Origin of the sequence: Phyllobacterium myrsinacearum (genome assembly GCF_002980555.1) — a bacterium.
Taxonomy (GTDB): domain Bacteria; phylum Pseudomonadota; class Alphaproteobacteria; order Rhizobiales; family Rhizobiaceae; genus Phyllobacterium; species Phyllobacterium myrsinacearum.
On the sequence record NZ_PVBT01000004.1, the window covers coordinates 228591 to 417676 of the forward strand.

174 protein-coding genes and 1 tRNA gene (1 of these 175 only partly in view) are annotated in these 189086 nt (G+C 57.9%); 113 read left to right on the forward strand and 62 right to left on the reverse strand.

Going from position 1 to position 189086, the window contains the following annotated elements:
• The 5 genes in view from C5750_RS15715 to C5750_RS15735 are tightly spaced (at most 1 nt apart) and all read left to right on the forward strand, a layout consistent with a single transcriptional unit that may run on beyond the window.
• Positions 1-785, forward strand: partial view of a (5-formylfuran-3-yl)methyl phosphate synthase gene (locus tag C5750_RS15715; protein WP_245421130.1) — the 3' portion only. 430 nt of this gene lie to the left of the window's left edge; 785 of the gene's 1215 nt are visible here — the last part of the coding sequence; the start codon falls outside the window, past its left edge; the stop codon is at positions 783-785.
• Positions 782-1417 (forward strand): amino acid kinase family protein, encoded by a 636-nt coding sequence (locus tag C5750_RS15720; protein WP_105734850.1) that lies wholly within the window; start codon positions 782-784, stop codon positions 1415-1417. Before C5750_RS15715 ends, C5750_RS15720 begins: the two co-directional genes overlap by 4 nt.
• A complete protein-coding gene (locus C5750_RS15725) occupies positions 1414-1956 on the forward strand; it encodes a flavoprotein (protein WP_105734851.1) in 543 nt (180 codons plus the stop codon). Before C5750_RS15720 ends, C5750_RS15725 begins: the two co-directional genes overlap by 4 nt.
• Before the next feature lies 1 nt (position 1957).
• Entirely contained in the window at positions 1958-3358 is a 1401-nt protein-coding gene (locus C5750_RS15730; RefSeq protein WP_105734852.1) for a DUF6513 domain-containing protein, read from the forward strand.
• Positions 3355-3960 (forward strand): DUF447 domain-containing protein, encoded by a 606-nt coding sequence (locus C5750_RS15735; RefSeq protein ID WP_105734853.1) that lies wholly within the window; start codon positions 3355-3357, stop codon positions 3958-3960. The genes C5750_RS15730 and C5750_RS15735 overlap by 4 nt, the downstream gene beginning before the upstream one ends.
• 1 nt (position 3961) lies before the next feature.
• Here C5750_RS15735 and C5750_RS15740 read toward each other — a convergent pair whose 3' ends face one another.
• Positions 3962-4954 (reverse strand): hydantoinase/oxoprolinase family protein, encoded by a 993-nt coding sequence (locus C5750_RS15740; RefSeq protein ID WP_245421131.1) that lies wholly within the window; start codon positions 4952-4954, stop codon positions 3962-3964.
• A gap of 6 nt (positions 4955-4960) precedes the next feature.
• Between C5750_RS15740 and C5750_RS15745 the strand changes: the two genes are divergently transcribed.
• On the forward strand, positions 4961-5770 hold the full coding sequence (locus tag C5750_RS15745; protein WP_105735034.1) for a HisA/HisF-related TIM barrel protein: 810 nt from the start codon (positions 4961-4963) through the stop codon (positions 5768-5770).
• Positions 5771-5889: 119 nt separating this feature from the next.
• Here C5750_RS15745 and fae read toward each other — a convergent pair whose 3' ends face one another.
• The 7 genes from fae to C5750_RS15780 all read right to left on the reverse strand — a co-directional run bounded on the left by fae (position 5890) and on the right by C5750_RS15780 (position 12294).
• Positions 5890-6396 carry a formaldehyde-activating enzyme gene (fae, locus tag C5750_RS15750; protein ID WP_105734854.1) on the reverse strand — a complete coding sequence of 169 codons (507 nt, stop codon included), beginning with the start codon at positions 6394-6396 and terminating at the stop codon, positions 5890-5892.
• A gap of 153 nt (positions 6397-6549) precedes the next feature.
• Positions 6550-7413, reverse strand: coding sequence for a triphosphoribosyl-dephospho-CoA synthase (locus C5750_RS15755; protein WP_105734855.1), 864 nt, complete (start codon positions 7411-7413; stop codon positions 6550-6552).
• A complete protein-coding gene (locus C5750_RS15760) occupies positions 7410-8324 on the reverse strand; it encodes an ATP-grasp domain-containing protein (protein WP_105734856.1) in 915 nt (304 codons plus the stop codon). The genes C5750_RS15755 and C5750_RS15760 overlap by 4 nt, the downstream gene beginning before the upstream one ends.
• An 8-nt stretch (positions 8325-8332) precedes the next feature.
• On the reverse strand, positions 8333-9286 hold the full coding sequence (gene mch, locus C5750_RS15765; protein WP_105734857.1) for a methenyltetrahydromethanopterin cyclohydrolase: 954 nt from the start codon (positions 9284-9286) through the stop codon (positions 8333-8335).
• Positions 9283-10431 (reverse strand): ATP-grasp domain-containing protein, encoded by a 1149-nt coding sequence (locus tag C5750_RS15770; RefSeq protein ID WP_245421132.1) that lies wholly within the window; start codon positions 10429-10431, stop codon positions 9283-9285. The genes mch and C5750_RS15770 overlap by 4 nt, the downstream gene beginning before the upstream one ends.
• Positions 10385-11281 carry an NAD(P)-dependent methylenetetrahydromethanopterin dehydrogenase gene (locus tag C5750_RS15775; RefSeq protein ID WP_105734858.1) on the reverse strand — a complete coding sequence of 299 codons (897 nt, stop codon included), beginning with the start codon at positions 11279-11281 and terminating at the stop codon, positions 10385-10387. Before C5750_RS15775 ends, C5750_RS15770 begins: the two co-directional genes overlap by 47 nt.
• Positions 11278-12294 carry a beta-ribofuranosylaminobenzene 5'-phosphate synthase family protein gene (locus C5750_RS15780; RefSeq protein ID WP_105734859.1) on the reverse strand — a complete coding sequence of 339 codons (1017 nt, stop codon included), beginning with the start codon at positions 12292-12294 and terminating at the stop codon, positions 11278-11280. Before C5750_RS15780 ends, C5750_RS15775 begins: the two co-directional genes overlap by 4 nt.
• Before the next feature lie 101 nt (positions 12295-12395).
• Here C5750_RS15780 and C5750_RS15785 point away from each other — a divergent pair, with 101 nt between their 5' ends.
• The 13 genes from C5750_RS15785 (at position 12396) to C5750_RS15845 (ending at position 27376) form a co-directional block, all read left to right on the forward strand.
• The gene (locus C5750_RS15785; RefSeq protein WP_105734860.1) at positions 12396-12794 is read left to right on the forward strand and encodes a 4a-hydroxytetrahydrobiopterin dehydratase; all 399 of its coding nucleotides are present in this window, start codon (positions 12396-12398) and stop codon (positions 12792-12794) included.
• A gap of 83 nt (positions 12795-12877) precedes the next feature.
• Positions 12878-13975 (forward strand): molybdopterin-binding domain-containing protein, encoded by a 1098-nt coding sequence (locus C5750_RS15790; RefSeq protein ID WP_105734861.1) that lies wholly within the window; start codon positions 12878-12880, stop codon positions 13973-13975.
• Positions 13969-15603 (forward strand): formylmethanofuran dehydrogenase subunit A, encoded by a 1635-nt coding sequence (locus C5750_RS15795; RefSeq protein WP_105734862.1) that lies wholly within the window; start codon positions 13969-13971, stop codon positions 15601-15603. The genes C5750_RS15790 and C5750_RS15795 overlap by 7 nt, the downstream gene beginning before the upstream one ends.
• The gene (fhcD, locus tag C5750_RS15800) at positions 15591-16499 is read left to right on the forward strand and encodes a formylmethanofuran--tetrahydromethanopterin N-formyltransferase (protein WP_105734863.1); all 909 of its coding nucleotides are present in this window, start codon (positions 15591-15593) and stop codon (positions 16497-16499) included. Before C5750_RS15795 ends, fhcD begins: the two co-directional genes overlap by 13 nt.
• On the forward strand, positions 16496-17314 hold the full coding sequence (locus C5750_RS15805) for a formylmethanofuran dehydrogenase subunit C (protein WP_105734864.1): 819 nt from the start codon (positions 16496-16498) through the stop codon (positions 17312-17314). The genes fhcD and C5750_RS15805 overlap by 4 nt, the downstream gene beginning before the upstream one ends.
• Positions 17315-17488: 174 nt before the next feature.
• Positions 17489-19057, forward strand: a complete 1569-nt coding sequence (locus C5750_RS15810) for an ABC transporter substrate-binding protein (RefSeq protein ID WP_105734865.1) — start codon at positions 17489-17491, stop codon at positions 19055-19057.
• A gap of 87 nt (positions 19058-19144) precedes the next feature.
• On the forward strand, positions 19145-20704 hold the full coding sequence (locus C5750_RS15815; RefSeq protein ID WP_105734866.1) for an ABC transporter substrate-binding protein: 1560 nt from the start codon (positions 19145-19147) through the stop codon (positions 20702-20704).
• Between the two features lie 55 nt (positions 20705-20759).
• Positions 20760-21728, forward strand: coding sequence for an ABC transporter permease (locus C5750_RS15820; protein ID WP_105734867.1), 969 nt, complete (start codon positions 20760-20762; stop codon positions 21726-21728).
• A 23-nt stretch (positions 21729-21751) separates the two neighbouring features.
• On the forward strand, positions 21752-22711 hold the full coding sequence (locus tag C5750_RS15825) for an ABC transporter permease (protein WP_105734868.1): 960 nt from the start codon (positions 21752-21754) through the stop codon (positions 22709-22711).
• 7 nt (positions 22712-22718) lie between these two features.
• On the forward strand, positions 22719-23912 hold the full coding sequence (locus C5750_RS15830; protein ID WP_105734869.1) for an amidohydrolase family protein: 1194 nt from the start codon (positions 22719-22721) through the stop codon (positions 23910-23912).
• Positions 23909-25405: an amidohydrolase family protein gene (locus C5750_RS15835; protein WP_105734870.1), complete on the forward strand. Its 1497-nt coding sequence runs from the start codon at positions 23909-23911 to the stop codon at positions 25403-25405. The genes C5750_RS15830 and C5750_RS15835 overlap by 4 nt, the downstream gene beginning before the upstream one ends.
• Before the next feature lie 4 nt (positions 25406-25409).
• Complete coding sequence (locus C5750_RS15840; RefSeq protein ID WP_425350468.1) at positions 25410-26384, forward strand: ABC transporter ATP-binding protein; 975 nt, start codon at positions 25410-25412, stop codon at positions 26382-26384.
• Positions 26381-27376, forward strand: coding sequence for an ABC transporter ATP-binding protein (locus C5750_RS15845; RefSeq protein ID WP_105734872.1), 996 nt, complete (start codon positions 26381-26383; stop codon positions 27374-27376). The genes C5750_RS15840 and C5750_RS15845 overlap by 4 nt, the downstream gene beginning before the upstream one ends.
• 11 nt (positions 27377-27387) lie before the next feature.
• Here C5750_RS15845 and C5750_RS15850 read toward each other — a convergent pair whose 3' ends face one another.
• On the reverse strand, positions 27388-28065 hold the full coding sequence (locus C5750_RS15850; protein ID WP_105734873.1) for a GntR family transcriptional regulator: 678 nt from the start codon (positions 28063-28065) through the stop codon (positions 27388-27390).
• A gap of 125 nt (positions 28066-28190) precedes the next feature.
• On the opposite strand from C5750_RS15850, the gene C5750_RS15855 reads away from it, so the two are divergent.
• Both C5750_RS15855 and C5750_RS15860 read left to right on the forward strand, forming a co-directional pair.
• A complete protein-coding gene (locus C5750_RS15855; RefSeq protein ID WP_105734874.1) occupies positions 28191-28820 on the forward strand; it encodes a flavin reductase family protein in 630 nt (209 codons plus the stop codon).
• Between the two features lie 22 nt (positions 28821-28842).
• The gene (locus C5750_RS15860; protein WP_105734875.1) at positions 28843-29586 is read left to right on the forward strand and encodes an aspartate/glutamate racemase family protein; all 744 of its coding nucleotides are present in this window, start codon (positions 28843-28845) and stop codon (positions 29584-29586) included.
• Between the two features lie 8 nt (positions 29587-29594).
• On the opposite strand, the gene C5750_RS15865 is transcribed toward C5750_RS15860, so the two are convergent.
• Both C5750_RS15865 and C5750_RS15870 read right to left on the reverse strand, forming a co-directional pair.
• Positions 29595-30224, reverse strand: coding sequence for a glutathione S-transferase family protein (locus tag C5750_RS15865; RefSeq protein ID WP_105734876.1), 630 nt, complete (start codon positions 30222-30224; stop codon positions 29595-29597).
• Between the two features lie 7 nt (positions 30225-30231).
• Positions 30232-30606, reverse strand: a complete 375-nt coding sequence (locus C5750_RS15870; protein WP_105734877.1) for an ArsR/SmtB family transcription factor — start codon at positions 30604-30606, stop codon at positions 30232-30234.
• Between the two features lie 224 nt (positions 30607-30830).
• Here C5750_RS15870 and C5750_RS15875 point away from each other — a divergent pair, with 224 nt between their 5' ends.
• From C5750_RS15875 to C5750_RS15890, 4 genes are read left to right on the forward strand one after another with little or no spacing between them, the layout of a single operon-like run.
• The gene (locus C5750_RS15875; protein ID WP_105734878.1) at positions 30831-31673 is read left to right on the forward strand and encodes an ABC transporter substrate-binding protein; all 843 of its coding nucleotides are present in this window, start codon (positions 30831-30833) and stop codon (positions 31671-31673) included.
• A 15-nt stretch (positions 31674-31688) separates the two neighbouring features.
• A complete protein-coding gene (locus C5750_RS15880; protein WP_105734879.1) occupies positions 31689-32819 on the forward strand; it encodes an LLM class flavin-dependent oxidoreductase in 1131 nt (376 codons plus the stop codon).
• 59 nt (positions 32820-32878) lie between these two features.
• On the forward strand, positions 32879-34681 hold the full coding sequence (locus C5750_RS15885) for a TRAP transporter large permease (protein ID WP_425350472.1): 1803 nt from the start codon (positions 32879-32881) through the stop codon (positions 34679-34681).
• Positions 34682-34699: 18 nt separating this feature from the next.
• Positions 34700-35701: a TRAP transporter substrate-binding protein gene (locus C5750_RS15890; RefSeq protein ID WP_105734880.1), complete on the forward strand. Its 1002-nt coding sequence runs from the start codon at positions 34700-34702 to the stop codon at positions 35699-35701.
• 39 nt (positions 35702-35740) lie between these two features.
• On the opposite strand, the gene C5750_RS15895 is transcribed toward C5750_RS15890, so the two are convergent.
• Positions 35741-36598: a MurR/RpiR family transcriptional regulator gene (locus C5750_RS15895; RefSeq protein ID WP_105734881.1), complete on the reverse strand. Its 858-nt coding sequence runs from the start codon at positions 36596-36598 to the stop codon at positions 35741-35743.
• Between the two features lie 341 nt (positions 36599-36939).
• On the opposite strand from C5750_RS15895, the gene murA reads away from it, so the two are divergent.
• From murA to C5750_RS15940, 9 genes are all read left to right on the forward strand, one after another.
• Positions 36940-38196: a UDP-N-acetylglucosamine 1-carboxyvinyltransferase gene (gene murA / locus C5750_RS15900; protein WP_105734882.1), complete on the forward strand. Its 1257-nt coding sequence runs from the start codon at positions 36940-36942 to the stop codon at positions 38194-38196.
• Positions 38193-39074, forward strand: a complete 882-nt coding sequence (locus tag C5750_RS15905) for a glucosamine kinase nucleotide-binding domain-containing protein (RefSeq protein ID WP_105734883.1) — start codon at positions 38193-38195, stop codon at positions 39072-39074. Before murA ends, C5750_RS15905 begins: the two co-directional genes overlap by 4 nt.
• A gap of 323 nt (positions 39075-39397) precedes the next feature.
• Complete coding sequence (murQ, locus tag C5750_RS15910; protein ID WP_105734884.1) at positions 39398-40321, forward strand: N-acetylmuramic acid 6-phosphate etherase; 924 nt, start codon at positions 39398-39400, stop codon at positions 40319-40321.
• Between the two features lie 81 nt (positions 40322-40402).
• Positions 40403-41926, forward strand: coding sequence for an ABC transporter substrate-binding protein (locus C5750_RS15915; RefSeq protein WP_105734885.1), 1524 nt, complete (start codon positions 40403-40405; stop codon positions 41924-41926).
• 45 nt (positions 41927-41971) lie between these two features.
• Complete coding sequence (locus C5750_RS15920; RefSeq protein ID WP_105734886.1) at positions 41972-42931, forward strand: ABC transporter permease; 960 nt, start codon at positions 41972-41974, stop codon at positions 42929-42931.
• Complete coding sequence (locus tag C5750_RS15925; protein ID WP_105734887.1) at positions 42931-43770, forward strand: ABC transporter permease; 840 nt, start codon at positions 42931-42933, stop codon at positions 43768-43770. Before C5750_RS15920 ends, C5750_RS15925 begins: the two co-directional genes overlap by 1 nt.
• Positions 43767-45542 (forward strand): ABC transporter ATP-binding protein, encoded by a 1776-nt coding sequence (locus C5750_RS15930; RefSeq protein WP_105734888.1) that lies wholly within the window; start codon positions 43767-43769, stop codon positions 45540-45542. The genes C5750_RS15925 and C5750_RS15930 overlap by 4 nt, the downstream gene beginning before the upstream one ends.
• A 3-nt stretch (positions 45543-45545) precedes the next feature.
• A complete protein-coding gene (locus C5750_RS15935; RefSeq protein ID WP_105734889.1) occupies positions 45546-46583 on the forward strand; it encodes a serine hydrolase domain-containing protein in 1038 nt (345 codons plus the stop codon).
• Positions 46584-46593: 10 nt separating this feature from the next.
• The gene (locus C5750_RS15940) at positions 46594-47709 is read left to right on the forward strand and encodes an anhydro-N-acetylmuramic acid kinase (protein WP_105734890.1); all 1116 of its coding nucleotides are present in this window, start codon (positions 46594-46596) and stop codon (positions 47707-47709) included.
• Here C5750_RS15940 and C5750_RS15945 read toward each other — a convergent pair whose 3' ends face one another.
• From C5750_RS15945 to C5750_RS15975, 7 genes are all read right to left on the reverse strand, one after another.
• A complete protein-coding gene (locus tag C5750_RS15945) occupies positions 47710-48129 on the reverse strand; it encodes a GNAT family N-acetyltransferase (RefSeq protein ID WP_105734891.1) in 420 nt (139 codons plus the stop codon).
• 215 nt (positions 48130-48344) lie between these two features.
• Positions 48345-49427, reverse strand: a complete 1083-nt coding sequence (locus C5750_RS15950; protein WP_105734892.1) for an ABC transporter ATP-binding protein — start codon at positions 49425-49427, stop codon at positions 48345-48347.
• Positions 49411-50523: a Gfo/Idh/MocA family protein gene (locus tag C5750_RS15955; protein ID WP_105734893.1), complete on the reverse strand. Its 1113-nt coding sequence runs from the start codon at positions 50521-50523 to the stop codon at positions 49411-49413. Before C5750_RS15955 ends, C5750_RS15950 begins: the two co-directional genes overlap by 17 nt.
• Complete coding sequence (locus C5750_RS15960; protein ID WP_105734894.1) at positions 50520-51539, reverse strand: Gfo/Idh/MocA family protein; 1020 nt, start codon at positions 51537-51539, stop codon at positions 50520-50522. Before C5750_RS15960 ends, C5750_RS15955 begins: the two co-directional genes overlap by 4 nt.
• A 3-nt stretch (positions 51540-51542) precedes the next feature.
• Positions 51543-52316, reverse strand: coding sequence for a carbohydrate ABC transporter permease (locus C5750_RS15965; RefSeq protein ID WP_245421140.1), 774 nt, complete (start codon positions 52314-52316; stop codon positions 51543-51545).
• 103 nt (positions 52317-52419) lie between these two features.
• Entirely contained in the window at positions 52420-53364 is a 945-nt protein-coding gene (locus tag C5750_RS15970) for a carbohydrate ABC transporter permease (protein WP_105734896.1), read from the reverse strand.
• A gap of 2 nt (positions 53365-53366) precedes the next feature.
• Positions 53367-54656, reverse strand: a complete 1290-nt coding sequence (locus tag C5750_RS15975) for an ABC transporter substrate-binding protein (protein ID WP_105734897.1) — start codon at positions 54654-54656, stop codon at positions 53367-53369.
• Between the two features lie 43 nt (positions 54657-54699).
• Between C5750_RS15975 and C5750_RS15980 the strand changes: the two genes are divergently transcribed.
• A complete protein-coding gene (locus C5750_RS15980; protein ID WP_105734898.1) occupies positions 54700-55788 on the forward strand; it encodes a LysR family transcriptional regulator in 1089 nt (362 codons plus the stop codon).
• A 71-nt stretch (positions 55789-55859) separates the two neighbouring features.
• Here the strand turns inward: C5750_RS15980 and C5750_RS15985 are convergent, their stop codons facing one another.
• Genes C5750_RS15985 through C5750_RS16015 form a run of 7 tightly spaced genes read right to left on the reverse strand, consistent with a single transcriptional unit; the run spans position 55860 to position 62474 of the window.
• Positions 55860-56915 carry an ABC transporter substrate-binding protein gene (locus tag C5750_RS15985; protein WP_105734899.1) on the reverse strand — a complete coding sequence of 352 codons (1056 nt, stop codon included), beginning with the start codon at positions 56913-56915 and terminating at the stop codon, positions 55860-55862.
• Positions 56899-58065 carry an NAD(P)/FAD-dependent oxidoreductase gene (locus tag C5750_RS15990; protein ID WP_105734900.1) on the reverse strand — a complete coding sequence of 389 codons (1167 nt, stop codon included), beginning with the start codon at positions 58063-58065 and terminating at the stop codon, positions 56899-56901. Before C5750_RS15990 ends, C5750_RS15985 begins: the two co-directional genes overlap by 17 nt.
• Positions 58062-59432 carry an FAD/NAD(P)-dependent oxidoreductase gene (locus C5750_RS15995; protein ID WP_105734901.1) on the reverse strand — a complete coding sequence of 457 codons (1371 nt, stop codon included), beginning with the start codon at positions 59430-59432 and terminating at the stop codon, positions 58062-58064. The genes C5750_RS15990 and C5750_RS15995 overlap by 4 nt, the downstream gene beginning before the upstream one ends.
• Positions 59425-59733 (reverse strand): (2Fe-2S)-binding protein, encoded by a 309-nt coding sequence (locus C5750_RS16000; protein WP_105734902.1) that lies wholly within the window; start codon positions 59731-59733, stop codon positions 59425-59427. The genes C5750_RS15995 and C5750_RS16000 overlap by 8 nt, the downstream gene beginning before the upstream one ends.
• Positions 59733-60527: an ABC transporter permease gene (locus C5750_RS16005; protein ID WP_105734903.1), complete on the reverse strand. Its 795-nt coding sequence runs from the start codon at positions 60525-60527 to the stop codon at positions 59733-59735. Before C5750_RS16005 ends, C5750_RS16000 begins: the two co-directional genes overlap by 1 nt.
• 4 nt (positions 60528-60531) lie before the next feature.
• Positions 60532-61404, reverse strand: a complete 873-nt coding sequence (locus C5750_RS16010; RefSeq protein ID WP_105734904.1) for an ABC transporter permease — start codon at positions 61402-61404, stop codon at positions 60532-60534.
• The gene (locus C5750_RS16015; RefSeq protein WP_105735037.1) at positions 61401-62474 is read right to left on the reverse strand and encodes an ABC transporter ATP-binding protein; all 1074 of its coding nucleotides are present in this window, start codon (positions 62472-62474) and stop codon (positions 61401-61403) included. The genes C5750_RS16010 and C5750_RS16015 overlap by 4 nt, the downstream gene beginning before the upstream one ends.
• Before the next feature lie 173 nt (positions 62475-62647).
• Here C5750_RS16015 and C5750_RS16020 point away from each other — a divergent pair, with 173 nt between their 5' ends.
• Both C5750_RS16020 and C5750_RS16025 read left to right on the forward strand, forming a co-directional pair.
• A complete protein-coding gene (locus C5750_RS16020) occupies positions 62648-63457 on the forward strand; it encodes an IclR family transcriptional regulator (RefSeq protein WP_105735038.1) in 810 nt (269 codons plus the stop codon).
• Between the two features lie 326 nt (positions 63458-63783).
• The gene (locus C5750_RS16025) at positions 63784-64866 is read left to right on the forward strand and encodes an acyltransferase family protein (RefSeq protein WP_105734905.1); all 1083 of its coding nucleotides are present in this window, start codon (positions 63784-63786) and stop codon (positions 64864-64866) included.
• A gap of 65 nt (positions 64867-64931) precedes the next feature.
• Here C5750_RS16025 and C5750_RS16030 read toward each other — a convergent pair whose 3' ends face one another.
• The 3 genes from C5750_RS16030 to C5750_RS16040 form a co-directional block, all read right to left on the reverse strand.
• Positions 64932-65612, reverse strand: a complete 681-nt coding sequence (locus tag C5750_RS16030; protein WP_245421133.1) for a 4'-phosphopantetheinyl transferase family protein — start codon at positions 65610-65612, stop codon at positions 64932-64934.
• A complete protein-coding gene (locus C5750_RS16035) occupies positions 65609-66091 on the reverse strand; it encodes a GNAT family N-acetyltransferase (protein WP_245421134.1) in 483 nt (160 codons plus the stop codon). Before C5750_RS16035 ends, C5750_RS16030 begins: the two co-directional genes overlap by 4 nt.
• Positions 66092-66176: 85 nt before the next feature.
• Positions 66177-70316: a Pls/PosA family non-ribosomal peptide synthetase gene (locus C5750_RS16040; protein ID WP_105734907.1), complete on the reverse strand. Its 4140-nt coding sequence runs from the start codon at positions 70314-70316 to the stop codon at positions 66177-66179.
• 779 nt (positions 70317-71095) lie between these two features.
• Between C5750_RS16040 and C5750_RS16045 the strand changes: the two genes are divergently transcribed.
• Complete coding sequence (locus C5750_RS16045) at positions 71096-72241, forward strand: alpha-hydroxy acid oxidase (protein ID WP_162800162.1); 1146 nt, start codon at positions 71096-71098, stop codon at positions 72239-72241.
• A gap of 28 nt (positions 72242-72269) precedes the next feature.
• Here the strand turns inward: C5750_RS16045 and C5750_RS16050 are convergent, their stop codons facing one another.
• The 5 genes from C5750_RS16050 to C5750_RS16070 all read right to left on the reverse strand — a co-directional run bounded on the left by C5750_RS16050 (position 72270) and on the right by C5750_RS16070 (position 77269).
• The gene (locus C5750_RS16050; RefSeq protein ID WP_105734909.1) at positions 72270-72782 is read right to left on the reverse strand and encodes a cupin domain-containing protein; all 513 of its coding nucleotides are present in this window, start codon (positions 72780-72782) and stop codon (positions 72270-72272) included.
• Positions 72783-72887: 105 nt separating this feature from the next.
• Positions 72888-73922, reverse strand: a complete 1035-nt coding sequence (locus C5750_RS16055; RefSeq protein WP_105734910.1) for a glycoside hydrolase family 25 protein — start codon at positions 73920-73922, stop codon at positions 72888-72890.
• A 141-nt stretch (positions 73923-74063) separates the two neighbouring features.
• On the reverse strand, positions 74064-75023 hold the full coding sequence (locus C5750_RS16060; RefSeq protein ID WP_105734911.1) for an isoaspartyl peptidase/L-asparaginase family protein: 960 nt from the start codon (positions 75021-75023) through the stop codon (positions 74064-74066).
• A gap of 67 nt (positions 75024-75090) precedes the next feature.
• Positions 75091-76671 carry an ABC transporter substrate-binding protein gene (locus C5750_RS16065; protein WP_105734912.1) on the reverse strand — a complete coding sequence of 527 codons (1581 nt, stop codon included), beginning with the start codon at positions 76669-76671 and terminating at the stop codon, positions 75091-75093.
• A 28-nt stretch (positions 76672-76699) separates the two neighbouring features.
• Positions 76700-77269 (reverse strand): MarR family winged helix-turn-helix transcriptional regulator, encoded by a 570-nt coding sequence (locus C5750_RS16070; RefSeq protein ID WP_105734913.1) that lies wholly within the window; start codon positions 77267-77269, stop codon positions 76700-76702.
• A 145-nt stretch (positions 77270-77414) separates the two neighbouring features.
• Here C5750_RS16070 and C5750_RS16075 point away from each other — a divergent pair, with 145 nt between their 5' ends.
• The 6 genes from C5750_RS16075 to C5750_RS16100 all read left to right on the forward strand — a co-directional run bounded on the left by C5750_RS16075 (position 77415) and on the right by C5750_RS16100 (position 85005).
• Positions 77415-78122, forward strand: coding sequence for a creatininase family protein (locus C5750_RS16075; protein ID WP_105734914.1), 708 nt, complete (start codon positions 77415-77417; stop codon positions 78120-78122).
• 83 nt (positions 78123-78205) lie between these two features.
• A complete protein-coding gene (locus tag C5750_RS16080; RefSeq protein ID WP_105734915.1) occupies positions 78206-79180 on the forward strand; it encodes an ABC transporter permease in 975 nt (324 codons plus the stop codon).
• Entirely contained in the window at positions 79177-80067 is an 891-nt protein-coding gene (locus C5750_RS16085) for an ABC transporter permease (protein WP_105734916.1), read from the forward strand. Before C5750_RS16080 ends, C5750_RS16085 begins: the two co-directional genes overlap by 4 nt.
• Positions 80064-81746, forward strand: coding sequence for a dipeptide ABC transporter ATP-binding protein (locus C5750_RS16090; protein ID WP_105734917.1), 1683 nt, complete (start codon positions 80064-80066; stop codon positions 81744-81746). The genes C5750_RS16085 and C5750_RS16090 overlap by 4 nt, the downstream gene beginning before the upstream one ends.
• Positions 81747-81907: 161 nt before the next feature.
• Positions 81908-82873: a sugar-binding transcriptional regulator gene (locus tag C5750_RS16095; RefSeq protein WP_105734918.1), complete on the forward strand. Its 966-nt coding sequence runs from the start codon at positions 81908-81910 to the stop codon at positions 82871-82873.
• A gap of 77 nt (positions 82874-82950) precedes the next feature.
• Positions 82951-85005 (forward strand): bifunctional aldolase/short-chain dehydrogenase, encoded by a 2055-nt coding sequence (locus tag C5750_RS16100; RefSeq protein ID WP_105734919.1) that lies wholly within the window; start codon positions 82951-82953, stop codon positions 85003-85005.
• A gap of 57 nt (positions 85006-85062) precedes the next feature.
• On the opposite strand, the gene C5750_RS16105 is transcribed toward C5750_RS16100, so the two are convergent.
• From C5750_RS16105 to C5750_RS16115, 3 genes are all read right to left on the reverse strand, one after another.
• Complete coding sequence (locus tag C5750_RS16105; RefSeq protein WP_105734920.1) at positions 85063-86115, reverse strand: substrate-binding domain-containing protein; 1053 nt, start codon at positions 86113-86115, stop codon at positions 85063-85065.
• Positions 86116-86176: 61 nt separating this feature from the next.
• Positions 86177-87187, reverse strand: coding sequence for an ABC transporter permease (locus tag C5750_RS16110; RefSeq protein WP_105734921.1), 1011 nt, complete (start codon positions 87185-87187; stop codon positions 86177-86179).
• 54 nt (positions 87188-87241) lie between these two features.
• Positions 87242-88750, reverse strand: coding sequence for a sugar ABC transporter ATP-binding protein (locus C5750_RS16115; protein WP_105734922.1), 1509 nt, complete (start codon positions 88748-88750; stop codon positions 87242-87244).
• A 145-nt stretch (positions 88751-88895) separates the two neighbouring features.
• On the opposite strand from C5750_RS16115, the gene mtnK reads away from it, so the two are divergent.
• Genes mtnK through C5750_RS16130 form a run of 3 tightly spaced genes read left to right on the forward strand, consistent with a single transcriptional unit; the run spans position 88896 to position 91956 of the window.
• Positions 88896-90158: an S-methyl-5-thioribose kinase gene (gene mtnK / locus C5750_RS16120; protein ID WP_425350473.1), complete on the forward strand. Its 1263-nt coding sequence runs from the start codon at positions 88896-88898 to the stop codon at positions 90156-90158.
• Complete coding sequence (gene mtnA / locus C5750_RS16125; RefSeq protein ID WP_105734924.1) at positions 90155-91252, forward strand: S-methyl-5-thioribose-1-phosphate isomerase; 1098 nt, start codon at positions 90155-90157, stop codon at positions 91250-91252. Before mtnK ends, mtnA begins: the two co-directional genes overlap by 4 nt.
• A gap of 41 nt (positions 91253-91293) precedes the next feature.
• Positions 91294-91956 carry a class II aldolase/adducin family protein gene (locus tag C5750_RS16130; protein WP_105734925.1) on the forward strand — a complete coding sequence of 221 codons (663 nt, stop codon included), beginning with the start codon at positions 91294-91296 and terminating at the stop codon, positions 91954-91956.
• A gap of 16 nt (positions 91957-91972) precedes the next feature.
• Here C5750_RS16130 and C5750_RS16135 read toward each other — a convergent pair whose 3' ends face one another.
• On the reverse strand, positions 91973-93529 hold the full coding sequence (locus C5750_RS16135; protein WP_105734926.1) for an acid phosphatase: 1557 nt from the start codon (positions 93527-93529) through the stop codon (positions 91973-91975).
• Positions 93530-93674: 145 nt separating this feature from the next.
• Between C5750_RS16135 and C5750_RS16140 the strand changes: the two genes are divergently transcribed.
• The gene (locus C5750_RS16140; RefSeq protein ID WP_105734927.1) at positions 93675-94910 is read left to right on the forward strand and encodes a cytochrome-c peroxidase; all 1236 of its coding nucleotides are present in this window, start codon (positions 93675-93677) and stop codon (positions 94908-94910) included.
• Positions 94911-94953: 43 nt separating this feature from the next.
• Here the strand turns inward: C5750_RS16140 and C5750_RS16145 are convergent, their stop codons facing one another.
• Positions 94954-95157, reverse strand: coding sequence for a hypothetical protein (locus C5750_RS16145; RefSeq protein ID WP_105734928.1), 204 nt, complete (start codon positions 95155-95157; stop codon positions 94954-94956).
• Positions 95158-95263: 106 nt separating this feature from the next.
• Positions 95264-96163, reverse strand: coding sequence for an NAD(P)/FAD-dependent oxidoreductase (locus C5750_RS16150; protein ID WP_105734929.1), 900 nt, complete (start codon positions 96161-96163; stop codon positions 95264-95266).
• A gap of 167 nt (positions 96164-96330) precedes the next feature.
• Here C5750_RS16150 and C5750_RS16155 point away from each other — a divergent pair, with 167 nt between their 5' ends.
• From C5750_RS16155 to C5750_RS26600, 18 genes are all read left to right on the forward strand, one after another.
• Positions 96331-96783 carry an Rrf2 family transcriptional regulator gene (locus C5750_RS16155; protein ID WP_105734930.1) on the forward strand — a complete coding sequence of 151 codons (453 nt, stop codon included), beginning with the start codon at positions 96331-96333 and terminating at the stop codon, positions 96781-96783.
• A 149-nt stretch (positions 96784-96932) separates the two neighbouring features.
• Positions 96933-98411 (forward strand): UbiA family prenyltransferase, encoded by a 1479-nt coding sequence (locus C5750_RS16160; RefSeq protein ID WP_105734931.1) that lies wholly within the window; start codon positions 96933-96935, stop codon positions 98409-98411.
• Positions 98408-99742 (forward strand): FAD-binding oxidoreductase, encoded by a 1335-nt coding sequence (locus C5750_RS16165; RefSeq protein ID WP_105734932.1) that lies wholly within the window; start codon positions 98408-98410, stop codon positions 99740-99742. The genes C5750_RS16160 and C5750_RS16165 overlap by 4 nt, the downstream gene beginning before the upstream one ends.
• A 17-nt stretch (positions 99743-99759) precedes the next feature.
• The gene (locus C5750_RS16170; protein ID WP_105734933.1) at positions 99760-100497 is read left to right on the forward strand and encodes an SDR family NAD(P)-dependent oxidoreductase; all 738 of its coding nucleotides are present in this window, start codon (positions 99760-99762) and stop codon (positions 100495-100497) included.
• Positions 100494-101429 carry an NAD-dependent epimerase/dehydratase family protein gene (locus C5750_RS16175; RefSeq protein ID WP_105734934.1) on the forward strand — a complete coding sequence of 312 codons (936 nt, stop codon included), beginning with the start codon at positions 100494-100496 and terminating at the stop codon, positions 101427-101429. The genes C5750_RS16170 and C5750_RS16175 overlap by 4 nt, the downstream gene beginning before the upstream one ends.
• A gap of 9 nt (positions 101430-101438) precedes the next feature.
• On the forward strand, positions 101439-102719 hold the full coding sequence (locus tag C5750_RS16180; protein ID WP_105734935.1) for an NAD(P)/FAD-dependent oxidoreductase: 1281 nt from the start codon (positions 101439-101441) through the stop codon (positions 102717-102719).
• Positions 102719-103144, forward strand: coding sequence for a GtrA family protein (locus tag C5750_RS16185; protein WP_105734936.1), 426 nt, complete (start codon positions 102719-102721; stop codon positions 103142-103144). The genes C5750_RS16180 and C5750_RS16185 overlap by 1 nt, the downstream gene beginning before the upstream one ends.
• Before the next feature lie 105 nt (positions 103145-103249).
• On the forward strand, positions 103250-105310 hold the full coding sequence (locus tag C5750_RS16190; RefSeq protein ID WP_105734937.1) for a hypothetical protein: 2061 nt from the start codon (positions 103250-103252) through the stop codon (positions 105308-105310).
• A 95-nt stretch (positions 105311-105405) separates the two neighbouring features.
• The gene (locus tag C5750_RS16195; protein WP_105734938.1) at positions 105406-108651 is read left to right on the forward strand and encodes a glycosyltransferase; all 3246 of its coding nucleotides are present in this window, start codon (positions 105406-105408) and stop codon (positions 108649-108651) included.
• Positions 108652-109486: 835 nt separating this feature from the next.
• A complete protein-coding gene (locus tag C5750_RS16200; RefSeq protein ID WP_100003438.1) occupies positions 109487-109576 on the forward strand; it encodes a K(+)-transporting ATPase subunit F in 90 nt (29 codons plus the stop codon).
• A 34-nt stretch (positions 109577-109610) separates the two neighbouring features.
• Positions 109611-111314 (forward strand): potassium-transporting ATPase subunit KdpA, encoded by a 1704-nt coding sequence (gene kdpA / locus C5750_RS16205; protein ID WP_105734939.1) that lies wholly within the window; start codon positions 109611-109613, stop codon positions 111312-111314.
• Positions 111315-111325: 11 nt separating this feature from the next.
• The gene (locus tag C5750_RS26595) at positions 111326-111493 is read left to right on the forward strand and encodes a hypothetical protein (RefSeq protein WP_158531275.1); all 168 of its coding nucleotides are present in this window, start codon (positions 111326-111328) and stop codon (positions 111491-111493) included.
• A gap of 43 nt (positions 111494-111536) precedes the next feature.
• Positions 111537-113609 (forward strand): potassium-transporting ATPase subunit KdpB, encoded by a 2073-nt coding sequence (kdpB, locus tag C5750_RS16215; RefSeq protein ID WP_105734941.1) that lies wholly within the window; start codon positions 111537-111539, stop codon positions 113607-113609.
• 12 nt (positions 113610-113621) lie between these two features.
• Positions 113622-114185 (forward strand): potassium-transporting ATPase subunit KdpC, encoded by a 564-nt coding sequence (gene kdpC / locus C5750_RS16220; protein WP_105734942.1) that lies wholly within the window; start codon positions 113622-113624, stop codon positions 114183-114185.
• Between the two features lie 68 nt (positions 114186-114253).
• Positions 114254-116959: a sensor histidine kinase gene (locus C5750_RS16225; protein ID WP_105734943.1), complete on the forward strand. Its 2706-nt coding sequence runs from the start codon at positions 114254-114256 to the stop codon at positions 116957-116959.
• A complete protein-coding gene (locus C5750_RS16230) occupies positions 116956-117648 on the forward strand; it encodes a response regulator transcription factor (protein WP_105734944.1) in 693 nt (230 codons plus the stop codon). Before C5750_RS16225 ends, C5750_RS16230 begins: the two co-directional genes overlap by 4 nt.
• A gap of 43 nt (positions 117649-117691) precedes the next feature.
• A complete protein-coding gene (locus tag C5750_RS16235; RefSeq protein WP_158531274.1) occupies positions 117692-118141 on the forward strand; it encodes a PTS sugar transporter subunit IIA in 450 nt (149 codons plus the stop codon).
• A gap of 177 nt (positions 118142-118318) precedes the next feature.
• Positions 118319-118534: a hypothetical protein gene (locus C5750_RS26600; protein ID WP_158531273.1), complete on the forward strand. Its 216-nt coding sequence runs from the start codon at positions 118319-118321 to the stop codon at positions 118532-118534.
• Here the strand turns inward: C5750_RS26600 and dapA are convergent.
• A complete protein-coding gene (gene dapA / locus C5750_RS16245) occupies positions 118531-119586 on the reverse strand; it encodes a 4-hydroxy-tetrahydrodipicolinate synthase (protein ID WP_245421135.1) in 1056 nt (351 codons plus the stop codon). The genes C5750_RS26600 and dapA overlap by 4 nt on opposite strands.
• A 311-nt stretch (positions 119587-119897) precedes the next feature.
• Between dapA and C5750_RS16250 the strand changes: the two genes are divergently transcribed.
• Both C5750_RS16250 and C5750_RS16255 read left to right on the forward strand, forming a co-directional pair.
• Positions 119898-120083 carry a hypothetical protein gene (locus C5750_RS16250; protein WP_105734946.1) on the forward strand — a complete coding sequence of 62 codons (186 nt, stop codon included), beginning with the start codon at positions 119898-119900 and terminating at the stop codon, positions 120081-120083.
• Between the two features lie 105 nt (positions 120084-120188).
• Complete coding sequence (locus C5750_RS16255; RefSeq protein WP_245421136.1) at positions 120189-120821, forward strand: response regulator transcription factor; 633 nt, start codon at positions 120189-120191, stop codon at positions 120819-120821.
• A gap of 16 nt (positions 120822-120837) precedes the next feature.
• Here the strand turns inward: C5750_RS16255 and C5750_RS16260 are convergent, their stop codons facing one another.
• Both C5750_RS16260 and C5750_RS16265 read right to left on the reverse strand, forming a co-directional pair.
• The gene (locus tag C5750_RS16260; protein WP_105734948.1) at positions 120838-122544 is read right to left on the reverse strand and encodes a sensor histidine kinase; all 1707 of its coding nucleotides are present in this window, start codon (positions 122542-122544) and stop codon (positions 120838-120840) included.
• Between the two features lie 330 nt (positions 122545-122874).
• Positions 122875-124410 carry an ABC transporter substrate-binding protein gene (locus tag C5750_RS16265; RefSeq protein ID WP_425350469.1) on the reverse strand — a complete coding sequence of 512 codons (1536 nt, stop codon included), beginning with the start codon at positions 124408-124410 and terminating at the stop codon, positions 122875-122877.
• A gap of 222 nt (positions 124411-124632) precedes the next feature.
• On the opposite strand from C5750_RS16265, the gene pepT reads away from it, so the two are divergent.
• On the forward strand, positions 124633-125871 hold the full coding sequence (gene pepT / locus C5750_RS16270) for a peptidase T (protein ID WP_105734949.1): 1239 nt from the start codon (positions 124633-124635) through the stop codon (positions 125869-125871).
• Between the two features lie 65 nt (positions 125872-125936).
• Here the strand turns inward: pepT and C5750_RS16275 are convergent, their stop codons facing one another.
• Positions 125937-126587, reverse strand: a complete 651-nt coding sequence (locus tag C5750_RS16275) for a DUF2239 family protein (protein WP_105734950.1) — start codon at positions 126585-126587, stop codon at positions 125937-125939.
• Positions 126588-126726: 139 nt separating this feature from the next.
• On the opposite strand from C5750_RS16275, the gene C5750_RS16280 reads away from it, so the two are divergent.
• From C5750_RS16280 to C5750_RS16320, 9 genes are all read left to right on the forward strand, one after another.
• Positions 126727-127062, forward strand: a complete 336-nt coding sequence (locus C5750_RS16280) for a GIY-YIG nuclease family protein (RefSeq protein WP_105734951.1) — start codon at positions 126727-126729, stop codon at positions 127060-127062.
• A gap of 125 nt (positions 127063-127187) precedes the next feature.
• Positions 127188-127781, forward strand: a complete 594-nt coding sequence (locus C5750_RS16285; protein WP_105734952.1) for a class I SAM-dependent methyltransferase — start codon at positions 127188-127190, stop codon at positions 127779-127781.
• Positions 127781-128371: a DedA family protein gene (locus tag C5750_RS16290; protein WP_158531272.1), complete on the forward strand. Its 591-nt coding sequence runs from the start codon at positions 127781-127783 to the stop codon at positions 128369-128371. Before C5750_RS16285 ends, C5750_RS16290 begins: the two co-directional genes overlap by 1 nt.
• Before the next feature lie 63 nt (positions 128372-128434).
• Complete coding sequence (locus C5750_RS16295) at positions 128435-129109, forward strand: response regulator transcription factor (protein WP_105734954.1); 675 nt, start codon at positions 128435-128437, stop codon at positions 129107-129109.
• Positions 129106-130473 (forward strand): sensor histidine kinase, encoded by a 1368-nt coding sequence (locus tag C5750_RS16300; RefSeq protein ID WP_105734955.1) that lies wholly within the window; start codon positions 129106-129108, stop codon positions 130471-130473. The genes C5750_RS16295 and C5750_RS16300 overlap by 4 nt, the downstream gene beginning before the upstream one ends.
• A 135-nt stretch (positions 130474-130608) precedes the next feature.
• The gene (locus C5750_RS16305) at positions 130609-130908 is read left to right on the forward strand and encodes a hypothetical protein (protein WP_130272383.1); all 300 of its coding nucleotides are present in this window, start codon (positions 130609-130611) and stop codon (positions 130906-130908) included.
• A gap of 138 nt (positions 130909-131046) precedes the next feature.
• Positions 131047-131592, forward strand: coding sequence for a sigma-70 family RNA polymerase sigma factor (locus C5750_RS16310; protein ID WP_105734957.1), 546 nt, complete (start codon positions 131047-131049; stop codon positions 131590-131592).
• Entirely contained in the window at positions 131576-132349 is a 774-nt protein-coding gene (locus C5750_RS16315; protein WP_105734958.1) for an anti-sigma factor family protein, read from the forward strand. Before C5750_RS16310 ends, C5750_RS16315 begins: the two co-directional genes overlap by 17 nt.
• Positions 132350-132376: 27 nt before the next feature.
• A complete protein-coding gene (locus C5750_RS16320; RefSeq protein ID WP_105734959.1) occupies positions 132377-133096 on the forward strand; it encodes a Bax inhibitor-1/YccA family protein in 720 nt (239 codons plus the stop codon).
• Between the two features lie 124 nt (positions 133097-133220).
• On the opposite strand, the gene C5750_RS16325 is transcribed toward C5750_RS16320, so the two are convergent.
• On the reverse strand, positions 133221-133970 hold the full coding sequence (locus C5750_RS16325) for a sulfite exporter TauE/SafE family protein (RefSeq protein ID WP_105734960.1): 750 nt from the start codon (positions 133968-133970) through the stop codon (positions 133221-133223).
• A 98-nt stretch (positions 133971-134068) separates the two neighbouring features.
• On the opposite strand from C5750_RS16325, the gene C5750_RS16330 reads away from it, so the two are divergent.
• Both C5750_RS16330 and C5750_RS16335 read left to right on the forward strand, forming a co-directional pair.
• Positions 134069-134980 (forward strand): LysR family transcriptional regulator, encoded by a 912-nt coding sequence (locus C5750_RS16330; RefSeq protein WP_105734961.1) that lies wholly within the window; start codon positions 134069-134071, stop codon positions 134978-134980.
• A 50-nt stretch (positions 134981-135030) separates the two neighbouring features.
• Positions 135031-136182, forward strand: coding sequence for an NAD(P)-binding domain-containing protein (locus C5750_RS16335; protein ID WP_105734962.1), 1152 nt, complete (start codon positions 135031-135033; stop codon positions 136180-136182).
• 6 nt (positions 136183-136188) lie between these two features.
• Here C5750_RS16335 and C5750_RS16340 read toward each other — a convergent pair whose 3' ends face one another.
• Entirely contained in the window at positions 136189-136917 is a 729-nt protein-coding gene (locus C5750_RS16340; protein WP_158531271.1) for a TetR/AcrR family transcriptional regulator, read from the reverse strand.
• A gap of 166 nt (positions 136918-137083) precedes the next feature.
• On the opposite strand from C5750_RS16340, the gene C5750_RS16345 reads away from it, so the two are divergent.
• The 4 genes from C5750_RS16345 (at position 137084) to olsC (ending at position 141630) form a co-directional block, all read left to right on the forward strand.
• On the forward strand, positions 137084-138277 hold the full coding sequence (locus tag C5750_RS16345; RefSeq protein ID WP_105734964.1) for an HlyD family secretion protein: 1194 nt from the start codon (positions 137084-137086) through the stop codon (positions 138275-138277).
• Positions 138278-138300: 23 nt separating this feature from the next.
• A complete protein-coding gene (locus C5750_RS16350) occupies positions 138301-139878 on the forward strand; it encodes a DHA2 family efflux MFS transporter permease subunit (protein ID WP_105734965.1) in 1578 nt (525 codons plus the stop codon).
• A gap of 104 nt (positions 139879-139982) precedes the next feature.
• The gene (locus C5750_RS16355; protein ID WP_105734966.1) at positions 139983-140546 is read left to right on the forward strand and encodes a methylated-DNA--[protein]-cysteine S-methyltransferase; all 564 of its coding nucleotides are present in this window, start codon (positions 139983-139985) and stop codon (positions 140544-140546) included.
• Between the two features lie 232 nt (positions 140547-140778).
• A complete protein-coding gene (olsC, locus tag C5750_RS16360; RefSeq protein ID WP_105734967.1) occupies positions 140779-141630 on the forward strand; it encodes an ornithine lipid ester-linked acyl 2-hydroxylase OlsC in 852 nt (283 codons plus the stop codon).
• Between the two features lie 18 nt (positions 141631-141648).
• Here olsC and C5750_RS16365 read toward each other — a convergent pair whose 3' ends face one another.
• The 7 genes from C5750_RS16365 to cyoA are packed head-to-tail and all read right to left on the reverse strand — an operon-like array spanning position 141649 to position 148584.
• Complete coding sequence (locus tag C5750_RS16365; protein WP_105734968.1) at positions 141649-142182, reverse strand: response regulator transcription factor; 534 nt, start codon at positions 142180-142182, stop codon at positions 141649-141651.
• A complete protein-coding gene (locus tag C5750_RS16370; protein ID WP_425350474.1) occupies positions 142172-143512 on the reverse strand; it encodes an ATP-binding protein in 1341 nt (446 codons plus the stop codon). Before C5750_RS16370 ends, C5750_RS16365 begins: the two co-directional genes overlap by 11 nt.
• Before the next feature lie 55 nt (positions 143513-143567).
• The gene (locus C5750_RS16375) at positions 143568-144380 is read right to left on the reverse strand and encodes an SURF1 family protein (RefSeq protein WP_105734970.1); all 813 of its coding nucleotides are present in this window, start codon (positions 144378-144380) and stop codon (positions 143568-143570) included.
• Positions 144381-144406: 26 nt separating this feature from the next.
• The gene (gene cyoD, locus C5750_RS16380) at positions 144407-144781 is read right to left on the reverse strand and encodes a cytochrome o ubiquinol oxidase subunit IV (protein WP_105734971.1); all 375 of its coding nucleotides are present in this window, start codon (positions 144779-144781) and stop codon (positions 144407-144409) included.
• Positions 144778-145413 (reverse strand): cytochrome o ubiquinol oxidase subunit III, encoded by a 636-nt coding sequence (cyoC, locus tag C5750_RS16385; RefSeq protein ID WP_105734972.1) that lies wholly within the window; start codon positions 145411-145413, stop codon positions 144778-144780. The genes cyoD and cyoC overlap by 4 nt, the downstream gene beginning before the upstream one ends.
• Positions 145410-147416 carry a cytochrome o ubiquinol oxidase subunit I gene (cyoB, locus tag C5750_RS16390; RefSeq protein ID WP_105734973.1) on the reverse strand — a complete coding sequence of 669 codons (2007 nt, stop codon included), beginning with the start codon at positions 147414-147416 and terminating at the stop codon, positions 145410-145412. The genes cyoC and cyoB overlap by 4 nt, the downstream gene beginning before the upstream one ends.
• A gap of 16 nt (positions 147417-147432) precedes the next feature.
• Positions 147433-148584 carry a ubiquinol oxidase subunit II gene (gene cyoA / locus C5750_RS16395; RefSeq protein WP_280952415.1) on the reverse strand — a complete coding sequence of 384 codons (1152 nt, stop codon included), beginning with the start codon at positions 148582-148584 and terminating at the stop codon, positions 147433-147435.
• A 188-nt stretch (positions 148585-148772) separates the two neighbouring features.
• Here cyoA and C5750_RS16400 point away from each other — a divergent pair, with 188 nt between their 5' ends.
• On the forward strand, positions 148773-150101 hold the full coding sequence (locus tag C5750_RS16400) for an MFS transporter (protein WP_105734975.1): 1329 nt from the start codon (positions 148773-148775) through the stop codon (positions 150099-150101).
• A 6-nt stretch (positions 150102-150107) separates the two neighbouring features.
• On the opposite strand, the gene C5750_RS16405 is transcribed toward C5750_RS16400, so the two are convergent.
• Together C5750_RS16405 and C5750_RS16410 are read right to left on the reverse strand one after the other, a co-directional pair.
• Positions 150108-150935, reverse strand: coding sequence for a glycosyltransferase family 2 protein (locus C5750_RS16405; RefSeq protein WP_105734976.1), 828 nt, complete (start codon positions 150933-150935; stop codon positions 150108-150110).
• A complete protein-coding gene (locus C5750_RS16410; protein ID WP_105734977.1) occupies positions 150928-151845 on the reverse strand; it encodes a glycosyltransferase family 2 protein in 918 nt (305 codons plus the stop codon). The genes C5750_RS16405 and C5750_RS16410 overlap by 8 nt, the downstream gene beginning before the upstream one ends.
• Positions 151846-152106: 261 nt before the next feature.
• Here C5750_RS16410 and rfbA point away from each other — a divergent pair, with 261 nt between their 5' ends.
• Genes rfbA through rfbD form a run of 4 tightly spaced genes read left to right on the forward strand, consistent with a single transcriptional unit; the run spans position 152107 to position 155520 of the window.
• Positions 152107-152988: a glucose-1-phosphate thymidylyltransferase RfbA gene (gene rfbA, locus C5750_RS16415; protein ID WP_105734978.1), complete on the forward strand. Its 882-nt coding sequence runs from the start codon at positions 152107-152109 to the stop codon at positions 152986-152988.
• Positions 152985-153539 (forward strand): dTDP-4-dehydrorhamnose 3,5-epimerase, encoded by a 555-nt coding sequence (gene rfbC / locus C5750_RS16420; RefSeq protein ID WP_162800156.1) that lies wholly within the window; start codon positions 152985-152987, stop codon positions 153537-153539. Before rfbA ends, rfbC begins: the two co-directional genes overlap by 4 nt.
• A 14-nt stretch (positions 153540-153553) precedes the next feature.
• Positions 153554-154630: a dTDP-glucose 4,6-dehydratase gene (rfbB, locus tag C5750_RS16425; RefSeq protein ID WP_105734980.1), complete on the forward strand. Its 1077-nt coding sequence runs from the start codon at positions 153554-153556 to the stop codon at positions 154628-154630.
• Positions 154627-155520: a dTDP-4-dehydrorhamnose reductase gene (gene rfbD, locus C5750_RS16430; protein WP_105734981.1), complete on the forward strand. Its 894-nt coding sequence runs from the start codon at positions 154627-154629 to the stop codon at positions 155518-155520. Before rfbB ends, rfbD begins: the two co-directional genes overlap by 4 nt.
• Positions 155521-155528: 8 nt before the next feature.
• Here the strand turns inward: rfbD and C5750_RS16435 are convergent, their stop codons facing one another.
• Complete coding sequence (locus tag C5750_RS16435; protein WP_245425745.1) at positions 155529-156959, reverse strand: phosphomannomutase; 1431 nt, start codon at positions 156957-156959, stop codon at positions 155529-155531.
• A 116-nt stretch (positions 156960-157075) separates the two neighbouring features.
• Positions 157076-157149: transfer RNA gene (locus C5750_RS16440), tRNA-Gln, on the reverse strand.
• A 279-nt stretch (positions 157150-157428) separates the two neighbouring features.
• On the opposite strand from C5750_RS16440, the gene C5750_RS16445 reads away from it, so the two are divergent.
• The gene (locus tag C5750_RS16445; protein WP_105734982.1) at positions 157429-159054 is read left to right on the forward strand and encodes an MFS transporter; all 1626 of its coding nucleotides are present in this window, start codon (positions 157429-157431) and stop codon (positions 159052-159054) included.
• Positions 159055-159059: 5 nt separating this feature from the next.
• Here C5750_RS16445 and C5750_RS16450 read toward each other — a convergent pair whose 3' ends face one another.
• Positions 159060-161366: a Tex family protein gene (locus C5750_RS16450; protein WP_105734983.1), complete on the reverse strand. Its 2307-nt coding sequence runs from the start codon at positions 161364-161366 to the stop codon at positions 159060-159062.
• Between the two features lie 201 nt (positions 161367-161567).
• Between C5750_RS16450 and C5750_RS16455 the strand changes: the two genes are divergently transcribed.
• The 19 genes from C5750_RS16455 to C5750_RS16545 all read left to right on the forward strand — a co-directional run bounded on the left by C5750_RS16455 (position 161568) and on the right by C5750_RS16545 (position 179452).
• Complete coding sequence (locus C5750_RS16455; RefSeq protein ID WP_105735043.1) at positions 161568-162473, forward strand: sugar kinase; 906 nt, start codon at positions 161568-161570, stop codon at positions 162471-162473.
• A 99-nt stretch (positions 162474-162572) separates the two neighbouring features.
• Positions 162573-163463 (forward strand): dihydrodipicolinate synthase family protein, encoded by an 891-nt coding sequence (locus C5750_RS16460; RefSeq protein ID WP_105734984.1) that lies wholly within the window; start codon positions 162573-162575, stop codon positions 163461-163463.
• A gap of 36 nt (positions 163464-163499) precedes the next feature.
• Entirely contained in the window at positions 163500-164159 is a 660-nt protein-coding gene (locus C5750_RS16465) for a GntR family transcriptional regulator (RefSeq protein WP_105734985.1), read from the forward strand.
• A gap of 61 nt (positions 164160-164220) precedes the next feature.
• Positions 164221-165546, forward strand: a complete 1326-nt coding sequence (locus C5750_RS16470) for an ABC transporter substrate-binding protein (RefSeq protein ID WP_105734986.1) — start codon at positions 164221-164223, stop codon at positions 165544-165546.
• Between the two features lie 17 nt (positions 165547-165563).
• A complete protein-coding gene (locus tag C5750_RS16475) occupies positions 165564-166469 on the forward strand; it encodes a carbohydrate ABC transporter permease (RefSeq protein ID WP_105735044.1) in 906 nt (301 codons plus the stop codon).
• Between the two features lie 11 nt (positions 166470-166480).
• Complete coding sequence (locus tag C5750_RS16480; RefSeq protein WP_105734987.1) at positions 166481-167305, forward strand: carbohydrate ABC transporter permease; 825 nt, start codon at positions 166481-166483, stop codon at positions 167303-167305.
• Between the two features lie 29 nt (positions 167306-167334).
• A complete protein-coding gene (locus tag C5750_RS16485; RefSeq protein WP_105734988.1) occupies positions 167335-168411 on the forward strand; it encodes an ABC transporter ATP-binding protein in 1077 nt (358 codons plus the stop codon).
• Positions 168412-168443: 32 nt separating this feature from the next.
• Positions 168444-169601, forward strand: a complete 1158-nt coding sequence (locus C5750_RS16490) for a fumarylacetoacetate hydrolase family protein (protein WP_162800154.1) — start codon at positions 168444-168446, stop codon at positions 169599-169601.
• 194 nt (positions 169602-169795) lie between these two features.
• Positions 169796-171139 (forward strand): extracellular solute-binding protein, encoded by a 1344-nt coding sequence (locus tag C5750_RS16495; protein ID WP_105734989.1) that lies wholly within the window; start codon positions 169796-169798, stop codon positions 171137-171139.
• A gap of 80 nt (positions 171140-171219) precedes the next feature.
• Positions 171220-172116 (forward strand): carbohydrate ABC transporter permease, encoded by an 897-nt coding sequence (locus tag C5750_RS16500; RefSeq protein ID WP_105734990.1) that lies wholly within the window; start codon positions 171220-171222, stop codon positions 172114-172116.
• 10 nt (positions 172117-172126) lie between these two features.
• Positions 172127-173014 carry an ABC transporter permease subunit gene (locus tag C5750_RS16505; RefSeq protein ID WP_105734991.1) on the forward strand — a complete coding sequence of 296 codons (888 nt, stop codon included), beginning with the start codon at positions 172127-172129 and terminating at the stop codon, positions 173012-173014.
• 11 nt (positions 173015-173025) lie between these two features.
• Positions 173026-174147: a sn-glycerol-3-phosphate import ATP-binding protein UgpC gene (locus C5750_RS16510; protein ID WP_105734992.1), complete on the forward strand. Its 1122-nt coding sequence runs from the start codon at positions 173026-173028 to the stop codon at positions 174145-174147.
• A gap of 21 nt (positions 174148-174168) precedes the next feature.
• A complete protein-coding gene (locus C5750_RS16515; protein WP_105734993.1) occupies positions 174169-175092 on the forward strand; it encodes a sugar phosphate isomerase/epimerase family protein in 924 nt (307 codons plus the stop codon).
• Between the two features lie 106 nt (positions 175093-175198).
• Positions 175199-175537, forward strand: coding sequence for a cupin domain-containing protein (locus C5750_RS16520; protein ID WP_105734994.1), 339 nt, complete (start codon positions 175199-175201; stop codon positions 175535-175537).
• Between the two features lie 92 nt (positions 175538-175629).
• Entirely contained in the window at positions 175630-176298 is a 669-nt protein-coding gene (locus tag C5750_RS16525; RefSeq protein ID WP_105734995.1) for an amino acid ABC transporter permease, read from the forward strand.
• Entirely contained in the window at positions 176298-176969 is a 672-nt protein-coding gene (locus C5750_RS16530) for an amino acid ABC transporter permease (protein ID WP_105734996.1), read from the forward strand. Before C5750_RS16525 ends, C5750_RS16530 begins: the two co-directional genes overlap by 1 nt.
• Position 176970: 1 nt before the next feature.
• The gene (locus tag C5750_RS16535) at positions 176971-177705 is read left to right on the forward strand and encodes an amino acid ABC transporter ATP-binding protein (protein ID WP_105734997.1); all 735 of its coding nucleotides are present in this window, start codon (positions 176971-176973) and stop codon (positions 177703-177705) included.
• A gap of 2 nt (positions 177706-177707) precedes the next feature.
• Positions 177708-178658: an isoaspartyl peptidase/L-asparaginase gene (locus C5750_RS16540; RefSeq protein ID WP_105734998.1), complete on the forward strand. Its 951-nt coding sequence runs from the start codon at positions 177708-177710 to the stop codon at positions 178656-178658.
• On the forward strand, positions 178655-179452 hold the full coding sequence (locus C5750_RS16545) for a transporter substrate-binding domain-containing protein (protein ID WP_105734999.1): 798 nt from the start codon (positions 178655-178657) through the stop codon (positions 179450-179452). Before C5750_RS16540 ends, C5750_RS16545 begins: the two co-directional genes overlap by 4 nt.
• 45 nt (positions 179453-179497) lie before the next feature.
• On the opposite strand, the gene C5750_RS16550 is transcribed toward C5750_RS16545, so the two are convergent.
• Together C5750_RS16550 and C5750_RS16555 are read right to left on the reverse strand one after the other, a co-directional pair.
• Complete coding sequence (locus C5750_RS16550; RefSeq protein WP_105735000.1) at positions 179498-180496, reverse strand: LacI family DNA-binding transcriptional regulator; 999 nt, start codon at positions 180494-180496, stop codon at positions 179498-179500.
• A gap of 137 nt (positions 180497-180633) precedes the next feature.
• The gene (locus C5750_RS16555) at positions 180634-181404 is read right to left on the reverse strand and encodes a TIM barrel protein (protein ID WP_105735001.1); all 771 of its coding nucleotides are present in this window, start codon (positions 181402-181404) and stop codon (positions 180634-180636) included.
• A 470-nt stretch (positions 181405-181874) separates the two neighbouring features.
• Between C5750_RS16555 and C5750_RS16560 the strand changes: the two genes are divergently transcribed.
• Positions 181875-182549, forward strand: coding sequence for a FadR/GntR family transcriptional regulator (locus C5750_RS16560; protein WP_105735046.1), 675 nt, complete (start codon positions 181875-181877; stop codon positions 182547-182549).
• Between the two features lie 4 nt (positions 182550-182553).
• Here the strand turns inward: C5750_RS16560 and C5750_RS16565 are convergent, their stop codons facing one another.
• Together C5750_RS16565 and araD1 are read right to left on the reverse strand one after the other, a co-directional pair.
• The gene (locus C5750_RS16565; RefSeq protein ID WP_105735047.1) at positions 182554-183324 is read right to left on the reverse strand and encodes an SDR family NAD(P)-dependent oxidoreductase; all 771 of its coding nucleotides are present in this window, start codon (positions 183322-183324) and stop codon (positions 182554-182556) included.
• A gap of 65 nt (positions 183325-183389) precedes the next feature.
• Positions 183390-184382: an AraD1 family protein gene (araD1, locus tag C5750_RS16570; protein ID WP_105735002.1), complete on the reverse strand. Its 993-nt coding sequence runs from the start codon at positions 184380-184382 to the stop codon at positions 183390-183392.
• A 327-nt stretch (positions 184383-184709) separates the two neighbouring features.
• On the opposite strand from araD1, the gene chvE reads away from it, so the two are divergent.
• The 3 genes from chvE (at position 184710) to mmsB (ending at position 188665) form a co-directional block, all read left to right on the forward strand.
• Positions 184710-185765, forward strand: coding sequence for a multiple monosaccharide ABC transporter substrate-binding protein (chvE, locus tag C5750_RS16575; protein WP_105735003.1), 1056 nt, complete (start codon positions 184710-184712; stop codon positions 185763-185765).
• 174 nt (positions 185766-185939) lie between these two features.
• On the forward strand, positions 185940-187469 hold the full coding sequence (gene mmsA / locus C5750_RS16580) for a multiple monosaccharide ABC transporter ATP-binding protein (protein ID WP_105735004.1): 1530 nt from the start codon (positions 185940-185942) through the stop codon (positions 187467-187469).
• On the forward strand, positions 187466-188665 hold the full coding sequence (gene mmsB, locus C5750_RS16585; protein ID WP_105735005.1) for a multiple monosaccharide ABC transporter permease: 1200 nt from the start codon (positions 187466-187468) through the stop codon (positions 188663-188665). Before mmsA ends, mmsB begins: the two co-directional genes overlap by 4 nt.
• The last annotated feature ends 421 nt before the right edge of the window (positions 188666-189086 follow it).

Genomic DNA, 189086 nt, shown 5'->3' on the forward strand with positions numbered 1-189086 from the left:
AAACCTTGGCGGCCAGCGGATTTCATGGCGTAATGATCGACACCGCCGACAAGTCCAAGGGCCGCTTGCTCAATCATCTGTCTCCGGACCAGATCGGCAAGTTCATCGGGAATGGACAATCGAATGGATTGATGGTCGGCGTCGCGGGATCGCTCGAAGCACCGGATATCTCGCGGCTGTTAACTTACGATCCCGATTTTATGGGGTTTCGCGGAGCGCTTTGCGCTGACCTCGACCGCAAGGCGTCCATTGATGCGCTGGCAACGGTGAAGATTCGTGGTCTGATTCCCGAAGTGCTTGAGCAGGGAATGCCTGCAAGCGTCGATTACAAACTGCTTGCTGCACGGGGTTATTTTCCTGAACCGGAAGAGGCGGGACTGGGCACCGACAAGATTTTCGTTCGTGATTTTGTTTTGCCTGTGCATATCGGTGCCTATCGTTTCGAACATGGGAAATCCCAGAAGGTACGGTTTGATGTGACGGCCGAGGTTTTGCGTGTCACGCGCAATCCTGAGGATATGCGGCACGTGGTTTCCTACGACCTCATCATGGACGGTATTCGCGCCATCGTTGCCGAGGGCCATGTTGAACTAGCCGAGACATTGGCAGAACAGGTGGCCGCACTGGTGCTTCGAAATCCACGGGTGACACGGGTCTCGGTCCGCGCGGAAAAACTTGAAATTGGACCCGGCGGTGTCGGTGTCGAGATCGAGCGAACGCGCGATGTGAAAAATTCCGCCAAGCTGCGGTTTGCACAGGTGCATGGGGGACGGAAGTCCTCATGAAGGCGCTTGTCGTGAAGCTTGGAGGAAGCACGGCGGGCCATGTGGAAATGCGGCGCTGGATCGACGCGCTGGCAAGCGCAACGTTCCCGCTGGTGATTGTTCCAGGCGGCGGCCCTTTTGCCGATCAGGTGCGGGTTTCGCAAAAACGTCTTGGCTATTCGGACGAAGCAGCCCATGCGATGGCAATCCTTGCGATGGATCAGTTTGGCATTGCTGTTGTTGAACGTCACGAACGTTTCCAAACGGCGCGGTCCATCGTGGAAATCGCTGACGCACTTGAAGCGGGGTTCATACCCGTTTGGCTGCCATCTGTGATGGCAGCCGGAGCACCGGACATTCCCATGTCATGGGATATCACCTCGGATAGTTTGAGCGCGTGGCTTGCCGGACAATTGCAAGCTGACGCAGTGCTGCTCATCAAACAGACCGATGAACACCAATACTATTCATCGGTAGAAGACATTGCCGCTGCGGGTATCGTCGACAGTATGCTTCGGGACATGCTTGGAGACGGGATGACCCTTCATATTGCCGGTCCGGCGATGTTGGATGCATTGGATTTACCCTTGGCAGACTTTCCGGGACGCGTGATGATGCGCAACAGCTATTTCGAAGTAACGGGTGAGCAATGACACGACTGCATACGCCGCGATGGGCTTGGGCGTTGACCGGCTCCGGCCATTTCTTCGTGGAGAGTTTCGAGCTCATAAGAACACTCGAACATTGTGATGTGTTCGTCTCCAAGGCCGCCAATGAAGTCTTGCGCATGTATAAGGTGAAGCTCGATTTCCCCGAGACGACGCGGGTCTTGCATGACAAGACCGCAAGTTCCGTGCCGGTTGGCGGCTTCTATAACGGGGTCTATCATACGGCAATTATTGCACCGGCGACGTCGAATACCGTCGCCAAATGCGTTGCCGGCATTTCAGATTCCCTTCCGACCAATGTTTATGCACAGGCCGGCAAATGCCGGGTGTCGTCCATTGTCTTTGCCTGTGATACGGCACCTGAACTTGAAACAATGGCACCCGGCGGCATGGTCAAGGTTTATCCCAGGCCAATCGATCTTGAAAACACGGCACGTCTCAAGACCTACGAGCGGACCGAGGTCGTCGAGTCGCTGGCAGAGTTGAAGGCAGCCATTGCGCGCCGTGCCAAAGAGGTTGCTTGATATGGCGGAGCATCTCCTGTTCCTGACCGGGCATTTGGCCCGCTCACGGCTGGAGCGCATCCTTGCCGGCCTCAACGATCCGGCGTTCACCTATGAAATCGTCGACATCGGCGTGAAGGTTGCGGCGCTTATGAGCGAGGAGATTATCACGCGTCGATTGAAAATGCCTGTGGCCGCCGACCGCATCATTCTGCCCGGGCGATATCGCGGCGATCTTGATCGCCTGAACCAGCGCTTTGGCGTTCCCTTCGTTCGAGGTCCCGATGAGGTTGCCGATCTGCCTGTCTTCCTCGGGCGGGTGGGCAAGCCCGTTGATCTCTCCAGGCACAATATGCGTATCTTTGCAGAAATCGTCGATGCGTCGGCATTGTCGCTGGAGGCGTTGGTGCAGCGCGCTTTGAAACTTGCCGCTGCCGGCGCCGATGTCATCGATCTGGGGTGCCTGCCTGAAACGCCCTTTCCGCATCTTGCCGACGCCATTCGCCGTTTAAAGGCGCAAGGTCTTTCCGTCAGCGTGGATTCAGCCAACCCAGGGGAGCTTGAAACCGGCGCCACGGCCGGCGCGGATTATCTTCTCAGTCTGACCGAGGAAACCGTTGATCTGGCGGTAAGATACGGCGTCACGCCGATCCTTATTCCTTCGATTGCCGGAGATCTCGATTCGCTTGGCCGTGCGATTCACAAGGCACGGACAGCCAAGATTTCTTTCATCGCTGATCCGGTTCTCGATCCCATCCATTTCGGGTTTGCCGCTTCGCTTGGCCGGTTCATGGAGGCGCGCCGCCGCTGGCCAGATATTCCGATGATGATGGGTACGGGCAATCTTACCGAACTCACCGATGCGGATTCCTCCGGTGTAACGGCGTTGCTCTCGGGCATCTGCTCGGAACTATCGATAGATAATGTTCTGGTCGTCAATGTCAGCCCCCACACGGTCCGCACGGTCGAGGAGCATGATCACGCCCGCCGCATGATGTTTGCAGCCAAACAGGATCATGCCCTGCCGCGCGGCTACGATGCGGGCCTGTTGCAGATTCATGATCGCAAACCCTATCCAAACAGCGTTGAGGATATCGCTGCGCTGGCCACCAATGTGCGGGATGGCAATTTCCGCATTATGACCGCGCCGGATGGTATCCATGTTTTCAACGCCAGCGGTCACGCGACTGCGCAGGATGCTTTTGAACTTTTCCCAGGCCTCGACGTTGAATCGGATGGCGCTCATGCGTTTTATCTGGGAGCGGAACTGACCAAGGCTGAAATAGCCTGGAAACTGGGCAAGCGTTACACGCAGGACGAACCACTCTCCTGGGGAGCGGGTGCGCCGGAAGTGCAGGCGGATCGTCTCAGGTTAAAGGAAGCGGGCCACACGTTGCGAGCGAAGAAGGATAGGGCGACTTGACCTATATCAGGGAAACCATCGTCACCACGGTCGATGCCGCCGGTGTCGTTCACATTGCACCGCTCGGCATCATCGAGCAGGATCATGGTTGGATCATCGCTCCGTTTCGTCCTTCGAAGACGCTGGAGAACCTGGCGGCGGTTCCCTTCGCCATTGCCAACTATACCGACGATATGCTGGTGTTTGCCGGTTGTCTGACCGGACGCAAGGACTGGCCCACCGTTGCCGTCCCGAATTGTCCGGTTCCGCGTCTCCAATCGGCGCTGAGCCATTCCGTACTCGAGGTGGTGTCTGTCGATGATGACGGGCTCCGACCGCGTCATTTCTGCAAAGTGGTTTCCGAAGCGATGCACGCCCCTTTCACCGGGCTCAACCGTGCCAAGGCTGCGGTGCTTGAACTGGCTATTCTGGTCAGCCGGCTGCACATGCTGCCGCAAGAAAAGATCGAGGCGGAAATTGACTATCTTACGATCGCAATTGACAAGACTGCCGGACCGGATGAACTGCTGGCCTGGTCATGGCTGCTGCAGCGGGTAAAAGAATATCAGGCGACGGCCGATTCCAAAGGCAAGAGCGCGGCCCATCCTTCCGGCACAGCCTAAATTATCCCTGCAAGTGCATCGAGGCGAGCAGCGCGACTGCCGCTGCTGGCGCAGCTTTGCTGGCATCATCGCGCGCACCTGACGCTGCAGGTATTAGCGTTCCGAAATCGACATAGGGCCGATCCATGCGCTTTGCGAGTTGCCTGATCTGCGGTCTGCCAATACCGGCACCGACAATCGGTGCATCGGCGGCTGACGCAAGATCGCGTGACACGCGAATTGCGCCATCATGGATCATTCGCAACTGATGCTCGCTGAACCACCGGGCAATATCGATCCATTCAGCCTCTTTAAGGTCACTGCTATCGCGTCCGACCATGCGCGCCAGTCTCTGGATCGATCCGGCGAGCGTTTTCGGCTGGCGGTCGGCAGATGGATATTTATCGTCAGCTTCATCCAGCGTGCCGAGAATGCGGCCGAGATCGGCCGTGTTGGCGAAATATTCGTTCATGAGCGGGGTCATATGTCCTCCTACCGGAACAAGCGCCGCGATGCCGATCAACGCCGAGCGGGCAAACCCCGTATAGACCAGCTCACCGGTCAACAGTCGCTCCGCATCGGAATATCCGCGGTGGATCAGGTCGCCGTTCATGAAGGCAAGAATATCCGTCGTTGTTGACCCCATATCGACAAAAAGACCGGTATCGGCCAGCTTTGCGCTCAGTGATGCCGTTGCGTGCCAATTGGCCGAGGCGATATCGCCCCCCAGACCATGGGCGGTGGCAATGTCGCAGAAACCTCCTCGACCCGCATAGATGAGCGTGTTGTCATCGCCGAATTCTTCTCCGATGAAATCGAGGAGGCTGGCAACTCCCGCATCGCGTGACGTGAATGTGTCCGAGAGTTCTCCGGTCATGGTGAATACATTGAAGGTGCCGTCTGCCTGCAAAGGCCCCAGCGCATGCAGAGCCTCGCGCACCTGATCGATACCAAGCCAAAGCGGTGTCTTGAAGATTTTTGCCGAGACAATCTCGCCATTTCGGCATAGTGCCATCTTGAGATGAGCGCCGCCCACATCCCAACCGGTGATCAGGGGCTTTCCTTTGCTGGCAAATCGGGATTTCATGGCTGTATCATTCCTTGGATTCTGCTCGTGCATATCATTCCGGTACTCGACATAAAAGATGGTCTCGTTGTCCGTGCTCACATGGGCAATCGCGCGGCCTATCGGCCCATCGAAACGCCACTCAGCCCAACGGCCGATATCCTCGATGTCGCGCAAGGTCTACGCCAGCTCTACCCCTTTCCTGCATTTTACGTCGCTGAGCTGGATGCCATACAGCAAGGTCTTGCCCCCGGTACGCTGGAGCGTCTGAAGCCATTGGTCGCCGTGGCTGATGTCTGGCTGGATGCCGGCTTTGCGAGCCTCCACCAATTGGAGGGCGTCTTGACAATGGAGGGGGTCAGGCCGGTCTTGGGTTCGGAGTCCCAGACGGATACCTCTGTGCTTGGGCATTTGAGCGGAAATCCGCGACTTGTTCTCTCCCTGGATTTTCGTGGGGATGAGTTTCTTGGACCTTCCGAGCTTTTCGAGAATGCGGATCTTTGGCCTTCCCGGGTTATCGTGATGACGCTTCGCCGCGTTGGCAGCAATTCGGGGCCGGATTTCGAACGATTGACCGAGATCAAGCGCCGCGCCGGTGATCGCGCCGTCATTGCGGCTGGGGGCATTCGACATGCCACCGATCTTGAACAACTGGAAGCGCTCGGCATTTCAGCGGCACTTGTGGCGACCTCTCTGCACAACGGCTCCCTTGCCCCGGAGACGATCTCGTCGTTGATGAGCGGAAACGAGTCCGGGACGGGGTGAACAAGGGGAATGATTGCTCTTCCCCTTGTCCGGGTTCAGAAGCCCAAACTTTTTGCCAACCGGCGCAACAGGCCATCCGGTGCAACAGAGGGCATGCTCTGTGCGAGGTTGTCTCTTGTCTAAGCGCTGAAGGGGTGTTTCACGGAATCGCGCTGCGCGGTCGCTTCGGCGGCAGTCGGCTTGCCCGTTACTGCGCGCTCAAGAGCTTCCTTGGTTGCACGATAATTGAAGTCTTGAATCTTGGCATCGTCTTCAGCCTCCCAATGGATGAAAACGCCGACGCAGATAAACAGATCGTCTGCTTCATCCGCCGGAATCGTGCCGTCTGCAACGCTGTCCTGGACTGCTTTAGCCACCGCATGCTGTGCCGGGCCAAACATCTGGACTGCCTGTTTGGCTCCCTTGATGGTAACCTTGTTGAACAGAATGGTGTTTGGCTTGCACGCCAAATTCGGCGCGATGACTGCAAGCAGGGACGTGAAGCCATCCTTGTTGTTCGTCAATGCATTGCAGAATGCTGTTTCAACTGCACTGCCGCGCGGTCCGATCAGGAGATCGATATGCGCAACTTCGTTCCCATCGCCTACAAGCGACTCGCCAACCATAACCTTATTGATTTTAGCCACAGCCAAATTCCTCCCTAAACTGTTTCCAAGTGGTTTGTCCAAAGACGCCGTACCTCGAGACACGACTCTCGATGGACAGCTATCCTTGTTCACAGCACCCTCAGAACGGGGTCGGTTGGCCAGATAGCAGCGGACAAAATCCGCTGGAGAAATTCAAGCATTTACCTCGCCATTATGCAAGAGCCAGATAAGTCTGGATGCAAAAAGGGTTGCAACTGTAAGATCAGCCGAGGTGCCTGGATTGATATCTTGAGCTTTAAGTTGAGCATCGAAAGCAAGGAGCAGTTTTTCTCGCTCGCGGCCATCTTGCATCTCCATCGTTCGTGCAAGGATTTTCTCTGCGGCCAGCCGCGTTTCCTCGGCAATTGGCATGCCGTGTTTGCGGATAATATGGCTATCGGGGAAATTCGAGAGAAAATACAGGTAAACGAATACGCTCGGCCACATCCCAGGTTCATTGTGGGCGATGGCTGCGCCATGAGCTGACAAACCGCCGGTGAAGATGTCTGAGAAGTTGGTCACATATTGCCGGGCAATCATGTCCCGCTCGGATGCAGCGCGCATGGCTTCCAGAAGCGGCACATCCGGTTCATTGGCAACATCATGCTCTGGTGCGGATCCGAGGCCGCCTGGCTGCGCCAATGTGATTGCCGCGAATACGTCACGTGCATCGTTCATGTCGAGTTGGGCGAGTGTCGCGGCGAGGCTGAGCTGCACGTCTGATGTCCGATTGGCTGCTGCCCGGGCAAGCGGAGCGCACAGGAGAAGAATGCCCAGATTCGTATTGGTCTGAACCTTCAGTCGCGTCGCGGCAACGGCGGCAAGAATCCGCTGGCCGACAGAATTGGCGGGATCGCTCAGCGGGTCCGATGAGACCTGAGCGCTGTCGAAAAACTGCTGTGCATTCATGCGATGGCCATCCGCGAAAACATGCACGTTGCCTGGTTTCAGTGCTTCGATCTCCTGATAGCAGGCATCGATATAGGCGCGGCGGATATGTTCGCGTGTCAGGCTCACGCTGCAGGCCTCTCACCGATGTCAGGTTCAATCCGGGTGACAAGTGCGCCGGCAATACAGTCTGCAATGCGGACCGGCACGACCGATTGAAGCCCGGACCAGGCCGGCATGCTGTTGACTTCAAGAACAAGAAGTTTGCCGTCAGCCGCAGGAATGATGTCGATCCCGGCAAAATCCGTGCCGATAGCGGCCGACGCGGCGAGCGCAAGTTCTTCCAGCTTGTTCCTCAACGGGCCAATGACCGGCTCGGCCTTCGCGCCCTTGGCAATATTGGTGATCCATCCTTCGGCCTGGCGTGCCATCATACCCAGCACTTCGCCCGCGCAGGTGAAGACCCGGTAATCGCAGTAGGGTGGTCCTGGCCGCGCCACGAAACGCTGCAAATAATAAACATCGTCCATTTCCTCCGGCGGAGGCAGATCCTCAATGTTGCGGATCAGCCTGATCCCCCGGCCTTGTGAACCGAAAAGCGGTTTGAGCACCAGTGGTCCGTGGGTCAGTTCCCGCTCGGCAATGGTTCTGGCATTCTCCAGACTTTCGACCGCAAAGGTTTCCGGTGTCGGCAACCCTGCCTGTGCGAGGAAGAATGTCGTCGTGGACTTGTCAACGCAGCGCTCGATCGCCTTGGCAGAATTCCAAACGGGAATGCCAAGATGAGCAAGGGCGTGCAGTATCCCGAGACGGCGCGTGATCGCCTCGAATGTCCCCGATGAAATTGACCGCACGATCACGGCGGCGGGTAAGGCGCCGTTCATGCGCGGGACGGCAATCCCGGAGGGGTACCGGGTGTCAAAACCGATATCTGCCAGCGGCAATGTCTGAACATTGAAGCCACGCGATCGCAGTGCGGTGCGCAGTTGTTTTACCTGACCGTCGGGCCGGTCGGAAAGGATCAGTATTGTTTCTGTCATCGTGTCCGTCAGTCCAGGGATTGTTTGAGCATTGCTTCATGGATTCCGCCGCTGCGGAAAGTATCGCCGGTTTCGATCGCGGTAACAATGACCTCGGCGGGGCTGAACAGATGCGGATCGATCGCGTAGAAATCGCCTTTGAACTTCTTGAATATGTCGGCAAAAGGCTGGCCGTGATCGCGTGATGTATGGCTGGGAAGCTGTTCAGCGAGTGTGCGCGCGGCTTCTGAGGTGCCCCGCACGAAAAGCTGGACGGTGCCGCCATAGATGATGGCATCGTTGGTCCTGCCCATTGCTTTCAGAAAATCCGGATGCGGAGCAGGGATGGGCGCGCGGCCTGCGCCGTCCACGATGTCACCCAGCGGAAATTTCAGATCGTGTGCCTTGTGCATTGCAACTTCGAGAACCCGCCCGACAATCTGCACGGCACCCGTCAGACTTTGTGTCGGCGCGTAGATGAATGTCAGGTTCTCGGGCGCAAATCCTGTTGCTTTGGACACTTTTTCAACGATGGCCGCAGGCGGCGGCGTTGTGGTTTCAAGGACGATGACCGACGATTTTGCTTCAGGCTCACGATAGGAAATTTCATCAAAGAGCGGCTCAACCCGCGCCAGGGACCTTGCTGGCCCAGATCCCATGGCGAAGTATTTCTCGTGCGAGAGGTTCCAGCCGGCATATTGGCTGGCAAGGCAGGCCAAAACCGGTTGTGACGATCTGACATTCACGCTGTAGGGCCATTTGCCCGTATCGAGTGTTGCCGAAACCACGCCAAGACCGCCCATGCAGATTTCGACAATCCGCAGTCCGGCTTCGACACCGCCTGGACAACTCGCCCCTGCGTCAATCACATGTTCGCCAAGGTGGCCACGGCTGTGATTGATGCCAAGCCGTCCCGCTTGCTCGATCATCTTGTCGGCCAGATGTTGAGCGCTTCTGTTGAGATAGGCGTGACCGTCTCTCATGAAAACTCCTCCCTCCAATTAACCGCGAGTTGTTTGACGCGGCCCTTCACGGCTTTCATCGCTGCGGAGGCAGAGGGAGCCGTGGCGAAAACGGTACAAACAGGATCACCGGCTTGAAGGGAGGTGCCTGCTGTTTGGTGGTCTGCGGTGAGCGCCGGCCAAACAACATCTGGAAATGCGCTGATGGCTTTTGTGGTATAGGCGATTGCCGAGGCCGCCGAGATTTTGTAGCTGGGTGTCGAGAAATCCGATCCCGTGACCGCATGTAAATGCTGGCGCAGAAGAGGCGTTTCTTCCGTGTCGAAAATATCGAGCGTGGCACCTGGTCGTGGATTGATTTCGATGAGATGCAGACCCTCTGCACCAACGATGAAATCGGCGCTGCATAATCCGGTCAGACCGGTCCGCCGGGTTAAAGCCGTCAGCCAATCGCTTATCTGCTGTGCTCTGTGCGGGTTGTAGCGGAGCAGCCGGACCGCGCCTCCGTAGCGAAAGGGACTGCTTTCCGACGGAGAAAACCATTGCCGGCTCAGGCCAATCATGTGCGCCTTGTTCCCATTGGCCAGAAACAGGGCAGAGAGATTCCTGCCTCGGACAAACCGCTGAAAATAGTATTCTTGTCCCGATGTTCCGTGATGCGCAGGCCTCACATGTGAACCGCCAGCACCACCGGTCAACTTTATCAGCCAATCCCGAGGATTGTCGGGAGTGTCGAAACATATATCCGGATGCGGTATGGCAAAATCGGTGCACAGCTGCGACAGAGAGACGGGGTCCTTGACGAGACGAACCGTCCTGGCGCTGTTTCCTGCAACGGCAAAGTGTTGTGAGATCGCCGCTATCATCTGCGGATCGCGCTCAAAACCAGAGCCGTAGATCACAGCCACCGGGTTATCATCGCCGGCCAGTTTTTGCAGCGTTTCAACGAGACGTTTTCGGTCGATACCGTTCTGCAGGCTCCCCGAAAGTTTCACGGCGCGTTCCGCCAATGCCAGCGTGTCAGCGTCGTTGAAGAGGTCGGCGACCAACGGCCGCAAGCCAGCCCGCCGCGCCGCCGCGGCAAGCGAGCGTCCAGAGACTGCGGCTATCAGAACCGCATTATTTGGCGAGTTCGCGAGCAAGGGCAAATGCGTCCCGAAAATCAAAGATAACCGGCTTCTTCGCCTTGATCATCTGTTCGAACAAACCGGCTTGAGTCTTGTATTTGACATTACCGATGGAAAGCGGGCCAATGCCGACAGCTTCTGTCGCATCGAGCGGATCGGCATTGGCGTTGACCTTCAGTCCTTCGATGCCAGCTGGCGGAACGGCGTTGACGTCGGCCGCGATCAGAAGTTTGCCCGCCTTGGCAAGTTGTGCTGCCGATATCACCTGCACACCCGCTTTTGCGGCGGCCAGCACAACCTCCGCGGTTCGCAGCACCTCCATCTTTTTCGCTTCGGTTGACCCGTCGGCCGGCTCAACGGTCAGATTGAACCTTTGCTTGATCGACGCGGCGATCGCCTTCACCCGCTCAATGCCGTCATGGCCGATGACCGTCACGCTCGCCCCTTGCTGGGCTGTAATCACCGCGGTGCAATAGCCCACCACGCCTGTCGCGCCGAAGACTGCCACGCTGGTTCCTTCCAGCTTGCGGCCGCAAATTTTGGCGAGAGCCTTTTCGACTTTGGCCACCATGGCGGCGGCGGTCGTGAATGATCCCGCGGGGTCGGCAAACACCGAGATTTCGAACGGCGGAACCATGGCGTTTCTTGCGGCATCAAGCATGTCGAGCGCTGCGGGTGCATCCTTGCCAGCAAGGAAAATGCCCGTGGCCACACCTGCATCCGGCGGCCGTGAGAATATGGCGTCTTGAACAAGATTTCCGACATCCGAAAGAGTGACATCAGTGTAGGGAACAACGGCGTCATAACCTGCGTCGAGCGCCATGTTGACGTCGAAAGGGCTCATTTGCCGAAGCGGGGTTAACATATGCAGGATCGTTTTGCGGCTCACGGTATCCGCTCCTTCTTGATGACGGCGCCCATGGTACAAGCTCTGGCAAGATTCAGAGCAGTATGCGTGATATCAGCCCCGGCATTTCTTCCCGCGACGATTTGAATGGCCGTGCCATGTGGGTTGCTGTGGATGGTCTCGACGATCCGCTCGGCTTCTGCCTGTGACGCGGCGAAGGCGAAGCCCGTCGGTCCCCATGAGCTCTGGCCCATACCGACAGCGCCGGCCTCTGCAAGCTGCATGATGGTGGTTTCAACCTGTTTGCTGGTGAAAATTCCCCCCTGTGCGGGTGCAAAATAATTGCCAATCTCGGTCTGGATGGCGGCGATCGACCGGCCAAACAAGGCAAGGTTCTGTTCGATCAGGCCGGGCATGGCGCTCATCAGCACAAGACGGCTGATCGCTGCCGATGTCGTTACCGGGAACGGAGGTAATGCTTTGAAAGCGTCGACCTCGGCACTGCCGTGAATGCCTTGGGTTGACGTGTCGAAGACGAGAATGATTCGCCACTCCTCGGGAAATGCAATCCGCGATATAATGGTGGGGGCAGCGCCGTGGGTGGCTTTGCCCGCATCGATAATGACACCACCCCCATCGAACGCAGCTATGCCGATGCCAGACCGCGCCCCGCGTCCCAACAGATGCGCATCGTTCACGATATCAAGCGGTATCGCATGCAGGGTGCGCAACGCTGCTGCAACGGCAAGGGCAATCTGGGTGCCGGAGCCAAGGCCGATATGTCGGGGAATGGTTCGATGCACGACAACCCTGTGGTGTGCGGTGATCCCAAGATGACGGGAAAGGGTTGCAACGTGCTGTGCAACGCGTTCCCGCTCATCTCCTTCAATATGGTCTTTTGCCGCGCGGGAGACCGTCAGAACGGTGGAAATGTCCTGAATGGGTAAGCCAATGCTGCCGAACCGGTTCTGACCAGGTTCGGGCACGCTGCGTGGTATATCAAGGAAGCCAAGGTGAAGACGGGCCGGGACTTCGATCGTGACGGATTCCGACATTTGCTTAATTTACACAATCTCAGAAATCGGGCCCTGCAGTATGATATCGTCTTTCGGGCGAGGCGCAAGCACCATGAGCAAAGAAGTGGAGGATTGGTCAAATGGTTGAAGAAGCAAAAGGGACGAGGCCCGCTGAAAAGGTGTATTCAGAACCTGAAATTATTGCGAAACTCGAGAAAGATCTGCCGCACTGGCGCTATGAGAACGGCTGGATTCGTCGGAAATACAAGACGCATGGCTGGAAATCGACCCTGATGGTCATCAATACCATCGGTCATCTGGCCGAGGCGGCCTGGCATCATCCGGATCTCAAGGCATCCTATGCCTGGGTGGAAGTCTTGTTGATGAACCATGCCGCCAAAGGCGTTACCGACAAGGACTTCGATCTTGCGGCGAAGATTGAAAGCGTTGTCCAATGGCAGCCGGGCCAGGAGACGGGATCGCTTGAAGGGACGCCGCAAACTGACCAGCGCTTTGCCTATATCAAGTACGACAATTGATCCCGTAAACTTTTGCATCTGCGCAGGGTTCACATTCTAGAAAAAATAGCTAAGCTCAGGTTGGCACCAGAAAGTTGCGGAATATGTCGGTTGCATGGATTGGCAGCCAGCCGGTACCTTTGACGGATGCAATTCGGAACGCTGCGAAGCTTCTGGCATCATGCCGCTGCCCAGTTTTTACTCTCGATACGGATGTGCATGGTACGCGCAGCACCATCGCGTTGGCGACCATGTTGGGCGGCGCCTACGATCATGCCAAGGGTCAGGTGCTTGCAAATGAAGTTGCATTGTTCACAAATCATGGCGGCATGTTCACGACGCCGGGAGAAGCGCGCCGTCGCTCCAGCCTGATCATTCTGGTCGGTGAAATCCCGCCCCTGCATCACGACCTTTTGCAGGCCTGGGCGACTTCGCAACCCGATCTTGGCGACAAACACACCCGTCGCTGGTTTCATATCGCGGGCGATGAAACGAGTTCATCGTATGGCAAACGTCTGCGGCAGTTGAAGGCTAAACCGCTGCGCGGCGAGGGCCTTTCACTGGAAGCGACACTGGCGCTTCTGCGGGCTCGATTGCAGCACCGTCCTGCATTGTCCTCGCTGAGCAATATCGATTCTCTTGAAAAGGCCCTGGCGAGCGCGCAGTTCCCGGTTTTCGTGTTTTCCGGCGGTTCAGTTGAAGCCGCGGGTCTCGTCATGTTGCAGGGGTTGATCGCCGACCTGAACAGAAAGGGGCGTGCCAGCAGTGTATTCCTGCCGGCTGACGACGATGCATGGGGTTCTGCTCTTGCCTCGCTGTGGATGACCGGATTTCCACTCCGGACAGGTTTTATCAATAGCCTCCCAAGCTATGACCCGGTGCAATGGGACGTCCAGCGCATGATTCATGCAAAGGAAACGGATCTTCATGTCTGGGTGTCGGGGCGCGGCGGTCAAACTCCCCCCAAAGGGGGAAAGGTCGTCTTGATTTCGTTGAGTCGGACCGACGTTCCAACATCTGGTGCGGCGGTAACGATTGCCGTTGGCCAGGCCGGGGTCGATCACGATGGGGTTGCCTATTCGAGCCGGATCGGCACGTTCAGAGCGGTCCAGGCCGCCACGCCGTCGCATCTGCCCAGTGTTTCAAAGGTCATAGGCCAGTTGGCTGATGCGCTGCCCGGACGAAGGGAATTCGCATGCTGATCCGGTTATCAGGTGGTGACGTCGTCGACCCCGTCAACGGCAAAACCAGCCAGCGTGACGTTTGGATCAGAGACGAAGTGCTTGTCGATGCGCCAAAGGGCGAAGCGGCCGATCAAACCCATGATGTTTCGGGTTGTATCGTCATGGCCGGCGCTATCGATATTCATTCCCATATCGGTGGTGGTAATGTGAACACCGCACGTCTGCTTCTGCCGGAGCACCATGCGGCACACATGCCAAGGCCTGCCAATACGCCACTGTCGAATGCAGGCTGGTCGACTTTCCAGACCGGCTGCCTCTATGCGCAAATGGGTTTCACGACGGTGGTGGAGCCGGCCATGGCACCCTATACCGCGTTGCATACGCACCTGGAGCTGGCCGATATTCCAATTATTGACAGGGCGACATTGGCGATACTCGGCAATGACGATTTTACCCTGTCCTTGCTGCGTGACGGCAAATCGTCGGCAATGATCGACGACTATGTGGCATGGGTGGTCGGTTCAACACGCGCTCTTGGTGTCAAAGTCATCAATGCCGGCGCCGCTGCGGCATTCAAGGACAATGTCCGCTCGTTCTCTCTGGATGATGTGGTTCCGGAATATGGCGTCAGCTCGCGCAAGATCGTCAAGTCGCTTCAGTCTTCCGTGACCCGGCTTGGCATCCCGCATCCGCTGCATGTCCACGCCAACAATCTCGGTATTGCCGGCAGCGCCGATACGGCGGCTGCAACCATCGCGGCAACGGAGGGCGTGCCCCTACATCTGGCCCATCTGCAATTCTATGGCTATGGGACCGGAGGCAAGCGGAAGTTCTCGTCGGAGGCAGCGCGGCTGGCCGAAGCCGTCAATGCCAATCCCGATGTCACAATCGATGTCGGTCAGGTCATGTTCGGTCAGACCGTGACAATTTCCTCAGACGTAATGCGGCAGTTTTCCGCCATCGGCAATGCCAGTCCGAAGAAGACGATCATCTTTGATGGCGACGGCAATGGCGGTGGCGGAATCGTGCCCTACCGCTACAAACAGGATTATTACGGTTCGCTGCAATGGGCTATCGGGCTTGAACTCTTCCTGCTGATCGCCGATCCATGGCGGGTGTTCTTCACAACCGATCATCCCAACGGCGCACCATTCACGGCCTATCCGGAATTGTTCGAGCTGCTGATGAGCAGTGCGTCCCGCGATGCGAAATCGGCGGAACTCAATGCTGCCGCGCTGGAACTGACAACGCTCGCGTCAGTTCGTCGTGAATATACCCTGGAAGAGATCGCGATCATGACCCGGGCGGCGCCCGCCAAACTGCTTGGCCTCAAGGATCGCGGTCATCTGGGGGCAGGGGCTATCGCCGATATCGCCGTATACCGGAAGGGCAGGGATATCGCCAAAATGTTCCGCGAGGCGGCATTGGTTTTCAAGAATGGCGATCTGGTCGTTAAAAATGGCAAGGTCAGTCAATATCGTTGGGGCAAAACCCTTCGGCTCAATCCGCCGCCCGATAAGGCGATCATCAAGCGCATGAAGGCCTATCACGAAGAGCGTTATGGACTGTCGCTGGACTGGTTCACATTTCCGGATTCTGCCATCCAGCGCGACGAACCCTTTGCCGAGGTGCCATGCAACAGTTGAGCCGCAATGGCGTTCTTATTGACGATACCTTCGCCGAAGCTTTCGGCATGCGTGCGACGGCGATCATCATCACTGCGCCGACCCTGAAATGGGCGCGGCAGGCCGCTATCACCATGACGGGCTATGCAACCTCCGTTATTGGCTGCGGTTGCGAGGCCGCGATTGATGTCGATTTGCCCGCATCCAAGACGCCGGATGGGCGGCCGGGATGCCGCGTGATGATTTTTGCCATGGGAACCGACGATCTGCAGAAGCAATTGAAAAGCAGGCTCGGCCAATGCGTGCTGACTTCGCCGGGAAGTGCCTGTTTTGCCGGTCTCGAAGGTACGGCACCGCTCGACCTCGGCAATTCGCTGCGTTACTTCGGCGACGGCTGGCAGATATCCAAGAAATTTGGCGGAAAGCATTATTGGCGCGTTCCTGTCATGGATGGCGAGTTCCTGTGTGAAGCAACAACGGGGCTGACCAAGCTTGCGGTTGGCGGCGGCAATCTGCTGTTTCTCGCGGCCGATAACGCCAAAGCCCTGAATGCAGCGGAATATGCGGTTGCCGCTATCGAGAAAGTAGCGGGGGCAATCATGCCATTTCCCGGCGGCATTGTCCGTTCCGGTTCGAAAGTGGGCGGAAAATACAAGGGGATGATGGCTTCGACCAATGACGCCTTTGCACCGACATTGCGCGGCGTTGTCGACAGTGCCTTGACGCCCGGGGTCAACGCTGTGCTTGAAATCGTCATTGACGGAGAGACCAGTGACGCGGTTGCGGCTGCCATGCGCGCGGGGTTGAAGGCGGCCATTGATCTTGGTCCGGCGAAAGGCGCGTTGCGGATAAGCGCTGGCAACTACGGCGGCAAGCTTGGCAAATTCCATTATCATCTGAAGGATTTGCTGCCATGAAAGCTTTGACCTTCTCGCTGTTGGCCCAACCGGACGAACGTCTGGATCTATCATGCCTGACGCCCGCCGCTTTGGCCGGACTGGCTGATGTCCAGATTGCCAAACTGCGCATCGGGACGAGCCGTAATCCGGCCCTGGTTGGCGATGTATTCAGGATCACCGGTAAGGATGTGAACAATATCGTGTTCGAGGGCGGCAGTTCGCGGTTTGACAAGTTGGGGGCAGGGCTGAGCGCTGGTGCAGTCCGAGTGATGGGGGATGTCGGCAACCAGGCGGGCAGAAGGCTGTCCGGAGGCACGCTGTATGTGGACGGGAGTGCTGGAACCCATGCGGGTTCGGGCATGATCAATGGACGGCTCGAGATCAAAGGCAATGCCGGAGACTATCTCGGCGGATCGCTTGCCGGTGAAACCTCCGGCATGGAAGGCGGCCTGTTGATCGTCCGCGGGAAGGCTGCAGATTATGCGGGGGACCGCCTTCGCCGCGGAACGATCGCGATACTCAAAGGCTGTGGCAATTATGCCGGTTATCGCATGATCGCCGGAACACTTGTCATTACCGGCCGTACCGGCGCCATGACTGGCTATCTCATGAAGCGCGGTTCATTGCTGCTTGATCGCCCGCCGGAGAATTTGTCGCCAACTTTCATGCCGTGCGGCGAGCCTGATATCGCTTTCTCCCATCTGTTCGATCGCTTTCTTATGGATGAGAAAATCATCGACAAACCGCTTCTCGGCCCGAAGCCGGGAAAATATGGCGGCGATACTGCGGTGTCCGGCAAAGGGGAAGTACTGTTTCGACAACGATATCGTTGAGGACCTGAGCCAAATTCAGTGATGGTTGCCTATGAACTGTATACTTTATTGGTGCCAATAATAGAGAAAATTGTCGACAATATCGTTGACAAAGCCAAATCCTTGTGGCCTATGGAGGGAAATAAAAGTCGCGGGCAAGCCTAGCGACGGGGCACACACGAGGAGGAAATGCCGATGACGCGACTGCGAAAATCCGTCTTGGTGGCAATGACATCGTTGCTATTGTTTGGAACGGCGGCAGAGGCTGCGACACTGCGGTGGGCCGGGCAACGGGACATATTCTCACTCGATCCCTATTCCTACGGCTCGACCTCTAATCTGGCATTTCTCAATCACATCTATGAGGGCCTGGTCCGCTACACGCCGGAGTTCAAGGTTGTTCCGGCGCTGGCCACGGAATGGCAGCTCATCGACAATAAGTACTGGCGTTTCAAGCTCCGCCAGGGCGTGAAATTCCACAATGGAGCGGACTTTACCGCGGATGACGTCATTGCATCGCTTAAGCGCGTGAGTGATCCGAGCTCGCCGCTCAGGGGTAATATTCCACTCTACGTCGGGTCGAAAAAGGTCGACAATTATACGGTCGATATCGAAGTCTCAGCGCCATCGCCGCTCTTCCTCAACGATCTGACGAACATCTTCATGTTCAATGCGCAATGGCTGGTCGACAACAAGAGCGAGAAGCCCACCGATGTGGGCGCGCAGGTCGAGGGCTATACAACCTATCACACCAATGGGACCGGGCCTTTCAAGCTCGAAAGCCGCGTTCCCGACGCCAAGACGATCCTTGTCGTGAACGACGCCTGGTGGGACGAGAAAAAGCACAATATCGATCGCATCGAGTTTACGCCGATTACATCCGCCGCGACGCGCGTTGCCGCTCTGTTGTCGGGAGAGGTCGATCTGGTTGACGCGGCCCCTATCCAGGATATCAGTCGCCTTGAATCAACACCGGGTATCAAGGTCGATAAGCGCTCGGATCTGCGAACCATTTCCATTGCATTCAATCGCCGGGAAAGGCTGACGGACGGTCGTGACAATCCGTTCAACGATCTGCGGGTGCGGCAGGCGTTCGACCATGCGATTGACCGGGATCTGATCAACAAGAAAGTCATGCGCGGACTGGCGCATCCCGCCGGTGCATTGGTCGCGCCGGAAATACCGGGCTACAGCGCGGAGCTGGATAAGCCTGCAACCTATGATCCGCAATTGTCGCGCAAGCTTCTGGCCGAGGCCGGGAAGAGCGATCTTGCCTTTACCTATCTTTGCATGAACGATGAAAGCGTGAACGAGGAGGACGTTTGCTCTGGTGTCGTCAACATGCTGACGCGTGCCGGCTTCAAGCCGACGCTCGATATCGGCCCGCGTGCCGTGCAGACGCCAAAACGCTCGAGCGGTAAATCCGACGTGTACATGGTGGGCTGGGCCAACGAACCCACGCTTGATGCCTATTCGATCCTGGTTCAGGTGCTTTCCACCCGTCATGGCGCCGATGGTGTCGCAAACTATGGTGGCTGGTCCTATCCCGAACTCGACAAGATGGTCAAAGAGGCCGCCACGGAGCAGGATCGCGACAAGCGCCTGGCCATTGAAACCGCCGCGCTCAAATTTGCCAAGGATCAGGCAATCATGATCCCGCTGCACCAGCAGCCGATGGCATGGGCCATGACCAGCAAGATCGAGAATGTCGTGATCCGGGCTGACAACAAGCCGCGGCATTGGCTGACGCGCATGACCGACTGATCTGCAGCGCCTTTGGCGCTGTCTGATAACCAAGGCAAGACCTCCGTTCAAGGAGGCGGCAAACGTCCAGAAGCGGAGCAAACCACAATGTTGAAGCAACTAGGCCTCGCGGCCACGGTGGCAATGAGCCTGATTTTTCCAGGCCAAGCCGCAACACTCAAATGGGGCGCGCCCCATGATATATACTCGCTCGATCCATATTCCTACGGTGACAGTTATACGCTTGCCTTCCTCAATCACGTCTATGAAGGCCTGGTCCGGTACGACGCCAAGCTGAAGATTGAGCCGGCCCTTGCCACATCGTGGGAGACGATGTCGGACACGGTCTGGCGGTTTCATCTGCGCAAGGGAGTGAAGTTCCACAACGGTGCGGGTTTTACCGCCGATGACGTCTTGGCCTCGCTCACCCGCGTCAGCGACAAGACCTCGCCCCTGCGTGGAAATCTGCCCGCCTACAAATCGGCAAAAAAGGTTGATGACTATACTATCGACATCGAGCTGACGGGGCCGTACCCGCTTCTGCTCAATGACTTGACCAATATTCACATCTTCAATGCGGCTTGGCTCGCCGACAACAATTCGCTGAAGCCGACCGATGTCGGCGCAAAGCTTGAGGGCTATGCGACCTATCATGCCAATGGCACCGGCCCTTTCGTCATTGAAAGCCGGGTCCCGGACAGCAAGACGGTTCTCGTCAAGAATCCGAATTGGTGGGACAAGTCTGAAACCAATGTCGACCGTATTGAATTCACGCCGATAACATCGGCAGCCACTCGTGTTGCGGCTCTCCTGTCAGGCGAGATCAACTTCACCGATAACGCGCCCTCCCAGGACCTGCCCCGCCTCTCGGCCCAGCCTGAACTCAAGGTCATGGAGCGGACCGATCTGCGGACGGTCATGATGGGGTTCAATCGCAAGCCGAAGCTCACCAACGGTGATGATAACAAGTTCAACGATCTGCGTGTGCGGCAGGCATTCGCCCATGCGCTCGACCCGCAATTGATCCAGAAACGCATCATGCGCGGTAAATCGCGCACGGCGGGTGCAATCATCGCACCGGAAATTCCGGGTTATACCGAGGCGCTCGACAAGCCGGTGTCCTACGATCCGGAACTGTCCAAGAAACTGTTGGCAGAGGCTGGAGCAAAAGATTTCGCTTTCACGCTCGTGTGCACGACCGACGCTTATGTCAACGAAGAAGAGCTCTGCCAGGGCATGGTCAACATGCTGAGCCGTGCCGGCTTCAAACCGCAGCTCGATATTGCACCGGTGGCTGCTCAAACGCCAAAACGCACCAATGGCAAGGCTGATGTCTATCTCATCGGTTGGGCGAACGAGCCGATGCTCGACAGCTATTCCATCCTGCTTCAGATGATTCAGACGAAGACGGACAATGCCGGTGTCTTCAACTGGGGAGGCTGGAGCTATCCTGAAATCGACAAGCTGGTCATACAGGCCTCGACGGAGATGGACAGGAGCAAGCGGCTGGCGCTGCAGACCAAGGCCCTGCAGATGGTCAAGGATGAGATCATCATGCTTCCCTTGCATCAGCAGCCTATGGCCTGGGTGATGACGGGCAAGATCGACCATATCGTTCAACTGCCCGACAACAAGCCCCGTCACTGGTTGACGCATTTTGCCAAGTAGAAGTGGCGGTTTGCCGCGACGGGTTCAAGGCAGACAGAATTAAGGGAGGCGACAGATGCTGGTTTTTATTGTGAGGCGCTTGGCAAACGCAATCCTGGTGATGCTCGCAGTAGCCATGCTCGCCTTCCTGATTTTCCGGCTTGCCGGCGATCCGGTTGAGCTTATGGCGAATGAACAGATGACGCAGGCGGATCGCGACAATCTGCGCGAACGCCTGGGTCTCAACGATAGCCTGCCCACCCAGTACATCCGCTTTGTTGTCCACGCGGCTGAGGGCAATTTCGGTATCTCCTATCGCAATGGCCAGGATGTGCTGACGCTCATCGCCGACCGGTTTCCCGCAACCCTGGAACTGGTGCTGGTGGCAACGCTCATTTCACTGGTGTTCGGCATTCCTCTGGGCGTTCTGACGGCAATCAAGCGCGGCAAGTGGTATACGGAGGGCCTCCAGTTCCTCTCCATTGTCGGCGTGTCCTTGCCCAGTTTCGTCGTCGGTATTCTGCTGATCCTGGTGTTCTCGGTCAGCATGGGGTGGCTGCCGGCATTCGGACGAGGCGACGTTGTCAAACTTGGCTGGTGGTCGACCGGGTTGCTGACATCGTCGGGACGGGCTGCTCTCATTCTTCCGTCAATCGCGCTGTCGCTTTACCAGATCACCCTGATCATGCGGCTGGTGCGGGCCGAGATGCTGGAAGTGCTCCGGTCCGACTACATTAAATTCGCCCGGGCGAGGGGTATTCCCCGCTGGCGCATCTATTTCCGCCATGCGCTGAGAAACTGCCTCATGCCTGTTGTCACCATGACCGCGATGAACGTCGGCTCACTGATCGCCTTCGCGCTTATCACGGAAACCGTCTTCCAGTGGCCGGGCATGGGCATGCTGTTCATCCAGGCGGTGACATTCATCGATATCCCCGTGATGGCGGCATATCTGTGCATCATCTCCTTCATTTTCGTTGTTCTGAACATGCTCGTGGATATCGCCTATGCGGTCATCGATCCGCGTCTGCGCAGCACACGCTAGCCCCGAAGTTAGGGACCTGTCCGATGACAACAGATGTATCGAAGACACCGAAAGTACCAAGGCCAGCGCGAGCGCCGCTTCTCAGGCGTATACGCAACAGCGACCTCTGGTGGTCGTTCACCCACAGCAAGGTGGCAATCGCGGGCGCCGTCATTCTGGCAATCCTGATCCTCACGGCAGTGTTTGCGCCGTTGATCGCGGCGCAAAACCCCTATGACGGGGCACAGCTGGACATGTGGAAGGCGGAGCTGCCGCCGATCTGGGAGCAGGGCAGTGAATGGCCCTATTTGCTCGGAACCGACACGCAGGGCCGCGATATGCTCTCGGCTATTCTTTACGGGACACGTATTTCCATTTTCATCGGCATAGCGTCGGTCGCCCTGTCCCTGCTGATCGGCATGAGCGCCGGTCTGGTGGCTGGCTATTTCGGCGGCTTTGTCGATAATCTTCTGATGCGTATCGGCGATGTCACCCTGTCGATCCCCACCATTCTCGTGGCCATCCTGGTTTCGACGGTCGTTCGGCAAATGCTTCCCGCAGAGCTCCGGGAAATGGGTGCGTCGGCCGTGCTGGTGTTTGCAATCGCGCTATCCGCATGGGTTCAGTATGCGCGCACGGTCCGTGCCCAGACGATCGTGGAGTGCGGCAAGGACTATGTGCACGCAGCCAGACTCATCAGAGTGCCGGCCCGCCGGATCATGGCCAACCACATCCTGCCCAACACGCTCACACCGGTCCTGGTGGCGGCGACATTGAACTTCGGCATGGCCATTCTGACGGAGGCAACGCTGTCTTTCCTCGGCATAGGCATGCCACCCAGCCAGCCGTCTCTCGGAACCTTGATCCGCATCGGCAACCAGTTCCTGTTTTCCGGCTCGTGGTGGATCGTGCTGTTTCCCGTGCTCCAGCTTTGCCTTCTCGTTGTTGCGGTGAACCTGCTCGGCGACTGGCTGCGCGACGCCCTAAACCCGAAATTGAGGTAGACGACACATGACCAATCTATTGCTGCGTAACGTACGGCCCATGGCTGGCGACAGCTGTGATATCCTGATCAAGGATGGGAAGATTGCTGCTTTCGGTCAATTTGCGCCGGAGCCTGGCATGCCGGTCGAGGACGGAGGCAATTCCATTGTCATTCCGGGTCTCATTGACGCCCACACCCATCTCGACAAGACGACATGGGGCATGCCGTGGCACGAGAACAACCGGGCGGCGGTGCTGCGCGAGCGCATTGATTTTGAGCGCGAGAACCGCAGTGCGATCGGCATTGATCCGCACCGGCAGTCCATGCGCCATGCGATCGGGCTGGCGGCGCATGGTGCAACCCATATCCGCAGCCACGTCGACATTGATCCGACCCATGGCCTATCCATCGTGGAAGGCGTTTGGGAAACCCGCGAGAAACTGCGGGGTATCATCGATATCGAAATCGTTGCCTTTCCCCAGTCCGGTGTCATGGTCATGCCCGGCACTGCCGAACTGCTGGACGAGGCTCTGCGGCAAGGCTGTGAGGTGCTGGGAGGCATTGACCCCTGCGGTATAGATCGCGACCCGAAGGGCCAGCTCGACACGATATTTGCGCTTGCCGTCAAACATCAACGGCCGATCGATATCCATCTGCACGAGGTCGGGGATCTCGGTGCATTCACCATGGAACTCATTTTCGAACGCATCCGCGCAAACGGCATGCAGGGCAAAGTTGCCATTAGCCACGCGTTCGCGCTCGGGATGAACGACTATCTGCGCGTCGGAAAGCTGATGGATGAACTCGCGGCGCTCGACGTGGCGATCCTCACCACCGGCGCGCCATCTGCCACCGTTCCCTCGGTCATGCGGCTGAAGGAAGCCGGCATACGCGTCGGCGGCGGCTGCGATGGTATCCGCGATACGTGGGGGCCGTGGGGTCAGCCCGACATGCTCGACAGGGCCAAGATTATCGGCATGAAGAACGGGCTGCGCAAAGATCGTGAACTTGAGCATGTTCTGCATATCGTCTCGCAGGGCGGTGCTGATGTGATGCGGATCGAGGGCTATGGTCTGCAGATCGGGTGTGCGGCCGACCTGACTCTTCTGACGGGTGAAACCCTGGCGCATGCTGTTGTCGACATTGCCCCGCGTCCGCTGGTCATCAAGGGCGGACGTGTCACGGCACGGCAAGGCCAAGCCATTGTGGACATGCCATGACAAGAGCCGGATTTGAGACACTGACGCTTGGCCGCAGACCCGAGGGGCGCACGCTGCTGACTGCCGATTGGGTGCTCGGCCATCGTGACGGAACCCATCGCCTTATCCACAAGGGAGAAGTTGTGTTCGAGAACGGCGAAATTCTGTTCGCCGGACACGGCTTTCCGGGTGAGGTGGCACGCCGTATCGATTTCGGGACGTCGTTGATCAGTCCAGGGTTCATCGACCTCGATGCACTCTCCGATCTCGACACGACGATCCTCGGCATCGACAACCATCCCGGTTGGGCCAAAGGGCGGGTCTGGCCTCGCAGCTATGTCGATGCCGGTCCCTATGAGATGTATACGCCCGAAGAGCTGGCCTTCCAGAAGCGGTTTGCCTTCGGTCAGCTTCTACTGAACGGCATAACCACCGCCGCGCCCATCGCATCGCTGTTCTATCGCGAATGGGGTGAGACCGTAGCCGAATTCGACGCGGCTGCAGATGCGGCGGGAGAACTCGGCCTGCGGGTCTATCTCAGTCCTGCCTACCGGTCAGGCGGCATGGTTCTTGAAAGTCCGGGCCAGATACGACCGGTGTTCGATGAGGAACGCGGTTTGCGCGGCCTGGAAGATGCCGCGCGCTTCATCGAACGGCAAAGCGGGCGTCATGACGATCTCGTGCGGGGTATGCTTGTTCCGGACCGTGTTGAGACCTGCACAACCGGATTGCTGCAACGCACTGATGCGGTCGCACGCGAACTCGGTTGCAAGATCCGCCTGCACATGGCGCAAGGCATCATGGAAGTCGAGACGGTCCGCGCATTGCATGGATCGACTGCACCGGTCTGGCTCGCAAAATCGGGACTGTTGAGCGAGCGGCTGATTGCGCCGCACGCAACCAATGCAACGGATGAAGATCTGCGTCTTTATGCGGCCAATGGCGTGTCGATCGTGCATTGCCCGCTTGTGTCTGCCCGCGGCGGCAACACGCTGAATTCTTTTTCCGCATGCCGCAACCGCGGCATCAACATTGCGATGGGTACCGACACGGCACCGGCTGACATGTTGATGAATCTGCTCGTCGGACTGATTACATCCCGTATCAATGACGGGGTGCCGGACCGGGTGCGCAGCGCGGATCTTTTCGATGCGGCGACGCTTGGCGGTGCACGGGCGCTCGGCAGAACTGACCTTGGCCATCTTTCACCGGGCGCGCGTGCGGATATTGCGGTGTTCGGCCTTGACGATGCGATCATGGCGCCATCGATCGATCCGATCACAACGCTTGTTGCCGGCGGATCGGGCAAGGTAACGCGGGCGGCCTTTGTCGACGGGCGTCCTTCCATGCTGTTCGGTGAGGTGGCCGGCATCGATATGGCGTCTGCCCGGGAACGGATACAGAAACAGTTTGACGGGTTGATTGCCAAATATCCCGAGCGAAGCTGGGCACATCCGCCGGTCGCCGAAATATTCCCTCCAAGTTATCCAATAGAGAGCAGCGCACATGGGTGAAACAATGGATCAGCCCATCCTTGAGGTTCGCAATCTCACGGTGGAATTTCCCGGCCGCCACGGGACGGTGGCCGCGCTTTCGGATGTGAGCCTCGACATCCGGGCGGGTGAGATTCTCGGTGTGGTCGGTGAATCCGGCGCCGGCAAGTCGATGACCGGCCTGGCCATCCAGGGACTGCTTGAGCGCCCCGGCCATATCAGCGGCGGCGAAATCTGGCTGGAAAAACGCCGGATCGACACGCTTGATGACTATGAAATGGAAAAAATCCGCGGCCGCAAAATCGGCGCGATCTTCCAGGATCCGCTGACCTCGCTCAATCCGCTGTTCACTGTCGGAGCCCAGCTGGGTGAGACGATCCGCCAGCATCTCAACATGAGCAAATCGCAGGCGAAGGCTCGGGCGATCGAATTGCTTGGAGAGGTCGGCATTCCTTCCCCGGACGAACGGGTCAACCACTACCCGCATCAGTTTTCCGGTGGAATGCGGCAGAGAGTGGTCATCGCCCTGGCACTTGCGGCGGCGCCCAAGCTGGTGATCGCCGACGAACCGACCACGGCGCTGGACGTGTCCATTCAGGCGCAGATCATTTCGCTGCTGCGCAGGCTATGCAAGGAGAAGCGCACGGCCGTCATGCTGGTCACCCATGACATGGGTGTCATTGCAGAAGCAGCCGACAGGGTGGCGGTCATGTATGCCGGCCGGCTGATCGAGGTTGGCCCGGTCAACCAGGTGCTGCACGCGTCATCACATCCCTACACCCGTGGTCTCATGGCTTCCATTCCGGCACTTGCTGCCCGCGTGGAGCGCCTCAACCAGATCGACGGATCCATGCCCCGGCTCGACGCGATTCCAGATGGGTGCGCCTTCAATCCGCGCTGCAAATCGGTCGGGCCGCGCTGTATTCGAGAGCAACCTGAACTCATGCCGGCGGGCGATGGCGCAAGCGCCTGCTGGCTCAACGCGGGAGGAACCGCATGACCGGGACCGGACAAAAAAAGCCGGCTTTTACCGCCGAACGCCTTGTCAAGACATTCGATGTCTCGGCACCGTGGCTGAGCCGGGTTATCGAGCGCAAACCGCGGCAGCTTCTGCAGGCCGTCAATGATATCAGCTTTACCGTACCCGCCGGTGGATGCCTTAGCATCGTCGGAGAAAGCGGCTGCGGCAAATCAACGGTTGCACGCCTTGTAACCGGGCTGCACAGGCCAAGCGGTGGCGAACTTCGCTTTGCGCCGGGGCGCAACGGGGCACCGCTTTCGGTACAGATGATCTTTCAGGACCCCTATGCCTCGCTCAATCCCCGCTGGCGTGTGAAGAACATCGTTGCCGAGCCGTTGCGCGAGATGAAACTGCTCAAAACCTCGGTTGAAATTACCGAACGCGTTGAGGAACTGCTCGAAACCGTCGGGTTGTCGGCTTCGGATGGCGAAAAATATCCGCATGAGTTTTCGGGCGGCCAGCGCCAGCGCATTTCAATCGCCCGGGCACTCGCCAGCGAGCCGGAATTCCTCGTGTGCGACGAGCCGACATCTGCGCTCGATGTGTCGGTGCAGGCGCAGGTTCTCAATCTCATGCGCAAACTGCAGGACGAACTCGGCCTTACCTATCTCTTCATCAGCCATGACATGAGCGTTGTCAGGCACATGTCGGACCGCATTGCGGTCATGTATCTCGGGCGTATCGTCGAAGAAGGGGATACGGAAGAGCTGTTTGCCAATCCACGGCATCCCTATACGCGGCTTCTGCTGCAGACGATCCCCAACGTGCAGCAGCCGAACAGGGACCGGGTCGTTGGCGGGGGTGAGGTGCCGAGCCCGCTCAAACCGCCATCCGGTTGTACTTTCCATCCGCGCTGCCCGGTTGCAATCGGGCGTTGCTCGGCCGAGGTGCCCGAGGTCCGCACCCTTTCGGGCGGCACGCGCGTGGCATGCCACCTGGTTGAAGAGCAGGTTGCACATGCAGCACGGTGATGGTCAGCGGTTCAGGCGAGCGCCGAGCGCAGATCGTGCGGAAGATCACGGATTTCGCTCAGATCGAGCTCGGACTCCACATGCTCAAGGTGGTGTTCCATGAGTCCTGTTGCTTTGGAAAGATCGCCGTTTGCGATTGCGTCGACGATTTCGGCATGTTCGTCCGGCCCGCAATTGAAGCGGTTGGTGTTGCGGTAGACCGCCGTGATGAGGGAACTTCTTGCGATCAGATCGCGCATCGTGGCGAAAAGGAAGTCCGAATTCGCGACCTCTGCAAGCAAGAGATGGAAGCCGCCTGACAGCTTGATGATATCGGTCGTGCTATCCTGCGCATTGGCGGTTCGTTCCTTGGAAACATGGGTTCGCAGCCGCGTGACATTGACCTTGGAGATTGATTTGCAAAGCCGCTCGACAATGCAGCGTTCGACCGCACGGCGCACAAAAAAGACATCCCGGGCTTCGTCCACCGAAGGCTGGCAGACAAATGCGCCGCGGTTCGGGATGATCGTGACAAGTCCATCCCGTTCAAGTGCAGCCAGTGCCTGGCGGATGCGGGCGCGGCTGACGTCGAAGATCGCCGCCAGTTGCCCTTCCTTGAGTTGCACGCCGGGTCGAAGCCTGCGCTCGGCAATGGAAAGCCATACCCGTTCAACAATCTGCTGTGTTGAAGCCCCTGCTTGTTCAGTCATGTACCTGTCTCCCGATCGTGACAGACAATCGCGATCAAATGGAAAATGTCAACTCGTTTTGTCTGCATGATTGTAGACAATAATGCTATTAATTGTATACTATATGGCGAAACGGGAGAGTCGGAATGCAGTTTGATTTTACAGCGCTTGAGCCGGAGAGCCGATATCGTCTGCTGACGAATTTTATCGGCCCGCGGCCAATCGCCCTGGTAACCACCCGGTCAAGCGCCGGTCACAGCAATGCGGCTCCCATGAGCTTCTTCAATGTGTTCTCGCATGATCCGCCGATTCTGATCCTTGGCGTACAGCCACGGCCGTCGGGGGAAGAGAAAGACACGATCGCCAATATCCGCCGTACGGGTGAGTTTGCCGTCAATATGGTCGACATGAGCATGGCGCAGCAGATGCTTATTTGCGGGTTGGGTTTCGACAGTGAGGTGGACGAACTGGAAATGGCCGGTCTGGAGGCAGCCGCATGCAATCAAATCGATGCCACCTATGCGGCCACGGCTCCCTGCGCCCTGGAATGCCGCGTCGAGCGCCTGATCGAATTTCCGAAGCGGGTGCTTGTCCTTGGCGAAGTCGTCCACATGCACGTGCGCCGTGATTGCCTCGATGCGGAGGGGCGCTACGTCAATCCGGACGTTTATCAACCCATCGCCCGACTCCACGCCGATAACTACATCACCTCCGATCGACAGTTCGTTCTGGCGCCTCCGCCAATTGCCGATTTTATCAAATCCCGCCGCGACTGAGTGGCGCTGAAGGAACTCGACCGTGCATATTCTTCTCATCAATCCAAATTCCACCGCGTCCATGACTTCCCAGGTTCTGGAAAGTGCCGTCCGGGTGGCCTATCCGACAACGCGCATTACCGCGGTTAACCCCGTGGATACGCCGGTGAGCATCGAGGGCGGGGCCGACGAAGCCATGGCTGTTCCGGCGATGCTTTCCGAGATTCGCAAAGGGCAGGCGCAAGGTGTGGACGCCTATGTCATTGCCTGCTTCGATGATCCCGGCTTGCATGCGGCGCGGGAGATTGCGCGGGGTCCGGTGATCGGCATCTGCCAGGCGGCCATACAGGTCGCGATGACCATCAGCCGGCGCTTCACGGTGATCACGACATTGCCCCGCTCCATCCCGATCATCGAAGATCTGGTCAGCGCTTACGGCGCGAACCACCATTGCCGCAATGTGCGCGCCATCAATCTGCCGGTGCTGGGACTGGATGAAGACCCGGTCGAGGCAGAGCGTCTGCTTGTGATGGAGATCGGCAAGGCGAAGCAGGAAGACCGCGCGGAAGCGATCGTTCTTGGCTGTGCCGGCATGTCCCTGTTGTGTGACCGGCTCAGCGCCGCGACCGGTATTCCCGTCATTGACGGCGTCACGGCAGCCGTCAAGGTTGCCGAGGCGCTGGTCGGGGCGGGATACAAGACATCCAAGGTGAACGGTTATGATTTCCCCCGGGTCAAGTCGCCGTCCCCTGTGTCCAGCATGGAGCAGGTTGGCAATTTGGCGTGATCGCCGTATCAGGGCAGCGGCACCGCTCCCGTGAAATGCGGCACGCGATAGCCGCGCTGGACGGCTTCCCGTTCCGCGATATGAAGATACCACCGTTTCACGTGGGGATAATCATTCAGATCGATTTTGTGACGCGTGAAACGTGAAACCCACGGCCACGCCGCCATATCGGCTATCGAATAGTTGCCGGCCAGATAAGGCCGGTCAGCCAGTCGCGCGTCCAATGTTCCGTAGAGACGGCGGGTATCGTTGCGGAAAAGATCCTCTGCGAACGGGGCTTCCCCCTCGTGGTAGGTCAGGAAGTGATGCGCATGCCCCAGCGTCGGCCCCAGTCCGCCGGTCTGCCACATCAGCCACTCCAGGGTTTGTACGCGCAGAACACCCTTATGCGGCAGGTACGTTCCGGTCTTTTCCGCCAGATAGAGCAGAATTGCGCTCGATTCCGTGAGTTTGATACCGGTTTCATTGTCAATGATCGCGGGTATTTTCCCGCCGGGATTGATATCGAGATAGCTGGCGCCAAACTGTTCTCCCTTGGTGATGTCGATGGAATGGATGCGGTAGGGCACCCCGAACTCCTCCAGCGCGATGGCAACCTTCAATCCGTTAGGGGTGATCCATGTGTAGAGGTCAATCACGGCGGCTTCAGTCGAACATCATTTCATCGACGGGGAGGCCGCCGGAATTTTTCATGGAATGCTTGCCGGTAACATCATCCAGCCCGGAAAAAAGGTCGCGCAGTGTCTGCACCAGTCTTTCAATCCTGCGGTCGGCGACACGGTAGTAAATGGTCTTGCCGTCACGCCGCCCTTCAATAATGCCGGCATCACGCAATTCGCTCAACTGCTGGGAAAGTGTGGGCTGGCGAATGCCGAGTTCCTCCTCAAGATGTGACACGGAGCTTTCCTCTTCCATCAGATAGCACACGATCGAAAGGCGGTTGGGATTGGCAATGTGCTTGAGCAGCTCGCTTGCATCTCCCACGCTGCGGCAGAGTTTGGACGAAATCGCTTTTGCCATGACTGGTGTCCCTCATCATTTATAAAAAGATAGATTGAGGTGTCTTCGCTTTCAATGCGCAAAACCAGCCTCCGGCAAGAATGCAAAATTGTTCTCTCTTTTCCCCAGCCATTGGAAATCTTGTCTCGCCGCTCTGCGTGAATTGGGATGGCTGCCTTTCCTGAACAATATATAAAAATATAAATTGTTTTCAGCAGTCATTTCAACCCAATTGGAACATCAGCATGAAAATCGGCGTTCATCCGAGCAATTTGCACTTGCGTCTCGCGCAGGCCTGGCCCGATGCTTTTTCGGGGCTTGAGCCGGAGTTCGTCAATTACAACGAAGGCCGTGATACCATCAGACTGATCGGCAATGGTCAGATTGATTTTGGTGGCACCGGATCGACGCCGCCGATTGCTGCCGAAGCGTCTGGCTGGAATGTCACCTACATCGCTGCATCCGCGCCGCGGCCAGCCAATGGCGGTATTTTCGTTGCCAGGAACAGCCCGATCCGTTCCATTGCCGATCTAAGGGGAAAACGCATTTCCCTGATCGATGGCTCGTTTCACACCTATCTTCTGGCGCGAGCCCTTGAAGGCGAAGGGCTGCGGCTGCCGGATGTCAGCCGCCTTGAGACGGGGGCCGCAGAATCATTGCCAGCCCTGCTTGAAGGACGTGTGGATGCCTGGATTGCCATGGCGCCACGTCTGGAAAAGGCGATGGAACGCAGCGACATTCGTCTGATTGCGCGCTGCGGCTCGACAATTCCCAACCGCTCCCTGTTCTGGACGACGGACGATCGCCGGCTGTCCCGGGAAACGCGTCAGCGGATTGTCGCGGAATTATCCCGTATCGGCCGCGAGGTGGCAGCGGATACGCGCATTGCTGCCGAACGGCTTGTCGCGAACGGCGCCGGCGATGCCGACCTTGATGCGTGGGAGCGCGTGGTTCGTTCCCGGGATTTCAGCGTTGTGGCGGCCGATGCGGACATCATCGCTGAGCAGCAGGAAGAGGCCGATACCCTGTATCGCCATGGATATTTCAAGAACCCCGTCCGCCTTGGACAATTGGCCCGCAGCGTCTGAGCGGAGGAGAATGTCATGAACGTACTTTGGTACATGTGCGCACCGGATGGTGTCTATCCCTGGCAGCCGGAAGGTTCGCGTCAGGTCGACTACGGCTATTACCGGCAATTGGCGCAGGCCTATGATCATCTCGGCTATACCGGAGCACTTTTTGCAACCGGAGCTCACGATGTCTGGGTGCTGGCGGGTGCGCTTCTTCCCTATACCGAGCGCATGAAATTTCTGGTGGCGGTGCATCCCGGTCTGATTGCGCCAACGCTGCTGGCCAAAATGGCGGCAACGTTCCAGGAATTTTCGCGCGGCCGCTTGCTCGTCAATGTTGTCTCGGGCGATGCCAAAATGCTGGGTGCCTATGGCATGACATTGCCGCACGACCAGCGTTATGACATGGCGGACGAATATCTCACCCTGTGGCATCGGCTCTTTGCCGGCGAAAGCGTGACCCATCAGGGCAAGTATTTTTCAACGGAGGGTGCCAAACTCGCCCTTCCCGTTGGAACCGGCATCGCCCCGCCGCCACTCTGGTTCGGCGGTTCGTCCGACAAGGCGCTCGACGTTGCAGCCAAGCATGTCGACGTATACCTCTCCTGGGGCGAAACACCCGACCAGATCAGGCAGAAGATCGACGCGGTCAAGGAGCGGGCGGCCCGGCTCGGCCGGACGCTCGAATATGGGATCAGGCTCTACGTCATCGTACGGGAGACCGACGCCAGGGCGTGGGATGCGGCCAATGATCTCTATGCGCGTATGGATGCCGCTGCAATCGCTGCCAACCAGCGATTTGTTTCCAAGAGCGATTCCGTCGGTCAGCAACGCATGAGCGCGCTGCATGGCGGCCACAAACCGGACGATCTGCGCGATCTCGAAATAGCGCCCAATCTGTGGGCCGGAATCGGCCTCGTCCGCCCAGGGCCCGGGACCGCCATTGTTGGTTCTCCCGATACCGTTCTGCGGACGATGGACGCTTACAGGCAGGCAGGCGTCGACACGTTCATTCTCTCCGGGATGCCGCTACTGGAAGAGGCATATCGCTTCGGCGAACTCGTATTGCCGCGTCTCGACGTGACGCGAGAGGTTTCGCAGGCGAAACATTTCACCTGGTCGACATTGTTCGACAAAGACCTGGGCAGTGCCAAATCCGCATAAGTTTTTGCCACTTGAGCGAAAGAGACAGATACGTGACCCTTATCGAGACCACAGAACCTCTGCCCGGTGAAGGGCTAGCCCGGATTTCAAGCCAACTGCTCAAGCGATTGGAGGCCGTGCTTGGCTGGCTCTGTGCCGCTTTGCTCGCCATCTTGCTCGCGGTTGTCCTGGCAACAGTCGTGCTGCGGTACGTCTTCAGCGCCGGTTTCATGGGATCGGAGGATCTGTCGGTGTGGCTGCACGTTGCGCTCATCGCTTTCGGTGCGCCTCTCAGCCTGAACAGCGCCCTGGCCATGCGGCTTGACGTCTTTGCCAATCTGTTGCCTCCATCCGGCAGGATTGTTGCCAATGCCATCGCCGATATTTTTACCGTCTTGACCGGACTTATCCTGAGCTTCGGCGGCAGCGAGATCATGACAATGCTCGGCGGCGTTTCACCGACATTGGGGCTGCCGGAGTGGATACGGTTCGGCTTCCTCGGCGCGGGCGGCTCATTGTTGCTTGCCGCTGTGCTGCTGCAACGCTTGGCAGACGGCAAAGCGGTGCAGATTGTCACGGCCGGCATGATCGGGGCCGCCCTTTACTTTGCTGTTCCGCACCTTGATCTGGGTTTCAACTGGCCTCCAAGCATCGTTCTGGGATTGATCGCCGCCATAGGTCTGGTCGTGGCTGCGCCGCTGCCGCACGCGTTTCTTGCGGCAGCCTATGTCGTGATTGCCTTTGGCAGTACATTGCCCGAGCCCGCCGTTGTCGCCTCTACCGTCACCGGAATGTCAAAATTTCTGCTCTTGGCCATTCCGTTCTTCCTACTGGCCGGCGGATTGCTGACCGCATCGGGTGTTGCCAATCAGTTGGTGCGGTTTGCATCTGCGCTTGTCGGCCATCGCCGCGCCGGATTGGCGCAGACGACACTTTTGACCAGCGTGCTGTTTTCCGGTGCGTCCGGTTCATCGGTTGCCAATGCGGCCTTTGGTGCATCGACATTCCAGCCCGAACTGGTCAAGCGCGGTTACCCGCCGGCCCAGGCTGCCGCCATCATCGCCTCCACCTCTGTTCTCGACAACATCATACCGCCGTCCGTCGCATTCCTGATCCTGGCCGCGGCGACCAATCTCTCGGTGGGCTCGCTGCTTGTCGGCGGTTTTTTTGCCGGTGGTGTGATGGCCGTCTGTCTTGCAGTTGCCATCCACCTCACCGTTCGCGAGCAACAGCCGCAACCGCGTGCGGGCAGGGCAGAACGCTGGAATGCCGCCATCGGCGCAATTCCGGCATTTGGCCTCGGCATCATCGTCGTTGTCGGTATCCGCATGGGCGTCGTCACGACGACGGAAGCGGCGGCGCTTGCGGCGATCTATACCCTGCTTCTCGGGATCGGGGCGCGTCTGCGGTTCGGTTCGCTCTTCAGCGCGTTCCGACAGGCGGCGACGGAAGCTTCGGCCATCGGACTGCTGATTGGAACCGCGGGGCCGTTTGCATTCCTGCTGGCGGTGGACGATGTTTCCGGACTTATCTCAAACCTGACCTCCGCGCTCGGCGGAAGTGCAATTGCCGTGCTTCTGCTTTCAAATCTCATTTTGCTCGTCGTCGGTCTGGTGCTCGATATCGGGGCTGCAATACTTCTGTTTGGCCCGATCCTGCTCCCTGCCGCAGTGGCGGCCGGTATCGATCCCGTTCATTTCGGCGTGATCATCGTCGTCAATCTGATGATCCATGGGCTGACGCCGCCGCTCGGCATGCTGATCTTTGTCGTCAGCGGTGTCACGCGTCTGCCGGCATCGGCGCTGTTTCGCGCTGTTGTTCCCTATCTCTTCGCACTGCTTGTAGCTCTGGCGATCATCTGCGCCTGGGCCATCATTTTCTAGAAATCAGGAAGCCATCCAATGATCATGCATCGCCGTACCTTCATCAAATCCGTCGCCGTCGCTGGAACGGCATTGCTTGCTGCCCCAGCGCTTGTCGGCCGTGCCGCCGCTCAAACCCGAACGATTACCGTTGCCTCTCTGTTTGGCGATGACAAACCGGAAACCAGGATATGGTTCAAAATTCGCGACCTCGTCGAAGCGAAACTGCCCGGCCAGTTCAAGTTCAACATCGTCAGGAATGGCGCGCTCGGGGGCGAGAAGGAAGTTGCGGAAGGCGTGCGGCTCGGCTCGATCCAGGCCAGCCAGTCAACGGTGTCATGGCTTTCCGGCTGGGTGCCCGAGTTGCAGATTCTCGATCTGCCGTTTCTCTTCCGCGATGCCGGGCATGTGCGCAAAGTCGTGCAGGGAGATGTGGGAACGGGGCTCAAGGAGAAGCTTCTTGCGCAGAATTTTGTCGTCGGCGGCTATATCAACTACGGCGCGCGCCACCTCCTGACCAAGGAACCTGTCACGCGACCGGAGCAGCTCAAGGGCAAGCGGATCCGCGTTATCCAGAGCCCTCTGCATACCAAGCTCTGGGCGGCATTCGGCACCACGCCCATCGGTATCCCCATCACTGAAACCTACAATGCCCTGTCAACGGGCGTTGCCGACGCAATGGATCTGACGAAATCGGCCTATGCGGGTTTCAAGCTGTACGAAGTCGTGCCCTATCTGACCGAGACAGGCCATGTCTGGGCATCCGGCGTCGTCTATTATTCGGCGGCGTTCTGGAGCGGCCTTAACGTTGAGCAGAAGCAGGTCTTCCTTGAAGCGTCAGCCGCCGGCGCCGATTATTTCAGCCAATTGATCGTCGAGGACGAAACCGGATCGATGAAAGCCGCCGGGGATCATGGGGGTAAAATTCTCCAGCCGGAAAATCGTGCGGCGTGGGAAAGCGGCGCGCAGGGGGTATGGGAGCAGTTTGCTCCCGTTGTGGGAGGCCTCGACAGGATCAGGGCAATACAGGCTGTTTCGTAACCGAAACGGATGTCGGTATGAATGGGCTGTCGAGGATCGCTAGGGATGCTCAGCCTTGAGAACGGAAACCGCCACTTCGCTGTTGTGGATATATTCATGGGCATCTGATTGCCCCTGAATGAGCAGGATGAACAACAGATCGGTGAGCGTCAGTTGCGCATCTCTCGCGGTGATGGATGAAGAGCGGACGCGCTCTTCATCGGCAAAGGTGTAAAGCCGGATGTTCGCCACGCGGCTCAGCGGATTGTCCTTCAGGCCAGTCACGGCAATGACGGTCGCGCCGCGCTGGCTGGCAAGTTCTGCAATCCGCAACGTCTCGATACTGTCGCCCGAATAGGAGAGAGCGAACAGGACGTCGTCGGGGCCAAGCGTGGAAGCGTTGGCCATCTGGACATGGCTATCACTGTCGTGCAGCACGTTGCGCCCGAGCTTCATCAGCTTATAGGCAAAATCGCGCGCCACCAGCGAGGACGCACCCACGCCCGCCATGTGAATACGCCGGGCCTTGCGCAGGATTTCCAAAGCGATGCCGATGTCTTTTTCATTGTTGACGGCAACCGTCTGCTGCATCGACAATTGTTTGCTGCCGATCAGTTTCTGCAGGATGACGAGATAGCTGTCGCCTATTTCGATCGTGCCGTGGATCATTCCCGCCGGGGCCGTCCATTCCTGCGCCTTGGCTTCGCTGACGGCGAGCTTCAGCTCCATATAACCGGCATAGCCGAGCTTCTGGCTGAATTTCACGACGCTGGACTGGCTCCGGCCCGTCTCCACCGCCAGAGCAGCAGACGACAGCCGCAGCATCTGATCGGGGTTGTCGATGATGAACTGCCCGATCTGGCGATCGGCAGGCGCCATGGAGTCCAACTGTGCATTGATTTTCTGCAGTATAGACATGCGTTCCTTTGCACGTTGGCAGTTCAGCACGCGCCTGAGCGCGGACCGCTGGAATAATCGGAGCCTTCAGGCTCGCTCAAATGACATACCTACCGTCAATTCAAAGCACTGGCTACTCCTGGCAACCGCGCAAGAGGCAGGCCGGATAAACGCGGCGCGCGCCAACACTCAGGCATAGAATAATATATTCCTAAATCAATTGACATGGTGGAATGATCAATTAGTTTTTGTACATCGCCGTGGCGGCCGCGCAATCAGTGCCGGATGGCTGTCCACGGGTCGTGAGGGCGGTCACAAGGCCTGCCCTGTTTTCATGCTCCTCGGATCAGGCAGTGGTTATCATGGATAGATTACGGATCATCGGGGGAAACAGACTGGAAGGTGCGGTCACGATTTCCGGCGCCAAAAACGCGGCGCTTCCGCAAATCGCCGCGGCGCTGCTGAGCCCCTATCCGCTGGAACTGACCAATCTGCCTGCTGTCAATGATGTCGAGAACATGCTGGGCGTGGTGCAGCTTCACGGCGCGCGCATTGACCGGTCACCGCATGCGGCAATCATCGATACAAGCGCTGTCGTGTCGAAAGAAACATCCTATGACACCGTCAGGCGGATGCGCGCAACCATATTGGTTCTCGGACCACTGCTTGCCCGCTTCGGGCATGCCAGGGTTTCGCTGCCGGGCGGATGTGCGATTGGTGCGCGGCCGGTCAACATGCATGTCAGCGCACTTGCCGCGCTTGGAGCCGATATTGCCATCGAGAACGGCGTCATTGTTGCATCTGCGCAAGGTTCGCTGCGTGGAACCCGTATCGTTCTCAGTTCTCCATCCGTGGGGGCAACCGAAACGGCCATGATGGCGGCCACCGCAGCAAAAGGTGAAACGGAAATCCTCAATGCGGCACGCGAACCGGAAGTGGTTGATCTCGCCGCTTGCCTCAATGCGATGGGAGCCCGCATCGAAGGTGCCGGAACACACCGGATCCTTGTGGAAGGTGATACGACCTGGCGCGCCGCCCGGCACGCTATCATCCCTGACAGGATAGAGGCGGGCACCTACGCAATCGCGGCGGCCATCACCGGCGGCCAGCTTGAGCTGACCCACGCCCGTCTGGAACATCTCGCTTCGGTTGTACAGGCGCTTGAAGCGGCCGGCGTCAGCGTCTGGCCCAGCGACCGGGGCCTGATTGTATCGCGGGAGGGGCCGCTGAAGGCCGTTGACATTACCACGGAGCCCTATCCGGGATTCCCGACGGATCTCCAGGCCCAGTTCATGGCATTGACGTGCCGGAGCCAGGGTGCATCGCTGCTGCGCGAAACCATATTCGAAAACCGCTTCATGCATGTCCCGGAGCTCATGCGTCTGGGAGCAAACATAACATTGCAGGGAACGACTGCGCTGGTGCGCGGCGGGGAACCGCTGCACGGTGCGCAGGTCATGGCGACGGATTTGCGGGCGTCCGTCTCGCTCGTTCTGGCAGGGCTCGTTTGTGACGGTGAGACGATCATCAACCGGGTGTATCACCTGGATCGCGGCTACGAGCAGCTGGATCGCAAGCTTCGTCTCTGTGGCGCGGATATCGAGCGGATCAGCTCATGAGTGACGCCATGCATGAAAAGCCGTTTTTCCTTGGCGTCGATGGCGGCGGCACGGGCTGCCGCGCCCGCATTGAAGACGGCTTTGGTACGATCCTTGGTCAGGGCCTCTCCGGTCCCGCGACGACCCGTCTGGGCGTGGACGCAGCCTGGGCTTCCGTCGCCAGCGCCTTTGCCTCGGCAATAGCGGAAGCCGATTTCACGGAGCGGGAAACCGCACGCATACATGCCGGTATCGGTCTTGCCGGCATTGGCCGCAAAGGCGCGCTTGAGGCGCTTCGGGCGATCCCTCATCCGTTTGCCAGCATCGCTTTCACGAGCGATGGCGTTGCGGCCTGTCTGGGGGCTCACTCCGGCGAGGATGGCGCGATTGTCATTGCCGGAACGGGCTCCATCGGCCTCGGTTTTGCCGGGGGGCGCGATCTGCGGGTTGGCGGTTATGGCTTTCCAATATCCGATGAGGGCAGCGGTGCGGACCTGGGTTTGAAAGCTGTCCAATTCGCTTTGCGGGCATTTGATGGCCGCCACGAGCAGAGCGCATTGCTGAGCGAAGTGATGCAGCGGTTCCAGAATGACCCGGTGGAGGTGGTTGCATGGATGGATCGCGCGACGGCGACCGATTATGCGGTGCTCGCACCCATGGTAATGCGTCATGCGGATCAGGGTGACGTGGTGGGGCGGCGTCTGGTTCAGGGAGCGGCCGAACAGATTGACTCCATTGTCCGCGCCTTGATCGAAAAGGGTGCGCCCCGCGTCACGCTTCTCGGCGGGCTGTCGACGCCGCTGGAACCATGGCTTGCTCCGGATATTCGCCGGCGCCTTAAACCAGCTGATGGCGATGCGGTTTCAGGTGCGATCATTCTCGCGAGAAAATCGCGTTGAGACTTCAGACAACCATTGCCCATCATTGTTATCGGTAAGCGCCGCCTAGTCACGGCCGGGCGCTCGCAGAAGGCGGATGCCTGCAAGTTTCCGCCAATGGGCAAGCGCGCTTGATTAGGAATATATAATTCCAAACTTATGTTGACAATAGGAATAATAAATCATAAAAAGTTAATATAAAAAGAAGGGGAACTGTAGCAGCAGGGAGCGAGCAGCCGCATTCCGGATGCGGAATAGACAATTCATGCAATGCGCGGACGATGCCATCTCATGGCCCTTCGCGGTATCGCATTTTCATAAAACAGTTCCCCGAAAGTTGGCCAATGACTGAGCAGACGTTGATATCCGAGTTGGAAAAACTGGTCTCCGAGGGCCGAAATCCGCAGACAATGCAGATCGATCTTCTGCCAACGGCTGATATTTTGCAGAAGATCAATGATGAAGACAAAGGCGTGCCATCGGCTGTCGAGAAAGTCATTCCCCATATCGCCGCGGCGGTTGACCGGGTCGTCACTGCCTTTCAGGCCGGGGGGAGACTGATCTATATGGGCGCGGGAACCAGCGGCCGTTTGGGAGTTCTGGATGCTTCCGAATGCCCGCCGACATTCGGTGTGCCCGAAGGCCTGGTTGTCGGGCTGATCGCCGGCGGGCCCGAAGCGATGGTCAGGGCCATAGAGGGCGCCGAAGACGATCCGCACAAGGGTGAACAAGCGCTGCGGGACATCGGCCTGACGGCGCAGGATGTGGTTGTCGGTATCGCCGTCAGCGGACGCACGCCCTATGTGATCGGCGGATTGAACTATGCCAAACAGCTGGGGGCTGCGACCATTGCCTTGTCCTGCAACCCGGATTCAATTATTGCCGGAATTGCCGATATCGCAATTTCTCCTGTCGTCGGCCCGGAGGTTCTGACCGGATCGACCCGATTGAAATCCGGCACCGCGCAGAAGCTCATTCTCAACATGCTGACGACGGCCAGCATGATAAGGATCGGCAAGAGCTATCAGAATCTCATGGTAGACGTTCATGCAAGCAACAAAAAACTCGTGGCCAGGGCGTCCCGGATTGTCATGCAGGCAACCGGTTGTAGCACGGGGCAGGCGCGCCAGGCTCTCGATCAGACAGACAATGATGTGAAACTGGCGATATTGATGGTCAAAACGGGAATGGACGTGGAAAAAGCGCGGGTGGCGCTAAAAGATGCAGGAGGTTTTCTGCGAAAAGCGATAAATGCAAAGCCGGTGTAGGACTATGCCGGTTCCGCCGGAAGTAAAACGAATCAAGCGTCCATAAGGCCGCTCAAAATAGCTCCAGAGGGAAAAAGAAAAATGAAAAGGCGTTCAACAGCGAAACTGGTTTCTTGTCTTGCAATAGCTGCAGCCCTTGGCGCGGCGATGGTTGGTTCGCCAGCAAGCGCGGCAACGCTGCGCATGGCCTGGTCGCAGGACGCGACGGGGCTCGATCCGCACAAGCAGACAGCTTTCTCCTCCATAAGGCTGCTTGAGCTCATTTATGAGCCGCTCGTACGCCTGGATGCCAATCTGCAGATTGTTCCGGCTGTTGCCGATTCCTGGCAATTTTCGTCCAATGGTACGGAATTGACCTTCAAGCTCAATCCGAATGCAAAATTCCAGAACGGCGAGCCAGTCACCTCGGCGGATGTGAAGGCGTCATTTGAGCGTATACTCAATGAGGCGACCGGAGCGGTGGCGCGGGCCAACTTCTTGTCGATTGCCAGTATCGATGCTGTCGATCCTCACACGGTGGTCTTTCATCTTTCTCAGCCTGACGTGCCAATTCTGACGGCGATGACAAATCTGAATGCGGCCATCGTTTCCGCAGGCGAGATTGCAAAAGGGGCGATCAACACGACGCCGGTTGGCTCCGGGCCCTTCAAGCTTGAGAAGTGGGACCCGAATTCCCGCGAGATACTGGTTGCCAACAAAATGTGGGCGGGAGGCGCAACCGGTATCGAGGGCATCAACATCAGTGTTCTTCCCGATGAGACAGCGATCCTGGCAGCCATGCGCACCGGCCAGATCGATTTTGCGCTGCTGAATGATCCATTGATCGCAACGCTCATACCGCGCGAGGATCGCCTTGTTCTCAATCGTGCGCCGGTTCTTGCCTATCACGTGCTGCAGCTTAATCCGTCGCGCAAGCCAATGACCGAACTTGCGGTGCGGCAGGCCATTTCCTGTGCCATCGATCGGAAGGAAGTTCTCGATACTGCTTCGCTGGGGGAAGGCAAGGTGACAGGCCCGATAACAACACCATCCTTTGCAACCGATCCCAATAGTCTGTTCTGTTACAAGCGGGATGTCGAGAAAGCCAAGAAACTCATGGCCGACGCAGGATATGCGAAGGGATTCTCGGCTACGGTCATCGCGGCAACCGGCGAACCGCCAACGGCCGCCGCAGAAGCGCAGATCATTCAGTCGCAGTTGGCCGAAATCGGCGTCAAACTCGATATCAAGGTCATGGAATTGAATGTCTATGTCGATACATGGCTGAAAGGTGATTTCGACATGGCTGTTGCCCTGAATGGCGGCAGTGCTGATCCCTATTCGATGTACAGCCGCTACTGGACCAAGACTGGAAACCTGCAGAAGGTCGCAAATTACATCGACGATACCCTGGATGGCCTCATGCAGAAGGGCCGCGCCGAGACCGATCCCGCAGCGCGCAAGGTCATTTTCAGTGATTTCGAAAAACATCTGGCGGAGATGTCTCCGTGGATCTGGCTCTATACCTCCTACAGCTATACGGCACAGCAGAAGAGTGTCCAGGGCTTCACTGGAACGCCCATCGGTTCGCTTTTCGGCCTCAGCAAGGTGACCGTTCAGCAATAGCTGGGCCGGGATCGCCGATCACTTCTTACCCGGAGACGTTTCTGGATGGGTTATCTTACACGGCGTCTGGTGACGTTTCCGCTGGTTTTGATCGGCGTCTCAATACTTGTGTTCGTTGCGATCCGTCTCGTTCCCGGCGACTCCATCACGGCAATGCTGGGTACGGAGGCCGGGTTACTGACACCGCAGCAGCGTGTGGCGTTGACGGCCTATTTCGGCCTCGACCAGAACTGGCTCGTTCAATACTGGCACTGGCTGCTCGGGCTTTTCCGCGGCGATCTGGGTATCTCGGTCGCCTACGGAAAACCGGTTCTCGACGTGATACTGGATCGCTTTCCCCTGACTTTGGAGCTGGCTTTTCTTTCCATGATCATCGCGCTTGCGGTTGGTCTTCCGGCAGGAGTGTTCGCAGCAACCCACAATGGCAGACCATCCGATCTGGCAGTGCGCATCTTTGCCATGATCGGCCAGTCCACACCGAGCTTCGTTGTTGGCCTTCTGATTATCTACGTGCTGTCCGTCGGCTTCGGCGCGCTGCCGACAATGGGGGAGTTTTCGCCCTTCTGGCAGGACCCGCTGCGTAACCTCAGCCAGTTGATCTTTCCGGCCATCACGCTTGGATTGGCATTTGCCGCTTCCGTCACCCGCATATCCCGCTCGGCCATGCTCGATGTTCTGAGCGATGATTATGTGAGGACCGCACGCAGCAAGGGTGCGCCGGCGCGCAGTGTCATCTGGCGGCACGCGCTGCCGAACGCGCTCATCCCGGTCGTCACCCTCAGCGGTATGGAATTCGGTTATCTGCTGGGCGGCGCCGTTCTGGTCGAGAAGATTTATGCGCTGCCAGGATTGGGACGCGTGGTTCTCGACGCGATATTGCAGCGGGATTATGCCCTGCTGCAGGGAAGCGTGCTGTTCATTGCCTTCAACTTCATGGTCGTCAATCTTCTGGTCGACCTTGCCTATTCGGCGCTCGATCCCCGTATTCGTTTGGGAGAACGGTAATGCGCATTCTCCGCGCCATCTTTGGACACACAAGCGGCAGAATAGGCGGGATCATCGTCATGCTCTACCTCGTGATCGCCTTGCTCGGCCTCATGGGCTTCACACCGCATGACCCCTTGATGCAGAACCGCCTGGACCGTCTGCACTCTCCCACTATCACCTATTGGATGGGCACCGACCTGTTTGGCCGGGATGTCGCCAGCCGTCTCATGCGCGGGGTGGGGCAGTCCTTTACCGTCGCCTTCCTGTCGGTTGCCTTTGCATCGCTCGCGGGAACTGTCCTTGGCCTGGCCGCGGCATGGTTCGGCCATCGGATGGACGGCATCATCATGCGCCTGATGGATGTGTTGCTGGCATTTCCAGCCATTCTTCTCGCCCTTTTGGTCGTGGCCATTGTCGGACCGGGAACCTGGACCAGTATTGTGGCGATCGGGATTGTCTACACGCCCATATTCACCCGTGTCGTGCGCGGCCCAGCCCTGTCGCTGAAGGCGCGTGATTTCGTTGACGCGGCGCGCACCTTCGGCAGCAGTCGCACATATATCCTGACGCGGCATCTCCTGCTCAATCTGGTGGCGCCGCTGACGGTTCAGATCACCCTGGCGCTGGCATGGGCTCTCCTGACGGAAGCGGGACTGAGTTTCCTTGGGCTCGGCACCCAGCCGCCCGCATCGTCGCTCGGTCTGATGCTCAGCGATAGCCGCAATCTGATGGAGACAGCCCCATGGCTGCTGATCTTCCCCGGCCTTGCAATCATGGTGAGCATCCTTGGTTTCAACCTGCTCGGTGATGCGCTGCGCGATATCCTTGATCCGAGAATGCGGAGGTCAAACCCATGAGCCCGTTCCTCTCTGTCCGTGATCTGCGCGTCGGCTTCGGCCGCGACCCTGAAATCAATCCGGTTGTGCGCGGCGTAAGCTTTGATGTGGCCGCCGGCGAAACACTGGCCATCGTCGGCGAGAGCGGTTCCGGAAAGTCAGTCACGGTGCTGTCGATCAATCGTCTCGTTGATTTCGGCGGAGGCCGCATCGTCTCCGGTTCCATAAAGCTGACACGGGCGGACAACAGTATTTTGGACCTGACAGCCGCGACGGAACTGCAGCTGACAAAAGTGCGCGGCGCTGAAATCGGCATGATTTTTCAGGAACCGATGACATCGCTCAACCCCGTGCTTTCCATAGGCTCTCAGATTGAAGAGTCCTTTCGTCTCCATCGGGGCTTAACCGGAAAGCAGGCGCATGCGGCGGCAAAGGATGCGCTCGATCGCGTGCGGATTCCCGACGCTTTGCGACGCTTGAACTATTATCCGAACCAGCTGTCCGGTGGCATGCTCCAGCGCGTGATGATAGCAACGGCTTTGGCATGCAACTCCCGTCTGCTGATTGCCGATGAGCCCACGACGGCGTTGGATGTCACCGTGCAGGCACAGATCATGGCGCTTCTTGCAGAATTGAAGCGGGAAACCGGGATGTCGATGATCTTCATCACGCATGACATTGGTCTGGTCGCGGGAATTGCTGACAGGGTCATGGTGATGCAGAACGGGCTGGCAGTGGAACAAGGGGAGTTGAACCAGATACTCGATCGCCCGCAACATCCCTATACGCAACATCTCCTGCACGCCGTCCCGCATTTCGCCAGCGGGCAGGCAGCGCGTACCGACGGCAAGCGCAGCAGTGAGGCGGCGCCGGCCGTCCCAGCCCTCAGGGTTGACGGTCTTACGGTGCGGTTTCCGGTTACGTCGGGTATTTTTCGCCGCCCAGCCGGTGCGGTTCACGCGGTAGAGGGTGTGGATTTTGATCTGATGCCTGGGGAAACGCTGGCAATCGTTGGTGAAAGCGGTTCGGGGAAATCAACGACGGCGCGCGCCATTCTGGGCCTGACAAAGTCCACGCGCGGAACGTTTTCTGCCATCACGCAGGAAACCTCCGCGCGGCGAAGCCAGCGGCCGGTGCAGATGGTTTTCCAGAATCCCTATGCCTCGCTCAATCCGCGGCTCTCCGTTGAGAGCATTCTTGCGGAACCGGTGATCGCCGCAGGCGGGCGGCTCGATGGCCGGACGCGCGAAAGAATGTCCATGCTGATCGAACGTGTCGGCCTGCCGATCAACAGTCTTGACCGCTATCCGCATGAATTCTCCGGCGGTCAACGCCAGCGATTGTGCATTGCCCGGGCGCTGATGCTGAATCCAGCCGTTGTGGTCCTCGATGAAGCTGTTTCGGCGTTGGACGTGTCTGTGCAGGCCAAGGTCCTGGAACTGCTGGTGGACCTGCAGCGGGAGTTCAACTTGGCCTATCTGTTCATCTCGCATGATATGGCCGTTGTCGAGCGTATCGCCCACCGGATTGCCGTGATGTATGCCGGACAGATTGTTGAAATCGGCCGCGCCGCCGCGGTGCTGGCAAATCCGCAGCATTCCTACACACAAAGGCTCATTGCCGCCGTTCCGACGGTCAGCCGCCGCAAGGAGCACTTTGAACTGGATACGCGGCAGGTTCCGTCCCTGGTGCGCCGGTTGGGTTTTGAACCCGGCCCGGCCGACTGGACACATTTTGGTGCCGATCACAAGGCACGTGCCGAAGCTCCAACACATTTGCAAACGGCGGGATAGATCATGCCTGTATCCGATCGCACCCAACAATTCGCCAATACCGCGCTTTCGCAATTGTTCAATCGCGCGTTTGCACCGCTCGCCAATGCCGTGGCAGCCGGCCGCATTCCGGGGGGCGTGTTCGGCATCGTTGATCGGGACCAGCGCCGGATTATCCAGGCGATTGGCTCAGCTCAACGCATTCCGAATATCAGACCGATGCGGGTCGACACATGGTTCGACCTTGCATCGCTGACCAAGGTCATCTTTACGACGCCGCGTATCCTTGCTTTGGCGGAAGCGGGTATCATTGACCTCGACGCACCGCTCATTTCCGTATTGCCGGATCTGCGCCAGTATGATGCGAACGCCTGGGAGCGAAAAATCACATTCCGGCAATGTCTCGGGCATCAGACGCCGTTACCGGCTGTTGCCCCCATCTATACCTATGGCCGCGATCCGGACTTGCTGCGCAGTTTCATCCTGCAGCGCGAATGGCCGGCCGGGGAACCGGTCTACTCCGATATCAACTTTATTCTTCTGGGCTTTGTACTGGAGCGCCTGTCCAAACGCTCCATCCGTGACATGGATCCAGGGCCAGGCTTTGCATTCTCTGCTGCCCCTGATGCTGCGGCGGCCACCGAGGATTGTACCTGGCGGCACCGGGTGCTCTCGGGCGAGGTGCATGACGACAATTGTGCCGCCTTGCAGGGGGCTGGTCATGCCGGACTGTTCGGAACGGCCCATTCCGTCCTGGATTTCGCGCAAGGTCTGCTGGATGGAACCGGAGCATCCGAGGGTGCGATTGCGCTTATGAAAGAACCTCTGTCCGCCAAACGCACGCATGGGTGGGAGCGGCCGTATGAGGACTGGTCTGGTGGTGGATTGTGTTCTGCAGATACAATCGGTCATACGGGCTTCACCGGCACCGGCCTGTGGATTGATTTCGACAAGGGCAGGGCATGGACACTGCTCACCAACCGCATTCATCCGACGCGCCATTTCGACAGTGGAATAGCCTTGCTTCGGCAAGAAGTCGGCAATCTCGTCAACGGATCGTAGGAATTCAACCATGGGACCAATATGGGCCGTCGGCCTGATGACCGGCACCGTACTTGACGGCAACATTGATGTTGCCCTGATCAAAACCGACGGCGAACGCATAGAGGCGTTCGGCGCTTACGCGCTGACCCCCTACGACGCATCCGTTCGAGTTCTGCTGGAGGAGACGTTGAACCAGGCCCGTGTCTGGAATTTCAACGGCCCCGAACCGGTGATCTTCCGGCAAGCCGAAGAGGCGCTGACGCGCGCGCAATCGGCAGCGGTCCAGGATTTGGTCAATGGTGCCGGCCTGACAATGGCCGACATCGGCATCGTCGGGTTTCACGGCCAGACTGTCCTGCACCGCGCACCGCAAGAAGGCCGTCCCGGTGCAACCCGCCAGCTCGGCGATGGCGAATTGATGAGCGCCATTCTTGGAACGAAAGTCGCCTATGATTTCCGCTCGGCGGATATGCGCATGGGCGGGCAGGGCGCTCCTTTGTCAGCGGCCTATCATGCCGCGCTGCTGCAGGCTGCCGGGGTTCGAAATGACACCGCGATGCTGAACCTGGGCGGTGTCGCGAATGTCACCTGGTGGGACGGCGACGGTGGTTTCATCGCATTTGATACCGGGCCTGCCAATGCGCCGCTTAATGATTTCGTCAAGTCGAAAGGGCTGGGTGAAATGGATCGCGACGGTGCTCTGGCTTTGGCCGGAACAGTTGACGAAGAACGCCTTTCCAAGCTCCTGCAGCATCCTTATTTGACAGCCCCTTATCCAAAATCATTGGACCGCTTCGACTTTGGCGCAGAAATGGCCGATGGCCTCAATGCACGGGATGGGGCGGCACTTCTGTCGGCATTTACCGCATCGGCCGTCGGGAAAGCGCTCGATCTCTTGCCGCAACGGCCCCGGCGGCTGGTGGTTTGCGGAGGCGGCCGCCGCAACCCGGCGATCATGGCCATGCTTGCGGATCGTGCCGGCGTCGAAGTTGTGTCCGCCGAAGCCTTGGGTTTGCGCGGCGACGCGGTCGAAGCGGAATGCTTTGGTTTTCTTGCGGTGCGCGTCCTCAGGGACCTGCCGATCAGTTTTCCGACGACGACAGGCGTTCGCGAGCCTACGTGTGGTGGACGCGTCGCAGGTTAGTCAGAGCCGTTTCTGCAGGAAGATGCGGTTACGCCCCATCGGAAAATCAGGCAGGGTGGCAAAGGTCTGGTATCCCTGCTTCAGGTAAGTCTTCGCGGCACTTGGATTGAAGGTATCAATATAAGCGCCATGGCATCCGCGTTTCGCCGCTTCTCGTTCTGCGACAGCAAGCATTCTGCCTGCCATGTGCTGTCCGCGAAAACTCTCATCCACCCACAACCATTGGATATAGAGCCATCCCCACGCGGTGTAGCCCGATATTCCACCGACAACCCTATCGCTTTCATCGCGCACAAAGACCGCAAGTGGCATTCTCTGGCTCGGTCCGACATCGCTGTCGTTGAATGCCGTCAGCTGATCTCCCAGGAATTTGAGATCGGTTGGCGAGGGAGTTTCTGTGACTTCGAGATGGATGTTCATTCTACCGCATGGATAAGTCAGATCAGTAACATCACGCTAGAATAATAAATTCCTGATTTCAATGTTTTGTGGATATTTTATTCCTTTCTGCAAAGAGCGTTCATACTGATCCCACTTTGCCCAATGCGGCCCTCAGCCGTGGTTGATCATGCTGTGACGCACCGCCGTATCGGCGTGAAAACGCGTGACGCAAACCACCCAACTGCCCATATCCGTCACACGAGCGTGATGATGTGTGGCAGGCGAGCACCCGCTACCACATTGCCATCGGCCGCAAAAAGATGGGCCTTGGCCGGATCAAAAAATGCCTCCAGCGTTTCTCCAACTGCAACCTGTCCATCGAGAACAACCGTAATGGTTTGTCCGTTCGCCGCGGTCGCGTAGACCACGGTTTGACCGCCCAGGCTCTCGACCAGCACGACTTTCAGCGAACCGAGGGCGGCACCGGTGTCTGGGTCAATGCTGATATGTTCAGGGCGGATACCCAGTGTCATCGGCACGTCCCGCCCCCCGCCCGCTGCTGATCCCGTTATGTCGGCATCGGCCTCGATCCCAGCGGCAGAGATCTGCAGGAAGTTCATTTTCGGCGAGCCGATAAAGCCGGCGACAAACAGGTTGCGCGGATGATTGTACAGATCAAGGGGCGCACCGACCTGTTCGATCCTGCCATCGCGCAGGACAACGATCTTGTCCGCCATGGTCATCGCCTCGACCTGGTCATGGGTGACGTAGATGGTGGTGTTGCCCAGTCGCTGCTGGAGTTTGGCGATCTCCACGCGCATCTGGACCCGCAGCTCCGCGTCCAGGTTTGACAGGGGTTCATCGAACAGGAAGATTTTCGGCTCGCGCACAATGGCGCGGCCAATGGCAACACGCTGACGCTGCCCGCCGGAGAGCTGCTTCGGCTTGCGGTTCAACAGCGGTTCAATTTGCAGGATCTCAGCGGCCCGCTGCACCCGTTTTGCTATTTCAGCCCGCGGCAGCCGTGCCGTTTCAAGACCAAAGGCAAGATTTTTGTAGACGCTCATATGGGGGTAGAGCGCGTATGACTGGAAAACCATCGCAATCCCCCGCTCTGACGGCGTGACGGCATTCATGCGCTCGCCGTCAATCAGCAGATCCCCGTCGCTGATGGCTTCGAGACCTGCAATCATCCGCAGCAATGTCGACTTGCCGCAACCGGACGGACCGACGAAGACAGTGAATTCGCCGGGATCGATCGTCAGGTTCACCCCGTGGATGACCTGCAGATTGCCGTAGCTCTTTACAACATTCTGGAGCTCAACTGCGGTTGCCATGCGGCACCTCATCTGTCTGCCGGAATGCGGCTGGAATCCAGCTTTCATAGTTCGGGTGGTCGTTCGGAATCGGCAACTCCACGTCCTGATGCGTCAGTGATGAATAGTAGAATGCGGTGACCAATTCGAGTGCCCTGCGTGAATCGGCGCTTGTCACCGGAAGCGCGCTGCCATTTTCAAGCGCATCGAAGAACCGTGCCATTTGTGTTTGGAAGCGCGACGGAACATGTTTCCAGTCTTTGAGCAGGGCGTCGATCTTGTCCTTCGTTGCCTGATCCCGCGGCAGGATAACCCAGGGTTTTGCGCCGGGGTTATAGGCTTCATGGTCGCTTTCGAACGTTACATGCTCGAAGGTGAGACGGATACGGGTGATTTCATCGGCCGAGCCCAGAGTGGCGGTGAAGCTGGCAAGCGCGCCGTTGGTCAGTTCAATCGAGGCAGTGACGCAGTCTTCCACCTCGATCTTGTTGACCCGGGTGGCGACCCGGCCAAACAGACGTTTGATATCGCCCATTAGATAATTGAACAGATCATGCTGATGGATGGCGTGCGTCATCAGCACGCCGCCGAGTTCCGTCGCCCATTTGCCGCGCCACGGCACCTCGTAGTAGTCCGGTCCGCGCGTCCAGAATGTTTCGACGGAACCGATGAACGGTTTTCCCGCGATGCCGGCGTCGATAATGGCCTTTGCCTGCTCGATCCCATCACCAAAGCGGTACTGGAACACTGGCATCAGGCGGCCCTTGGACAATTTCTCCTGGGCGATAACCTGGTCCACCTCGGACAGCGACCCGACGAGGGGCTTCTCGCAGATGACGTGTTTTCCCGCCTTCAGCGCTTTCATGACCATCGGGAAGTGTAGTTTCGGCGGCGTGCAGATATCGATGATATCAAGATCATCCATGGCCAGCAGGTCGTCGAAATCAGCAATCCGGCGCTCGACGGAGAATTCATCCGCAAGCGCGTGCATTTTTTTCTCGTCAATGTCGCAGATGGCGAGAAGCCTGAATTTGTCGGCATTGGGAACATATCCCTCGACAATATGGCTTCTGCCGATACCGCATCCGACGACGGCGACTGTTCTGAGGCGTGTCATTGATTCCACTCCGTACCGCGCTCGGCCAGTTGCTGAGCGGTCAAGGCAAGTTTCATGGCGTTGAAGCATCGTTCCTGCGGCATGGCCGTTTCGGTCTGGTTGCGCACGTCATCAAGGAATTGCCGTCCAAAGGGCAGATCGACGGCCGTACAGTCCATATGCTGGACGCCGTCCGCGTTGACCAGGAAAAGGTGGTCCGTGCCAGGGCGTCCATTGATGTCGATATATTTGCGAAGCTCAATATATCCTTCCGTGCCGAGGATGGTCAGGCGGCCATCGCCCCAGGTGGGAAGTCCCTGCGGTGTGAACCAGTCAACGCGGACATAGCCGGATGTACGTTCTGTCTTCATATGGACATCGCCGATGTCCTGCAGGCCGGGCCGACCGGCATTGCCCCGGTTGGCAACGGTGGCCGAAATGATTTCCCCGTCGATCGCATTGGAAAAGAATAGAAACTGTTCAAACTGGTGGCTGGCGATATCGCAGAGAATTCCGCCGTATTGTGCTCTGTCAAAGAACCAGTCGGGCCGGTGATTGTTGCGGATGGCGTGGGGGCCGAGACCGACGGTGTTGATAACCTCGCCAATCGCTCCTTGAGCAACAAGGCTGCCCGCCTTGACCGTCGCCGGCACCTCAAAATGCTCGGAATACAGGACGCTGTATATTCGCCCGGTGGCCTTCTGGACCGCCCGAATGTCGGACAATTGTTCGAAACTAGTCATTCCCGGCTTGTCGGAGAGGACATCCTTTCCGTGCTGCATCGCGGCAATTGATATTGCGGCGCGCTCGGCGGGAATTGCGGCAGTGGTTATGATCTGGATGGACGGGTCCTCGAAAATCGCGCGCGGATCGGAAACGCGCCGGGCTTCCGGAAACTTGCTGGAAAATGCGGTGGCAAGATCATCTTCCTGCGCATGGAAGGAGACAAAACGCGCTCCCGCCCGTTTCAGGCACTCAACCTGACCGTAGATATGGCTGTGATTGATGCCAATGGCTGCAAAATTCAGATGGGACATGGCTTATCGTTTCATTCCTGTGGTTGCGATGCCTTCGATCAGAAGACGCTGGAAGAAGAGGAAAAAGGCGAAGATTGGCACAAGGGACAGAACCGACATGGCAAAGAGGCTGCCGTAGTCGGAAATGCCGGTTGAGTCCGTGAAAGTGCGAAGCCCCAGCATCACGGTGTATTGCCGCATGTCGCTGAGATAGATGAGGGGGCCGACGAAATCGTCCCACGTCCAGATGAAGGTGAAGATTGCTGCGGTCGCCAGCACCGGCGTTGAAAGCGGCAGGATAATCTTCCAGTAAATCCGCCAGGGCGAACAGCCGTCCATCATGGCGGCCTCGTCCAGCTCTCTGGGCAGCCCGCGGAAGAACTGCACCATCAGGAAGATGAAGAAGGCGTCGGCCGCGAGAAATTTCGGGACAACCAGCGGTAGGATGGTGTTCACCCAGTCCAGGTGCCGGAACAGCACATATTGCGGGATGAGCGTGACCTGATAGGGCAGCATCATGGTCATCAGCATGAGGGCGAACCAGAAGCTGCGCCCCCGGAACTCCAGCCTGGCAAAGGCGTAAGCCGCCATGGAGCAACTGAGCACGTTGCCCGCCACCGACAACAGCGCAATAACGAGCGAGTTCTTGAAGAAGGTCTCGAAACCAACCTTCAGTCCGCTCCATCCACGGACATAGGCGTCAAAACGACAGGATGACGGCCAGATGCTGACCGATGTGAATATCTCCTGCTCGGGACGGCAGGAGGCTGCCAGCATCCACAGAAGCGGATACAGCATCACCACGCAGGCGATGATCAGGACGATATGCGTTGCGCCCAATGTCAGATATTTTCGCGCGTTCTGTGACGCTTCTGGCGCTACAGCCGGTTGCTTTGCGGTGTCAGTCATAGTGCACCCAATACTTTGCTGTGAGGAAGGCAAAGGCGGTGAAGATCGCAACGAGCGCAAGAAGAACCCAGGCAAGCGCCGAGGCGTAGCCCATGCGGAAGAAACCGAATGCCTCCTGATAGAGGTAAAGCGTATAGAACAGGGTCGAGTTGATGGGATTGCCGGTGCCGCCGGAGATAATGAAGGCCGGCGTAAAGTTCTTGAACGCTTCTATGGTCTGAATGATCGCATTGAAGAAAACCACCGGGGACAGCAGGGGCAAAGTGATCTTGATGAACTGCCGCCAGCGTCCGGCACCATCAAGGCTGGCAGCCTCGTACACATCTGCAGGAATTTGCCGCAGGCCAGCGAGAAAAATGATCATCGGCGAGCCAAACTGCCAAACCGACAGGATGATAAGCGTCCAGAGGGAATAGGAGGGATTGGATATCCAGCTTGGCCCGGCTATGCCGAACAGCGCCAGAAATTTGTTGACCAGCCCGTTGCCCGCAAAAATTTGCCGCCAGAGTATGGCGATTGCCACGCTGGCTCCCAAAAGCGACGGCAGGTAGAACAGGGCGCGGTAGATCGGCAAGCCCTTCATGCCGCGGTTGAGCAACAGGGCGACGGTCAAGGCCGCGATCAGTTTCAGCGGCACGGAGAGGACGACGAAGAACAGGGTGACGCGCATGGACGTCATGAATTTCGGATCGGTCGTGAACATGCGGATGTAGTTGCTGGCGCCGACCCATTTGGGATCGGTCAACAGATCGAAGTTTGTGAATGACAGATAGAAGGACCAGATCATCGGCCCGACTGACAAGCCGAAGAAACCAATGAACCAGGGAGCCAGGAACAGATAGCCGTAGCGTTCCCTGGAGCCAAAACCGCGTGACAGCTCTCCTGTCGCTGCCCGCCGGTTTGTGCGGGCAGCTGGATCAGAGGCGGTGATGTCCATGGTCAGCCCCTGCTCAGCAGATCATTGGCAAGTGCGACAAATTCAGGCCCGGCCTTTTCGGGTGTCTTGGTCCCGAATGCGACTTCCTGGCTGAGGGTTCTGAGGACAGAGAGTTCGATCTCCCCTGCAGCTTTCGGCGGCGACGGAGGGATTGGTCCAAGCAGGTCACCGAGATTGGTGACGAAGTCGAGTGCCATCCGGCTGTTTTCGTTGAGCGTCGCTGCAATGGCCTCGCGCGCGGCAGCCGAACAGGGGATGCCCCGCTCCGTACCGAGCAGCTTGGCAGCATCAGGGTCGCTGACAAAAAAGCTGATGAACTTGGCCGCTGCCGCCTTTTGCTTGGATGAACCGGCGACGGAGAACAGCATGGCCGGCTTGCGGTAGTGGCCGCCGCCCGTGGTTGCCGCGACGCGCGGATAACCGCACAGTGCGAGCTTGTCTTTGACGAGCGCCTGCAAGGCTACTAGCTGGTTGGAGTTTGCAGGAAACATTGCAGCCTTGCCGGTCACAAGCATCGAGGTCTCGAGCGAACCCGTGTCGAGCGCCTGATCTTCCGCGGTCACGCAGATTCCGGCGTCGCGCAGCTCAGTCCACAATTTGAACCACTGGACAATATCGTCCGCGTCGAATGCAAGTTTGCCGTCTGCCGTGTAGAGCGCCTTGCCACGCTGCCGCAGCCAGTTTTCCAGAACCGGCTCAAGCCCGGATGTATCTGCAATCGCCCTCATGCCGCCGCGTATATTGGCTTTCTTGAACGCCGCGCCAATGTCGTGAAGACCGTCATAGGTAAGGGCGTTTGTCGGAACTGCAATACCTGCTTCCTGGAAGGCATCAGTATTGATCATCGTGGCGCATGAATTCGCCCCGAGACTGATGCCATACAGTTTTCCGCCGACCGAGCCGCCCGCGAGCTGATCCTTGTCGAACTGACCGAGATTGAGCGCGTCGCCGATGAACTCATCAAGCGGTGCAATCGCCTGACGCGAAGCGTACTCCACGATGTAGCGGTAATCCATCTGCAGCACATCAGGCGCGTTGCCGCCTGCGGTTTGCGTGGCCAATTTTGGCCAGTAATCGTTCCATGACAGGAACTCGCTTTGAACGCTGCCACCCTCTCTCTTTGCGTAGAGGTCCGCGGCTGCGTTGGTGACTTGGGCTCGCGTCTGACTTCCCCAGAAGATGAGACGCAGATTACTGCCTTCTGCAAAGGCCATCCGGCTCCCCATGGCTCCCATTGCCAGCCATGCGCTTGTCGCCTTGAGAAAATGACGCCTGTCGATTTGTCCGTTCATAGTGCCTCCCACTGAAACGAGCCGGCATCGGTCTCCTCACCGGATGACGGCACGCAACAGTAACAGGTCACCAGACTATGGAAAAATACGAAATGAGCATTGTATTATAGATAAAATCTATATCATGACGCCGAGTCATCATCGTGTGGATGCCGGAAGCAAACGCGCTGGCAGCCACCTCACCGGTCCTCAGAGGGGAGCAAATGTCATGGACAAGGTACTCCAGCAGTTTCTTGCTATCGCGGAAGCCGGCACCATCAGCGGGGCGGCAACCACATTGTTCGTGACCCAGCCCACGCTGACATTCAACATGAAAAAGCTGGAAGATAGCCTTGGTGTGCCCCTGTTTGTGCGCACCTCGCGCGGCATTACCCTCACCAGTTACGGCGAGACGCTGTATGAAAACACCCGCGTCATGCGCCGCCTCTACGACAATACAATCGCGTCCATCGAGGAACAGCGCGCGCGCCGCGAACAAGGGCTGAATATCGGCACCGGCTATTCCTGGTGGTCACTTTTCCTCAAGGACCTTATCCTTGATTATCGCCGGAGAAATCCAAATGCGCCGATTTATGTGAGCATCGGCAATCAGTTGCGCTGCATGGATCAGTTGCTCTCCGGCGATACTTCCCTTTTCATCGGCCATGAGGTGAAGGGCATGGCGCGGGATACGGGGACGACCTTCCTCCCGCTGACACAGGTGCACAATGGTTATTTTGTCCGGGCGGGTCACCCACTGCTCGATAAGCCGCGAAGACTGGCCGAATTGGAGGAGTATCCGGCTGTGGTCAGCAACTCGCCGGAAACACGGCACTTGAGGCTTTTTGGCTACAATGTCAGGGAGCGGGCCGACATCGCTTCCAATGCCTACAAGTTTGCGTTTGCCTCCAACTCATTGGCGGCTTGCCTTGATTACATCAAGGAGACGGATGCTGTCTTCTGTCACTCGGCCGTGATGTCGCACACGTTCAGGCAACGGGACGTCTATCCCGTCATTGTTGAAGACGAGAACGTGCTCGAGCGGTTCAATGTGGGCATTTATGTTCTGCACGAGCGAATGGAAGACGCGTTTGTCAGCCGGTTGATCGACGATATAAAGGCTGCCGCCGCCCGGGTATTGTCAACAGCTTGATGGTACGGGCCTCCTTGTCCATCAAAGCAGTGAGCGCAGCCTGATCCATGCCGCGCTCACTACGCCATGGATTACCGTTCGATCTTGCGGTTCCAGCGGTTGTTCCATTCCGGCCGGTTTTTGTTGATTGCGTCCCAGTCCACAACCTTGGCGTTGCCCATATAGGTCTGGAAGGCCGTCAATTTTTCTTCTCCTCCCGCTGTTCCCGCACGCGTCTTGACGTTGGAAGGGACGATATTCCCCTTGTCCAGCGCCTTGGCCTGTGCTTCGGCGGAGAGAAGATACTGGGCCAGTTTCTGGCTGAGTTCCGGTTCGCTGTTGTTGGCGATCACGCACTCGGAGACCGTCAATACGACCGAGCCTTCTTTCGGCTGGGCATATTCGACCGGGATGCCCTTTTCCTTCAGATTGTTGACGGCAGTCGGTGTCAGCGGGAAGATCGCGGCATCGCCGGTCTGGACCATTTCCGAGATTTTTGCCGAACTGGAGATATATTCAAGAACATTCTTGCCAATTGTATCGGCGAATTTTTCGAATCCCGGTTCGACATTGTTCTCATCGCCGCCTTGGATCCGGTTGAACATCAGAAACGCATGCAGACCAAAGGTCGAGACGGAAGCCGACTGGAAGACAACCTTGCCCTTGAATTTGGGATCGGCAAGATCCATCCACGATGTCGGTGCACTCCAGCGGTTCTGGTCGAACATCTGCTTGTTGTAGGCAAGGCCGGTCATACCCATGTCAATGCCGACGGCCATGTCGTCCTTCATGCGTGCTCCGGGCGTGATGTCGCCAAGAACAGGGGATGCCTGCAGTTTCTGGCACAGGCCCGTGCCAATCGCCCGGACCATGACACCGTCGTCCAGGAACATGACGTGCATCTGCGGATTGTCCTTGGCGGCGGTTGCCTTGGCAAGAATATCGGCGGATGTGCCCGGTACGACGACCACCTTGACGTCATTAGCCTTTTCAAATTCAGGAAAGACATCCTGGGTGAATGTGCGCTCGTAATTCCCGCCATTCATCCCGACATAGAGCGTTTTCGTTTCAGCCTGAGCGTGCGAGGCGGCAAAAGCAGCCACGGTCAGGGTGATCGTGGATACCAGGCAATTATTCAACCATTTCATTGTGAGTTCCCTTTTTCTCATTGTGTTGTGAAGACATGTTCCGGAAGCGTTCAATCGAAAAGGCATCGATCGGCGTTGCTGTTTCGCCTGATGTGACGAGGTCGCACAAAATGGCGCCCACTGCCGGTGCCACCTGAAAACCGGCGCCGCAAAAGCCGAATGCATGAAAAAGTCCCGGTGTCGTGCCGCTGGGGCCAATGACGGGATTGTTGTCGGGAAGCTGTCCTTCCGTCCCCGACCAGAACCGGATCACATGTGCGCCGGCAAGATGCGGGAAAAGCGTGGTGGCCCGTTTCATGACGGAGAGCGCCGCTGTCGTGGATGGGCGGGAAAAATCGGGGTCGGCAAGGGCGTAACCGCGCCCGCCGCCCATGATATAGTTTCCGCGCGTCACCTGCCGACAGTAGAAGCCGCCGCCTTCTTCGCCCAGGCTGACGGGCAATCGCGGTGCCAGAGGCTCGGTCACGACCATCGAGGGATAGATGCGCGAGAGCGGCGCTGGTTCATCGAAACCGGCGGCAATTTTGTTGGCCCAGGCACCGGCGCTGTTGATGAGGAAGCGGCAGGTTATTTCGCAATCTGCGCCCGCCTGAAGGGCAAACCCGTCATTTGTGTGCACGGCCGCATGAACAGCTGTGTGTTCAAGGACAATCGCCCCGGCATCCCGTGCTGCCTTGGCAAAGGCTGGCGATACCAGCCGGGGATTGGCCTGTCCGTCGTCCGGGCACAACGAAGCGCCGGCAATGTTTCCGGACAGCCAAGGGAAACGGGCTTTCGCCATCGCGCCGGTGTAGAGCTCGAGATCAAGACCAAAGGATTTTACGGTTTCCGCGTAGTGTTCGAGCTTTGCGAAATCCTCCGGCGTGCGCGCGAGTTTCAGATGGCCGCTGCGCTGGTATTCTCCATCGATCCCGATCAAAGCGTTTAGTTGCGGCCAGATCTGGTGTGCCCGTTGCGAGAGTGGCAGCTGGCCCATCGGGCGGCCCTGACGCCGCACGCCGCCATAGTTCACGCCGCTCGCTTGCGCCCCGCAAAAGCCCTTGTCCATGAGGATGACCGAGAGGCCCGCCAAGCGCAGTGCAAGCGCGGCCGAACTGCCAACAAGGCCGCCGCCAATGATGGCCACATCCGCGGAGAAGCGCCGGGTCATGAGCCAGCCTCGTGCAGAGACAGCGGCAGCGGCTTGATGGGCGCCTGCGCCCGCAAGCGGCCGATCTCCGGGAGTTTGAGCTTTTGCGTCGAGGCAAGGATTTCAGCCATGGCCGCGCTGCACATACGGCCCTGACAGCGGCCCATGCCGGCGCGGCTGAGCGCTTTCAGCCGATTGAGCTCGCGAAGGTCGTTTCCATGCACGGTGTCGATAACGGAGGAAACGGTGATTTCCTCGCAGCGGCAGAGTGTTGTCGCACCGGGAATCTGGTCAAACCAGTTTTGCGGAAAGGGAAAAGCCTTTTCGAGAATGTCTCTCAATTTGGCTTTGCGCCGGCGCGCTCCGGCAAGCACGGACATGCGCCGGGGATCAGCGGCCATTCCGGAATCCTGAATCACGGCGAGGGCGGCAAGTTCACCGGAAATCTCCGCGGCATCGGCGCCGGCAATGCCGCTGCCATCACCGGCAAGGTAAATACCTTTGCAGCTTGTGCGGCCTGCATCGTCCGTTGCCGGCAGCCAGGTACGATCCCTGTCATCAAAGCGGAATGGACAGCCTGCAAGGTCAGCCAACTGCGTTTCGGCGCGAAGTGCAAAACCATAAGCCACTGCATCGCACGCTATGGAATGCGTCTTTGCGCCTGACTTAAAATTCAACCCCTCGACATGTTGAGAGCCGTCCACGCCCGTTGGACGAACGTTGTAGTGAAGCTTTACCCCGCGGCGCACGAGCCTTGCTGCGTAGGACATGCCTGTAAGCACAAGACGCGGATCGAACCGGATAGCGGAGAGAAGATTGAGCTTGGCCGCAAACGGAGCTGTGTCGAGCACGGCGGCCACATCGCCGCCAGCCTTCACATATTGCCAGGCAACCAGGTAGAGAAGCGGGCCTGATCCGAGGAAGACGACCCTCTTGCCGATGGTGCAGCCCTGCGCTTTCAGCGCGGTCTGGGCTGCGCCCAGCGTATAGACGCCCGGCAATGTCCAGCCGGGAAAAGGCAGCACGCGGTCCGTGGCACCGGTTGTCAGTATCAGGTTCTGAAAACCGATCCGTTGATGCACTCCATTTGCGGTGAGGTGGAGCTGATTGTCCGCAATATTCCAGACCAGTGTCTGCGGCCGGTAGTCGATGGACGGGAGCAGAGCATCGAACTCCCGGTGCAGTCGGGTGGCTTTGGCCGCTTCCGAACCATAAAGATCGGTTGCACTGCGGCCGTCATCGACGAGCGGGCGGCGGTAGATCTGGCCACCGGCACGCAAACCTTCGTCAATTACAACCGGACGCAGCCCCGCGGCGACAAGCGCTTTGGCGGCGCAGATTCCTGCGGGCCCGGCTCCGACAACAACAACGGACGCAGTCTCATTCATTGCCGGATTCTCTTGTTGTAAACGCCATATGTGCTTCGAGCGGCGTGGTGCATGCGCGCACCCGTGTTCCACAGGCAAGGGTCACGAAGCAATCCTGACACGCTCCGATAAGACAGAACCCTGCACGCGGTTCGCTGGTGAATTCACTCCTGCGCAACTGGCCGGTCACCGACATGATGGCCACGAGCACTGTGTCGCCGCGCCGTCCCGAGTAGGCGGTGCCGTCTATCGTAAACGGGATATGCGCGTCGTCGCGTCTGAAGTGGCGCTGAAACTGGGGCCGGGAATGATGCGTCGCCATCAGCCTTTTCCAACCAGCAGTTGATCAAGCCCGAACAACCTGTCGAGGATGATCATCGTCACACCTGTCAGCGCGATCATCAGGGTCGAGACAGCGGCCATCATCGGATCGATTGACTCGCTCGCATACATGTACATGCGCACCGGCAGGGTGACCGTTGATGGCGCAGTCACGAAGATGGACATGGTCAGTTCGTCAAAGCTGTTGATGAAGGCGAGCAGCCATCCGCCGCTGATGCCAGGCAGGAGCATCGGGAAGGTGATGCGCCGGAATACGGTCCACTCACCGGCACCAAGCGTACGCGCCGCCATTTCAGCGCTGAGGTCCATGCCGTTCAGGGCGGCCAATATCAGGCGGAGGGCATAGGGCATGATCACCATCACATGGGCGGCCACGAGCCAGCCGAATGAACCGGTTGCACCGATGAACGAAAAGAGGCGCAGGAATGCCACGCCAATCACCAGATGTGGAATGATGAGCGGCGACAGAAACAGGGCATTGAGTGCATCCCTGCCTCTGAACGAATAGCGGGTGATGGCAAGCGCTGAGGGCACGGCGAGCATCGTGGAGATGGTTGCCGAAAACAACGCCAGACGCGCGCTGTTCCAGAACGAGGCGACGAAGTCGGGATGATGGAAGACCGCCGCAAACCACCGCAGGGATAGGCCATCCCATGGCAGGGAAAGCGTGTTCTGGGGCGTGAAGGCGACAAGACAGACCACAATCAGGGGTGCCAGCACGAAAAGCACGATCAGCGTGTGAAATGCGAGGGCAAAGGGGCCGTTCTTCTGCATGGGATTATCCGAGCCTCCGCTTTGCCTGACGCTCCACCATGCGGTTGTAGGCCAGCATGATCGCAAGATTGGCCAGGAGCACGATGATGGCGATCGCCGCGCCGAGCGGCCAGTTCAGCTCGATCAGATATTCATCGTAGACCACGGTCGCAGCCATTTTGAGCCGCCGTCCGCCAAGCAGGCCCGGGATGGCAAAGGCACTGGCCGAAAGCCCGAAAACGATCAGGCTGCCGGAGAGAATGCCGAGCGTTGCCTGGGGAAAGACAACCCGCCGCAAGGCGGTAAACCGCGAAGCGCCCAGCGACAGGGCGGCAGCCTCAACCGTCGGATCAAGCTTCTGCAAGGCGGTCCACACCGGAATGACCATGAAGGGCAGCATGATGTGAACGAGCGCGATGACAATGGCCGTTTCCGTATAAAGCAGTTGTACCGGCTCAAGGCCGAGCACGGCCAGTGCGTGGTTGACGAGGCCGTCGCGGCCGAGCAGCATGCTCCAGCCAAAGGTCCTGACAACGACGGACACCAAAAGCGGCCCGATGATGACCAGCAGGAAGATCGAGCGCCATGGCTTGCCCATGCGCGTGAGAATATAGGCCTCCGGTGTTCCCAGTAGGACCGCGATCACCGTGGTGAGCAAGGCAAGACGCAGTGTCCGCCAGAATATGGCGAGGTAGTAGGGATCCTGGAGAACGGTCAGATAGTTTGCCGTTGTGTACTGGTTTCGCACCCCGCTGCTGTAATCATAGACATTGAATGACAGAACGGCTGTCAATGCGAGGGGCAAAAGAATGAGCCCGACAAAGAGCAATGTCGCCGGTGCTGCGAGAAGGAACGGTGCCAGCGGACGCGGCTGGGTTCTGGTTGCAGCGCCTGTCATGATTGCAGAGCGCTTTCTTGTTCCGCGGCCAATACCCGGCATTCTTCGATGTTCCACGTTAGTCCCGTGATGTCTCCCTCGGATGGCGGGGGAGCGCCGAGATTGGCCACCGCTACGGATATTTCGCCCGCCGGGGTCGAAACGCTGAGAAGCCAGTGGTTCCCAAGAAAGTAACGGCTCGATACCGGTCCGTGCAGCATGGCGCCGGCGGGATCCGTCAACCGGATCTTTTCCGGTCTGACCGACAGGCAAAGTTCGCCGCCGGGATAGCTGCCGGTTGCCGGGATTTTCAGATCCGTGTTGTCAACGCGCAGTGATACGCCTGTTGCTTCATTCATCGCCCGGGCAGCCAGAAAATTCGACTTGCCGACGAAGGAGGAAATGAAGTTGTTCTTCGGATGTTCGTACAGGCTGTAGGGATGATCGACCTGCGTGATCTTTCCGCCTTCCATCACCACAACCCTATCGCTGATGGACAGGGCTTCCGCCTGGTCGTGGGTTACCATGATCGTGGTGATGCCGACGACGCGCTGAATGCGGCGCAGTTCGAATTGCATCTCTTCGCGCAGTTTTGCGTCGAGATTCGAGAGGGGTTCGTCGAGAAGCAATACGGGCGGCTTGATCACCAGCGCCCTGGCGATGGCCACCCGCTGGCGCTGGCCGCCGGACATTTCACGCGGATAACGGTCGGCAAGGCTGGTCAGCTTGACCAGCGAAAGGATTTCCGCAACCTGTCTGTCACGCTCAGCCTTTGCAACCTTTCGCATTTCCAGGCCGAAGGCGACATTCTGCGCAACGGTCATGTGCGGAAAGAGCGCATAGCTCTGGAAGACAACGCCAAGGCCGCGTCTGGCCGGTTTCTCCCGTGTGATATCCCGGCCATCGAGGGTAATTCTGCCGTTTGTCGGCGTCACCAGTCCTGCAATCATCTGGAGGGTCGTTGTCTTGCCGCAACCGGATGGCCCCAGCAGCGAAATGAATTCGCCCCTTTCGATTTCCAGATCAAAATCGCGAACAGCCGCAAACTCTCCGTAAAGTTTGGAAACCTGCTCGAGCTGCAAAAATCCCATGCCGCAATCCCCTGTATTCAGATCCGCCATCGTGGTTGCTGTGTGGCAGTTTCACTATTAGTGACCGGAATTCGCAAGGTTCAGCAATTAGAATCTTGTATTTTGGAATAATAATAATAAAAATTCCGGAATACAAAATTATGTTGCACATTAGGGGGGTAGTGGTCGCGGAAATGAAAGAGCAGATCGAGACAAGCACGAGCCTGAACAAGGCCGTAAATCTCATGCGGGCACTCGCAGGCGGGCCGGCAGAGGGCATGCGCCTGAAGGATCTGGCCGTGACTGTCGGGTTGAATCAACCGTCGGCCCATCGCTTGCTGAAATCGCTGGTTGCAGAGAGCCTGGTCGAGCAACTGCCGGGCAGCAAATTGTATCGCCTGTCACTTGAGTTCTTTTCAATGGCTGCTCAGGCGCGCCGCCGCGATGGCATTCTGGAGATCGCAAGGCCGTCACTCCTGCGGCTCTCGGCAACCCTGAATGACACGGTGTTTCTTCTTGTGCGCAGCAATTTTGATGCTGTCTGCCTGGACCGCGTGGAAGGCCCCTTCCCGATACGCTCCTTTACCGGGGATATCGGCGGGAAGGTGCCGCTTGGAATTGGTCAGGGGAGTATTGCCATTCTGGCCTTTCTGCCGGAACCGGAACGCGACGCAATCATTCAATTCAATATGCCCCGCATTCTTGACCGCTCGCAGATCGACGAGGTCGATTTGCGTATCAAGATTGAGGAAGTGCGGCGCTTGGGAGCGGCTCATATCAATTTCGACATGATCGCGGGCATGGCGGGTCTTGGTGTGCCCATCATTGACAACAAGGGCAGTGCGGTCGCCGCTCTCAGCATCGGTACACTGTCCGACCGGCTGACTGACGCACGCCGCGCTACCATGACGGAACTTTTGAAGTCAGAGGCGGCTGCGATCAGCGCCAAGCTCAATCCCTTTGATCCGGCATTGCGTTATCCCAGCCAGGCGCTCTCGCGTTAGACTCTGGGGCATCCCGTGGCATTATTTCTTCGGCAGGAACAGAATGGGGTAGCCGATGGGCCATCTCGCTCAATACCGCTTGACACCGCTCGAAAAGCCAGCTGCAAATACTCAGTGCTCCGCTGTCAAATGCGTTGCTGCAGGTTAAGACAATTTGATTGAATTGTTGATGCAACGGATAATAATTGGCTGGTAGGGTAAAACTAGAATATTCAAAGACGACAACATGACGCGACATTTCGGGGAATGTGCGGTGTTGGCTGGGGGTCGGGTAACGGTTCGTTACTTTAGGCTGACAATTTTCTCTAACTGCTGAATGATCGACCATGTCATTAAACCGACTATCACATATCGATGGCCTGCGGGCCATCGCTGCGCTCTCTGTTCTGGTTCAACATATGTTCGGCGATCTACTGCGCAGCAGCGCTGCAGGACCAGGTCCTTTGTTCAGCTTCGCAAGCCAGTCGATCGACAATATCGACCTCGGACGCTTCGGCGTCGTTTTATTCTTTTTGATCAGCGGCTTCGTCGTCCCGTTCAGCATTCGCGGCGATCGGCCTCTCAAGAGATTTGCGATATCGCGCTTGTTTCGGCTCTATCCGGCGCTATGGGTGGCGATCGCCGCACTCACGGTGCTGTACTGGAGTGACGGGAACACGCCGAGCCTTACGACAATCACCGCAAACTTGACGATGGCACCAACCCTGTTCGGCAAAACCTGGCTTTCCAGTATTTACTGGACATTGTTCATCGAACTCGTGTTCTATTTCCTGGCAGCCGCATTGTTTGCAACCAGATTGCTCTTTGATTTTCGCGCGATCTTTGCGTTTGGACTTCTTCTCGTGGCATCGACAGTCCTGTCGATTCTGGCCCGGCTTCATTTCTCTGCCAACATTCCGGTCCAATATATCGGGTTGCATCTGTCATTCTTGTTTTGCGGATTGCTGCTGCGTCTGGCGATCGTGGAAAAGGTTCGATATGCCGGGCTGGCAGCGATCGGCCTGCTGTGTGTTCAGTTTGCTTCAATAGCGGCAATATCAGATTTTTCACTTGGGCGTGACGATGGTTTTGTCATCGCTGGGTTGCAACCGGTCCTGGGAGCCTATGCGCTTGCCGCTGTTGTTTTCATTGCTGCGGTCTGGAGCGCGCGACCAAATTTTGCGTTCCTTTCGTTCATCGGTCAGATTAGCTATTCGATATACCTGTTCCATTGGATCGTCTGTACGCTCGTCTACCGGGTTTTTCCGTTGACCGGGCAGTGGAGCGATCTGTTTGTTATGGGCCTGTGTGTTCTTCTTACGATTTTGGTCTCATGGGCCGTGTTTGTGGTCGTGGAAAAGCGGATGATCAATTTTGCAAAACGGTTGACAGCGGCAAGCAAGCCACTGCGCCCCGAGATGGTGATATGACGTTGAGACCAGCCAAGTACGCACCGATATCCGGTCAAGGCAGATAAGTTGGCGGGCCGGGCAGGTTAAGCGAACCCGCCCGGCCCACTCCCGCCAACAAAAGCGATGACGACCACTCTGGGAGAGATGCAGTATGCAAGTCTGACACTGCGTCCGGTCTTGGTCATCGCACGGCCTGCATTCAGATCCACGGCGATATCCTCATAATCCAGCATGTAGTGATCGAGCGGATACGCAGCCTTGTACACGGCTTCCTTGGCCGAGAAGAGGAGGCGGCCGGCGAGGCTTGGCTCCACGGCATCCGTGACGTCGTCCGGGGTCGCGACGAGCGCAAGAATATCATCCGGCAGCTTTATGGCGGGTTCAACATCGATGCCGATCGAGCCGATACGAGCGGACAGAGGCGCGACCGCCGCTACGGCCATGTCCTCGTCATGGGCGAGGGAGCCCGTTATCCCGTCAGGCCAGAGCGGGGCACCGGCTGACGAGCGCAGGATAGCAATGTCGTGCAGGCCAAGCTCCGCCAGCAACCCGTGTGCGACCCGCCGCGCGGCACCGCTGGCCCGTCGCCTGGCCGGGTGGCGCGATGGTATGGAGCGTGCCTCCCGGGGCAGCAGGAAAGCCTCATCCTCTTCACGGATGCTCCGGCATCCGACCCGGATGCCCGACGGTGCAATGCCGTTCATGGCTTCCAGGAGGATCATTTCTGCTGATGGGTTTGCGGGATCGTGGGAAGGTCGTGTCACGGGTGATCCGTCTGCACCGGCAGAACCAGATTGGCGATCATTTCTCCGTCTTCGTCCAGCCCGTCCTCGACGAAGCCTGCGGCGCGATAAAGATGCCGTGCCCCTTCGTTTTCCGGTTCATAGCAGATCGAAACCTGGCGCACATGGCCGAGACTTCTGATCTCCTCCAGCACGTGACGCAGGGCAGCTTTGCCATAGCCTTGGCCCTGGTGGGCGCGATCGATCATAAAGCGGTAGATCATCGCCTCGTCATCATCTGCGGGCGCCTCGTACATCAGGAAACCGACGACGCGGTCCCCTGCCATCACGGCGCGTGGCCGCGCATCCGCGTCGAGAGCGGCCTCATCCAGGGATTCCGTATTGCTGGCGACAAAATCCAACTGATCGGGAGCGAGTTCAAGCGCCGTGACCGAAGCCTTCAAGGCCCCGGTCACAGGTGCAAGATGGATGTCCACGGCCTTCCCCTGATGGTCTGTCACGATGCGGTCTCCGGCACGGGCACCCGGGATGCAAGCATCCCGGAAGCGTTTTGCAGTTCAACAATCCACGCCGCAGGCCCGGGGGTCAAGCGCCCGTCTTGATGCCGCCGTTCAGAACCGGAGTGACAAACCGATGCAGCTTGGCCGGGTTGCCGCGCCATATGGAATTCGGCTCCAGCACTTCGCCCTTCATGACGAACGAATCCGCATCCACCACCGACCCGTTGCCCATCACGACGCCGTAATGGACAAAGGCGGCAGGTCCGAGGGTGCAACCCTTGCCAATGCGGATGAAATCGGACTTGAATGCACCTTCTTCGAGCGAATGAGCCTGGATGACACAACCTTCATTGAGCGTCGCATCATCGCCGATTTCCACCAGCGAACGTTCGGTCAGATTGCTGCCGCCGTCATAAACCCTCCGGCCCACCTTGACGCCCAGCAGGCGCAGGATCATTGGCCGGAATGGGGTGCCGGCGAACAGCCGGGTGATGGGCGAGTCCGACAGCTTCCAGTGGCGTTCGTGATGCCAGAAAGTTACATCGTAGATCGTTGTCATCTGCGGCTTCAGCTTGCCAAAGGCGAGGCTTGCCCGTTCCACCAGGATGTAGAAGGGGATGGTGATGGCCGATGTCAGGAGCACGGCAACGAAAAGTGCCGTCTGCGCCCATTCGGTGTAGTAGTTGAGCGCGCGGTCCCAGATCACCAATGTGGCGAACAGCATGACCCATTGGACGGCGAGGAACAGCAGCGCCGTCATCGCATTGTAGCGGTTCTTGAGTTTAAGGCGTCGGCGCCGGTCCTCTTCGCTGATCCCCGCGATAAGTTCCTTGTCGCGGTTGACCATGCGGGGGATCTCAAAGGATGGCGAGCCGAGAAGGCCCACATTTTCGCGGACCGGGCCGTCAATGGGGATCATGACCTTCGTGCCGAGCAGGCAGTTCTCGCCCGTCTGCCCGTCCGGCGGGTAGTAGATATTGTTGCCCAGATAATTGCGCTCGCCGATCTTCGTATGTTCAAGCCTGAAAGCGGAGGCGGACTTGTGCATGTTGATCATGAAAAGCCCGTCGGACACCATGGTTTGACTGCCGATCTCGCACAGAAGCGGATTTTCGTGCTGCTGATTGCTGCCGAAATTCGAACCGGTCTGCACCACCTTGTTGAGATTCCAGCCGACCGCCCGGATGTAATGGACGATTGCGGAGCTGTCGCCGCACAGGAGATTGAGCACGCGGGAATTGCTGGCGAATTCGACAACCGTCTGCAGCCAGTAACGGAACCCGTAAAGGGTATAGGTGCGGCCGGTTTTCAGCACCAGCCTCAGAAGGCGCGGTACCAGTGTTGCGGCCAGAAAAGCCACGGCGATATATCCGAACAGCGTGACTGTGGTGCCGATGGCGACAATGCCGATGGTTTCCTGGTAGTCGTCGCTGACATTCTGCCAATAGCTGTGGAACAGCAGCGGGATGGGGGTGACGAGGGTAAACAAGACCACCAGTTGCGCGGCTTCAAAGAGGAAGCGCCGGATCTTGGACGGATTGACATTGCGAACCTTGCAGTAATCAGCCGTCGTCGGCACGGCTGGCGAACCATGCCAGTGTGCGCCGTCGGGAATGCTCTGCCCGCGCTGAAGCGAGGAAGAGTGGCCAAGCTGGGCGCGGTCACCCATCTTCGTGTCGATATCGAGGGTGCAGCCCACGCCGACAAATGCATCATGGCCAATCGTCAGCGATCCGGTTTGGATGTAACCGGCCTGGGCGCGACAACCAAGGATCATGGATTCCTTGCGCAGGATCGTGTTGTCACCGATGGATATCAAGTCCGTGCACACGGGAATGGTGCGGCATTCAATGACGGTGTTCCGCCCGAGTTTGGCACCCAGCAATTGCAGGTAGAGATTGTAGAGCGGGCTGCCGCGGAACAGGACCACCGGTGCGGTGCGGATCAGCGTCTGAAGGACCCAGAACCGGTAATAGCGCCAGCCCCAGATGGGAAACGCTTCGGGTTTCCAACGGCCCACAAGCACCCATTTCGCAATGATGGCCACGCCCGACATGCCAAAGAAAATGCCGCCGGACAGCAGAACACACCGCAGATACAGCTGCAGCGGCTCATCGAGCTTTTCGTAGGTCCAGTTGAGGCCGCGGTCCAGCGCCCACAGGCCAAAATAGCTGTAGAGACCGTAGAAGAGCAGTTGCGCCGCGCCGCACGCCCAGTAGGCGAAGTTCGATGCGCGATGCGTAGGAACTGGCTCATTGATCGCCGTTGTTCTCTCTTCGGGTATGCGCAGATGCTCTGCAAGGCGGGCCACGGTGGGATAGAGATAGATGTCCCGCATGGACGTCGTTGCCCATTCCTTTCTGGTGCGCACGCGCGCGCAGAAGCGGGCCATGAGCAGGGAATTGGCGCCCAGATCGTCGAAGAAGTTGTCCTCCACGGACACCTCATCGAACTTCAGCACGTCGGCCAGCACATCGGCCAGAAAGCGCTCATCATCGTTGCTTGGCGGGGTGATCGTCCGCTCGGCGGACAAGCGCACGCTTGTCGGCTTGGGAAGCTGGCGCAGGTCCACCTTGTTTGAGACGGTCATCGGGATGGCGGCCAGCTCTTCCAGATAGGACGGCACCATGTAGTCGGGCAGGCGCCGTTTCAGCTCTCCGGCAATGTCGGCGCGGGAGATCGGCGGCATGCCGCTCTTGGGGGCATAATAGGCAACGAGTTCGACACGGCCGGGTTCAATTTCCCAGGTCGTGACGGCGGCCTGGGCGATTGCGGGCTGCTCCAGCAGCACGGTTTCGATTTCTCCGAGTTCGATGCGGTAGCCGCGGATTTTGACCTGGGTGTCGATGCGCCCGTGATATTCAATCTCGCCCTCATCATTGATCCGGCCAAGATCGCCCGTCCGGTAGATGCGCTTTGAAGGATTGTTTGGCAGATCGAGAAAATCGGGGATGAATTTCTGTTCCGTCAGGTCCGGCCGGTTGAGATAGCCCACGGCAAGGCCGATGCCTGCAATGCCGATTTCTCCGAGTTCACCGGGCTCGGTCAGTGCCGACACCGAGGGGTCGATCACGACAATGGAGTAGGTGGGCAGCGGCGCGCCGATTGTCACCGGCCTGTCGGGCGTGAGCAGGCCCATCGTTGCGGTGACGGTGGCTTCGGTAGGGCCATAGGTATTGAGGATTTGCCGTCCGGGCTTCGACCAGCGCACCACCAGATTGTGCGAACATGCTTCGCCGCCCACCAGCAGCGCCCGCAGGCTTGGCACATCGCTCTCGATGGAGGAAAGCAGGGTCGGGCTGCAGGCCATGCATGTCACGTCATTCGCCCGGAGAAAATCAGCCAGTTCCTCGCCGACCAATGTCAGCGGTCCCGGCGCGGGCACCACCGTCGCGCCGGCGGCGAAGGGCACCCAGATCTCTTCGGCGGAAAAGTCGAAGGCGATGGTCATGCCCTGGTAGACGCGGTCGGTTGGCCGGTAGCCATAGGATGCGGCGGCGACCCGGACGAAATTGCAGATGCTCTGATGGGTGATGGCCACGCCCTTGGGCCTGCCGGTCGTGCCTGAGGTGTAGAGGATATAGCAGATGTCCTCGGCCGTGGCGGCAGCAGGGTTCAGCGGCAACGGCTTGTCCGACATTGCGTTGATTTCGGCAGCGGCCCCGTCAATCAGCACATGGGGAACCGGCAACTGCCCGACGCGGGATGTGTAGGCTGTAATGGTGATGATCAGCCCGACATTGGCATCTTCGATGATGAGTTTCATCCGCTCTTCAGGAAAGGCGGTGGCGAGAGGCACGAACGCCGCACCTGCCTTCATCACGGCAAGCAGTGCAACATAGGTCTCGGCGGAACGGTCGAGCAGGAGGCCAACACGGTCGCCAGGCTGCACCCCCCGGTCTGCCAGGAGACGGGCGAACTGATTGGCACGCCTGTTCAGTTCGCGATAGGTCCAGACACGTCCTTCCGAGATAACCGCCGGCGACGCATCATAGGTTTGCGCGAGTTGTTCGAAGAAGCGGTCGAGCCGTTCGCCCGGCTGTCCTGCCTGAGCAAAGTCAGCACCCGTCAAAATCTGCGGGCGCGGAATCGGTCCGGAACCGGAGGCGTTTTTTACAATGGCATCAATACTTCCGAAGCCAGTCCCCGCTACGGGCTGGTTACTCGAATTTTCCGCCGCGCCCCTGTCGCGTCCGGCACCGTCAACTCCGTGGTCCATTTCCATACTCTCTCGTCGTAGGTCGAGCATCGCCGGGCTTATGCCCGCACAAAACACCGTGCTGCCTCTTCAGCAAGCACGGTCTATCGGCTGATTATGCGCGGTAGCTGCAATTGACCTCTCAGTCATGGACGGCGGAATAGCCTAAGCTTCCATAAAAGAAAAGCCCACAACTCTAACTTGGTTTTGCTTTGAACCCCCGTCCTCTGCCCATTTCAGGTGTGACGATATCATATAACATCAAGATCAAGAACGTTATTGATAATATAACTGTCAGATAAATATTTTGAAGATTCGTAAACCGAAAGTATTTTCCCGATGTCTCCGTGGAAAGAGGTGCGGGCTGCAAGCAGGAACCGGCCGGCAGGAGAAAAGCGGGTTGCGGCTATCGGCCCTTATTCCATGTTCAATATCAGAGGCCCACTTTTCGACAGATAGCTCGTCCAATTATTGCTGACAGAAGGACGAAGCCAGCAGAAGAGATCATCCGGATGAAGAATATTGTTCAAGCTCCAGCTTTTTCGGGCGTCTTCAGAGTGGCGTTAGGTGCGACTGGGCAGGCACAAGATTTTTCGCTGAGTGCTCTTGCCGCCACAAATGACGCATGGGCGGCATAGCGGAAGTTCTGCTTTGATCCCCGTGCCGGTACAGTCATGGTCAAATTCTCGTCTCGGGAGTGAGAGTTCGGCCTTATAGCCGCCCGAAAATGATGTCCAGCCGCAACGCTTAATGCATCGGCAGCAATTCCCGCCTATTGTCGGGGTGAATCAAGCAAGGGTTGAATGATGCGTCTGAGCGATTGCCACAATTTCCACGATTTCAGAATGTTGGCCAAGCGGCGGCTGCCGGGGCCAATTTTTGACTACATCGATGGGGCAGCCGATGACGAGGTCACCTATCGCCGGAATACGGAAAGTTTTGACCATTGCGATCTCATTCCCAACGTGCTGCGCGGGGTCAAGAGCGTCGATACCTCCGTTGTCGTCATGGGACAAAAGCTTGCAGTACCCTTCTATTGCTCCCCGACAGCCTTGCAGCGGCTGTTTCATCACCAGGGCGAACATGCGGTTGCGGCGGCGGCGGCCAGGCACGGTACGATGTTTGGTGTTTCGTCGCTGGGTACGGTCAGCCTCGAGAAGCTGCGCAAGTCCTATAGCGGACCGCAAGTCTATCAGTTCTACTTTCACAAGGACCGCGGGCTGAACCGGGCGATGATGCAGCGGGCGAAGGATGCGGGCGTCGAGGTGATGATGCTGACCGTCGACAGCATTACGGGGGGTAACCGCGAGCGCGATTTGCGCACCGGGTTTTCCATTCCGTTCAGGCTCAATCTTGCCGGCATGCTGCAATTTGCCATCAAGCCGCAATGGGCATTGAATTATCTCACCCATGAGCGCTTCAGCCTGCCGCAGCTTGAAGAACACGTGGATATGGGCAGCGGCGCCATGTCGATCAGCCGGTATTTCACGGAGATGCTCGATCCCTCAATGACCTGGGACGATGTGGCCGAGATGGTGAAGCATTGGTCAGGACAGTTCTGCCTGAAGGGTATCATGTCGGTGGCGGATGCCAGGCGTGCGGTCGATATCGGCTGCACGGGTATCATTCTGTCCAATCATGGTGGCCGGCAGCTCGACGGATCGCGCGCGGCGTTTGATCAACTGGCCGAGATCGTGGATGCCGTAGGTGACAAAATCGATGTGATCATGGACGGCGGAATCCAGCGCGGAACGCACGTGCTCAAGGCCTTGTCGATGGGGGCCAAGGCGGTGGGGATTGGGCGCTATTATCTTTATCCCCTTGCCGCTGCCGGTCAGGCGGGCGTCGACCGGGCGCTGGATCAACTCAAGATCGAGATAGAACGGGGAATGAAGCTTATGGGCTGCACCTCGGTCGATCAACTGACCCGGGAGAATATCAAGCTGCGATAGACCGGGAAACTTGGCTTAGGGGGGTACCTCATTGCAGTGCGCCGCCTTTGGCGCGGCCCAGCCGCCGACGGGCCGCATCGCTTGCACGGTAGATGAACGATGCCGGTGCCGGCAGCGTACGGCGCATGAAGGCGACCTTCTTCAGATAGCGGTCTATCTTCCAGGTTGCCCATGTTCCGCCGCTGAAGTAGGCAATGTCTCCGGCACGCAAGGTGCGGGTACCGCCTTCGGCATCGGTGACCTGCACTTCACCTTCGAGAATGTAGACGGTTTCGTCCCAACCGAAGTACCAGCGGAAGGTCCCGGCCGTGCAATCCCATATCGCGGTGTAGGCTGCCCGGTCGCGGCTTGCGGATTGTTCGCGGGCGCGCGCCTGCGGGTTACCCTCCAATATCCAGTCTGGATTGATGGGGGCAGGGTTCAACTGCATATCGAGGGCGTTGTCCGATACGAGACAAGAGCGGCGCGGTCCTGCGAAAACGTTCGGTACCGTCCGTGTCATGGCAAGTACGGCACTTGCCAGCATAAGTCTCCACGCCATTGCTTTCCCCCTTCAGAATGGACTTCATGCATAAAGCCCATTCGTCAGAATTAGGTTAAACCCGGGATGCAAATTGCATGCAATCGGTGCAACAGACAGATGCGCTTAACCGGCACGCGCCGTCACCCAGTTGTGCCATTCCTCTTCACTGCCATGGAACACGTTGAGATCAATCCGGCCGCTGACCCCGTGGGAAAGGCCCGAACCGGAATACTGCCAGAACAGCCAGCGCCGGCCGGGATAAACCTTGGAGGGATGAGCGGCGACCGCGCGCAACCAGAAGGGATAATCGGCAAGCTCGCCCCTCAGATTGTCCCGATAAAAATCAGGAGCGGTGTAGATGATCGGCCGCTGGCCATAATGTTTCTCCAGCTTGTCCATGAAGACCTGCATCTTTTCCAGTACCTGCGCGCGGGAAGGGCGCCGCTTGCAGCTCGACTCGCCATTCCATTCCACGTCAATCGCAGGGGGAAGCGCGCCGGGTTCCCGGGGAACATTGCGGATGAACCAGTCAGCCTGCTCGCCTGCGGTGCGGCACCAATAGAAGAAGTGATAGGCACCCCGCTTCAGGCCGGCTTCCTTGGCCTTGCGCCAGTTGGTCTTGAACATGGGGTCGATATGATCGCCGCCATCGGTGGCTTTGATGTAAGCGAAATTGGCGCCTTGCGTACGCAGGTTCGCCCAATCTACGTCACCCTGCCAGCGGGACACGTCAACCCCGTGTACGGCAAGTTTTTTCGGCGATGCGGGGCCGAAATTGATGGGTTTGGCGTCGCGGAAACGGCGGCTGTAGATCTGCATTCGGGTCTGCGGCGCAGCCTTGACCATGGGATCCGCGGGAGCAGTCTGGGGGACCGGCCTTTCCGTTGGGGCGGCCATGACGGGGGATGGTGCCGGAGGCAGGATAGCGGCCGATTCCGGGACAGGTCCGGCCCAGGCCAATATTTCCTGCTGGGGTACCGGCGAAGGGGGAATGGTTGCCATGGCGATGCGCTTCACTGAACGGCTTGGCCGGACAACCGAACTGGTCATTTCCTGCGAAGGCCGTTGCGCCAGCACATCGTCCACGCCCGAACTGGATTGGCAGTTCGTCAGGACGAGGCACGAAAACATGATTGTCAGCACACACGAAACACGCATAGGCACCCGTACTCGAAATAACTGTCGATGGCGCGAACGAGGCCAATCGGTTTCACTGCTGCAATTGCTAACAGGAAATTACCAAGAAAGACTGAATCCCGATTTTAACCATAAGGTGCGGTAAACCATGCCGCCCAGGTCTTAGCGTGCAAGACCTGGGAGCTGGAAAACTTTGTCGTGCGTACCGACGAAGACATCGCCGTTGCTGGTAACCCAGCCGCGGAACATACCGTCGGTATTGTATGGCGCGACGATGGAGCCGTCGGCACCCACGGCAACCAGCCCGGCGCCTGCATTGTGCCGTTTGAGGTCTTCGTGAATGACCTTATCCGAAGCGGTTTTGAGGTCTTCGCCGAGATAGGCCATCCGGCTTGCGATCTCATGGCCGACGACATGACGGATGAACACCTCGCCCTTGCCGGTTCCAGATACGGCGCAGACGCCGTCGCGTGCATAGGTGCCCGCGCCGATGATCGGGGAATCGCCGATACGGCCATCGGGTTTGTTGTTGTAGCCGCCCGTTGACGTCGCCGCGGCGAGATGACCGGTGGCATCAAGCGCAACCGCGCCGACCGTACCGTGTTTCTCCGCCTCCTTCGCCGATGCGGACGTGCCCCGGGCCACGTGGGCTTTCATGGCGGCAAGAGCAATGAGGCGGCGTTCGGTCGTGAAATAGGTTTGCGGTTCCGTGGCCAGTCCAGCCACTTCAGCGAAGCGATCGGCCGCCGGTCCGTTCAAGAGAACAGCATCGCCCTTTTCCATGACCGCACGTGCAGCCTTGATGGGATTGCGGATAGCCCTGCTGGCGCAGACAGCACCGGCTGCCAGGCTGGAGCCGTCCATGATGGATGCATCCAGTTCGTGGATACCGTGTTCGTTGAGCGCGGCGCCATATCCTGCATTGAAATGCGGGCTGTCCTCCATCACCACCACCGCAGCTTCCACTGCGTCGAGCGAGGAACCGCCGGAACTCAGAATTGCCCAGCCGGCTTTCAGTGCCGATGCCAGATCGGCGCGGGCTCCGGCCCATTCAGCCTCGCTCAGATCAAGTTTGGCCATCACGCCGCAACCGCCGTGAATGGCCAGAGCTATGTTCGTCATGTCTGTCTTTCCTGCCTGTGAAACAACAAAAGGGCCGGATCGGTATCCGGCCCTTTCACGTCGATGCTTACTGCTGTGCCGGACGGATATTCATCGCGAGGGTGTCTTCGTCAGCCCGGGGTGTTAGAACGACCTTGGCTTTCTTCACGGCCCAGGCGCTGAGCTGGGTTGCCAGAGGCAGGTCAGGGCGATCCGTTGCAACGAGATTATTGGCTTTCTCCAGGAGCACGCGGCGCTTGTCCGTATCCATCTCGGCTCCGGCGTCTTCAATCAGCTTGTCCATCTGCGGATTGGCATATCCGCGGACATTGAATGCGCCGAGCGATTTTGCCGTGTCATGGGCGTGCATCAGCGACGAAAGCATGTAGTTTGCTTCGCCTGTCAACGTGCCCCAGCTGGCCATATAGAGTGAATACTCGCCCCGGGTCTTTGCCGGGTTGAACACGGTCGCCGGCACCCCATTGACCTCGGCCGTGATACCAATTGCGGCTAGCATCTGCGCAACCGTCGGCCCGAGCTCGTTTGGCATGCGATCATTGGCATAGCTGAGCGTGATCTTGAAGCCGTTGGGATAACCCGCGTCCTTCAGCAATTCCTTGGCGCGCTTCAGATCGAAAGCCGGTGCCTGGAGCGATTTGTCGTAGCCGAAGATATTGGATGTGACCAACTGGGTCGGCACGACAGCCATGCCCTCCAGGGCGAATTCGACGATGGTTTGGCGGTCCAGTGCAAGGTCGATGGCTTCGCGCACACGCGGGTCGAGCAGGGGATTCTTGTCAAGCTTCGCACCGCTCTTGTCGAAGACCTGCGGGCTTTTCTCGCGGAAATCGAACTCGAGATAGCTGATATAGATGCTCTCGTTCTTGACCACGGCAAGCGATGCATCCCGTTCAAGCACCGGGACATCCGCCGCGGGCACTTTCGAGATCACATCGACCTGTCCTGCCTTCAACTGGGCAACACGCGCCGCATCATTGGGGATTTCCTTGCGGATGACGCGATCCCACGGCTGAGCTCCGCCCCAATAGCCGTCGAAGCGCTGGAGAACCAGATCCTGTGTCGGAGCCCAGGAAACGAACTTGTAAGGGCCGGTGCCGATGGTTGCCTTGCCTGAATTGAAGCCTTCCGCCGCGGTTTCCTGCGTTGAGTAGTTGGCGGCTGCCGTGTGCGAGGTGATGAACAGACGCACAAAATCATTCGGCAGAGTGGGCGCGGGGCCTTCCGTCTTGACACGCACGGTGAATGGATCGGCTACCTCCACCGATTTGACCCGGCGCACGAAGATTGTCGCGGGGTTGGGGCCGGTGACATGGGGGATACGTTCGATGGAGAATTTTACATCTTCCGCGGTGAAGTCCGATCCATCGTGAAATTTGACGCCCTGACGCAGCTTGAATTCCCAGGTCGTCTGATCGATGGCCGTCCAGCTGAGTGCGAGCGACGGCTCCAGCTCGAGATCGTTGCCCGAGCGGATGAGCGTATCGAATATATGCTTGGTTGCTTCCGCGTTGGCTGCGGTGGCTGTGAAATGCGGATCCATCGAGGCCGGACCGGCCTTGATCGCCATGACAAGGTCGGCGGCGATGGCATGGCCTGTACCCAGCAGGAGCGCGGTTCCCAATAAGAGGGCTCTCAGTCTTCTTTGCATTGTTGTTCCCTATTCCAGAGGTTGCTTCTTATTCTTCGAATGCGGTTGCGTCGGAAGAAATCGTGTCGGGCCAGCCGCGCGAAGCGATGACCATTTTGGCGAGGATGTCGGACAGCATCATGCGTTCGGCGGGGCTGAGCGCCTCCAGCATCATGCGTTCCCGGTCGATCATCGGTGCCATCTTGGCCTCGACAATCGCGCGGCCTTCCTGCGTCAGGCACAGAACGACGCGGCGAAGATCTCCCTGATCCTCCTCGCGCCGGACCAGTTTGAGGCGGTCGAGTTTCTTGGTCGCGCGGCTCAACGTGTTCTTAGGAAAGCCGGAGCCGGCCACCACTTCCGAAAGCGTTGTTCGGTCCCGCAGAAACAGTGAATACAGCACGACAAATTCGGGGCGCAGCAGGTCATGATCCGCGTTGATCGTGCCGTATACGGGGTTGTTGTAGTGCAGTGCCAGATAGTTGATGCGGAAGGAAAGCCAGCAGGGGTTCGACCACAGCTTTGCGTAAAGAATATCGCTTTCCGCAATGTTGTCATTCGGCGCCGTCGTGCGTCCGGCACGGCCCTCCAGCAGCGCGAGATCAATCAGGTTCTGCATGCGCGCTCCCCGCAATTAAGTTCCATTAGGGACAAAATATCTTGCTATCACTGGATGTCAAACGTAATTTTTGTACCATTTGGAACTTGTACACGCATGATCCTTGTGTTTATGCTTGGGGACGAAATCAGCAGGGGTAAGAGGTATGCGCATAAGTGCGATGAGCTGGAGTCAGGTTGAGGAACGCGTCCGCAGGGACGACCGGTGCATCCTGCCCATTGGCAGCGTGGAGCAGCACGCGCGGCTGAGTCTCGCGACCGACATGATCCTGGCGGAAAAAGTATCGGTCGATGCGGCTGAGCCGCTCGGCGTTCCGGTTTTCCCGGTCGTGCCCTATGGGCTTGCTTCAAGTTTCGCCGATTTTCCGGGAACCGTGTCGCTGAGCCTGCGCACCTATGTCGGCGTGATCGAGGATGTCCTTGATAGCCTTTACCATGGCGGTTTCCGCCGAATCCTCATTGTCAATGGCCATGGCGGTAATACTCCGGCAGGAACGGTTGTTTCCGAATGGCTCAACCGCAATCGTGATGCCAGTGTGAAAATGCACGATTGGTGGCGTGCGCCCAAGACCATGGGCAAGGTTCTCGAAATCGACAAGCGCGCATCGCATGCCTCCTGGATGGAAAATTTTCCCTGGACGCGCCTTCCGGGTGTCGCCCAGCCAGACCATGCACAGGAGCGTGTTGATTTTGGCGCACTTGCCCGCGTCGGCGCCGGCGGCAAGCGGCAGCAGCTGTCTCAGGGCGAGGGCAATTACCACGGACTGTTTGAACGGCCCGATGCGGACATGCTGGCGGTCTGGGACGTCGCGGTGAAGGAAACGCGGGAAGAGCTGGAAAACGGCTGGCATTGATCGTTGTCACCGGCGGATGCAGGAAAATCCGCCGGTGACAGCCAATTCATACAAGCACGAATGTGCAGGGGAAGGTTAAGCGAATGGTTGCGTTCATTGTCAGGCGACTATGGCAGGCCGCATTGGTCATGCTCGTCATGTCATTGCTGGTCTTTCTGGGTGTTTTCGTCATCGGGAATCCGGTTGACGTACTCATCTCTCCGGATGCAACCCAGGATATCCGCAATCGCGTCATTGCGCAGTACGGCCTCGATCTGCCCATCTGGCAGCAGTATCTGCACTTCGCAAGCAACCTTCTGCATGGCGATCTGGGCCGTTCATTCGTTTACAACATGCCGGTTTCCCAGCTGATTGCCTCGCGCTTCCCCGCGACGATGGAGCTCGCCGTCATCGCTGTTCTCCTGGCAAGCCTTATCGGCATACCGCTCGGAATCTATGCGGGGTACAAGCCGGAAAGCTGGACCGCGAAGGTGATCATGGCGCTGTCCATTCTCGGCTTCTCGGTTCCCACCTTCTGGATCGGGCTTATGCTCATCATGGTCTTTGCCGTGCAACTGGGCATCATGCCGGCAGGCGGCCGGGGCGAGACGGTTTCTGTTTTCGGGATTCCCGTCAGCTTTCTGACATTCGATGGCATGCGCCACCTCATTCTGCCCGCCGTCAACCTGTCCCTGTTCAAGATGTCGATGATGATCCGGCTCGCGGCCTCGGGCACGCGGGAGGTCATGCTGACCGATACGATCAAGTTCGCCCGGGCGGCAGGCATCAATGAGTGGACGATCCTGCGCCGGCACGTGCTGCGGTTGATTTCCATTCCGCTCGTCACCGTATTCGGACTGGAACTGGGCTCGACCATTGCGTTCGCCGTCGTGACCGAGACGATCTATTCGTGGCCCGGTCTGGGAAAGCTGATCATTGACAGCATCACGTCGTTGGACCGGCCTGTGATGGTGGCCTATCTGATGCTGGTTTCATTGATGTTCATTACGATCAACCTGGTTGTCGACCTGGCCTATGCCGTCCTCGATCCGCGTATGCGCCATGGGGGCGGCAAATGACCCTATCCGTCGAAAAAGCCCGTACCTCATCCGATTTCTGGGCAGAATTTGTCCGCCATCCCGTTGCTGTCATCGCTGCCGTCATACTGCTCGTTGTCATTGTGCTGGCTGTTTTCGCGCCGCTGATTGCGCCGCAGGACCCCTATGATCTTTCAAGCCTTGTGATGCGCGATGCACGCAGGGCACCGGGATATATCGGCACCGGCGGATACACCCACATTCTGGGGACCGACAGCCAGGGCCGCGACCTCTTTTCCGCTATCCTCTACGGCCTGCGCATTTCGCTGGAAATGGGCCTTCTTGCGGGCGCGATCGCGTTTTCAATCGGTGCACTGGTTGGCTGTACCGCCGCCTATGTGGGCGGCCGTTTTGAAGCCCTTGTGATGCGGCTGGTGGATCTGCAGCTTTCGTTCCCGGCGATCCTGCTCGCTTTCGTTGTAGCGGCACTCCTTGGGCAGGGCAAGGGGCAGCTGATTGTCGCGCTTGTCTTTTCGCAATATGCCTATTTCGTGCGAACAGCCCATGGCGCCGCGGCCGTTGAACGGAACAAGGACTATGTCGAGGCGGCTCTGTCCGTGCCCATGAGCGGCTGGTTTGTGGTGACGCGGCATATCCTGCCCAATGCGCTGCCGCCGCTCATTGTCGTGGCGACCGTTCAGGTGGCAAGCGCCATTTCGCTTGAAGCAACCTTGTCATTTCTCGGGGTCGGCCTGCCGCCCACCGAACCATCGCTCGGCATGCTGATTTCGGGCGGCTTCCAGTATCTTCTCTCCGGCCGGTACTGGATTTCCATCTATCCCGGCGTGGCGCTCATCGTCCTCATCATGGCAATCAACCTTGTCGGTGATCAGGTGCGGAGCCAGCTCAATCCGAGGTTGAAACGATGACCGCTCCCCTTCTCGAAGTGACGGATCTCTGCACCTATTTCGAGGCGCGGACGGGAACCGTGAAATCAGTCGATGGCATCTCGTTCCATCTGGAAAAGGGCGAGATACTGGGTCTAGTGGGCGAGTCAGGTTCGGGCAAGTCCATTACCGGCTTTTCCCTGATCGGTCTCATCGACAAGCCGGGTCGTATCGTCAGCGGCTCGATCAAACTCGACGGCCGCGAACTTGTTGGGCTGAGCGAGCCGGAATTGCGCAAGATCCGCGGCCGGGACATTGCCATGGTCTTCCAGGACCCGATGATGACACTCAATCCGGTCCTGACCATATTGGATCAGATGACCATGGCGCTGCAGGCGCATGAGCGGATCTCGGATGCCGATGCGCGTCTTCGCGCGGTCGAGGCGCTGCGAAAGGTTCGCATCGTAGATCCTGAATTGAAGGTGGATTTTTATCCGCACCAGTTCTCCGGCGGCATGCGCCAGCGCGTCGCCATAGCCATTGCATTGCTGCACCGGCCCAAAATTGTCATTGCCGACGAACCGACCACGGCGCTTGACGTGTCGGTCCAGGCGGAAATTCTCGTTGAAGTAAAGTCGCTGGTTGCCGAGCTTGGTATTTCCATGATTTGGATCAGCCATGATCTGGCAACCGTGGCTTCCATCTCGAAGCGCATCGCCGTGATGAAGGCGGGCAAGATCGTGGAAACGGGTCTTGCTGCTAAGGTCCTGCGCACGCCAAGCCATCCCTATACGCAATCTCTGCTTGATGCATTGCCATCGCGGTCAAAGCCCGGCCAGCGGCTGGGTGCAGCTGCCAGCGATCACGACGCCGGAAGCGCGGCACATCCCGTTGCCGCGACGGTCGCCGATCCGTCCTTCGTTGTGATGGCTGGGCTCGTCAAAGTGTTTGAACAAAAGCGTGGTTTCTGGGCGCGGCTGAGCGAACGGATTGGTCTGGTCAAATCAAAGAAGCCGGTGCTTGCCGTTGAAAACGTTGATCTGACTATCGCCAAGGGCGAGGCGCTTGGATTGGTCGGTGAATCCGGTTCTGGCAAATCGACGCTCGGGCGCATTGTTTGCGGCATCTATCAGCCGACCGAAGGCAGGGTGACGCTGAACAACAGCCCGGTGATGTCCGCCGGCCCGCAGTCGAGAAAGCTGACGACCAATGTCCAGATGATCTTTCAGGATCCCTTTGCATCGCTTGACCCGCGCCGCACGATTGGGCAGTCCATTGCGGAAGGACCAATAGCGCATGGCCTGACCAGCAAGGCCGAAGCCCGTTCATATGTGGCGGAGTGGCTGAAGGCCGTCTCGCTCGACCCGGCATTCGCGGATCGCTATCCGCATCAATTCTCGGGCGGTCAGCGCCAGCGTATCGCCATCGCCCGCGCCCTGGCCATGCGTCCCGAGGTTATCGTCTGCGACGAACCGGTGGCCTCGCTCGACGTTTCCATCCAGGCGCAGATTCTCAACCTGCTTTTGCAGTTGCGCAAGGAACTGGGCCTGACGCTGCTGTTCATCAGCCACGACCTCTCTGTCGTGCGCCATCTGTGTGACCGGGTTGCCGTCATGTATCGCGGCAAGATCGTGGAGGTGGGGACAGCCGAGGAAATATTCGACGCCCCGCAGGAGCCCTATACGCGCGCGCTCCTCGATGCCATACCAAAGCTTGCCTGATACGCTCACGCATTGATTTGCCAGGGCAGCGTTTCAATGCGCCTTTGCCATCAAACGGCGCAAAGAAATGCTGGCAATCCGGACAGCTGATGATCCGCTATTTGACTTTTGTCAGATCACGTGAATATTGTCTAATCAACGATATTTTGTGAGGAACTTCAATGCCTGTCCGGTCCGCCGATCAGATAATCCATAAGGCCGCCTGGCTCTATTATACCCATGGTTTGCGGCAAGACGAGGTGGCCAAGCATCTAGATATTTCCCGCGCGTCCGTGGCGATGTATCTGCGCCGTGCACGCGAAATTGGCATTGTCACCATCTCTACATCGACGGAATTGTTTTCCGATGACGTGCTTGCGCGTGAAACCGAGGATGCCCTTGATCTTGAAACCGTATGGATCATTCCGGAAGACAGGCAGGCTTTCAATCCGTCGGTCGAAATGCCCGTGGTTGCTGCCGCAGCGTTCATAGAGCTGATCAACAAGGGTGATCGTGTCGGCGTGGCCTGGGGGCGGACGGTCTATCATATCGCCGACGTCATGCCTTACGCGGACCTGCAGGGCGTTGCGGTCGTGCAGCTCTGCGGCAATCTCGGGGCGCCGTATTCCTATCGCCCGGATCAATGCACGACCGAAATTGCCCGCCGGTTGAATGCGGAAGGCATCAATCTTTACGCGCCGCTCGTGCTCAGCTCTGAACGTCTGGCGGAGGAGCTGCGCCGGGAGCCGGTCGTGCGGGAGCAGCTATTGGCAATTACGGATTGTCAATTGGCGCTTTATTCCGTGGGCGGTATCGAAGATGACAGCCATCTGGTGAAATGCGGTGCGATCACCGCGGCGGAAATGCATGCACTCGGGCAGGCTGGTGCTGCGGGCGTGATTGCCGGGCAACTGATCGACGCAGACGGACAGTGGCTGGACTGCGCCCATAACCGGCGCTGCATTTCTGCAGACCTCGATTCCATCCGCAAAATTCCCAAAAGGATGCTCGTGGTTCAGGAGGACAGCAAGTACGAGCCGCTTGTGGCTGCCATCAAGGGCGGGTTCGCGTCCCATCTCATGGTTACGGCATCGATGGCGAAACGCCTGCTCAAGCGCGCCAAAGGCGCCGGGCTCAAACACACATAGGAACAGTTGGAAACATTGGCGGATCGCCTGACCGGTTGTCAGGCAGCAGGCCCATTTGCCGGACGGGAGGAGTTCGCATGAAAAATTTGTGGAATGACAAAGAGGCGGAAGACATGGCGGTGGCCTATGCCGCCAAGGGTATCAACCGCGATCTCGCATTGAGAACCTATACCACGCGGCTTCTTGGAAGCGTGCCGCAGCTGGTGTTGCATGGCGGCGGAAACACCTCCGTCAAAACCACGGTCAAGGATCTGATCGGTGACGAGTGGGATGTGCTCTGCGTGAAGGGGAGCGGCTGGGACATGGGTGTTATCGAGCCGGCCGGCCTGCCAGCCGTCAAGATCGCCCCCCTGCTCAAGGCCCGCAAACTGAGCAAATTATCGGACGAGGATATGGTCACCCTGCAACGGGCAAATCTGATTGATCCGGCTTCGCCAAACCCGTCAGTGGAAGCGCTGCTGCATGCCTTCATCCCACACAAATTTGTGGATCACACCCACTCCACCGCAATTCTCGCCATCGCTGACCAGGCAGAGAGCAGGACCCTCAGCGAGAAAATCTTTGGCAGCAAAATGGGCTTTGTGCCCTATGTGATGCCCGGTTTTGATCTGGCAAAGCGGGCCGCCGCAGTTTTTGATGCGGATTCCACCGTTGATGGTCTCATTCTCGACAAGCACGGCATTTTCACGTTTGGGGCGACGGCTCGGGAAGCCTACGATCGCATGATCCATTATGTCTCGCTGGCGGAGACCTATGTCCGCGACAAGGGACGGAATCCCTTCACACCGGCGGCGTTGCCGGAAACACTCGCCAAACCCGGTGATATCGCTGCTATCGTGCGCGGCGCCGTTGCCGTCAATCGGGGCGAAGGCAAGTTTGATCGCATGGTCAGCGAATTCCGCTCGTCGCCGGCGATCCTCGAGTTTGTCAATGCGACTGCCGTTCACGAGATGGCGCAGCGCGGCGTGTCGACCCCCGATTTATCCATACGCATCAAGACTGGCCCGATGGTGCTGCCGGCACCCGACAGCGGTGATCTTGATGCGTTCAAGGTGGCGGTGGAACGTTCCGTTGCGGCCTATGTCGCGGATTATACCGACTATTTCAAAACGAATGATCAGCGCAGCAGCGGAAAGCGGATCATGCTCGATCCAATGCCCCGGCTGACGCTGGTGCCGGGTCTCGGCATGTTCGGACACGGCCGCACGCTCAAGGACGCCAGAATTGCCGCGGATGTCGGGGAGATGTGGATCGAAGCGGCGCGGGATGCGGAATCGATCGGGCAGTTTGAACCGGTGAGCCGGCCTGATTTGTTTGATCTGGAATACTGGTCGCTGGAGCAGGCCAAGCTTGCCAGCGCGAAGGCAAAGCCGCTCACGGGCCAGGTGGCCCTGGTGACGGGTGGAGCGGGCGCCATCGGGGCCGCAACGGCCAAGCTGTTCGCCCAGCAGGGCGCCCACGTCGCCGTGCTCGATCTCGATGCGGCAAAGGCAGAGGCCGTCGCCCAGGCCGCTGGCAATGATTCCATCGGTCTGGCCTGCGATGTGACAGATCCCGTGTCCGTCCGTGCGGCGTTCGAAGCTGTCATTGCTGCCTATGGCGGCGTTGATATCGTTGTTTCCAATGCGGGAGCCGCATGGGAAAGCCCGATCGCAACCCTTGACGATGATTTGCTGCGCAGGAGTTTCGAACTCAACTTTTTTGCGCACCAGACCGTGGCGCAATGTGCCGTACGCATCATGAAACAACAGCGGACCGGCGGCGCCCTTCTGTTCAATGCGAGCAAGCAGGCGGTCAATCCGGGTGCCAAATTTGGTGCCTATGGCCTGCCCAAGGCTGCGACCCTCTTCCTGTCGCGCCAGTATGCCCTGGAACATGGTGCGGACGGCATACGCTCCAACGCAGTCAATGCAGACCGCATCCGGTCCGGCCTGTTGAACGACGAGATGATTGCGAACCGTTCAGCGTCCCGCGGACTTTCGACCGAGGAATACATGGCGGGCAATTTGCTCGGGCTGGAAGTCACCGCCGATGACGTGGCTCAGGCGTTTTTGCACCATGCACTGGCGGAGCGGACAACAGCCGATGTGACGACCGTTGATGGCGGGAATATCGCAGCGGCTCTGCGCTGATCAGAGAGCATCGGTGCACAACAAAAAGGCGGCCTTTCGGGCCGCCTTTTACGTTTGTTATTTGCCCTTGGGAAGCGGCATCCATGCCGGCACCGCGACATCCGCGTGGGCGAATTGCGGCAGTTTGGCCGCCAGTTCTTCCATGTTTTTGATATCGGCGCTGTTAAGCTGGCTTTGCGTGATCAGTGTCGGGGGTACAATGACATTGTGACCGGGATTCTGCCCGGCAAGCAACATGGCCAGCGCACGCACCGAAACCTGGCCGACGACGGCCGGATTGGTCGCGGCTGTGGCCGTCCATGCGCTGCCCGGCTCACGCATGGCCGCAATGTCCGAGGTTGAAATATCCGCCGAATAGATTTTGACGCTGGAGGAAAGTCCGGCTTCGTCAACGGCAATCTTCACGCCCTTGGCGAACTCGTCATAGGGTGCAAACATGACGGTGATATCGGGATTGGCGGAGATGACCGAGCGGGCTTGATTGGCTACCGAATTGGCAATTGGATTGTCCATCGTTCCGAACATCGCAGCTTCATGGATGCCGGAATATTTCTTCTTGAATTCCTTCCAGGTCTCGTCGCGGCGGTCGAGAGGCGCAATCCCCGCGACATAGACATAACCGGCTTTCCAGCTTTCGCCATTGTCCTTGACGGCCTGTTCAAGAGCCAGCCGGGCAAGATCGCGATCGGATTGTTCGATCTGCGGTATCTTGTCGTTGGCGACATTCACATCGAACGCAACCACCTTGATCCCCGCATCGACCGCGCGTTGTGCCGCGTCCTTCATGGACTCCGTCAAACCGTGCTGGATGATGATACCGTTGACACCAAGCGCAATCGCCTGGTCGACCATGTCGGACTGCAAGGCGGCATCCTGCCGACTGTCCAGTACACGAAGATCCACGCCAATCGCCTTTGCCTGGGCCTCGACCCCGGAGAGATAGGACTGGAAGAAGTCACCCGTCGAAAGATATCGCACCAGTGCAATCTTGACCTTGCCGGGATTGTCGAACGGAGCAGGCATGCCATCGGCAAATGCCGTCCCGCCCAACATGGTTGCACCAAGCAAGCCGAACCCCAGCTTGGCAAAAACTCTCCGCGTCACCTTCATTTCATTTCCTCCATTTTTGATTTTTTATGTTTGTCCCTATCGCCTCGGGGCACCGGCCCGCTCAGCGCTTGCCTCTTTTGGAGAGTGCAAATGTAAACACCAGCGCAACCACCAGCACTGCACCCTTGACGAAATCCTGCGTATAATAGGGGGCGTTCATCATGGTCAGTCCCTGCAACAGCACACCGACAAAGAGTGCACCGATGCCGGTGCCGAATGCATTGGGCTTTGCCGCGCCCAGCACGGCAAAGCCGATCAGTGCCGCGGCGACGGAATCCAGCAGCAGATTATTGCCCGAAGCGATATCGCCCCGGCCAAGACGCGCAGCAAGCAGTATGCCGCCAACGGAAGCAAAAACGCCCGATATGATATAGGCGCTGATCTTGTACGCCTTGACCGGTGCGCCGGCGAGTTCGGCCGCGCGCTCATTCGAGCCCACGGCATACATCATGCGCCCGAAGCGGGTGTATTCGAGAAAAAACCAGATCAGCACGGCCAGAACGATCAGCACGACGACCGAGACGGGCAGGAGATTTGGCAGGATGAAATCAAAGCGATGACGGCCAAGCGCAAGGAAAACCGGGCTGAACGTGCCATTGGCAACGCTGCCGTCCGGCAAGGTCATTCCCGTGGCGATGGAGCGTCCTTCGGTTGGTATGCGCTGAAGCCCGACCAGCAGAAACATCATGCCCAGGGTCGCGAGGAGATCAGGGACCCGCATATAGACAATCAATATGCCATTGATCAGCCCAACGATGACGCCGATGGCAAGACAGACGAGCGTCGCGGTCAGGGCGTCTCCGCCCATCACCACCATGACATAGGACGATGCCATCATGGCGGTGGTCGCCACCGATCCGATGGAAAGGTCGAAACCGCCAACGACCAGCGTTGCCGTCACGCCAAGTGCCAATATGCCGGTGATTGAGACGGACTGGAGAATGAACACCGCGCTTTGCGGCGATGCAAATCCGTTGGTCACGATGCAGAAATAGATGATCAGACCCGCAAGCAGGGACAGAAAACCGTATTTGATTGCCAGATCGCGGACAGGCAGAGTGCTGTTTTTCATTCCCTGCTTTGAAACGGGGGCAACAGCGGAGGTTGGTGGTGTATTGGTATTCATTCAAATGACCATTCTGTGCTGGCCGGCGATTTCAGCCAGCAGCTTATCGATGTTGACATCGGCGTTGCGATGCTCGCCGACAAGGGTGTGTTCCGACATGACGACAATCCGGTCCGCAATCTCGAAGGCTTCGTCGATCTCGGTCAGGAAGACCAGGGTTGCACGCCCATCGGCGGAGGCGCGAAGCTTCGAGCCGATATCCCGTCTTGCAGCGATATCGACGCCCTGAAACGGTTCATCGAGGATGAGCATGCGAGATGCCTCGCTCAACCAGCGGGCAACCATGACTTTCTGCTGGTTGCCGCCGGACAGCGTGTCCATTTCGTCCCGCTCGGTGCGGCAGACGACACCAAGCGACGCGATCTGCGCGCGCGCCCTGTTCCTTTCCCGCCGACGGTTGGAAACCGAAAAGAAGCTGCTGCGTTTGAGAAAGGGCAGGCTGATATTCTCGTATATGTTGAAATCCGGCACGATACCGCTGTCTGCGCGGTCCTTGGCGACAAGGAAAACACCCTGATTGATGGCCTGTCCGGTTGTGCAGGGCGCATAGGGGCGGCCGTCCAGACGCATGCTGCCCGATATCGGCCTTCGGACGCCGAAAAGCGTCTCGGCAAAGGCCGTCTTGCCGACGCCGACGAGACCTGTGACAGCGACGATCTCGCCGTCGCCCAGCGTGAGCGAGAATGGCCGGCTTCCCGGTGCGATACACAGGTTCTCGATCTGCAGAACCGGTGCGCTGGCCTCTCTGGTGACGACGTTGCCGAGGCTGATCTTTTGACCGAGCATGGCGTTGACCGCGCCGCCATAGTCCAGCTCGGGGCCATCAAAAACACCGCTGATCCGGCCGTCGCGCAACGTCACAATAATGTCGGCGAGCCGGCGTATATCGGACATGCGGTGGGAAATATACAGGATCGCCACGCCACGGGCGCGCAAACGGTCGATCACCTCAAACAGCCGTTCTGCTTCCACGCTCGACAGGGACGATGTCGGTTCATCGAGAATGAGCACCTTCGGCTCGTGCGCCATGGCCCGGGCAATGGCGACCATCTGCCGTTCCGCCAGCGGCAGATCGGCGACAGTCGCACCAAGATCGATCTGCAGCCCCATGCGCTCGGCAACGACAGCAGCTTCCCGCCGTACGCGCCGCGGGTTGAAAATTGCCCGTGCCCCGCGCCCGTTCAATCGATCCAGCGTCAGGTTTGTTGCAACATCCAGATCGGCCACAACGCCGTCATTGATATTCTGGTGAACCGTGACAACGCCTGCCCGTATGGCTTCTGCGGGCGATGCCGGCGAGAACTCCCTGCCATCAAGGCTGATTGATCCCGACGTTCGCGCATATACACCGCTGATGATCCGGACGAGCGTGGATTTGCCAGCGCCATTGGCACCCATCAGGATTGTGACAGTTCCTGCGCGCAATTCCAGATCGATCCCATCCAGTACCTGGATTGAGCCAAATGATTTGCGCAAATTTTCAATACGGAAGACGGTTTCCTCGACCATCTGCTCCTCCCCTTGCGAGTATGCTAGGACGCCGCATCATCAAATGTCAAGGCCATTGACATTTGCCAGTTTGCTGTCTTAACAAATGGATGGCAAGGGCACAAAAGCTGAGAAATGGTTCTTGTCTGCAGGGAGGAATATCGAAATGCCTGTGTTTGAGGCCCTGAATGTGGAGACGCTGCCGCTTCGGCTCGGTCAAAATACCATGCTGCTGCAACGGCTCGGTGAAGACTGGGGTAGTTGGAAGGTCCGCGAAGTCGGCGACGGCAATTTGAACCTGGTTTTCATTGTTGAAGGCAGCGCGGGCAGTGCAATTGTCAAACAGGCGCTGCCCTATGTGCGGCTGGTCGGCGAGAGCTGGCCATTGCCGTTGAAACGCTCATTCTTCGAATACCACGCATTGACACGACAGGCGGCCCGCGATCCGGGCAGGGTGCCTGAAGTTTTCCATTTCGACGGTGAGCAGGCCATCATCGTTATGGAATTCCTGGCGCCCCATATTATTTTGCGGCGAGGGCTGATTGAAGGCAATCAATATCCCAATGCGGCCCGTGACCTCGGCCAGTTTCTCGCCCGTACCCTGTTCCGTGGCTCGGATTTTTCCATGAAAGCGGCGGCGCGCAAAGCTGATGTCGCGCTCTTCGCCGACAATGTCGAACTCTGCGACATCACCGAGAGCCTGGTTTTTTCGGATCCCTATTTCAACGCCCCGTTGAACAGGCATACCGCGCCGCAGCTGGACGGGCTTGTCGCTGCATTGCGTGCCGACCGTGACCTCAAGGTGGAAGCGCAGCGGCTCAAGCATCTGTTCGCCACGAAGGCCGAGGCCCTGCTGCACGGCGACCTGCACACCGGGTCGGTGATGGTCACGCCTGGCGAGACGCGGGTCATCGATCCGGAATTCGCGTTTTACGGGCCCATCGCCTTTGATGTCGGTATGCTGCTTGCCAATTTCTGGATGAATTATCTGGCGCAGCAAGGTCACGAACGGGATGACAACCGTCGCGATATGCGCGGTTACCTGCTTGAGGCTGTCGTGACGATTTGGGAAACATTCCGTTCCGAATTCTCCCACCTCTGGCGTACCGAACGCAGCGGCATCCTGTATCAACGCGCCTTGTTCGAAGATCAGGATGACAGCCTCGGCGCCGAACAGGCACTCGACGAAGTGCTGCATGATATCTGGCAGGACATGCTGGGGTTCGCCGGAATTGAAATGCACCGGCGCATTCTCGGCCTTGCCCACAACGCTGATTTTGAACTGATCGAGGATCCGGACCTGAGAGCGCGGTGCGAAACCAAAGCGCTTAAGTTCGGCCGTCATCTGGCCTGCAACCGGCGCCATATCCATAGTTTGGCTGAAGTCAATGGTTTGGTTGAACGGCTTGAAAAGGAGATTACCCTGTGAAAGTCGCAGACCGTCACTATCACACCATCTGGCTCAATAATGATCGTCGCTCGGTCGATATTATCGATCAGCGCTGGCTGCCTCACGAATTCAAAGTGGTGACGCTGAAAACGGTCGATGATATCGCCATTGCCATCCGCGATATGTGGGTGCGCGGCGCACCGTTGATCGGGGTGACGGCTGCCTATGGCGTTGCGATCGCCATGGCGGATGATCCTTCCGATGCCGCGCTGCACGATGTCTGGGACAAGCTGCATGAAACCCGGCCAACGGCGATCAATCTTCGCTGGGCGCTCGATACGATGCGCCAGTATCTGCTGCCGCTACCGCAGAAGGACCGCATGGCGGCCGCCTATCGCCGGGCGGCTGACATTGCCGAGGAAGACGTACAGCTCAATCGTCAGATCGGCCTGCACGGCCTCGAAATCATTCGCGATATTGCCGCAAGGAAAAAGCCGGGCGAGCCGGTCAATATTCTCACCCATTGCAATGCAGGCTGGCTCGCAACCGTCGATTACGGCACTGCAACCGCTCCTATCTATGTTGCGGCGGAGGAGGGGATCAACGTTCATGTCTATGTTGACGAGACACGTCCGCGCAACCAGGGCGCGCAACTGACGGCATGGGAGTTGAACGGACACGGTGTGCCGCATACGCTGATCGTCGACAATGCAGGTGGACATTTGATGCAGCATGGTCAGGTGGACATGGTTATTGTCGGCACCGACCGGACGACGGCCAACGGCGATGTGTGCAACAAGATCGGCACCTATCTGAAGGCCCTGGCAGCCAAGGACAACAATGTTCCCTTCTATGTGGCCTTGCCTTCTCCGACCATTGATTGGACTGTTCATGACGGGATCAGCGAGATTCCGATCGAAGAACGCGCCGGTGCGGAAGTGTCCCATGTGCAGGGGCTGGCAGCCGACGGTAAAATCGCCTCCGTACAGATTTCACCGACGGGCAGCCCGACCGCCAATCCGGCTTTCGATGTGACCCCGGCACGTCTCATAACCGGGCTGATTACCGAACGGGGCGTTGCCCAAGCCTCGGCGGAAGGTCTAAGCGCCTTGTTTCCGCAGAGCAGGCGGTGATAAATCCGTCGAGGGACCCTGAGCAGCGGGAAGATGCGTGAATGACCACACCAGTACAAGATACCATCGACCTTCGCCGGGAAATGGTGGCGACGTGCCGCTCAATGAACTCGAGCGGCATCAATCAGGGAACGTCGGGAAATCTCTCCGTGCGCACGGAACGCGGATTTCTGGTGACACCGTCGTCCTTGCCCTATGAGACCATGCAGCCGGACGATCTCGTCGAGATGCATTTCGATGGCAGTTATGTGGGCCGGCCGCCATCGTCCGAATGGCGCTTTCACCGGGACATCCTGCAGAAGCGTTCCGATATCAATGTCGTTCTGCATTGTCACTCGGTCTATGCGACAACGCTCGCGTGCCATAACAAGGCAATCCCGAGTTTCCATTACATGACCGGAATTGCCGGGGGAACGACGATCCGCTGCGCCCCCTATGCCACCTTTGGAACCCAGGCGCTGTCCGACAATGCGATCGTCGCGCTGGAGGACAGACTGGCGTGCCTGCTCAGCCAGCATGGTCAGATATCGCTGGGTGTTACGCTTGAATCCGCCCTTTGGCTTGCCATCGAAGTCGAAACCCTGTCGCGCATCTATGTCCAGGCGCTCACTTTGGGCGAACCGCCGATCCTGTCAGACGAGGAGATGGAGCGTGTCATCACCCAGATGCGTCAGATAAAATACAGCATGAGCCAGCAGGCCTGAGCCTCTTTACGGGATTCTACTGGCTCTTTGTCATGTCGAGTGCACTGGTCAGGTCGCCCAACGGCGGCTGATTGTAGGAGGCCACCGCATCATCACGAACCGTGATCCCGTGTAATGTCGGCAGTTCGAAACGCTTGGTCAGGAAGCGTAGAATCGAGGTTGTATCCATTGGCGTGTGATCAACGAAACCACGGCGGGCGAACGGCGAGACAATGATGGCCGGGATCCGGCTGCCCGGTCCCCAGCGGTCGCCTTTCGGCGGTGCGGCGTGGTCCCATATGCCGCCATTTTCATCATAGGTGACGATGACCAGCATGTGCGGCCATTGCGGGCTTTTTTCCAGATGAGCGATGATATCGGCAATGTGCGCATCGCCCGCCTCGATATCCGCATAGCCGGAGTGTTCGTTCAAATCACCCTGCGGTTTGTAGAAGGCAACTTGCGGCAGTGTGCCCGTATCGATTGCCTTGATGAATTGGGAACCGGCCAGGCCGCCATCGAGCAGATGCTCGGTGCGTGCCGCTGTCCCCGGCGCAAAATTCGCGTAATAGTTGAACGGCTGATGATGGTACTGAAAATTGGGAACCGGCGTTTTATTGCCGTGGTCCAGCACATCCTGCCACGCGCCACCATACCAGGCCCAGCTGATATGCTTCAGGCTGAGCATATCGCCGATGGTCGGTTCGGTCTGCGGCGGGAGGGTTGTCGGGTTTGCAGGGTCCGCGGTCGCCGCATCGGCATTCTTTGCAGGCGTATTGCCGCTCGGTTGATAGGGCGGTTGCATGGTGTTGACGGCGTAGAAGTCCGGGGTGAGATTGCCATCGCCGGCAAATTTGGGGATGCCGTCAATCGCGGATTTGGGCGAATTGGCAGCGAGCGTCAATGAGACCCCATCCGGGTCCACCACCGCGACCGATGGTTTCGCCGGGCTGGTGTCGGCATGGGCGTAATAGGGCGCGCAAGCGCATATCAGCCATTGGTGATTGAAGAACGAGCCGCCAAAGCCGCCCATGAAAAATTCATCGGCGAGCGTATATTTTTGCGCGACCTTCCACATCGCCGTCTTCGAGCCGTCCCAAAGCCCCATGACCATCGCGCCGGAATCGGCATAGGCGACGAACTTGTCGTTCTTGCCGCCATCGATCTGCATCTGGTTCTGATAGAACCGGTGCCACAAATCGTGGGTGATTGTGCCGAGGGGGAGGTTGAACCCCTGGGGATCGTCGACCCGGTAGGGGTGATTTGCCAGATGCTCGGTTTCTGCCTGCGTGACCGGTGGTGTAACGCCCTTTGCGGTCAATCCGCCCCAAACAGGCGGCAATTCGCGCAAGGGGGTATTGTCGCGGTCAAGCTGGATAAGCGCTGCATCCGAAACCCCTTGCAGGCCATCTGCTCCGGGGAAACTGCCATAAAGATTATCAAAGCTGCGGTTTTCTGCGTAGATCACCACCACTGTGTCGATCAGGTTCAGAGCGTTGGGATGACGATCATTGTAGCCGGCCGCCAACGCGGGAGAGAGCCCGCCAATGGCGGCACCGATCACCGAAGCGGTCGCAATCATATTTATCCGCATGCTGGCAGTCTCCTTGTCGGCTATATGTTGATAACTTTTCAAGTTTACTCCACCATATCCCCAAGCCGTCCAAACGTGCCCGGGGATCTGACGGAGGAAGCTAATCATAAAGCCTCTTGGATACACAAGCACAAAGCACCGGACGGTGATCCTTTGCATCGTCGCGACGATTGGCGCTGCCGCGGCAGCGCACAGTGCGGTTACGGAACGTTCAGGCAGAGCTGCGCCGGAACCATCGCGCGCGCAGGTGCGCCAGCAGGTGAAAGCGCTCGGAGCGCTCGGTCAGGCCTTGTTTTTCGATCCTGCCTTGTCAGGCTCCGGCAAGCTCTCCTGTGCGTCCTGCCATGATCCGGCCCACGGCTTTGCCGCCGCCAGTGACCTTGCCGTTCAGCTTGGCGGCGGCGATCTGCAGCAGCCTGGGGTGAGGGCGGTGCCATCGCTCAAATATTTGCAGGCTGTCCCGCCGTTCACCGAACACTTTTTTGAATCGGAAGATGATGCGGACGAAAGCATCGACAATGGCCCGACCGGCGGGCTGACATGGGATGGCCGGGTCGATCGCGGCCAGCAACAAGCCAAAATACCGCTGTTTTCCGATTTTGAAATGGGTAACAAAAGCGATGAGGACATTGCCCGGCGGCTGATCGCAGCAGACTACGGTGCCCGGATTGCCGCCATCGCCGGTGTACAAGGCACGCCGGACACATCTGTGCTGGTCAATACCGCCCTCAAGGCGCTGGAGGTGTTCGAACAGGATTACGGCACCTTTTACCCCTATACGAGCAAGTACGATGCGGTGCTCGCCGGAAAAGCCGTGCTGACCCCGCAGGAAGCCCGGGGCTTGGACCTCTTCAATGCACCCGCTAAGGGCAATTGCGCATCATGCCATGTAAGCCAGCGCGGCAATGACGGAACACCGCCGCAATTCACCGATTACGGTTTGATTGCCTTGGGTGCGCCGCGCAATCCCGAGATCCCAGCAAACAAGGATTCTCACTACGTCGATCTGGGCCTTTGTGGCCCGTTGCGGACGGACTTCCTGAATCGCACAGACTATTGCGGTCTTTTCCGCACGCCCACACTGCGCAATGTGGCACTTCGAAAGACATTCTTTCACAACGGCGTCTTTCACTCCCTGCAGCAAGCCGTGGAATTTTATGTCGAGCGGGAAACCAGACCAGAGCGTTGGTATTCGCACAAGCCTGATGGCAGCGTTGATAAATATGATGACCTGCCACAGGCCGCCAAAGCCAATGTGAACATGGACCCGCCCTTCGACCGGCATGCCGGGGAAGCACCGGCTCTCACGCCTGACGAGATCCAGGATGTCATCAGCTTTCTCGGTACGCTGACCGACGGTTACAGCCAGCCCGAACAATAACGCTGCAGGCTGTCAGAGCCTTCTTCGTTTAAACCGCAAAGCTCTAGGATTGTCCTGGCAGGTCAAGCAGCCTTGCCACCTCGGCAGCTCCGTTGCCGGATGCGGACAGCACACCGCTGTCCTTCACATCGACAATAGACCCGTTGGCAAAGCTCAAAGACCAGCCGTCATTGCGGGCATTTCGGCGGCGATCGGTGAGTTCGATGCCAGACGCGGAGATCAGTGCAATGGCTTCATCGGCATCCATGATCGTCGCTCCATCTTAGCGGTTTCCTCATCTTAGTTGAGTCTGCGCGCGCAGCCGAGTCAAGCGGAAACCGGCGCAGTGTTGAGGCGCAATAAGCGTCCATCGTTTATGCTGCAAAGACGAGCGACTGATGTGCGCCAACCCCTGCTTTGACACCAGCCGCTGCGGCCATCGTTGCATTGGCCATGGGGCTGGCAGCGTCGCCGGCCGCATAAACGCCCTTGACCGTTGTCTGCATCCAGTCGTCCACACGAATGAATGCGCCAAGCGGACCGTCATCGAAAGCACAGCCGAGCTGTTGCGCCAGCGGGCTGGCCATGCTGGTTTTGGGTGCGGTGAATACGGCGTCGACAGGTACAACCCTGCCATCAGCGAGCCTGACCGCCTCAAGCCGGGGCGCATTGCCCAGAAGCTCGGCAACCGGTGTCCGTTCGATCCGCACATTCCTCACCGCCAGATTGGAAAGCTGTTCCGCATCCGGCTCAAACGCATTTTGAGTGAAGTATGTGGTCGGCCCCCAATCCGATATCAGCAGTGCCTGGTGTGCCGACATGGGTGTATTGGCAAGGACGCCCAGTGCCTGTCCGCCCACTTCATAACCGTGGCAATAGGGGCAGTGAAGAACCGATTGCCCCCATCGTTCCGGCAGGCCAGGGATTGCAGGCAGATCATCTTTCACGCCGGTTGCCAGAATGAGACGCATGGCCCGTTTTTCGCTGCCATCGGCCAGTGTAACGGCAAAATCGCCATCGGTTTTGCTGGCCGATACAGCCTCGCTGTCGATAAACTCCACTGTCGGGTAAAGGGAAAGCTGCCGCCGCGCGTCGCCAATGATATCTTGGGGCCGTCTGCCGTCCTGGCCCAGAAAGCCATGCGATGCGTCGGCGAAGCGGTTTCGGGGCAAGCCCGCGTCGATCAGGAGCACGCGCCGGCGGGCGCGGGCAATCTGGATAGCGGCGGAAAGACCGGCAAAACTGCCGCCGATAACAATGGCATCATATGTCATGGAAGCTCCTTCATTGCGGGAGGCAAGATATTTCCGATGCCGGGTCGCATCGGAACTGGTATTAAATAACAGCATAAGTTACATGAAAATTGCCGTCAATAGTCATGTAACTTATTCTATTACGTATCATTTACGTGTGCTATGCTTGGATGGGGAGAATGATCAGTATGAGACATGACAGCCGCCTATCGAGAATGCTCCACGTTCTGATCCATATGGATCGGCACGACGGTTCGATCACATCGGACAACATCGCAAAGATGCTGAACACCAATCCGGTTGTGGTGCGACGAACCATGGCGGGCTTAAGAAATGCCGGTTATGTCCGCTCCGACAAGGGACATGGCGGCGGCTGGATACTGGCGCGTCCGCTGGAGGAAATATCGCTGCTTGACGTGCACCAGGCACTGGGGCGCCCGGAAATGTTTGCAATCGGCATAGCCATCGACCATCCGGATTGTCTCGTGGAGCAATCGGTCAATGCAGCTTTGACGGATGCCTTCGATGCCGCGGAACAAATGCTCCTGTCGCGTTTTGCCGAGGTGACACTGTCCGATATCGCGCGCGATTTCGACCTTCGATTCCGGAACTTGACCGAGAGGCCAGCACGAACGGTTTGATTGATCGAGGCGGCTTCAGGAGGCAATGGCTTGCCCAATATCCGCTCGATCTCATGCAGGCTGCATGGGGATGCTGGCACTTGTGGCCATAGGCCATTTGTGCCAGAAGGCTATGAGTTCAGCGTCACTTTGGAAAGTTATAGCCCGTTATGGAATTGGCATATCGCGAATTGAATGGAGAGGTCACTCCGGAGAACGCCGGTGTCCAGTTGAAGCGGTATCCCATTGTCGTTGATCTGGATAAGACGCTTATCCTGACTGACACACTGCACGAACAAGTGGTTGCAGCTCTTTTCACGCAGCCAGCAACGCTTCTTCATGCGGCTCCCAGCATGCTGCGCGGCCGTGCTGCTTTGAAGGCTGCTTTGGCGTCAAAGGTCGACCTGGCATCAACGGTCCTGCCGCTTCGCGAAGATCTTGTGAAGTGGTTGCGCGAGCAAGCTGCCGCCGGCCGCGAAATTCATCTCTGTTCTGCGGCAAATCAGGCCGTGGTGGACAATATTTCGCGGCGTATCGGCATTTTTTCGAGCGCCATCGGCTCCGATACCGCAAATCTGAAGGGACGTGTGAAGGCGGAGCATCTGGCGCGTACATTCCCCGATGGCTTTGTCTATGTCGGCGACAGCAGGGCGGATTTGGCGGTGTGGAAACTGGCCGCAGGAATAGTCCTGGCAGGCGTTTCCACGGGCGTGGCAAAGGCAGCGCGTGAGCTGGGCAAGCCGATTGAAGCGGAGTTCAGCAACCATCCTCTGACTTTGAAGGATAGTCTCAAAGCCCTGCGCGTGCATCATTGGTCGAAGAACGCTCTGATTTTCGTTCCGCTCATTCTGGCGCATGCCTGGGGCGATATGGCCGTCCTTCGCGATACGGTTCTGGGTCTTTTCTGTCTCCTGGTCGTCACGTCTTCAACCTATCTTCTCAATGATCTGGCCGATCTCAGCGCCGATCGGCAGCATTGGTCGAAGCGCAACCGTGCGCTGGCAAGCGGACGGCTTCCGATTGCCGCCGGCCTGGCGATGGCCGGCATCGGTCTCGTCGCGGCATTTGTCGGCTCTCTCCTGCTAACGCCTTATTTTACCCTCGCATTGGCAAGCTATCTGGTGCTGACACTGGCATACTCCTTTGGCCTCAAGCGCGTGCCTATCCTCGATACGCTGATCATCGGCATTTTGTTTACGACCCGTCTCATCATGGGGATCACGCTGCTCCGGCTGCCCGCATCCGCATGGCTTTTGACCTTTTCAGTGTTCTTCTTCTTCTCTCTGGCGGTCGCCAAGCGCCACACTGAAATTATTCGCGCCGCCTCCACGGGGTCTCACAGCCTCGCCAGCCGGGGCTATATGCTTGAGGACGCACCGCTAACCCTGGCGTTTGGCATAGCTTCCGCCGTGGCGTCTTTGCTGGTCATGGTCCTGTTCATCGTTGAGGAGATGCTTCCGGGTTCGGTTTATTCTCATCCGAATCTGCTCGGTGGGATTCCCGTTTTCCTTGCGATCTGGGTTGGCCGGATTTGGCTGCTGGCGCATCGGGGGCGCATGAATGACGATCCGGTCAGTTTCGCTCTGCGCGACAAGCCCAGTGTCCTGCTCGGCTTTTTGGTCGCGGTGCTGTTCGTGGCCGCTCTATGAGATCATTTGTCTCGACAGACGATATCCGCTCTTGGGGGGGAATCCTGCAGGGGCAGCATTTTGTCAGCCAGCCGAATTGGCGGGACCAACTGCCCCGCAGCATTGCAGAGGCACGTGATGCTGGCCAGAGTCTTCTCGCCATAGGCCTTGGCCGCTCTTACGGTGACAGCGGACTGAATCCCGGCGGGGCAATTGTCGACATGACTGCGCTCGACCGGATTATTTCGTTTGACCCGGCAACGGGATTGTTGCGTGCGGAAGCCGGACTCTCTTTTGCCGATATCCTCGATCTGTTTGTTCGGCGCGGGTTTTTTTTGCCGGTCACCCCGGGGACGCGCTTTGTAACCCTGGGCGGGGCCATTGCAAATGACGTGCATGGCAAGAACCATCATCGTGCTGGAACGATAGGCAGATGGGTGCGTCGCATCGGGCTGCTTCGGTCGGATGGCACCGAGATCGAGCTGAGAGATGATGATCAAACCGGATTGTTCGCTGCGACGATCGGCGGGCTCGGGCTGACGGGACTGATCACATGGGCTGAAATTGAGCTGATGCGCATTCCCAGTGCACTCATGGACGTCGAAACACTGCCCTTTGCCAATGTGGACGAATTCTTTGCCGTGGCCGCCGAGAGCGAAGACAGTGCCGATTACACGGTGGCGTGGGTGGATTGTCTGGCGAAGGGAAATGCTCTCGGGAGAGGGTTGTTCACACGTGGACGGCATGCACCCGGAGGAACAAAGCTGGCAAGGGTGGGGAAACCGAAACTAACCGTACCCTTTTCCATGCCGTCGTTTGTCCTGAACAACCTGTCAATCGGCCTGTTCAACAGCCTGTATTTTTACAGGGGCCGTCGCGCGGCCGGCAAGGCGACCACCCCTTATCTGCCGTATTTCTACCCGCTGGACAGCATCGGCCATTGGAACAGGATATACGGCCGCCGGGGGATGTATCAATACCAGTCCGTTGTGCCGCCCGTCGTGGCAAGGGATGCAACCACGGAAATGCTCAAAGCCATCTCGAAAGCGGGCGAAGGCTCGTTCCTTGCGGTGCTCAAGACGTTCGGCGAGAAGACATCGCCCGGCCTCCTGTCCTTTCCACAGGCTGGTACAACGCTCGCCCTTGATTTTCCCAACCGTGGCCAGTTGACTCTTGATTTGCTGAGCCGTCTCGATGACATCGTGCGCGAAGCTGGAGGGCGGCTGTACCCTGCCAAGGACGGGCGCATTTCCGCAGCGATGTTTCGCGCTGGCTATCCCGCTTGGGAAGCGTTTGCACAGCATGTCGATCCAGTATTCTCGTCCGCCTTTTGGCGCCGGATAAGCGAGTAAAGAAGAGGAATAATTTCGTGCGTGTCATCATATTGGGAGCGACGTCGGCGATTGCCGAAGCGACGGCTCGCCTCTACGCAAGCGAAGGTGCCGATCTGTTGCTGGTCGGGCGGCAACAAGCCAAGCTCGAGGCCATCGCCGCTGACTTGAAGGTGCGGGGCGCCGCCCGCGCCGAGACTGCCGTTTGTGATCTGGCAGCGCCAAAGGATGCACGTTCTGCGCTCGCGCAATTCTGTGCGACGCTCGGCGGCGTGGACCATGTGCTTATCGCCTATGGTGTGCTGGGCGAGCAGGATGAGGCGGAGCAGTCCACGGACGTTGCCGAGGAGATATTGCAGGTCAATTTCAATTCAGTTGCCGCTTGGTGCCTCGCTGTCGCCGATATATTCGAGGCGCAGGCGAGGGGTTCGCTTGTCGTTCTGGGGTCCGTGGCTGGCGATCGGGGGCGGCGCGCCAATTATGTCTATGGCGCGGCCAAGGCTGGGCTTGCCACACTGGTTGAAGGTATCTCTCATCGCTTTGCCAGCAACGGCCCGCGCGCTGCCATCGTCAAACCGGGGCCAACCATTACGCCCATGACGGAGGGTATGAACCGCAAAGGCGCCCTGTGGGCAACTCCCGAACAGATTGCCAGAGTGGCGCGTCGCGCCGCGGATCGTACTGGCCCAGTTTTCTACGCCCCCGGCCGCTGGCGTTTGATCATGCTGATCATCCGCAATCTGCCGACGGTGATTTTCAATCGGATGAGCATATGACACGGCGGATTATCATAACTGGTGCAGCAGGACTTGTCGGTCAGAATCTGATCGCCAGGCTGAAGACGAATCCGGATATCAAGATCGTAGGGATCGACAAGCATCCGACGAATACCGCCTTGCTGCGGCGGATGCATCCGGAAATCGAGACAATCGAGGCTGATCTTGCCAAACCGGGCCCGTGGATGGATGCGCTGGCTGGTGCCGATGCCCTGGTGCTCAACCAGGCGCAGATTGGCGGTCTCCACGAACAGGAATTCACCGACAACAATGTCACGGCCACTGAAAATATTGTCGCGGCCATGCGAAAGCACAATACCCCGTATTTCGTGCAGATTTCTTCTTCGGTCGTGCACTCGCAGGCCGATGATTTCTACACACGTTCCAAGACGGCCCAGGAGAAATTCATCGATACCGTCGGCGATATTCCGCATCTGATATTGCGCCCGACGCTGATGTTTGGCTGGTTTGATCGCAAACATCTGGGCTGGTTGCGCAGATTTATGGACCGGACCGCCATCTTTCCCATTCCCGGTGATGGCAAGTTTATCCGTCAGCCACTTTATGTCGGCGATTTCGCCGCAATCATCGCGTCAGGTTTGGCCAGTCGCGCGACAGGAACCTATGACATATCGGGCCTGGAACAGGTTCACTATGGCGATCTCATCCAACTGATACATGACACGGTCAAGCCGAAAGCCAGGATCATTCATCTGCCCTATCACCTGTTCTGGGCGCTGTTGTTCGTGTATGGCAAGTTCAACAGCAATCCGCCGTTCACCACCCGGCAGCTCGAAGCGCTGGTCATACCGGAAACATTTCCGGTGATCGATTGGCCGGAGATATTCGGCATCAAAGCAACACCGCTGCGCACTGCGCTGGAAGAAACATATCTTGATGCCCGCTATTCCGGCATCGTTCTGGATTTCTGAGGATTTTACATGAGCAGGATCATTGTCATAGGTGCTGGCCCGATGGGGCTTGCCGCGGCGCACCGGGCCGTAACACTTGGTCATGAAGTTGATTTGATCGAGGCGGACAGCAAGCCGGGCGGCATGGCCGCGCACTTTGACTTTGGCGGGTTGTCGATCGAGAGATATTATCATTTCGTCTGCAAGACCGACAAGCCGACCTTCGCCTTGATGGACGAGCTTGGTATTGGCGGCAAGATGCGGTGGACGCCAACCTCCATGGCCTATTACATGAAAGACAAGGTCCATCCTTGGGGAAGCCCGATTTCACTGCTGATGTTCCCGCATCTGAGCTTCATTGCAAAGTTGCGCACTGGTGTGCAGATGTTTTTGACGACGAAGGCAAAGGTCTTCGACAGCATTGAAAAATTGACTGCCAAACAATGGATTGAGCGCGGATCCGGCAAGGAGGTCTATGAGACGCTTTGGCGCCGGTTGATGCAGCTCAAGTTCTACGAGCTGTCGGACGATATCTCCGCGTCCTGGATCGCCACGCGCATCAAGCGCATCGGCAATTCCCGCCGTTCGATATTTCAGGAGGAACTGGGCTATATCGAGGGAGGAAGCGAGACCCTCGTCAAGGCGCTGGTATCCGCGTTCGAAGCAAAGGGCGGCCGGCTGCATCTCGCAGCGCCGGCCGAAAAGATAGAAACCGAGAACGGGAGGGTCACCGGTGTGACAGCAGGCGGGCGGTTTTTTCCCGGCGATGCGGTGATTTCCACGGTGCCGACGCCGTTGGTGTCCAGGCTTGCTCCCGATCTTCCGCAGTCTTGGCGGGACCGGTACGACGCCATCCGCAACATCGGCGTTGTCTGCCTGCTGTTCAAGCTCAAACGGTCGGTGACGAAGAATTTCTGGCTCAACATCGTTGATGAGAACATTGATATTCCCGGTATCATCGAGTTTTCGAACCTGCGTCCGGTGGATGACACGATTGTGTACGTGCCCTACTATATGCCGACCAGCCAGCCGAAATGGCAGTGGACAGACCAGCAGTTCATCGACGAGGCGTTCGGTTATATCCGGCGCATCAATCCGGCAATTACCCAAACCGATCTCATCGATGCAACGGTGGGCCGTCTTCGGTATGCCCAGCCGGTGTGTGAGCCCAATTTTTACGAAAAACTGCCGGAGGTTCAGACACCGATCTCTGGCCTGCAGATTGCCGATACCTGCTTCTACTATCCCGAAGACCGGGGTGTGTCGGAAAGCATCCGTTTTGGCAGGGCCATGGCCGAGGCGGTCGTCTGATGCGTGAACGAGCGACTGCCATCGTCGCCTCGCCATTTCTACGTTTTGTCATTTCGGGCGGTATTGCCGCTGCGGTGAATATTGTCTCGCGCATTGCCCTGTCGCAGATCATGCCGTTCAGCGCGGCAATCGTACTGGCTTACCTCGCCGGAATGACAACAGCCTATATATTGATGAAGCTGTTCGTCTTCGATCAGTCGGGCAGTTCCGTGCGCCGGGAATACATACGATTTGGCCTGGTGAATCTGGTGTCACTCCTGCAGGTGTGGCTGGTCAGCGTCGGTCTGGCCCGCTGGTTTTTCCCCCTGATCAATTACACGTGGAACGCGGACACGACGGCCCATATTATCGGCGTCCTGAGCCCCGTCATCACCAGCTACCTCGCGCATAAATCATTTACTTTCGCTCGCAAGGATGGACAATAATCAATGTATAGAATGGTCACAAGGAACGCTATATTTCTGGCGCTGGTCTGTTTACTCTCCTTGGTTCTCATAGTTTATTCAATTTTATTCGTACGTGAAAACTATATGATCCCCCTTTTTTGGGATCAGTGGGAATTTGCAATTGACCTGGCAAAATCAAAGCAAGACGCCCTCTCGCTCCAGTATTTTTTTAAAGCGCATAACGAGCATGTCATCGCAACAACAAAGCTGCTTTTCTTCCTCGATTATTATTTTTTCAGCCTGACGAATGGTCCCCTCGTTGTTTCAATTGGAATTGCAACATTTTGTGTTGCTTGGCTCTTGGCCAAGCTGTTGTTCATCAATGACAAAGAGAGCCGGTATTTCTATCCCTTCTTTCTGCTTTTCTCTGCATCCGGATTTTCGCTGGCCCAGTGGGAAAACTTGCTCTGGGGTTTCCAGCCGCAATTTTATCTCGTGCTGATCTTCACGCTGATGAGCTGTCTTATCGGATTGAAGATAAGCGATCGTGAACAAGTCACGCCCTCTTGGTGGTTCACAGTTTTGATCGTCACAACAGGTTTGGGTGTGTTTTCAATGGGCAACGGCATCGCATTGCCTGTTTCCATCGTCATCCTGTTTGTTCTGCGGCGCTACCGGCCTGTCAAAACGGTTCTGTATGCATTCATTGCGGCGTTGTTCATTGGTGCTCTCGTCGCCCTGACGAGAGGTGCTCCTACCGTTGGAGATCCAGCACTAAAGACACTTGGCAATCTCATGTCTTTCTTCTTCGGCATGCTTGGAAGCCCCATCAGTAGTCGAGGGGTTTTTGCCGCAATATGTGGCGTGATATTGTTTGGCGCTTTCGGCATTCTATTTTTGTTTCATATTCTGATGCCGTTTCTGCGCAGACGACCACTTGATGAAGCCTTGGTAGGGCTTTTTGCCTTTGCTAGTTTTCTCTTCGCAACGGCTGTTGGCGCAACCTGGGGGAGAACGGCGCTGGGCACAGGTGCAGCGCTGGCATCGCGCTACTCGACACCCATGCTTGTTTTGTGGATGACACTCTTCGCGATACTGTTTCGAGTGACAGTGATATCCGATCGCCGGCCGTCACATCGTCAGCTTCGATCAGGATTGTGGATTATTCTTGCTTTAGGTGTCGCGGCGTGGACCAGCTTCAGGCCCGGCAATATTGCAGGGGCAGGTCAGGCCAACGCAGCAAACCAGGCTGGATACTTTCTGTCTTCCGGTGTGGGTCTTGATGAGCAATTGCTGAAATTGTACCCCTCACCAAGCCGAATAAGGCCGGCCATTGATTATCTGCGTAACGCCAAACTGAACCTATTCGCCGAGAGCCCGGATTTATCGGCCTCGAGTTGGAAGCAATGGACGGATAAACCGGCCCAAGCTTGTGAACTTGAATACGTCGATAAAGTCCAGCGCCTTTCTGCTTCGGCGTGGCAGGCGGTCGGCTGGGTGACAAATGCTGCACGGCAAACTCCGAGTTGGATAGTTGCCGTCGACTCCAGTCAGAATGTTCTGGGATACACGGTCCCACTTCAACCTCGTTCCGATGTTGTCAAAGCTGTTGGCCTAAGCGACAGCTATCGGGGGTTTACCGTGCCCATAAACATGACTTCTGCCAACACAGCTTTCCCCATATCTCTATTGGCTATTTTTGGTGAAGACGAATCGCCTTGCCGCATAAATTTGCCGCCTTTACCCAATGGACCTTTTCTGATTCAACCGGGCGAGCTCGCACCGCTTCGAACAGAGGTCGTACATTCGGGAGCAACGGCCAGTCCAGGAATACCGCCAGTGCTTTCAATCGGTGCCCCATATGAGGGGTCCGAAATCAGCGGCACTTGGGTTTCTTCCGACGAGAACGTTGGCAAAATAACTTACAATGTTCTCGATACCAGCTGTCAATCGGTCATTCTTCCAATTTTACGCGGACCCTCAGCAGAAGGGTTAAGTCTTGTCATCAAATCCAATGGCAAAATGATATCTGATGACACAAAGGTGTTCGATTCACTCCAACCCCATTTATGGCAATATTTGCAGATAAGTGCGTTTGATGCCTGCAAGGAAGGCGAAAAATTAAACCTGAGTATAACGCTGGAAGATAACGGACGGGGATGGGGAGCGTGGGGTGCCATGGCAACTCCAGGTTTGCAACGGTAGTAATCTAATATGCTCAAATTAGGCGTGATCGTGTTGCTGTCCAGACATGAGCCACTGAGCTAGAGAATAGTCGTCTTGTGAAGGAAACAACGTTGATGAATCATGATTCTAGCGAGAATACCCCCGCTTCGGGCGAAGTCGCCTCGCAATGCCTGAGCAAAGCACTTTCTCGGGCTTCGTTCTGGCCGATGAACCATATCGCGCCAGAATCCGCATGGCTGGAGCACGGTCCTTTTGCATTCTGGCTCATTGATGCACTCAGGCCTCGAGTTGTTGTCGAGCTGGGAACGCATGCCGGGTTCTCTTATTTTGCATTTTGCCAGGCGGTGCAAAGGCTTGAAATCGACACGCGATGTTACGCGGTCGATACATGGAAGGGTGATGAGCATTCCGGAGAATATTCAGATGCGGTCTATGAACTGGTAAAGACCTACAACGACAAAAATTACTCGGTCTTTTCCGATCTTGTACGATCAACCTTTGATGAAGCTTGTTTGCATTTCAGTGATGGGACGATTGATTTGCTTCATATCGATGGCCGCCATTTTATCGAGGATGTGAAACACGACTTTGAAACTTGGAAGCCCAAGTTGTCCGATCGGGCAGTTGTGGTTTTCCATGATACCAACGTCAGGGAACGAAGCTTTGGCGTCTATAAATTATGGGAAACGTTACGCACATCCTATCCGTCCTTTGAGTTTTTTCACGGGCATGGGCTCGGCGTTCTTGGAATTGGTAAAGAGTTACCAACTGCCATTCGTGCCATGTTTGAGCTCATGGGATCTGAAGCAGGCACTGTCAGAGAATCTTATGCACGTCTTGGCGCTGTTGTTAAAGCTGAAGCCATCGCGCATCTTAAACAAGAAGCTTTAGACGTGAAAATCACTGAACTCAACCAGCATTCTCAGCACATTCGGGACTTGGAAAGTGAAATACGGGATAAGCATGATTTGAATGGCAGCCTGAAACATGAAAATGAGAGTTTGAAACGCGCAAACGATAGTCTGAAACATGAAAATGAGAGTTCCAAGCTTGAAAATGATAGCCTGCAGCATGAAAACGAAGGCCTGAAGCGTGAAAATGAGAGTTCCAAGCGTGAGAACGATAGACTGAAGCATGAAAATGAGAGTTCCAAGCTTGAAAATGATAGCCTGCAGCATGAAAACGAAGACCTGAAGCGTGAAAATGAGAGTTCCAAGCGTGAGAACGATAGGCTGAAGCATGAAAATGAGAGTCTGCAGCATGAGATTGGCGGTCTGATTCACAAGAATGACGGCCTAAAAAATGGGGTTGTAGAGCTGGAGTCGAAGTCCGTTGGAATAAGCCAGTCTGTGAATGAACTTCAAAATCAAATATCCCAGAAAACTCAGGAAATTCTGGCGTACAAGCATTCGACGAGTTGGAAAATGACCTCGCCCTATCGATTTCTTGGCAATCGAATGCGTAACATATTGAGAAAACTCTTCTTTCTTTCAAAAACTATACAGCGCAGTGGCGGTGTTAAACCATCTATGGGCCATGCTTTGAAAATAATTCAGCAAGAGGGTGTGCATGGTTTAGCGCACCGGATCAAAGCTGCGGATAGCACAAATCCTAAGGGTATCGTGTCTGGCAATGATTACTCAGAGTGGCTGGATCGTTACGCGATGCTGGACGGGCTGGCGGCAGAAGAAGTACACGCGCATTTAGAGCGATCCAAGAAAACCCCTCTGATATCCATTGTGATGCCTGTTTATAATCCTAATCTGGAGTGGCTTGAGGAAGCAATACAATCAGTCCGAAACCAGCTCTATCCGCACTGGCAGCTTTGCATTGCTGATGACAAGTCTGCGGATCCAAATGTTCGTCAAGCGCTTCTTAACTATCAGGCTTTGGATGAGCGAATAAAAGTCACTTTTCGTGCGGCCAACGGCCATATTTCTGCGGCCTCCAATAGCGCGCTTGAACTCGCAACGGGTGAGTGGATTGCACTGATGGATCAGGATGATCTGCTTGCACTAGAGGCGCTTTATCGCGTTTTTGAAGCCATTGAGTGCAATCCGGACGCCGCATTGATTTACTCGGACGAGGATAAAATTGACGAAGCCGGAAACCGGTTCAGTCCTTACTTCAAATCTGACTGGAATCCGGATCTGTTCCTATCGCACAATATGATCTCTCATTTGGGCGTCTATAAATCAGACTTGGTGAAGAGTCTTGGCGGATTTAGAGAAGGCAGAGAGGGCTCTCAGGACTATGATCTTGCTTTGCGCTGCATTGAGGTGTTGAAAGCCGATCAAATCTTGCATATTCCGCGCGTGCTCTACCATTGGCGCAGCCACGCAGATAGCACCGCTCAGTCAGGAAGCAACAAAGGATATGCGCTCCGAGTAGGACAGCAAGTACTCAACGAACATTTCCAACGTGTGGGAATCAAAGCCACATCGGAACTGCTCGACTTTGGCATGTACAGAACTCGATACGATTTGCCTGATGCACTTCCTCTCGTGAGTCTTATAATTCCGACGCGAAATGGATTGAACCTGTTGCGGCAATGTATAGACAGCATTGTCGCAAAGACAGAATACACGAATTACGAGATAATCGTTATTGATAACAATTCGGATGATGAGGATACTCTGAAGTATCTCGATGAGATTTCTCGCGAAAAGAAGATTCGTGTTATTCGTGATACGAGACCATTTAACTATTCTGCGTTGAATAATAGTGCGGTGGCGGAAGCCAGAGGTGAGTTCATCGGTCTGATCAATAACGATATTGAAGTTATATCGGTTAATTGGTTGAGTGAGATGGTTAGCATAGCCAGCCAGCCTGGTGTGGGAGCGGTCGGTGCGCGTCTGTGGTATCCGGACGACACGCTTCAACATGCAGGCGTAATATTGGGTCTATTGGGTGCTGCTGGCCACGCCCACAAGGGATTGCCGCGCGGTGCACCGGGTTATTTTGGGCGGGCGCAACTAACTCAAACCCTTAGCGCTGTTACCGCTGCCTGTTTGATCGTCCGAAAGGATATTTTTGAGCAAGTTGGCGGATTGGACGAAGAGAACCTCAAGGTAGCCTTTAACGATGTCGACTTCTGCATTCGCGTTCGTGAGGCAGGGTACCGTAATGTTTGGACGCCATATGCGGAGCTTTATCATCATGAATCTGCTTCGCGCGGGCTTGAGGACACGCCGGAAAAACAGGCAAGGTTCCTGGGGGAAGTGAAGTTTCTAAAAGAACGTTGGGGTAAAGTGCTGCAAGAAGATCCCGCTTATAGTCCGAATTTAACTCTCGATCGAGATGACTATTCGCTCAGTTGGCCGCCAAGAATTAAGACGAGGGCTGCGGTGCGGGAATGATGTGTGGCGAGTGAGTGCGAGATATGACGGTTTTCACGTCGCAGTTTCGTGACCTGCCGGATTGACGCTATGAAGTAATCCCGCGCTGAATAGTCTCGGCTCGCATCAGGGCCGAGACCGCTTCGGCTGGTTAACCTATGCACCCAATCCAATACGCTTAAGAGTTGCTTATTTCTCTGCGGAGATATCGGCTCAAATCTCGACAACAGCTTGGTTTTCCCGAGCTGGCCGCACCGTCAAAAAAGGACACACAACAGATACTCCTTGCGCTTCGGAATGATTATGTGGTCGTCCACCTGCAGGATGGTCAACGTACTGAACTGACGCCGAAGAAGGCGATTGACCCAAAACTCGAATTTGCGGACTATCGTGAGGAGTTGGGCATTTTTCTGCGGTTTTGACTTGTGATTCTCGCTGTTGCTGCCGTCATTTTTCCAGCGTAGTTGGCTGACGAGCGGTTCAGGTATCCTGGCTGGTGAATTTGAGCCCGATGGCCCCTTGTTGCTGATACGCTCTTCGCAGGTCGGACAGCCTCTGTCTGGCACGAGGGCCGGTTACCGCATGGTACGGGCCAAATCCCGCTCAAATCCTTATAGTTTCTTTACATCCCCACACAGTGTGCCGTCTCGAATTCTTATGTCCAGGAGGTCATAACTCTCCTGCTCATCCTGCTTGTCTGAAAACACCTCCGGGTAATGTTCAGAAGTATTGATGTTTTTTACATAAGGAGTTCTCCAAATGGACTTTATTGTTCTTGGGATAGGCGTTTTGTTCTTTCTCATCTCGCTGGCTTATACAAAAGCCTGCGAGAATTTGTGATCGAAGGGACCAGAAAATGACTATCGACTACATTCTCGGAGGTGCAGTGACCTTGTTCCTTCTTGCCTATCTCACTTACGCGCTGGTTCGCCCAGAGCGTTTCTGATCGCCTCTGACGCCAGGCTTGGAAAGCTACACCTATGACTCTCAATGGCTGGATACAGATTCTCGTTTACTGCGGGATCATCATCTTACTTGTCAAACCGCTCGGCGGTTACATGACGCGCGTTTTTAACGGCGAACGTACATTTCTTTCGCCCGTCCTCGTTCCGGTGGAGCGGGGCCTTTATCGTATTGCCGGGACAAGCGAGCGCGACGAGCAGCACTGGACCACCTATACGGCTGCGCTGCTGCTCTTCAGCTTGGGCGGCCTCATCGTGCTTTATGCATTGCAGCGGTTCCAGGGAATCCTTCCCTATAATCCCGCTGGCATGACGGCAACGGAACCTGGTCTTGCCTTCAACAGTGCCGTCAGTTTTGTCACCAATACCAACTGGCAGAACTATGGCGGCGAAAGCTCCATGTCCTATCTCGTCCAGATGGCCGGTTTCACGGTTCAGAACTTCGTATCGGCAGCCACGGGCATTGCGATTGCCATCGCCCTCATTCGCGGGTTTGCCCGCACCTCAGGCAAATCCGTCGGCAATTTCTGGGTCGATCTGACAAGAAGCACGCTCTATATACTGCTTCCCATCTGCATCGTTCTGACGCTCGTCTATGTGTATCTCGGGGTTCCACAGACGCTCGGAACCTATGTCGATGCCACGACGCTCGAAGGCGCAAAGCAGACCATTGCCGTCGGCCCCGTCGCATCCCAGCTTGCGATCAAGATGCTCGGCACGAATGGCGGCGGCTTCTTCAATGCCAACTCGGCACATCCCTTTGAAAATCCGGATGCCATTTCGAATTTCATCCAGATGGTTTCGATCTTTGCCATCGGTGCCGCGCTGACCAATGTCTTTGGCCGGATGGTTGGAAATCAACGGCAAGGCTGGGCGCTTTTTGCCGCCATGGGCGTTCTCTTTCTCGCTGGCGTTACCGCCTGCTATTGGTCGGAAGCCGCCGGCAATCCGCTGGTGCATGCGCTCGGGCTTGATGGCGGCAATATGGAAGGCAAGGAGACCCGTTTCGGCATTGCTTTGTCGGCGCTCTTTGCCGTGATCACGACGGCCGCATCCTGCGGCGGCGTCAACGCCATGCATGACAGTTTCATGGCCATTGGCGGCATGCTGCCCATGATCAACATGATGCTGGGTGAGGTCATCATCGGTGGCGTTGGTGCCGGTCTCTACGGCATTCTGCTCTATGTTGTCATCGCGGTTTTCGTCGCCGGACTAATGGTCGGCCGCACGCCGGAATATCTCGGCAAGAAGATCGAAGCCAAGGAAGTGAAGATGGCCATGCTCGGCGTGCTTTGCCTGCCGCTTGCCATGCTTGGGTTCACGGCGATTGCATGCGTGCTGCCATCGGCGGTCGCTGCGACCGGCAATTCCGGCCCGCACGGCTTCTCCGAAATCCTCTATGCCTATACGTCAGCGGCCGCCAACAACGGTTCGGCATTCGGCGGCCTCGGCGGGAACACCACCTGGTATAACCTGACGCTTGCCATCGGCATGCTTATGGGCCGGTTCTTGGTGATCATCCCGGTCATGGCGATTGCCGGGTCGCTGGTCGTCAAGAAGACCGTTCCAGAATCCGCAGGCACCTTCCCAACGCATGGCGGCTTGTTTGTCGGACTTCTTATTGGCGTCATCCTGATCGTCGGCGGCCTCACATTCTTCCCGGCGCTGGCTGTCGGACCGATTGTCGAGCACCTCGCCATCGGTCTTGGCCAGACCTTCTGATGGAGCCTGTCATGCGTCACGGTTACCTGCAATTCAACCTCCATCCTCGCGCCGGCAAGCTGGCGCGAGGGGCAGCCAAGCGCGTGCGCGCCTCCGACATCATCCTTGGCATGACGCTGGTGATGCTGATCGTCTGGCTTGCGGCATACGCCGGTCTTCACACGGTCATAGCGTCATGATCGCCGCTGTGCAGTTACAAGAATTTCAAAACTGGAGTCTCAAATGAGCCAGTCCAAATCCGCGAGCCTCATGGACTCTCGCATACTCATACCGGCCATCGGAGGAGCTTTTAAAAAGCTTGATCCGCGCAGCCTTATCAAAAATCCCGTCATGTTCGTGGTTGCAGTCGTCTCCTTCCTGACGACGGTGCTGTTCCTGAAAGACCTGGCGACCGGCGGGCGCGATCTCGGATTCTCACTCCAGATCATCATCTGGCTCTGGTTCACCGTGCTTTTCGCCAATTTTGCGGAAGCCGTTGCCGAGGGGCGCGGCAAGGCACAGGCGGATTCGCTGCGCAAGGCACGCACGGAAACACAGGCCAAGCTTCTCACTGGGGATGACCGTGCCAGCTTCAAACTGGTGCCCGGCACCAAGCTGAAGGTCGGCGATGTCGTGCTGGTCGAGGCGGGGGATATCATCCCCTCGGACGGCGAAGTCATCGAAGGCATCGCCTCGGTCAATGAATCTGCCATCACCGGCGAATCCGCTCCGGTCATCCGCGAGTCCGGCGGCGACCGTTCGGCTGTCACCGGCGGGACCCAGGTTCTGTCGGACTGGCTGCGCGTGCGTATCACTGCCGCAGCCGGCTCCACATTCATCGACCGGATGATTGCTCTCGTCGAAGGCGCGGAACGGCAGAAGACACCCAACGAAATTGCGCTCAATATTCTGCTTGCCGGCATGACCCTGATCTTCGTGCTGGCAACGGCAACGATCCCGAGTTTTGCAACCTATGCGGGCGGCGCCATTCCCGTGGTTGTTCTGGTCGCACTGTTTGTCACGCTGATCCCGACCACGATCGGCGCTCTTCTGTCGGCAATCGGCATTGCCGGCATGGACCGGCTGATCCAGTTCAATGTTCTTGCCATGTCCGGACGCGCCGTCGAGGCTGCCGGTGACGTCGATACTTTGCTTCTCGACAAGACCGGGACGATCACATTCGGCAATCGCCAGGCAACCGAATTCAGTCCCGTGACGGGCGTGACCGAGCAGGAACTGGCGGATGCGGCACAGCTTGCCTCTCTGGCCGATGAAACGCCGGAAGGCCGCTCGATCGTCGTCCTGGCCAAGGAAAAATATGGCATTCGTGCGCGTGACATGGCGACATTGCATGCCACATTCGTGCCCTTCACCGCGCAAAGCCGTATGAGCGGCGTGGATATCGACGGCTCGTCTATCCGCAAGGGGGCTGTCGACGCGGTTCTCGCCTATGTCAATTCCACAACCGTTGCAACGGGAACCGTCCGGGCAGGCGCCGAGCTGGTGCGTGAACTGCAGTCCATTGCCGATCAGATAGCCAAGGCAGGCGGGACACCGCTTGCCGTGGTGCGCGACGGCAAGCTGCTTGGCGTCATTCATCTGAAGGACATCGTCAAGGGCGGGATTCGTGAACGCTTCTCTGAATTGCGCCGCATGGGCATCAAGACTGTGATGATCACGGGTGATAACCCGCTGACGGCAGCGGCAATTGCGGCAGAGGCCGGCGTTGACGATTTCCTCGCTCAGGCCACACCTGAAAACAAGCTCTCGCTCATCCGCGACGAACAGGCCAAGGGGAAACTCGTGGCAATGTGCGGCGACGGAACCAACGACGCGCCCGCGCTTGCGCAGGCCGACGTCGGTGTTGCCATGAACACAGGCACGGTGGCGGCGCGCGAAGCGGGCAACATGGTCGATCTCGACAGCGATCCGACCAAGCTCATTGAAATCGTCGGCATCGGCAAGCAACTGCTGATGACGCGCGGTGCATTGACGACGTTTTCGATTGCCAATGATATCGCCAAATACTTCGCCATTATCCCGGCAATGTTTCTAGCGTTCTACCCGCAGCTCGCTGCGCTCAACATCATGGGCTTGCAGACGCCGCAGAGCGCCATCCTGTCGGCAATTATCTTCAATGCCCTGATTATCGTTGCGCTTATTCCGCTGTCGCTCAAAGGCGTCAAGTACCGGGCGGTCGGTGCAGGGGCTCTCTTGAGCCGCAACCTTCTGATTTACGGCCTGGGCGGTGTCATCGTGCCATTCATCGGCATCAAAGCGATCGACATGGTCATCACCAGCCTTGGGCTCGCATAAAGGATCATTCCAATGTTAAAGCAACTCAAACCCGCGATAGTCATGGTTATCGCTCTTACAGTGATCACGGGTCTCATCTATCCTCTGGGTATGACTGGGCTCTCGCAGCTGCTGTTTCCGCACCAGGCCAATGGCAGTCTGATCGAGAAGAACGGGACTGTTATCGGATCCGAACTGATCGGTCAGGCGTTTGCAGCCGACAAGTACTTTCATGGCAGGCCATCGGCAGCCGGAGACGGATACAATGCGAGTTCTTCCGGCGGCTCCAATCTCGGACCAACAAATCCGAAATTGATCGACCGCATCAAGACAGATGCAGCGGCACTGAAGGAAACGAATAGCGCTGCTCCCGTCCCCATTGATCTGGTTACGGCGTCGGGCAGCGGGCTGGACCCGCATCTTTCTCCGGCCGCCGCCTACTTCCAGATACCGCGCGTGGCAAAAGCACGAGGTGTCGACGAGGCACGTATCCGCCAGCTGGTGGACCAGAACATACAGGCGCGCGAGCTTGGGTTCATGGGTGAGCCGGTTATCAATGTGCTGGCGTTGAATCAGGCACTCGACGGTCTGAAATAAGCCGGTTAGCCTGAAATACCGGGAACGTGCGATGCGGGTTCCCGGTATTTTCAAAGGGGTCATGACACATGCCTGATGACGGCCGCGATACTGAACGGAGACCATCGCCCGAGGCGCTCCTGGAAAATGCCGAGCGAGAGACCCGTGGCCGGTTGAAGATTTTTCTGGGGGCGGCACCGGGGGTCGGAAAGACCTACGAGATGCTGATGTCGGGACGGGCGGCGATTGCCGAGGGCATCGATGTTGTCATCGGGGTGGTCGAGACACATGGGCGCAAGGAAACGGAAGCCCTCGTCAAAGGTTTCGAGGTCCTCCCGAAAACCCGGATCAATTACAAGGACCACCAGCTTGAAGAGATGGACATTGACGCGATTCTGGCGCGCCGTCCGGCTCTTGTCCTCGTGGACGAACTGGCACACACGAATGCGCCCGGTTCACGCCATCCGAAGCGCTATCTGGATGTCCAGGAGATTTTGAGACACGACATTGACGTTTATTCCACCCTCAACATCCAGCACGTGGAAAGCCTGAATGATGTCGTGGCCCAGATTACCCATGTGCGCGTGCGGGAAACCGTGCCCGATTCCATCATCGATGAGGCCGACGACGTTGAAATCATCGATCTCACACCGGCAGATCTGATCAAGCGCCTGCATGAAGGCAAAGTATATGTTCCCGATACTGCCAAACGCGCCATAGAGAACTATTTTTCTCCGGGGAATTTGACCGCTTTGCGTGAGCTTGCCCTGCGCCGCACGGCGCAGCGGGTCGATGACCAGCTTCTCTCGCACATGCAGGCAAACGCGATATCAGGACCATGGGCTGCTGGCGATCGCGTGGTCGTGTGCATCGATGATCATCAGGGAGGAACGTCGCTCGTTCGCTATGCCCGGCGGCTTGCTGACCGCTTGCGTGCGCCGTGGACGGCACTCTATGTGGAAACGCCCGGGTCAACCCGGCTCTCGGAGGACGACAAGGACCGCATTGCCTCCACCTTGCGGCTGGCAAGCCAATTGGGGGGAGATGCGATCACGACGCCCGGCCGCGATCCCGCGGAAGAGATTGCGCGCTATGCGCGGGAAAACAATGTGACCCACATTGTGACGGGCAAGCCGACAAAGCCGCGCTGGCGCGAGTTTTTTGAAGGGTCGGTGTCGCATGATCTTATCCGGCATGCCGGAAATATCAGCGTGCACGTGATTTCCGGGAATGAGCAGAACGGCGAGCCGGCCCGTCAGAAGGCGCCGGAAATTCCGGAAGGACATTTTCAGCTCAGGGCCTATCTCCTGAGCACGGCATATGTCGCCGGGGCGCTGGCGGTGGGGCTGCTGATCTCGCGCGTGCTGGATGTACGCAATATCGCTCTCGTTTTTCTGATGGCTGTACTGGCATCGGCAGTGACCGTCGGGCTCTGGCCAGCTCTGTTCGCCTCAGTGTTAAGCGCTGTTGTGCTGAACTTCTTTTTCCTCGATCCCCTTTACACCCTGGTTATCAGTGACCCCGAAAGCGTGATTGCGCTTGGCTTCTTTTTCGGTGTTGCAGTGATCGCCAGCAATTTGACGGCGAGGGTGCAGCGGCAGGCGGCGGCAGCGCGGCAACGGGCCAGAACAACGGAAGATCTCTATCTCTTCAGCAAGAAGCTGGCGGGAACTGGCACGCTTGATGATGTCCTGTGGGCTACGGCTTTTCAGATCGCGTCCATGTTGAAACTGCGCGTCGTGCTTCTCCTGCCGGAGAAGGGCTCGATTGAAGTGAAGGCAGGCTATCCACCCGATGACACATTGGACGACGCCGACATTGCGGCAGCGCGGTGGGCATGGGAAAACAACCGGGCCGCGGGCAGGGGCGCCGATACGTTGCCAGGTGCAAAACGGCTCTATCTGCCCTTGCGAACGGGCCGCATGGCTGTTGGTGTGATTGGTCTCGACAGCGACAAGAAAGGGCCTTTGCTGACACCTGAACAGCAGCGTTTGCTTGACGCTCTGGCCGACCAGGCGGCGGTTGGCATTGAGCGAACACAGCTGGCGGCCGATGTGGACAAGGCAAAGCTGGCAGCAGAAGCGGATCGTCTTCGCTCGGCCCTGCTGACATCCATTTCGCATGATCTGAAGACTCCGTTGGCTGCGATCATGGGGGCCGCCGGTACATTGAAAGAGTTCGCTCCGGCGCTTGCCGCCGCCGAGCGCTCGGATCTTCTCTCGACCGTTATTGACGAATCCGAACGCCTCAACCGGTTCATTGCCAATCTGCTTGACATGACCCGGATTGAGTCCGGGGCAATGGAACCGAATTTTGCCTATCACTATGTGGGTGACATCGTCGGTTCGGCGCTGAACCGGGCAAAGAAGATCATTGGAACCCATAAGACCGAGGTCTCCATTCCGGATGACCTGCCCATGCTGAGGATTGATCCGGTCCTGTTTGAGCAGGTGCTTTTCAATCTGCTGGACAATGCCGCGAAGTACGCCCCCGACGGTTCGGCTCTGCGGATTCAAGCCTGGTCGGATGATGGGTCGGTCACGCTTCAGGTGATGGACGAAGGTCCGGGAATTCCGGTTGAAGACCTCGAACGGGTCTTCGACAGTTTCTATCGGGTGAGCAAGGGCGATCAGGTCAAGGCGGGTACCGGACTGGGGCTTTCCATTTCCCGCGGATTTATTGAAGCGATGGGCGGCACGATTGCGGCAGGACAAAGGACCGATCGGTCAGGAGCAGTTTTCACCATCAGAATGCCGGCCTCCCGGAGTGTTCCCGGCATGGATACCAGGCCATGACGAACACCAGCGTCAAGATTCTTGTCGTGGACGACGAGCAACCCATTCGGAAGCTGCTTCGGGTCGGTCTTGGTACGCAAGGGTACAATGTTCTGGAGGCGGGGAATGCCACAAGCGCGGTCGAGCAGGTGGAAGCCCATCAGCCCGACCTGATTTTGCTCGACCTCGGTCTTCCCGGTGTTTCCGGCTGTGATCTTCTGCGCCAGTGGCGCGAGGAGGGTTCGGATATCCCGGTGGTCATATTGTCAAGCCGCACCGATGAACGGGGAATAGTGGAGGCGCTGGAGCTTGGAGCTGATGATTATGTCGTCAAGCCGTTTGGGATGAACGAGCTGGTCGCACGCATTCGGGTTGCCCTGCGGCATCGCCTGCAGCAGCAGGGAGAACTGCCCGTTTTTGAAACCGGGGGTCTCTCCGTCGATCTGGTGAAGCGGATTGTGAAGGTCGATGGCAGGGAGGTGAAGCTGTCGCCCAAGGAGTACGATATTCTCCGCGTCCTGGTCCAGCATGCCGGCAAGGTGCTCACCCACCGCTTTCTCCTGTCACGGGTGTGGGGCGGCTCTGCGGATGTCCAGTATCTGCGCGTCTACGTCCGGCAGCTCCGGCAGAAGCTGGAGCAACTGCCGGATCATCCGCGATACATTGTGACGGAGACCGGCGTGGGGTATCGCCTGAAAGAAGCTGACTAGGACTGCCGTGCCTTTGCGCCGGGATTTGCAATTGGAAATGAGAATGAAATTGGCCGATTATCTCAAGCTTGATGATGTGATGTGTGATCTGGAGGTGTCATCCAAGACGCAAGCACTGCATGCCATGGCGGATGTTGTGAGCAGGGACGGGGGCGTTCCAGCGGCGGCCCTCTTGGCTGCGCTGCAAAAGCGCGAGCGCCTTGGCTCCACCGGCATAGGACAGGGCGTTGCCATTCCGCATACGCGGATCGAAGGGGTCGAGACGCCGAGGGCCTGCCTGGCAAGGCTGAAGAAGCCCGTCGAGTTCGCGGCCATTGACGATCTGCCGGTGGATATCATTCTCATGCTGATCACCCCGGACGCCGAGGTAAACAGGCATTTGAATGTCTTGGCGCAGTTTACGCGAAGGCTGAGATTTCCGGGTGTCCTAGAAGGCATGCGCACTGCCGCAGATGCCAGGACGCTTTGTGCGCATCTGACAGACAAAGCATGACAGGCGGCCGGGAGACCGCCTGTCCATCCTATCCAGAAAATCGATCTAGGCTGATCTGCGATAGCGGCCCTGTCGATGCGACGAGGCGTCAACGGGTGTGACATGGACTGAAAGATCGGTCCAGGGATCAGCGATGAGACAATCGCTGTCCTGCGCGCACCAGACGGCCCCAGCTTCATGTTCACTTTCACTCACGGCGAAATGGATGGCGGACTCTCTGTCGGCAAAGAGGCCGCCGACAAGGCGTTGCCTGTCGCAAACGACCCAGCAGCCATCCAGATTGCGGCCAACGATGAAACGGCAACGGCTATTGGAATTGCATGGATATTGCATACTGCTTCCCATCATGTCTTGCTTCCGGGTTGGTATGATTTCATTGGGAAAAGGCTCTAAACGCGCCAAGCGAGTGGAGCAGGATGAATCGCGGGTTTTTCCCGGAGATTGAACGCAGCATCATGATCAGGATCGCTAACACCTCCGAGGTTATCGAGGGCGGATGCAATCTGTGCCGCGACATCATCGGCAACGGTGACGAGGGGCAGGCGGACCTCGTCGCGCATGCCGCGCCGGTGTTTCAGTGCAGCCTTGACGGGGCAGGGGTTCGTATCCAGCTCGAAGGCCTCGAGGACGGGTTTCAGTCTCTGGTGAATATACTTCGCCGTTGGCCAATCACCTTTGATGCAGGCATTTTGCAGCGCGACAAAAACGTGGGGCAGGACATTGGCCATGACCGAAATCATTCCGTCGCCGCCCAAAAGGTTGAAGGCGTGGGCTGAAGCATCATGCCCCGACAGAAGAATGAAGCGATCTCCGAATGTGTTGCGCATCTCTTCGACCCGTCTCACGTCACCGGTTGCATCCTTGATGCCCAGGATCGACGGCATCTGCGACAACCGGTCGAGGGCCTGCAAGGAGATATCGACGCCGGTCCGGGATGGTACGTTGTAGACAATGACCGGCATTGGAACGCGTGCGGCGATCGCTTCGAAATGACGAACGATGCCGTCCTGATTGGGTCTGTTGTAGTAGGGCGTGACGATCAAAGCCGCGTCCGCGCCGCAGGAATGGGCAGCGGATGTGTAGGCAATGGTCAGTTCGGTACTGCTCGTGCCGGTCCCGGCAATGATGGGTACGCGGCCGTTCGATACCTTCAGACACGTTCTGATGATCCTCAGCCGTTCATCCCAGGTAAGTGTGGAGGCTTCTCCGGTGGTTCCGCACGCGACCAGAGCGCTTATGCCGGACTGAATGTGCCACTCCGCCAGTTCGCCGATCGCGCCGTAGTCGACATTCCCGTTTTTGAACGGTGTGACGAGCGCTGTCATCACGCCCGTTAGGCGTGATCGTTCAACTTGACTGTCGCTGTTCATGATGTCCTCTTCTGCATTCCATTCGCGCATGGACAGGAACTGGCTCTGCCGGGCGGCAAACGGACGCGGCGGCATTGAAAGCACGTCCCCTGGAGGCGGGCTTTGCCGGCATCTTGTTCGTATCGCTGTCATCTCGCGCAATTCTCGTGTTGAGTACGGCTCATACGTATCAACGCTTCCGATAGGAATTCCATTGCGTGTTCGCAGCAATCATATCAAAAAAGTATAAGGATCAGGGGGCGAGGCTGTACCCAGTCGAGCATAGAAATTTCAGGGCATCAAAACTTATATGAGATTTTTATATTCTGGCTGTGGCGTTGCAATGGATTTCATATGCCGAGTTTATTATTTTATACAGGAATATGAACTAGATATAGTTGAATAGAATGCGCGATCTTACCTATGTTCTGGCCATTATAGCCGTCATGCTTCTCGCCTGTCAGGCCAAGCCAAGGTCGGGAATGTCGCCTTTACGGGCGACAAAGGTCAGACTCAGCGATGCAGATGTGGCGGTTCTCGTTTTCACGCTCGCTCTGGCCGTACTCATCGTCGCCATGGCTGTTTCAATCTGAACGCCCGGCAGACGTCTCAATAGGTACAAGTACGGATACATTGTCATGTGAGTCTGTGATCGTGTGGCGGTGTATTCCCCGCCTGCGCGACGGCAGGGTTTGGGTTTGCCCATTGCTGCCGCCGCCAGACAAGGTCACGTTTTGATGCGCTATCCAGTCTACCTCGTCGACGATGATGCTGCCGTTCGGGAGGGTCTCTGTCTGCTCTTCGAAGCCTACAAGATCAGTGTCATTGCCTTCGACGGCCCATTGACCTTTCTTCGGGAAGTCAGCCTGTTGCCGCCAGGATACCTGCTTCTCGATTTGCAAATGCCGGAGCTGAATGGGCTGGAACTGCAAAGGGAGCTGATCGGCAAAGGTATTGACTGGCCCATCATCATTATTACCGGTTATGGGGACCTGAGCAGCTGCCGCACGGCGTTTCAATCTCGGGTCGTTGATTTCCTGGCCAAGCCGGTCGATCCGGAGCAGCTTTTTGAAGCGCTTGGGAAAGCTGAAGAGCTTCTCGGGACTGTCTTGGAAAAGCAAGAGACCGAGGCATTGTTCGCGACGTTGACTCCGCGCGAAAATGAAATCATCAATCTCGTCTGCCGGGGATGGGGATCGAAGGAAATCGCAACCTCATTGAATATTTCACTGCGGACGGTCGATGCGCACCGGGCCAATATTTCCGAAAAACTGGGCACGACGTCCGTGGCTGAATTTGTGCAGATGAAAATGAAGATTCAGCAGGGGTAACGAGGCGCTTCGCTTCTTATCCTGCAAACCGTTTGCTGGCGGTGAAATGGTTGATGGCGTGTTCGAGCTGCCTGTCACGGGCTGCATCGACAGCGAGCACCATTCGGTGAGGCTCTGTTGCAGGAACAGGCTCCACTTTTGGCAGGGTAATGGTGAAGACTGCGCCGTCCTTGTTGGATGCGGTAAGCAATCCGCCAACGCGTTGCACGATTCTCTGTGACAAAGAGAGCCCCAATCCCATACCGCTGTTCTTGGTTGTGAAAAAAGGCTGGAAGAGTTGCGCAAGCGTATCCTGGCTCAACCCAGGTCCGTTGTCCGATACTTGGATAATATTGGCGGTGTGATCTGCGATGGTTTGGATGGTGATCCGCTTTTGAGGCTGCTCCAATGTGCCGAGTGCTTCAATCGAGTTGCGGACCAGGTTGTGGATGACCTGTTCAAGCTCTATCCGATTGATGTTGGCAACGGGCGACGGCTCGGCAAGACAAAGCACCAGTGAAACGTTGCGTTGTTTGATTTCCAAATTGAGGATATCAACAATCTCCAGGATGGCACTGTTAAGGGTGGTGATTTCCGGGACGGCGACGGTATTTACAATGTAGTCGCGGATCTTACCAAGTATTCGGCCGGCCCGCTTGGCATCCCGGACATTGGCATCCATTGCCCGTTTCAGGAAGTCGACATGCGTCTGGTTCTCTTCGAGTGTCTTAAGACTCGCCTGGCTTTGGCTAAGCAGTGATGTGAGGGGTTGTGCCAGTTCGTGGATAATGCCGGCGGCAAGTTCGCCGATCGCGTTGACCCGCGCGGCATGCTCAAGCCGGTTCTCCTTTTCCAGTCTTGCGGCGCGGCCCAGTGCTTCTTCCTCGGATTGCCGCAAGCGCTGGGAGAGCCGGCGCTGGTGCAAGGAATAATAGGCTGCCGCTACTGCCGCGGCGGACAGGCTGCAATATGCTGCAAGCCCCAATGGGTTAAACAGTTCGCTCAGATCGACCGTTTCGCTGATGCGAAACACCGTCCCTTCGGGGAAGTTGGTGACGTCCTCCGATGCGGTCTTGTGCAGACCGGGAACGATGGTCCTTTCGAGCCGAAGCCATGGCGAGAAAAACGAATCCTGTTCATCATTCAACAGGATGGCGGGTACGCTGCCGATGATCCACTCCACCTCCGGTGCGCCGGATTGCAGGATTGGCTTGATCATTTCTGCCACATCCAGAAGCATGATAATGGCGTAATGTGCATTGCCATTTTCGATATGCGTTGTCGTGAAATAGCGCCCGGGAAAGCGGGGATCAGCGAATCCGCGGATCATACCGCGAGGCTGGTTGATGACGGTCGGCAGTACAGCCGGGATCGCGGCGACGTCCGTGGCAGATGGGAAACTGGCCACGAGGGCGGCATGGGAGAGGCCGTCGCCTTTAGGCAGCTCGTACAGATGGATCAGGTGTATGCGGGGACAGGCGTCCATTATGTGCTGAACCAGTGAGCCGAATACCTTCATGGACTCGACACCGGATATGGTTGAGAAAACCTCCAGGGATTTGACGAAAGCAAAATTCTGGGCAATGCGGCGATCAAGGCTGGTTGTGATTTCGGCGGCTTTTGCCGCGAACATGTCCGACTTGTCCCGGAAAATCATGACTGCCGAGATGCACACATACACCAGCAGGGCAATGCACCAGATGGATACCGCAAATACCAGGGAGGGTTTCAGGTCTTTTTGCACGTCTTTGCAACTTATAAATTTGTTTATGTGTAAAATACATCGTGCGGATTTCTGATTATCTCAGACGTCCAAAATGGAGATGCAGTTTATGCGCTCTACATGGCACAAAGAGCATCTCAATCATAAAAATGCTTACCGATATTAGGTTGCGTTCCATCGCAAAAGCCCAATATCAGGAGAACGTAACTTATATTCAGCCGTATTTCAATGATGTTGCTGAAACGCAATCATTGTCGCATAGACGCCGGCAAAACGCCGCTCGGATACTATCATGAATTGCGAAGGGGCCAGCGCGTTATTGCGGCCCCTTCGCCGAGGGGTTTTCAAGGTTTATTCGTCGATATCAACGTCTTCAAACAGATTGCCGCCGAACGGATCAACGCGGAAATCCTTCACCTTGGAACTAACCGGTTGCTGGACGATCTGATGGGCAATCGTCAGCCAGGGCGCCTGCTCCTTGAACACGACCTGAGCCTGTTCATACAGCTTTGTTCTCTCCGCCTGATCCGTGGTCAGCTTGGCTGCCTGAATCAGTTTTTCAAAGTCTTCGTTGCACCAGTTGGCGCGATTGCCGCTGCCGATGGCCTGGCAGCCCAGAAGCGCTGCAAGAAAATTGTCCGGATCGGCAATCCCGCCTGTCCATCCGAGAATGACCGCGCCGTCCCGGTCCTTTTCCAGTGACCGCTTCAGATATTCGGTCCAATCGTAGGAAATGATTTCAGCCTTGATGCCAACTTTTGCCATGTCCGACTGCATCATTTCAGCGGTACGGCGTGCATTGGGCATGTAAGGACGCTGAACGGGCATCGCCCATATCTTCATCGAAAGGTCTTTTACGCCGGCCTCTGCCAGTAGCTTCTGCGATTGCGCCGGATCATAGGCATCGTCCTTGACGGCTGCATTGTATGACCAGACACCCGGAGGGATGGCATTAACGGCAACCATACCGGTCGAGCCGTAGACCGCATCGATGATCGCCTGCTTGTTGACGGCCATATTGATGGCCTTGCGCACGCGAACGTCATTGAAGGGAGCCACCAGCGTGTTGTAGGCCATAAACGCAATGTTCAAGCCTTCCTTTTGCAGGAGGTTGATCGCCGGGTCGGTTTTCATCTCGGCAAGATCGGCCGGGTTCGGGTAAGCCATCACATGGCATTCGCCAGCCTTGAGTTTCTGGTAGCGGACGGAGGCATCCGGGGTAACGGCGATGATCAGATTATCGATCTTCTGTTTTCCGCCCCAGTAATCGGGATTGGCGGTGTAGCGGATGGCCGTATCCGGCTGATAGTCGACAAACTGGTAAGGACCGGTTCCGATGGGCTGCTGGCCAAATTCGTCCTGCTTGCCCTCTGCCAGAAGCTTGTCGGCATATTCCTTGGATTGAATGACTGCAAATGTAAGGGAGAGGGAGGCGATCATTGTCGCTTCCGGCCGGGTCAGGATGAATTTGACGGTGTGATCGTCAATTTTCTCGATTTTGCTGATGAGGCTCGGGAACGAATAGGAATTGTATTGGGGCCAGACCCCCTTGCCATTATACGGATTGGCCTTGTTTCCCTGGCGGTCGAAGGTAAAGATGACGTCATCGGCATTGAAATCGCGCGTCGGGGTAAAATAGCTCGTTGTCTGGAATTTCACGCCCTTGCGCAGATGGAATGTATATTCTTTGCCATCGGCGGAAATATCCCAGCTTTCGGCGAGGCCCGGCTCCAGTTCGGTCGATCCGCGTTTGATCTTGATGAGACCATTGGAAACGTTGCGCGCCGAGGCGTCGTAGGTTGCACCCGACGTGGTGCTCGCAGCGTCAAAACCGTCTGGCGCGGCTTCCGAGCAATAGATCAATGTCTTTGCGGACGCGACAGCCATTGTCGATCCGCTCAATCCGAGTGCAAGGATAGTCGCTGAAAGAATTTTCTCGGGAAGTTTCATATCGTCCTGTCTTTTCTGGGAATCAACGTGCCGCATTGATGGGATCAGAATTTATCGGCGAGGGTTCGGGCCAATGCAATACAAATATGTCACCTACGCGCTTGTCCTGAAAAGTGGAATCATCGAAACCGGCATCTTTGATCAGAGGCAGAGAACGCAATGGACATTGTTGAACGATTTCTGAACTACACGCGCATCAATACCACGACGGTCCCCGGGGTTGGCCATTTGCCTTCGAGCGCCGGTCAATCGGTGTTGGCACGCCTGCTGGCTGGCGAGTTGCGTGAACTGGGGCTGTATGTCGAAGAACGGGATCATTCGATCGTGGTCGGGACGCTGCGGAGCAATGTAGCCGGCAAGGACCGCGCGATTCCGACGGTGGCCTGGGTCGCCCATCTCGACACCAGCAGCGAGTACAACACGGATACCAAGGCTCAGGTCGTGCAGTATGAAGGGGGCGACATCGTCTTGAACGAACAGCTTCAGGTGGTCATGCGTTCGAGCGATTTCCCAGAGCTTTCGCGTTACGCCGGTGACAGGATCATCGTTACCGATGGGACCAGCTTGCTCGGCGCGGATAACAAGTCGGCGATCGCCGAGATCATGCATGCGATGCAGACGCTTCAGTTGAACCCCGGGATTGAACATGGCGACGTGAAGGTTGTGTTTGTCCCGGATGAGGAAATTGGCCTCCTGGGAGCCAAGGCACTCGACGTTAAGTCCCTCAATGCCGATTTTGCCTATACGCTGGATTGCTGTGAGATTGGCGAGATTGTGCACGAGAATTGGAACGCGGGTGAATTCCATATCACCTTCCACGGGCAGACCGCGCACCCGATGTCGGCCAAGGGCAAGCTGCGCAATGCGGTGCTCTTTGCCCAGCAATTCATCGCCATGCTGCCCGCCGGTGAAAGACCGGAATATACGGAAAACCGCGAAGGCTACTATTGGGTCAAATCCATCCAGGGCACGGTTGCCGAAACGCGGACCGTTCTCGACATTCGTGATTTTACCCAGGCCGGGTTTGACCATCGGCATCGCTTTGTCGATACCCTCGTCGAGAGTTTTAACCAACTCCATGGCGCCCAGACTGTGACGGCGGCATATCAGCCCATGTATCGCAATGTCGCTGACAGCTTGCAGGGGCCCAATCACTATCCGGTACAGCTGGCGCTGGAGGCGATGCAAGCGATTGGTGTGTCGCCAAAATCCATCCCGATGCGCGGCGGCTATGACGGCGCAGTGCTGTCGGAAAAGGGCCTGCCTTGCCCCAACCTGTTTTGCGGCGCCCATAATTTTCATTCGATCTACGAGTTTCTGCCTGTGCGTTCGCTTGAAAAGGCCTCCGAGATGGTGGTCGAAATCCTGCAGCGCGCAGCGCGCGCGCCGCAGGATTGACATCAGCCAGCAATCCATCGTTGATGGATTGCTGGCCCGCTATTCGCTGGCGCGCATCTTCCCCGCTAAGAGGCGAGTTGTGTTGCCTCGCCGTATGCCAGCTTTATCGCATACTGGCGCACGTCGGTTGGCCATTCGCTGATCCGTTCGACAAAGGCGCTCTGATTACCGGCAAACAAAGCCCGCATCGCCTCTTCGAAGCCGGGCATATTACCCGCCATCGCCAATGCAAAGTGGTAGGCCGCTTCCCGGGCGGCCCGTGTCCTGCGTTCACTGCCGCCCGTCTTTCTGGCTTCATCGATCAACCGCCTGAGAGCGACGGATGCACCGCCGCTTTGCGCAGCCAGCCACTCCCAATGCCGCGGCAGTAGGGTGACTTCACGGGCAACGACGCCCAGTTTCGGCCGTCCGCGCCCACGCGGTACAGGTGCAGCGGGCGGGCTGTCCTCAATATCCCGCGGCGCCTGGCCTGCATTTTGCGAACCGCTATCCTCCTTTGATAACTGCAACAACCGCGCAATGATGTCGGTCTTTGTCCCGCGCAGATCGAAATCCACGACGCGGCCGGTTGCATCGTCAAAGACGAGGGGCGGTGCAGAGGCGTCCTTTTCTTCGGAAGCATTCTTTACGGCCAAGGCCACTTCGACCAGGGGGCCAGAGATGAGAAGGCGCATGCCGTCGAAAGCGGTACAGGGTCGGGAAAGATGGTCGGTCATTACAAGCACTCGGTTGGTCTTCAATTTATATCCGGGTTATAAGATGAAAAGTCAATATCATCCGGGTAATAAATTGACGGAATGCCGATTGGCTGCTATGCGGTCCTTGGATTGAAAACGCGTGTGAACGGAATGACGGATGAAGACCGAGGATAAAAAGGCGGCGATAGTGGCCTATAAGGAACGAAAAGCGGTGATCGGCATTTATGCCGTCCGCTGCCTCGCGTCGGGCAAGATCTGGATTGGCCAGAGCACCAGCCTCGATACGATCCAGAACCGTCTGTGGTTTACCCTTCGCCTCGGCAATCATCCTTGCCGGGAACTGCAACTGGCTTGGAACAACGGGACATCGGACGATTTCATGTTCGAGGAGCTGGAGCGAATGGACGACGAGGATCTGGCCTATGTCCGTCAGGCCCGTCTCAAGGAGCGCGTTGCGCATTGGCGTTCTTCGCTTGGCGGCCTGGCTATTTAACCGGCGGCAGGGCTCGCCGGTATTGCCAGCCAAACGCTCAAAATCTTGCTGGTCATGCCAGATTGTCACAATGTTTGCGCGCGCACATGGGTGGAACCCTCAACGTTCCCCATGTGAGATTTTGAATGGCCCAAACAGATATTCTCCGCTTCTTCAGCGCCTGGCTGCGCGCACCTTTGCGTGTCGCGTCGGTGACACCGTCCAGCAACCATCTGTCGGCTTTGATGACAGAACATATATCGCCGTCTCATGGTCCTGTTCTTGAACTTGGCCCCGGGACAGGTGTGTTCACATCGGCCCTGCTGAAACGCGGGATTGCGCAGCGCGACATCACGCTGATTGAGTATGGCGCAGAGTTCGTACCCCTTCTCAAGTTAAGGTTCCCCGACACCAAACTCTACCAGATGGATGCGCGGCATATCGGGGAGCGCGGTCTCTTAGAAGACGCGGTTTTCGGCAATGTCATCAGCGGGTTGCCGCTTCTGTCGATGAAACCCGCCGTCGTGCTGGCGATCCTTGCAGGATGTTTTTCCCGGTTGCGCCGGGACGGCGGATTTTACCAGTTCACCTACGGCCCCAAATGCCCGGTATCACCGCTGCTTCTGCGCAAGCTCGATCTCAAGGCGGAGAAGACCGGCTGGACGTTTCGCAATTTTCCGCCGGCTTCGGTCTACCGCATCACCCGCCATCAGGTTCCCACACTCGGAAATGCGCGCTGATGGATTCTCCGCTTTACGCATCGCTGCTGGACATGGGATTGCTTGGCATTGTTGTCCTTGCCTTCGCGGAAAAGCTGATCCCGGTTCTTCCGTCTTATCTCATGCTGGTGTTTCTCGGTGCAACTTATGTGTCGGATGTCCCGGATCTGATTGTTCTCGTGCTCGCCACTGTGTGCGGGTCTACGCTGGGTGCCCTGTTCTGGTATGGTGTTGGCCGGTTGGCGGGAAAGGAACGCACGGATGCGCTTGTCGCCCGTTTCGGCCGCTATATTTTCCTGCCCGTTACCCGGTACCGCGCCATGGCCAATGCCTATGAGACAAACCAGTTCTGGGTTACGCTCGTCGCCCAGACCATTCCCACTATCCGGATATTCCTGGCAATGCCAGCCGGTGTCTTGCGATTGAAACTGCAAGGCTTTCTGCCGGCAACCATTCTCGGCATCTTTGTCTGGAACGCGCCTTTGGTCGGTCTCGGCTTCCTGTTGCGTCAGTCGGAACGTGATCCGCTGCAGATGGGAGTAGCTGTTGTTGGCGCTATTCTTCTGGGTGAACTGGCCGTTGGATTGATCTTTCGCCGCGTGCGTGGATGAGTGGCTCCTTCCGCATGCAAGGGCATGGCGATAAAGTCGGGTGAATCTGGGGCGGAGTGGTGGATGCGCATATTGTTGGTCGAGGACGAACCGCAGCTGGTCGCGGCGCTGAGAGCGGCGTTCGCGCGCCACAATCTGGTTATGGACCATGTTGGCAGTCTCTTTGATGCCGAGCTTATTCTCAATGACGGAGTCTACGACGCGCTGCTGCTCGATCGCCAACTTCCGGATGGTGATGGGTTGAGCCTCATTCCAAAGTTGCGCAGCAATGGCCTTACCTTGCCGATTATTGTGCTGACGGCGAAGGGACGGGTACCAGAGCGTATCAGCGGCCTTGAGACCGGTGCGGACGATTATATGGCCAAGCCATTCGATTTCGATGAGCTTCTGGCCCGGTTGCGGGCGGTTCTGCGCCGTCCGGGGCTGGCGCAGTCGCAAATCATCACCATCGGGCGATTGAGCTTCGACATGGCCTATCGCGATGTTCTGGTCGGCAATTGCCGGCTCGAGATGCCGCGGCGTGAAATGCTGGTGCTTGAAAGCCTGGTGCGCCGCGTCGGCCGCATGGTTCCGCGGCCCGCGCTGATGGAAGCTGTCTTCGGCTTTGACGATGAGATTCAGTCGAACGCCCTCGATTCCCATGTCTCAAGACTTCGCCGCAAACTGGCCGATGCGAAGGCGGGGGTTGTGATCAATGTCATTCGCGGCGTGGGTTATCTCCTGCGCGAAGAATCATGACGGAGCAGCCCCCGCAATCCCTCAGGCGGCGATTGTTCTGGCGGCTGCTGGCGGTTCAGTCCGTTGTGCTTATCCTCGTCATCGCGGTGCTTTTCGGTTCCGGGCAGTTGTTCGACTTCCGATCGACGGAAAATACCGTTGAAATTCTCGAAGCGGGCATTGGAAGAGACCCGCAGGGTGGTTTGATGCTGAAGGATACGGATGCAATAAGGGCGCTGCGAAAAGATGTACCGGACCTTTGGTACACCATTCGGGATGGACAGGGGCGTCAGCTGACGGAAGGCGATATCCCGGAGGAATATGCCGGCATAGGAAATGCCCTTGACCGGATCGGTCAGGCGCGTTTCGGATGGAACATTGGTGACCGGGAAAGGCCTACGGCCAGAATGCGCTGGGTCGAAACCGAAGCTGGCCGCGTGCAGATACTGACGGGATCGTCGGCGCTTGCACCATTCTTCCTGGTGTTTCTGGGAATTTCCCTGATCCTGCTGAAACTTGTCGTTCCGATACTCGGCATCATCGCGCTCGGCGCGTTCGTGGCAACGCCCCTTGTCGTGCGGCGATCGCTGCGGGGATTGGAACAGGCTGCCGCGCAAGCGGATTCAATCGACATTGAAAAACGCGGGGTTCGATTGACGTCGGCCGGCATGCCCTCGGAGGTCACGCCCTTCGTGCGCGCCGTCAATGGAGCGCTGGGCCGTCTGGACGAAGGCTATGACCGTCAGGAACGTTTTCTCGCCGATGCGGCCCACGAACTGCGCACGCCCATAGCGATCCTGAAGACAAGGGTCGCTTCGCTGCCGCAGGGCATGACCAAAGCGCTTTTGGCGGAGGATACGGCAAGGCTGGCGGTTCTGGCGGAACAAATGCTTGACCTGCAGCGATTGAAGCAGGACGCGCGCCATTTCATCGATGTTGATCTCATCCAGCTCGCGCAGCGTGTCGTTCTCGATATGGGTCCGTTGGCATTCACCGCTGGGTATGAAGTCCGTTTCGAAACAGCCGCCGCCAACGCGGTCGTGACGGGCGATCCCGTTGCCTTGGAAAGAGTGGTGACCAATCTCGTGCAGAATGCCGTCGATCATGGCGGCCGCGCAGGTACCATTTCGGTGATTGTCGGACGGAACTGGATTGAAGTTGCCGATGAAGGGCAGGGCGTCCCCGCGGAGCTGCGGGAGCGGGTTTTCGAGCCGTTTTTCAAGCGGCATCACGGCACGAAAGGCTCCGGGCTTGGCCTCAAGCTGGTCCAGGAGATCATTAACCTGCATGGCGGAACGATCGCCGTGGTGCCGAGATCGCTGGGCGCCTGCTTTCGCGTCGAATTTATCCCGTCCATGCCGGAGTCCGGCCAGCCAGCAAAATGACTGGCGCGAGACTGCGCTTTTCCCGCATCTCTCCACAATAGATTGCGTGCAGGAGCGCAACCGTAATTTCGTTGCAATGAAAGGCGATTATCAGAGCAATTCAAGCACAATACAATGCGGAGAACGGAATTACGCATGGACGGTACTACCGAGCCACTATTCATGGCACTTCTGCCGCTCATCGTCGGTGTGGCTGCTGTCCTCATTGGCATTGCAGCCATGGCAGGCAGTTGCCGGTTTAACGTGAGCACGGAGCGTTCGGCCCTCATCGCTCTTCTGGCATTGTTCGTTCTGTTTGCTGTTTTCTATTCATTGGTCGGCCCACAGATGTCTGTCATCGTCGTGCTTGGTGTCGTGGGGCTGGGTTTTGTGGCGGCGCTGGTCATCAAGCGCGTCTGCGGCGAATCCAAGAGGCACATGACCGAAGGGATATGACGTCTCGCCTGTGATGCGCCATTCCTGGCCGGACCGTATCCCGGCTTCGTTCGTACCGGCCCAAACAGGTCATCCCTGTGCTACAATAAATAATTCCGCGCAGCGGGAATAAAACCGCATGGGCTGCGTATACACCATATGAAACCGCCGAAACCACGTTTTGATGTTGTTGGACAGCTTGGCTCTCTTCGCCGTTACGCCCGATCGCTGACCCGGAACGATGCCGACGCCGAGGACCTTGTCCAGGATACGCTTCTGCGCGCCTATGAACGGCGCAGCGGGTTTCGCCATGGCAACACGCTTCGGGGCTGGCTGCTGTCGATCCTCCACAACCGGTTCATCGACGTCAAGCGGTCGAGCGCCGTGGAGACCCGGACGCTGGAAGCCGCCTATTCCCTTGCCGATACGGCCATTGACGCCCCACAGGAACATTCCGTCCGGCTTGGCCAGGTGAAGGACGCATTCTTCGCTCTTCCCGAAGAGCAGAGGTCGGCGCTTCATCTGGTTGCGATCGAAGGCCTCTCCTATGAAGAAGCGGCGAGCACATTGAACATCCCGGTCGGTACCCTGATGTCGCGGATCAGCCGGGCCCGTACGGCCCTTCGTTCCCACGAAAGCGACCGGCAATCGGGGAAGGCTGGTCATTTGAAAATTGTAGGAGGTCGCGATGACCGAAACGATTGATCCCGTCGTCGAAGCGGATCTCGACGCCTATATAGATGACCAGCTCGACGCTCTTCGCCGGATTGAGGTTGCGCGCCACCTGTCGCAGCATCCGGAACAGGCGGCCCGCGTCATGTCCGATCTGCAGTCGCGCGACGAGCTTCGTCTTGCGTTGGCGCAGGGGCATACGGCGGGTTCTCCCCAAACCTCCGAACTCGCGCACCGGCTTGAACGAGGTCTCGCACGCGACCGGCTGTTTGGCAGTTTGCAGCGCATCGCGGCGGTCGGAGTGCTGTTGGCCCTGGGCTGGATGGCCCATGCGGGCTTCGGCCCTTTGACGGTCTCCAAAGTTGTGGCTGCAACGCCGCCGCCAGCCTATGTTTCCGATGCCATCATGGCACACAAGACCTCATCGCTTCGTGCCGAAATGGTATCGCAGCCGGAAACCCGCAGCTACGACCCTGCGGAGATACGCGCATCCACCGGAATTGTCATTCCGGCAATGCCCGAGAAGTGGACGGTGCGTGACGTTCAACTGTTTCCGTCCAATTTTGGACCGAGTGTTGAAATGGAAGTCGGGTCCGACAGCCTTGGGCCGGTTTCACTCTTTGCTGTGCGTCCCGGCACCTTCGATGTTGTCAAACCGCGCGCTGTCCGCGTGAACGGCACGTCCGCTGCCTATTTTCAAATTGGCGATGTTGCCTATGCGCTCGTTTCGGATGCTGCGACGGCAGATCTGGAAAAGGCTGCGGCGGGCCTTGCCAAAACCCTTTACTGATCCAACGAACCGAAAGGAACCGAGTTTATGAATACACCTCTCCGCTATGGGATGGACACGGCACGCGGCCAGTCATCCGCGGTCTTTGACGAAGGCCTGCGCCAGCATATGCTGCGCATCTACAACTACATGGGCCTTGGTCTGGTTGTGACCGGTCTTGTAGCCTTTGTCGTCGCGTCTACCCCGGCTCTCTACGTGCCGATCTTTTCGACGCCATTGAAATGGGTCGTGATGCTGGCTCCGCTGGCCTTCGTCATGTTTTTCTCGTTCAAGATGCAGTCCATGTCCGCATCCTCGGCACAGGCCATGTTCTGGGCCTTCTGCGCGGTCATGGGCCTGTCCCTGGCATCCGTATTCCTTGTTTTCACCGGAACCAGCATCGCCCGCACATTCTTCATCGCGGCAACGATGTTTGGCGCAACCAGCCTGTACGGATACACGACGAAGCGTGATCTTTCGCAGTTCAGCTCCTTCCTGATGATGGGCCTGATCGGCGTGGTCATCGCGAGCCTGGTCAACCTTTTCCTCGGCTCGTCGATGCTGCAGTTCATCGTATCGGTGGCCGGCGTTCTCGTGTTCATCGGGCTGACCGCCTGGGATACCCAGTCGATCAAGGAACAGTATGCCGAGAGCTATGATTCGGAATCGCAGCAGAAGCTGGCGGTCTTCGGCGCTTTCTCGCTTTACCTGAATTTCGTCAACATCTTCCAGCTGCTGCTCAGCCTGACGGGTCAGCGCCAGGAATAGCCGAACCGGAACGAACCGCCGGCAATGCATTCGAACCCGTGCTGAAGAACGCAGCACGGGTTTTTAATGTCAGCCTTCCCTGGCAGCGATCAGATGGGGCTCAGAAGATCGGCATCGGTGGATGTCAGAACAACGGCTTCACAACCAGCTCCAGTCCCAGCAGCAGCAGACAGACCAGGAACCAGCGGCGGAAGGTTGCAGGGCTGATGGCGTTGCGCACCTTCTGACCGCACCACATGCCGAGCAGCGCGGGTGCCAATGCAAGGGCTGACGTGCTCATGCTGTCGAACTGCAACGCGCCTCCTGACGACAGTCCGATTGCGAGTGCGACGGTCGATACGGTGAAGGACAGGCCAAGCGCCTGGATCAAATCGTCCTTGGTTAGACCCAGCGCCTGCAGGTAGGGAACGGCCGGTATGACGAAAACGCCCGTAGCGCCGGTTATAACGCCCGTGACGATGCCAATAAGGGGTGACAGAAAGGGCTCCAGGCTGCGCGGAACCGACAGCTGGCGCGCTGCGAGACTGAAACCTGCATAAAGCATCAAGGCAGCGCCGAGACCCATCGTGGTCCATCCGGCCGTGTCATTGGCCATAAGCCAGGCGCCTGCAATGGTTCCCAGGAGGATGGTCAGCATCATGGCCCATAGCCGCAATGCAAGAGCCGTAAAGCTTGGCCCGGACAGCAATTGCAGGAGATTGGTGACGAAAGAGGGCACGAGCAGCAACGCCGCCGCACCCGCCGGAGGCATGATGGTCCCGAGAATACCCATGGCGACGGTCGGCAGCCCCATTCCGGTTACACCCTTGACCATACCGGCAAGGAAGAACGTCAGGGCAATCATGAGAAGGGAAGCAGCGGATAGGTCAAGCATGCTCCAGCATTGCGCGGGATGGTATTGTTCACAATGCGGAAGAACCGAACTCTGCCTAAGGCTATGCCGAAGGCAGATTGAGTGCTACACCCCCATGCATGCGCTTCGACCTGACTGATCTGCGTCTCTTTCTTCTGGTTGTGGAAGCCGGCAGCATCACCCATGGTGCCACGCAGGCCAACATGACGTTGCCATCGGCCAGTGCCCGCCTGCGCGGTATGGAGGATGTCATTGGTCTCCCGCTGCTCGAACGCGGCCGGCGCGGCGTCGCAACCACACCGGCTGGCGATGCGGTTGCACATCATGCCCGTATTGTCCTGCGGCAGATCGAGCAGATGCGCGGGGAGCTGGGCGAATTCTCAAAGGGTCTGAAAAGTCATATTCGCCTGATGGCGAATACTGCGGCCATGACGGAATTCCTGCCGGAAAGGCTTGCGGCCTTTCTCGCCGTCCGTCCGAATGTCGATATCGATTTGAAGGAGCGCCTCAGCACCGAGATCGTCAAAGCGGTGGCAGGCGGTTCCGCCGATATCGGTGTGATCACGGATGCCGTGGATCACGGCAATCTGGAATTGCGGCCCTTCGCCATTGACCGCCTGGTCCTTGTTGTTGCCCGCTCAAGCCAATGGGCCGGCCACCGCCATATTGCATTCGCCGATGTCGCCGGGCAGGAATTTGTCGGATTGAGCGCCGGCAGTCCGCTGCAGGATTATCTCGGTGATCACGCGGCACGCGCGGGCCATGCTCTTGCGTTCCGTATCCGCCTGCGGACCTTTGAAGGCATTTGCCGTATGGTTGCCCAGAATGTCGGGTTGGGGATTGTCCCGGAGACTGCAGCGAAGAGATACCGCCGGTCGATGCCCATTCATTCGGTTCGTCTGACCGATAGCTGGGCCACGCGGCATCTGGCCATCTGTGCACGCAGGTTTGAGGATTTGCATCCTCATGCGCGCGAGCTGGTTGAGCAATTGGCGATGCTCGCGCCGGCGCACGGTTCCGGTCGGGTGTAAAAGCCAATCGCCGGACCTTGAATTTGCGCGGATCAAATTTATGATCGGCTATGCCTTCAGATCAAGCGGCCCCTCCCATATCTGTAAACGACGCGGATGCTCCCTCGGGTCAGCACGATGCGCGCGCGCTGTTGAAGGCCGATATCGTCGTGATCGGTGCCGGGCAGGCAGGTCTTTCCTCCGCCTACCACCTGCAACAGCTCGGCCTGACATCCTGGAAGAACTATCTGGTTCTAGACAAGTCGCCAGGCGCTGGTGGTGCCTGGCAGTACCGCTGGCCATCCCTGACTTTAACGACGGTCAATCGTGTGCACGACCTGCCTGGCCTGCGGTTTACCGAGGCGGTTGATGCCGGTGACGAAGTCAAGGCATCGGTAGCGGTGCCGCAATACTACGCCGCCTATGAACGCAAGTTCCAATTGCCGGTCTATCGGCCGCAGACGGTCAAGGTTGTGTGCGAGCGCAACGGGCGCTTTCGTATCGAGACCGAAGAGGGTGGTTTTTCCGCGCGCGGCATCATCAATGCGACGGGAACCTGGGAAACGCCCTATATTCCGGCCTATCCGGGGGCGGAAAGTTTTGAGGGGCGGCAGCTTCATACCCATGACTACAAGACAGCCGATGCGTTTACCGGAAAGCATGTCGTTGTTGTGGGTGGCGGTATTTCCGCACTGCAGTTGCTGGACGAAATTTCCCAGGTCACGTCGACAACCTGGGTGACGCGCCAGGAACCGCAGTTTCGCGATACACCGTTTACACCGGAAGACGGGCGGGCGGCGGTGGCGATTGTGGAAGACCGGGTGCGGCGCGGGCTGGTGCCGGGGTCGGTGGTCTCAGTCACCGGGATTCCATGGACGCCGGCACTGCGCGCAGCGCAGGCGCGTGGGGTGCTCAAACGGCTGCCCATGTTTGCCGGGATTACCCGTAATGGCATACGCTGGTCCGATGGCCGGGAACAGCGCGCCGACGTCATCTTGTGGTGCACGGGGTTCCGCAGTTCGCTTGATCATCTTGCCCCGCTCCAGATCCGCGAGGAGAATGGCGGCATTGTCATGTCGGGCAGGCTGGCGACACAGGTTGCCAAGGACCCGCGCATTCATCTGGTCGGTTACGGTCCTTCGGCGTCCACCATCGGTGCAAATCGCGCTGGCGGGGCCGCGGCGCGCGAACTCACGGATTATCTCGGATTGCAGAAAGAGTAAGCTAAACTACCTGGAATTGGCTGACCTGATGCTGCATCCCTCAAGGAACAACGCCGCTGCCATGGCCACGCGTTCTTCGATCTCCCGGTCCTCGGGAACGCTGGCCAGCCCCAGTGTCGCGATGCGGAAGGGTTCTGCGGTCACCATGCCGAGCAGCATCGTTGCCGCAATCTTTGAATCATCGAGCTTGATCAGCCCGCGCTTTTCCTGCTGTTCCAAAAACCGGGCAACCATGGCCGAGCTTCGCGACGGGCCTTCCCGGTAGAAGGCTCTGGCCACTTCCGGAAAGTTCAGGGCTTCGGCCGTCACCAGACGATAGAATGCGACGGTCTGGTCGGACAGGACGAGGTGCGCAAATTCGCTCAGGATATGTTCGAGCGCGTGTTTCAATCCCAAATGGTCCAGCGATTCCGGATGAATCGTCTGCAGGAAAGCGTCGACCCTGCTGGCAATCTGCTCGCCGCGTTCTGCCACGATGGCCGCGAGCAGTTCGGATTTCGTTGTCCAGAAACGGTAAATGGTCCGTTTCGCAACGCCCGCCTCCCGGGCAACCGTCTCCATCCGGGTCGCGGTGTAGCCGTTTTCCAGCAGCACCTGGGTGGCGGTCTGCAGGATCAGGTGTTTCGTCTCCGCGTCAGACCGGTTTTGCGGCCGTCCGCGCGGACGTTTGATCTCTGGTGTGTTTTCGTCCTGATTGTCCCGCTCGATCTCGATTGTATCCGTTGGTTTTGTCACCAGTCTTCTGCTTTCGGTCTTCAAAAATAGTTGCTTGAGCATTTTCTGTCTTGCAAACCGAATTGTCCAGACATAATTAGGGAACTGCTGGGTTCCTTATTTATCCCCGACCCGAGTTCTCCCAATGAACCGTGCCGATCTAGTTCCTCAACTAAGGGCATTCGCCATGACCAAAAACACGCAACCCCTCGATCTCAAGGTTGAAAAGACACTCAGTGCCGACGAAGCCATGCCGGCACCGCACGAAGGCAAGACAGAGCAGCCGCATAAGCCGCAGCCGCGCAATGTTCGAAAATTGCTGCTGATTGGCGCGGCCGTGATCGTTGTGGGGCTGGGAGCAAAGGTCGGCTGGCACTATTGGACCGTCGGACGGTTCCAGGAATCAACCGATGATGCCTATGTGAAGGCCGATTCCACGATCGTTGCCCCGAAGGTGTCAGGCTATGTGCGCGAAGTGCTTGTGGCTGACAATCAACCCGTCCGTGCCAACCAGCCCCTCGCCAAAATCGATGATCGGGATTACCTCGTTGCGCTTGAGCAGGCGAAGGCTGACGTTGCGGCGGCACAGGCCGACATTGAGAACATCGTGGCGAGCCTTGACCAGCAGCAGGCAGCGATCGCCCAGGCGCAGTCGACCGTATCGGTCGATCAGGCCAGCCTGAAATTTGCCCAGCAGGACAATGACCGTTACGGCGCCCTCGCAACACAAGGGGCAGGAAGCGTGCAGAACGCCCAGCAGGCCGTTTCCAAGCTGGATATCGCCAAGGCGACACTCCAGCGTGATGAAGGCGCGGTTGTTTCGGCGCAGAAACAGATGGGCGTGCTGCAAGCACAATTGGCCAAGATGAACGCCGCCCTTGCGCGCGACAAGGCCGTTCAGGATCAGGCCGAACTCAATCTGGGTTACACGACGATCGTCTCGCCCGTGGATGGCGTGGTCGGTAACCGCACCCTGCGCGTCGGCCAGTATGTCCAGTCCGGAACCCAGCTGATGGCGGTCGTTCCGGTCGACAATGTCTACGTCGTCGCCAACTTCAAGGAAACCCAGCTCACGGATGTGAAAAAAGGCCAGCCCGTCGATATCGCGGTCGACACCTTCCCAGGTGTAGCCCTGAAAGGGCGTGTCGACAGCATTGCGCCGGCCAGCGGCCAGGAATTTGCCTTGCTGCCGCCCGACAATGCAACGGGCAATTTCACCAAGATCGTGCAGCGTATCCCGGTGAAGGTGGTTCTCGACAATGACAGCAAGCTCGCGGGCCTGTTGCGTCCCGGCATGTCGGTGACCCCGACCATCAATCTCAAGGATTCGGACAGCGCGGCCAGTTGCGGCGAAACCGCCTGCTTCAAGGCCGCCAACTAACAAATCCAGACAGGACGACGAAAATGTCCGCTGCTGCTACACCTGTTGCCGATCAGGAACGCCCCGCAAGCCTCAAGACGTGGATTACCGTCTTTGCCGGCCTGATCGGCGCTTTCATGGCCGTGCTGAATATCCAGATCACCAATGCCTCGCTCCTCAATATCGAGGGCGGTATCGGCACTGGCGTCGACAATGGCGCGTGGATTTCGACGGCCTATCTCATCGGCGAAATCATCGTCATCCCTTTGACCGACTATCTCAGCCGGGTGTTCTCCTTCCGGCGTTTCCTGCTGGTCAATGCGCTGCTGTTCCTGGCGTTCTCGGTGGCCTGCGCCTTTGCGCGCAATCTCGAAGAGATGATCATTCTGCGGGCCATTCAGGGTTTTACCGGCGGCGTGCTCATTCCGATGGCGTTCACGCTGATCCTGACCAAGCTGCCGCGGTCACAGCATTCCGTCGGTATGGCTCTTTTTGCAATCACCGCGACGTTTGCACCGGCGATCGGTCCGACCATCGGCGGGTACCTCACCGAGAATTACGGCTGGCAGTACATATTCTTTATCAATCTCGTTCCCGGTGCCTTCATGGTCACCGCGCTCTATCTCAATCTTGAGCGCCAGCCGATGAATCTTGGCCTCTTGAAGGAAGGCGACTGGTTCGGCATTCTGGCCATGGCCATCGGCCTCGGTGCGCTTCAGACCGTGCTTGAGGAAGGCAACAAGAACGATTGGCTGGGTTCGCCCTTCATCGTCCGTCTGACGATCATTGCCGTGGTGTTTCTGGCGCTGTTTGTCTGGATCGAACTGACGGTGAAAAACCCGGCCGTCAATCTGCGCCTGTTGAAACGGCGCAATTTCGGCCTCGGCACCGTTGCCAACATGCTTGTCGGTTTCGGCCTCTACGGGTCGGTGTATCTGCTGCCGCAATATCTTGGCCAGGTCCAGGGCTACAATTCTGAACAGATTGGCTCGGTCATGGCCTGGACAGGCTTGCCGCAGCTTTTGATCATTCCGTTCGTTCCGATGCTGATGGGCCGGTTTGATACGCGCATCATCGTCTTTCTCGGCCTGTGCGTGTTCGGTGGCAGCTGCTTCATGAATATTCACATGTCGGCCAATTATTCCGGCGATCAGCTCTGGCTGCCCAACATCGTCCGCGCTATCGGGCAGGCGGTGGTGATGGCACCGCTGACGGCCATTGCCATGGTCGGCGTTGCCCGCCACGAATCCGCTGCGGCGTCCGGTGTCTTCAACATGCTGCGAAATCTCGGCGGTGCATTCGGCACGGCGATGCTGGCTACGATTGTCACCAAACGGGAACAGTTTCATTCCAATACCATCGGTAACTCGGTCAATCTGTTCAGTGAAACGGTTCGCGGCAGACTTGATCAGATGACGGCCTATTTCATGGCACATGGCGTGACAGACCCGGTTGCCGCGCGTGAACAGGCAATCGTTGCGCTCGGCCAGACGGTCAAGCGGCAATCGCTGATCATGGGCTACAGCGACACGTTCGTTGTGCTGGGCGCAATGCTGATCATTGCCGCTTTCTTTGTGCTTCTGACCAAGAAAGGCCAGGCGAGCGGCGCTCCGGCCCATTGAATGTGTCATGGGCTGACAGCAGCGTTCTGCCGGTGCAAGAAACGGGTTGAATTCAGAGGCCGCCGGCATGATGTTCATGACATATGAAAGATGGAGGCCATGTCATGGGTCAGACAGTGCACAATTATCATGTTTTTGAAACCGAAGGCGGTTTTTGCGGGATTGCCTGGAATATGCGAGGTGTTACGCGATTCCAGCTTCCGACAAAGAGCGCTGAAGGAACGGAGCGGCTCTTGCTCCGGCGCCTGCCAGTCGCCGAACCCGCAACGCCCACTCCGGCAATTGCCGAAGCGGTTGCGGCGGTCAAACGCTATTTCAAAGGCGAAGAGACCGATTTTTCCGGAATCGTGCTGGACCTTGATGGGCAGGATGAGTTCTTCAAACGCATATATGACGCTGTCCGGCGGGTTGAATGGGGCCATACGGTCACCTATGGCGGACTGGCAAAGGAGCTTGGCGCCGGGCCGGAAGCGGCGCGCGACGTGGGGCAGGCGATGGCGAAGAATCCGGTTGCCCTGATCATTCCCTGTCACCGGGTGCTGGCAGCGGGCGGCAAGGTTGGCGGTTTCTCGGCGCCGGGCGGCTCAACCTCCAAAATCCGCATGCTGGAACTTGAAGGCGTGCATGTCGGCGCGCCTGAACCTGCCCAGCAAACACTGGGCTTTTAGCCCAACGCGACCTGAGCAGACCCTGTTGCGCGGATTCACGATCGTGTGATCCGCGCCATTCCTCCTGTGAAATGGCCAAAAAGCCTTTGAAAAAGGTGAGTTGGCTTCTCAATTATTGCTGCGGCACCTAGAAACTCCGCCTGGATCGTATAATCTGGTGCGCGAACGTCCGGCCGCGCGCCCCGAATGATGATGGCGGGCGGACTTTCGGTAAGACCAATGAATGATTGGGATGATCGTGACTGACAGAACCTTGAAAGACTCAGCTTCGGGACAATTGCAAACTGGAAATGCGGATCAAACCTTCGAGACGGCCGGCATCGCACCAATGGATCGCCCGAGCCGGATCACGCGCTTTTTCATGAGCATTGTCTCATGGGCCGAAGGGCTCAATCTCAAATATGCCAAATTCGGCAATCCTCCCGTCTACGACAATGCAACTTTTCCCTGGTCGAGCGAGATCGAGAAGGCCTGGCCGGAAATCCGTACGGAACTCGACCGTGTTCTTCTCCGGCAGAGTGAACTGCCGGCGTTCCAGGAGATTTCCACGGACGTTAAAACCATCTCGACCGACAAGAACTGGAAGACCTTCTTCCTGATCGGCTTCGGGGTGAAATCGGAACAGAATATTCAGGCCTGTCCGAAGACATGGGCGGCCGTGCAGAAGATTCCCAATCTGAAGACGGCCATGTTCTCGATTTTCGAGCCCGGCAAGCATTTGCCGCCGCATCGCGGTCCCTACAATGGCGTGCTGCGTCTGCATGTCGGCATGATTGTTCCCGAACAGTCAGACAGGCTGGCCATTCGCGTCAAAGACCAGATTTGCCATTGGCATGAAGGCAAGGCGCTGATTTTCGACGATGCCTACGAGCATGAGGCCTGGAATCATACGGACAAGACACGCGTCGTTCTCTTTGTCGACTTTGTGAAACCCACGCGGTTTCCCGCCAATTTCGTCAACTGGATGTTGATGAACCTGGCAGTGTTTACGCCGTTCATCCGGGAAGGGCTCGATAATCACAAGGAATGGGAAAAGCGCTTTTATGCGGAAGCGGAAAAGCTGCGAAACCAGCCCGGCCGATAGCTAAAGAGCAGCGCCGGGTCAATTCACCCGGCGTTTTTCCAGTTTGCGGGCGAGGGTGCGGCGGTGCATGCCAAGCCGCCGGGCTGCTTCCGAAATGTTGAAATCTGTTTCCACCAGCATCTGGTGGATACGCTCCCATTCCAGTGTTTTGATCGATGTCGGGCGTGCGGTCAGATCGATCTCCGTATTGCCTGCGGCCTTGCTGAAAGCGGCTTCAATATCATCTGAATTGGAGGGTTTGGCGAGGTAGTGACAGGCGCCGAGCTTGATCGCTTCCACGGCGGTGGCGATGCTGGCGAATCCGGTCAGCACAACGATCAGCATCTCCGAATTATGGGCATGCAGCGCCTCGACGCAGGTAAGGCCTGACGCGCCGGAAAGTTTCAGATCAACAATGGCGTAGTGGGGGGACTGGGTTTGCAGGATGTCCCGCAGTTCTTCCAGTCCGCTTGCCAGCACCACACGGTATTCGCGCCGTTCAAAAGAACGTTTTAGCGTCCGGGCAAACGCCGTATCGTCCTCGACGATAACCAGCAGCCGATCATGTGTCATGTTCGCGCACTCCGATGGCCAGCGAGGCAAGTGGCAGTTCCAGCGTCACGGACGCGCCGCCCTGCGGCAGGTTGCGGGCATGCACGGCGCCGCCAAGCTTGCGCACTGCATTGACGACCAGAAACAGTCCAAGACCGCCGCCGAGACGGCCCTTGCTTGACTGATAGGGCTTGCCGAACTTTGCCAGTATGTCCGGCTGGAAGCCAGGCCCGGCATCGTTGACACGCAGTACCAGCATATCACCCTCGCGTTCCGCCAGAAATCCGACCCATCCCGGCGATGCGTCGAACGCATTGTCGAGAACGTTGAAGATAACCTGTTTGAGCGCTGAGTCGGAAACAATCGTGAGATTGAGCCCGAAGGCATTTCCGTAGGAAAGCGTCGTGGCGGACCGCGCTGCCCGCCATTCGGCAACCAGTTCATCCAGGAAAGCATTGACGGTGGTCACCGTGGGTGCTTCGCCGCGCGCCTCGCCTGCCGCCAGCAGAATGCCCGTGACGATGGCCTTGCAGCGCTGCACTTCGGCCTGCATTTCATCGATTTCCTGAACGAGATCGGGATCGGCGGCAAGCGCCGGAACCCGGCGCCAGTCTCCGAGGATGACCGACAGGGAGGAAAGAGGCGTGCCCAGCTCGTGTGCTGCACCGGAGGCAAGCAGGCCCATGCGGACGATATGATCTTCTTCCGCCGCATGCTGTTTCAGGGCGGCAAGGTTCGCGTCGCGTTCGCGCAGGTTGCGGTTGATGCGGGCAACAAAGACAACGAGCAAGGCGGCATCGAGCACGAAACAGATGAGCATGCCGATGATGTGAAGGCGGAAAAGTTCGTCAGGGCCCTGACCGGGCAGTATGATCGGCTCGTAGAAAACCGTCAGGCCGGCAAAACTTATGCCGGCAATGGCGACGATTGCCGAGGTCAGGCGTGCGTCAAGCAGGACGGCGCTGAGTGTGACTTGCAGCAAATACAGAAAGATAAACGGGTTGGTCGCGCCACCACTCAAATAGAGCTGTGCCGTCAGTGCCGCGACGTCGAAAACAAGGACAATGAACAGGGAAGCCTGTGTGGTGATCTGGTCGTTGCGAAGCCAGACGATGCTGGCGAGGTTCAGCCCGATGAGGCCCGCGAGAACCAGGAACATTGGCAGCAATGGCAATTCAAGATTGAGCCATTCATGCACAACGGCGATTGTCACGACCTGCCCGATGACAGCGATCCAGCGCAACTGGATCAGCAGGTTCATGTTCTTCCAGTTGGCGGTATAGTCAGCCGGAGGCGTTACGGGACCTTGCCAGGCGCCCGCGCCGTTCCCGGTTTGGGAGTCTGGCTTCAGGTCTACGCGTTCAATTTGGGTATCGCGACTTGGGTTCAATGGCTCACTCAATATGTCAGGCCCGCATTCCCTGATCGTGCGTTGTCTTGGTTTGCGATGCCGAACCGGCTTTGTCAAACCGTATGGAGCTGCGCATTCGCCATTCGTACCGTCCGACGTAGAGCATCGCGGCGATCAGCATCAGCGCCAGGCTGAACCAGGTGAGCGCATAGACGAGGTGATTATTGGGGAAATGGAGAACGGTCAAACCGCCGATCGGAAGGTCCCGCGCATTGGCACCGGCATCCTGGTCGATGAAATAGGGTGCCGTGGTCCCAATGGCTTTTGCCGCAGCGATGGCGGCGACATCGCGCGAATACCAGCGGCCGGCAGCGGGGTCGTTGTGCCGCAGAAAGCCGCCCCTGGGCTCGGTCATGCGAAGAAGACCGGTCACGGTTCGCGCCGGCACATCGCTCACCTGCCATGAAGCCTGTGCAGCATCGTCCGGTACAAAACCGCGATTGATCAGGACGGTAAAACCATCATCTGTCTGGAACGGTGAGATGACCCAGGAACCGCTGCCGCGTTCGGTAACGGCCTTTACAAGCGTGTCGCGGCCGGCCCGGAAATGCCCGCTGACCTCAACATGACGGTAGCTGTCCCTGTCACCGATCCCGTGCCATTGAGACGGACCGGGTGCGGCAACTGCCGGTGCGTGGGCTTGCTGTTCAACGCGCTGGATGAGGTCGAGTTTCCAGACACGCCGCTCCAGCTGCCAGACGCCGAGACCAGTCAACAGAAGCACGCCCGAAAGACCGATCAGACCGAAGAGGCCGAGTTGCCACAGAGCTCTGGGCCGGGAGCGCGGAGAGTGGCCATCGTCATCCATTGCTTCGTCCTGGAATTATTCTGCCATCACGGTATCTGGCTCATGTCATGGCCGGGCATCATGTTGGTATTGAGGTGATACATGACCCATAGGGAGCCGGTCAGGGTGATGACGACGAGAACGAGCGTGAAGATCAGCGCCAGCATGTTCCAGCCGTTTTCCGACCGGACATTCATGTGCAGGAAAAACACCATATGGACCACGATCTGGATCACGGCCAATGCCATGATTGCAAATGCGGTTGCCTGTTTGGAGTCGAGCGCGCCGGTCATGACCAGCCAGAAAGGAATGGCCGTCAGGATGACCGAAAGGCCAAAACCGATCAGATAGGATCGCAGGGAACCATGGGCATGCCCATCGTCTTGCGCGTGGCCGTGATCATCCGTATGTGCTGGTGTCATCGCAACATTCCCATCAGATAGACAAAGGTGAAAACGCCAATCCAGATGACGTCGAGGAAGTGCCAGAACAGGCTGAGGCACATCAACCGGCGCCTGTTTGCCTGGATAAGGCCATAGCGCTTGACCTGGATCATCAGCGTGACCAGCCAGACCAGGCCCACGGTGACGTGCAGGCCGTGTGTCCCGACGAGCGTAAAGAACGATGACAGGAAGGCGCTCCGCTGCGGTGTTGCGCCTTCATGGATCATGTGCGCGAATTCGTAGAGCTCGATACCAAGGAATGCCAGGCCGAACAGACCGGTCAGTGCCAGCCATCCCTGTGTCGCGGCAATGCGTCCCTTGTCCATCGTCAGCATGGCAAAGCCATAGGTGATGGACGAAAAAAGCAGCATCGACGTATTGATTGCCACGAGCGGCAGATCGAAGAGATCCTTGGGTGAGGGACCTGCCGCATAATTGCTGCCAAGCACGCCGTAGGTTGCAAACAGCACGGCGAAGATGAGGCAGTCGCTCATCAGGTAAACCCAGAAGCCGAACATGGTGCTGCCGCCTTCGGCGTGATCATGCTCATCCACCAGATAGAATGTCGGCGCGGCTCCGTCCCCGTGCACTGCGGAAGCTGGTGAACTCATCGTGCAACTCCTGCGAGAAGAGCGGTTCGCTCACCTTCGGTGCGGACAACGTCCTCCGCCGGTATGTGGAAGTCGCGCTTGTAGTTGAATGTATGCCCGATGGTGACGGCCAGCAGGGCAATGAAGCTGGCTGCCGCGAGCCACCAGATGTACCAGATCATGGCAAAGCCGAAGATGATGCTCAGGACCGCCAGGATGATGCCTGTGCCGGTGTTGCTGGGCATGTGGATGGCCTTGAAACCTTCGAGCGGACGCGTGTAGCCGCGCCTTTTCATATCGTGCCATGCATCGAGGTCATGCACCACCGGCGTGAAGGCAAAGTTGTAGGCCGGTGGCGGCGACGCGGTTGACCATTCGAGCGTGCGCCCGTCCCAGGGATCGCCCGTCAGGTCGGCCAGCTTGTCGCGGTTGCGGATGCTGACATAGATCTGGATGAGGAAGGACAGGATGCCGATGGCGATCAGGACGGCGCCGAAGGCGGCAATCACGAACCAGATCTGCAGCGACGGATCGTTGAACACGCGTAGGCGCCGCGTTACGCCCATCAGGCCGAGCACGTAGAGCGGCATGAAGGCGAAGTAGAAGCCGATGACCCAGAACCAGAACGACATCTTGCCCCAGAACGGATCGAGCTTGAAGCCGAATGCCTTGGGGAACCAGTAGCTGATGCCGGCAAACAGGCCGAACAGCACGCCGCCGATGATGACGTTGTGGAAGTGCGCCACAAGGAACAGGCTGTTATGCAGGACAAAGTCCGCCGGTGGCACGGCGAGCAGCACGCCGGTCATGCCGCCGATGACGAAGGTCAGCATGAAGGCGATCGTCCACATCATCGGCAGCTCGAAGCGGATGCGCCCGCGATACATCGTGAACAGCCAGTTGAATATCTTGGCCCCGGTGGGGATCGATATGATCATCGTGGTGATGCCGAAGAAGGAATTCACGCTGGCGCCGGAGCCCATGGTGAAGAAGTGGTGCAGCCAGACGAGATAGGCGAGGATGGTGATAACGACCGTGGCATAGACCATCGACGTGTAGCCGAACAGGCGCTTGCCGGAGAAGGTGGACGTGACTTCGGAAAAGATGCCGAAAGCCGGCAGGATAAGAATGTAAACCTCCGGATGACCCCAGATCCAGATGAGGTTGACATACATCATAGGATTGCCGCCGAAATCATTCGTGAAGAAGTTCGTGCCGACATAGCGGTCAAGGCTGAGCAGGGCGAGAACGGCGGTCAGCACCGGGAATGCTGCCACGATCAGCACGTTGGTGCAGAGCGCTGTCCAGGTAAAGACCGGCAGCTTCATCATGGTCATGCCGGGTGCGCGCATCTTGACGATGGTCGCCACCAGATTGACGCCGGACAGCAACGTGCCGATGCCAGCGATCTGCAGCGCCCATATGTAATAGTCCACACCGACATCGGGGCTGTACCCGATATTGGATAGCGGGGGATAGGCGAGCCAGCCGGTCTTGGCGAATTCTCCGACAAACAGCGACATCATGACAAGGATTGCGCCGGCCGTGGTCATCCAGAAACTGAAATTGTTGAGGAACGGGAAGGACACGTCACGCGCGCCGATCTGCAGCGGAACGACAAAATTCATCAGACCGGTGACAAGCGGCATGGCGACGAAGAAAATCATGATCACGCCGTGGGCGGTGAACACCTGGTCGTAGTGGTGGGCCGGGAGATAACCATCGGAGCCGCCAAAGGCCATGGCCTGCTGCAGGCGCATCATGATGGCATCGGCAAAGCCGCGCAGCAGCATGACGATGCCGAGGATCATGTACATGATGCCGATGCGCTTGTGGTCGATGCTGGTGAACCATTCGCGCCAGAGATAACCCCAGAGGCGGTAATAGGTGAGGAGACCCACCAGTGCCAGGCCGCCAAGGGCCACCATGGCAAATGTGCCGACCAGGATCGGCTCATGATACGGGAAGGATTCCAGGGTCAACCGGCCGAAGACCGCCTTGAGAAGATTGGGATTATCAAACATGTCGGACTCAATCCGTTCAGGAATTCGATGGACGGCGCTGTGCGCCGAACAGTGGGGCAGTTGGGCGTGGCAGTCCGGCACCGAGTACTGGTGAGGTGTCGCGTGGTGACAGCAGCGGAGACTGTGCCGCGGCACGCATTCTCTCTTCCTCTTCCGTCGTGCATATCCGCGAGACAAAGGTTGCCGGTGGGGCGAAAATGGCGCCGCGCCGCCTGTATTTGTCATATTCCAGCGGGTGGACATTGTTGATGCCGGCAAGCCCGAGCCCGCCCTTGGCATCGATTGAACTCATTTCGTCCATGCACATTTTGCCAAGCTCGACGCAGCGGTTGAGCACGGCGGTGAAGAGTTGTGTCTCGACACTGCCGTAACGGCGCGCCGGCTCGTTTTCGCTGGGCCGTTCAAGTTCGAGATAGGCATTGCGATCCAGCTTGGTGCCCTGGGCTTTCACGTCGGCCATCCATTTGTCAAAATCGGCATCGGACAGGCCGAGGAAGGCAAATTTCATGCCCGAGAAACCTGCGCCGCTATAGTTCGCCGAGAAGCCCTCGAAGGTGCCGGGGTGATTGATCACGGCGCTAAGCTTCGTCTGCATACCCGGCATGGTGTAGATCTGGCCCGCAAGTGCCGGAATGTAGAACGAGTTCATGACTGCCGACGATGTCAGACGGAAATCGATGGGCCTGTCCACCGGGGCAGCCAGTTCATTGATGGTTGCCACACCGTATTCCGGATAGATGAACAGCCATTTCCAGTCGAGCGCTACGACTTCCACCTGCAGCGGCTTGACCTGCTTGTCGACCAGCTTGCCGGGTGCAATGCGATCCAGCGGACGGTAGGGATCAAGCAGGTGCGTACCCATCCATGTCAGCGCGCCAAGGCAGATGATGATGAGGAGCGGTGCGGCCCAGATGATCAGCTCCAGTTGCGTCGAGTGATCCCAATCGGGCTCGTAGCGCGCCGCTGCATTGGATTGGCGATAACGCCACGCGAAAAACACCGTCAGCAGCATGACGGGTACGATGATGATCAGCATCAGAATGGTCGAGATGACGATAAGATCCCGCTGCTGTGCAGCAACGTCGCCAGACGGGCTCATGACGACAGCATTGCATGCGGTCAGCATGGTGAGAAACGGAAGTATGGCGACGGCAAGAAAACGTTTCAAGGTCGTTCCTGTCATGATAACGGCGCTAATTTGCGCCATCCGTAGCGGCACCCCATTCAAAGTGACATTGGACAATTTGCCCAATCCTTCCCTAATGTGTCACAATGATAAAGGAGATGCTAGCATAAGCCGTGAACGCGGCTTGACGTCAGCAGCTGCCAAATCAGGATTGAGGAGCGCAACGAGACATGAGCGCGGAAATAGGGGTGCCCTCATCGACGACCCACGGACGTGACGTCAAGGGCCTGCATGGCCACGAGGATGTCAATGTCGGTGAGATCGCCATCGGCGTCATCATCGGGCGTACGTCGGAGTTCTTCGACTTTTTCGTTTACGCCATCGCCTCCGTGCTGGTCTTTCCCAAGCTTGTCTTTCCCTATGTCGATCCGCTGACAGGCACGCTCTATTCCTTTGCGATCTTTGCACTCGCATTCATTGCACGTCCGCTTGGGACTGTGATCTTCATGGCCATCGACCGTACCTATGGCCGCGGTGTCAAACTCACCATTACCCTGTTCCTGCTGGGAAGCTCGACGGTGGCAATTGCCTTTCTGCCCGGTTACGAGCAGGTGGGCTGGGTATCGGCGCTGCTTCTTGCGCTCTTCCGGCTCGGCCAGGGCTTGGCGCTGGGTGGCGAATGGGACGGTCTTGCTTCCCTTCTTGCGTTGAATGCGCCGGAACGCCGCCGCGGCTGGTACGCCATGATTCCGCAGCTCGGCGCCCCGCTCGGACTGATGGTTGCGGCCAGCCTGTTTGCATTCTTTGTCTCGCACCTTTCCGCGCAGGATTTCCTGGAGTGGGGCTGGCGCTATCCCTTCTTCGTCGCCTTTGCCATCAATGTGGTGGCATTGTTCGCGCGGCTGCGCATGGTCGTGACGGAGCAGTATGCCGAGCTCTTCAAGCGCCGGGAACTGCAGCCGACGACGGTCAGCGACACATTGCAGACCGAAGGCCGCCACGTCGTCATCGGTGCCTTTGCGCCTTTGGCCAGCTTCGCACTCTTCCATATGGTGACGGTGTTTCCCCTGTCGTGGGTCTTCCTTTTCACCGATCAGGGACCGGCCCGCTTCCTCATGATCGAGACCATCGGTGCAGCCGTCGGCGTCATCGCGATCTTTGCGTCCGGAAATATCGCTGACCGCGTTGGCCGGAGCCGTTTGCTCATCGCCACAGCCATCGCCATCGCCGTGTTCAGCGGGTTTGCCCCTCAGCTGCTGGACGGCGGCGATATCGGCGAAATCATCTTCATGGTCTTCGGGTTCCTGCTTCTTGGCCTGTCGTTCGGCCAATCCTCCGGCGCAGTCGCGTCGAACTTTTCCAGACGATACCGCTATACGGGATCGGCACTGACGACGGATCTCGCATGGCTGTTTGGTGCAGGTTTCGCGCCGCTTGTCGCCTTGATCCTGTCGAGCCGCTTTGGTCTGATCGCGAGCGGAGCCTATCTCCTGTCGGGCGCCGCATGCACACTGATTGCGCTCGCGGTGAACCGCCAGATCGACGGCCGCGACAAGTAAAGCCGCCTAGAAAAGCTTCAGCGGATAGGTCCCGTAGAATATCAATGCCGAGCGGAGGAACTGCCGGATGTGCCAAAGGCCCTTGCTTGCGGCCCGTCCGCCCTCATGCACGATCCTGACCGCTGGCACATAGGCAATGCGTGCTATCTTGCGAACGCGCAGGGAAATATCGAAATCCTCGAAATACAGGAGATAGCGCGGATCAAAACCGCCCAGCTGCCTGTAGACATCGCCGTTGAAAAACATGAAGCAGCCGCTGACGATGGGCGGGTCCCAGAAGGGGGTGCTGGCGATCTCGTCGCGCATTTCGTAGCGTTCGAGGCGCTGGCGGAACATTGCCTTGATGCCATTGGGGGCAAAACCGCGAAGAAGCAGGTCGAAGACTGCGGGATAGCGCTTGCAGAGATATTGCGTGCTCCCGTCCGGATTGAACGCCTTGGGCGTGATCAGTCCCGTTTCCGGCGCACCGGCCATGAATGCCAGTGCCTGTTTCAGGGCATCCGGCTCCATTTCCACATCGGGATTCAAGACGAGATGAAATTTCCCCGCCTTGTCCAGAACCATGTTGTTGGCCGCGCCAAAACCGACATTTCCATGCCCAGCGATGATCTCAAGGGGCAGGTCGGGCAGCAGATTTCTCATCCAGCTCTGGTCTGCGGGCTCGGGCGAATTGTCGATCACATAGAGTTTGGCGCGAAGCGGGGCGATCTCGTCCACGGCTTTGCGAAGGCTCGTCAGTGTTGTCGTGAGTACGGTTCGTTCGGGTTTGAAAATGACCACCCCTATGGTGAGGTCGAAGTCGGGGGAGGTGGCGGCAGGGCTGCGTTCAACCATTGTTCGGTTTCTTTCCCATACGGCCGGAAAGCCCGTGAAAAATGCCCAGCGTCATCATGCCGGCGTGCTGCAATCTTGGCACTGTAAAGACACTGTAGAACACAAATTTCCGGACGAGGCGGATCGCATCGACGATCTTCCAGTTGGCGCGCAGCCATGGCTGCCGGTACAGCCAGACGGCATTGCGGAAATGGTAGTAATGCCGCAGCGGGCTGTGCACCGGAATGAACCGCCCGCGAAACTTTATCGGATTGTCGCCCAGATCGTGCTGCATTTCGGCGGCGCAGACGCCAAACGACTGGTATCCCATGTGTTGCGCGCGCAGGCCCCATTCGATGTCGACATAGTCGATGAAGAGTTCCTCTTTCATGCCGCCAACGTCATCGAGGGTTGCTGTCGGAATGAGGCAGCCCGATGCTATGAGATAATCGACATCGACGACCGCACCGGCCGTGTCGCAGGCCTGCCGCCGAAGCCGCAATCCTTCTGTTTTGATGAATGGCGGCGGATTCTTTTGCCGCGAGTCCTCATAGCGCGGGCCGACGCATCCGAGCTTCACGCCTTTGGCAATCTGGGCCTTTGCCGCCGATAGCAGCCTGGCCACCATGTCTGGTGCCGGTATGCTGTCCTGATCGAGCAGCAGAACGAAGCTTGAACCTGATGCACGCGCCCGGTCGATCCCGACATTCTGCGCTTTCGCAATACCGTAATTGGCGTCAAGCGGTACAAATTCCGCTTGGGTGCTCCGACTTGCAAACCATGGTGCCAGATTCATTTTTGAACCGTTGTCGACGACGATGACACGTCCGACTTGCGGGGTGATCGCGTTGAGAAGTGCTGCAAGACCTGCAACATCCGGATTGTAGGTCACGATGATTGCGCTGACGTCTGGCTGCTGTTTAATTCGCATTTAAGATTCCGTGTTGCCTGGGCCGCATATTTGGTTACAAGCCAGAATTATGATTTAAAAACAATAAGCTGTGTGAGAGAAATCATCCCTGTTACGCTGTCTTCTCATTTCGTTCCAGTTGACTTGTCTTTCTGTTGTCGCCAAATGGTTTTTCAATGACCGGTGAACCGCATTTCGCCATCTTTGCATGAAACCAAGGATGGCTACTGCAGGCGTTATATATCAGCTCAATTTGTAGCATTGACATAAGGAAGCGATCGCATGAAGGGTATTATACTAGCCGGGGGCAGCGGTACACGTCTTTACCCATTAACGATTGCCGTGTCGAAGCAAATCCTCCCCATCTACGACAAGCCGATGATTTATTACCCGCTGAGCGTTCTGATGCTCGCCGGCATACGCGAGATTTTGATCATCTCGACGCCGCATGATCTGCCGCTTTTCCAGAAGCTGCTCGGAGACGGGGCTGATTTCGGGGTCAGTTTTTCCTATGCCGAACAGCCGCAGCCGAATGGCCTGGCAGAAGCATTCATCATCGGGCGTGACTTCATCGGCCAGGACAGTGTTGCGATGATTCTGGGCGACAACATCTATTTCGGCGACGGCCTTTCCAAACTCTGCCAGGTGGCCGCATCTGTGACCAAGGGCGGAATGGTCTTTGCCTATCACGTCGATGATCCACAACGTTATGGCGTGGTGGATTTTGACAAGGTCACCGGCAAGGCATTGTCCATCGAAGAAAAACCCGAACACCCCAAGTCGCATTGGGCCGTGACGGGCCTGTATTTTTACAGCAATGATGTGGTTGATATTGCGCGGTCGATTGAACCCTCGTCGCGCGGGGAGCTGGAAATCACCAGCGTCAACAATATTTATCTGGAACGCGGCGAATTGCAGGTTCAGCAGCTGGGCCGTGGTTATGCGTGGCTCGATACCGGCACGCATGACAGCTTGCATGAGGCGTCGTCATTTGTCCGGACCATCGAACACCGCCAGGGCATCAAGATTGCTTGTCCGGAAGAAATCGGCCTGGAATGGGGCTGGCTGAATGCCGATCAGGTACTTGAAAGAGCGGCAAAAATGGGCAAGACCGAATATGCCGCATATCTGCGGCGGCGTGCTGCGGAGATTGGAACAGAATGATGGAAGTCAGGCCTCTCGCCCTTGAGGGTGTTCTTGAGATTTTGCCGCCGAAGTTTGGCGACGACCGGGGCTTTTTCTCCGAAACCTACAATGCGGAGCGTTTTGACGCGGCCGGAATCACATTGCAGTTCGTGCAGGACAATCATTCGTTCTCCGCTGCAAAGGGCGTGTTGCGCGGCCTGCATTATCAGCTTCCGCCCCGCGCGCAGGACAAGCTGGTGCGCGTGGTCAAGGGCTCCATTCTCGATGTGGTCGTTGATATTCGCAAGAGTTCCCCGACGTTCGGAAAATGGGTTTCGCTCGAAGTTTCAGCAGCCAAGTGGAACCAGATCCTGGTGCCGAAGGGCTTTGCCCATGGTTTCGTCACTTTGGAAGAGAACACCGAGGTGATCTACAAGGTGACGGATTATTACTCGCCGCAACACGACCGCGGTATCCGCTTCGATGATCCTTCGATCGGCATTGACTGGCCGCTGGAGGCTTCCACGCTTCAGCTTTCCGACAAGGACCGCAAAGCGCCACTGCTTGACGGTTCGGACATTTTTCCCTGAGGGAGAGGCTTTTTATGAGAATTCTAGTCACTGGTGGTGCGGGCTTTATCGGGTCGGCGGTCTGCCGCCATCTCGCGTCCAATCCCCGCAATCAGGTCGTCAACGTCGACAAGCTGACCTATGCGGGCAATCTCGCATCGCTTCGCCAGATCGAGAATTATCCCAATTACAGCTTCGTCGAGGCTGATATCTGCGATGACGCTGCGATTCTTGATGTTCTGCGCACGGAAAAGATCGAAGCAGTCATGCATCTGGCGGCCGAGAGCCATGTGGATCGCTCCATTGACGGCCCTGCGGCGTTCATCGAGACCAATATCGTGGGTACATTCCGCATGCTGAATGCGGCGCTGGCCTATTGGCGCGATCTGCCTGAACCTGCCAAATCCGAATTCCGCTTTCACCACATTTCCACGGACGAGGTTTTCGGGGATCTGCCGTTCGACAGCGGCATCTTTACCGAAGAAACACCTTATGCACCGTCATCGCCCTATTCGGCTTCGAAGGCTGCTTCGGATCATCTGGTCCGCGCGTGGCATGAAACATATGGTCTGCCGGTGGTTCTGTCGAACTGCTCGAACAATTATGGTCCCTTCCATTTTCCGGAAAAACTCATCCCGCTTGTTATTCTCAACGCGCTCGATGAAAAGCCCTTGCCCGTCTACGGCGCAGGCGCAAATGTGCGCGACTGGCTGTTCGTCGAGGATCATGCGCGGGCATTGGAACTGGTGGTGACCAAAGGCAAGCCCGGCGAGAGCTACAATATCGGCGGGCGGGCGGAGCGCACCAATCTCAGCGTCGTCGAAACGATTTGCGATATTCTCGACAGCAAGCGTCCGCGCAAGGGCGGCGCGCGCTACCGGGATCTCATCACATTCGTGACCGACCGTCCCGGACATGACCGCCGCTACGCCATCGATGCGTCGAAGATCGAACGTGAACTTGGCTGGAAGCCGGCCGAAACCTTCGATACTGGTTTGGAACGGACGATACAATGGTATCTCGACAACACGTGGTGGTGGGAACCGATCCGCAGCGGAAGCTATGCGGGTGAACGGCTTGGTTCTGTCTCCCTGAAGAAGGGGACGGCATGAAAATTGTCGTAACAGGCCGGGAAGGGCAGGTTGTCCGCAGTCTGGTGGAGCGCGCCAGCCTTTATCCTGACGTGACGCTCGTGACCCTCGGACGGCCGGATTTTGATCTGGCACGGCCGGATACCGTCTTCGATGCGATACACGCCGCAAAGCCCGATCTCGTCGTATCTGCCGCGGCCTATACAGCCGTTGATCAGGCGGAGGATGAGCCTGAGTTGGCTTATGCCATCAATGCGGCCGGTGCCGAAGCTGTTGCCGCGGCTGCGGCGCGGGCCGGTGCCCCGGTTGTTCATCTTTCGACCGATTATGTGTTCGCTGGCGAAGGCGATACCCCCTATGCGGAAGATGATCCGACAGGGCCGCACGGCATTTACGGTCAGACCAAGCTGGCTGGCGAGGCTTTGGTCGCACGCGCCAATGGCAAACATCTCATCCTGCGCACGGCGTGGGTGTATAGCCCGTTCGGCAAGAATTTTGTCAAAACCATGCTGCATCTGGCCGCAAGCCGGGACAGCCTGTCGGTGGTATCCGATCAGTGGGGCAATCCGACGTCGGCCATCGATATTGCCGACGGCATCCTGCACGCCGCGAACCGCCTTCGTACGGACTCGCAATTCGATGCATTTGGGATCTATCACCTTGCGGGAACGGGCAGCACGAACTGGAGCACTTTCGCCCGGGCGATCTTTCAGGCCAGCCGGGATGAACAGGGCCCGTTTGCCGAGGTGAAGGACATCCTGACATCGGACTATCCGACGAAGGCACGGCGCCCGCTGAACTCGCGTCTCAGCACCGAAAAATTCCATGCCGTGTTCGGCTGGAAGGCGCCGTCCTGGGAGCAGTCTACCCTATCAACGGTCAAACGGCTGTTGCAGCCAAGCGAGGGGTGAGCCCCTGGTTATGAATGTGTGCCCAGCATTTCACGGGCACGCGCCAATCCCCAATCGAGCAGGTCTTCGGCGCGGCCAGCATCGGATGCCTCGGCATAACAGCGCAGCTCCGGCGCATTGCCTGAGGCCCGGTAGTGAACGACGTCGCCCGTCGAAAGGACGACGCGCACGCCGTCAATGGCGTCGCTTTCCCTGATCGCGCCGACCGGTGCGAAGAAGGCGTCGCGGTGAGCACCGTCAAGCAGGTCTTGCAGGAAGGGGCCGCTGGCCGTTGAAACAACATGCTCGAGCCGGCCGCTGCGCGTAAAGCGGGAGGGCAGATCCCGGAGCAGTGCTGACACCGGAACACCCTTGCCGGCTGCCATGCCGAGGACACTGAGGATCGGAAGCATGGCGTCGCGTGTGGGCAGCGCGTCCAATGTTCCGCCATTCATGGCCAGGGACGAACCCAGCAGCACCCCGCCATTGGCTTCAAAGCCGACGATTCGCCGGAAGCCATCCCGGTGCGCCTGCTCCATGCCTTCGATCACATAGGGCGACCCGACGCGTGTCCGGTAGACTTTCGCGAAGAGCCCGCTCGATTCAATGGCCGTATTGGAGGTGACGGGCGTTACAACAGCATCGGCATCGAGGAAATGTGCCGTCAGGAGGCCCACACTGTCGCCGCGCAGAAAAACACCATTTTCATCGGCTATAAGCGGCCGGTCGGCATCGCCATCGGTGGAAACCAGCGCATCAAGCTTGTACTTTTCACAGGCCCCGGCGGCAAATGCGATGTCTTCGGGGCGCAGGGCTTCGGTGTCAACGGGCACGAATACGGTGGAATGCCCAAGCGCCACGGCATCGGCTCCGAGGCTGTGCAAGATGGTGACGATGAGATCACCCGCAACGGAGCTGTGCTGATAAACGCCGATTCTCTTGCCGGCCAAAGCCTCGGGGCTCAAAACAGAGATGCTTCGCCTGATATAGTCTTGCAGCGCATCGGGCACGATTGCCGCTTGCCCACCGGAGCCCGCCGGTTTTTTCGCCTCCAGGTCAAGGACGGCCAGGATGCCGGCTTCATCGGCCTTGTCGATCTCGCCATCGGGGCGGTAGAACTTCAGGCCATTCCGGTCGGCGGGAATATGGCTGCCGGTGACCATGATGGCCGGTGCTTTCAGGCTGAGAGCGCGAAAGGCCAGCGCCGGTGTCGGCAAGGGGCCGCAGTTTTCCACCTGTATTCCAAAGGCTTCTGCGGCCGCCATGCATGCGGCCGCCATCCGCGGACTGCTGGAACGCAGATCATAGCCAACGAGCAAAGGACTGCCTGATGCAACGCCTTTGGCCGTTCGCATGTGGGTCAGGAATGCGAGCGTATAGGCTTTGCAGACCTCATCGGGGAGTTCGGTTACAAGGCCGCGAAGGCCGCTTGTGCCAAATTTCAGACTGCTCATCGTCATGCCACAACCGCTGAAGGCGTTTCCGCAATATGCTCCCGTAAGGTGTCAGCCGCGCACGATCGAAAGTCAACAGCGATCGATGTCTGAATATAGCGGGGGAGTGCCGATGGGAAAAGTGGCTGGGGAACCTGGATTCGAACCAGGACTAACGGAGTCAGAGTCCGTGGGTCTACCGTTAACCTATTCCCCAACAACCGCTTTTGAGCGGTGGCTGATTAAGCCGGTGCGGGGTCATATAGTCCAATTCGTTCAGGATGAAAACCCCTGTTGGGACGGTTTTTGCACTGCGCTGCATTTTATCTTCCGTACACGAATTTAAGGGGTGGAAATGCCCGGTTTACCGGTGGAACTTGTTGCCAGGCTACGAAAATGCCGGCGAAGCCATTTGGCCGCTGGCAATCCGGCACGCCGGGCCTATAACTGTCTCAATCAGTGATTTGCAACGCGCAGCGAAGAGAAAGCAGACGAGGTGGCGGACCGATCATCACCACTGGCCCCGTTCAGGCACGACACGTTCCGCATCATCTGGATCGCGAGCCTGGTCTCCAATTTCGGCTCGCTGATTCAGGCGGTGGGTGCCGCATGGATGATGACATCGATTTCTGATTCGGTGAACATGGTGGCGCTCGTGCAAGCCTCCACCGCACTGCCCATCATGATCTTTTCCCTGGTCTCCGGTGCGCTGGCGGACAATTTCGACCGGCGCAAGGTGATGCTGGTGGCACAGTGGTTCATGTTGGCCGTTTCTGCGCTGCTGACGGTTTTTGCCTATCTCGGACTCATCACCCCCTGGCTGCTCCTGGCATTCACCTTTCTGCTGGGCTGCGGGACGGCTCTCAACAATCCGTCCTGGCAGGCCTCGGTCGGCGACATGGTTCCCCGGGAGGATCTTCCCAATGCGGTGGCGCTGAACAGCATGGGCTTCAACATCACGCGCAGTGTCGGCCCCGCCATTGGCGGTCTCATCGTCGCGGTTGCCGGTGCTGCGGCGACCTTCGCGGTCAACGCGGCAAGTTATTTCGCCGTGATCTATGCCCTGATGCGCTGGCAGCCGCACATTGACCCGAGCCCCTTGCCGCGCGAATCGCTCGGCCGCGCCATCTCGGCGGGCCTGCGCTACGTCGCCATGTCGCCCAATATCGGCAAGGTGGTCATTCGCGGCTTTGTCTTCGGTCTTTCAGCCAGTGCGATTCTGGCACTCCTGCCGCTCGTTGCCCGTGATCTCGTCCATGGCGGGCCTCTGACTTACGGTGTCATGCTCGGCTCGTTCGGCATCGGCGCCATAGGCGGGGCGCTCCTCAGTGCGCGCCTGCGCGAATTTCTCTCAAGTGAAGCCATCGTGCGCTATGCCTTTGCGGGATTTGCGGTCAGTGCTGTGGTGACGGCGATCAGCACATCGGTGTGGCCCACCAATATCGCCCTGCTGCTGGCCGGAGCCTGCTGGGTGCTTGCCCTCTCACTGTTCAATGTAACGGTGCAGCTGTCGACGCCGCGCTGGGTGGTGGGACGGGCCCTGTCGCTCTATCAGACGACGACATTTGCGGGTATTGCCGCAGGCAGCTGGCTGTGGGGTGCGGCGGCCGAACAATATGGGGCGGACAGGGCTCTGATCGCTTCCGGCGTACTCATGCTGCTCGGCGCCGTGATTGGCCTGCGCTATGCCCTGCCGGAGTTCAAATCGCTCAATCTCGATCCGCTCAACCGGTTCAGTGAACCGCTGCTGGCGCTTGACCTGAAGCCGCGCAGCGGTCCGATTGTCATCATGATCGACTACGAGATCGCCGATGATGACATTCCCGAGTTTCTCGCGCTGATGTCAGACCGGCGGCGGGTGCGGATCCGCGATGGGGCGGGGCAATGGGCGCTGATGCGCGATCTTGAGAAACCGGAAATCTGGACTGAAACCTATCACACGCCCACATGGGTCGAATATGTCCGCCACAACCAGCGGCGTACACAGGCCGACGCGGCGGTAGGCGACCGGATCCGCGCGCTGCACCGGGGCGGCGAAATCCGGGTCCATCGCATGATCGAGCGGCAAACAATCCTGCCGCACGATATCGCCGCACACAAGATGCCGATGGACATGCACTGACGGGACTATTTCTTCCGAAGTGCATCCGCGAGCGCCGCGCCGAAAGCACCCTGTGTTGTTGATGTCTGTGGTTTTCCCTGCGCTGCCGGTTTCGGCTTGAAGCCGGTGCTGTCAGCCCTTTGCTCCCTTGGGGCAGGGGCACCACCATCCTTGCGCATGGTCAGGCTGATGCGGTTGCGCTTGACGTCGATATCCACAACGCGCACTTTCACCACATCCCCCGCCTTGACGACCTCGTGTGCATCCTTGACGAAACGGTCTGCCAGTTGTGACAGGTGCACCAGTCCGTCCTGGTGCACGCCGATATCCACAAAGGCGCCGAAGGCAGCCACATTGGTGACCGTTCCTTCCAGCACCATTCCCGGCTTCAGATCCTTGATATTGTCGATACCATCGGCAAAGGCCGCGGTCTTGAACTGCGGCCGCGGATCGCGTCCGGGCTTTTCCAGTTCGGCGATGATGTCGCGAACCGTCGGCAGGCCGAATCGCTCGTCGACGAAAAGCCGCGGATCGAGCGCCTTCAGGGCTGCGCTGTCATTCATCAGCGAACGCACGTCACGGCCGCAGGCGCTGACAATCTTCTTGGCAACGCCATAGGCTTCCGGGTGAACCGCCGACGCGTCCAGCGGCTCGGAGCCGTCGGGAATACGCAGGAAGCCGGCACATTGTTCGAAGGCACGCGGCCCCAACCGCGCGACCTTCAGCAGGTCGCGGCGGGTTTTGAACGGACCGACGTCGTTGCGGTAAGCGACCACGGCTTCCGCCAGCGAGGTTCCCAGACCCGAAATGCGGGCCAGCAGCGGTGCCGATGCCGTGTTGAGATCGACGCCAACCGCATTCACCGCATCTTCGACAACACCGTCGAGCGAACGGGCGAGGCGATACTGGTCGACGTCGTGCTGGTACTGGCCGACACCGATGGATTTCGGTTCGATCTTGACGAGTTCCGCCAGCGGGTCCTGCAGACGCCGGGCGATGGAAACGGCGCCTCTGAGCGATACGTCGAGATCCGGGAATTCTGCAGCGGCCGTTGCCGATGCCGAATAAACCGACGCACCCGCCTCGCTGACGATCACCTTCAGCGGCTTGGGCGCGGGCATGTCGGCCAGCATGTCCGCGACAAGACGCTCTGTCTCGCGGCTGCCGGTCCCATTGCCGATGGCGATCAGCTCGATCTTGTGTTTGCCGGCCAGGCGCGCCAGTTCGGCCTGGGTTCCACGCAGATCATTGCGCGGCGGAAAGGGATAAACGGTCGTCGTGTCGAGCACTTTGCCGGTACCGTCGATGACAGCCACTTTCACGCCGGTGCGGATGCCGGGATCGAGGCCCATGGTCGCGCGCGATCCGGCCGGTGCTGCCAGCAGCAGGTCTTTCAGGTTGCGGGCAAATACGTGGATTGCCTCTTCCTCCGCCTTTTCACGCATCTGTGTCATCAGGTCGATGGACAGGTTGAGCGACAGGCGCGCGCGCCAGGCCCAGCGGACGACGTCCATCAGCCAGCTGTCGGCGGCGGTTCCGCTCGGGGAAATTGCATAGGCACCGGCGATCATGCGTTCCACCGGCTTCACCGGAGAGGTGTCGTCGGCATCGACTTCAATGTCGAGGGAAAGTACGTCTTCATTGCGCCCGCGCAGCATGGCGAGGGCGCGATGGCTGGGGATGGTTGCCCAGCGTTCGAAATGGTTGAAATAGTCGGAGAATTTTGCGCCCGCTTCCTGCTTGCCGTCTGCGACCTTGGCGCGCAGAACGGCCTTATCCTTCATGTGGTTGCGCAGGCGGCCAACGAGATCGGCATTTTCCGAGAAGGTTTCGACCAGAATATCGCGGGCGCCATCCAGCGCCGTCTTCACATCCGGTACATCCGCCGAAAGAAAGGTCTGCGCGAGTTCGGATGGAACAGTGCGCCGGTCGGCGAGAATCGTTTCAGCCAGCGGCCCCAATCCGCGTTCACGGGCAATTTCGGCCCGCGTGCGCCGCTTGGGTTTGTAGGGCAGATAAATGTCCTCAAGCTCGGCCTTGGTGGCGGACCCCAGAATCTTGGTTTCCAGCTCGTCGGTCAGCTTGCCCTGGCTGCGGATCGACTCGATGATGGTATCGCGCCGGGCGTCGAGTTCGCGCAGGTAGATGAGCCGTTCGTCGAGAAGCCGCAGCTGCGTATCGTCAAGCCCGCCCGTCACCTCTTTGCGGTAGCGGGCAACGAACGGAACGGTCGCGCCGCCGTCCAGCAGTTCAATCGCCGCATTGGCCTGTTCCGGCCTGGCGTTGATCTCGGTGGCAATGATACGCGCAATACGGGCAGTTGTGGCAGTCATACTGGTCTCATCAAACTTGATCGGACGGCGACCATAGGGCTGCCGGGATCAATCGGCAATCGTCTGATCCGCCGGTTTTTCAGGCGTTCCACGAAAAACACCATGCTTTCCCCGGCTTGACCTGTCCGATGAAACGTTTCCTTATCGCCTGACCCTTCTGCTGATTCAGCCAATATGGATAATGCGACGATGCCGGCAAACATGAAGCCAAGGATTCTGTGCGTTGGTGCCCTGACAATGGACACCATCTTCCGGCTGGATACCCTGCCGCCCGGTCCCGGCAAGTTCATCCCGCAGGAGGCCGTCGAGATCGCGGCAGGCATGGCATCGAGCCAGGCGGCAACCATTGCAAGGCTGGGCGGCAGCGCCTTTCTCTGGGCGTCGGCGGGGCTGGACCATGTCGGCGATCGGGTGGTCGCAGAGCTGGCGGAGGAGGGGGTCGACTGCACCTTTGTCCGCCGCATCCAGGGTGCGCGGTCGGCTTTTTCCTCGATCTTTGTCGACAGGACGGGCGAGCGCATGATCGTGCCCTTCTATGACAAGACCCTGTTGAGTGCGCCGGAACAGATCCCGCCCATCGAAGACGGCGCGTTCGATGTGGTCATGACCGACGTTCGCTGGCCGCTGGCTGCCGCCGCTGCGCTCAGGGCGGCGCGCGAGACCGGCATTCATGGCGTGCTCGATGCCGATGTTGCGCCACTGGAAACACTTGAACGGCTGCTGCCGCTTGCATCGCATATCGTCGCCTCGGAACCGGCAGCCGAAATCATCACCGGTGAGGCGGATATAGAGCGCGCCGTCATTGCTCTGGCGGCCCGGTATCGCGGTTTTGTCGCCGTCACCGGCGGCGGCAAGGGCTGCTACTGGTCGGAGGGCGACGCGGGGATCGTGCACCATATGCCGGCATTTCCGGTCAATGCGGTGGATACGCTGGCCGCCGGGGATGTGTTTCACGGCGCTTTCGCATTGGCGCTGGCGGAGGGGCATGGCATGGAAGCGATCATGCGTTTTGCCAGTGCAGCGGCGGCAATCAAATGCACCCGGTTTGGCGGGCGGGCGGGTGCGCCGACACGCGACGAAGTCGAGCACTTGCTCTTCAATTCATAACATTTGTATCCACGCCCGCAAAAATGTATGTGACAGCGTGTTGACTATCAACTAACATGTTAGTAGTCTTCATGTATTGAGAGGGTGGGAGGAAAATCATTGTCTCGGGTTGAACGGTTTGGACTTTCTGCGGCATTGACGATGCCGTTTGATGCGGCGCTGGCAATTGATCTGCCCTTGGCAATTCACCACGCAAAAACCTGCCTGCAGCGCGGCTGCAGCAGCGTCACCCTGTTCGGGACGACGGGCGAGGGCTCATCCATCGGTATCCATGAGCGCCAGGCGGTCATCAGGGAATTTATTGCGGCAGGTATTGCGCCATCGCAGATTGTCGTTGGCGTCATGGCCAATTCCCATGTCGATGCCGCAGAGCAGGCGCGGTTTGCACTGGATGCCGGATGCCGTGGCATTCTCCTTGCGCCGCCATCCTATTTCAAGAATGTCAGCGATGACGGCCTCTTTGACTGGCATGCGGCAGCGTTCAAGGCGATCGGCGCGGATGTGCGCGGCATCATCCTGTACAATCTGCCCTCGGTGACGGCAGTCGAGATTTCGGTTGATCTGGTCAGCCGGTTGCGTGAGGCCTTCCCTGGCGCGATTGCAGGCGTCAAGGATTCGTCCGGCAACTGGAGCTATACGGAAAAGATGCTGGCGCGGCACAACGACCTTGCCATTCTGATCGGCGATGAACGCAGCCTCGCTGCAGGCGTGCGGCTTGGCGGGCAGGGCGCCATCTCGGGTCTCGCCAACATCTATCCCGAGCGCCTCGTGCGCATGATCGATGAAGGGCGTGACGACGAAGAGGTGGTTGCAGCTGTCAATGAACTGGTGAAATATCCGGTGATTCCGGCTGTGAAGGCGATGGTTGCCCATCAGCTGGGCGAGGAAGGCTGGCGGCGGACGCGCGGCCCGCTTGAAGCCTTGCCTGACGGCGATCGCAAGCATCTGACGGCCGTCTTTGACCGTCTGTTTGTCGCGGCAGCCGCCTGAACGGGAATCGTGGGAACGTCCTGAGGAGGAACGGGCATGGATGACAGCGGCGAGCCGGTCAGATTGCGTGAGAAAGCCTATGCAAGTTTCACGGAACATCTTCTGGCTCGTGACTTTCATCCGGGGCAGTTCGTGTCGCAGCGCCAGCTTGTTGCCATGACCGGCATGCCGCTTGGCGCCATCCGCGAGGTTGTGCCGCGCCTTGAAGCCGAGGGCCTGGTAAAGACGGTTCCGCAGCGCGGCATACAGATTGCACATATCGACATCAACCTGATCCGCGAAGCGTTTCAGTTCCGCGTCTTCATGGAGAAGGAAGCCATTGCGCTGTTCTGTGTTTCCGCGTCCGACGAGATGCTGGCCGGGTTGCGGCGTGAGCATGAAGAGACCTTGGAGAAGGCTCTCAAGGACGGAGAGACGCCCGAGCTTGAACTGCACGCGCAGGCCATCGACTGGTCGCTGCATGACACGATCATCGATTCCCTTGGCAATGGGATCATTTCGAAAGCCTATCGGATCAACGCCATCAAGATGCGCTTGATCAATCAGGAGCGGTTTCGCATCACCGGCCGCGTTATTCCGGTGATGCGCGAGCATCTGGCGGTCATTGCGGCGATCGAGACCCGCAATCCGCAAACGGCAATGGATGCCATTGCCGAGCATATCAACAATGCAAGGAATCTCGCTCTGAAGGTTTAGACGCAACGGTGCCGGAAATGGGAGTTACGGCACTGCAATGGAATATGGGAGGACGATAAGCATGAAACGGATTCAACCGACACGCCGGCAATTTCTTGCCGGATCAGCAGCACTTGGCGCGGCAAGTTTTGCCGGCCTGAAGCCGGCATTCGCCAATGTCGACTGGAAGAAATATGCAGGCACCACCCTTGAGGTGAACCTGATCAAGAGCCCGCGCGGCGATATTCTGCAAAAGTACCAGAAGGAATTCGAGGAACTGACCGGAATCAAGGTCAATTCCGAGCAGACGCCGGAACAGCAGCAGCGCCAGAAAGCCGTGATCGAACTGACCTCGGGCAAGCCGAGCTTTGATGTCATCCATATCAGCTATCACGTGCAGAAGCGGCAGTTCGAGAAGGGCGGCTGGCTTGCCGACCTGACGCCGTTCCTGAAGGACCCAAGCCTCACCGAGCCGTCGCTCGTTGAAAGTGATTTTGCTGAGGCGGGTCTTGCCTTTGCCAAGGACAAGAATGGCCGTTTCGGCGGTCTGCCCTTCTCGGTGGATTACTGGATTCTCTACTGGAACAAGGAACTCTTCGCCGCCAAGGGCATCGAATATCCGAAGTCCTTCGATGAGCTTGTAAGCGCTGCAGAGAAACTCACCGATGCGAGCAAGGGTACATACGGGTTCGTTGCCCGCGGCATGAAGAACGCCAATACGCCGGTTTGGGCCAGCCTGATGCTCGGCTATGGCAAGAGCGCGATCGACGACGGCAATCTCCAGACCGACACGCCGGAAGCAATCCAGGCCGCAACGCTCTATCAGCGCCTGATGACAAAGTCCGCACCGCCCGGCGTGACGGGTTTCAACTGGGCCGAATGCCAGTCGAGCTTCCTGCAGGGCAAGGTTGCGATGTGGCTGGATGGCATCGGTTTTGCCCCGCCGCTGGAAAACCCGGAGAAATCACGGGTTGTCGGCAAGGTCGGCTACGGCGTCATGCCCAAGGGGCCGGCCGTGCAGGCGGCACCGACCTTCGGCGACGGCATCGGGGTGACGGAAGGATCATCGAAGAAGGAAGCGGCTTACCTCTATTGCCAATGGGCCATTTCGAAGGAGATGGGCGCGCGGCTGCTGCAAACGGGCTCCGGCGTTCCCTTCCGCAATTCGATCCTCAACGATCCGGAGGTCCGCAAGGGTGTGACCATGCCGTCCGAATGGGTGGATGTGCTCACGGCATCGGCCAAGGTCAGCCAGCTCTGCCTGCCGGTCATCGTTCCGGTCACGGAATTCCGCGATGTGATGGGTGTCGGCCTGACCAACCTTCTCGGCGGGGCCGATCCCGCAACGGAAATGAAGCGGGCAACGGAAGAATTCCGTCCCATCCTTGCGCGCAGCGAGGGCAAATGACAATCGCCGCCCCGACCATGACAACCGAAACACAGACCACCAAAGCCAGAACGGGCAAACGCCGGCTCAAGCCGAGCTACTGGCCGTTTGTCATTCCGGCGCTGGTCATTGTCGGGGCGGTCATTCTGTTTCCGTGGGCGTTCACCCTGTGGATGAGCGTGAATGAGTGGCATCTTGGCGGCGAACAGAGCTTTGTCGGGCTTGCGAATTTTACCCGGCTGGCAGGTGATACACGCTTCTGGCAGTCGATGGGGCACACCGTGCTCTATACGCTTCTCTCCGTCATCGCCCCGTTGTTTTTTGGCACTATTGCGGCTTTGATCTTCGATAGCAAATTGCCGATGCGCGGCCTGCTGCGCGGCATCTTCGTCATGCCGATGATGGCCACGCCCGTCGCCATCGCTCTGGTCTGGACCATGATGTACCACCCGCAGCTCGGGGTTCTCAATTACCTCCTGTCACTGGTTGGCATCGGGCCGCAGGAATGGATATTCAACCAGAATACAGTGATCCCGTCGCTGGTGCTGGTCGAGACCTGGCAGTGGACACCGCTGGTCATGCTCATCGTGCTCGGCGGCCTTGCTTCCATGCCGCGCGATCCCTTCGAGAGTGCGGAAATCGATGGTGCCAATGGCTGGCAGAAATTCCGCTACATCACGCTGCCCATGATCCTGCCCTTCATGATGGTTGCCGTCATCATCCGGTCCATCGATGCCCTGAAGAGCTTTGACATCATCTTTGCCATGACGCAGGGCGGCCCCGGCACGGCATCCGAGACGATCAACATCTATCTCTACAATGTCGCCTTTTCCTACTATGACATCGGCTATGGCTCAGCGATTGCCGTGGTCTTCTTCGTCGTCATCATCACCATGTCCATGGCGCTGCTTTATCTGCGCCAGCGGACCAAATGGAACAGCTGAGGGAGACGCCGATGGCCCGCCGCAATCCGCTGAAATCACTGGGCACCGCCTTTGTTGTGTTCGTGATCGTTTCACCCGCCATTTTCTTCTTTCTCTGGATGCTGTCGCTGTCGCTGAAATACGAGATCGACAATGGTGCCTATCCGCCGATCTTCATCCCCGAGCGGTTTGCCTGGTCGAACTACACCCAGATTTTTGCAACGAACGATTTCCTGCATTACTTCTGGAACAGCCTGATTGTGACGGGCATATCGACATTGCTGGCCCTGCTTGTCGGGGTGCCCGCCGGCTATGGCATTGCCCGCCTGCGCGCCGACAAGGCGGCCATCGTTGTCATGATCGCACGCATGACGCCGGGCCTGTCCTACCTTATTCCCCTGTTCCTGCTGTTCCAGACCATGGGATTGCTGGGAACGCTGTGGCCGCAGATCATCATCCATCTGGTTGTAACCGTGCCCATCGTGATCTGGATCATGATCGGCTATTTCGAGACGACACCGATGGAGTTGGAAGAGGCGGCCATGATCGATGGCGCCACCTCCTGGCAGGTCTTTGTCAAGGTGGCGCTGCCCATAGCCAAGCCCGGTATTGTCGTTTCGCTGATCCTGGCGGTGATCTTTTCCTGGAACAATTTTGTCTTCGGCATCGTGCTGGCCAGCCGCGAAACCCGGACCTTGCCGGTCGCGGTCTACAACATGCTGTCATTCGAGCAGGTCAGCTGGGGCCCGCTGGCCGCGGCGGCGCTGGTCGTTACATTGCCGGTGCTGCTGCTGACCGTCTTTGCCCAGCGCCAGATCATTGCGGGTCTCACCGCCGGTGCCGTCAAGGGCGGCTAGAACAGGTTTTCAAGAACAGGGAGGGCGCGATGGCTTCGGTCTCGATCAAGGATGTCACCAAGAAATACGGCAACGTCAATGTAATGCACGGTGTCTCCGTCGATATTGACGATGGCGAGTTCGTCATTCTCGTCGGCCCGTCGGGCTGCGGAAAATCGACATTGCTGCGCATGATCGCCGGGCTCGAGGAAATCACCACGGGAGAGATTGCCATTGGCAGCCGCGTGGTCAATGACCTGCCCGCCAAGGAGCGCGACATCGCCATGGTGTTCCAGAACTATGCGCTCTATCCGCATATGACGGTGGCCGACAATATGGGCTTCGCCCTCATGCTCAAGAATGCGCCGAAGCAGGAAAAGGAAAGCCGGGTTGGCCGGGCGGCGGAAATCCTTGGCCTGGAAAAGCTGCTCGACCGCTTTCCCCGGCAATTGTCCGGCGGCCAGCGCCAGCGCGTCGCCATGGGCCGGGCCATCGTCCGCGATCCGCAGGTCTTCCTGTTCGACGAGCCGCTTTCCAACCTCGACGCGAAACTGCGCGTGCAGATGCGCAGTGAGATCAAGGGGCTGCATCAGCGGCTTGGCACCACTATAGTCTATGTGACGCATGACCAGATCGAAGCCATGACCATGGCCGACAAGATCGTCGTGATGAAAGACGGTTTGGTCGAACAGATTGGCACGCCGCTCGATCTCTACGATTACCCTGCAAACCTTTTCGTCGCCGGGTTCATCGGCTCGCCGTCGATGAACTTCGTCAAGGGGCGTCTGGCCGGAGCAGGGCAGTTCGCGACGCCGGAGGGCATCACATTGCCCGTGCCGCAGACCATCCAGGCCGCGGGACCGGCGGACGTGATCTATGGCGTGCGGCCGGAGCATATAAAGATTGCTGCCGGCGGCATTCCGGTCGATGTCAGCGTTGTCGAGCCGACGGGCTCGGAAATCATGGTGGTCGGCAAACTGGGCGATCAGGAAATCATGTGCCTGTTCCGCGAGCGACTGTCGATCAAATCGGGCGACCGGATTCATATCGGGATTGATCCGGCGAACAGCCACCTGTTTGATGACGCAACGGGCATGCGGCTGGATAGCAGGACAGCGGCCCACTGACCCCACCAAGCGAGATTTCAGGAGTACCGCACGTGACGATATCAGCCGAGACCTACAACGCCGGAACATTTGTTGGCCGTGTCTGGCGCCCCGACATACAGGGCCCCGCCATCGTCGTGGTGCGGGATGGTGATCTCTTCGATATCACGTCCAAGGACGTTGCCACCACGCGCGATCTTCTGGAACTGCAGGACCCGGCTGCCTATGCGAAGGCGCACAAGGGTGTGAGACTTGGAAGTCTGGACGAGGTTTTCGCATTGTCCGTCGAGAGCGAAGGCACGGCATCACAGCTTCGGCTGCTTGCGCCCTGTGATCTCCAGGCGGTCAAGGCCTGCGGCGTTACCTTTGCCCGTTCGATGATCGAGCGTGTCATCGAGGAAAAGGCTGCGGGCAATCCGGCGCTGGCGCTCAAGATCCGCGAACGCATCATGCCGATCATCGGCAACAGCTTGCGCGACCTGAAAGCCGGTTCGCCTGAGGCTGCCAAGGTGAAGGCTGCCCTGATTGAAGAAGGTGTCTGGTCGCAATATCTGGAAGTCGGCATCGGGCCCGACGCGGAAGTGTTCTCCAAGGCGCAGGTTCTCTCCTCCGTCGGCTGGGGTGCATCGGTCGGCCTGCACCCGATCTCAAGCTGGAACAATCCGGAACCGGAAATCGTCCTCGCCGTCAACAGCAAGGGCAGGGTGCAGGGCGCGACGCTCGGCAACGACGTGAACCTGCGCGATGTTGAAGGCCGCTCCGCCCTTTTGCTCGGCAAGGCAAAGGACAACAATGCCTCGTCATCGATCGGGCCGTTCATCCGGCTGTTCGATGCGACCTATTCCATCGATGACGTGCGCAATGCCGATCTTGAACTGATGGTCCAAGGCCGGGATGGTTATGTCCTCAGAGGCAGCAGCACCATGAAGGAAATCAGCCGTGATCCGCTGGATCTGGTCACCCAGACCACCGGCCGGCATCACCAGTACCCGGATGGCTTCATGCTGTTCATGGGAACATTGTTTGCGCCGGTCGAGGACCGCGATACGCCGGGGCAGGGATTTACCCACAAGATCGGCGATGTGGTGACCATATCAAATCCGCAGCTTGGCGCGCTCACCAATACCGTGCGGCTGTCGACAGAGTGCCCCGAATGGACATTCGGCGTGGCGGCGCTCATGCGCAACCTTGCCGCGCGTGGTTTGCTGTAAGCAACCCACGCTAGATTCTGCCCGTAGCGTGGCTGCCGCCTGGCGGTCCGGTTGAACAATTGTCACAATAGTTTCGTCTAAGTTCGATCAAACTTTCACACAGCCCGTCCAGAGTTGAACGCGAGCAGGGCAGCCGGATTTTTCCGGAGCTGCCCCGGGTTCATTCTCTCAATTGCCGTATTCAGGGGGCTTTAATGCAGGGTTTTGGTGTGAAAATAGGTCTGGCCGCAGGGCTGCTGGCCGCCGGGTTTGGCGCGACGCCAGCCATGGCCGAGAAGGTCAAGTTCGAGTTCTGGTACGGCCTGAGCGGCGATCTTGGCGAGCGTGTGCAGGATGCCTGCAAGAAGTTCAACGACTCCCAGGCCAATTTCGAAATCGTCTGCACCAGCCAGAACGGCTATCCTGAAACCGTCCAGAACGCCATTGCCGCCTATCGCGCCAAGAAGCATCCGGCCATCGTCCAGGTCTTCGACGGCGGCACGCTCGATCTGATGCTCTCGGGTGCCTTTGTCCCGGCCAAGAAGCTGATGGAAGACAATGGCTACAAGATCGACTGGAGCAACTATTTCCCCGGCATCGCCAATTATTACGCCACGGCAAAGGGTGAATTGAACTCGTTCCCGTTCAATTCGTCGACCGCCATGTTCTACTACAATGTCGATGCCTTCACCAAAGCCGGCATCCAGGGCGCGCCGGAAACATGGGAAGACGTCGAGGCTGCAGCCCGCAAGCTGAAAGCGGCCGGTTATGCCTGCCCGTTCGGTTTCAGCTTTGACAGCTGGGCGACGGTTGAACAGTTCTCCGCCATTCACAACCAGCCCATCGCCACCAAGAACAATGGCTATGACGGGCTTGACGCCGAACTCACCCTCAACAAGACCAAGCTGGTCGACCATCTGACATTCTTCAAGAAGATGACCGATGAAGGCCTGTTCGTGGTCAAGACCAAGCAGCTGGGCATGGATGTGGTTCCGGCCTTTACCTCCGAAACCTGCCAGATGATCCAGACGTCGATTGCCGATCATGGCACCGTCGGCAAGACCATCAAGCAGGGCACGAAGTGGGACGTGACCATGCTTCCGGTCTGGAAGGGAACAGCCCGCCAGAATTCGATGGTCGGCGGTGCATCTCTCTGGGTGCTGAACAATCGCCCGGAAGCTGAATACAAGGGTGCGGCTGCATTCCTCAACTTCATCGCCCAGCCGGATATGGTCGAGTGGTGGTCGACGGTCACCGGTTACATCCCGGTCACCAAGACAGGCTTTGAAGCCATGAAAGCCAAGGGCTTTTACGACCAGCCAGCCTTCAAGGGCCGTGAAAAGGCCATCGCCAGCCTGACTTTCACCCCGACCTCCGCCAATACCCGCGGCATCCGCCTCGGCGGCTTCCCGCAGATCCGCAAGGAAATCTCCGACGCGATGGAAGGCATCTTCTTCGGCAAGCTGACAGTCCAGGCCGGTCTCGACCAGGCTGTCGAGCGCGGCAATGTCATCCTGCGCCGCTTTGAAAAGACCTATGCCGGAAAAGTCCTGAACTAAGTGCAGGCTTTCAAATGGCCCGGAGCGAAACCGCACCGGGCCATTTCCTTTTCATCCCATAGGCAGAATTGAATATTCTCATGAACAAGCGCGCTGTTTTCAAAAGCTGGTGGTTGCCCGTCCTCTTTGCATTGCCGCAACTCCTGCTCATTTTGTTCTTTTTCTATTGGCCGGCCATTTCGGTTTTCAACTGGGCTTTCACTCTGGAACCCGCCTTTGGCGGCGCGGGCGAACGTCTCTTCGTTGGTTTTGACAATTTTCGCGAAGTTTTCGCTGACAGCGAATATTGGCGCTCCGTGTCCCTGAGCCTGTTCTTTGCGTTCACGGCGACCGGACTGTCGATGTTCATCGCCTTTATCCTCGCGATCTGCGTTGACCGCCAGCTGAAGGGATCGAGCCTGTTCCGGTTCTTTTATATCTGGCCCTATGCCATTGCCGCCCCGGCGGTGGGCCTGGCATTCCGCTTCATCTTTGCACCGGAAAGCGGCCTGATCGCGGTGGTGAACACCTGGTCGCCCGATCTGTGGAACCCAGCCAAGTATGGCAGTCACGCCATGATCCTCGTCATCATCTGCTTTGCGTGGAAGTGGATCGGCTACAACTTCATCTTCATGACGGCCGGCCTGCAATCCATCCCGCGCAGCCTGCTTGAAGCATCGTCCATGGATGGCTCTGGCCCGGTGCGCCGCGCGCTCGATATCCAGATTCCGCTGCTGGCGCCAACCCTGTTCTTTCTTCTGGTTCTCAATCTGACCGAGAGTTTTGTCGGTCCAGATACATTCGGTATCGTCGATCTGACCACCGAAGGCGGACCCAACAAGGCGACTGATGTCATGGTCTACCGCATCGTCAGCGAAGCCTTCCGCGGCCTGAATTACTCCGGCGCAGCGGCCCAGAGCCTCGTCCTGATCGGACTCATCATGGTGTTCACGTTCATCCAGTTCCGCTTCGTCGAGCGGCGCGTGCATTACAAGTAGGATTCCGGCGATGATCGAACGCACACCCATACTCAACGCCATTACCTATCTCATCATGATCCTGGGGCTGATCCTCATCCTTGGGCCGTTCTGGATGATTTTCACGGCCTCCACCCAGTCGCTGCAGGAGGTCACGGCCGTGCCCTTCAACATGACGCCCGGCGGCGATTTCCTGAAGAATGTTCACGCTGCCTGGGATCGCGCCAATCTTGGCCCGGCACTGCTCAACAGCCTCATCACTTCGCTTCTGGTCATGGCGGGCAAGATCGCCCTGGCGGCGCTGAGCGCTTTCGCCATCGTCTATTTCAAGAGCCCGCTGCGTCACGTCTTCTTCTGGATGGTTTTCATGACGCTGATGCTGCCGCTCGAAGTGCGCGTCATCCCGACCTACAACATCGCTTCGGATGTGTTCGAACCGGTTCGCTGGATCATCCAGACCGTCACCGGCATCGAATTGTCATTGCAGTGGAATCTGCTCAACTCCTATTCGGGTCTGGTCCTGCCGCTGATTGCGACGGCGACAGGCACGTTCCTTTACCGGCAGTTCTACATGACGCTCCCCGACGAACTGGCAGAGGCGGCCAAGATGGACGGCGCGCGGCCACTGCGCTTCTTCATCGATATCCTGCTGCCGCTGTCGCGCACCAATATGCTGGCGCTGGCAACAATCATGTTCGTCTATGCATGGAACCAGTATCTCTGGCCCAAGCTGATGACCACCGATGCCAGCTACCAGACGGCCATGGTCGCCATGCGCGCGCTGGTGCCGTCCGTCAACGCCCTGCCTGAATGGAACGTCTCCATGGCCGGCGCCCTCATCATCATGTTGCCACCCCTGGTCGTCGTTGCTGTCCTGCAACGCTGGTTTGTCCGTGGCCTGGTTTCGACCGAGAAATAAAGGAAGTAGCAATGGCTGAAATTGGCATCAAGGACGTGCGCAAGACCTATGGCAGCACGCAGATCCTGCATGGCGTCGACCTGAATTTCAAATCCGGCGAGTTTGTCGTCATTCTCGGACCCTCCGGCTGCGGGAAGTCGACATTGCTGCGCATGATCGCGGGCCTTGAAGAAATCACCTCCGGAGAGATCTCGATCGATGGCAAGGTGGTCAATAATCTTGAGCCGCGTGATCGCGGCTGCTCGATGGTGTTCCAGAACTACGCGCTCTATCCGCATATGAATGTTGCCGCCAATATCGGCTATGCCCTGAAGGTTGCCGGTGTTCCGCGCGCCGAGCGCGACCGGCGCATTGCAGAAACGGCCAAGATCGTCGGGCTGGAAGAATTGCTCGACCGCAAACCGGCACAGCTTTCCGGCGGCCAGCGGCAGCGTGTCGCCATGGGCCGCGCGATCATCCGCGAACCGAAGGTGTTTCTGTTCGACGAGCCGCTGTCCAATCTCGACGCCAAGCTGCGCGTGCAGATGCGCGTGGAAATCCGCCGCCTGCACAAGCGCCTGTCGGCAACCTCGGTCTTTGTCACCCACGATCAGGTGGAGGCGATGACCCTGGCTGACAAGCTGATTGTCATGAACAAGGGCCATGTGGAACAGGTTGGCACGCCGCTTGAAATCTACCACCGTCCGCGCACGCGGTTTGTCGGAACTTTCATCGGCTCGCCCGCGATGAATTTCTTCGACGCGACTATTGCTGCAGGCGGCGATCATGTGCTGCTGGATGGTATCGTGCAGGCAATCGACCCGGTGCTTGGCGGCCAGAACGCGGGGACCGCGGTTTCCGTCGGAATTCGTCCCGAACATTGCCGTCTCGTTCCCGCCGGTACCGTGAACAGTGTTCCGGCCAATGTCGATTTCATCGAAGAACTCGGCTCCGGCCGCATCGTTCACGTGGAGATTGACGGGCTGAGCTTTGCCGTATCAGTTGAAGAAGATCAGTTCTTCGAGCAAGGCGCGGTTGCAGGTCTGCAGTTGCCCTCTGAACATATTCATCTGTTTTCGCAGGAAACCGGTTTGCGCCTTGACGATGCTCCGGCAGCGGCGCGTCAACCAGCCTCGAAAACAGTGGCTGCATAACCCGACTTGAAAGGATCAAATATGAGCTCGGATTCAACCATTTCCGCCGTTGGCTTTTGCACCTACACGGGCAAGGGCAATTTTGACACGCTGGAAGACGCCCTTCGTACCATTGCCGGTCTCGGAGCCAATGCCGCCGAATTGTCGTTGTACGGCGAGGAAATCATCTCGGGCGGCCGGATTATTCCGGGACGCGCCGAACGCCTGACCGCGATCACCCGCCAGTTCGACCTGCGCTACAGCGTGCATGGCCAGATCGTCTCCAATTTCATGGACCGCGAGCACCTGGAGTACCAAAAGGCCGTTGTTCGCGCGATGCTGGAGCTGTGCAATCGCGTTGAAGCGGGCATCCTCGTGCATCACAGCGGCAGTGCCAAAATGCCGGCCCAGTCGCGCATCGCCGATCTCGACAAGATGGAGCGCGATGCGCTTGCCGAAATGGCTGAAATTGCCAAAGGCTATGGCGTGCGGATTGCCTTGGAAAACATTTTCGCGGTCACCGATGCGGAGTATCGCCAGACACCGGCGCAGGTTGGCGAAACCGTGCAGGCTATCGGCAGTGCCAATGTGTGCGGTCTCATTGATTTCAGCCATGCCTACATCGAAAGCACGCGGCTTGGTCTTGACTGGCGTGAACAGATCAAGGCGATGGCACCGGTCACGGGGCATCTGCACGTGCATGACAGCTTCGGCCGTCCCTACAACAGCATGACCAAATTCTATCATCCGGCTGAGGCAACGGCGCTTGGCATTGGTGACCTGCACCTGCCGATCGGCTGGGGCGACATTCCCTGGGAAGAAATTTTTGAGGAGCTGACGTTCCTGCCCGACACCATGCTGATCATGGAAATCGTCGAGAACCGGTTTGCCAATGAACAGGCCGATTGCCTCGCGCGTGCGCTCAAACTGGCCGAGATCGCCAACAGCCGCCGTCTGGCCGCTTAGGTGAAAGCGGCGCGGCCGGCTGGTTGACCGCGCCCCTTGCTTCTGGTCACAATGGCAGTCATCGGGACCGGCTGTTGCCGGTCTCTTGCTACTGGGAATTGTGAACATGGCTGACCATATTCTGTTTGTTGCAAATGATGCCGCTGAATGGACCAGGACCGAGCCCGGCGTCAGCCGCCGCATCATGGCCTATCTGCCGGAAATGATGCTGGTGGAAGTGCAGTTTGAAAAGGATGCTGTCGGCTCGCTGCATTCGCATCCGCATATCCAGGCAAGCTATATCGCTGAAGGACGTTTTGAAGTCACGATTGACGGCGTCAGCCAGGTGCTGGAACAGGGCGGCAGCTTCATCGTCCCGTCCAATCTCGTCCACGGCGTCAAGGCGCTGGAAAAGGGCCGCCTGATCGACAGTTTCTCGCCCTATCGGGCGGAGTTCCTGGCCTAAGCCACACGCTCAATTTTCATGCTGCCACCGCTTGACAGCATCCTTGCGATAGGCAAAACTGAAACCGGTTTCACTTTGCGCCGGACGGACGTTTGACCTTTGATCTGACCATATTGGCGCCGCACATTCCTTTCCTCGTGAAAGGTGCGGTCCTGACAGCCGAGGCTTGCGTGCTGGCGCTTGCCGGCAGCCTGTGCATTGGCACGGTCGTTGCGGCGCTGGTCACATCGGCGTCGCCGCTTCTCTCCCGCATTGCCTATGTCTATGTCGATCTGTTCCGCAACATTCCGTTCATCGTCCAGCTCTTCTTTTTCTTCTACGGCCTGCCGGAGATCGGCATTTACATCGATGCGTTCACCACGGGTGTTATTGCGCTCTCGATCGCGGGCGGCGCTTTTACCTCGGATGTGATCCGGTCCGGAATCCTGTCGATCGATCCCGGCATTCTGGAAGCCGCCGAAGTCAGCGGGCTTTCCAAACCGACGATCTTCCGCAAGATCGTCATGCCGATTGCCTTGAGGACCTCGGTGCGGCCCCTGGGTTCGGTTTTCGTCAATCTCATCCTGACATCGTCGATCCTCTCGACGATCACGCTGAACGAATTGACCGGTTCGGCCAAGATCGTGGCATCGGATACATTCCGGCCCTTTGAAATTTATGCGGTTCTGCTTGTCGCCTATGCCTGCCTGACCTATCTGGTCTCGCTCGCCATCGGCGCGTTGCATCGCTATCTCAACCGTGATCAGACAGAGGCCGCCTGATGCGTTATACGGCGTTCACCTCCTATGACATCGTCCTGCTCGCGCAGGGGCTGGGTGTTTCCCTCGCGCTTTTCCTGGCAACGACAATCATCGGCCTTTTCATCGGCTCTCTGTGGGCGGTCATCCGGTTCTATCGCATTCCCGTGCTGGCGCAGATCGTGGCTGTCGTCGCGGAAGTGCTGAAAAACTCCCCGGTTCTGGTCCAGCTGTTTCTCGTGTTCTTCGGCTTGCCCGCTTTTGCCAAGATCAACGTAACGCCGGTCGAGGCGGCGGTGATCACGCTGTCGGGCAATACGGCGGCATTCGTCTATGTCATTGCCGTGTCGGCGATCGAATCCATCGGCCGCGACCAGATCGAGGCCGCCCGGGTTTTCGGTCTGTCACGCTGGCAAATTCTTCGCCGCATCATCGCACCGCAGGCCATGGCCTTTGCCATCGGTCCGCTGACCGGTCTTCTCGTGAACCAGCTGCAGGTGACATCGCTGATATCGGTGATCGGCGTGGTGGACCTGACGAAGATCGGCAATATTCTCAATCTGCGCACGCTGAAACCATTCATCGTCTGGGCTGTCGTCGGCGGGCTTTACTATGTCATGGCCAAGCTCGTCGCCTTTGGCGGAGCCAGACTGGAGAAGCGGTTGAGGGCGCACACCGCATGGAAGGGTCTGTGAAATGATCAGCGTAAGAGGAGTACGCAAGGCGTTTGGTTCTGCGACCGTACTCGACGGAATAGACCTTGATGTGCATAGCGGTGAAGTCGTGTCCATTCTCGGCTCCAGCGGCTCGGGCAAATCGACCCTGATCCGCTGCATGAACGGCCTGGAAAAGCTCGATGGCGGGCGTATCACCATTGACGATTTCGACGTGTCGCGCCCGAAGGAGCTGTCGGAAGCGCGCAAGCGGTCGGCAACGGTCTTCCAGCTTTTCAATCTCTACCCCCACATGACGGCCGTGCAGAACATTGCGCTGGCGCCGGTGGAAGTCCTGAAAATACCGCGCAAGCAGGCGGAAGCCGATGCGCGCACACTTCTGGACTCCGTCGGGCTGAGTGCCCGTGCCGACGCTTTTCCGGCGCAGCTCTCCGGCGGGCAACGTCAGCGTGTCGGCATCTGCCGGGCGCTCGCCATGAAGCCGCGCTATCTCCTGCTCGATGAAATCACGAGTGCGCTCGATCCCGAGATGACCTCGGATGTGCTGGCCATTCTCGCCAAGCTCGCCCATGACGGAACGACGATGGTTTTCGTCACGCATGAAATCGAGTTTGCCCGCACCATCTCGTCGCGGATCGTCTTTCTCGACAAGGGACAGCTCGTCGTCGACCTGCCGACCGCTGAGTTCTTTGCAGCCGATGGCGGCATGGCCAAGCCACGCATCGCCCAGTTTCTCTCCAAAATGCGTAAAGACTGACAATGATCCTGATTGCGAACAACGAGGCTTGGCCGGGTTTTGCCAGGAGCGTCGAGCTCCTCAAGCAGGAGGCGCATGGCCTCGACGCCATGGTTGCCGGTATCAGCGAAGTCGAGCGCGAAGTGAAGGTCCGCAGTGTCGGTTATGGCGGCTGGCCCAACATGCTCGGGCGCATGGAGTTCGATGCGGGTGTGATGAATGGCACGACGCGCGATGTCGGCGCTGTCGGTGCCGTCCCCGATACGCTGCCCGTTGCGGCGCTCGCGCATGAAGTGATGAAACGATTACCGCATGTCATGCTGACCGGCGATGGCGCCCGCCGTTTTGCCACGGAAATCGGGTTTCCGCTCGATGAAACGTTATATGAAGACAGCAAGCGCGTCTGGTGGGAGCGGTTGCAGAAGGAATTGACACCGGAGGAGCTGGCAGCCTTTCCTGATATTCCGCTCGCGCCCTTGAGCCGCACCATTACCGACCCCGAACGGGTCCGCGATACCACGGTGTTTCTGTCGAAAGATTCCGCCAACGGTATTCACGCGGTCACGTCCACCTCCGGCTGGGCCTGGAAATATCCGGGGCGCCTCGGCGATTCGCCCATTGCCGGTGCCGGGTTCTACGCGGACAGCCGTTATGGCGCCGCCGCCTGCACCCATACGGGTGAAATGACCATCCGCTGCGGCACGGCCCGCAGTATCGTGCTTGCCATGCGCTTCGGACATTCGCTACGGGAAGCGGTCGATTTGGCGATGGAAGACCTCGCACAGCTGACCACCGGATTCTTGGCTGGCGTGGTCATTCATGCAATCGACGCCAAGGGCAATCACGAGGTGGCAAGTTTCCGCTGCGACGATGAAATCAAATACTGGTTCTGGGAAGCCGGGATGGAGGAACCCGAACGCCGGCTTGCCCGAAAATATGATCCGCAACAAACAACACAAAGGGGACATTCATGAAACGGTTCATTGGAAAACTGGCCGCGCTCGCGCTGACCGGCGCACTGGCTTTTACCGGCGTGGCGCATGCCGGGAAGATCGACGACATCCGCGCGCAGGGAAAGGTCCGCATCGGCGTGTCGCTGGGCGGCGAGCCCATCGGTTTCCGCGACGACAAGAACAACCCGGTCGGCTATGACGTCGATGTGGCAACCATGCTGGCGGCCAAGCTCGGCGTTCCCGTCGAGTTCACCGACGTTTCCGGCGATGCCCGCGTGTCCATGCTGGTCTCCGGCCAGCTTGATATTGTGGTGGCCAATACCTCGGCGACGCTGGAACGCGCCAAGACCGTCAATTTCTCGATCCCCTACAACCGTGCCGGCCTGCGCGTCATCGTGCAGAAGGATGCGGGTATTGCCAAGCTGGAAGACCTGGCGGGCAAGAAGGTGGTCGTTGGCCGTGGCACAACAGGCGAAAGCTTCCTGAAGAAGAGCGTGCCGACGGCGGAACTGGTCTATACCGACAATTTCTCGCCCGATGGCGTGCTGCTCCTGCAGCAGAAGCGTGTTGCCGCGGCGATCGAGGACTCGTCGCTGCTCGACTATCTCGCCACCAAGAACGACAATCTGGTAACCTTGCCCGGTCTCTATTCCAACGATCCGATCGGTATTGCCGTTGCCAAGGGCGATCCGGAATTCGTCCGCTGGCTTGATATGTTCGTCTCCGACTACATCCAGTCCGGCGCCTATGATGCGAATTACAAGAAGTGGTGGGGCGAAAAAGCCAACCCGCCGGCGCTGACGCCGCTCTGGTAATATCAAGGCAAGGGCCGGGCATTGTTCCCGGCCTTTGCTTTTCGCTCAGGAGCTTGACCGCGCGACGAAGTAGGTTGGCACCTGGATGAGTTTCTCGCCAGCGTTGAACAGGGCTGGCTCCCGCAGAAACTTGAGGATTTCATCGATATAGGCTGCTTTGTCATAGCCGATGGATGAAATCGGATAGGCCTCGTATTCCGCCAGGGTCACGTCGTCGAAGCCATAGAGCCGGAATGTCCGCGGCCGGTTGTCGGGAAACGCGTTGCGGTGCACATCGAGAACGCCCATGGCCATCGCGTCGGAGGTGCAGAACACCGCGTCGGCTGCCTGCCAATCGGATGACGATGCCACATGGCGGCCGCTCTGGTAGGAATAGTCGCCGCGCAGCTCCGCGACCAGCCTGATCTCCTGGCGCTGCAGTTCCGATTTGTAGACGGCGATACGCGTCTGTTCGACCGGCGAGGCGGACCGGCCTGTCACCAGCAGCGCACTGCGCACGCCCTTGTTTCGGGCATCCGTGACAGCCGCGGCGATCCCCACCTGTTCATCGGGAATAATGGCGGGGGAACTGGCATCCCGCATGCCGTTGAGCATCAGGACGCTGTCGTTGCGGAACATTTTGCGCACCGTTTCCGCATCGGCGAAATCGGAGAACACGAGGGCCGCATCGACGTGATAGGCAATGCCGTTGCGCAGGAACTCGTCAATCCGTTCGGCCGAGCCGACGCGAACAAAAATCACCTGTTTGCCGATGGACTGGATCTGGCTGATCAGGAGATCGAACAGGTCGAGATCCGACAGATCATGGATGTGGTTGACGATGACGGCTACGAGATTGACGGTCTTTGTCGTCAGGCTCCGCGCCAACAGGTTGGGTTTGAAGCCAAGCTTGGCAGCCGCTGCCAATACCCGCTCCCGTTTGTCCGCCGAAACGGGTCGCGGTTCACTTGACAGCGCCCGGGACGCGATGGCGCGGGAGACGCCCGCCAGTTCGGCGACATCCGCAATGGTCGGCAGGGTGTGGCGCTTGCGCGGATCGGTCATGGATATCGGCATCCTTCATGTCTGATCCGCTCTTTGGTGGTGCCAAAAACGACGCACTGATAAGCAGCCGGCAGGAAGCGAGGATCAATCCATGCTTACCTGCTTCTCCCTCAGCACTTCAATAGCAAAACACACGTCTAACGCCGGCCAAGCGTCCGGAACGTCATCTCCAGACTCGATTGTGTGCCGGCGGTTGGCCGGTATTCCAGCCCGACAAATCCAGTGTAGCCGTTATCAAACAGCCACTGCAGGGATTTTGACAATTCCAGTGTGCCGCTGCCGGGCTCGTTGCGGCCGGGATGGTCGGCAATGTGGACATGAGCAACGCGGTCGATCCGGCTTTTGAGCACCTCTGCCGTCGCTTCTCCCATGACGAGAGAATGATAGATATCGTAGACAATGCGGATTTCCGGACGGTTTACTTCATCGACAATATCAAGACCTTCAACCGTTGAATGAAGAAAATAGCCCTTGTGGTCGATGAGCGTATTGAGTGGTTCAAGCCCCAGCACAACGCCGGTTCCAGCCAGCACATCGGCCGCCTGTGTCAGGCAATCGACCAAGGACTGGTGCTGTTCCGCCCGGGTGCGGCTGGGAAGATCATCGCCGGCCTGCGCGATGAGTACCCTGGCACCCAGACGGTTTGCCATTTCGGCGCTGGCCCGCAGGCCAACCAGAAAGGCGTCGTGGGATGCAGGATCGGTCAGCGGAATCATTGGCTCCGCGACGAGACTGGATAAAGCGAGCCCTGTTTCCGCCAAGGCCTTCTCGACAGCCGGTATGTCCTTCTCCGTCCATTTCCAGAACTCCACCGCGTCAAGCCCGGCATCCCTTGCCAAACGGATGCGGTTGGCGAAATCGGGCGATTCGGGAGTGAACAGCCACTCGATACATGCCGAATACTTCATCGCTTCCCCCTTGCCGGTTTTGTTCTCCTGCTTGCCATATTCGGGCTAAGCCTTCCAGCCATTTCACCTGATCCGGGGTCAGATTGATGTCGGGTGCGGAAAGACTGTCCTCAAGCTCGCCAAGCGTGTGGGGACAGAACAGTCTTGATCACTCATTCGAGCAGCGGCTGAGCAGAGCGCGGCAGCCGTTGACAATGCGGACGCCCGGAATTTAAGGCTTACTGCTGGAATGCCACGCGGATTTGCGCGGTGTTCAGATTGAGAATTGTTATTGATCATATAATATTATAAATAATAATCAGGGAGGAACTGGCGAAGCAGGTTGCACCGCGGAGCAGTGGAATTGATCAATATTTGCTGCCGCACCAAGAAGCAAACCGCCAGTCGCAGGGATACAATTGGTAGAGAACGAACTCAGCAATTATGATTTTCGCACGGCGGGTCATTCGCGGACGCATCACGGCCACGTGATGCGCGATCTTGGCCTGCGGATCGTCAACGGGTCCTATCCCGAGAACAGCATTCTGCCGGGGGATGCGGAACTGCTTGAGCGCTTTGGCGTGTCGCGCACCGTTCTGCGCGAGGCGTTGAAGACCCTGGCGGCGAAGGGACTTATCCAGCCCAAGGCCAAGATCGGCACCCGCGTGCTGGAGCGCTCCAACTGGAACCTGTTCGATCCGGATATTCTCGTGTGGCATTTCGAGGCCGGCGCCAGCGCCGCCTTCCTATCGAGCATCGTGGAAATGCGTCTGGCGCTGGAGCCGGAGGCCGCAGGCCTGGCGGCCCTGCGGCGCACCGAAGCGCAGCTTGCAAAACTCTACGAATGGGTTGAGGAGATGGGCAGCACGCGGGAATCGCCCGCACACTTCGTCCACAGCGACCTGCAGTTCCACATTGCCATCGCGGAAGCCTCCGGCAATCCGTTCATGCGCTCGATCAGTGCCCTGATCGAGGTGGCGTTGGTGACAACCTTCACCATCAGCTCGCCCATACCCAACACCGAGCGTCACATGCATTCGGTTGCACGGCACAGGGCGATCGCCGATGCCATCAGGGACCGGGACGTGGCGGCAGCCAAGGAGGCCATGCGCGGGGTCATTCAGGATGGTGCCGAGCGCGTCCTCGCAGCTTCGGGCACGGACTAGAGCCCTAGACCCATCCGCCGTCGACGATGAAGTTCTGGGCGGAACACATTCTGGAATCATCCGATGCGAGGAACAGCGCCATGCGGGCGATATCATCCGGCATGACACGTCCAGCCAGGCATTGGCTGCGGTCGATCAATTCATTGGCCGCATCGTCGACCCACAGATCGAGCTGGCGCTGGGTCATCACCCATCCGGGCACGAGTGTGTTGACGCGGATAGCGTGCTTGCCGAGATCGCGGGCAAAGGAGCGGGTGAGGCCGTGGACGGCCGACTTGGCAGAGGCGTAGCCGGGATATCCTCCCGACGCCATCATCCAGCCGACGGAGCCGAAGTTGATAATGGAACCGCCACCGGCGGCAATCATTGCCGGTGCGACGGCCTGGATGGCGAAAAACATGTGGCGCAGGTTCACGGCGATGCGCTGATCGAAATATTCCGGTGTCACCTCACGCCAGTCATGGCGTGTGTCATTGGCGGCATTGTTCACGAGAACCGTTGTCGCGCCTTGGATGTCCTCGATTGCGCGGATCGTCCTTTGATAGGCACCGATATCCGTCACATCGGCGGGGCGAAACGTCACGCTGCCGCCCGAGGCATTCAGTTCGTCAGCAAGTTTTCTGCCCTCCGCTTCGGCAAGATCAACAAATCCCACCCTGGCGCCTTCCGCTGCAAAGGCGCGGACGATCATCTCTCCAATGCCTGTGGCGCCGCCGGAAATGAAAACCGGCTTGCCGGACAAGCCGGGATAGCGTGCGAAAACGGTCGGTGTCATTGTCATCATCTATACCGATTATGGTTGCGGGCAGGGCGTGCGAACCTGTCTGGCAGTTTTGCCGCTTAAAGTGCAGCCACTTTCACCTTCACCGGTTTTTCCATTTTCAGCGGATTGCGCAAGGGCAGGCCGAAGGCAGGCGCTTCGATTTCAAAGACGTCGCCATTCTGCGTCTTGATGCCATCGGCGAAGGACAGTGTCGCGGTTCCGAACATGTGGACATGGACATCGCCGGGCTGGCGGAAAACCGGATATTTGAAATGGTGATGTTCCAGATTGGCAATCGTGTGGGACATGTTGTCTTCACCCGACAGGAACGGCTTTTCCCAGATCGCCTTGCCCTTGCGCAGGATCCGCGAACTGCCGCGAATATCGGCTGGCAGATCCCCGACGATCAACTCCGGCCCCAGGGAACAGGGGCGCAGTTTGGAGTGGGCCAGAAAGAGGTAGTTCACCCGCTCGGTGACATGGTCGGAGAATTCGTTGGCCAGCGCAAAGCCGATCCGGAACGGCGTACCGTCGGAACCGATCACATAGATGCCGGCAATCTCCGGTTCTTCGCCGGCGTCTTCGGCAAAGGCCGGGGACAGAAGCGGCTGCCCCGGCCCGGTCAGCATCGTGCCATTGCCCTTGTAGAACCATTCCGGCTGCACGCCGGTCTGCCCCTTCTTCGGCTTGCCGCCTTCGAGACCCATGCGGAACATCTTCATCGAATCGGTCAGGGCCTCTTCCTTGGCGTCGCCGATCTTGCGGTGCATGGCATCGCGCGTCGCGGCGGACCCAAGATGGGTCAGCCCCGTTCCCGTCAGATGGATGTGGGCGGGATCGTGCGTATCGATGGGCGACAGCAGCCGCCCTTCGGCATAGGCGGCCTCGATGTCGAGCCCTTTTCCCAGCCCGCGCTCTTCGACGATCCTGGAAAGGGAGGTCCTGGCTTCAATGGCCGCGTGCGCGAGTTCGAGAATCGACCGGGTCCGCTTCACGTGCCGGAATGTATTGTCCACCCGTGCGGCAACCTGCCTCTTTCCCTTGGCATTGAGCAATTGAACCAAATTCACGTCTGTCCTCCCGGGATTTATCGTGTGAAGCAGGCGCGGCTCCACTTCATTCTTGACTTGAAACGCGCGATTTTTAAAAATACTATAATAGTATTATATTGATGTAAACGGTTGCGGGTCTTGATTTCGAACCGTGCTGCCGCGCCGCCGGAAAAGACTTTTTATTGTGCTTCGTAAGGCCTATTCCAAAAGTCATACTTTTGAGATAAGTGTTGTAAGGATCGTGCTCTGGGAGGAGCTGGCGGCTGACATGAAAACGATTCCGCCCGGAAAACATGCTCGACTAAAATAGCGTCCATTAGGGAAATTGGGAGGATACCAGTGAAAATGTTTAAGATGGTTGCTGCAGGCCTGATCGCGCTTTTTGCGATGGGTACGCAGGGTTTTGCTCAGGACAAGGGCGCCGTTGGCATTTCGATGCCGACTAAATCCTCCGCACGCTGGATCGCTGACGGAGACAATATGGTGAAGGCGCTGAAAGAGCGCGGCTACAGCACCGATCTGCAATATGCGGAAGATGACATTCCAAACCAGCTGGCCCAGATCGAGAACATGGTCACCAAGGGTGTGAAGGTTCTGGTCATCGCGGCCATTGACGGCACAACGCTGTCCAATGTGCTGCAGCAGGCGCATGACGCGAACATCAAGGTCATTTCCTATGATCGCCTGATCCGCGATTCCGGCAATGTCGACTACTACACGACATTTGACAACTTTCAGGTTGGCGTTCTCCAGGCTGGATCTCTCGTGAAGGCGCTCGGCCTTCCCGAGGCAAAAGGCCCGTTCAATATCGAACTGTTCGGCGGCTCGCCCGACGACAACAACGCGTTCTTCTTCTATAATGGCGCCATGTCCGTGCTTCAGCCTCTGATCGACAGCGGCAAGCTCGTTGTCCAGTCCGGCCAGACCGGTATGGACAAGGTGGGTACGCTGCGCTGGGATGGTGCTGTCGCCCAGGCCCGCATGGATAATCTTCTTTCCGCCTACTACACGGACAAGAAGGTCAATGCTGTCCTGTCGCCCTATGATGGTCTGTCGATCGGCATCCTGTCATCGCTGCGCGGCGTCGGCTACGGCACCAAGGACCAGCCGTTCCCGTTCGTTTCCGGGCAGGACGCGGAAGTTCCCTCGGTGAAGTCGATCATTGCCGGCGAGCAGTATTCGACGATCTACAAGGATACGCGTGAGCTGGCCAAGGTGACATCGAACCTCATCGACAAGGTGCTGAAGGGTGAGCAGCCGGAGATCAACGACACCAAGACCTACAACAATGGTGTGAAGGTCGTGCCATCCTATCTCCTGAAGCCGGTGGAAGTGGACAAGACCAATTGGAAGGACATCCTGATTGGCGGCGGATATTACACCGAAGCCCAGATCAAATAGGACTTGGATATCCGGCAAACCCTGCGCATCATTGCGCAGGGTTTGTTGTTACGCGGGCAGTGGCACATGCGCAGAATATTCCGCTGGTGTGCAGCCGCCGGTTTTCTGTAAGCTTGCAAAGAGAAACGCCATCTGGGCCTATTATGCGGCTCGCAGGCGTCGATGAGGATCTGCATGGATACTATCCTCGAAATGCGCAACATCACCAAAACCTTTCCCGGGGTGAAAGCGCTCAACAATGTCAATCTGAATGTCCGCAAGGGCGAAATTCACGCGCTTGTCGGCGAGAACGGTGCGGGAAAATCAACTCTCATGAAAGTGCTCAGCGGTGTCTATCCGCATGGCAGCTATGAGGGTGAAATTCACTATAACGGGCAGGAACAGCACTTTCGCGATATCGGCGACAGCGAAGCGAAAGGCATCATCATCATTCATCAGGAGCTGGCCCTTGTCCCGCTTCTGTCCATCGCCGAAAACATTTTTCTGGGCAACGAACCGGCAAAATTCGGCATTATCGACTGGCATGCTGCGGAAATCCGCACGCGGGCGCTGCTCAAGAAGGTGGGCCTGCGCGAAGATCCGCAGACGCTGATCACCAATCTTGGCGTCGGCAAGCAGCAGCTGGTGGAAATCGCCAAGGCCCTGTCGAAAGAAGTCGAACTGCTCATTCTCGATGAGCCGACGGCCAGTCTCAATGAAAAGGACAGCGATGCACTGCTTGAACTGCTGCTGGAGTTCAAGGCGCAGGGCATTTCGTCGATCCTGATTTCCCACAAGCTGAACGAGGTCGGCAAGGTTGCCGACCGCATCACCGTGCTGCGCGACGGGGCGACGATTGAAACGCTGGACAAGGATGCGATTTCCGAGGACCGGATCGTGACCTCCATGGTCGGCCGCCAGCTTGCGGATCGCTTTCCCCAGCGCGAGCCCGATATCGGCGAGATCGTCTTTGAAGTGAAGGACTGGGTGGTTCATCATCACGTTCACAGCGACCGGACCGTCATCAACGGCATCAGTCTCAACGTTCGCAAGGGCGAGGTGGTGGGGATTGCCGGGCTGATGGGGGCAGGGCGCACCGAATTTGCCATGAGTGTCTTCGGCAAGGCCTATGGCCGCAAGATCAGCGGCGAGGTTTTCATCAAGGGCAGGAAAGTGGATGTTTCGACCATCGGCAAGGCGGTCGATAACGGCATTGCCTATGTCACGGAAGATCGCAAGACCTACGGGCTCAACCTGATCGACCACATCAAGCACAACACCACCATCGTCAACCTCGACGGTGTCTCGCATGGCGGCGTGCTGGACGATATGGCGGAATTGAAGGTGGCCAATGAATACCGCCGCAAGACCAATATCCGCTCATCCAGCATCTATCAGAAAACCGGCAATCTTTCCGGCGGCAACCAGCAGAAGGTCGTCCTGTCGAAATGGCTTTTCGCCGATCCGGATCTGCTGATGCTGGACGAGCCGACCCGCGGGATCGACGTCGGGGCAAAATATGAAATCTATTCCATCATCAACCAGCTGGTGAGCGAGGGCAAGAGCGTGCTGATGATCTCGTCGGAAATGCCGGAGCTGCTCGGCGTCTGCGACCGGATCTATGTGATGAACCAGGGCAGGATCGTCGGCGAAATGCCAGCCAAGGAAGCAAGCCAGGAAAAGATCATGCGCGCCATTATCCGTGCCGAAGGGAAAATATCATGACCGTTGAAACCGCAGCCAACCCGGCGAAGACCGAAACCAAGACGGACGGGTCACCCATGAAGGGCAATCTGCGCGAATACGGCCTGGTGCTGGCGCTGATCCTGATCATGTTGTTCTTCCAGTTCACCACGAACGGCACGCTGTTCCGGCCGGTCAACCTGACCAACCTCGTCCTGCAGAACAGCTATATCATCATCATGGCCCTCGGCATGCTGCTGGTGATTGTCGCCGGCCATATCGATCTGTCGGTGGGGTCGGTCTCGGGATTTGTCGGCGGGCTTGCCGCCGTGATGATGGTGCAATGGCATATCCATTATATCCCGGCGACGATCCTGTGCCTGGTCGTGGGCGGGCTCATCGGCGCGGCGCAGGGCTATTGGGTCGCCTATCACAAGATTCCGTCCTTTATCGTGACCCTGGCAGGCATGCTGGTCTTCAAGGGCCTGGCCCTGTGGCTTCTCGGCGGCCAGTCCGTCGGACCGTTCCCGCCGCAGTTCCAGTTGCTGAGCTCGGGTTTCATTCCCGACATCTTCGGCGGCGCCGGTTTCAACATCACCTCGATGCTGGTCGGCATCGTTCTCGTGGCGCTGATGATCTATTTCAGCCTGCGCGGCCGGGCCAAGCGCGAGAAGCACGGCTATCAGGGCGAGCCGTTCGCACTGTTTGCCGCCAAGAACCTCATCATTGCCGGCATCATCCTGTTCCTGACCTACCTGCTGTCTTCCTATAAGGGATTGCCGAATGTCCTCATCGTCATGTCGCTGCTGATCGCCCTGTTCGTTTTCGTCACCAAACGCATGACCGTGGGGCGGCGCATCTACGCCATGGGCGGCAATGAGAAGGCGGCAAAACTGTCCGGTATCAAGACGGAACGGCTGACCTTTCTGACCTTTGTCAATATGGGCGTTCTGGCAGCGCTGGCCGGGCTGATCTTTGCCGCCCGTCTCAACACGGCAACGCCGAAGGCCGGTCTCGGCTTCGAGCTTGACGTGATCGCCGCCGTCTTCATTGGCGGCGCTTCGGCGATGGGCGGCGTCGGGCAGGTGATGGGGGCCGTCATCGGCGCCTTCATCATGGGCGTCATGAACAATGGCATGTCGATCATGGGCGTCAACATCGACTGGCAGCAGGTGATCAAGGGATTGGTCCTGCTCGCGGCGGTGGTGTTCGACGTTTACAACAAGAACAAGGGGTAAAACGCCCGCTCTGTTCCGAATGCAACAGCCCGGTCCCAAGCCGGGCTGTTTGTTTTCACGCCCTGAGTCGGCTCATTTGGTCAGCCGACGCATCTTCATCGCCGGAAAAACCGGGATCGGCACGCCTGGGCAGGTGGAAAACAGCCTATGGTTAACGGATTATAACTGTCACATTTCCCCTCGCGGAACGCGAAACGCCCGTATTCATTGGGTTCTTTGTCTGGTGGTTGTTGGGTTATCCCCAGGGGTTGTTTGGTTTGCTTGAGAAAGTTTTGATTTGAGCGTTTTTTTTGGAAAGGCGTGTTGACAGTTTTGGTTGGTGGGGTCTATATACCGACACAACGAGGGCGGGGCGCCGCTGGCGGTTGCTGAATGCGCCCTAAAGGAAGCTCTGGTTTGAGATTTCGGATTGTTGCGCGAG

Coding starts and splice junctions, on each gene's coding strand:
- C5750_RS15720 (WP_105734850.1), top strand. CDS start 782: ATGAAGGCGCTTGTCGTGAAGCTTGGAGGAAGCACGGCGGGCCATGTG.
- C5750_RS15725 (WP_105734851.1), top strand. CDS start 1,414: ATGACACGACTGCATACGCCGCGATGGGCTTGGGCGTTGACCGGCTCC.
- C5750_RS15730 (WP_105734852.1), top strand. CDS start 1,958: ATGGCGGAGCATCTCCTGTTCCTGACCGGGCATTTGGCCCGCTCACGG.
- C5750_RS15740 (WP_245421131.1), bottom strand. CDS start 4,954: ATGGCACTATGCCGAAATGGCGAGATTGTCTCGGCAAAAATCTTCAAG.
- C5750_RS15745 (WP_105735034.1), top strand. CDS start 4,961: ATGAGCGCCGCCCACATCCCAACCGGTGATCAGGGGCTTTCCTTTGCT.
- C5750_RS15760 (WP_105734856.1), bottom strand. CDS start 8,324: ATGACAGAAACAATACTGATCCTTTCCGACCGGCCCGACGGTCAGGTA.
- mch (WP_105734857.1), bottom strand. CDS start 9,286: ATGAGAGACGGTCACGCCTATCTCAACAGAAGCGCTCAACATCTGGCC.
- C5750_RS15780 (WP_105734859.1), bottom strand. CDS start 12,294: ATGTCGGAATCCGTCACGATCGAAGTCCCGGCCCGTCTTCACCTTGGC.
- C5750_RS15785 (WP_105734860.1), top strand. CDS start 12,396: ATGGTTGAAGAAGCAAAAGGGACGAGGCCCGCTGAAAAGGTGTATTCA.
- C5750_RS15790 (WP_105734861.1), top strand. CDS start 12,878: ATGTCGGTTGCATGGATTGGCAGCCAGCCGGTACCTTTGACGGATGCA.
- C5750_RS15795 (WP_105734862.1), top strand. CDS start 13,969: ATGCTGATCCGGTTATCAGGTGGTGACGTCGTCGACCCCGTCAACGGC.
- fhcD (WP_105734863.1), top strand. CDS start 15,591: ATGCAACAGTTGAGCCGCAATGGCGTTCTTATTGACGATACCTTCGCC.
- C5750_RS15805 (WP_105734864.1), top strand. CDS start 16,496: ATGAAAGCTTTGACCTTCTCGCTGTTGGCCCAACCGGACGAACGTCTG.
- C5750_RS15810 (WP_105734865.1), top strand. CDS start 17,489: ATGACGCGACTGCGAAAATCCGTCTTGGTGGCAATGACATCGTTGCTA.
- C5750_RS15815 (WP_105734866.1), top strand. CDS start 19,145: ATGTTGAAGCAACTAGGCCTCGCGGCCACGGTGGCAATGAGCCTGATT.
- C5750_RS15820 (WP_105734867.1), top strand. CDS start 20,760: ATGCTGGTTTTTATTGTGAGGCGCTTGGCAAACGCAATCCTGGTGATG.
- C5750_RS15825 (WP_105734868.1), top strand. CDS start 21,752: ATGACAACAGATGTATCGAAGACACCGAAAGTACCAAGGCCAGCGCGA.
- C5750_RS15830 (WP_105734869.1), top strand. CDS start 22,719: ATGACCAATCTATTGCTGCGTAACGTACGGCCCATGGCTGGCGACAGC.
- C5750_RS15835 (WP_105734870.1), top strand. CDS start 23,909: ATGACAAGAGCCGGATTTGAGACACTGACGCTTGGCCGCAGACCCGAG.
- C5750_RS15840 (WP_425350468.1), top strand. CDS start 25,410: ATGGATCAGCCCATCCTTGAGGTTCGCAATCTCACGGTGGAATTTCCC.
- C5750_RS15845 (WP_105734872.1), top strand. CDS start 26,381: ATGACCGGGACCGGACAAAAAAAGCCGGCTTTTACCGCCGAACGCCTT.
- C5750_RS15850 (WP_105734873.1), bottom strand. CDS start 28,065: ATGACTGAACAAGCAGGGGCTTCAACACAGCAGATTGTTGAACGGGTA.
- C5750_RS15855 (WP_105734874.1), top strand. CDS start 28,191: ATGCAGTTTGATTTTACAGCGCTTGAGCCGGAGAGCCGATATCGTCTG.
- C5750_RS15870 (WP_105734877.1), bottom strand. CDS start 30,606: ATGGCAAAAGCGATTTCGTCCAAACTCTGCCGCAGCGTGGGAGATGCA.
- C5750_RS15875 (WP_105734878.1), top strand. CDS start 30,831: ATGAAAATCGGCGTTCATCCGAGCAATTTGCACTTGCGTCTCGCGCAG.
- C5750_RS15880 (WP_105734879.1), top strand. CDS start 31,689: ATGAACGTACTTTGGTACATGTGCGCACCGGATGGTGTCTATCCCTGG.
- C5750_RS15890 (WP_105734880.1), top strand. CDS start 34,700: ATGATCATGCATCGCCGTACCTTCATCAAATCCGTCGCCGTCGCTGGA.
- C5750_RS15895 (WP_105734881.1), bottom strand. CDS start 36,598: ATGTCTATACTGCAGAAAATCAATGCACAGTTGGACTCCATGGCGCCT.
- murA (WP_105734882.1), top strand. CDS start 36,940: ATGGATAGATTACGGATCATCGGGGGAAACAGACTGGAAGGTGCGGTC.
- C5750_RS15905 (WP_105734883.1), top strand. CDS start 38,193: ATGAGTGACGCCATGCATGAAAAGCCGTTTTTCCTTGGCGTCGATGGC.
- murQ (WP_105734884.1), top strand. CDS start 39,398: ATGACTGAGCAGACGTTGATATCCGAGTTGGAAAAACTGGTCTCCGAG.
- C5750_RS15915 (WP_105734885.1), top strand. CDS start 40,403: ATGAAAAGGCGTTCAACAGCGAAACTGGTTTCTTGTCTTGCAATAGCT.
- C5750_RS15920 (WP_105734886.1), top strand. CDS start 41,972: ATGGGTTATCTTACACGGCGTCTGGTGACGTTTCCGCTGGTTTTGATC.
- C5750_RS15925 (WP_105734887.1), top strand. CDS start 42,931: ATGCGCATTCTCCGCGCCATCTTTGGACACACAAGCGGCAGAATAGGC.
- C5750_RS15930 (WP_105734888.1), top strand. CDS start 43,767: ATGAGCCCGTTCCTCTCTGTCCGTGATCTGCGCGTCGGCTTCGGCCGC.
- C5750_RS15935 (WP_105734889.1), top strand. CDS start 45,546: ATGCCTGTATCCGATCGCACCCAACAATTCGCCAATACCGCGCTTTCG.
- C5750_RS15940 (WP_105734890.1), top strand. CDS start 46,594: ATGGGACCAATATGGGCCGTCGGCCTGATGACCGGCACCGTACTTGAC.
- C5750_RS15945 (WP_105734891.1), bottom strand. CDS start 48,129: ATGAACATCCATCTCGAAGTCACAGAAACTCCCTCGCCAACCGATCTC.
- C5750_RS15950 (WP_105734892.1), bottom strand. CDS start 49,427: ATGGCAACCGCAGTTGAGCTCCAGAATGTTGTAAAGAGCTACGGCAAT.
- C5750_RS15955 (WP_105734893.1), bottom strand. CDS start 50,523: ATGACACGCCTCAGAACAGTCGCCGTCGTCGGATGCGGTATCGGCAGA.
- C5750_RS15960 (WP_105734894.1), bottom strand. CDS start 51,539: ATGTCCCATCTGAATTTTGCAGCCATTGGCATCAATCACAGCCATATC.
- C5750_RS15965 (WP_245421140.1), bottom strand. CDS start 52,316: ATGCTGTATCCGCTTCTGTGGATGCTGGCAGCCTCCTGCCGTCCCGAG.
- C5750_RS15970 (WP_105734896.1), bottom strand. CDS start 53,364: ATGGACATCACCGCCTCTGATCCAGCTGCCCGCACAAACCGGCGGGCA.
- C5750_RS15975 (WP_105734897.1), bottom strand. CDS start 54,656: ATGAACGGACAAATCGACAGGCGTCATTTTCTCAAGGCGACAAGCGCA.
- C5750_RS15980 (WP_105734898.1), top strand. CDS start 54,700: ATGACGGCACGCAACAGTAACAGGTCACCAGACTATGGAAAAATACGA.
- C5750_RS15985 (WP_105734899.1), bottom strand. CDS start 56,915: ATGAAATGGTTGAATAATTGCCTGGTATCCACGATCACCCTGACCGTG.
- C5750_RS15990 (WP_105734900.1), bottom strand. CDS start 58,065: ATGACCCGGCGCTTCTCCGCGGATGTGGCCATCATTGGCGGCGGCCTT.
- C5750_RS15995 (WP_105734901.1), bottom strand. CDS start 59,432: ATGAATGAGACTGCGTCCGTTGTTGTTGTCGGAGCCGGGCCCGCAGGA.
- C5750_RS16000 (WP_105734902.1), bottom strand. CDS start 59,733: ATGGCGACGCATCATTCCCGGCCCCAGTTTCAGCGCCACTTCAGACGC.
- C5750_RS16005 (WP_105734903.1), bottom strand. CDS start 60,527: ATGCAGAAGAACGGCCCCTTTGCCCTCGCATTTCACACGCTGATCGTG.
- C5750_RS16010 (WP_105734904.1), bottom strand. CDS start 61,404: ATGACAGGCGCTGCAACCAGAACCCAGCCGCGTCCGCTGGCACCGTTC.
- C5750_RS16015 (WP_105735037.1), bottom strand. CDS start 62,474: ATGGGATTTTTGCAGCTCGAGCAGGTTTCCAAACTTTACGGAGAGTTT.
- C5750_RS16020 (WP_105735038.1), top strand. CDS start 62,648: ATGAAAGAGCAGATCGAGACAAGCACGAGCCTGAACAAGGCCGTAAAT.
- C5750_RS16025 (WP_105734905.1), top strand. CDS start 63,784: ATGTCATTAAACCGACTATCACATATCGATGGCCTGCGGGCCATCGCT.
- C5750_RS16040 (WP_105734907.1), bottom strand. CDS start 70,316: ATGGAAATGGACCACGGAGTTGACGGTGCCGGACGCGACAGGGGCGCG.
- C5750_RS16045 (WP_162800162.1), top strand. CDS start 71,096: ATGCGTCTGAGCGATTGCCACAATTTCCACGATTTCAGAATGTTGGCC.
- C5750_RS16050 (WP_105734909.1), bottom strand. CDS start 72,782: ATGGCGTGGAGACTTATGCTGGCAAGTGCCGTACTTGCCATGACACGG.
- C5750_RS16055 (WP_105734910.1), bottom strand. CDS start 73,922: ATGCGTGTTTCGTGTGTGCTGACAATCATGTTTTCGTGCCTCGTCCTG.
- C5750_RS16060 (WP_105734911.1), bottom strand. CDS start 75,023: ATGACGAACATAGCTCTGGCCATTCACGGCGGTTGCGGCGTGATGGCC.
- C5750_RS16065 (WP_105734912.1), bottom strand. CDS start 76,671: ATGCAAAGAAGACTGAGAGCCCTCTTATTGGGAACCGCGCTCCTGCTG.
- C5750_RS16070 (WP_105734913.1), bottom strand. CDS start 77,269: ATGCAGAACCTGATTGATCTCGCGCTGCTGGAGGGCCGTGCCGGACGC.
- C5750_RS16075 (WP_105734914.1), top strand. CDS start 77,415: ATGCGCATAAGTGCGATGAGCTGGAGTCAGGTTGAGGAACGCGTCCGC.
- C5750_RS16080 (WP_105734915.1), top strand. CDS start 78,206: ATGGTTGCGTTCATTGTCAGGCGACTATGGCAGGCCGCATTGGTCATG.
- C5750_RS16085 (WP_105734916.1), top strand. CDS start 79,177: ATGACCCTATCCGTCGAAAAAGCCCGTACCTCATCCGATTTCTGGGCA.
- C5750_RS16090 (WP_105734917.1), top strand. CDS start 80,064: ATGACCGCTCCCCTTCTCGAAGTGACGGATCTCTGCACCTATTTCGAG.
- C5750_RS16095 (WP_105734918.1), top strand. CDS start 81,908: ATGCCTGTCCGGTCCGCCGATCAGATAATCCATAAGGCCGCCTGGCTC.
- C5750_RS16100 (WP_105734919.1), top strand. CDS start 82,951: ATGAAAAATTTGTGGAATGACAAAGAGGCGGAAGACATGGCGGTGGCC.
- C5750_RS16105 (WP_105734920.1), bottom strand. CDS start 86,115: ATGAAGGTGACGCGGAGAGTTTTTGCCAAGCTGGGGTTCGGCTTGCTT.
- C5750_RS16110 (WP_105734921.1), bottom strand. CDS start 87,187: ATGAAAAACAGCACTCTGCCTGTCCGCGATCTGGCAATCAAATACGGT.
- C5750_RS16115 (WP_105734922.1), bottom strand. CDS start 88,750: ATGGTCGAGGAAACCGTCTTCCGTATTGAAAATTTGCGCAAATCATTT.
- mtnK (WP_425350473.1), top strand. CDS start 88,896: ATGCCTGTGTTTGAGGCCCTGAATGTGGAGACGCTGCCGCTTCGGCTC.
- C5750_RS16130 (WP_105734925.1), top strand. CDS start 91,294: ATGACCACACCAGTACAAGATACCATCGACCTTCGCCGGGAAATGGTG.
- C5750_RS16135 (WP_105734926.1), bottom strand. CDS start 93,529: ATGCGGATAAATATGATTGCGACCGCTTCGGTGATCGGTGCCGCCATT.
- C5750_RS16145 (WP_105734928.1), bottom strand. CDS start 95,157: ATGGATGCCGATGAAGCCATTGCACTGATCTCCGCGTCTGGCATCGAA.
- C5750_RS16150 (WP_105734929.1), bottom strand. CDS start 96,163: ATGACATATGATGCCATTGTTATCGGCGGCAGTTTTGCCGGTCTTTCC.
- C5750_RS16155 (WP_105734930.1), top strand. CDS start 96,331: ATGAGACATGACAGCCGCCTATCGAGAATGCTCCACGTTCTGATCCAT.
- C5750_RS16160 (WP_105734931.1), top strand. CDS start 96,933: ATGGAATTGGCATATCGCGAATTGAATGGAGAGGTCACTCCGGAGAAC.
- C5750_RS16165 (WP_105734932.1), top strand. CDS start 98,408: ATGAGATCATTTGTCTCGACAGACGATATCCGCTCTTGGGGGGGAATC.
- C5750_RS16175 (WP_105734934.1), top strand. CDS start 100,494: ATGACACGGCGGATTATCATAACTGGTGCAGCAGGACTTGTCGGTCAG.
- C5750_RS16180 (WP_105734935.1), top strand. CDS start 101,439: ATGAGCAGGATCATTGTCATAGGTGCTGGCCCGATGGGGCTTGCCGCG.
- C5750_RS16185 (WP_105734936.1), top strand. CDS start 102,719: ATGCGTGAACGAGCGACTGCCATCGTCGCCTCGCCATTTCTACGTTTT.
- C5750_RS16190 (WP_105734937.1), top strand. CDS start 103,250: ATGATCCCCCTTTTTTGGGATCAGTGGGAATTTGCAATTGACCTGGCA.
- C5750_RS16195 (WP_105734938.1), top strand. CDS start 105,406: ATGAATCATGATTCTAGCGAGAATACCCCCGCTTCGGGCGAAGTCGCC.
- C5750_RS16200 (WP_100003438.1), top strand. CDS start 109,487: ATGACTATCGACTACATTCTCGGAGGTGCAGTGACCTTGTTCCTTCTT.
- kdpA (WP_105734939.1), top strand. CDS start 109,611: ATGACTCTCAATGGCTGGATACAGATTCTCGTTTACTGCGGGATCATC.
- C5750_RS26595 (WP_158531275.1), top strand. CDS start 111,326: ATGCGTCACGGTTACCTGCAATTCAACCTCCATCCTCGCGCCGGCAAG.
- kdpB (WP_105734941.1), top strand. CDS start 111,537: ATGAGCCAGTCCAAATCCGCGAGCCTCATGGACTCTCGCATACTCATA.
- kdpC (WP_105734942.1), top strand. CDS start 113,622: ATGTTAAAGCAACTCAAACCCGCGATAGTCATGGTTATCGCTCTTACA.
- C5750_RS16225 (WP_105734943.1), top strand. CDS start 114,254: ATGCCTGATGACGGCCGCGATACTGAACGGAGACCATCGCCCGAGGCG.
- C5750_RS16230 (WP_105734944.1), top strand. CDS start 116,956: ATGACGAACACCAGCGTCAAGATTCTTGTCGTGGACGACGAGCAACCC.
- C5750_RS16235 (WP_158531274.1), top strand. CDS start 117,692: ATGAAATTGGCCGATTATCTCAAGCTTGATGATGTGATGTGTGATCTG.
- C5750_RS26600 (WP_158531273.1), top strand. CDS start 118,319: ATGTTCACTTTCACTCACGGCGAAATGGATGGCGGACTCTCTGTCGGC.
- dapA (WP_245421135.1), bottom strand. CDS start 119,586: ATGCCGCCGCGTCCGTTTGCCGCCCGGCAGAGCCAGTTCCTGTCCATG.
- C5750_RS16250 (WP_105734946.1), top strand. CDS start 119,898: ATGCGCGATCTTACCTATGTTCTGGCCATTATAGCCGTCATGCTTCTC.
- C5750_RS16265 (WP_425350469.1), bottom strand. CDS start 124,410: ATGGCTGTCGCGTCCGCAAAGACATTGATCTATTGCTCGGAAGCCGCG.
- pepT (WP_105734949.1), top strand. CDS start 124,633: ATGGACATTGTTGAACGATTTCTGAACTACACGCGCATCAATACCACG.
- C5750_RS16275 (WP_105734950.1), bottom strand. CDS start 126,587: ATGACCGACCATCTTTCCCGACCCTGTACCGCTTTCGACGGCATGCGC.
- C5750_RS16280 (WP_105734951.1), top strand. CDS start 126,727: ATGAAGACCGAGGATAAAAAGGCGGCGATAGTGGCCTATAAGGAACGA.
- C5750_RS16285 (WP_105734952.1), top strand. CDS start 127,188: ATGGCCCAAACAGATATTCTCCGCTTCTTCAGCGCCTGGCTGCGCGCA.
- C5750_RS16290 (WP_158531272.1), top strand. CDS start 127,781: ATGGATTCTCCGCTTTACGCATCGCTGCTGGACATGGGATTGCTTGGC.
- C5750_RS16295 (WP_105734954.1), top strand. CDS start 128,435: ATGCGCATATTGTTGGTCGAGGACGAACCGCAGCTGGTCGCGGCGCTG.
- C5750_RS16300 (WP_105734955.1), top strand. CDS start 129,106: ATGACGGAGCAGCCCCCGCAATCCCTCAGGCGGCGATTGTTCTGGCGG.
- C5750_RS16305 (WP_130272383.1), top strand. CDS start 130,609: ATGGACGGTACTACCGAGCCACTATTCATGGCACTTCTGCCGCTCATC.
- C5750_RS16310 (WP_105734957.1), top strand. CDS start 131,047: ATGAAACCGCCGAAACCACGTTTTGATGTTGTTGGACAGCTTGGCTCT.
- C5750_RS16315 (WP_105734958.1), top strand. CDS start 131,576: ATGACCGAAACGATTGATCCCGTCGTCGAAGCGGATCTCGACGCCTAT.
- C5750_RS16320 (WP_105734959.1), top strand. CDS start 132,377: ATGAATACACCTCTCCGCTATGGGATGGACACGGCACGCGGCCAGTCA.
- C5750_RS16325 (WP_105734960.1), bottom strand. CDS start 133,970: ATGCTTGACCTATCCGCTGCTTCCCTTCTCATGATTGCCCTGACGTTC.
- C5750_RS16330 (WP_105734961.1), top strand. CDS start 134,069: ATGCGCTTCGACCTGACTGATCTGCGTCTCTTTCTTCTGGTTGTGGAA.
- C5750_RS16335 (WP_105734962.1), top strand. CDS start 135,031: ATGCCTTCAGATCAAGCGGCCCCTCCCATATCTGTAAACGACGCGGAT.
- C5750_RS16345 (WP_105734964.1), top strand. CDS start 137,084: ATGACCAAAAACACGCAACCCCTCGATCTCAAGGTTGAAAAGACACTC.
- C5750_RS16350 (WP_105734965.1), top strand. CDS start 138,301: ATGTCCGCTGCTGCTACACCTGTTGCCGATCAGGAACGCCCCGCAAGC.
- C5750_RS16355 (WP_105734966.1), top strand. CDS start 139,983: ATGGGTCAGACAGTGCACAATTATCATGTTTTTGAAACCGAAGGCGGT.
- olsC (WP_105734967.1), top strand. CDS start 140,779: ATGATCGTGACTGACAGAACCTTGAAAGACTCAGCTTCGGGACAATTG.
- C5750_RS16365 (WP_105734968.1), bottom strand. CDS start 142,182: ATGACACATGATCGGCTGCTGGTTATCGTCGAGGACGATACGGCGTTT.
- C5750_RS16375 (WP_105734970.1), bottom strand. CDS start 144,380: ATGGATGACGATGGCCACTCTCCGCGCTCCCGGCCCAGAGCTCTGTGG.
- cyoD (WP_105734971.1), bottom strand. CDS start 144,781: ATGACACCAGCACATACGGATGATCACGGCCACGCGCAAGACGATGGG.
- cyoC (WP_105734972.1), bottom strand. CDS start 145,413: ATGAGTTCACCAGCTTCCGCAGTGCACGGGGACGGAGCCGCGCCGACA.
- cyoB (WP_105734973.1), bottom strand. CDS start 147,416: ATGTTTGATAATCCCAATCTTCTCAAGGCGGTCTTCGGCCGGTTGACC.
- C5750_RS16400 (WP_105734975.1), top strand. CDS start 148,773: ATGAGCGCGGAAATAGGGGTGCCCTCATCGACGACCCACGGACGTGAC.
- C5750_RS16405 (WP_105734976.1), bottom strand. CDS start 150,935: ATGGTTGAACGCAGCCCTGCCGCCACCTCCCCCGACTTCGACCTCACC.
- C5750_RS16410 (WP_105734977.1), bottom strand. CDS start 151,845: ATGCGAATTAAACAGCAGCCAGACGTCAGCGCAATCATCGTGACCTAC.
- rfbA (WP_105734978.1), top strand. CDS start 152,107: ATGAAGGGTATTATACTAGCCGGGGGCAGCGGTACACGTCTTTACCCA.
- rfbC (WP_162800156.1), top strand. CDS start 152,985: ATGATGGAAGTCAGGCCTCTCGCCCTTGAGGGTGTTCTTGAGATTTTG.
- rfbB (WP_105734980.1), top strand. CDS start 153,554: ATGAGAATTCTAGTCACTGGTGGTGCGGGCTTTATCGGGTCGGCGGTC.
- rfbD (WP_105734981.1), top strand. CDS start 154,627: ATGAAAATTGTCGTAACAGGCCGGGAAGGGCAGGTTGTCCGCAGTCTG.
- C5750_RS16435 (WP_245425745.1), bottom strand. CDS start 156,959: ATGACGATGAGCAGTCTGAAATTTGGCACAAGCGGCCTTCGCGGCCTT.
- C5750_RS16450 (WP_105734983.1), bottom strand. CDS start 161,366: ATGACTGCCACAACTGCCCGTATTGCGCGTATCATTGCCACCGAGATC.
- C5750_RS16455 (WP_105735043.1), top strand. CDS start 161,568: ATGAAGCCAAGGATTCTGTGCGTTGGTGCCCTGACAATGGACACCATC.
- C5750_RS16465 (WP_105734985.1), top strand. CDS start 163,500: ATGGATGACAGCGGCGAGCCGGTCAGATTGCGTGAGAAAGCCTATGCA.
- C5750_RS16470 (WP_105734986.1), top strand. CDS start 164,221: ATGAAACGGATTCAACCGACACGCCGGCAATTTCTTGCCGGATCAGCA.
- C5750_RS16475 (WP_105735044.1), top strand. CDS start 165,564: ATGACAACCGAAACACAGACCACCAAAGCCAGAACGGGCAAACGCCGG.
- C5750_RS16480 (WP_105734987.1), top strand. CDS start 166,481: ATGGCCCGCCGCAATCCGCTGAAATCACTGGGCACCGCCTTTGTTGTG.
- C5750_RS16485 (WP_105734988.1), top strand. CDS start 167,335: ATGGCTTCGGTCTCGATCAAGGATGTCACCAAGAAATACGGCAACGTC.
- C5750_RS16495 (WP_105734989.1), top strand. CDS start 169,796: ATGCAGGGTTTTGGTGTGAAAATAGGTCTGGCCGCAGGGCTGCTGGCC.
- C5750_RS16500 (WP_105734990.1), top strand. CDS start 171,220: ATGAACAAGCGCGCTGTTTTCAAAAGCTGGTGGTTGCCCGTCCTCTTT.
- C5750_RS16505 (WP_105734991.1), top strand. CDS start 172,127: ATGATCGAACGCACACCCATACTCAACGCCATTACCTATCTCATCATG.
- C5750_RS16510 (WP_105734992.1), top strand. CDS start 173,026: ATGGCTGAAATTGGCATCAAGGACGTGCGCAAGACCTATGGCAGCACG.
- C5750_RS16515 (WP_105734993.1), top strand. CDS start 174,169: ATGAGCTCGGATTCAACCATTTCCGCCGTTGGCTTTTGCACCTACACG.
- C5750_RS16520 (WP_105734994.1), top strand. CDS start 175,199: ATGGCTGACCATATTCTGTTTGTTGCAAATGATGCCGCTGAATGGACC.
- C5750_RS16530 (WP_105734996.1), top strand. CDS start 176,298: ATGCGTTATACGGCGTTCACCTCCTATGACATCGTCCTGCTCGCGCAG.
- C5750_RS16535 (WP_105734997.1), top strand. CDS start 176,971: ATGATCAGCGTAAGAGGAGTACGCAAGGCGTTTGGTTCTGCGACCGTA.
- C5750_RS16540 (WP_105734998.1), top strand. CDS start 177,708: ATGATCCTGATTGCGAACAACGAGGCTTGGCCGGGTTTTGCCAGGAGC.
- C5750_RS16545 (WP_105734999.1), top strand. CDS start 178,655: ATGAAACGGTTCATTGGAAAACTGGCCGCGCTCGCGCTGACCGGCGCA.
- C5750_RS16550 (WP_105735000.1), bottom strand. CDS start 180,496: ATGACCGATCCGCGCAAGCGCCACACCCTGCCGACCATTGCGGATGTC.
- C5750_RS16555 (WP_105735001.1), bottom strand. CDS start 181,404: ATGAAGTATTCGGCATGTATCGAGTGGCTGTTCACTCCCGAATCGCCC.
- C5750_RS16560 (WP_105735046.1), top strand. CDS start 181,875: ATGCGCGATCTTGGCCTGCGGATCGTCAACGGGTCCTATCCCGAGAAC.
- C5750_RS16565 (WP_105735047.1), bottom strand. CDS start 183,324: ATGACACCGACCGTTTTCGCACGCTATCCCGGCTTGTCCGGCAAGCCG.
- chvE (WP_105735003.1), top strand. CDS start 184,710: ATGTTTAAGATGGTTGCTGCAGGCCTGATCGCGCTTTTTGCGATGGGT.
- mmsA (WP_105735004.1), top strand. CDS start 185,940: ATGGATACTATCCTCGAAATGCGCAACATCACCAAAACCTTTCCCGGG.
- mmsB (WP_105735005.1), top strand. CDS start 187,466: ATGACCGTTGAAACCGCAGCCAACCCGGCGAAGACCGAAACCAAGACG.